Below are 168,883 nucleotides of genomic sequence, written 5' to 3' on the forward strand. Positions count from 1 at the left end.
ACTGGATGCAGGCCGATGTGACGGAACGCTTCGTGCACCTGATCGCGCACGAGTATGTGCACGTGCAACAGCACGGTGCCGCTGTGGAAGTGCCGGCGCCTACGCTGCTGTACCAGACGCTGCTGGAGGGCGGTGCAGAGTATGTGGGTGAACTGATCTCCGGACAGGCCGCCAACAGCCATCTGCAGCGCTGGACCGCAGGGCGCGAATGCGCCCTGGAACGGGAATTCGCCGCGCAGCGCGACAGCACCGACCTGTCGCGGTGGCTGTACAACGGCCCTGGCGACGACACCCGCCGCGGCGATCTGGGTTACTGGATCGGGCAGCGCATCGCGCGGGCGTACGTCAACCGCGCCGACGACAGGCAGAAGGCCATTGCCGAGCTGCTGGATGTAAGGCCCGAAACCGCAGAGGCGCTGTTCAGCGCCAGTGGTTGGACGCCGGCGTGCGTTCCCGGCAGTACCGCGGCGCGGTAGGCAGGTCGTGCTGAAGCCATGACTTCAGGCACTGCAGGCGGTCTGCCTCCATCGCCACTCTGACCGCATGTCCCAGGAAGGAGCATTGCCTTGTCTGCCATCCGACACGTGGCGTCCGTATTGCTGGCGTTCGCGCTGTACTGTCCTTTCGCCGAGGCCAGGCAGTCGCCTGCCGAGGTGCTGGCGGATATCGAGCGTAACGGGCGTGCTGCCCATTCCGACGCTGTGCTGATCCAGAAGGACGGTGTTCCACTGCTGGATGTGGCCTCGACCAGCGAGCCGATTCACCTCATGTCGGCCACCAAGTCGATCATGGCGCTGGCGATCGGCCTGCTGCTCGATGACGGGAAGCTTGCGTCGCTGGACGAACCGGTCAGTGCGATCTATCCGGAATGGCGCCAGGGCCAGAAGCGGGACATCTCGGTAAGGATGTTGCTGGAGCATACCTCCGGCCTGCAGAACGTTCCCAACGCGGGGGTCGAGCTGGAATCTGCGCCGGATCTCGTGCAGCTCGCGCTCGCAGCGGAAATCACGTCCGTGCCCGGCAGCGCGTTCTCCTACAACAACAAGGCCACCAATCTTCTGCCGGGCATCATTGCCCGCCTGGCCGGCCGGCCCGTGGATGCCTATCTGGAGGCGCGCCTTTTCAGGCCCCTGGGGATCACGCGCTACGACTGGATGAAGGATGAAGCGGGCACGCCCTTGGGCATGGCCGGGCTCTCCCTGTCAGCCCGGGACCTGGCCGCCATTGGTCAGCTGATGCTCGATGGCGGCGTGGCCAAGGACGGAACGCGCCTGATGAGCGAACACGCGATCTCCTTGATGACCGTCGAGAGTGCGCAGTCTGCGGACGTCGGACTACTGTGGTGGCGGCTGCCGGAATGGGAGCGATACACGCTGCGGAATGATGCGCAGCGCACGCTCCGGGAGCGCGGCGTATCTGACCGGCTTCAGCATGCGCTGCTGGCGGCGGAAGGCAGCACCTTTGCCAGCAAGTCGGCGCTGATGGCGCATCTCAGCCAGCAGCTGGGCGACGATTGGCAGCCGTTGTACGCCACCGAGATCACCGGCCGCGGGCTGAAGATCGCCGATCTTTTCCAATCCCAGCGTGGTCCGGTCAGCGCCTACGCCGCCAATGGATATCTTGGCCAGCACCTGGTGGTCGTACCGGAGCAGCGCATCGTCGCGGTCCGGCTGATCCAGCGCAGGGAAAGCCATGCCTTCCCGGTCGACGATTACGCCACGTTTCCAGCGGAGATCATTCGCCTGGCGAAGTCGATGCCTGCGTTGGCTGCGCCCGCCACGGGCATCGGCGGGGCGCAGGATGATGTTGCAGTGCACACAGAAGTACGCAGCACAGCTAGTCCCATCCGGCTATAGGAGCCCGGCGCCGCTCGACGCACACTTCGTCCCGTGAAGGCCTACGGGAGGGGCGTGAGATGAGTCTGTACATGGGGAGACTGCGCAGGCTGGCAGTGCTTGTGTTGCTGCTGAATCCCTTGCTTGCGGGTGCGGCGCCGGCGGCATCGTCGGTGCCTGCACCCGAGGTGGTTCCGCTGTGGCCGCAGGACCACTGGCAGCAACGCGCGCGTGGCCCGGAACGGATCGGGATCGAAGGCAGCGCGAAGGGCGCGGTCTCGGGCATCAGCGATGCGCGCATGGAAATCTATCGCCCGCTGAAGCCGAACGGCTCCGCGGTGGTGATCTTCGGCGGTGGCGGCTACTTCCGGATCCAGATCGGCAGCGCCGCCAAGCCGACGGCGCAGTGGCTGCAGTCGCTGGGGGTCACGGCTGCGGTCGTCTACTACCGGCTGCCTGCCGATGGATGGGCACCTGTCTCGCCCTTCCAGGATGGCCAGCGCGCCATGCGGCTGATGCGCGCACAGGCGCCCAGCCTGGGGGTCGATCCGGAGCGCATCGGCGCGTTGGGCTTTTCCGCTGGAGGCAACCTGGCCGGGATCGTCGCCACGCGCTTCGATGCCCCGTTGTATGCGCCGGTGGATGCGGCCGACCAGCTGTCGGCGCGGCCGGATTTCCTCGGCATGATCTATCCGGTCGTTTCAATGCGTGCGCCGCTGGACCAGACCCGGTCGAAGCGGGAGCTGGCGAGCCAGGACGACGCCCAGCAGGCGTATTCGGTCGAAGAACACATCCGCAAGGACATGCCGCCGGTGTTCCTGGCCCAGGCCGTGGATGACCGCATCGTGGATGTCGGCCACAGCGTGGCGATGTACCAGGCCGCGCATGCAGCGGGTATTCCGGTGGAGCTGCATCTGTTCGAGGCCGGAGGCCACAGCTGGGGGCTGGGCCGGCCCGGCACATTGGTGGCGCAGTGGCCGCGGCTCTTCGCCAACTGGGCACGCAGCCACGGCTACCTCGGGCCAGCGCCTGCGCGGCTGCCCCCGAACGGTGGCCTGGCGATGCCGGCCGCTGCACCTCAGCCCCAGCCTGCGCTGGACGACGATGGCGCGGGCGACTGAGCCGCGCACCGTACTTCATTCGGGAGAACTCCATGAATTCACTGAAGCGTGCCGCGCTCGCCGCGGCTGCCGGCGGCGGCCTGTTGCTGGCGTCACCCTCCTTGCTGGCCGCGGCCAGCGATACCGAAGCCGGGTTGCGTGCACAGGTGCAGGAGCAGGCCAGACAGCTGCGCGAACAGGCAACCCTGCTGCAGCAGCTGAGCGCACGCCTGGCTGCGCTGGAAGGGGGAACGCAGGGCGCTGCCGCAGTGCCCGGCAGCGACGCCAACGTTGACGCGCAGGTAGCCGCCGCAATCGCCGACACCCGGCAGGACGACTTGGCCATTCTGCAGGCACAGGTGGCCCAGTTTGCCGCGACTGGTGGGGGAGGCGATGGCAATGTGCGCTGGCGCAAGGGTGGGCCCGAGCTGCGCAGCAGTGATGGCCAGTTCACTTTCCATCCCCGTGGCCGCGTGCTGGTGGATTTCAGCACCACCCACGGATCCGGATTCGACGCGCGCAACGTCACCGGCACCGATCTGGCCAGCGGCCGCCTGGGTGCAGAGGGACAGATGGGACCGCTGGGCTACAAGATCGATGCGGACTTTGCTGGCAACGAGGTATCACTGAAGGACACCTACCTGTCCTGGGACACGCGGATGGGAGGGCTGCCGACAGAGATCTACGTGGGCAACAAGCTCAAGGACCGTGGCCTCGACGGTGGCACCAGTGGAGTGAACACGCCTTTCATGCAGCGCAATGCCGTGGCCTCGGTGGGCGCCCAGCAGAGCGGGTACTACGGACTGGGCGTCACCACCAAGGTGATCGGCGATGGCTGGCATGCCAGCGTCGCGGTGACCGGCGACGATATCGGCAATGACAGCACGGCCAGCGACACGATTGCGTATCTGCTGCGCGCGCACTGGAACCCGCTGCGTGGCCAGGCCGGCTTCCTGCACCTGGGCGGCTGGTACTGGTACGAGGATCTCGGCCAGGACGTCGGCAGCATCAACAAGACCTCGCCGATCGCACTGGGCTGGAACGGCAACGTGCGCGTATCGGCCAGTTCCATCGCCAACGTCACCGACAACCGCGCCTGGGGCCTGGAACTGGGCGGGGTGTACGGCCCGGTGTGGGCCTTTGCCGAACACACCACGCGCACCATCGAGTCGCGCACGGTCGACCCGGTCGACCAGCAGGCCACATCGGTCTACGCAGGTTGGCTGATCACCGGCGAGCGTCCCGGATTCAGCAGCCGCTCCGGGGTATGGGGTACCACGCGCGTACTTCGCCCCGTGCAGGAAGGCGGCATCGGCGCCTTCGAGCTGGCGGCCCGCTATGACCGCTACGACTTCCTTGATGCTGCGCGCGGCGGCGAGGGCACGGCATGGACGCTCGGGCTCAACTGGTACCTCAACAACTGGTCACGCCTGATGCTGAACTACGTTCACTGGAAGACCGACAACAAGGTGGGCAATGCCCAGGGGCCGGATTCCGGCAATACTGTCGGCGTACGGGCGCAGGTCTCGTTCTGAGCCCGGTCGGCGATCCGGGTGCGGCACCCGCGGAGCATCCCTTGACAGGTCACGGCGCCCCCACCACGCTGCGTGCCATGCATATCGATATCAAGGCGCTGGACGAGCGGCAGCTGAAGGCACTCATCGCGGCCGCCGAGCGGCGGCTGCAGCTGCTCGCACAGCGACGTTCCGCGGCCGTCGTCAGGCGTGAACTGGTCGCCGCCGCCGCAGAATGCGGTTATTCAATCGAGGAACTGTTCGCCGGCGCCAGCGCGGTGTCCGTGCCTGCGGGCGGCGCTTCCCGCAGGCGCCGGAAGACAGGCAAGGTCGCACCCAAATATCGCGACCCCGAGAACCGGCGGAATACCTGGACCGGTCGCGGGCGCATGCCGCGCTGGCTTGCGGACAAGACCCGGCACGGTCGCAGCGCGACCGATTTCCTGATTCCGGGCCTGGCCAGGCCGACGACGGGCAAGGATGTGGTCATCGGGCGCAGGAGTGTGTTCAAGCAGAAGTGATGGGCGCCCCTAGTAGCTCCCGAAACGGATCTGCACTGCGCCGTCCACCACGTTCACGACGCCGATCTCCGCAGGGCCGAGCTCGACCACGGCGGGCCAGGAATGGCGGAAACCCAGCGGCCATGCGGGAGGCGTCACCGTGCGCCAGCTCGATCCGCTGTCCTCGCTCCAGCTGACTTCGTTCAGGCACGAGGTCACGAACATCACCCCGCGCGTACTGGTCATGACGTGGGGGCCGCAGCGCTGGTCGGCGAGCGGCGTACCGAGGCCGGCCGGCCAGGTCCGCCCGTCCGTCGAGACCTTGTACGACACCGGGCATTGCGGATCATCGCCGCAGGTCTCGAACACCATCAGGTAGCCACCGGCGGGGCGGCGTGCCATGACGGGCATGCCGGGCCGGAGCTGCCCACCGCCGGGCTGTTCGGCAATCGTCATCGCAGGTCCCCAGGTGCGCCCGCCATCGTTGGACAGTCGCTGTGAAACGACCTGGTTGTAGGACGGATGCTCATCGGCGCGGGTTTCATCGGCATACACCACCGACAGCGTGCCGTCGTCCAGGCGCGTCAACACCGGCTCCCACACGCCGCGGTCCTTGCGCCCGTTCGGTGCCTCGTTGCCGGCGAGGGTGCTCAGGAAGGTCCAGTGTGCTCCAAGGTCGTCGCTGGCATAGAGATGCAGCCGGTAGGAGACGCCTTCGACCAGCGAACGCATCGCCAGCAGCACACGCCCCTCCGGCAGCACCAGCAGTTCGCCGTTGTCGATCATCCGGCCGGGCTCGGCCACGTCGGACCAGGGCGCCCAGCTGCGGGCCCGGTCACTGCTGATCGAGAGCTGCAGGGTGGTCGGCTGCCCTTCATTGAAGCGCGTGGTCACTGCCAGCCAGCGGCCATCCGGCAGCTGCGCCAATCGCCCCCAGCCCGCGTTGCGGGCAGCCACGGTGGCGGCGCCGGTCCATGTGATCTCCGCTGCGTGCAGCACAGAGGCGAACCCGGTCAGGGCCAGCAGGGCGAGGCAGCGCATACCACTGCGCAGAACGAATGCGTGTCGGACAGTCAGGCGCATCCAGGTCACCAGTAGGTTGCGTAGAGGGCCACCAGGATCGCCAGCACCGCCAGCGAAGCGACGTTGAACGATGGGGCGGTGGCATAGCTCACATCGTCGGTGCGGATACGATCACGATCGCCACTGGCGCGGGTGCCCAGCGCGACGCCTACGCCCAGCAACAGCGTGACCAGGAACACCACGCCCATGCGGTCCATGAAGGGCAGCGAGGGCCACAGCAGCTTCAGGGCCAGCGACAGTACGAAGGAGCCGACCGCCGCAGCCAGCGCACCGGCTTCGTTCGCACGCTTCCAGAACAGGCCCAGCAGGAAGATCACCACGATGCCGGGGGTGAAGAAGCCGGTGAACTCCTGGATGTACTGGAAGCCCTGGTCGAACCCGCCCAGCAGTGGGCGCGCGGTCAGCACCGCCACGATGATCGAGACGGACGCCGCGAACCGGCCAACACGCACCAGTCTGGCTTCCGAGGCATCGGGCGCGCGCTTGGCATAGAAGTCGAGCGTGAAGATGGTGGCGACGGAATTGATCTTCGATGCCAGCGACGCAACGATGGCGGCCACCAGCGCGGCGAACACCAGGCCCAGGATGCCGCTGGGAAGCAGCGCCAGCATCGTCGGGTAGGCCGCGTCCGGGCGTTCCAGGCCGGGGGCGAGCATGACCGCGGCGATGCCGGGCAGCACCACGATGGCCGGAATGAGCAGCTTCAGGAACGCTGCGAACACCACGCCCTTCTGCGCCTCACGCAGATCCTTGGCGGCCAGTGCGCGCTGGATGATGTACTGGTTGAAACCCCAGTAGCTGAGATTGGCGATCCACATGCCGCCCAGCAGCACCGACAGCCCGGGCAGATCCTTGTAGAACGGGTTGTCCTTGCTGAGGATCATTTCAAAGCGTTCGGGATGCTGCTGCCACAGCTGCATGAAGCCGTCGGTGACGCTGCCGTTGCCGATCTGGCCCAGCGTGATGAAGGTGACCAGCAGGCCACCCAGAACCAGCAGCGAGACCTGCACGATGTCGGTCAGCGCGACCGCCTTCAGGCCGCCATACAGCTGATAGGCCAGTGCGAAGGCGCCCAGCAGCACCAGCGCCACGTCCTGGTTGAGGCCTGCCACGCCGGCAATGGCGATCGAACCCAGCCACAGGATCGAGGTGAGATTGACGAATACGTACAGGCCCAGCCAGAACACGGCCATCAGCGTGCGGATGCGGTTGCCGTAGCGCTCCTGCAGGAACTGCGGCATGGTGGTGATGCCGTTGCGCAGGAAGATCGGCAGGAACCATTTGCCGACGATCAGCAGCGTGATCGCCGCCATCCATTCATAGGATGCGATGGCCAGGCCGATGGCATAGCCCGAGCCGGACATGCCGATGATCTGTTCGGCCGAGATGTTGGCCGCGATGAGCGAGGCACCGATCGCCCACCACGGCAGGCTGCGGCTGGCCAGGAAGTAGTCCTGGGCCGACTTCTGCCGGCCGGCCTTCTCGCGGGAAACCCACTGCGCGAGGATGAAGATGCCGGCCAGATAGGCCAGCACGATGCTGATATCCAGGGTGGAAAGGCTCATGGAAGCTCCGCGATGGGTCCGCGCTGTGGGCACGGCGGCACGTCGTTGGGGTTGCCGGCGAACCGGGGTTCGGGAACGCCGGCGATGCCGGCGTCGGTGGCGAACAGATGGCCGGCGAAGGGGTCGCGCGCGCGCGCGGCCGCGTCCAGGCCGTCGTGCGCGCTGGTGATGAACATCGTTCGCAGCGTGCTGCCGCCAAAGACCGGGCGGGTGGGCTGCGCGACCGGGACGGAAAGTATGCGGTCCTGCTGGCCATCGGGCCGGTAGCGCACCACGCGCGAACCGCCCCAGCGGGCATTCCAGAGTCCGCCTTCGGCATCGACCACACTGCCATCGGGCTCGCCATCCTCGGCCCGCAGATCGGCGAACACAGCTACCGCTCCCGGGCTGTCGCCGTAATCGCAACGCAGGATCTGCTTCTGCAGCGAGTCGCAGAAGTACATCGTGCGGCCGTCCGGACTGAACGCTACGCTGTTGGCAATCGCCACGGTCGGTAGCGGAAGCGTCTCGAGCACGAGCTCGGCGGTGAGCCTGTAGAAGGGTGCGACGGCCTGCTTCGGACCGTTCGTGGGCTCATGCAGCATGCCGAACACGAAGCGGCCCTGGCGGTCACAGGCGCCATCATTGGCGCGCAGACGCGCCCCTGTGTCGGGCAGCACAAGCACGTCACGCAGCTCGCCGCGCGCCGGATGGAAGAATGCCAGCCGCGACGCCAACGCCAGCAGCAGCCAGCCTTCGGCTTCGCACAATGCCAGTGCGGCCAGCCGCTCCGGCATCGGCCAGCGGGTGAGCGCGCCGTCACCGGGGCGATAGCGCCACAGCTGCGCCTGCGCGATGTCGGTCCAGTACACCACCGATTCGCGATCACACCACAGCACGCCTTCGCCCAGGGTGTTTGCGGCCGGCACCGCGACAGTGGCGGACCCGCTCACACCCAGCCTCCGTCGATGATGAAGTCCTGGCCGGTACACATGCGGCTGTCATCGGCGGCCAGGAACAGGGCGGCGCGCGCCAGGTCATCCGCGCGCAGATAGCCCGGCAGGCATTGCGCACGACGCAGCTGTGCTTCGCCCTCCGCGTCCAGCCACAGCCGCTGCTGCTTCTCGGTGATCACCCAGCCCGGTACCAGCGCATTGATGCGGATGCGGTCCTGCCCCAGTTCCCGGGCCAGGCCGTTGACCAGGCCGTGGACCGCGGATTTGGCCACCGCGTACAGCGGATACCCGCTGTTCTTGATCATCCAGCCCGTCGAACCCAGGCAGATGATCGAACCGCCGCCGAGGGCGCGCATGTCCGGCACCAGCGCCTGGATGGCGAAGTACTGGTGGCGCAGGTTCACCGCCATGCTGCGTTCAAAGTCCGCGATGCCGGTGTCGGCCAGGGCATGACGAGCATCGTTGGCGGCATTGTTGACCAGCACCGAGAACGGTCCAGCCAGGATGCGCGCGTGGGCGATGGCGGACCGGAGTGCCTCGATATCGGTGATGTCGCAATGCAGATAGCGCGGGGCAGTCGCAATGTCGCCCAGGCTTTCCAGCAGTGCTTGGGCGCCGCTGTCGTCGATGTCGAGAAAGACGACCTTCGCACCCTGCCGCGCGAAGTGCTCGACGAAGGCGGCGCCGATGCCGGTGGCACCACCGGTGATCAGCACCGCGCGGTTCTCAAGGCTGGGATAACGTGCCTGATCGGTCATGGCGCTCACCACTCTGCCACGCTGCCATCGGCATGGCGCCAGATGGGGTTGCGCCAGCGGTGGCCTTCGGCGGCTCGCTCGTCAACGTAGGCCTGGTTGATCTCGATGCCCAGCCCCGGGCCGTCGGGAATCCTGACGAAGCCTTCCCTGTACTCGAAGGGCGCGCGGTCCACCAGGTAGTCCAGCAGATCGTTGCTGGCGTTGTAGTGGATGCCCAGGCTCTGTTCCTGGATGAAGGCGTTGTAGCAGACCGCATCCAGCTGCAGGTTGGCCGCCAGCGCGATCGGGCCGAGCGGGCAGTGCAGAGCGATGGCGACGTCGTAGGCTTCGGCCATGGCCGCGATCTTGCGGGTTTCCGTGATGCCACCCGAGTGCGATGGATCCGGTTGCAGGATGTCCACGCCACCGGTCTGCAGTACGCGCTTGAAGTCGAAGCGGGAGTACAGGCGTTCGCCCAGCGCGATCGGCGCAGGCGAAAGGGCGGCCAGTTCCGGGATGGCTTCCAGGTGCTCGGAAAGCACCGGCTCTTCGATGAACATCAGCCCGAAGGGCGCCAGCTCGCGCATCAGCACCTTGGCCATCGGCTTGTGCACGCGGCCATGGAAGTCCACGGCCACTCCCACATCGCGGCCCACCGCATCGCGCACGGCCTGCACGTTCTCCAGTACCCGCGTGACCTTGTCATGGCTATCGACGAACTGCACTTCCTCGGTGGCGTTCATCTTCACCGCAGTGAAACCGCGTGCCACGGCGTCGCGGGCGGCACGGGCGGTGTCGGCCGGCCGATCGCCGCCGATCCATGAGTACACGCGGATGCGGTCGCGCACGGGGCCGCCCAGCAGGGCATGCACGGGCACGCCCAGTGCCTTGCCATGGATGTCCCACAGCGCCTGGTCGATGCCCGCCAGTGCGCTCATCAGGATCGGACCACCACGGTAGAAGCCGCCACGATAGAGCACGTTCCAGTGGTCTTCGATGTGCCGGGGGTCCTTGCCGACCAGATAGTCGGACAGCTCTTCCACGGCCGCCGCCACGGTGTGCGCGCGTCCTTCGACGATGGGCTCGCCCCAGCCACAGATGCCGGCGTCCGTGTCGATGCGGACGAACAGCCAGCGCGGGGGCACCAGATAGGTCGTGATGGCAGTGATCTTCATGCGGGGGAGTCCGTGTTCGTTCTGTTCCAGGCGTCGATGAACGCACGCGCGCGGCGTGCGACGTCGTCCGCGGGGGTCTTGGGGGCATACAGGGCGGAGCCGATACCGAAGCCGGCGGCACCTGCCTGGCGGTAGGCGGCCATGCGCTCCGGGGTGATGCCGCCGACGGGCAGCAGCGGCGTGCCGGCGGGAAGCACGCTGGACCACGCCTTCAGCACCGGGGGGGGCAGTTGTTCGGCGGGAAACAGTTTCAGTGCATCCGCACCGGCCCGCAGGGCAGCGAAGGCTTCCGTAGGCGTCGCCACGCCGGGCGTGCAGACCATGCCGCTGGCGTGGGCGGCGGCGATGACCTCCACGTCCGCGTGCGGCATCACCACCAGCCGGCCACCGGCATTGTTCACGTCCTGCACCTGCGCGGTGGACAGGACGGTGCCGGCACCGATCAGGCAGCGATCGCCGAGCTGCTTTGCGAGCAGTTCAATGCTCTGCAGCGGCTGCGGCGAGTTCAGCGGGACTTCCAGGATGTGGAAGCCGGCCTCGGCCAGCGCCGCGCCGATGGCGGGCGCTTCCTGCGGGGTGAGCCCGCGCAGGATGGCAACCAAGGGGAGGGGTTGCATCCAGGCGGTGCTCATGGTGTTTCCTTCAGCGTGGGGGTTTTCTGGACAGCCGCGCGCCCTTCAGATTGGCGCGGGAGTCGGCAATCATGTCCAGCATGGCGGCGCGCGCCGCGTCCGGCTGCTTCTGCCGGATGGCGTCGTACACGTCGAAGTGGCGCGGCAGCGAGTACTTGAAGTCCTGCGCGGTCTGCGCCGAGAGCAGGAAGAAGGTGCCCAGCGCCGCGTCGATGACCGAGAACAGGGATGCCAGCAGTTCGTTGTTGGTGGCTTCCAGCACGCTCTCGTGGAACATCAGGTCGGCCTTGGCCCACGCATCCTGGTCCGGTGCATCGGCCATGGCCTGGTACGCGCTCTTGATCCTGGCCAGCTGCGCGGGCGAACGCCGCTCGGCTGCGGAAGCCGCGGCCGCCGGTTCGATCACCTCGCGCATCTCCACCAGCTTTTCCACGAAGTCCTGGGTGGGCATCAGCGCGCAGCGCCACGCCAGGATGTCGCTGTCCAGCTGCTTCCAGTGACGCGGGTCGCGCACCCGCGAACCGGTTTTCTGCCGGGTTTCGATCAGCCCTTTGGAGCCCAGCACCTTCAGGCCCTCGCGCAGGGCGGAGCGGCTGACGGACAAGGTCTGTGACAGCAGCTCTTCCCTGGGCAGGAATTCGCCCGGCTGAAGTGCGCCGCTGATGATCCGCTGCCCGATCTCCTGGGCCACTTGGTCGTAGAGGTTGCGTACCTCGATCGGTTTCACAGGCATCCCTTTGGCTTGGTGCACCGCAGGCTGCGGTCACTCCTATTATCCGACAAAAGGACGGGTGCAGGGTGTGAGGCATGTGGGGGAGCGTCCTCATCAGAGCTTGAACCGGAAGCCCATGCCCAGGGTCTTGTCCTGGTAACGGATGTCGCGCGGCCGCGTGTTGCCGCTGCCCCAGTACTGGTGCAGGTTGTTGCCCAGCAGGTTGGTGGCCGAGAACACCACCGTGGCGCGCGGGGTCACGTCGTAGCTGATCGAGAAGTCCAGCGAGCTGGCCGGCTCGACCTGGTCCTCCGTTCCGGCGACCGTGGGCTGGGTGAAGAAATCGATGTACCGGCTGCGGTAGCCGTAGGCCAGGCGCGCACTCAGGCCGAAGTTCTCGTAGAACAGCACGGCGTTGTAGTTGTTCTTCGAGACGTTCTGCAGCGGCCGCGAGATCACGGGTCCGCCAAGGAACTCCGGAGACTTGGTATCGCCTTCGATGTAGGTGTAGTTGAACTGCGCACCCAGGCCGCTCCAGGCGCCGGGCAGGAAGTCGAAGGTCTGCTGGTAGGCCAGCTCGACACCCTGCAGATGGCCGCTGCCGGCGCTCTGCGGGGATGACAGCTCGTAGTCCTCTCCGGCGATGACCACATTGGTGATGTAGTTCTGGATGTAGCCATCGATGTCACGATAGAACACGCCCGCACTGACGTAGCCCACCGGGGAGAAGTACCACTCCAGCGACATGTCGTAGTTGGTCGACTTGATCGGGCTCAGGTCGGGGTTGCCACTGCTGGCCACGCCCGCCCGGTTGACGGTGCCGGGGTTCAGCGAGATCGACGGGTTCAAGGCACCGAAGTCCGGATAGCTCAGTGTCTTGGCCGCCAGCACGCGCAGCTGCCAGGCATCGTTGAAGTGCAGGTTCAGGCTCGCGTTGGGCAGGGCATTGGTGTCCTGCGTGCTGCGGGTGATGGCACTGTAGACACCCGTGCCCGCGTCGAACGAGAAGGCGTTGAGTTCACGCTTGATCTTCTCCGCACGCACGCCTACCAGGCCATCCACGCGCAGGCCGCCCAGATCGAAGTCGTACTTCGCCTGCAGGTAGCCGGCGCTCTTGCGTTCTTCGATATCGAAGAAGCGGCCGGGATTCTCCGCCGCCAGTCCGTCCGGCAGACCGTAGTAACGGCGCAGCGCGTCGGCGTTGTCGATCAGGTAGTCGTAGCAGGGCGTCAGGAACGACTGGCTCAGTGCGGAGTTGCCGCGCTTGCTGCAGAAGAAGCTGCTGGCCGGGAACAGCCCCACCACCTGGTTGGCCGGGTTGGGCGAGGCGGTGATGTTGCCCGTACCGGCACCGCCTGGCGGCGGCGTGCTGATTTCCACGCTGCCCTTGGCGCTGGCGGTACGGTCGGCATAGCGCAGGCCGAACTGGAGGTTGGCGATCGGGCCGTCGAGGAACTCGAACGTTCCGTCGCCGCGCCAGCTGTTTTCCTCGCCGCGCGACTCGCCCCAGGTCTGGAACAGGCCATTGAGGTAGAAGCGCGACGGATCCATGGCCGGGTTGCCGGCCAGGTGCCAGTTCTGGTGCTTGCCCGAGGTGCCGTCCCATACGGTGGTGATCGGCCCGGCCAGGAAGGTGTCGATGATGAAGTTCTCATCGCGGTAGTAGCCGGACGTACGGGCCACTTCGGTGGACAGCCGCAGCTGGTCGCCGCGCCACTTGAAGCCCAGCGCGTTCTGGATGTCCTGGCCGCGCTGCTTGTGCGCCTGGGTGCTGCTGGCGGCATAGCTGTCGCCGGTCCATGTACCTGCGGTGGCGTCGCAGATGGTCTGGCCGGACAGCGGCCCATCCAGGCGGTTGGCATAGCAGTTGTCGCCGACCTGCAGCCCCGTCGGCGGCACCACCCCGACCGGGAAACTGAACAGGAACGCCTGGTCATAGTCGTCTCGCACGAAATCATAGAGGCCCTCGACATAGACCTCGGTGCGTTCGCTGGGTTTCCACTGCAGGGCATAGTTGAACGCACTGCGCTTGCGGTCGCCATGGTTGTAGTTGGTGCCCCAGCCATTGGGGGCGGCGATCAGGTTGCCGTCATCGGTACGTGCCGGCGTGCCATCCGGATTCTCCAGCACCTTCGGGAAGTCACCCCACACCGCATCGTACGCATAGCGCTTGCCGACATAGCCGAAGTTGACCATGGCGCCGATCTCGCCGGCATCGGTGTCCCAGCGGTTGCTCAGCAGCAGGCTGGCGGAGGGATCGATGTCGCCACCGTACTTGCTGTGCGTACCGGTCACGGTGCCGGCGATCTCCGCACCGTCGAAATCCAGCGGGCGGCGCAGCTGGATGTCCACCAGGCCCGCGATGCCGCCCAGTGGCAGGCTCGCCTCGCTGCTCTTGTAGACGTTCAGGCTCTTGATGGCGGTGGCCGGCAGGTTCTGGAAGGCGTAGCCGCGGCCGGAGCTGCTGAAGATCTCACGGCCGTTGAGGGTGCTGATCACGTTGGGCAGGCCGCGGATCACCACCCCGGTGGTCTCGCCCTGGTTGCCCTGCGCCACCTGCACGCCGGTAACGCGCTGCAGGGCGTCGGCCACGCTGTTGTCGGGCAGCTTGCCGATGTCTTCGGCAACGATCGAATCGACGACCATCTCAGCCTCCTGCTTGATCGACTGGGCGGTCTGCAGGCTTTGGCGCAGCGCGGTCACGGTGACCGTGTCCAGGTTGACGGCCTCCTGCGAGCCGGCCTCCTGCGCCTGCACCAGACAGGGCAGGGCGAGGGCCGAAAGGATGGCCAGGGAAAGCACGGTGCGGGAAGAACGAGCGGTCATGGCGGTATCTCCGGATTCCGGAAAGCAGTCGCGGTTGAGTGGCCCGCCTTCATGCGAAGGCGGGCGCCAGTGGGGTCAGAAAGCGGGAACGGAGGTGCGCGGGGTCTTGGCCAGCCTGCGGAACAGCTCGGCTTCGCGTGCCCGGTAGGGCGTGCCGTCGGCCTTCAGCAGATCGTGGAACCACACGGTGGGGGCTTCCATCGTGTAGGGGCGCTGCCAGCTGTCCCAGGGGAAGCGGGTCTGGATCGCGCCGTCCACGAACCCCCAGTTGATCATGCCGATGTTCTCGCGGCGGGCGATCGGAAGGATCGTGTCCACGTTCGAGCCTGCGCCGCGTGCCAGCCATTCGGTGCAGATCAGCGGGCGGCCGTACCTGCGCAGCTGTGCAATGCGGGCAACGAATGCCTCCGGCTGCTCGTAGTTGTGGAAGGTGATCACATCCGACTGCTCCAGCTGCGTGCGCTGGATCGCGGTGAGCGATGCGGCGCCCGGCGACCAGTCATCGCCGATCCACACGCCGCTGGTGAGCGGCTGCACCGGCTTCTTCGCGCGTGCCCAGTCGAAGATCTTCGGCAGCAGTTCGGCGATGCGTTCCTGCTCGCCCGGCAGCTGCTTGTCCATGTAGTTGCCACCCCCGGGGTTGTCCGGCTCGTTCCACAGGTCCCAGGCCAGCACGCGCGTGTCATTGGCGAAGTGACCGATCACGCCCTCCACATAGGCCTGGAAGTGCGCGTCATTGGCGCGGTCCACCAGCATGTGGCGGCTCGGGCTCTGCACCCAGCCGGAGTTGTGCACGCCGGGAATCGGACGGCGCTGCGGGCCGAGCACCGGATCCGGGTCCCAGCAGCTGTCGAACAGCACGAGCATCGGGCGGATGCCGTTCTTCTCGGCGATGGACAGGAAGGTGTCGATGCGCTTCAGCAGGCCCTGCGGGTCCTGCTGCCACAGCAGGTCATGCAGGTAGACGCGCATGGTGTTCATGCCGAACTGCTCGTGCGCCCAGCGGAGTTCGCGGTCGATGGCTGCCGGATCGAAGGTCTCGGCCTGGAACATCTCCAGCTGGTTGATGGCGTTGGAGGTGGTGTAGTTCGCGCCCACCAGCCACTGCTGTCTGGAATACCACGCGTCGGCTTCGGCCGGGGTCCAGCGTGCGGCGTCGGTCGCATGCGCCATCGGTGCGACGGCGAGCAGCGTTGCCAGCAAAGGGGTAAGCCACTTTCGCATGAGATGCATCTCCTTGGTTCATGAGCTGCCCGTCCTGGCGTGAGCCAGGAGGCGGGCGGTGCGTACTGCGTCGGATTGCCGGTGCCGTGGGCGACCGGTGTGCCAGCTGCGCGGGATCAGCGGCCGGGCGGTGTGCGGTCGGTCGAGAAGTCGTAGACGATGCGGTTCACGTAGGTCTCGCCCGGGGCCAGCCGCGCCGAGCCGAACGACGGCTGGTTCGGTGTGTCCGGGAACAGCTGCGGTTCCAGCGCGATGGCATCGCCCTGGCGATAGACACGGCCACTCTTGCCCACGGTGCTGCCGTCGAGGAAGTTGCCCGAATAGAACTGCAGGCCAGGCTGCGTGGACAGCACAGTCATCACGCGGCCCGAGCGCGGGTCGTGCACGCGGGCGACCTCACGCGGCTCGCGCGTGGGCGATCTGCTGATGACCCAGTTGTGGTCGTAGCCGCGACCATGCAGCAGCTGCGGCTCATTGCCCTGGCGCAGGTCGCGCCCGATCGGCTTGGCCGTGCGGAAGTCGAAGGCGGTGCCTTGCACCGGCTGCAGCACGCCCGTGGGAATCAGGCTCGCATCCACCGGCGTATAGGCGCTGGCCGGAATGGTCAATTCGTGATCCATCGCCGAGCCGGAACCCTCGCCGGACAGATTCCAGTATGCGTGGTTGCTGAGGTTGACGATGGTCGGTGCATCGGTCGTGGCGCGGTACTCCACCTCCAGCCGGCCATTGCCCTTCAATGCGTAGGTTGCCGTGACCGTGAGCGTGCCCGGATAACCCTGGTCGCCGTCAGGGCTGACATGCTGCAGGGTGGCGTGATCGGCGGCGGCGTCGACGATCTTCCACACCACCTTGTCGAAGCCGCGGGTGCCGCCGTGCAGGCTGTTCGGCCCATTGTTGACCGGTACCTGATAGGTCCTGCCATCCAGGGTGAAGCGACCCTTGGCGATGCGGTTGGCGAAGCGGCCGACGATCGTGCCGAAGTACTGCGGATTGTCGAGCGTCGCCTTGAGCGTCGCGTCGCCAAGCAGTACATCGGCGTATGCGCCATCACGGTCCGGCACTTCCAGTGAATGCAGTGCAGCGCCCAGCGTCAGTACCGTGGCCTGCATGCCGGTGCCGTCACGCAGCAGGATCGACTCCACCACGGTGCCATCGGCCGTCCGGCCTACCACAGCGCGTTCCTGTGCCTGACCTGCGCCCACTGCAGACAGTGCCAGTACGCCGATCAGCCCTGCCGTCTTCCCCTTGCCAGCACGCATTGCTCAAGACCCCTCTCGATGTCGTGATGCGTACAAAAACATATAATCAGACAATACGCACGTTGCGACGCAGCACGTGATCGGACCGCCGCGTTCGGCTGGGGTCAACGCGCAGTCGCGGTCATCGCGTGCAGTGCGGAGAAGCCGCGCACTACGGCGTCGGCGGACGCCACCGCGTGCGTGGCGATGCCGATTTCCGACAGCGCCGCTTGATACAGGCGGGTGACCGGACCGGAGCCCACCAGGGGCACCGACGCCGACCTCAGCCCGGGGAACAGCGCCAATGCGTCTGCAATCTCCGCACCGGCCAGCAGTCCGCGCAGGTAAGCGCTGGTCGCCGTGCGCGGCAGGGTGCCGCGGATCATCCGTGCCCGCACACCGAAGAGCAGCGCACCCAGGCCCAGTCGGCGGTCGGCGCCTGCATGCACACCCTCGGCGAAGGCCGGTCCTGGCTCACCCGGTCCGTCCAGCACCGAGGCAAGCAGGCCGCCACTGGCCAGTCGATCGAACAGTTCGCCGGACATCGAGGTCATGAAGCTCTGCACCTGGCCGTCGATCAGCTGGATCCACTTGGTATGCGTACCCGGCAGCGCCACGATGGCATCGGGGCCGACATCGCCGCCGCGCAGCAGCCCCAGCAGCTCGGTCTCCTCGCCGCGGAGCACGTCCGGCATGCCATCCACGGGGCGCACGCAGGCCATGCCGGGCACGATGCTCACGGACAGCCCGCCGATCCGGGTCGGCACCAGCTGCTGCGCGATCGAGGCAACACCTGCAGGGCACTCCACGTAGCCGGCATCGATCCAGCCGACATTCGACCCGATCATGCCCGCCGCATAGGCGTGGCGTGCAGCCGGCCAGCGTGCGCGGATCGTGTTGGCGGCCACCACCATGTCGTCACGGTCCAGCGTGGCCACGCCCGCGGGCATTTCATGGGCATCAAGCCGCTCACCGTTGGGTCCGATCAGATAGGCGCGCAGATTGCTGCTGCCCCAGTTGATGCCGATGATGCTGTCGGGGTGGTCCTGCTGCATGGCGGTTCCTCGGGGCGATGGTGTTGCCTATTGTCTGATTATATGGTTTGGTTGCCGCTCGCTGGCAAGCCTGCCGGCGCAGTTCCAGTCGGGAGGGGAACGCAATGAACGGCACGCTTTCCATGGCGCTTGCAGCGCTGCTTCAGGTATCGACGAACGCGTCCGCCGCAACGCCGGCGGTGGACAATCCGCTGCTGGACTCCGGGCCGGACCCGTGGATCACCCGCGATGGGGACGTGTTCTATTACATGGGCACGCACGGTGATCGCCTCGCCATCCGCGCCACCCGCGACCTTGCGCACCTGGCTGACGCGCGCGAAGTCACGGTGTGGCGTCCGCCGGCAACGGGGGCGAATGCCAAGTCGATCTGGGCGCCGGAACTGCATCGCATTGATGGGCGCTGGTACATCTACTACACGGCGGCAGCGGGCGATGCACCCGAAGGCCAGGAAGACGCCCATCGGGGGGTGTTCGTGCTGGAGAACAGCAATGCCGATCCGACCCGGGGCACATGGACCGATCGCGGACGGCTGGCCACGGCACACCCCGGCATCGACGGCACCACTTTCTTAACCGGCGGCAAGCGCTACTTCGTGTATTCACCCTACGTGGGACCGGACAGCGTGCTGGCCATCGTGGCCATGGCCAACCCCTGGACCCTGCGGGGCAGCGAAACCATCATTGCGCGGCCCGACCAGGCGTGGGAGCGACAGGGCGGGCGGCAGATCCTGGAGGGGCCGGAGTTCCTGCAGGGCCCACGCGGCGATCTGTTCCTGACCTATTCGGGCAGTGCGTGCTGGTCGGATGACTACGCGATTGGACTGCTGCACGCCAAGGCGGGCGCCGATCCGCTGGATGCGAGCGCGTGGCACAAGGTAAAGCAGCCGATCCTTGCCAAGCATCCTGCAGGCAACGTGTACGCGCCGGGGCACAACGGCTTCTTCCAGATGGCCGACGGCGCGCCGTGGATCATCTACCACGCCAACCCGGGGCCGGACATGGGCTGCACCGCCAGGCGCTCGCCGCGCATCCAGCCGGTGCATTGGAGCCAGGACGGCATGCCGCTGCTGGATGCGCCGTACGGGCGCGGAGTCGGGGTGAAGTGATTGCGTCGGCGGTCGAATGCTCTCACGCTTCTCCAGCGGCCTTGTCTGGCGCCAGGGCGGCCGCGCGGCTGTGATGAAACGCCGCCGCAGGGCTGGAGGTGGGAGGTGCCGGATTGTTCCGATGCTTTGCGCTACACCGCCGGCACCGTGATCCTCTGCAGGTCCAGCGTGGCCCGCAGCGCATAGTTCTTGCGGATCACCGGCACGATGCAGGTCAGGCGTGGATCGAAGTAGTCCCTCAACAACGGCGGCCGTGCCGAGCCCAGATAGAACGCACGGTCCTGCTTGACTGCTGCCGGCAACAGCACGTCACTGAAGTCGCTGTCGGAGGCGTCAGTCACCAGGCACGGTACATGGCGGAGCCCAAGCTGGCGCAGCAGGTACAGGCGATGGGAGCCATTGGTCAGTATGAGGCGGTTGCCGATCCGGGTGGCACTGACAAGGTTGTCACTGAAACCCAGATAGACGACCAGCGCGTGGCTGGCTGCACCGAAGGGTTCGTAGCCGGCGATGGCGGACGGGTCGATCGTCGCCACGTCCAGAAAGCGCAGGTCGTTGGAGCTGGACGCAAAGGTGTAGCTGCCTTCGGACCGGGACGCGCGGACCGGCGGGTGAGCGTGCCGCCCGTTGCGTGCAACCAGCTCCATGATGTCCTGTGCCGTGGGGGAGGCGGGGAAGGCCGCGGCAAGCTCGCCGACATGGCGCAGGTTGATGCACTCCTGGAAGACCACCAGCCGGTCGATCTCGACCATCTGCCATGCGCGCGGCACGTTGTTCGTCATGCGGTGCATCGACGGTTGGCGTGGCGCGTGGTCGGCCAGCGCCGCCATCTCCGCAGGAAGTGCATGCACCTCGACCGCGTCGGCGTCGTTGGCCTCTTCCTTCAGCTGGCGCAGCGCGTCGGCGCGGGCGCTCTTCCATTCCTCCACCAGCATCGCCTCATCGAAGCATCCGGGCGGGCATCGCTCCCTGATGAAGCGGATGAACCTCGGCAGCGGGAACGGTCCTTTGAGCAGAAGGGTGGGCTCAAGGCCATCGTCACTGATCGGGTCGCTCATCCATTTCCCCTTCGAGAACGCGTGTCGACGTTGCCGGACAGCGACAGTCGTCACACTGAAATAATATGTTATATCGTAACATTTGCATGCCTTGACGGCAATCGCTCTGCAACACGCGCAGCGATGGTGGCTTGGCTGCTCCGTATCCGTGGCACGACGCCCGGATACATCCACTGACAAGAGGAGATGTTCATGAACGAGCTGATTGAGCTGGGTGTAGTGGCAGGACAGCAGAACCCTGAAGACCAGGGTGTGGGCGGTGATCTGATCGAGCTGGGCTCGGTGGTTTCGGAAACCAAGGCACACAACCACGGCACCTTGTGGGATGGCGTGTTCCCGACCACCTCGCCCTGATCCACTGCGGCATGCATGACCTGCGGTGCATGCCCTGCGCATGCACCGCTTCTCCGCCTGGACTGAAGAGATCACGTAATGGAACAGCCTGCGGCGCGCTATTTCCTGTCGAAGCAGGCCCATATCTGTGTCACCGGCGATGCAATGGTGATCCTGGACCAGGCGACGGGAAAATACCTGTCGCTCGACCGCCATCGTGCAGCCAGCCTGGGCGGGCTGGTGCTGGGTTGGCCGTTGCCGGCAGACGGCCGGCGGATGCCGGATCTGTTGCAGTCGCTGCTGCAACGCGGGCTGATCACCGACGATCCGCAGCGAGGCAAAGCCGCGACCAGTGCTTCGATCGCGCTGCCGCGCCACTGGATACGCGACGGTGAACCTCGCGGTTGTCCGCGCATCACCGCACGTGACGTCCGCAGATTCATGGCTGCGTGCATGCGTGCCGGATGCAGCAGGACGTTCCTTCCTTTCAGCCACACAGTGTCCTCGGCGCGCAGGCGTGCGCAGGGATCACAGCGCACGGACGTAAGCGTGCAGGAGCTGGCCCTGCGCGTCCGGGTGTTCGACTGGCTGCGGCCGTTGGCCTTCAGGAAGACGGACGAATGCTTTCTCTACTGCCTGGCGATGCGCGAATTCCTGTCCAGGCATGGAATCGTCGCGGACTGGGTGTTCGCGGTCAGGACCCAGCCCTTCGCGGCGCACTGCTGGCTGCAGCACGGCGATCAGGTCCTGACCGATATCCCCTTCAACCTGCGCCGGATGGTTCCCATCCTGGTGCTGTAGAGGCGCCTCACGCATGTATCGATACATCGCCGTGCTCTGGAACACCTCCTGCGACTCCGCAACCGCCCGGGCGCAGCAGGCGATGCAGCGCATCGAGGCCATGCACGCCGGCATCATCTGCGTGATGAACGACCACGGCGCCGCGATTTATGTCCAGAGTGACAACCCGGGCTACCTGGACTGCAGCCGCTGCGGCTCGCTGGTCGTGCTCGGCGCGCTGTTCGACAGGAATTTCAGCCGGGATACCGTGCCCGCGCGCGTGCCACTGGATGCGGCCGCCGCCGATGCGGCCTGCCGCACGCGGGGAAAAACCCTCGTGCAGCACTACTGGGGCCGCTATGTAGCGTTCGGCTACCAGGCGCAGTCATCGAGCTGGTTCGTCCTGCGTGATCCCACCGCTGAAATTCCCTGTTACATGACGACGGCGGATCAGCTGACGGTGGTCTTCTCCAGCATGGAAGACTGCCTTGCACTGGGCCTGCGCGATTTCAGCATCGACTGGCCCTTCCTGTCCTACTCGCTGCTGTTTCCGTTCCGTGACGGGTTGCAGACCGGCTTCAGGGAGGTCACCGCCATCGAGGCCGGGGAGGCGGTTTCGATCCGCGATGGCGAGCCGGTCAGCCGGCAGTGCCAGTGGGACATCGTGCGCCTGGCCCGCGACGAACCGATCGAAGACCTGCAGGAGGCGGTGCAGCTCGCGCGCTCCACGCTGCTGGGCTGCATCGGTGCCCTGGCCAGCCGGCACCGGCGTATCCAGCTGCAGCTGTCGGGTGGGCTGGATTCCTCCATCATCCTCGCCGGCCTGCTGCACGCACCTTCCATGCCGGAAGTGGACTGTGTCCACCACTATGACGACGGCATCGGTGCCGATGAGCGGATGTTCGCCCGCATGGCGGTGGCCGGTGCCAGTGAGTCGTCGGGCCGGCGCTGCGGGTTCGTCGAGTACCGGCGGCAACCCCACTGCGCGCTGGAAGAGATCATGACCTTCCCGCGGACGGCGCGGCCGGCACATTGCTCGGGCTACCTTCTGCATCGCCGTGATGTCGCCTTTGACGCAGATACCGTGCAGTTCACCGGCGTCGGCGGCGACGCGGTATTCCTGCGCTTCAAGGGCAACGCTGCGGCGATCGACCATGCCTGGCGGCGCGGCATCGACCGCCACTTCTTCCGGGTCGCCTTTGAAACCGCACAGTCGGGCGATTCGCTTTATGGCGTCCTCAAGGATGCGGTGATCCATGGGCTGCTCAGGCGGCCGGCCAGCATCAACGGTCGCTGGGGCAACCCCTGCGAATGGGTGAAGGTCGACGCGACCGAGCAGGACGTCACGCCACCGGCCTGGCTGCGCCATGCGCGCAACGAAGGCCATGAGGTGTCACCGTACAAGCTTGCGCACATCAGCCGGATGGTGTTTCCGACCAGCGTCCTTGATCCGTTCGAGGGCGCGGGTCGCTGGCACGGTGTCTCTCCGATCAGCGCACAACCGCTGGTCGAACTGTTCGCGCGCATGCCGCTGCGCCTGCTCATGGCGGACGCGGAGGACCGGACGATCGCACGGCGTGCCTTGCAGGGGCTGCTGCCGGACGCTCTGCTGTCGCGGAAGGTGAAGTCCTACCTCGACGATCATTCGGTCGCGGTCACCCAGGGCCATCAGGCGTTCATCCGCAGCCTGCTTGTCGATGGGCTGCTGGCCCGGCGTGGGTACATCGACAGCGCCTCGGCCGACGCTGGCATCCGCCGGGTCGGCCCGGATCATTCGTCGCAGGTGCTCGGCATCTTCGGCCCGCAGGTCAACATCGAAGCCTGGCTCAGGCGCTGGGCAGAGCGGCCCGCAGGGCAGGGAGCCGGAGTCGCCTAGGCGCTCCGGCTCATCTCCTCGAGGTACAGGCTCTCAAGATCGTTGGCGGTGATGGTGGTGGCATCCAATGTCCTGCGCAGCCGCCCGGCCTGCATGAGGCCGATCGTGGTGGCCACCTCGCGGGCGCGGAACAGATCGTGCGTGGCCATCAGGATGGCGGTGCCACGATCACGCTGCCGCACGATCAGGTCATGGAACTCGGCCGACGCGGTGGGGTCGAGGCCGGAGGTTGGCTCGTCAAGCAGCAGTGCCTTGGCGTCCTTGACGATGGCCAGGGCAATGCCGACCTTCTGCCGCATGCCCTTGGAGTAGAGGCCCACGCGTCGTCCGAAGACATCCGGCGCCAGGCCCGCTGTACTCAGTGCATCCCGCAGCCGGGCGGGTGAGCGGTCGTCCACGCCGGCCAGACGCGCGAAGTAGTCCAGGTTCTCAAGACCGGACAGCTCGTCGTACAGCGCCACGGTCTCGGGGATGTACAGCAGCCTGCGTCGCACCTCCTGCGGGTGCCGGTGCGCGCTGAGTCCATCGACTTCCGCGGATCCGGAGGTAGGGGTGAGGAAGCCCAGAAAGAGCTTGATCGTGGTCGATTTTCCCGCACCGTTGGCTCCGAGCAGGCAGAAGATCTCGCCGGGTCCCACCTCGAAGCTGACATCGTCGAGTGCCCGGTGGGTGCCGTGTTCCTTGACCAGGTTCTTTGCAGAAAGCATGTGGGCTCCTCAAGGGGTCGCCAACCGGCGACGCATCGATCCGGCGGCGATCAGCAGAATCAGGGTGGCGGCGAGCAACGCCGCGAGATCGGCACGCACTCCACGCCGGCCCACGCCGGCCGGCTCCACGAACCGGAAGCGGGGCAGGGCTTCATATTCGGCAAGTGTCTGCGGCGCGTCCCGATCCAGGTACGCCTTGTGCAGCAACCGACGGGCCTGCCAGAACGCATGGACCTGGTCCTGGAAGGCGAGCGCGCGATCCGCGTCCGAGCCGGCGATGCGGTCCAGCGCGTCCTGTACTGCGACCGCGGGCATCAGCAACCGCACGTTGTCCAGCACCCGGCGGCGTGCATCCTGCGCCCGCTCATGCGATTCGATCAGCGGCGCAAGGTCGAGATCGGTCGCCAGCAGGTCGGCATAGGCCTCGCGCACGTGGTCCGGAATCACCGGTGTCGAAGAACGTACAGCCGTTGAAGCACTGCGGCGATGGAGTGTCTGTTGCCTGGCCGTTGCGGCCAGCCGCGCCTTCACGTCGGTCGCGAGCTGCATCTGTGATGGCGGCGGAACGGCCAGATTCACTGCGGCGAGGGTCAACGACGGGGCCATCACCACGATCAGCAACCACACTCCGCCGGCCGCAATGGCCGCCTCCGTGGTGCGTCGGGCGAAACAGCCGATCAGCACCGCCACCGCCAGCCAGAAGCCGCCATAGGCAAGGATGACCAGCGAGAGCAGGCCGAGGCCGGCAAGGCTCTCCGCACCGGACCACGCCGCCGCGCCGACCAGGATCACTCCCGCAGGCAGCAGTACCACGCCGCCTCGGGCCAGCGTCTTCACTGCGATCAGCCGTCCCACCGCGACCGGCTGCGACAGCACCAGCGCAGCGATGCCACGCTCGCGCTCGCGGGACCAGAGGTCATAACTGGCTGCCAGGATGACCAAGGGCAACAGAAAGACGATGACGAACGCCAGATCGAACCGGCCTGCGGCCCGCGCTGCCGGATTGCCGATGTCGGCCCACACGTTCCTGAAAAGCTGGGTGCGATCGCCCAGCGCCACCACATCGGCCGTATAGGGATAGGCCTCCGCCTGCCCGATCGATACCGACGCCATCGCAGCCGGCGGCAGCACGGGTTGGACGCGCGGCAACACCGAGGGCGCCTTGCCGACGAACACCCGGCTGCGGTCATGGGTGTGCTGCTCTTCGAGCTGGATCACGCCGATGGCGGCGTTACGCTGTTCGACCCACGCCCCGCCATTCCACGCGGCGTAGGCGGCCAGCGCCAGCAGCAGCATCAGCAGGGTGGGCAGCGCCCGATCGCGCAGCAGCCTGCGCACCTCATGGCCGGCAACGGAAAGACTGCTCATGGGGTCGTCCCCAGGCGCCGGGCCGAGAAGAACACCAGTCCAAGCGCCAGCAGCACCCAGCCCAGCAGAATGGCCAGGTTCGCCGCCTGTGCCGCGGCAATGCCGGCCAGGCACTGTTGCCCCGGCGTGTAGGCCACGGACCGGGTGAGGGTCGCGATGTCGGCACGATGCTTCTCCCCCTGCGGCGCCTTGTGCTGCTTCACTTCCGCATTGAGTGCCTGGATCAGGCGGTAGCGGTAGTCTTCGGCGCTCTGCAGGAAGGCCAGGTGCGCCGCGAAATCGGTGCGGGCGAATGCGCGTGACCATGACTGCAGCGCGATGGCCGGAGAAACGAAGGCGAATGCGCGCTGTGTTGCTTGCTGCTGCCGATAGGTCGCATGGATCCGCTCGAAATGGCGGTTGTAGGTGTCCGTCGAGTTCCTCTCTGCGAACTCCAGGGCCACGCCCCGGAAGTTGACGGGAAGCTCTTCCACCGTGTCGACCTGGTAGCGCGCCATCAGCGCGTGTCGCAGGGCGTCCAGCCGCTTGTCCGCAGGGTCATGGCCATCCACTCCGTTCTCCGCCTCTTCCGTCACGGCGGCCCTGAATGCCGGCGCGCTGGGCGTGGGATCCAGCGATTCGGCCACCGCTGGCGCCATTCGTGGCACCAGCACGGTGGCTACCACCCAGAACCCCAGCAGCACCACCAGCGAGGTCCGCGCCGAGCTGGACAACGCCGAGACACCGACCGTGAGGGCACAGAACACCAGCAGATAGAGTCCGTAGGCCGCGCACATGGCCAGCAGCGCGGCGATGTCCATCCAGCCGGCGTTCTGTCCCGCCACAGCGGGAACCGTCGCCGCCAGCATGGCAAGCACCAGCAGCAGGGAAGCACTTGCCAGAGCAATCAATCGGCCGATGATCAGCACCGCAGGCGACGCCCCGGTGCCGAGTTCCTGGCGAAGGGTTTCGCGGGCGACGTCACCGGACAGCGTGGCGAAGCCGGCAAGGATGATGAGCAGCGGCGCTACTACCTGCAGCGCCCAGGCGGCAGAGAAACCGTCGAACCGGCTGAGGGCGGTACCCGCGTCTATCGCGCGATGCCTGGCCGGGTTCTGTGCGTGACCTTCGATGAACACCGAGGTGCCCAGTACATCGGTCAGTCCCGGATCGAGCGCGGCCAGGGGTCGCACCGGTGCGGGAATGGCGCGTCCCACATGCGCCGCGGCATGGGGATCGATCACGCCCTGGCCGTCCCACAGCCGCGCTTCCTCCGCTGCTACGGCCTGGCGCTCCTGCGCCTGCAGGGACAGGCGCGCGGCACCCGTGGCAACGGATGCGCCCGCAAGCAGCAGCAGGACCAGGGCGAGCCACGGCAGGCGCCGCTCACGCCACATCAAGGTCAGCTGGGTTGCCGCGACACCGGCAGCTTGCCGAAGCGTCGACGCAGGCCGGAAGCGGGCGGGGGAGGGCGGGCTCATCCGGCTTACCAGCGATGCGTGAGGGTCACCGACAGGAAGCGCCCCAGCGCGGTCGCATTGGTGGGGTCGTAGCCGGTGTTGATGCTGTTGATGATGAAGGGCGGATCCCGGTCGAGAAGATTCTGCACGTTGAGGGCGAGCGACGTGCCTTCGTGGTCGCCGGCCGGGGCGCCGAAGTGGTACTTGAGGTTCAGGTCGACGGTCGTCCAGGAGCTGACGTGTGGGTGGGCGATGTTGGCCGGATCGCGGTAGCTGTCCACGTAGTTCACGAAGACGCCGCCTGCGGCCTGGCCCCGGTCCAGGGTCAGGCCGCCGCGCAGCTTGAGGTCGACCGGGTAGTACACCGCGTTGACCGCGTCCAGCTCGGGCGATGTGCTGGTCACGCGCCGCGTCGATTCGAGGATGTACTGCCCGGCCAGGCTCATCGCGATCCGCGTCTGGCCCACATCGACGCGATAGGACGCGTTGAGATCGACGCCGCGCTGCGAGGTGTATGCGTTGTTGCGGAAGCGGTTGTCCAGGATCACCTGGCTGCTGGTCTCATCCAGACCGGCAGGGAGTGCATACGGCCCCACACGTGAGACGAACAGCCCCAGGCCCGACACGCCCAGTTGGCGCGCCTGCTGGATCTGCTGCTGCGATGGATCGACGGTCAGGATGTCCGCGTAGGGAGCCGTGGACTGCAGGAACAGGGACGGGAAGCTGCCGCCGAAGCCGCTGCCGATCCGGTCCGCATAGTCGATGTGATAGTAGTTGGCATCAACCGTGAGGCCGGGAACGGAGGGCGGCGCGAACGAGAACCCGCCGGTCCAGGTTTTCGCACGCTCGGGGCCGAGATCGGGATTGCCGTTGGAGAGCATCATCAGGACGGTGCTGCCGTTGGCCGCGTTCGGGTTCGGCACGTTCGCCACGACCACGGTGTTGTTCAGCTGCATGTCCTGGTAGACCGGCGCGCGGTAAGAGCGGCCGTAGCTGGTACGGAAGGAGAGTCCCTCGGTGGCTTCCCACAGCAGCCCCAGCTTGGGGTTCAAGGTGGAGCCGAAGTCGCTGTAGTCGTCGTAGCGCGCCGCCGCGGTCAGCGACAGGTTGCGAACGCCGGGCATCTCCTTGAGCAGCGGGATGTTGAGCTCGGCAAAGGCGGACCTGATCGTGCGCTGCAGATCGAGCGGCTTTTCCAGCCCACGGTGATCGAGCAGCTCATAGCCATCGCGACGGTAACCGACGCCGACCGCTGCGCGTACCGGGCCGGCGGGCAGGCTGAACACCTCGCCGTCGGCCACCACGTCCAGATAGCGCGATTCAGAGTTCGTATCCGTCGGTGGCGCCGTGCTGACGGTGCTGCCGGTAATGGTCGTGCGCTCGTAGGACACCTCGTTCCTGCCGAATCCAGCGTCCAGGCGCGCCTGCCACTGGCGCGGGAGCTCCAGGGTCAGGCCTGCGAACACATCGAACTGCTGCGTGTGCGGGAACAACCGGGTTTCGTCGGCCGTGCCGGAGATGGTGGTGTCCATCTCGCGCTTGGCGAACGAGCCGGTGAGATTCAGCGTCAGCACATCGCTGAGCTCCTGCACGCCATCGACATACAGGCTGTGCCGCTTCGATCCTGGATAGAGATCGTAGGGCCTGACCGTGACGTTCCGGGAGAAATCCTTGTCGGTGGCGGGCAGGTTGCCCTGCTTCAGGAACTCGTAACTTGCCAGCACACGGCCGCGGTCCCACGCCCACCCCGCGGACTGCGACACCTGGTACTCGTCCATGTTGCCGGTGGTGACCGTGCCGTACCGCAGCGACGACTCATAGCCGGTGAAGTCCTGGCGCAGGATGATGTTGACGACGCCACCGACGGCATCGGTGCCGTAGATGGCAGAGGCACCATCGGTGAGGATCTCCACGCGTTCGACCGCACTGAGTGGAATCAGCGATACATCGACATACTGGTAGCGGTTCGATGAGGTCACGCGATGGCCGTTGACCAGGGTCAGCGTAGTGCCCGTACCCAGGCCACGCAGGTTGATCGCGGTGCCCTGGCCGAAGTTGTTGCCGGTATCACGGTCAACACCGAGATTGGCCACATTGGCACCATTGGCGCCGCCACCGAAGTTCTGCGGCAGCTTCTCGAACAGCTGCTGCAGGGAGGCCACGCCAGTGCGGTCGATGGCCTCCCGGTCGATCACGATGACCGGCGACGCACCAGCGCCGACGGCATCGCGGATGTTGCTGCCAATCACCAGCACCTTGTCCAGGGTGGCCGTGGGTGCGTCGTCGTCGGTGCCCGCGTTCTGCGCCTGGGCTGGTGCTCCGATCTGCAGCGCGGCGGCGATGCTCGCCGCCAGCAACGCGCGCCTACCGCCCTTGAATACCTGTTCCATTCCCCGGTCCATCACTCTCATCCGATATCGGCCTGTAGCACGGTCACGTGCATTTTAGAGAGATGTTATATCATATCATTCAATTGTACAGGGGCTGCCTTGCCCTGTGGACCGCCGAGACGCCGGGGACTGAGAGTGATGAAGCCGTTCGCTGTGCCCGCGCCTGTCAGCGAAGTACTGACGGCCTACTGGAAAGCCGATCGCACGCTGCTGGTGCTCATCGCCGGCACCGTGCTGCTCTCAAGCCTGGCCACCGTTGCCGCGCCCTATCTGTTCTCGCGATTGATCGACCGCCTCCCCGAGCAGGGCGCAGCGGTCCTGGCCGGGTGGTTCGTTCTCTACGCGGTGCTGCTCGGGGTGGGCAGCGTGCTGCAGAACACGGTGCAGTACCTGTCATTCCTCAGCGGCGAGAATCTGGGCTTCATCACCAGTACCCGCTACTTCGCGCGCCTGCTGAAGAAGACCAACAGTTTCTTCGTGGAGTACAACGCAGCGGAACTGCAGGTGGCCGGCGAAAAGGGGCGGGGGGCGCTCAAGATCGTCGTGCAGCTGGGCCTGGTGGCCTTCATTCCCAGTGCCCTGCAGATCGTGTTGACCCTGGTCACCCTGGGAGCGCTGATCAACATGCAGATCGTCGCCATCGTGCTGGGCTACGGCACGGTGGCCGTAGCGCTATCTGCCCTCGCTACCCGACGTGCACGCATCCACCGCGAAGCGGCCGTCGACGCCGGCCAGCAGAACGCCCGCTTCGTCGGCAATGCCATGAATGCCATGGAAACGCTCAGGCAGTTCGGCGGCAGCGGCTGGATGGTGCAGCGCTTCGAGCAGAAGGCGCAGAGTGTGCGCGACAGCTGGCGTGCCTACGTGCTGCAGCGCGTAGGCTTCATCGCCCTGCTGGGCATCGGCCTGGCCATCGAGTTCATCGTCACCTTCAGCCTGCTGCTGCCGGGCTACCAGAACGGGCAGCTGAGCGTGGGCGACATCGTCCTGTTCAATCTGCTGCTGCTCCAGCTCAACCTGCCGCTGGAGATGATCGCGCGCTCCATCGACGACGTCGCGCGCTCGTGGAGCATGCTGGCGCCGCTCTCTACCCTGTGGGCCGCGCCCGAGGAACCGCAGGTGGCCCATGCCGAACGGTTCTCCGCCCGCAGCGGCCTGCTCCAGTTCGACGCAGTGAGCCATCGCTATGACAATGGTCGCGGCGTCACCGATGCGACCTTCCACGCCGGACGCGGCGGCATCACCTTCCTGATGGGAGAGACCGGTACCGGCAAGTCGACACTGTTCAAGCTGGCGCTGAAATCCATCGAGCCCCAGCACGGCCGGATACGGGTGGACGGTACCGACCTGGCCCGGATTGATCGCGCGACGTGGCACGCGGCCGTCGCGGTCGTTCCGCAGGACGTGATGCTGCTCAACGAGAGCGTGGCCGATAACATCCTGCTGGGGCGCCCGCGCGATGACGAGCGGCTGCGGCACGCCGCACGCAAGGCTGCCATCCTCGCCTTGATCGAGGCACTGCCCGAGCGCTTCGAGACCACCGTCGGCGAGCGTGGCCTGAAGCTCTCCGGCGGTGAGCGGCAGCGGATCGCCATCGCACGCGCACTGTATGGCGAGCCGGCGATCCTGTTGCTGGACGAAGCGAGCTCGGCCCTGGATGAGGCCACCGAACGCGAAGTCATGGGTCATATCCGGGCGCTGGCAAGCGAGGTGACCGTGCTGGCCATCACCCATCGGCGCAGTGTCGTCACCGACGCCGATCGGGTGGTGGAGCTGGGCGGGGCGCAGATCGAATCCCTTGGCAGGCCAGCGCAGCCCTGATTCCGCGCCCGCTTTGCCGGCCTTCGTCGGCCGGCGCGGGCTCTGGTCGCATGCCGCTCACCAGGCAGGTGCATTTGGGCTAGCGTGGGCACTTGAACACGGGGATGCAGAAATACATGAAACGTTGGCTCTTCCTGATGCTTGTAACGGTCCCGTTTGCTGCCGGGGCCATCGTCATCCGTGACGACGTGGACGATGCCCGTTACCGCATCGATGGATCTGCCTTCCCGGCCCTGGCCGACCTGCCGGGAGAGGGGCACGGCGTACTGATCGCTCCGCGCTGGGTGGTCACCGCCGCGCACGCGGCACCGATGGACGGCATGGGTGGCGAAGTCACCGTCGGTGGGCGCAACTACGCCGTCGCGCGTGTGTATCTGCACCCCGGCTTCAGGCCGATGCCGGCCGCGCTGGGCGAAGAGGCCCTGGCAACAGGCAGTGCAGGGAAGATCCACGCGTTCCTGGCGGCATCGGATGACATCGCGCTGATCCGGCTGGCAACGCCCGTTGCCGATGTCGAGCCCGTCGCCCTCTATCGGGGCGCGGGCGAGGTTGCGCAGGTGGCCACCTTGATAGGGAAGGGCGCCACCGGGAATGGCGCCGAGGGGTTGATCCCCGGAGGGTCGCATCGCACCGCTCTGCGGCGTGCGTTCAACGCCATCACCGGCGGCAACGACCGCTATCTCTGGTACCGCTTCGATCCGCCGCCGCGTGGCCTGCCGCTTGAAGGCGTGCTCGGCAACGGCGACAGCGGTGGCCCGCTGGTCATCAATGTGCAGGACCACTGGCAGCTGGTCGGCCTGGGTTCCTGGATCACCGCCGTTCCCGAGCACGCCCTTGAGGCCGGCTTCTATGGCCAGGTGGTGTTCAACGTGCGCATCTCACGCTACGCCGGCTGGATCGACCGCGTCATGTCCGGGGACGACGCCGGTCGATAGCGGTCGCCGGGTTCAACCCGGCAGCTCGCACTTCATCTTTCCGTCCACGTAGTACGGCTTGGGCACGTTGGGGTTGTCGCTGGTCTTCTCGAAGACCACCTCGAACGAGTCGGTATCCGGCGAGCCCTTGCGATCGGTGCAGGCGTCCTGCAGCTTCTTCTTGACGGCAGCAATGCCGGCATCGCGGTTGGCGCCTTCGGCGCTGTTGGTCAGGTTCACGGTTTCGGCCGAGGCCAGCGGGCTCAGGGCCAGTAGGCAGCCGGTAATCAGCACGGTGTGGAGCTTGGTCATGGACTCGCCTCGTGAAGGTTCAGGGGCTTCGAGGATAGTGCGCGACTGTTAACGGTGCGTGGTTGGGTGTGACGCTTCACGTTAACGGGTGCCGCCCGCCGGTCAGGGCGGGGCCACATCTACGGACGCTGCGGTCAACGGGAGTGACTGTGTGTCCCGCGAGCGCCAGCGCCCGCGGGACGAGGCATCAGCCTTCCGGCAACAGGCGTTCACTGGCGTGTGTGGTCAGCCCGAGGCCGGCCATGACCAGCCCTTCCAGCACACGGTCGCCGACGTACTGGTCAGGCTCTCCATTCTTGCGGGCGCGCTCTGCGGCAAGCAGAATTTCCATCACCACGCGCAGGCCATTGAGAGAACAGTCGGCGTCGGACAGTGCCATGCGTCGCCCTGGCGGAAGATGGCCTTCCGGCCAGGGCCGGCCGTTGGACGCGGCACCTGCGCCGATGCTGTGCAGCAGTGAAGCAAAGGCGTTGGGATCCGGTGTGGGCTCGTTGGCGGGATGCAGGCGGATCGGGTGCGGAGAAGGGGGGTAGGCGTTGGTCATGGCAGGGCTCCGAACAGATAAACGGAAGCCGCCACCGATGAAGGTGGCGGACGGTGCGAGGTTCGAAACCCGGTCTACGCTAAACCGGCAGGCACAAGGCCTCCGCGCACCGCCCGCCATAGCCGGCCGACGGATTGCCAGCCGGCACCACCTGATGGGTGATGCCGGCTGGCAAGCGTGTACTTCAGCGTAGAACCGGGGTTTCGAAGCCCGGCCACCCGTTTTCGGTGGCGGGCCAAGAATTACTCCCGGTCATGCGGGAAGCCAAGGGCTTGGGGCTGATGCCGACAACGCCCTCGACGCTTTCGGCATTGTTGCATAGCTGGCCGGGGCAGGGAGGCGCCCATCGTGCAAGGGTTTGGCCTGATTTCAGGCGTGGGCTGTCGTGGTGGTGATGGCTCGAGTCCCGGAGCCTGGAATTCAGGGCAATCACGACACGCGGCAGAAGGGATCTGAAGGTGCTGGGCACTCAGATCACCGTATCGCTAAACGCCGCCTGTTCTTTCAGCCATGCGATCACCGTCGATGCGCCGCTGCGCACATCGCGGTGCAGTGGAAGCGCAATCCAGTAGGCCGGGCCGAGCGCTACAGCGGCATCTTTGAATGGCCTTACCAGCGCGCCCGAGGCGATGTCATCGAATGCAAAGCGATGGCGCGCCAGCGCGACGCCCTGGCCCTGCACAGCAGCCCGAAGCACGAGGTCTGACGATGAGAAGCGCGGGCCGGCAGTCACATCCATCGAGGCCGGACCGTACAGCTGCCGCCATGCCTCCCACGATGCATGTGGATCACGATCATGCACCAGCCGCGTCCCGAGCAGGTCGGCCGGCTGCGCCGGTTGGCCGGAAGCTTCGAACAGCGCCGGGCTCATGACCGGATACAGGACTTCGTCCATCAGCGGCTCGCACCTGGCATCGGGCCAGGGCCCACGGCCCATGCGTATGGCCAGGTCGATGTCGCCGGTCTGCAGGTTGTCGATCTTCTGGTCTACAACCACCGACACCTCAAGATGAGGATGCGCCTGCTCGAGTCGCGGAAGGCGCGGAAGCAGCCAGCGTGCCGCAAATGAAGGTGTGGTCGATACGGTCACCGATCGCCCGGAGCGTGCTTCCTGCACTGCGGTGATTGCGCGCTCGATATCGCGGAAGCTCGACAGCGTGGCTCGGCCCAATGCCTCGCCTTGCGGTGTAAATGTGATTCCTCGCCGGCCTGCAGCGTCGCCGACCAGCCGTACACCCAGCCAGAGCTCCAGCTCCGCGAGATGGCGGCTCACCGACGAGTGGACGATGCCGAGCTCGCGCGCGGCCGAGCGAATCCCGCCGTGGGCATACACGGTGGCGAACGCCCGAAGTCCGTTGAGGGGCATCTTCATGGTGGACTCAATAATAGACCAGAAGCGGCGTTCCTTGGACCAGCTTGCCATCACACGATGTTGCATCGAGTCCAGATCGGAGAGGATGAACATGGGAATGCTGGTCGATGGCCGCTGGGTCGATGCCGATTCGACAATGATCGATGGTCGCTTTGTGAGACCGGAAAGCATGTTCCGGCAGGGTCTGGATGGCATTGCGGGCCGACTGCGTGCACAACCGGGTCGCTACTGGCTCATTGCGTCGTCCAGTTGTCCGTGGTCGCATCGCACCCTGCTGCTGCGTGCCCTCAAGCGCCTGGAGCATGCAGTGCCGGTGCAGATCGCGGGTGGTGAGCGAAGGCAGGGCTACGCGGTGGCCGGCGGTGCCTCCTGGGTCGTCCCGGGATGCGGCTCGCGGGTCCGGCACCTGCACGAGATTTACCGTCTGTCGGCACCCCGTTACACCGGCCGGGCAACAGTGCCGGTGCTGTGGGACAGTCAGGCCTGCAGGATCGTCAGCAATGAGTCGTCGCACATCATGCGCGCGTTCGATGCGGCCGATGCGAACGTCGCGGGGGCGTTCACGCTCGTCCCGCCCGCCTTCCGCGGCCGGATCGATGCCCTCAACGCCGCGCTTCAGGCCGGGCTGTTCAATGCCGTCTATCGCGCCGGTTTCGCGCAACGGCAGGACGCCTACGAAGAAGCTGTCGAGAGTGTGTTCGCCATGCTGGATCAGTTGGAGCGGCGTCTTGCGAATGCACGCTATCTGTTTGGCCTGATCATCACCGAGACGGACTGGCGCCTGTTCCCGACATTGGTCCGGTTCGACGCCGTCTATCACGGCCACTTCAAATGTGCACGTCGGCGACTGATCGACTACCCGCACCTGTGGGCCTACGCGCGAGACCTGTACTCCTGGCGCGGTGTCGCGGCTACGGTCGATCTCGACGTGATCCGCAACGGGTATTACTGGCACGATCGAAGCGTCAACCCGTTCGGCATCATTGCCGCCGCACCCGATTCGGACTGGTCGGCTGCGCACGGTCGCGAGCGCTTCGGACCGGCGCGGGTGACGCTTGCCTCCGGGCAAGCGATTGAGGTCGATCCCATGACGCTTCAGCGCGGAGAGGTGGTGCGATGAGCGCTCTCCTGATCGGCGCAGGTGTCATCGCCGTTGCCACCATCACGCCAGGTCCCAACAACCTGCTGGTCATGCGCATCGCCGCGCGAACCGGATTCGTGAGCGCGCTGCCAGCGGCCGCCGCCATCGTTGCCGGGGGATTGGGCATGTGGGCGATGGCGGCGGCCGGAGCAAGCACCGCATTCCAAACCGAGCCGCACCTGTACGCCCTTATGACTCTAGCTGGCGGGGCGTACCTGTGCTGGATGGGCGCCCGCCTGGTCCTGGAAACACTCCGGCCACCTGAGAAGCGCGTGCCCACGCCGACCAGTGTCCGCCAAGGCAGCGTGGTGGCGCTGTTCTGCTTTCAGTTCGTCAATCCAAAAAGCTGGGTGCTGGTGCTGACGGTGACTGCCGTCGTCGGCAATGGCGCCGAGCCCCTGCGGACCTCCCTTGTGCTGGCGGCAGCGTTTACGGTGATCTCCGCACTTTGTCTCGCTCTCTGGTGCGCGATGGGCGCTTCAATGATGCGCCATCTGGACACAACCGCGGCACGCAACTGGATTGACAGGGTGATGGGCGCGCTTCTGTTCGCATCAGCGCTGTTGCTCGTGCTCGCTCCGGCCGACATGTCGAACGCATGATCCCAATCATGATCGGCAGGGTGCTGGTTCCAGCTCTGAGAATGGCGAAGCCTCGCAGCTCCGGAGGGTTCAGACCTGCCCGTTTGAATTTAGAAAACGGTCGGTCTAAAATGTGCGGCATGACTCCTGCTGTCACTACGACTACGCGCCGCCGGGGGCGCCCGCCGAGGGCGGATCGCGGCTTTGATGACACCCGGCGCGAGCTGGTGCGCACTGGGATCGCGTTGTTGACGGAGCGAAGCTTCTCTGCAACGGGCATCGACGCAATCGTCAGGCAGCTGGGTGTCCCCAAGGGGTCGTTCTACCACTACTTCGACAGCAAAGAGGCCTACGGCTTGGCTGTGCTCGAGGCCTACGACGAGTATTTCTGCCGCAAGCTCGACCGGCATCTGCTGGACGAAGAACGCGATCCGCTTGAGCGGATCCTGGGATTTGTCGCCGACGCCTGCAGTGGCCTGGAACGATTCGACTTCCGGCGAGGCTGCCTGGTCGGCAACCTTGGCCAGGAGATCTCGACATTGCCGCAGGCCTACCGTGCCCGATTGATCGAGGTGTTCAACGGATGGGAATCCCGGCTGGCCGCGTGCCTTGAACTGGCCCGGGGGCGCGCTGAGCTCTCGTCCGATGCGCGCTGCTCCGAGATCGCCACCGCCTTCTGGATCGGATGGGAGGGAGCTGTCCAACGAGCACGGCTTGAGCGCAGCGCTGCGCCGCTCACGATCTTCGCCAATGCGTTCCTGGCGGGCTTGCCCCGCTGAGTCCATGTTCCTTTGCCGGCTTGTAGCCGATCAGTCTAAATCACGCAGCAACCTTGCCGCTGCCCCAGGAGGAAGGCCATGTTCAACGCCGTATACATAGACAAGACGGGAAACGAATTGCAGGTCGACGTCAGGCAGGTGCCTGAATCGGCCCTGCCGGAGGGCGACGTCACCGTCCAGGTTTCGCACAGCACACTGAACTACAAGGACGCGATGGCAATCACCGGCCAGGGCGGTGCGGTGGTGCGGTCCTTTCCGATGGTGCCCGGCATCGACCTGGCCGGCACTGTGCTCGAGTCGGTGGACCGGCGCTATCAACCGGGCGACCAGGTGGTTCTCAATGGCTGGGGCGTGGGTGAGCGGCACTGGGGAGGGCTTTCGCAGCTGGCACGCGTCAACGCCGACTGGCTGATCCCGCTTCCAAAGGGCATGCAACCCGAGCAGGCCATGGCTATCGGAACGGCCGGCTATACCGCCATGCTGAGTCTGATCGCGCTGGAGCGTCATGGCCTTTCTCCGGATGCCGGTGAAGTGCTGGTTACCGGAGCGAGCGGGGGCGTAGGCAGCTTCGCTGTGACATTGCTGGCCGATCGTGGCTACAACGTCGTGGCGTCCACCGGACGGCTGGACGAGACCGACTACCTGAAGTCCCTGGGTGCCAGCGAGGTTATTGATCGCAATGTGCTGTCCCAGCCAGGCAAGCCACTTCAGCGGGAGCGGTGGAGTGCCGCCATTGACTCGGTGGGCAGCCACACACTTGCAAATGTGTGTGCCGCCATCAAGGAAGATGGCGCCGTGGCCGCGTGCGGGCTGGCTCAGGGCATGGACTTTCCTGCCACGGTGGCGCCCTTCATCCTGCGCGGCGTGAGCCTGCTGGGAATCAACAGCGTCACGCGGCCCACCGCAGAGCGGCTCGTGGCGTGGGAACGGCTTGCCAAGGACCTGGATATGGCCAAGCTCGACGCCATCTCCCAGCACATCGGCCTGGGAGAGGTTGTAGCGACTGCCGAAGCCCTGATGGCAGGACGCATCCGCGGACGCGTCGTGGTCAACGTCAATCGTTGACGTGAGGATCGTTGCCGCTGCCTGATGATGGCGTGCCGCCGCTGGCCGGGGGCTCTGCCATTTCCTGAAGGCGCGGGCCTGCACCGCGCCGACCATCGACCAACGCCTTCTTCACTGCCCGCGACATTACACTTGCGCGCTTTCACATGCGGAACAGGGAGGCAAGTAACCCCATCGTGAGAGCCATTTCCTCTATTGCCGCTGCCGTGCTCGTCAGCGCTTCGCTGACAGCGGAGGCATCGGAACGCGATCAAAACGGCGGCGCTTACTTCGAGCCGGGCGGCGCGGTAAGGTTCAACTACGGCTGGCTCGACTACGGCGCGACCAGCCGCCTCCAGCTTGAACTGCTGCGTGCAGACCTCGACGCTGGGACCGGGCCGTTTTCCTTCTCTGCCCAATACCGCTGGTACGATGGTTTCGACGCTGTGCATCACGCCTACGCGGGCTGGCAGTTCTCCGATGCTACCCAGCTGAAGGGAGGTATCCAGCAAGTCCCATTCGGGCTGCTCCCTACCGTTTCGCAGAGTTTCTGGTTCGGCTCCGGCTACTACCTGGGCATCGAGGATGATTACGATCCGGGCCTTGTAGTGATTCACCGCAGCGGCAGCACAACCTGGCATCTCGGCTGGTTCTCCGGAGACGAATACGGATCGGGTGCTCGCTACGATCGCTACTCCTTCGATGTCGCGCAGACCGAGGCGTTGCCGTATCGCGAGCGGCAACGGCTGCATGCACGCGTGGAGAATGCGCGCGACTGGGCTGGCGGGGACCTGCTGCTGGGCGCATCCGCGTTCGCCGGCAAAGTGCAGAACACACAGACACGACGCCATTACGGTCACCAGGGTGCAGCTCTGCATGCACAGTGGACGCGCGATGGCTGGACCGCGCAGTTGCAGTGGGCGCGGTACCGGTATGACGTGCCCGGAGATCGCATCGCAATGTCGGCGTTCCAATCCCCCTTCCAGGTTGCAGCGCAGGCGGATGTGCCAAGCGCCAACATCGCCTATTCGTTCGGCCAGAAGGGCTGGCTGGATGACATCACCTGCTATAACAACCTCAGCATGACCCGCCCGGTCGGGCAACGCGCGGGCCTACGCAACTCGTGGCAGAACGTGACCGGTTGCAGCCTGCAGAAGGGCGTCATGCTCACCTATGTCGATTGGATCGCCGGCCGCAACATGTGGTTTGCCGGCGGCGACGGCATCGGCATCAGCGAGGGAGGCCCTTCGCGCTGGCATTCTCGGTTGAATCTGAACCTCGGTTTCTACTTCTGATCGGCCTCGCGCGCTCAGCAGGCCCTTCAATTGAAGAACTCGGAGGCATGCTGTCAGGAGCGCTGAGGCGCCGCAGGTACAGCGCCCAACGAAGGCGGCTCAGGGCGTCTCGTTTGATTGAGACAGCAGATTCCTCGCCACTTCTATTGCCTTCTCGCGTGAGGTGACAATGTGGAGAGGGTAGCCCCAGAACTTGGAAAAGGGTACCGAGAACGCCTTGTAGGCGACGCGCTTGGCCGGATTGGGCTCGACCAGGACCATCGCCAGAACCAGCCTGCGAAGCTCGGCCTTGTGCTGCTTCATCCACAGCGCCATGCGTTTCTTCTCCGCTGGCGAGTGGTCATGCTCCTCCGATGGCGCCGTATCAGTGAGAAGTACGAAGGGCTCCCCCCGGCGCAGATTTTCCTCGAATGCGTCGAAGTCATCCTGATGTTCGTGTTCGGGGCCTTGCGCGAGGTCCATCCAGACCAGGGGAAAATCACTGCTGTTCATCGACATGGGCGGCTTCCTTGAGTTTGATGTGTCGCCAGGTGGTCGCTGCAGCGAACAGGCCCGGCAGCGTGATGAAGAAGATTGCGGAAAAGGTGACGTGCCAACCGTCCCTGAAACCGTCGAAGACGCCGCCGAGCGTATTCAGCAGCACAAGTGCGCTCCCCAGTATCAGCGCCATCCAACGGGATCTTCGGGTATTTGACAGTGCGAGAAGCACTGTCACTATCCAGCACCCGTAATAGGCGGGAAATGCCCAGAGCGCATCGTTATCAAACGTGATCGCCGGTGCCGCTCCTTTGGCCCTGGCGAAGTCGTTGACGTAGAAGAACAGCTGGAAGGTGACAAAGAGAATGGCGCCAGCGGCAGTTGTCAGCCACAGCAATGCAACTCTGTCTGGAACACTTCCGGGCCGGGGTGGGGTGGTGGGCGAGGAGGGCTGAGTGGGCATGGCGGATTGTTCTCTGATGAGCCTCTATGGATCTTGTCGGGTACAGTGATGAATCAGTATCTGTAGTCCAGCGTCACCATCACATTGCGCGGCGCGCCATAGCCGACGGTGTCGAAATCTCCCTTCTGAAGCGCGTACTTCCTGTCCAGGACGTTGTTGACGTTGATAGTCACACTGGATTTGTACGTGATGGAGTAGCGACCCATTACCGAGAGAAGTGCATAGGATCCCTGTTCTCCACCCAGGGAACTGGTTCCTGTGTTGGGCGCGTTGTAGAAGCGGCTTTGCCATTTGAAGCCGCCGCCCAGCGTCAAGCGGTTCCATTGGCCCGGCAACCGATAGGTCGTGAAAAGCTGCGCTGTGGTGCGGGGCAACTGCGTGTTCAAGCGCTCGTGGGCACCGTCCTTCGCAGTGAAGTGCGCGACACCCGCGTAGACGTTCCATCCACGGGACAGCTCTCCCTGAAGATCCAGCTCGATACCGCGAGACCTGGTCCCGTCGGCGCCGCGGTAAGCCTGCGCTCCGCTGGGTGTGTAGGTGCCGGCGACCGATTGCGCGGCGTTGTCCAGTTCGGTGTGGAAGAGGGCAATCGATGCAGTCAAGCGCCCGTCAAGAAGCCCTGCCTTCAGCCCGATTTCGCTTGTTCTGCCTTTTGAAGGGGTCAGCACGTTACCGTTGCTGTCCCGATACTCGGTCTGGGGGTTGAACACTCCTGTGTGGCTGGCGTAGACCGAGTACGTCGCGTTGATGTCGTAGATCAGGCCGGCGTACGGGGTGAACTCGCCACTTTTTCTGTAGTGCACCGGTGCTCCACCGGCCGCATCGTCGATTTCATAGGTACTGAGGCGCCCCCCGACGATCAGCTTCAGTGGTCCAGCCAGCGAGAGTCGTGCCGCGCTGTAGACGCCACCTTGCTTGATTCGGGTTCGCGTCGGCGTTGTGGACATCGCATCGAAGTCAGGCCTGCGGAATGAGGGGCTCAACTCATACACGTTCACCGGCCAGATGCCTGCATAGAAGGGGGCGACGTCCTCCTGATATGCGTTGCGCCGCGAGCGGGTGGCGCCGACGACCAGATCGTGCTGTCGGCCAAACAGCTGGAAGGGGCCACCGGCCATGACGTCGAACGTGTTCTGGCGACTGCGCCCCTCGGACGCCAGCGCTACCGGATAGGCCCCGTTGGGGAACACGCCCAGGCCTGTGGCACGATCAGGTCGGCCGATCAGGCCAAGGAGCTCGGCGGCATGCTCGGTCCGATATTGATTCGCGGTGGCCTGGAACTTCCAGCCGTTTCCGAAGAGATGCTCGATTTCGGCGAAGGCCGTCTTGAGGGTGTTGTCCCAGTAGCTCCAGTCCTGCGCGTAGTTCCTGGAGCGCGCATACTCCGCTTGCGTACCATCGCTGAACCAAAGTGGCAGGCCTCCCCAGGTCGATCCCTTCGGCGTGATGTCCTGGTATTCGTACCCCAGGCGGAAGGTCGTGTCGGCGGTCAGATCGGCCTCGATGACGCCATATAGCGACTTCCTCTGCGGCCTGTAGCCATCAAGGTAGCTATGTCCGTCCTGGTATGTCCCCACCAGTCGCGACCGGATCCGACCGTCGGCGGTCAGCGGTGTGGAGATGTCGCCGACGCTCCGATAGGTCTCCCAGCTGCCGGCCCCCAGCGAAGCGCTCGCCGAGAAATCACGTGTCGGTCGTTTGCGCACAAGATTGATCGCGGCTGAAGGGTTGCCGGTACCTGTCAGCAGGCCCGATGCACCACGCACGACTTCCACGCGGTCGTAGAAGGCTGTATCAAGAGTGCCGATGCCACTTCCATTGACGGTGCTGCCGACCACCGTGGGTATGCCGTTGTACTGGATGTTATTGATCAGGAAGCCGCGCGCATAGAAGCTGGTGCGCTCACTGTCCGACTGGTACGTGGCGATTCCAGAAGTGCTCTCCAGTGCTGCCTGCACCGAGTCCAGGTGCTGGTCATCCATGCGCTGACGCGTCAGTACAGTCAGTGCCTGCGGCGTCTGCTGGAGCGACAGCGGCATGCGCGTGGCGGCAGAGGACTCCCGCGTCGTATAGGATCCTGTGCCCTCTGTGGCCGCCTTGTCCTTGTGAGCCAGCACTGTAACCGTGGGTAACGCGGTCTCTTCCGGCGCTGTCCATTCGTCCGCGCGATCCGACGGAACGGATTCGCCTGCAAATGCGGTCGGCGCGCCCAGCAGGGCCCATGCAACTGCCACGGCCAGGCCAGCGTATCGGGCGTCCATCGGGCGCCCGCGCCTGTACTCCAGATCAGAATTCCCATCCGCACCGGCAAGCACGTTGATCGGGTAATGGGGAGCATCGGCGCTCTGCTGGCCAGTCATAAATAATAGTCATTCGCGTTTGGGCGGCACATTTAACAACGAAATCCAGTGGAACACTGGCGAACCCAGGCCAGACTATTGTTCAGTCAGGCCAGGTCGGCAGCGGCAGGCGGCACGCGGCACGCGGCAGGCGAGAGTCGGCTACAACGAAGGAGCGGGGTCGTACCGGGCCAGAGGTGGAGCAGGCCGGGGGCTTGAACGGGAGTTGGCCAGTCCGTTCAGCCCGGCAGATGGCCGGGCAAGGTGATTGTGGGCGGCGCGATCTGCGGCGCCAGCATGGAACGTTCTGAAAGGTAGCGCCCAGGTGGCTTTCCCATCGCCTTGCGAAACATGGTTACAAAGCCGCTTGCACTGCCGTACCCCAGATCCAGTGCGATCGTTTGAACGCTTTCACCTTGGGCCAGACGTTGGAGCGCGAGGATGACGTGCAGCTGCCGGCGCCAACGACCAAAGCCCATACCGATCTCGTCCTGCAGGAGGCGGCTCATGCTGCGCTCGCTCATGCCGACGCGGCTCGCCCATACGCCCTTTGGCGTCTTGTCGGTCGGGTCGACCAGCAGGCACTCGGCCAAGCGACGGAGTCTTGCATCGCGCGGCATCGGCAGATGCAGATCTTCAACCGGGGCCTCTGCCAGCTGGTCGAGCAATGTGGCAATGAGGCGCTCCTCCTTGCCTCCAGCTGCATACCGCTCAGGAAAATCAGCCGCCTTCAACAGCAGTTCGCGCAGCAATGGCGAAACCGCAACGGTACAGCAGAACGTTGGGAGGTCCGGTGCGGCCTCCGGCTCGACAAACAGGCAGTAGCATTCTGTGTGTCCCGCTCCCCTTGCCGAGTGGGGAAGGTCGCCCGGTATCCAGACTGCGCACTGCGGAGGAACGATCCAGACGCCATCTTCCACCTCGCAGGTCAAGACGCCGCGAACCGAATAGATCAGCTGTGCCTTGCGGTGCTGGTGGCGCTCATTTTCCCAGTCCCGCGCCACCGAAGCGGCAGTAACGGCTACAACTGCCTGGTGAAGGCTGTCGACGCTCGCGTGCGCTGCGAAATCAGTGGTGGATACTCTAGACATGATGGAGGGGTCGATAGGCGGACGGCGATCTGCCGCCCGATTAGGGATTGCGGCCATTCACTTGTCAATGAAGCAGGCGCATCCTCGCGGCTGCGCGCTCATCGCCCGTTTGCCCGCTTTGGACGCCCCCTTCTGAACGGAGCCGGCTTGCGATGGCGGTTTCATGGGATGATGCATCACTGTGCCCGCCTGCCAACATATGCATACGCTGACTGATCCCCACCTGCTCAATGACGTCGCTGAGATCGGTCGTATCGAGGCAGTGCCGCGCATCCTCGAAACCGTAGCCCATATCACGGGCTCGAGATTCACGGCGATTGCCAGGGTTACAGAGACGACCTGGACGGCCTGCGCCACCCTGGACACGCTCGGGTTCGGGCTTGTTCCAGGCGGGCAGCTGGTCCTGGAAACCACCATCTGTGACGAGATCAGGCAGTCATCAACCTCCGTGGTTTTCGCACGCGCCAGCACCCACCCGCTGTACTCCAAGCACCACACGCCTCGGATCTACGGGCTTGAGAGTTACGCGTCGGTTCCGATTCATCGGCCGGACGGCAGTTTCTTCGGCACCCTGTGCGCCATTGATTCTTCGCCGGGCAACTTCGATGAAGCCCATGTCCGACGGTCCATGGAGCTGCTTGCCGAGCTCGTCGGCAACTATCTGGACAAGGAGGACCGCCTACAGGAAGCGGAGACGGCGCTTTCGGACGCGCGGCGGGATTCCGACTTGCGCGATCAGTTCATCGCGGTACTGGGCCATGATCTTCGCAGCCCCCTCCAGGCAATCAGCGTAGCGGCAGATGCACTTGAGGATGAGGCGCCGTCCGCGCGTCAGCAGCAGATGCTTGCGCACATCGCATCTGGCGTGACCCGGATGGATGGGCTCATAAACGATGTACTTGATTTTGCCAGGGGCCGATTGGGTGGAGGCATCCCGATCTCGCTCCGGGAAAGCGATACGCTGCAAGCTGACCTTGAACGAGTTGCAGCGGAAGTGGCGATCGCCACCGGTCGCGAGGACATCGATGTGCAGATGCGGATCGAGGGCAGCGTGGTCTGCGATCCCGGCAGGCTGTCGCAGCTGCTGGCCAACCTGCTGACGAACGCAGTGCAGCATGGCGAGCGGTCGCTTCCTGTCACGCTGAGGGTGCACGCTGCATCCAATCGCCTCACGCTGGATGTGCACAACGCAGGCTGCATTGCGCCCGACAGGCTCAGCACCATTTTCAACCCGTTCTCGCGTGAGAAGGGCGAGCTTCCCAGGCCAGGTCTTGGTCTGGGCATCTACATCGCATCGGAGATTGCCAAGTCTCATGGCGGGATACTCGATGTGGTGTCAAGTGAAAGTGCCGGAACCGTGTTCACGTTCCGGATGCCAAGCGCGGATGTTGCCTGAGCGCCGGGGCTGGCCCTGCTTGATGCCACGGCATGCACTATCCAGGAGGTAGGCCGCGGTGGACTTTCGCTCAAGCAAGCTGTGGTAGCTCACGTCGTAGCACTTCGTGCGCTGCGCGGGGGCGAAGGCAGACCGTCAGGCACCTGTTGGCCGGACAATGCTCTGCCAACGGAAGCTCTCGCGCATCCAGCGTGGATCGTGCCTCCTTGCTGGGTTGGTCGGGAAGTCCCTTCTCGAACGCTTGATTGTAGATCTGTGTACCGTGGGCAATACTGAGATTGCCCCTGAGCGAGAGGACAGATCGTTGAGCGCCTCCATGCTTCCAAGAATCATAGGTTTCGACGTGCCACGGCTACAGGAGCATGTCGACTCATCTACCGACGAGGCCATCATTGCATTGCTGGACCTTGCCCCCGGTGCTCGCTGGATTGAACTGTTCCTGATGAAGTGTGAGGCGCTGGCGACTCAGCTTTCGCTTGCGCAAGTCCGGGTTGAAGGCTCGAAGATCTACTTCTACGGTTCGATCAGCGACTCTCGGGCGCTTGCAGATGCTGTCATGTCCATCGTCCACGTGCTGAATGATCAGCTGATGCGGGAAGGGAATGATGCAGCTGGGCAGGAGGGGCGTTGCTAAGGGCAGGAGAGTCGTGACCAGCATAGGGTCGCGATCTCCGCTGCGCCGGGGTGCCCGCGGAGACTGGATCGAGCCGCAAGCCTGACTTGGAGGGCGCCCAGCCATGCCTCGCGCATTCCGTGCGGATCTCTGATGTAGATGTCACACGCGAGCCGGATGACGGGGTCAACTTCATGGCGAAAGCTGACAGCAGGCAGGGCGCCAGAGTTGAATGCCAACCCCCAATGGGTGAGCTCACGCTCGACGTCAACGAAATCCTTGTTCCTCGTGCGTTCCATGGTTTGCTCCTGTTGGACATGCACTGTACACCCTTCAGGACAGCGGCCTGTTCATGGCGCTTGTTCATACTCGATCCAATCGGGCACGGCTGCGTAACGCGCTGAAGCCCACTGTGGGGTCGCAGCAGATGGCTGCATCGGAGCAAGACATGAACAACACTTCCCAGAACCAGAATGATGGCCGCAACTCGAGTGTCGAGAAGAAGCCCGGCCAGCAGGGCCACGCGGACGGCAAGGATCTCGGCGGTGAGGATCTGGCCGGACAGCAAGGGCAGCAACAGCAGCAGCCAAGCGAAACAGAGACTGGACAGCCAAGCCCTGGCCAGAACCCAAAGGCGGGTGTTGATCGCGACAGTCAGCGTTGATGCCCCAGAGGTGGCCGCGCCCAGCGCGGCTGCTTCGGCATCGACAGGAAGGCTGGAATGTCGTCTCACAATCAGGCTGTGACCTTGATGTCTCAGATCATGTACCAATCGCGCCCGGTCAGCACGACGACGATGGCTCAGTGCCGGGCTTGCCATGGCGAGAGTCCTGGTGGAATGGAGTGTGCGCGGTGTTTGACTGAAGAGTTGGGAAGAGTGATTGCCAATCGAGGCGCTGCTCTTTGCTGGCTTGAGTCGTTCCTGAAAGTTCAGCGAGACGAGGCACGCGTGTTCATCTGTGCAAAGAGAGTCGATGCGTCAGCCTTGGAGTAGTCGCATTCGGACCTGACATTGCGCAAGCGTATGCTCGATAAATCCAGGAGCAACGCTATGAACTTCCCGATATGCATCTACGACCGAACGGGTACGGGGCTCCGCCTTCCTGCCGGGTGGTGGATTGACCTTCAGTCCGATCTCCCCGCTCTGGTGAGAGGTGGTGAGCGCATAGATCTGCCACGCTCATCGAGAGATGACCGCCCTCGCCTGGATCCTGAAGTTCTCAGCGATCTGTCGAGGCGGATCCGGGGCTCGCAATGGCTAGAGTAGATCGAGCCCAACCGCCAGGCGTGCGCTGGTTGTTCTTCCGTCTTCGGAACGGACAGTCGATCAGCCCCGCCAGGCTGATGTCTGTCTGGTGCGAAGCCAGTGAATCGACTGAGTGCGCAGTACGCCGCGAGATCATTGACGGTGCTGGCTACGTGTATGCCCTTTATGCGCCCAATGGGCTGCGCTCACCTCGTCGCGTGGAACTGCGCATGAGGGCGCTTCTGGAAGAGGCGGGATTCGCCTTTACGATGGGAAGTTTGGCCGGGAGACATCCAGCCGACGGCTGAGGCGCGCCGCTTCCGGGACTGGAGGATCACTCTCCCGGTGGGTTCGCCGCCGCTCTGAGATCATGGCGTAGGGCCAGCCCAGCCGGCCGAAAGACTTTGCGTACGCTGTACGCGGCGCGGTGCCGATGCCTCCGGGCCCAAACGTGGTCATGCGCAATGACGGAACATCCGGCGAAATCAGGCAGCAGCTGAATCCATGCCCCGGGTAGCTGCCCGCGCGCGATCGGCAGCAACAGCGTTGCGCCCCCACACGCGATCACTTTCAGGCAGCCGCGACAGACCTCAGTGGAGCCTTCGCGGCGGCGGAGGCAATCCAGCCCTTCGGGCATGTCCATCACTCGCTTCTAGTCCTCGATATCGAATGGATCATCTGCTTGGAGTGCGCCAAGAGTTGTTGACGACGGCACTGCTCGAGCCAGTGGAGCCAGATCTCCATTTCGTCCATCAGACCTGTGGCCCCGCATGCAGGGCAGGTGAGGGTGGTTCCCTTCTGATCTGTTTCAAAGCCTGCGCCCCTGGTCATTGACGACCTCAGCCCACAGCTTCTACAGGTTGAACGCACCTGATCCAGTCGGATGATTGCGCCATTGAGCGCAAGCTGGGGCAGGATCGAATGGACCCTGAAGGCGTTGGGAGGGTGCATGGTCGTGCCATCTGGGGGGCTGGACACGGGAGCAAAGGATTGTGCACCGGAGAAGAGCCGCGAGATTGCAGTGTCCGCTCTTTGATGTGAGATCCCCTTCACGTCAATCGTCTCCGGCTGGCGGTCGAGGTGGATAGCCAGGAAGGATGCCCGAACGGGGCACACCCCTGGGGGCAAAGCCGTTGCCAGCCCACGGCAGCAATGTGGTGCTGGCCCCTGACGGTGCCACCCAGTTCTTGCTTCGCATCTGCGAAGTGCCGCTGCAGGTCAGTTTCCGCGCACGCGATAGAGCAGCTGTCTGCCGAACTGGGCCTGACGGTGGAGTTTCCGAGTGATCGTGTTCGTTGCAGAGATCTGGCGGAGAGCTGAGGCACTGATTCATCGAACCGTAGCTCTACCGCAGCGCCACGATCTCCATGGCCAAACTAGAGCCTTCCCGGTTCAAGCCGGCAGCCGCAGACATTTCCTCCACTGCAAGGACGAATGCTGAAACTTCCGCCCTACGCATGGCAGATGCAGTCCATTCCGCATCTCGACTATCCACAGCAGGTTGGCGCGTTAAGACTCGGATGCATCAGATCCGAGCGTCGAGGCGACTCCACGTTTTAATCCTTGTTTGAGCTCAACCCAGCTGCGGCGGGTGTTGACGGGCATGAACGAATCTCCAATCGCGATTCAGTATCCCCTCGTGGCTTCCGCTGATGGGGCCGATCAGTGGCGCAGATCAGTGTCTGTGGCGCACGCTTGCCAGAGACGGCATTGAAGATGACCGGCCAGTACGCTCGGCCGTTGATGCCGGCATGCCTCCGACCGGCTTCACAAATCTGTACCCCGAAGACGGGCATAGTGCCCTCTGAGTAGTGTGAGCGCGTCCATCCAGCCACGGGGTTTCCCCGAACGCCAGGAGGTCACTGTGCCAAGTTGGGATGAAGGAATGAAGTTGACGCGTCGCCAGGTGATCGCCGGCGGCGCCACGACCGTGGCGATGTCCGCCGCACCAGGGGCGTCATCGCTCGCCGCCGAACTGGCGGCATCCCCGCCGCCCAGGCCGCCGGTCATCAGCACGGTGGCGTTGACCGTCAACGGCGCGCGCCGGGAGCTTGAGCTCGACACGCGGACCACGCTGCTCGATGCCCTACGCGAACATCTGGAGCTGACCGGGACCAAAAAGGGCTGCGACCACGGTCAATGCGGTGCCTGTACCGTGCTGGTCAACGGTGAGCGCATCAATGCCTGCCTCAGCCTGGCGGTGCAGCACCAGGGCGATGCCATCACCACCATCGAAGGCCTCGGAACCCCCGATGACCTCCATCCGATGCAGGCCGCCTTCATCAAGCATGACGGTTACCAGTGCGGGTATTGCACGCCGGGGCAGATCTGTTCGGCGGTAGCGGTACTGGACGAGATCAAGCGGGGTGTCCCCAGCCATGTGCAGGCGGACGTCAGCGCACTGCCCCAGGCCACCAGCATGGAAATGCGCGAACGCATGAGTGGCAACCTTTGCCGATGCGGCGCCTATTCCAACATTGCCGAGGCAATGCAAGAGGTCGCTGGCGTGACCTCTGCAGGGAGGCGCTCATGAGGGCCTTCAGTTACGAACGCGCGAAATCCCCGGCCGAGGCCGCCAAAGCCGTGGCCGGTACCGAGGGCGCGAGGTTCCTGGCCGGAGGGACCAACCTGCTCGACCTGATGAAGCTGGAGGTCGAGACGCCAACGCACCTGGTCGACGTGCAGGACATCGGCCTGGACAGGATCGAACCCACCGACGAGGGCGGCCTGCGCATCGGCACGCTGGTCACCAATACCGCACTGGCCTCGCATGAGCGCGTGCGCCGCGACTACGCGGTGCTGACCCGCGCGATCGTGGCAGGCGCCTCCGGGCAGCTGCGCAACAAAGCCACCACCGGAGGAAATCTGGTGCAGCGCACGCGCTGCCCGTACTTCTACGACCCCCATCTTCCCTGCAACAAGCGCCTGCCCGGATCAGGCTGCGGCGCGCTCGAAGGGTTCTCCCGCCAGATGGGCGTGATCGGCACCTCGGACAGCTGCATCGCGACCTATCCGGGCGACATGGCGGTGGCCCTGCGGGTGCTGGACGCCTCGATCCAGACCGTCAGGGGTGACGGTAGTACGCGCAGCATCCCGATCGCCGATTTCCATCGTTCCCCCGGCGACAGGCCGCAGCAGGACAACGTGCTGCAGCGCGGTGAGCTGATCACCCACGTCACGCTGCCGGAACCCCTGGGCGGTCGGCACGTGTACCACAAGGTACGTGACCGCGCGTCCTATGCGTTCGCACTGGTTTCGGTCGCCGCGGTCGTGCAGCAAGACGGCTCGGCGCGGTTCGCCTTCGGTGGAGTTGCGCCGAAGCCGTGGCGCATCGAGGCAGCCGAACCCCTGCTGCGCGACGGCGTAAAGGCCGCGGCCCGGCAGGTGTTCGCCGGCGCCCGTCCGACGCCGGAGAACGCGTTCAAGATCGCTCTCGCCGAGCGCACCCTCGCAGCCGTGCTGGTGGAAGGAGAGCACTGATGCCCCTTGAATTCAACGCCCCCGCCGGTGACAACCTGTTCGACAAAGCGAAGGTCGTCGGCAAGTCGACGCCGCGCATCGACGGCCCACGCAAGACCACCGGCACCGCCCCCTATGCGTATGAGCGCCATGACGTGGCACCGAACCAGGCCTACGGCTATATCGTCGGCGCGGGCATCGGCAAGGGGCGCATCATTTCGATGGATGCCTCCCGCGCACGCGCCGCCCCGGGCGTGCTGGCGGTCATCACCGCACCGGAGACCAAGCCGGTCGGCAAATCGAACTGGAACAATGCACCGCTGTTCGGCGGCCCCGACGTGGCCCACTATCACCAGGCCATCGCCTGCGTGGTGGCAGAGACCTTTGAGCAGGCCCGCGCCGCCGCGGCATTGATCCGCACCCGCTATGAGCGCGGCAAGGGCCGCTTCGATTTTCCCGCACTGGCGCCGTCCGCGCCGCTGGCAAAGGGGCGCGATGGCAAGCCCGACCGGCAGGCGCTGGGCGATTTCGACACCGCCTACGCGAGCGCCGCGGTCAAACTCGACGAGACCTACCACACCTCCGACGAAAGTCATTCGATGATGGAGCCGCACGCCACCATCGCCGCCTGGGAGGGCGACACGCTCACGCTGTGGACGGCGAACCAGATGATCGACTGGGCCAGGCAGGGCATGGCGGCGATCCTCGGCATCGATCCTGCCAAGGTGCGCGTGGACTCGCCCTATATCGGCGGCGGCTTCGGCGGCAAGCTGTTCATCCGTGCCGACGCGGTGCTGGCCGCGTTGGCGGCCAAGCAGGTCGGGCGACCGGTGAAGATCGCGCTGCAACGGCCTTTGATGGCCAACAACACCACCCACCGGCACGCAACCATTCAACGCGTCCGGATCGGTTGCGCGAAAGACGGCAGGATCTCCGCCATCGCCCATGAGAACTGGTCGGGCAACATCAACGGCGAGGACGGCGAGAACGGCACCCTGCAGACGCCCAAGCTCTATGCGGGCGCCAACCGCCTGGTGGCCAACTACATCGCCACGCTCGACATGCCCGAAGGCAATGCAATGCGCGCGCCGGGCGAAGCGCCAGGCCACATGGCGCTGGAAGTGGCGATGGACGAGATGGCCGAGAAGCTGGGCCTCGACCCGATCGCGTTCCGCATCCTCAACGAGCCGGAGGTCGTACCCGGCGACCCGTCCAAGAAGTTCTCCGACCGCAACCTGGTGCGCTGCCTGCGCGAAGGCGCCAAGCGCTTCAACTGGAACAAGCGCAATGCCAGGCCGGCGCAGGTAAGGGAAGGGCACTGGCTGGTCGGCATGGGCGTGTCCGCGGGGTATCGCGGCGCACCGACGATGAAGTCGGCGGCGCGGGTGCGGCTCGACGGCCAAGGCGGCGTGATCGTGGAAACCGACATGACCGACATCGGCACGGGCTCCTACACGATCATCGCGCAGACGGCAGCCGAGACCATGGGCCTGCCGCTGGACCGGGTCCAGGTGACCCTCGGCGACTCTCGTCATCCCGCCTCCGCCGGTTCCGGCGGCCAGTGGGGCGCGGCAAGCTCCACCGCAGGCGTGTACGCGGCGTGCGTCAGCCTGCGCCGCAAGGTGGGCGAGAAAATGGGCTTCAACGGCGACACCGCAAACTTCGCCGATGGCCGCATCCAGGCGGATGGGCGGACCATCAAGCTGGCGGAGGCGGGGACACTGTCGGCGGAGGACGGCATTGCCTTCGGCGACTTCAAACAAGGCTACGACGTCGGCACCTACGCAGGGCATTTCTGCGAGGTCGCCGTGCATGCCTACACTGGAGAGACGCGCATTCGCCGCATGCTTGCCGTATGCGATGGCGGCCGGATCCTCAATCCGCTGTCCGCACGCAGCCAGGTCATCGGCGGGATGGTGATGGGCGCGGGTGCGACCCTCATGGAGGAACTGGTGGTCGACAAGCGGCTTGGCTTGTTCATCAACCACGACCTGGCCGGCTACGAGGTTCCCGTGCACGCCGATATTCCGTACCAGGAAGTGGTCTTCCTCGATACGCTGGACCCGGTGATCTCGCCGATGAAGGCCAAGGGCGTGGGTGAACTGGGCATCTGTGGGGTCGGCGCCGCGATCGCCAATGCGGTCTACAACGCAACCGGTGTGCGCGTACGCAGCTATCCCATCACCCTGGACAAGCTGTTGCCCGGCTTGCCCGACGTAGGCTGACGTTGCGCATGGACCGATCCGTAGCCTCACCCGCGCCGGAAGCTTCAGCGGCAGGTGGAGGGGAGCCCGGCGATCTTGCCGAGGACCTGTCCGCAGCGCCGGGTTTCCTCACCGAAGGCAGCCCGCGCGGCGTACTCGAGACGGCCTTGACGCGTGTGCGCGCGGGGGAGCACGCCGTGCTCGCGCTGGTGCTGGAAACCGATGGCTCCACCTACGCCGGTGCCGGCGACATGGTGCTGTTCTGCAACGGCAGCCAGGTCGGCTGGCTCAGCGGCGGATGCCTGGAGCCAGAGCTCGCGCGACGCGCGGAGCAGGTGAGCGCGGCAGGGCAGGTCGACTGGATCGAGATCGACACCCGCAGTGACGACGACCTGCTGAGTGGGTCCGCGCTCGGCTGCCGCGGCCGGCTTCGGATTGCGCTTCTGCCATTGCGTGCCATGACCGGCATCGACGTTGTCATCGAGGCATGGCTGCGCGAGGGTGTGCCACTACAGCGCGAGCTTCGCGCATCGGGGCAGATCGTTTTCCGCGCGGGCCATCGCGAGCGGACGTGGCAGCTGCATCCGATGGACGGTATGCAGCCCTTTGGTGAGGGTGCGTGGTGTTTGACGCTGCCCCGGCTTCCGCGGGCCCTGATCCTGGGGGGCGGTCCTGAAACGCCCTTCCTGGTTCCGTTGCTGCGTGGCCTGGCGTGGCGGATCAGCGTGGCCGAACGGCGAGCGCGCTGGGCCTCAGCGGGGCAGGGCGCGGATGCACAGTTGCAGACCAGCCCGGCCGAGGCCCTCCATGGCGACCCGTGCGACGCGGTACTGGTGATGCATCACGATTTCGAACTTGACCGGGAGGCGCTGGTGGCCCTGGCGGATACCAAAGTCGCGTTCATTGGACTGCTGGGTCCGCAGCGAAGGCGCGAGGACCTATTCAAACTGCTGACACCGGATCAGCGCCACCGCCTGTCCCCGAGACTTCGATCACCGGTTGGCCTGAAAATCGGCGGCCGAGGGCCAGAGGCGATTTCGCTCAGCATCGCCGCGCAGCTGCAGCAATGGCGAAGCGCGCACGGCAGGTGACCGACCCGCATGCGGTCGTCGTGCTTGCTGCCGGCGGGAGCACCCGACTTGGCCAGCCCAAGCAGCTTCTAACCCGGCAGGGCGAGACCCTGGTACATCGCGTGGTCCGGTTGGCGCTGGAGCTAGCGCCAGCGCAGGTGCTGGTCGTAGTAGGCGCGAAAGCACAGGCAGTGACATCCAGCATTGCCGGGCTGGATGCCACCCCGGTAACCAACCACCACTGGGAACGCGGCCTGGCGAGCAGTCTGCAGGTTGCCGGCGCACACCTGCTGCCGACGGTGAGCGCGGTGATGGTCGTGGCATGCGACCAGCCCGCAATCGAGCGTTCCCATCTGCAGGCGCTGCTTTCGGGTGCCCGCGCCACGGCGTCAGCGTGCGCGGGCACCCGTCACGGAAGTGCGCTTGGCGTTCCCGCGGTAGTACCGCGCGCCTGGTTCACCCCTGTGGGTGCAGCCGGTGACCGCGGCTTCGGAGCGCGCCTGCGGCAACTTCCTGCCGATATGGTGCATGTCCTACAGGCACCGGAACTGGGCCTGGATGTCGACACGCCAGAAGATCTTGCGCGTGCGCGCGATGCGGGCTGGATCGATACTGAGTGAGTCGCACGCGGGTTCGGCCCCGTTTGAAATCGCGGCCGAGGCCGATGTGCCCAGTGCCAACGTTGCCTATTCCTTTGGCCCGCGCGCCTGGCTGGACGACCTGACCTGCTACAACAACCTCAGCATGACCCGTCTGGTGGGGCACAGCAGCGGGGGTGCGCGACTCCTGGTAGAACGTCACCGGCTGCAGCCTGCAGAAGGGGCGGGATGCTCACCCATGTCGACTGGATTGCCGGCCGCAACATGTGGTTTGCCGGCGGTGATGGCATCGGCATCAACAATGGCGGCCCGTCGCGCTGGCATTCACGGCTGAACCTCAATATCGGGTTCTATTTCTGAGATGCTACGGTCGGCATCGTAGCCGGTGGCAGGGGACGCAATGGATATGCAGGCAGCGGGCGAACTCGATTCGCCGGCAAAGACCGATTCGCAGGAACTGACCTTCCACTGGCTCTACCAGCGGGTCCAGGGGCTGGCTGAGCACAGCATCTATCCGAAGGCGGGCAGGGTGGAAACGTGGGCGTTTCGCATTGGCGTGGCCGCCGCAATCGTTGGCATTCTCTGTGGCCAGCTGCCTGATCGGTGGCTACCTGTGAGTGTGGTGCTGCAAGTGGTTGTTGCGTGCCTGGCCATCGAGATCGGCGGCTTCATCGTTGGAGTTGCCCTGGCCGCCTGCAGAGGAATTCACCAGTTCAGCCAGCCACGGCTCTCGCACGCCAAGGAGATGGACGGCGACTTCGCGCACTGGCAAACGGTGGTTACCGAGCTTCGCCGCTTCCCCCGCATCGAGCGTGAGCGACGCCTTCGCTATGTCAGCACGCTGCGCACCAATATGATCGAGCGCATGGGCATGATGTATGGCGGCCTGCAGCGGCTCGGGCCGTTTCCACTGCTGATCGCGCTCTACCTGCAATTCCGCGAATGGAAATGGGGTGACTGGGCGAGCGCGTTCGACGTCAGCCTGCTCGGCGCATTGTTGATCTTCGCCATGGTGCTGCTGTACCTCCTGGGCTGGATGCTGATCAGCCTCCGCACCCGCCTGGATACTTACGTCGCCCTGCTCGAGGGCTCCACCCACGAGCCCGAGCCCCCGCAACCAGCGCCACAGTAGAGCCGAGCCATGCTCGGCTACGGCATGCCCGGCCGAAGGCCGGTCAGGTCAATACGGTGGTGCGGGTCGAACACGATCATGCCGGGATCTCATACAAGGCTGGGCGGTCTCAGGGCGGAGGCAGGGGCCGAGCCAGAGGCCCAGCCATTGCCATGCGGAGCCAACAAAGGCCCAGATTCGACGGATACGACATTTCGCATAATGTATATTATGTTCATATCATCTTGGGGTGGCTGGCACGACTCTTGCCGTCTCCCCGGCTCCTACTCTGGCATGGAGCCTGATCGTGCGTGATCGGAAACTAACCGGCCCTTGGGCCGGTTTTTCGTTTAAGGATGGCCGACTGGTCACCCCCGAGCGCCGCGAGCTGGAGGCGCAGGACCTGGCCTGGCTATCACTCACTGCTGCACAAGCGCAGGAATGGCTGCGGCCGATGGAAACCCGTGGAGTGCCGGCGAATCGGGACGTTCTAGCCAAGAACCAACGGCGTTCGCCCAGAGTGATGGCTGGGCCCGACGCCGAGCCGGCAGCAGCGGTCCTGCCTATACCTGGGCCGAGATCTCGCCAGCGCGTGTGAGGTGCTTCCGTAGGGGGCGCTCCCCTGCACCCGGCGTGATGCGTCACGGTAATCACTTACAAGCCCGCCAGACCATATCGTCCATACGCCTGCCAACATCAAACGGGCGGTTGGTACCGTAGGCCCTGAAAACGCGCTCACGCTCCGCACGTGCGGCCTCGCAGGCGTTGGCATCCCTGTACTGAGAGATATGGTGCAACTGCCCGCCACCGCCGCCGTTTCTGTAAACAGGTGCTGGGCGCGGCGCCGGCCGAGGCGCGACGGAAGCCGAGTTCTGCTGCCGGATCATGTCCAAGCGCCGCTCATTGGCTGCCGATTCCGCGGATCGTGGCGCGACATCTACATTCCACGTCTTGGCGGCTTCACCGCTGGCGCATGGCATTGACTGGTACTCGACGCCGCCCTTGGTGACGCACTTGTAAATCTGCTGGGCGCCTAATGGCGCAGCCATCACACACAGCAGCACTGCTGCCGCAATCCTTGTGACCATGACTTCCCCCTGTAGCTGGCCCGAAGCTTACCCCCTTCGCCTTAGGGTTGGCGAGTAAGGGCGGGGTCACAGCTTTGTGGGGATCGCTGGCGTGGTCATGTGGCTGCTCCTCTGGAACGACGGCGTCTCCGAGAAGCTGCCGAGCGCCCTATCCCCACGAGCGGTGGCGCTCCCGTTTCCGTTCCGGCTGCGCCGTTAGCCGTTGTTGTACGCATCATAGAAGCCGCCGATGAAATTGTTCAGATGCTCTGCGAGATCACCCGCATTCTGTCGAATTTCTTCAAGCGTAATGACAGAGATTGCCACGGATCACACTCCTTGTTGAATCTGGCCAGAGAGAAGGGATGACACACATGCGTGCAGCACCTCCACCCGAGACGGGGCAATCCTGCAAGTATTCTTCGTACAGCGGCACGCCCGGGCTTGGGAACCGATCGGACAATCACCGCCCCGCGCTCATCGCTCGGGAGGTTTGGGGAAGAGCAGCTTGGGAGTTCCGACAATCAGCAGCCATGCGCCCATGGCCGCCCCGTAGGCAAGGATCGTCCCCACAAAGAATGTGCCCAAGAGGCTGCCGGTGAACAGCTGATACAGTCCTTTGCCGCGGTCTGCAGCGCCGGCTCCAACAGTCAGCACGATTGCCGGCAGCAGAACCATTCCGCTGCAGAGGATCAGGGAGAATGCGCCTAGCAGCCAGCGCTTGGCCAGCGGATTCCATGGCATGGGATAGCCTGCAAGCAGTCGCCTGATCCAAAGGAACAACACTGGAATGGCGATCAAGTACATCAAAGCCACATACAACCAGGTTCGAACATCGGTGCTGCCGCCGTCGAACATGGCATGTGGGTATGCCCCTGTGCGATACAGCGCTTCGGCGATTGCCGTCAGAGCCGCGCTAATGCCCATCGCGGGCCAGAACAGACGCGAGACCTTGCCCCACCGCGCGTTGCGTTGCTGCTGCTCATCGTTGATGCCAGACATGAAAGCCTTCTTGGGAGGATGTGTCATGAGATGCCCAGGGCACTCCCGGGCTGTCACGGATTCGGCCAGGGAATGGCATGAGCGGCTGCTGCTAGCGTTCTCGCATCGCCTCGCCTGCGAGCCAAGAATCAACAGCGGAAGGAACGACCAGCGCAGCCACCAAGCATGCTTCATGCAGCATCCTTCATCGTCAAAGACAAGAACGGTTGGATGCGGCAACCGGCGGTTGGGTTTGAAGGCGGCTCTGCGTCGACTCACGAACGATCGCAATGAACACTTTCAGCGGCGCAGGTACCTGGCGATAGCTGGCGCAGCAAATGCAGCGATGGGACGTAAGCTATTTTCCTTCGACATCGACCGTGACGCGTCACGATAATTGGAGGTGGATCGGGCCAGATCACCTCCTCTCCACGATCTGCAACGCAGTTTCGCAGGCCCCGGGCGTCCGGAAACTATCGCGAAGCGGTTGATCCCCGTACCACGCAGCGACCAGTCATCACCAGCCGGCGCACCGGCATCTCCGGTGCACGCAGGCGCTCCAGCAGCAGCGACATCGCGGCTCGCCCCATCTCCTCCACCGGTTGCTCGACGACGGTGATGCCCGGTTCAACCAGCTCGGTCCAGCGCTCGTTGTCGAACCCCGCCAGCGCCAGCGCGCCTGGAATCGCCAGTCCTGCGCTGCGTGCCGCTTTCAGTGCTCCCATCAGCAGCAGGCTGTTGCTGGTAACCAGCGCCTCGGGCCTCGAGGGCCCAGCCAGCCACTTTCCGGCGGTGCTGATGGCGGCCTCGGCCGTGGGTTCGACTTCCCGGTAGTCCGGTTCAAGCCCATGCCTGCGCATGGCCGCGAGATAGCCATCACGACGTTCGGCCGCAGTGGTGCTGGTACTGCCGAACAGGCCGCCGATGCGCCGATAGCCGCGTTCAACCAGATGCTCGACCAGGCCGGCCATGGCCGCCGGATTGTCCAGCACCACGCTGTCGATCGCCCCGCCCGGCGCGGCGCGGTCGACCAGTACCGTCGGATAGTCCAGCGCGAGCCGTTCCAGCCGCCCCACCGTGGTTCGGGTCGGCGCGAAGATCAGCCCGCTGATGCGCTCCTCGTGCATCAACTGCAGGTACAGTGCCTCGCGCTCGGGGTCCTCGTCGGTGTTGCACAGGGTGACGCGCAGGCCCTCGCGATAGGCGACCTCCTCCACCGCGCGGATCAGCGCGGTAAAGAAAGGGTTGCGGATATCCGCCACGACCAGCCCGATGATGCCGGTATGCCGGGAGCGCAGGCGCCTGGCCTGCAGGTTCGGGCGATAGCCGGTCTGGCGGATGGCGGCCTCGACCCGGCTGCGCACCTCTCCACTGACCGGGCCGCCACCCAGCACGCGCGACACCGTGGATTTGGAGACGCCCGCCACGCGCGCCACGTCGTTGATGCTGATGCTCATTGGATTGGAAACGTTCCCGGTCAACTGTGCTGGCCGCAGCTCGACGGCCGTTCAGGACAATGCTAACGCCAAAGTACTATTGGCTTTTTGTGCAGTGCACATTGAAATGGACGCTGGGAACGTTCCCAATACGCCAGCACACCCTTCCCGGAGCCCGCCTTGTCTTCCCTCCCCGCCCCTGCTCCCGTCAGCCACGAACTGATCCGCCTCGGCGCACGGGCCCGTGACAAGGCAGATGCCATCGCCCAGGCCGCACAGATGCTGCTGGCCGCCGGCTGCGTTGCGCCGGGCTACGAAACCAGCATGGGCCGCCGTGAGCAGCTGGCGAACACCTTCCTCGGCCACGGTGTGGCGATCCCGCATGGGCTCGGCGAGGACCGCCATCTGGTGCGCCGCCATGGCATTGCCGTGCTGCAGTTGCCGGACGGTGTCGAATGGAATCCGGGCCAGGTGACGCGGCTGGTGGTCGGCATCGCCGCCCAGTCCGACACCCACATCACCCTGCTGCGCCGGCTCACCCGGCTCATCCAGGATGACGCCACGCTGCAGCGTCTGTTCACGACCGCCGAAGCGAGCGAGATCGTGACCGCGCTGGCCGGCGACGTCACCACCTTGGCCAACGATGTTCCAGCACAGGATCTGGCCGAGCATTTCGGCTGGACCATCGCCTACCCCAATGGCCTGCATGCGCGGCCTGCCACGCGCTGGGCCGAGACCGCCCGCGGTTTCAGCGCCCGAGCCCAGGTGCGCGCAGGCGACCAGGCGGCCGATGCCAAGAGCCTGGTCGCGCTGCTGCAGCTGGGTCTGCGTCATGGCGACCTGGTGAGTGTGTCTGCCGAAGGCGCGGATGCGCCCGCACTGCTGGCCGCACTGCGCAGGGTCATGGAGGGGTTGGTGGCTCAGGAAAAGGCCGATGCAGAACGTGCAGCACAGCGCAAGGCGGCGCCGGTCGCGGGCTGGAATCCACCGGAGGCACAGGCAGCGATCGTCGGCATTGGTGCCAGCCCCGGGTTGGCGATCGGCCGGATCCATGTGCTCGCCAGCAGGCAGACCAACGTCGCCGACCACCCCGCCCCGCTCGGGGAAGGCGGTGCACGCCTGCAGGACGCGCTCGGCCGCACCCGCCAGCAGCTGGCGGCACTGCAGGACGACACCCAGCGCCGGCTCGGCGCATCCGATGCGGCGATCTTCGGGGCCCAGGCCGCGCTGCTCGACGACACAGACCTGATCACCCGTACCTGTCAGCTGATGGTGGAAGGCCATGGCGTCGCGTGGTCATGGCACCAGGCCATCGAACAGATTGCCTCCGGGCTGGCGGCGCTGGGCAATCCGGTGCTCGCCGGGCGCGCAGCCGACCTGCGTGACGTGGGTCGGCGTGTGCTGGCACAGCTTGATCCGTCTGCGGCCGGCGGTGGTCTCGCCGACCTGCCCGCCTACCCCTGCATCCTGCTCGCGGCCGACCTGTCACCGTCAGACACCGCCAACCTCGACACCCGTCGCGTGCTCGGTCTGGCCACCGCACAGGGCGGGCCAACCTCACATACCGCGATCCTCTCGCGCACGCTCGGGTTGCCGGCGCTGGTTGCCGGTGGCGCGGATCTGCTGACGATTGAAGCGGGTGTGGAGGCCATCATCGACGGCAGCAGCGGGCGGCTCTATCTGTCTCCGTCCGATGCCGATCTCGCTTCGGCCCGCGCCTGGATCGCCGAGCAGCAGCACATCCGCGAACGCGAGGCCGCGCAACGCGCGCAGCCGGCGCAGACGACCGACGGCCACCGCATCGACATCGGTGCCAACGTCAACCTGCCCGAACAGGTGCCGTTGGCACTGGAACAGGGCGCCGAAGGCGTTGGCCTGATGCGGACCGAGTTCCTGTTCCTCGAGCGCGGCAGCACGCCCAGCGAGGATGAGCAGTACGCCACGTATCGGGCGATGGCCAGCGCCCTGGATGGCCGCCCGCTGATCGTGCGCGCGCTCGACATCGGCGGCGACAAGCAGGTTGCGCACCTGGAGCTGCCGCATGAGGACAACCCGTTCCTCGGCGTGCGCGGCGCGCGCCTGCTGCTGCGCCGTCCCGATCTTCTGGAGCCGCAGCTGCGGGCGCTGTATCGCGCGGCGAAGGACGGTGCGCGCCTGTCGATCATGTTCCCGATGATCACGTCCGTACCGGAACTGATCGCGCTGCGTGCCATCTGCGAACGGTTGCGCATCGGGCTGGAGGCGCCCGAAGTGCCGATCGGCATCATGATCGAAGTGCCCGCAGCCGCAGCCCAGAGCGATGTGCTGGCGCGCCATGCCGATTTCTTCTCGATCGGCACCAATGACCTGACCCAGTACGTGCTGGCGATCGATCGCCAGAATCCGGAACTTGCCGTCGAGGCCGACAGCCTGCATCCCGCCGTGCTGCGCGCGATCCGCGCCACGGTCGACGGTGCACGCACGCATGGGCGCTGGGTCGGCGTCTGCGGTGGCCTGGCTGGCGACCCGTTCGGCGCCATGCTGCTGGCCGGTCTCGGCGTGGACGAGCTGTCGATGACCCCGAACGATATTCCGGCGGTTAAGGCCCGCCTGCGCAGTACCCGGTTGGCCGATCTGCAGGCGCTGGCCGGCAAGGCACTGGACTGCGAAACCACCGAACAGGTGCGTGCCCTTGAGGGAGCGCGCGCATGACCCCCCGCGCCGTCACCGTCACCCTGAACCCGGCGATCGACCAGACCGTGCGCCTGGCGGGCCTGCAGCCGGGGCATGTGCATCGTGCCTTCAGCAGCCGCGACGACGCGGGGGGCAAGGGCATCAATGTTGCCGCCTGCCTGGCCGACTGGGGCGTGCCGACAGCCGCACTGGGTGTGATCGGCGAGGACAACCCGGGCGTGTTCAGTGCGCTGTTCTCGGCGCGCGGCATCACCGACGGCTGCCTGCGCGTGCCGGGCAGGACCCGCACCAACATCAAGCTTGTGGATGAGACCCACGGCGAGACCACTGATATCAACCTGCCCGGCCTGCCCTTGAACGGCGCCGATCTGGATGCGGTGTGCCGACGACTCGCCGCCGTGCTCCAGCCACAGCTGCCGGTGGTGTTGTCCGGCAGCCTGCCCTCCGGCCTGCCGGCCGATTCATGGACGCGACTGCAGGCGCAGGCGGGCGGCGCGGGCGCGCGGGTACTGCTCGACACCAGCGGCGATGCGCTCGCCGCCGCCCTGAGCAGCGCACACGCGTCAGTGCCCTATGCGGTCAAGCCCAACCGCCACGAACTGGAGTCGTGGGCCGGAACGCCGCTGCCGGATCGGAGCGCCCTGCGCGCTGCCGGCCTGCGCCTGCTTGAACGCGGGGTTGCGCTGGTGGTGATTTCGATTGGCGTCGACGGCGCGCTGTTCATGGATCGCAACGGCGCCCTGATCGCGCGTCCCCCGCGTCTGTCGCAGGGCAGCACGGTCGGTGCGGGCGACGCCATGGTGGCCGGTATCTCCGCCGCACTGCTTGAGCCGGCCTTCGACCTGGCCAGCTGCGCGCGCCTGGCAACGGCCTTTTCGATGAGTCGCCTGCACAGCGGCGACGCGCGACGGCTGGATCCGGCGCAGGTCCGCGGGTGGACGGACGATGTACTGATCGAACGATTGGATTGAAACCCTGCAGGCGGCGCTGCAGGCCCCACGGCCCGCCCCAGCGCCTCACGCAGAACAGAACCCGAAGAATTCCAGGAGTTCCCATGCACCCTTTCCCCGTCATCATCGCCGCTGGCGCGCGCAGCATCGAGGCCGTTCTCGCTGCCGAAGCGCTGCGCCGCGCCGCCCGCCAGCGTGGCCTCGAACTGGTGATCGAGATCCGCAGCGAACAGGGCGTGACCGGCGCACTTGATGCCGCACACGCCACCGCGACGACGCTCCTGCTGGTGGGCGACGGCGAGGCCGATCTGACCCGCTTCGACACTGCGACGGTGGTGCGCGCCGGCCTCGGCGAAGTGCTGGACGATCCACTCGCTGCATTGGCATCACTGGAAACTGCTGTGCCCAAGGCCGATGCGGCGGACCCTCGCAAGCGCATCGTCGCTGTCACCTCCTGCCCGACCGGCATCGCCCACACGTTCATGGCGGCCGAAGGCCTGCAGCAGGCCGGCAAGGCGCTTGGTCACGCAATCCGGGTCGAAACGCAGGGCTCGGTCGGTGCGCAGGATGCGTTGAGCGACGAGGAAATCGCTGCCGCCGACCTGGTGCTGATCGCCGCAGACCGTGAAGTGGATCTGTCACGCTTCGCCGGCAAGCGCCTGTTCAAGAGTGGCACCAAGCCCGCGATCAACGATGGCCAGAACCTGCTCCGCAAGGCGCTGGCCGAGGCCAATGTCCACGCCGGCGCGTCTGCTCCGGGCCGCGCACCCGAGAAGAGCAAGGGCACCGGCCCCTACAAGCACCTGATGACCGGCGTATCGTTCATGCTGCCGTTCGTGACCGCAGGTGGCCTGCTGATCGCGTTGGCATTCGCCCTCGGCGGCATCTATGCCTTCGACGATGCACACAAGGGCACGCTGGCCTGGTCCCTGTTCCAGATCGGCGCCAAGGCCGGCTTCACCTTGATGGTGCCGGCACTTGCCGGCTACATCGCCTACTCCATCGCCGACCGCCCTGGCATCGCGCCCGGCATGATCGGCGGGCTGGTCGCGGTCAACATGGACGCGGGCTTCATCGGCGGCATCCTGGCCGGCTTCATTGCCGGCTATGGCGTGCACTGGATCAACCGAGCGCTGCGCCTGCCGCGCAGCCTGGAGGGCCTCAAGCCGGTATTGATCCTGCCGGTGCTGGGCACCCTGCTGGTGGGCCTGTTGATGATGTACGTGATCGGCACGCCGGTCGCAGGGCTGCTGGCCTGGCTGACCGAATGGCTGCGCGGCATGCAGGGCAGCAGCGCGATCCTGCTCGGTCTGCTGCTGGGCGGAATGATGGCGGTGGACATGGGCGGCCCGGTCAACAAGGCTTCCTATGCGTTCTCCACTGCATTGATCTCCAGCCAGGTCTACACGCCGATGGCAGCGACGATGATCGGCGGCATGACGCCGCCATTGGGCATCGCATTGGCGACGTGGTTGTTCAGCAACCGCTTCACGGCCGAGGAACGCGGCACTGCCGGAGCCGCCGGCGTGCTCGGTCTCAGTTTCGTCACTGAAGGTGCGATCCCCTACGCCGCGCGCGATCCGCTGCGCACCATTCCGGCGCTGATCCTTGGCTCGGCCGTGGCCGGCGCGATCTCGATGGCCGCCGGTGTCGAACTGAAGGTCCCCCATGGTGGCGTGTTCGTGCTGCCGATCCCGAACGCGGTCACCCATCTGGGCGTCTACCTGCTGGCGCTGCTGGCCGGCGTCACCGTGACGGCGCTCGCGCTGCGTCTCCTCAAGAAGCCGGTCACCGCCGCGGCCTGACCGTTCTCCCTGCCTCGATCACTCGGCTGTCCCGGCTCTCCGGGGCGGCGTCGTTGCCCATCTACAGGACTTCCGCCCATGCCCCGCTCCTCCCGCCGCCTGCTGCTGGCCGCACTCCTGCTGACGCTGCCCTCGCTGGCCGCGGCCGCCGACCGGGGCGAGGTCGTTTCACCCAAGCTTTCCTACACCGGCGAAGCCGCGGCCACGCTCGACGGCGGCAAGAACAGCGGCACCGCCTACGCCGGCCAGCTGATGTTCGGCGCGGACGTGAACCTGGAGGCCGCGTTCGGGTGGCAGGGGGCAACGATCAAGGCCTACGGCATCAACCGCCATGGCACCAACCTGGCTGCCAGCAGCACCGGCAACAGCACCTCGGTGCAGGAAATCTACGGTGGCCAGGGGACGCGTCTGGCCAATCTGACCCTCGAACAGAAACTGCTCGACGACCGCCTGGTGCTCGAAGCCGGACGCAGCGTCGCCAACATCCACTTCCTCGGCTCCGAACTGTGCCAGTACTTCCAGGGCAATTCGGCCTGCGGCAACCCGACCTACGTGTTCCGCACCAGCAACTTCACCTGGTGGCCGGTGTCGAGCTGGATGGCCGATGCCACCACCTGGTTGACGCCGGATGTCTATCTGCGCGTCGGCGCCTACCAGGTCGATCCGAGTCAGGCCGAAGACGGCCAGCATGGCCTGAAATGGAGCACGCACCAGGCCACCGGCTGGATCGTGCCGTACACGATCGGCTGGCGCAGCCCGGCTTCGGCGCGATTGCGGGCCCGGTATGAACTGGGTGGCTGGCAGGACAACTCGACCTATCGTGATCCGTTGCGCGACATCAACGGAATGCCCGCCGTGCTCACTGGCCAGGACTACGCGAACCGCCACGGTCGCTCCGGTGCATTTGCCCGTTTCGAGCAGCAGCTGACCGGTGATGGCAGCGGTCGCGGCCTGACGGTCTTCGGCGCCGTGCTCAAGGGCACCTCCGGCCAGTTGATCGAGGATCACTTTCTGCAGGCCGGCCTGGTGCAGAAAGGCACCTTCGCCCGCCGTCCACAGGACAGCATCGCCTTCGTTGTGACCCAGCAGAAGTACAGCGGCATCGCCCTGGAGAACCTGCGCCTGGCGCGAGCCGCAGCCGGTGGCAGCGGCACCCCGCATGGCAGCCAGGTGATGATGGAGCTGAGCTACGGCATCCAGCTCACCCCACAGCTGCGGATTGCGCCGAACCTGCACTACATCGTCCATCCCGACCAGTTCAACGAACCTGCGCGCCAGCGTGACCTGCCGGATGCGCTGATTGCAGGCCTGCGCATCGATTGGAGCCTGTGATGGCCCGTTCCGTCGCAGTTCCCGCCCTGCGCTGAACCGCGCCGCAGTTCAGGGGGCGTCCTGCTCCCAGACCAGCTCGAACGTCTGCGCCAGCTGCTGACCGGGCTGCAGCCGGCGCGGCGCAAGCGTGAAGCCATCAGGTGGCCCGCTCTGCGGTTCGACGCAGGTGGCGTGGGGGGCACCGTCGTAGACAACCCAGTGGTCGCCGTCCGATCGCAGCCGCAGGCGCTGCCCGCCGCGCACCAGCGCGATGTCACGATCACGGTCGGTGATGAAACAGTCATCCCATGGACCTGGCGTGGGCGGCACGCACGGCAGAACAGCAATACCCTCCTCGTCACGCGGGTACATCGCGCCAGGGTTGAACAGCAGCCGGTCCGGCTTGCGGAACCACGGGTGCCAGCCCAGTACTGCCGGCATGGCCTGCTGCGCAGCCTGCACCGAGAGGTGCAGCTGCAGGCAGTGTGCCTGCAGGCGTATGACCTGTCGGGCAACGCCACCGAAGGGCCAGTACCTGTCACGCGGCAGATCAAGCGTCAGCGTGGCGCTCGTCGCGTCGAGGCTGTCGATCTGCCAGGGCCTGGAGAAGCCGACCCCGTGAATGGCGTGCCCGCCGAAGTTGACCGGCAATTCATGGGGTGCACCGTCGAAGCTGAAGTGTCCACGACGAATGCGCCCAGCCCACGGCACCATCGGATAGCAGCCCCAGGCGATCGTCGCCGCTCCGCCCTCCTCTGCGTCCACCAGCCAGTCGACGCCCCGGTAACGCATCTGTGCCAGTCGACCCCCTGCCCCGGCCGCCAGCGCCACTTCGAGATCGCCCGCCCGCAGCCAGTGCAGCTCACCGGCCGGCAGCGGGGCGAGCGCGTCGTCCACCGACAGCCTGCGCTCATGCACCATAGGGGTCGATGGTCCGGATGCGGCCATCGGCCTCCATGTGCAGCGGCGTGCACTTGGCCGAGCGCAGATGCGTCACGCCGCCGGACATCAGCGCATCGTGGTAGAACAGATACCACTGTCCCTTGAAGCTGCAGATGGAGTGGTGCGTGGTCCAGCCCACTACGGGCGTCAGCAGTACGCCGGCATAGGTGAACGGGCCATAGGGGCTGTCGCCGATCGCATAACACAGCAGATGCGTGTTGCCCGTGGAATAGGACAGGTAGTACCGGCCCTGATACTTGTGCACCCACGGCCCTTCAAAGAAGCGGCGCGCATGATCGTCCGCGCGCAGCGGCTGGCCGTGCTCGTCCAGGATCTGCACTTCGCGCGTGGCTTCGGCCAGTTCGGTCATGCCGGCATCGAGCCGGCCCACCCTCGGCCCCAGCGCCGGCGCACTGCCTGTCGGCTCCTCGTGCGCGGTGTCGTACCGATTGTCACGATAGTGCTGCAGCTGTCCGCCCCAGATCCCACCGAAGTACAGATAGTGGCTGCCGTCCTCGTCCTCGAATACGGCCGGGTCGATCGAGTACGCGCCCTGCATCGGTTCGGGCCGGGGAATGAATGGTCCCTCCGGCCGTTCGCCGACCGCCACGCCGATGCGGAACAGGCCCTGCGCATCCTTGGCCGGGAAATAGAAGTAGTAGCGCCCGTCGCGGCAGGCGGCGTCGGGCGCCCACATCTGCTTGTGCGCCCACGGCACGTCGTCAAGGTGCAGCGCCTGGCCGCAATCGATGGCGTCGCCGTCGGGCGTGTCCATCCGCAGTACGTGGTAGTCCTGCATGCCGAAGTGCCCACCCTCGTCGTCGAACGGCTGGCCGCCGTCGATGTCGTGCGAGGGATAGATGTAGAGCCGTCCCTCGAAGACATGGGCCGACGGATCGGCGGTGTAGATATGGGTCACCAGCGGCTGCGAGATGGCGTGCCGGGTGAGCTGCGCGAGGCGGGCGTCGTCGGCCCGGCCGTCGTCGCCTGGAGAGAGGTCGATCATGGTCGTCATCGTTGGGTTACGCGGACGCGTCGGCCGTGCGGCGACGCAGTTGGAGGTCCTGTTCGATGCGGGCTTCCGCGCGCTTGTCGATTTCGTACGCGAACAGCAGCGCCACGGCGAGCAGGAAAGGAAGGGAACAGTAGACGCTTACGGTCAGGCGGATGCCCTCAACCACGCCCTCGGGCTGTGTCGCCATACCCGCCTGGTAGCCGTAGTGGGCAAGAATGCCGGCGACCAGGGCGCCTCCCACGCTGAGGCCGATCTTCAGGCCGCACAGCATCGCCGAGAAGATGATCGCGGTGGCCCGGCGATGGTTCTTCCATTCCGAGTAGTCGGCAACGTCGGCGATCATCGCCCACAGCAGCGGGATGGTGATGCCGTAGCAGAATCCATGCAGCATGAAGGCAGCAAAGGCCACGCCGACCGCCGTCGGCGGAAACAGGTAGAAGGCCAGCAGGAACAGGGTGGAGATGAACAGTGCGCCACCGAAGACGTCACGCTTGCCGAAGCGGTCTGCCAGCCGTCGCGACACGCCGATGCCCAGGATCATGCAGATGATTCCGCAGGCATTGAACAGGCTGAAGGCCGAGGTTGCCGCGTCCTTGGGCCAGCTGAAGCCGGCGAATCCGGCACTACCCAGACCTGCGTTCAGCGCGCCGATCAGGCCGTTGAATCCTGAGTTTTCCAGAAAGTCGACCAGCGCAGCGTCGCTCATGTAGTACTGGAAGTAGTAGATGTACGTGCCGCCCTTCAGCGCCAGGTTGATGAACACCAGGACGGTCAGGGCCAGCATCACCTGCCACGGCCGGTTGTGCAGCAGGTCAGACAGATCCTGCAGCACGCCTCCGGTCTGCTCGCGGGTGGGGACGATGCGCTCGCGCGTGGTGGCGAAGGTGATCAGGAAGAACACCGTCCCGACGATGGCGAACACGGTCATCACCTGTTCGAAGCCACGCACGCGGTCACCGTCACCCAGGATCAGCACCAGCGGCATCAGCAGGACCTGGATGATGAACTGCGCGATCATCACGGCCACGAAACGATAGGCCGACAGGCTGTTGCGCTGTGCCATGCTGCCGGTCAGCACACCACTCAGTGCGGAGTACGGCAGATTGTTCGCTGCATAGACGAAGACCAGCAGAGCGTAGGTGCCCAGCGCATAGATGACCTTGCCCCGCGCGCCCAGTTCTGGCGTGCTGAACGCCAGCAGCGACAGCACGCCGAACGGGATCGCCGTCCACAGGATCCACGGACGGAACCGCCCCCACCGCGTCGAGGTGCGGTCTGCGGCGATGCCGATCAGCGGGGTGAAAACGAACGCGCCGAGCATGCCGACCACGAAGATGATCGTAGCCGCCGTTGCCGGCGGCAGCCGGTAGACATCGGTGTAGAAGAACGCCAGATAGGTGATCAGGGTCTGGAAGATCAGGTTCGCCGCGAGATCGCCCAGGCTGTAGCCCAGCTTCTCGCGCACCGTGAGGGTGTGTTCAGTGCTTGCCATGCACGGCCTCCACCGAGAACCCGGCCCGCGCGCGGATATCGGCACTCGAGGCGCCGACCCGCACCTCGTAGGCCCCGGGTGGCACCGCATAGGCACCGCCCGCTTGGTCATAACGGCGCAGGTCCCGCGGTGCCTCAAGCGAGAACGTCACGGTGCGCCGTTCGCCGGCGGCGAGATGGACACGCTGGAAGCCACGCAGTTCCTGCACGGCCTCGTCGCTGCCGGCCTGCTGGCGTCGCACATAGAGCTGCACGACCTCGTCACCGCTGCGTGTGCCGGTGTTGGTCACGTCCACGTGCACACCCAGCCGGCCATCGGCATTGATCCTGTCCGCATCAATGCGCAGTGCTGCGTAATCGAAGCGGGTGTACGAGAGCCCGTGGCCAAACGGATACAGGGGGGTGCCGCGGAAGTACCGGTAGGTACGGCCCTCCATGCTGTAGTCGTCGAACGCTGGCAGCGCTTCACCGGCCTTGTAGAAGGTCACCGGCAGACGACCTGCGGGGTTGACGTCGCCGAACAGCGCCTGGCCCACGGCAGTGCCGCCGCGCTGCCCCGGGTACCAGCTCATCAGGATCGCCGGCAGATGGTCCTGGGCCCAGTCAACGGCCATTGCCGATCCGCCGGTCAGAACCATCACCACCGGCTTGCCGGTGGCATGCAGTGCCTCCAGCAGGGTGCGCTGGGGTGCCGGCAGCCGCAGATCGGTCCGGTCCCCGCCCGCGAAGCCCGGATAGTTGACGGTCATCTCCTCGCCCTCGACGTCGCCGGTCAGGCCGCCGACAAACACCACGACATCGGCGTCGCGGGCCGCATCAAGGGCTTCGTCGAAGGGTGCCTTGGCGCCCGGCATGCGCCAGCCCAGCCGCACGCCCGCATCGCGCTCGTCGTCGTAGTACTCCAGTTTCAGCTCATAGGCGCGGCCCGCCTGCAGATCGACGTCGATACCTTCGGCGTGCAGACGATCCGTGTTCACCCAGTGGTCCAGCACGCGCTTGCCGTCCAGATACAGGCGGAAGCCGTCGTCGCCGGCCACCTCCAGCCGATAGCGCCCGGATACCGGCGGCAGCAGCTGTCCGGTCCAGCGGATGCTGAAACCATCGCTGGGAATGCCCTGCCCCGGCGCCGCCTCGCCACGGGCAAGCAGATTGTCGGTTGGCGAGCCGCGGTCCCAGCGGAAGCCGATCTGCGCGTCGGTGCGGACCAGTGCCGGCGTGCCCGACAGGTCGGCCGTGCGGAAGTACTCGCCACGCAGGCCACGCTCGGTCGACGCCGCCGACGGCCGCAGGAAGGTCGGCTCGATCAGCGGCGTCGCGCTGGGATCATCACGCCCCTCGACCAGGTCCACGCCACGGGCGTAGCGCACGTCGATACCCTTCGCCGCATCGCGGATACCCTGCAGTATCGTGACCGGCGCGGCCGGTGTGCCGAAGTAGTTGCCGAGCAGCGCCATGGTGTCGTCAGCCGTGGGACCGACCACGGCAATGCGCTTGAGGTCACGCGACAACGGCAGTACCCCCTCGTTCTTCAGCAGGACCAGCGATTCCTGGGCGGCCTTCAGCGCCAGGGTGTCGTGCGCGGGCGCCTGGTTGACCGAGGCGGGAATCCGCGCCCAACGCACCCGCTCCGGTGGATCGAACATGCCCAGGCGCATCCGTGCGGCGAACAGGCGTGTCACCGCGTCGTCGATCTCCGCTTCGGTGATCAGGCCCTGGCGCACGGCTGCGGGCAGCGTGGCGTACTCCTGTCCGCACTCCAGCTCGGTGCCATTCCTGACCGCCAGCGCTGCGGCGGCTTCACGGGTGGCAACGATCCGGTGATGTTTCCAGATATCGACGATCGCCCAGCAGTCCGAGACGACGTAGCCCTTGAAGCCCCAGTCACGCCGCAGCACGTCGCGCAGCAGGAACCGGCTGGCACTGGCTGACTCGCCATACACCCGGTTGTATGCGCCCATCACCGCATCGACATCGCCCTCCTTCACCAGCGCCTCGAACGCCGGCAGGTAGGTGTCGTACAGGTCGCGCCGGCTGGGCCGCGCGTCGAAGTGGTGACGGTCGGCCTCCGGCCCGCTGTGCACGGCCAGATGCTTGGCCGTGGCATCGAGCTTGCGGTACACCGGGTCATCGCCCTGCAGGCCACGTACGAAGGCGACGCCCATGCGGGCAGTCAGGTAGGGATCCTCGCCGTAGGTTTCCTGGCCACGGCCCCAGCGCGGGTCACGGAAGATATTGACGTTCGGGGACCAGAACGTGAGCCCCTGGTAACGCCCGTGTGAGCCCTCGCGGAGAAACTGGTGATGCTTGGCACGGGCCTCGTCGCTGATGGTCGTCGCCACCTCGCCCATCAGCGGCACGTCGAACGTTGCCGCCAGGCCGATGGCCTGTGGAAAGACAGTGGCCTGCCCTGCCCGCGCCACGCCATGCAGTCCCTCGTTCCACCAGTCGTAGGCCGGCACGCCGAGGCGCTCGATCGCCGGCGCGGCATTCTGCATCTGCGCGGCTTTCTCCTCCAGCGTCATCTGTGCGACCAGCGATGCGGCCCGCTGCTCGAAGCTGGCCGACGCATCCAGCCATGGCCGCGGTGCAGCGGCCGACGCGGCGGTCGCCACGCACAGCAGCGCAGCATAGAGCGCCCGCCGGCCATTCCGCGTGCCGCGGTGGACAGCGTCTTTGGACGAAGTCGATATCATCACTTGCTCCTCCCGGCGCGCTCATCGCGCGCGAATGGTCCCAGCAGTGCGCCTACGAAGCCGCCTGCGCGATCAGTACTCAGAACCGTGCCATCCACATCCCCTGCCAGCGTCTGCCAGCCCTGCCCGTCACCGGTATCGAACGAGAACGCGTAGTCGGCCTCATCCCCGGCGATCTTCAGACGCAGGACCGCGGATGCGGGGACCTCGCGGCTGGCCAGCGTTCGCGTGCTGCCGCTGCCGTCGCGACCCTCGAGGAAGACCGACAGACGATCACCGCGCACGCTGCGGACGCCAAGGAAGTACCAGTAGGCCTCGCTCTGGAATGCAGCCAGGCCCGCCGCGACACCGATGGCCGGACGGGACATCTCGGTACTCGCCTCGAAGCGCAGATGCTGCTGGCGGCGACCGAGGAACGCCGGATTGCGCAGCGTGTCCAGATTCTCCGCAAGCGGGTGCACGGCCAGCATGCCCGGCCGGTCACCCAGGTCGGCCCAGGCCTGCTTGGGCACCCGAACGCGCAGCCAGTGGGCGGCAAGCGTCGGCCCATCAAAGGTGTCGCGGTCGACGAAGTTGCCGGTCAGCGGCGCCTGGGACGCCTGCCCCTGCATCCAGGACGGTGCCTTGACCACATAGGGAATGGCCTGGTCGGTCGGCAGGATCTGCGGCCAGCCATCCTGCCAACGGACCGGCAGCAGATAGGTTTCGCGCCCGGTGTTGTAGTGCCGCTTCTGGTAGTTGCGGCTGGCAAGGAACACTGCCCACCACGAGCCGTCCGGGCCCTCGATCAGATCGGCGTGCCCTGCATTGGTGATCGGCAGCGGCCGGTCGTCCGGCAGCTCGCGCTGGGTCAGGATGGGATTGCCCGGATAGGGGATGTACGGCCCCCACACATCACGGCTGCGCAGCACCACCTGCGAATGCTGCGGCCCTGTGCCGCCTTCGGCGTCGGACAGGTAGTACCAACCCTCACGCTTGTAGATGTGCGGCCCTTCGATCCAGATGGGGTTCTTCGCCGGCTCCACGCCACCATCGACCAGCACCCTGCGCGGGCCGACCGGCTTGAAGGCCGACAGATCGATCTGCTGCATCCAGATGGCGCGGTGGCCGTCGTAGCGCGCCGGACCAGGCGGCACATCGTTGTTGATCAGATAGACCTTGCCATCGTCGTCGAAGAACAGTGACGGATCGATGCCATCGATGCTGGGCAACCAGTGCGGATCGGACCACGGTCCCGCCGGATCCCGCGCGGTGGCAATGAAATTGCCACCACTGTCGGTCGCGGTGGTGACGACGTAGAAGGTTCCCTCGTGGAACTCGATGGTGGGCGCGAAGATGCCGCGGGAGACGCTCAGACCGTCGAAATCCAGCTGTGTCGGACGGTCGATCACGTTGCCGATCTGCTTCCAGTGGACAAGGTCGACGCTCTCGAACACCGGAATGCCCGGGTAGTAGGTGAAGCTGGAGTTCACCAGATAGAACTTCCCGTTCGCGCCCACGATGCTCGGATCGGCGTGGAAGCCGGCCAGGATCGGGTTGCGGTAGTGGCCCGCCGGCAGCGGCGCCTCAAACGCGGTGTCATGACCGCGGTACTCGAACCAGTCGAAGTACACCGGCGGCGCGGCCTCTGGCGAGGCGGCATGGGCGGTCGCCGCCGACAGCGCGAACATCGCTGCCAGCATCCGGCGCGCCAGTGACACCCGGGCGCGCCGGGCAGAAGGGTGCTGCAGGGACAACATCTTCATCGTCGGGCCTCGGCGTCGGCAATGGGAAGTTCGAACGGACCGGCCGGCGCCCCGCTGCTGTCACGCAGCGTGCACACCGGGCCATCGGCCCAGCAGTAGCGGACATGCGTCGGGCGCAGGGAAGGCAGGCTGCGCAACACCACCCGGCGTCCATCCAGTTCGGCGTCGCTGTACTCACAGCGCGGGGCAGCGGCATCGCAGAGTTCAAAGCCGATGGGGTGCTTCGAACCGATTGCTGCCAGGGCGCCGTCGACATCCTCGAATTCGACGGCCACGCCTGCCGGCACGCGCAGGGCCCTGGCCGCATCCGGCCCTGACGGGGCCACTGCGTGCTCGCCGTAGATGACGTGGCGCGCGACCCGGGCCAGACGGCGACCCAGTTCCTGCTTGTTCGGTGGGTGGATGTCGTAGGCATCGCCGATGTCGATGGCCACGGCGAGGCCACTGCGGGGATCTTCGGCCGCGACCCGGCGCTGTGCGTCGCGCACCTGCGCCCATCCGCTGTCCGCAGGGGCGACGGGCGGTTGGCCATAGCCAGCCAGTTGCACCAGCAGCAACGGCGTGCCTGCACCGAACTGGCGTCGCCAGTCATCCCGCAGCGAGCGCAGCAGTGCCGCATATCCGGCGCCGTCGCCGGTGTTCGACTCCCCCTGGTACCACAGCATGCCGCGCAGTCCGAAAGCGCCCAGCGGCGCGATCATGCCGTTGTACAACGTCGATAGACCCGTCGCCGCCTGCCAGGGAGCGAACGGGGGCGCTTGTCCGCCAGGTGCCATCCGGTACTGCCAGGACGCATCCAGCACCACCCGCTGACCGTCCTCCAGGATCACCGCATGTGCGGTGGCAGGGCCGGCCAGGCCACCTTCACCGTAGGTGTCCAGCACGTTGACCACGACACTGTTGGACCCGGCCTTCAACAGCCCCTTCGGCAACGGATAGCGCCGCTCACCGGCGCCATACTGGCTGCCCACGGCGACACCGTTCACCCAGGTCATGTCCGTCTCGTCAACGGATGCCAGTTCGAGCGTCGCGCCCTGCGCCGCCTGTTCCGCACTCAGCGTGACCTGCGTGCGATACCACACCATGCCGTTGTAATCGGCAAGCGCCGGGACGTTCCAATGCTCCCATGCGCCCAGCGCTGCCGGCGCCGGTTGCCATCCGCTGTCGCTGGCCTCCGCGCGCCACGGCGATGCGCCGGGCACAGCCTCATCGCGCGTCACCCACCACTGCTGCCAGTACCGCCCCCAGCGTGCGCGTGCCGCCAGGGGGTCACCGGCATACAGCGCGAGGATATCCAGGGGCTCTGCCATGCCCCGCTGCGCGCGCAGCGCCTCGACGCTGGTCCATGCCTCGATCCGCGAGCCGCCCCAAGCGGCCTGGATCAATCCCATCGGCACGGCGACCGTGTGCTGCAGCTCTCGTGCGAAGTAGAGGCAGGTCGCGGAGAAGTCACGCACCGTGGCGGGCGATGCCGGCGTCCAGGCAACCGCGCTCTGGAATGTCGTCTGCGCCTGCACCGCCGCGGCCTGCGGCACGGTGAACAGGCGGATCGTCGGCAGCGTGGCGGAGGCGATCTCGCTGCCTGCATTGAGCGCGCGCCACACGGGCAGCTCCATGTTCGACTGTCCGGAGCACAGCCAGACATCGCCGACCAGGATGTCGCGGGCGATCTGGATGTCCTTGCCGGACGTTGCCTGCAACATGTGGGGGCCGCCTGCCGGAGTCGGCTGCAGCGTGGCGTGCCATCGGCCCGTGGCATCCGCCTGCGTGGTCACCGCCTGCCCGGCGAAGGTCACGGAAACCTCCTGCCCCGCAGGCGCCTGGCCCCAGACCGCGATCGGCCGATCACGCTGCAGGACGGCATGATCCTGGAACAGCGGATGCAGCAACGCCGCCGGCTCCCGTGCCGCGACGGACCCGGCCATTGCAGCCAGGGCCAGCAGCAAGGCCGCCCGCCCGGCCCGTCCGATCATGCTCATCGTCCATCCCCCGGTGCGAAAGGAAACTGCAATGCCTGGTAATACGACAGCGGGTGCGGCGGTGGCGGTTCGCCGGGCGGCAACGGCCGGCCGCTGAGCGACTGGAAGTACGCCACGCTGGCATCGCGCCACCATTGCGCCTCCTCCTGCTGGATCTGCAGGAACGCGGCCACGTGCTGATAGCGTTGTGCATCGATCCGGCCCTGCAGGGTTGCCCAGGCAGCCTGCAGGGACTGCACCTGGCGCACGCCACGCGAGTAGCGTCCCACCAGTTCGTCCCACAGCACCTGCCCCGAACGCATGCGGTGATCCCACGGCACATGATGGAACCACAGCAGCAGCGACTCCGGCACCCGCGCCAGGTCGCCGTACTCCGCGGCGACCGCCGGGGCGTACTGGGACACCGCGTTGCTCCCGGCCGAGGTGCGGTCGAAGCCCACGCCGTGCCGGTCCGCGCGGTGGTAGTACACGGACGTCCAGTCGGCGCGTGGCCCTCCATCCACCCAGGGACCGGGGCCGTAGTGATGCCCACGGGCCATGAGGTGATGCAGGCCCAGCGGGGTCATGTAGTCCACCGCCGCTTCGCGCGAGGCCATCATCATCCGCACGATCGGGCCGGTCACCTGCGGGTCCGGCGAGAACGTCAGCGCGGCCCAGTCTTCAGCGATGGCGCGGGCAGACTGCTGCGGATTCCAGGCCAGCCGCCCGAAGGCATACCAGTTGGCCTGATCGAAGTGCGAGCCGCTCCAGGTCCGGTCCACGCCGATGTTGGCGACGCCGGCGATGCCGGTCAGCGCATGGCCGTGCAGCGAACCGTCGACCACACGCGCGACCGTGGAGCCCGGCCCGCGTACCCGGGTGTCGGCCCGCAGCACTTCCTCGTACAGCGTGCCCAGGTACACCAGGTGCGTCGCAAATCCCAGATACTCCTTGGTGATCTGGAACTCCATCATCAACGGCGTGCGTGGCATCGCGCCGAACAGCGGATGGAACGGCTCGCGGGGCTGGAAATCGATCGGCCCGTTCTTCACCTGCACGATCACGTTGCGGCGGAAGGCACCGTCCAGGCCGATGAACTCACCGTAGGCCTGCTTGGCGCGATCTTCCGGCACCTCGTGCGAGTAGACGAAGGCACGCCACATCACCACGCCGTTGTGCGGCGCCAGGGCATCGCCCAGCAGGTTGGCACCGTCGGCATGGGAGCGTCCGTAATCCTGCGGGCCCGGTTGGCCCTCCGAGTTCGCCTTGACCAGGAAGCCGCCGAAATCCGGGATGAGGGCGTAGATCTCTTCGACCTTTCTCCGCCACCAGCGCTGCACCTCCGGATCCAGCGGATCGGCCGTGGCCAGGCCGCCGAGCTCGATGGGCGCGCTGAAGCGTGCGCTCAGGTACACACGGATGCCGTAGGGGCGGAACAGGTCCGCCAGAGCGGCGGCCTTGGCGAGATAGGCCGGCGACAGGCTCAGGGCGCTGGCATTGACGTTGTTCAGTACGGTGCCATTGATGCCCAGCGACGCGTTGGCGCGGGCGTAGTCGGTATAGCGCGGGTCACGCCACTGCGGCAGGGTCTGCCAGTCCCACAGGGAGCTGCCCGCGTAGCCGCGTTCGACGTAGCGATCCAGGTTGTCCCAGTGATCGAGCACCCGCAGCGCAACCCGGGGCGATTCCCGCACGTCCAGCGACTCCAGCGATCCGCCACGCTGCAGCAGCCGCAGCAGGTGGAACACGCCGTACAGCACACCGATGTCCTGCCGTGCCGCCACCAGCAGAAGATCGCGTCCTCCGCTGCGGACCTTCCTGATCAGGTAGCCATCCTCGCCCAAGGTGGCAATGTCTTCGTGGAACGGCGCGACCAGCATCGAGGACTGCGGCGTGCCCAGCACCAGGGCGTGATCACCGGCGAGGTCCGTGCGGATGGGCGGTGCCTTTCCCAGTACCCCGGGAAGGCCGCGCGCCAGTTCATCACGCGCGGCGCGCTGGGTGGGCGTCTGGTCAGGGGCGACCACCTCGCCCAGCTGCAGCCGATAGCCGGCAGCGACCTCCGCGGCCGCCGGCACGTAGCGCATCCACAATGCGTAGCCATCCTCCGCATGTGCGCCACCGGCGCATGCCAGCAAGGCAAGGGCGGCGCACAGCCGTCCGCCGACAGCACGGAACAACGGCGTTAACATTCGACTTTGTAGACTACGACCGGCGCCGGAACGGTTCATCATCTGCCCTCGCACCTGCGCGGCAACGCCACCAAGAACAAAGGGATCGTGCATTGGACAAGCCGAAGAAATCGGTTCGCCGCAGAACCGCGGGCGTGACGATCGACGAGGTTGCGGCCCTTGCCGGCGTTTCGCCGATGACCGTGTCGCGGGTGATCAACCAGGGCAAGGTGCGGGACGTCACCCGCGAGCGGGTGATGCGTGCCGTGCGTGAGCTGGGCTATACGCCCAATCTGGCGGCCAGTTCGCTGGCCGCTGCGCAGCACACGCGCATTGCGTTGATCTATACCAATCCCAGCGGTGCCTACCTGCGCGAACTGCTGGTCGGGCTGCTGCGCGTCGCGTCCAGCTCTGCCATCCAACTGGTCATCGACTACTGGGACAACCTTGACGATGAGTCCGAGCGCACGGCAGCGCGTGCCCTGGCCAGCCGCGTCGACGGGGTGATCCTGCCGCCGCCGCTGTGCGAATCGCAGGCGGCCGTGAGTGAACTGGTGAAGGCCGGCATCCCGGTGGTGGCCATCGCATCGGGGCGCCTGAGCGAGGCCCTGTCCTGCGTCCGCATCGACGACTTCAACGCAGGCAAGGAAATGACCGAGCACCTGATCCGGCAGGGCCACAGCCGCATCGGCTTCATCCGCGGGCGCCGGGATCTGAGCGCGAGTGCGCGTCGCTACGATGGTTTCGTCACCGCGTTGCAGGAAGCCGGACTGTCGGTGGAACCCGGCCTGGTCCAGCACGGCGACTACACCTACCGGTCCGGACTGGCCGCCGCCGAGAAGCTGCTGTCCCAGCGTCGGCCACCGACGGCCATCTTCGCCAGCAACGATGACATGGCGGCAGCCGCCATCTCCGTGGCGCACCGACGCGGCCTGGAGGTTCCCCGCGACCTGTCGGTGGTGGGCTTCGATGACACATCGGCCGCGACCACCGTGTGGCCGGAACTGACGACGATCCATCAGCCGATCGCCTCGATGGCCAATGCTGCCATCGATATCCTGCTGCGCACCATCCGTCGCCCGGCCGGAAACGCCCCCGTACTGCGGGATCATGTCGTGCCGCATCGCCTGATCGCACGCGATTCGGTGGCGGCCCCGCCTACGCACCGGTAACGCACAGGCCCGTGTCATGCCGGCACCCGCACGGTGCCTGTGTCGAGCGCGCTGGCCTTCAGGCAGGATGCCATCACGCACCGCATCCGAGGGTGGTCTCGGCTTCGTTCAGCGCGCCCAGCGCCACGCGGGACACGGAGATCGTCATTGCATCAGCCGTCCCCACCGACCACGGCCGATCCAGCGCACCCACCTTCGCTCCGGCCGCAGCCAGGCATTTCAGGGGAATGCCCACGCGCGTCCACTGGCCGACCGGAAGCGCCGCCAGCGTGGGCCCGATGGCGATGCGGGCCGAGCACCCGGCACCACAGCCCACCGCCAGCCACGCGTCGCCACGTGGTGCCACGTCGACACGCAGCGTGGTCAACAGCATCAGATCACCGTTGGCTTCCCGCTGCAGGTCCAGCGGCGTGTGCGACTGCAGTGCGGCCACGGCTTCCCCCTGACCCGACCAGGCAAGACGCCGGCCATCCTCCTGGGCAAGATGGTCCACACCGGTGATCTTCAGACGGTCATCTGCCAGTGCATCCGGCACGCTGATCACGGTCATGCCCTGCCCCGCACCATCTTCCAGCCGCAGCGCCATGCCGGCACCTGCATCGCCGCGGGCAAAGAAGACACCGGTTGCCCCCTCGTTGCCGGTGACGCCCGAAACTTCCGGCAGCGCCGCCAGATCGCCCTTGTCGGCATAGCTCAGACCGAAGCCGAACGGGAACAGCGGGGCGTAGTCCTTCTGGCCGACGTTGTTGGCGTACTGCGTGGCCGTACGTGGCCAGCTGAAGCTGAGTCTGCCCTTGAAGTCGTGCTGCATGCGGCCATCCGGACCACGCAGCAGTACGTCGGCAACGCCACCGCCTTCCGATCCCGGCAGCCACGCCGCCACGAAGGCGTCCGCGGCATTGATTTCCCGGTTCACCCAGAGAGGTCGCCCGCTCAGGAAGACCGCCACCACTGGAATGCCGTCTTCCTTGAGCCGGCGAATCAATCCCAGATCCGTTTCATCGCCGGGCTTGTAGGCCAGCGTGGGCAGGTCGCCCTGGAACTCGGCATACGGATCTTCACCGAACACCACCACCGCCACATCCGGCTTCACTGTGTATCTGCCATCGATGGCAAGCGTGGCCTCGCCACCCGCGGCCCTGGCCTGCTGCGCAATGCCCTCGAAGATCGTGTCCGCATTGGGGAAGTCCTTGCGGGTGGTGCCGGTGCCCTGCCAGTTCAGCGTCCAGCCGCCGGCCTGCTTGCCGACATCATCGGCACCGTCGCCGGCCACGAGGATCCGCTGCTTCGGCGACAGCGGCAGGATGCCGTTCTGGTTCTTCAGCAGCACCAGCGACTCGCGCACCGCCTGCCGCGCCACCGCGCGATGCTCAGGGGCGCCGATCAGCGCGAACTGGCCGCCGACCGCCCGGGTGGAAGGTCTGCCCGCCTCGAACAGGCCCAGGCGGAACTTCACCCGCAGGATCCTGCGCACCGCATCATCCAGCCGCTCAGCAGTGATCCTGCCGTCCTTCACGGCTGCCAGGGTGGTTTCGTAGAAGCCCTTCCAGCTGTCCGACGCCATGGCCATGTCCAGGCCCGCATTGATGGTGGCGGGACAGTCGGTGGTCGTGCAGCCCTTGATCTGTCCATGGCCATTCCAGTCGCCGACCACGAAGCCACCGAAGTTCATCCGCCCTTTCAGCACGTCGGTGAGGTAGTGCCGGTGGCCGTGCATCTTCTCGCCGTTGACGCTGTTGAACGACGCCATGGCGGTCTGTGCCCCGGCAGCGATCGCCGGCGGATACCCGGCCGCATGGATGCGCACGAGCTCGGCCTCGCTGATGCGGGTGTCGCCCTGGTCCTTCCCGCCGGTCGTGCCACCATCGCCCAGGAAGTGCTTCACCGACGCGATCACATGGCGGCCATCAAGAAAGTCAGGCGACCCTATCCTGCCCTGCAGGCCCTCCACCATGGCACCCGCATAACTGGCCACTACGGTGGGAGACTCCGAATAGCCCTCGTAGGTGCGCCCCCAGCGGTCATCCTGCGGAACCGCGACCGTTGGCGCGAACGTCCATTCCATGCCGGTGACGCGTGTCTCCAGCGCGGTGATCTCGCCGATCCTGCGCAGCAGCTCGGGATTGCGAGCAGCGCCGAGCCCGATGTTATGTGGGAACAGCGTGGCGCCGATGATGTTGCTCTGCCCGTGCACCGCGTCGATGCCGAACAGCAGCGGAATTGCCTTTCCACCCTGCGAGGTGTCCATGGAGGCGTCGTAGAACGCGTCCGCCAGCGCCAGCCACTCGGCGGGCGATGCATCGTAGCGACCGCCAGGATCGGAGTTGCCTCCGGCCAGGATCGAGCCGAGCCGGTATCTGCGCACGTCGTCGGGGGTGATGCTGGCGATGTCTCCCTGCACCAGCTGGCCGACCTTTTCCTCCACGGTCATGCCGGCCATCAGGTCGGTGATGCGTTTCTCCAGTGCGGCATCCTCGGCCAGGGGCCAGGCCACCTGTGGCCATGGATCAGCCTCGGTAGCGGTGGCCTGCGCTGGCCGGTCTCCCCCCTTGCAACCGACCAGCGCCAGCATCAGTCCGGCGATCAGCGCGCCGGCACGGCGCATGGAATCCTGCGATGTCATGGCGCTCATCCTTCCATCTGCTCCAGTTCCTTGCCCTTGGTCTCGTGCACATGGCGCAGCACGAACACGACCGAGACCACCGCGGCCACCAGGTAGATGCTGTAGGTTGCCGCCAGCCCGGCCGCGGCCAGCAGCATCGGAAACGTCACCGTGACCGCGAAGTTCGACGTCCACTGCGCTGCACCGGCGACGGCCAGTGCCGAGCCCCGGATCTGGTTGGGGAACATCTCGCCCAGCATCACCCACATCACCGGTCCCCAGGACAGATTGAAGAACACGACGTAGGCATTGGCGGCGACCAGCGCCAGGGTGCCCATGCGGCCCGGCAGCTGCAGGTGCCCGTCGGCCAGCGAGCCGCTGGCGAAGGCCACCACCACCAGCGCCAGGGATACGGACATGCCCACCGAGCCGATCCACAGCAGCGGCTTGCGACCGATACGGTCGATCAGCAGCACGGTGACGAGGCATGCGCCGATGCTCAGTGCGCCGGACAGCACATTGATCAGCAGCGCGTCGTTCTCCGAGAACCCGACCGCCTGCCACAGCACGGCGCCGTAGTAGAAGACCACGTTGATGCCGACCAGCTGCTGGAAACAGGCCAGGCCGACACCCACCCAGACGATGGGACGGATCCGCCCGGTCGCCCTGCTCCTCAGGTCGGACAGCCGCGGACGATGATGGTCGGTGGACAGGGAGGCCTCGATCTCGTCGAGCGTGAGCTGTGCCTTGTCGCGGCCCAGCAGCCGGGTGAGAACCCGCAGTGCGTCCTCCTTGCGCCGCTTCACCACCAGGTAGCGGGGGCTCTCGGGGATGGTCAGCAACAGCAGCAGGAACACCAGCGAGGGCACCGCCTGCATCCAGAACATCCAGCGCCAGGCGGCCTGCCCTGCCCACAGAGGCTCCGTCGATGCCCCGGCGGCGGCGGCCAGCAGGTAGTTGGACAGGAACGCTGCGGTCAGCCCGCTGATGATCGCGATCTGCTGCACCGTAGCCAGTCGGCCACGGTAACGGGCGGGTGCCACCTCGGCGATGTAGGCCGGTGAAATCACGCTCGCCGCGCCAACTGCAAATCCCCCTATCACCCGCGCGACGATGAACCACGCGGAAGAACCCGCAGCGCCGGCCCCCAGCGCCGACAGCAGGAACATCACCGCCGACAGGATCAGCACATTGCGCCGCCCCAGCCGGTCGGCCAACCTGCCGGCGCTGAAGGCGCCCACGGCGCAGCCCAGCAACATCGAGGCGATCTCGAAGCCCTGCATCCATTCCCCGGAGCGGAACGCCTGGTGCAGGCCGTCCTGGGTGCCGTTGATGACGCCACTGTCAAACCCGAACAGGAACCCGCCAATCGTTGCCACCACGCTGATCAGAACGATCAGCCGTGTGTTCTCTCCGCCATCTGCTGCCTGGTTCATCGACATCCCCTCGATCGCTCCATTGTCGCCTTGACGCTGCCGTGCTCAGCGCAGCAGATACTGGTTGAGCAGGTTCTCGTAGCGTTCCTGCTTGCCGCTGGTCTGGCGCGGCTCGCCGTTATCGGCGGCCAGCGTGGCCAGGTCGGCAAGGCTCAGCGTGCCGCGCTCGAAATCCTTGCCGGCTCCCGTGTCGAAGCTGGCGTAGCGTTCCCTGCGCCACTGCTCCCACGGCGACTCGGTGAGCAGTGCGTGTGCCACTTCCAGACCTCGTGCGAACGCGTCCATGCCGCCGATGTGGGCAATGAACAGGTCTTCCAGGTCAGTCGACTCCCGGCGCACCTTGGCGTCGAAATTCAGCCCGCCCTCCAGGCCACCCTGCCGCAGCACGACCAGCATCGCGCCTACGGTGTCGTACAGATCGCTCGGGAACTGATCGGTGTCCCACCCGTTCTGCGCATTGCCACGGTTGGCATCGATGCTGCCAAGCAGGCCATGGTCGGAGGCCACCTGCAGGTCATGCTCGAAGGTGTGCCCCGAGAGCGTGGCGTGGTTCGCTTCGATGTTGAGCTTGAAGTCCTTGTCCAGCCCGTGCTCCTTCAGGAAGCCCACCACGGTCGCGCTGTCGAAATCGTACTGGTGCTTCATCGGCTCCATCGGCTTGGGCTCGATGAGGAAGTTGCCTTTCAGGCCGATGCTGCGGCCGTAGTCGCGGGCCATCGTCAGGAACCGCGCGAAATGCTCGATCTCGCGCTTCATCTGCGTATTGGCCAGCGACGCGTAGCCTTCGCGCCCACCCCAGAACACGTAGTGCTCGCCCCCCAGCTCGACGGTGGCATCCAGCGCGGCCTTCACCTGCACCGCGGCACGGGCAACCACGGCGAAATCAGGATTGGTCGATGCGCCGTTCATGTAGCGCGGGTGCGAGAACAGATTGGCCGTACCCCACAGCAGCTTGACCCCGGTGGCGTCCTGGCGGGCCTTGGCCAGGCGCACCATGTGCGTGAGATTCTTCTGGTACTGGCCAATGTCGTCTGCATCCGGCGCCAGGTCGATGTCATGGAAGCACCAGTACGGCACGCCCAGCTTGGTGAAGAACTCGAAGGCTGCATCGACCTTCGCCTCTGCAGTGGCCAGCGGCGAACCGGCCTCCCACGGAAACTGCCGGGTTCCCGGTCCGAACGGATCGTGGCCGGCGTTGCAGAAGGTGTGCCAGTAGCACACGGCGAAGCGCAGGTGCTCCTGCATGGTCTTGCCGCCGATGACCCGGTTCGCGTCGTAGACCTTGAAGGCGAGCGGATTGTCCGAGTCCCTGCCCTCGAACGGAATGCGGCCGACGCCCGGGAAGTACTCTTTGGCGCCGATGAAGGGCTGCGTGGTCATGGTACGTGCTCCTGTCGTTGTGCGGGATGTTGGAGGGAGGCGGACCTCAGCCGCGCTGCAGCGGCGTGACGGCCTCGAGATGGCGGAGAAAACGCGAATAGGCGGAGGCATAGGCCGCACTGCGGCCGGAATCCGGACGCGCGGACAGTGCCGGGTCCAAGCTGACATGCTGCGCGGTGACCTCGCTGATCGGCGCGGCATCACCCTGCGACCGCCCGATGGCCCACAGGGCCTGCAGCGCCGCACCGAATGCCGCGCCTTCGGCCTGCACCGGCACGTCGACCGGCAGTCCGAACACATCGGCCACCAGCTGCCGCCACGCGGCACTGTTGCTGCCACCCCCGGTAAGCACGATGCGGTCGAACTGCATGCCGGCGCGCCTGAACGCGTCGTAGCCGAACTTCAGGCTGTAGGTCGCCCCTTCCATGGCAGCGCGGTAGATGTGCGCCGGCGTGAAGTTATGGGTGTCCAGGCCGGCCAGCACGCCCTTGCCCAGCGGCAGGTCGGGGGTGCGCTCGCCATTGAGGAACGGCAGCATGACCAATCCGCCAGCGCCGGGCGACGTCGCGTCGAGGTGGGCATCGCCGTCACGCGTACTGAAACCAAAGGTACTCGCTACCTGCTCGGTCACGACGGTGCAGTTCATCGTGCAGATCAGCGGCAGCCAGCCGCCGGTGGAAGAGCAGAAGGCGGCCCAGGCCCCGTCCGGATCGATCACCGGTGAATCGGAGTAGGCAAACAACGTGCCCGACGTTCCCAGGCTCATCGCCAGGCGGCCTTCCGTGACGCAGCCGGTGCCGATGGCCGCCATCATGTTGTCGCCACCGCCGACCGCCACCTTCACCGTCACCGGCAGTCCGAGCATGCTGGCAGCCGCGGGGTCGATATCGAACAACGCATCAGGTGGGGCGATGGGGGGAAGGCAGGCGGCAAGATCGCGGTCCGGATCCGTGGCGCGCAGCAGCGCCTGCGACCACGTGCGCGTGCGCACATCGAGCCAGCCCGTGCCGGAGGCATCTCCGTGCTCGCAGAACCGCTGCCCGGTCAACACGAAATTGAGATAGTCGTGCGGCAGCAGGATGGTCGCCAGCCGCGCATAGGCTGCCGGGCGATGCGTCTTCGTCCACGGCAGCTTGGAGGCCGTATAGCCGGCAAGGATCGGATTGCCGGCCAGCGCGATGGTCCGGTCGATTCCGCCGGCGGCATCCATGATCCGGGTGCATTCGGCCGACGTGCTGGTATCGCACCAGAGCTTGGCCGGCGCCAGCACGTCGCCCGCCGCATCCAGCGGCACGAAGCCGTGCTGCTGGCCCGATACGGCCAGACCTGCAATGCGTGACCGGAGCGATGGATCAATCCCGTCGAAGCAGGTGCGCAGCGCCGCCACCCAGTCGGCCGGCACTTGTTCCCGGCTGCCATCGGCGCCGCTGCTCATCTCCAGCGCCGCGCTAGTGCGGGCGACAACGGCACGCGCCTCCGGGTCGTAGACCAGCACCTTCAAACTCTGCGTTCCTGCGTCGACACCGGCAACCAGACCCATCGAAACCGCCTCCGAACACCTAAAAGTTAGCGCTACCATTTCTGACATTCAAAAAAGGAGGCCTTGTTGCACTGCCTCCTCGTTTGCACGGCGTGCGTGCCGCCCGCCGTGATGCCGCACTGTAACCAGCCGCGGCGGAAAAAGCGTGCTGCAACGCAAAACCCTGCTCGCCGTCGCGGCATCTGCAGGCACACCTGTTACGACGCCGCCCTGTTCGCGTGCCATACCTCGGGGCCCGACCGGCAATAGCGGTCGATGAATTCCGCCTGCGATGGCATCTGCGTGGCCGCCTGCCGCACCGGCTGCTGGATGCGTTTCAGCAGCGTGCGCAGGTCGGCGTCACTCAGTGCCCGCGCAAGCGGGTGCGGGCGGCCCGGTTGGATGCCCTGGCCAAGCAGCACACTGGTCCACGACTCGACCCGGAACAGCTCGCCGGGGTCCTGCCACGCGTGCGCGCGCTCACGCCACGCGCGCAGCCGCTGCTGCAACGACTCGGGCACCGCCATCTCGCGGCACGCCTTCCACAACGGCTCTTCGCGCTGGGTGGCGTGGTAATGAAGGATGATGAAATCGCGCACGTGTTCCATCTCCTGGCAACTGACCTCGTTGTATAGCTGCACCAGTGAGGCCGCGATCCCATCGAACGGAAACAACTGGATCAGCCGCACCACGGCGCTGATCGTCAGATGGATGCTGGTGGATTCCAACGGTTCGATGAAGCCACTGGCCAGCCCCAGCGCAACCACGTTCCTGTTCCAGGCCTGCAGACGGCGTCCACTGCGGAAGGGCACCTGCCAGGGTTCGCGCAGCGGCGGTGCGCCCACGTCGCGCAGCAGCTTCGCCCTCGCCTCGTCGTCGGACATGTGCCGGCTGGAATAGACCAGCCCGCATCCGACGCGGTGCTGCAGCGCGATATGCCAACGCCATCCGGCTTCATGGGCGATGGCCCGGGTGTACGGCACCGGTGGAGCGACCGATTCGGTCTGTACCGCGACGGCACGATCGCACGGCAGCCATTCGTGCCAGTCCTCATAGCCGGTCTTCAATGTCTGCTCGATCAGAAGGCCACGGAAGCCGGTGCAGTCGATGAACAGATCGCCCTCGATGACCTGCCCGTCGTCCAGCACCAGCGACTGCACCGAACCATCATGCGCATGCTGTCTGACCTCGGCGATCCTGCCCTCCACCCGTCGCAGGCCGTGCGCCTCGGCTCTGCGGCGCAGGAACCGGGCGTAGAGACCGGCATCGAAGTGATAGGCGTAGCTGGGCTGCGGCTGGGTCTGCAGCGAGAAGCGGTCGTCGCGCGAGGCGACGCTCTCCAGGCAGAAATCGCCCAGGTCCGATGGCATGCCGCGGCGGAGGCTGTCCAGCCAGAAATGGTGGAACGGCGTGGCCCAGGTGCCATGTCCGATGGTGCCGAACGGATGGAAGAAGCGCTCGCCCGGCAGGCGCCAGTTCTCGAACGAGATCGACAGCTTGAACGTGCCGGCCACCGCGCGCAGGAACTCCTGCTCGTCGATCTGCAGAAAGTGATGGAAAGTGCGGATGGGCGGTACGGTGGACTCGCCGACACCGACCGTACCGATCTGCTCGGACTCGACCAGGGTGATGTCCAGCTGGTCGCGGAATTGATGGGACAGCGCACATCCGGCCAGCCAACCGGCGGTGCCACCGCCGGCAATGACCACCTTGCGGATGCGCCCTTCTGCTGTGCTCGCGGTATCGATCACGGTGCCCCTCAGCGGTTGAGTCTGCCCAGCAGCATCGCGCGCATGCGGCGCGCGCGCTGCTCGTCGAACGGTGCAAGATCCCCCCGCGCATCGTCGGGCAGGTGCTGCCCCGCGCGCTCGCCGGGGCCGAATACGTAGTACTGGAAGAGCGCTTCCCACGCCTTCTTTTCACGCGCGGGCAGATCGCGCAGGGCCCACATCGCATGGTGCAGCGCCGGCAGGGGCGAGCCGAGGAAGGCCGGCGAGCTACGCCACCAGTAGTTCACCAGCACATTGAACGGCGCCAGGCTGCGCACATGGTGCCACCACATGCTGGGAATGAAGATGGCATCCCCTGGCTCCAGCACTGCGCTGCGTGCACTCGCCAGGGCCTCCCTGAAGCGGGGATACCTGTCGAAGTCGGGACGTTCGAAGTCCACCACGCTCACCACCTGGCCGCCTGGCGTGGGATCCAGCGGGCCTGGGTAGAGATTGTCGATCTGTTCGGGCGGGAACAGCGTGAACTCGCGTCGGCCCACCGCGCAGCACGCAAGGTTGTCGGGGGTATCGAAATGGCACGATGCGGTGACGCGGTTGCCGATCCAGATGCTGGCCAACGCGTCGATGCCCTGCCCTGCCAACCCGGCCTGGTTGGCCTGTGCGAATGCCGGCAGCAATGCCCGCTCCACCGGCAGCGACGCCACGTAGTAGGTGGGCGGTCTTGGCTCATGCAGCGTCGAGGCGATCCCGTCCAGCACCTCGCTGAGCGATGCCCGACGGACCTCGAAGTTCAGACGGCTGAAGTCGGCGGTGTAGAACGGGCGCCCGTCGATGTCTGGCCCGCCGAACGAGTACTGGATGGGCACGCCCGCGTCGACGCCGCCCAGGTAGGCCAGCGCGTCCAGCGTGGAGCGCTGTCCAGCCTCGACCAGCGGCCAGTTTGACGCAATGCCTCGCAGCACTACCGGCTCTCCGGCCTCGACCAGCGAGGCCAGAGGCAGCGCAGCAGGATCGATGCCCTCCAGTATCCGCATCGCAGCCCCCATCGCCCGCCCTCAGTTCCTGGCCGTGGACGCTGCTGCTTCCTGCGCGCGCAGGCGCCGCTGCTTCTCGGCGATCAGGCGGCGCATGTTGTGCAGCGACGCCAGCATCAGGTAGGCGCCCTCAAGGCAGCCAGCGCGATTCAGCGCGGCCAGCGTCGAGTCGTCCAGCAGCGCCAGGCGCTCACGGTCGATGCCGTGCAATCCGTTCACGCTCACCCGGTGATGCTGCGTGATCTGCACATCGAGCGTGACCGGCTGGATCAGTCCGCTTTCGTCAAGCATTGCAAACATCGCGGCGCCGAACGCGCTGCCATCATGGATGCCACGCAGCACGCCGGCGATGTGGTCGAGGTAGGGGGTGTTGCCACCCTGCGGCAGGAACAGCGGCTCGCCGGCGTCGGTGTTGACCCGGGGATGGTCCAGATCGACATGCATCACCGCCTCCCGGGTGAGCACACCGTCGATGTAATGCTCCTGGAATCCGATCAGAAACGGCCCCTTCGCTGCGGCTCCCGGAAGATAGGAGGCGTTCCAGCGGCCGTCCTGCAGGAACAGGTTCTCGTGCTGTTCAAACCCGAGCAGGGCGACGGCCTGCCATTCGCCCGATCCGGCCTGTTTGCGCAGGAAGATGGGATATTCCCGCTGCAGTTCGGCGAACTCGCTGGGATAGGCCGGCACCATGCCCACGGCGTCGCCGAACTCGGGGCCGAAGCCGGTGGCGACCCTCAGGTCCCGATGGGCGATGTTGTTGAGCATTTCATAGCGGGCCATCAGGGTGTCCAGTCCGGTGCGGGGCCAGTGGCCGGCAGGGTACCGCCGGCACGTGCGACAGGTGCTGCGTCAGGACAGGCCCGTGCGGTACCGTTGCCGGGACAACGGTACCGCGCCGGACGGGTCCGTCGCCAGACTCAGAACTTGTAACGGACACCCAGCATGTAGCGTGGGCTCTGGTCAGCCAGCTTCACGATCATCTGCGACGTGCGCGAGCGCCAGCGTACGTCCTCGCCGGTCAGGTTGATCGCTTCCAGTCCGAACGACCAGTGGTCGTCCAGCGTGTAGTTCACGCTCAGATCCCACTGCTCGTAAGCCTCCACATAGTAGGGATTGCGGCTGGCGCCCTGGTTGGCCAGGATCAGGTACTGGTCGCGCCAGTTCCACGCCAGGCGGACCGACCAGCCGTACTTCTCGTACATGAGCATGGCGTTGGCGGTATCACTCAGACCGGTGAGCGAGAACTGGTCGATGCCCGGATCGCCGCCATTGTTGTAGCCGACGTCGCCGCTGACGATCGTGTAGTTGGCCAGCACGCCGAAACCGGTGTCGCCGAAGAAGTACTGCCCGCCGAGCTCCCAGCCGTGCAGCTTGGACTTGTTCTGGTTGATCGGGCGGTTGACATTGAACTGGTACAGCGGATCGTCCGCCTGGCCATACAGATCGTAGGCCGCTTCGGTGGCCAGCACCTGCGCGTCGGTTCCGTTGTAGGCCGCCAGTCCGGCGGGGTTGTTGCGCAGCAACGCCAGCGCGGTGAACAGCGAGGTGTCGTTGGCCGAGCAGGCGGCCGCATTGGCGGCACCGACCTGGGAGACGCAGGCTGCACTGGTGAGGAAGTCCAGAGCCGCACGCGCATCCGGGCCGGACGTGGGATCGGTCAGCCCGTACAGGCTCTCCTGGACAACGGTATTTCCGATGAAGTTGTCGACCGACTTGTTCCAGTAGGTCAACGACACATAGCTGGCGTCGGCGAAATACCACTCCAGCCCGAGGTCGAGGTTGTCCGATTCCAGCGGCTTCAGGCTGGGATTCTGCGCGTTGCCGCTGGCGCGCGACGACGGATCGATCAGCACCGATCCGAACGGCTGCTGTGCGCCCGGGCCCGCATAGAGATTGCCGTAGGGCGCGCGGGCGATGCTCTTGCCGAACGAGGCACGGCCTTTCAGCTCATCGGTGAAATCGATGCTGAAATCGAGATTGGGCAGGATGTAGCTGTACCTTGCCTTCTCGGTGAAGGGCTGCTGCTCGTCGGACAGCACGATGCGGAAATCGTTGTTGGCCTGCCACTCGATGGACTCGGGAACGGCGATGACCGAGGTCGAGACCACGTCGGTGGTTTCGTAGCGCACGCCCAGCCGGGTATTGGTGCGCATGCTGCCCAGCTGGCCATCCAGTTCCACCTGGAAGTAGGCCGCCTTGGTCTTCTCTTCCACGAAGTTGTCGGCCGCGCGTTGCGGGCTGACTCCCAGTCCCACGCCATATTCGTCCGCCGCCCACTGTGCGAGCTGGCCGGCGTTGCCGCGCCATGCGGGCCAGCTGCTGGCGCTGTAGTCGTCGAACAGGCCGACGATGTTGACCGGACGCAGCAGATCCATGAGCCCGGCATCGGTATCCCGGTTCACGTTGGCCACGCCCCAGTCACCGAGGGTCGAGTAGGCCTCGGCTGCCTGGATGCGGTGCGTGGTCGACTTGTTGGTGTCCACGCCGAACTGGAACCGCCCCTGGTCGAAGTTCCATTCGCCGTCCACGCGGGCCTGCTTGATCTCGCTCACCTGCGACTGTGCGTTGACACGCAGCACCTGGGTGCCGATCTCGCCCTCCTGGAAGCCCGGGTTGACCACGCCGTTGGTGCCGGCGATCGCATCTGCCGTGCTGGGATACCAGGTCTGGGTGCCGACCGGCAGACCATTGTTGAACTCCAGTTCCTGCACCCAGGAGCCACCGCAATGGGGGCCACGGGTACAGTTGTTGGTGCCGGCAATGCTCATGAAGATCGAGCCGCCGCCGGTGAGCGGATCATTCGGACGACTCTCGTTCTTCGAATTGTGTGCGTCGAAGCTCAGCTTGAAGCGGTCGGTGACATTCCACACGGCATTGAAGCCAAGCGATCCCAGCTTGTACTCCTGCATGCTGCGCTGCTGTTCCAACCCGAAATCCTTGGTGCCGGCGATTTCGCGGATGTAGACCGGGGTGGCCACTGCACCACTGGTATCGAACTGGACGTTGGTGTAGTTGCTGTTCTGCAGCCACATGCCCTGCTCGCCACGGTTCTCGGTGATCTCGTTGGTCGAGTAGGTGTAGTCCACGGTCAGGGTCAGGCTGTCCGTGGGCGCGAACTGCAGAACGGCCTGGCCGTTCACGCGTTCCCGCTCGAACTCCGAGAATGCATAGCGCAGGTCGTTCGGGCGTGCATAGAGCTGGCCGATCTCCGGCGCGTTGACCACCGTCGGGTTGCCGGGCATCGAGCCCGTCCACGGCTGCACGTTCCAGTAGTTCTCCGTGGCCTGAACCGAGCCGCCCTTGCGCTTCTGCTGGCTCGCGCTCAGGCTCACACCGAAGGTCTTTTCCGGGTTGCTGTAACTGAAGATGCCCGACAGCTCCGGCGTCAGATCATTGTCGAACGGCTGGCTGCGGTCGGAGACGAGCTTCGCGCCGGCATTGGCGATGATGCCTTCGTGATCCAGCGGCCGCGCGGTCAGGATGTTGATCGTCGCGCCGATGCCGCCGCTGGGTACCTGCGCCTGGCTGGTCTTGTAGACCTCGATGCCGTTGATGGCCTCGGCGGCCAGCTGCGCGAAGTTGAAGGCGCGGGTGCCACCGTCGACGCCACCGATGGCGACCTGCCCGGACGCACCGAATGCATCGGCACCGGGCATCTGGCGTCCGTTGAGGGTCACCATGTTGAACTGCGGACCGAAGCCACGTGCAGTGACCTGTGCACCTTCGCCGTCACGACGCTCGATGGAGATGCCGGTGATGCGCTGCAGCGACTCCGCCAGGTTGGTATCGGGGAACTTGCCGATATCCTCGGCACTGATCGCGTCCACCACGCCAGCCGAATCACGCTTGATGTCCATGGCCTGGCTGAGGCTGTTGCGGATACCGGTCACCTGCACCGCGTCCAGCTGAGTAGGCTGCGTCTGCGCCGTAGGCGGCTGTGCGGTGGTCGTGGAGGCCTCCTGTGCGAAGGCGGGATTGATCACCAGGACGCCGCCGACGAACGTGAACATGGCCCTGGAGCGGAACTTCGCCAAGGTCCGGCTCATGGACGGGTCCTCGGGTCTGGAGTAGCACGGAAACTGCGAGCGCTCATGAAAGTCCCCTATGACATACGATCGAATGGATGTACCGCCCCCTCCCAGGGGCACGCACGGGCGAGGCCCGTATTCCAAACCGAACATCGCGGGCGCCGGACGCGCCGCGACTCAAACTCGCTTTCAAGCCTGCCAGGACGAACACGCGGTAAAGAAGGCAGCCCCTGGACCCAAAACCCCGAATCTATTGGTAGCGCTACCATCGCGTTGAGGCGCAGACTAATCACCCTGGTTCCCGCTTGTCACCGTGCAGCGCAGCAAATCATTCCCGCGGCAGTCCCCTTGTGCGCATCGCACACGCGGCCGCGGCGCGACCCACACGGTATGATGCCGCGTTTCCTGCTCCCCCTCCCCATGCTCGCTTCCTACTCCTCCGCCATCATCTGGTCGGCGGTGGCGCTCGCCACCGTGGGTCTGCTGTTCCGTCCTTTCCGCCTGCCCGAGTATGTCTGGGCCGTCGTGGCGGCGGCGCTGCTGCCGCTGACCGGTGTGATGCAGGTCGGCACGGTCCTCGGCGCGGTCGCCGAAGGCGGTGATGTCTATCTGTTCCTGGTTGGGATGATGGTTCTGGCAGAGCTCGCGCGGCGGGAAGGCCTGTTCGACTGGCTGGCGCTGTACGCGGTGCGGCACGCGGGGGGCTCCGGGCGGCGGCTGTTCGACCTGGTGTTCCTGGTGGGCACGCTGGTGACGGTATTCCTCTCCAACGACGCGACCGCGGTCGTGCTGACCCCTGCGGTCTATGCCGCGTGCAGGGCGGCCCGCGCCAATCCTCTGCCCTACCTGTTCGTCTGTGCGTTCATCGCCAATGCGGCAAGCTTCGTGCTGCCCATCTCCAATCCGGCCAATCTGGTGGTGTATGGCAGGCACATGCCACCGCTGCAGCAGTGGCTGGCGCAGTTCGCGTTGCCGTCGCTGGCGGCGATCGGTGCGACCTACCTGGTCCTGCGCTGGGTGCACCGCCGCGAGATCGCGCAGCCACTGGCCCCGGCGCCGGAACATCGCCCCCTGTCTGCTGGCGGTCGCCTGAGTGCTTACGGCGTGCTGTTCACCGGCTCAGCGCTGCTGGTGACGTCGGCGTTGAACGGCCCGCTGGGTCTGGTGACCTTCTGCGCAGGCAGCGCGAGCGTCGTCGCCGTCGCCCTTCGCCAGCGCCAGAGTCCGCTGCCGCTGCTGCGCAACGTGTCCTGGGGCGTGCTGCCGCTGGTGGCAGGTCTGTTCGTTCTGGTCGAAGGCGTGGCACAGACCGGCGTGATACAGATGGCGGCCAGTGCGCTGGAGTCCCTTGCCCGCACCTCACCCCACCAGGCCGGGTGGCTGGCCGGCTCGGCCGCAGCCCTGCTCAGCAATCTCGCCAACAATCTGCCGGTGGGCCTGGCCGCAGGCTCACTGGGGCAGATGGCCGACCTGCCAGCGCAGACGCGCGCGGCACTGCTGATTGGTGTGGACCTCGGCCCGAATCTGTCGGTGGCCGGTTCGCTGGCGACCCTGCTGTGGTTGGTGGCCCTGCGTCGCGAAGGCGAACATGTCAGCGGGCTCGACTTCCTGCGCATCGGCGTACTGGTGATGCCGCCCGCGCTGCTTGGGGCATTGCTGCTGCTCTGAGCCATCGCTGGCCCGGCACAGGGTTCAGTGCGGCTGCCTGCGCGAGCGGAACGCCGCCACCTTCATGCGGTTTCCGCACTGGGCCATGCTGCACCAGCGCCGCCAGTCACTTCACATGGTGAACCACGGTACTCGGCCATAGTGGCCGGAGTTCGTCATCATGTTGAGCGTTCATGGCAGCAGTCCGCGCGCACCTCAAGCATTTGCCTCGCCGGTGGCGCACAGCGCTCTACATCCTGCTCGGCCTCTACGCAGCCTATCTGTTGGCGGGCAACGTCTTCCTCAACACGCCGCTGTTCGACAACGTCACCAACCGCAAGCCGCAGAAGTTCGTGATGACCACGGGCCCGGCGATCACACTGGTGCCGGGCCACGTGATCGCCTGGAACGTGCACATGCGCGGCCACGTCAACCACACGGTCTATGTGCTGCATGCGGAACGTGCCAGTGCGCGCCTTGCCCTCCTCCCCCTGTTCCGGCGCGAAGTCCGGGTGCCGCGGCTGCAGGCGACCGGTGTTTCGGCCGACGTCAGTCGCGTCGATCAGGTCGTCCCCTCGCCCCCCCGCGGCACCCGCGGGTGGACGCTGCGCTTCAACGCCATCCATAGCGACAGCATCCGCAGTGCCCGGCTGGGCAAGCTGCTGATCATCGGCAAGGGAGCCGGAACGGTCGGTTTCCTCAAGCAACTGCGCGGCGGTCCGTCGGAACTGTTCGATTCCCAGGTCCGCTTCGATGCCGCCGACGTCAGTTATGACGGCGTCCAGCTGCTGGGGGACACAGAACTCACGTCCCGCTTCAGCTATCCCCGCCATTTCCGCGACCAGGCGCCCGGCTTGGCCAAACTGGGCCTGTTGCGGGCTGCGCTCAAGGTCAACGCACGAAGCCAGGGGCTGCGCCTGGATACCGCCCTGGCGCAGCCGCGGATCGCCAGTGCCCCGGTGCCGGGGCGACTGCAGATGGACATCCGCATGGACCATGGACGCCTGCAGCCCGGCAGCCACGCGCTGTGGCACGTGCCCCTGCTGCTCGGTGACGGCGCTCCCGGCCGTGGCGTTCTGGCCCTGCAGCTCAACACCGCCGACGACATTCGGCTGCAGGCCCGGCTGCCTCCCAAGGAAGGAACGGGCGCAGCGCTGGACGCCGATCTGCGGATTGCTGGCCGTGAGATTCCTTTCCGCCAGATCGACCAGTTGATCGAACGGACCTCGGGAACGGTGCGCGGCGAGTGGACCTTCACCTCACTCAACTGGATCCCCGCGCTGTTCGTTCGCAAACCCTGGCTGCAGCTCGATGGCGGCGGCGTCCTGCAGGCGGATCTGAAGCTCCGCAACGGTGAACTGGTGGCGGGCAGCACGGTCGACATTCCCTCCGCCAAAGCGGTTGCCGGTATTGCCGGCGTGACGATGGCGGGCACGGCCAGCGCGCATGGTGAGCTCAAGGACGGATCGCCCACCCGCGCCGAGCTGTCGGTACGCCTGCCCCGCTTCACTGCCAACCCGACGGACGCGCCGCGCACACGGCTGTTCGATGGCCGCGATCTGCAGGTGACGCTGAGCGGTGACGGCCGTATCCGCGAGCTGCGCAACGGTGTGCGCGCGCACCTGCGTTTCAGTGACGCCACCATTCCGGACCTGGCGGCCTACAACCGCTATCTGGGCACGGACCAGGTACGGCTGCTCGGCGGCACCGGCCAGGTGAGCGGCGACATTCGGCTGGACACCAATGGTCGCATCGGCCAGGGCAGCGCCCGCCTGCTCGGCCGGCAGGCGCGTGCGCAGGTCGCGGGGCTGTCACTGGCCGGCGACGTGCAGCTGGATGCAGCCCTGCGCCGCGGCAACTTCACCGACCGCCATTTCGACGTCTCGGGCAGCACCGTCGAGCTGCGCAACATCCAGATGGCCGGTGTCGCACGCAAGACCCCGTGGCGCGGACGTATCGACATCCAGTCCGGGCGCATCGATGCACAGTCGCCGTTCCAGGTGGACGCACGTGGCGCCGTGGCAATGAGCGACGCCTCGCCCCTGCTGGCGGTGTTTGCCGAGCGCGGCGACTATCCGCGCTGGGTGCTGTCGCTGCTCGACGCTGGCCAGGTCGATGCGCAGACCACACTGCGCTGGCGGCCGGGGCATCTCACCCTGGACGAGCTGACTGCGGAGAATGACCGGTGGTCCGTCCGCGCCCGCCTCGATCTTCCCGGTCAGCACAAGCGCGGCGATCTCTATCTGCGCTGGGGCGTGCTCGGCGCCGGCCTCGAGCTCGACGGCGAGCAGCGCCGCTGGCACCTGGCAAAGGCCCGCGAGTGGTTTGATGAGCGCCCCTCCCTGCTGCCCGCCTCGGCGGCACCTGCGCAACAAGCGCCTGGGGACTGACGGCCGGCGCTGCATCCAAACGTGCCACTCGTTCGTATTGGTTCGAGACCCACGCGAGGATGCCCGATGAAACGAACAACGCAGGCCCTTGGACTGGCCGGCTGGCTTACGCTGACCTTCGTGGCAGCGGCGATTGGCGCACGGGCCTCGATCTCGGCATCGGACTTCTACTCCACCCTGTCGCTGCCCGCGTGGGCGCCTCCCGCCGGGCTGTTCGGACCGGTCTGGACGGTGTTGTACGCGCTGATGGCAGTGGCCGCGTGGCTGGTCTGGCGCGAGAAGGAACGGCGCCCCAACACGGTGGCATTGGTGCTCTACGTCGTGCAGCTGGCAGCCAACACCGCATGGAGCTGGCTGTTCTTTGGATGGAAACAGGGTGCGCTCGCCTTCGTGGATATCCTGGCCCTGCTGGCGCTCATCATCGCCACCGTGATTGCCTTCGCGCGCATCCGGACGCTGGCGGCGATCCTGCTACTGCCCTATCTGCTGTGGGTAGGGTTCGCCGCCGTACTCAACTACGCGGTGTGGCAGGCCAACCCCGGGGCCCTGTAAGGCGGTGCGCGCTTCAGGCGGTTGCTTCAGGCGCAGGCTGCCAGCTGCGCAGGGTCGCGCCCTTCAGCGACTGCTGCCCGCAGCCGGTCGGGCAGCGCAGCACGCGGATGGCCGACATACTGACCAGGCCCTGCCCCTCCACCGCCTTGAACACCGTCTCGCAGCGCAGGCAGCGTGCCACCATGGAATACAGGTGAACGATGCGGCGGGTGCCGGGGTCCTGCAGAAGATCCACATCCAGCAGCTGGAACTGGCAGCTGTCCGGCATCGCGCGCATGGAGTGGGACGTGTTCGGGGGTGTGTGCAGGTTCACGACGGAGCGCCAGTGGAAGTGTCCTGCGTACGTTATGGAAACCGGCGTGCAGCGGGTGTGCAGTGCACATGCAGTGACCGCGAAATCTTGTGCGGGCCGCGGACCGATTCTGCTAGGGTGCCGCAGATGCACAGTCCATTGCCGTCCTCCGATCCACCCGCCCGCTGCCAGCAGTCTGCCGGTAGTCCGTTGAGCGTGTACCTGAGGGACGCCACGCGGTCGGTGCACGGCAGCCTCGATGCGTTCCTGATCGGGCAACGCCTGTTCGAATCCACATTGCGCTACGGGCGCTTTCTCCAGGTCCAATGGCATTTCCACCACGCCGCCGCGCCGCTGTACATGGACGGGCTGATGCTTCCGGCAACGGCACGACTGCAGCTGGTTGAACAGGATCTGCTGGATATGGGCGCCCCGCTGCCACGCGCGCATGCCTGGCGTCCCAGGCTGCAGCACGCATCCCGTGCGTCGGCATTGGGTTGGCTGTATACCGTCGAGGGTTCTGCCCTGGGTTCGGCTGTCCTGCTCAAGTACGCCGCCGCGCTGGGGCTGGGTGCCGGCCATGGCGCCCGTCACCTTGCACCTTCGCCTGCAGGCGTGGCCGAGCAATGGCGGATCACCCGCGCGCATCTGGATGCGGAACCCCTCACGCAGCAGCAACGCCAGCAGGCCTGCAGCGCGGCTCAACAGGCGTTTGCATTCGTGCGGCGTTGCGCAGCTGAAGTGTTCAGCAATGCGTGAACAGGCATTCACATCGTCCGGACGGTATGCGGCCGCAGCATTTTCCGTCACCATTCCATTCCGCCCGGCCCGTCACGAATCATGAGTACCGCCCTTGATGCCTTCCGCTGATCGCACCTGGAACGATGCACTGTCGGACTGTGCGCGGGAACCCATCCACACACCGGGCGCCATCCAGCCCTACGGCGTGCTGCTGGTGCTGGATCCGCTGACGCTGCTGGTGCGGGAATGTGCCGTTAGCCAGCCCATCGCGCTGCGCCAGTACGGTGATCCGTTGATGCAGCATGTCGAGAACGCACTGGGCGGTGTGATCGGCCCCTTCGTACATCGCCTGCGGCACATCGCACCCGGCGGCACGCTGCACCTGGGCGCGGTCCACCTGGATGGGCTGGGGCGCCACCAGTTGCTCGCGCATCGTTCAGATGACGATCTTCTGATCGAACTGGAAGCCCCCGTTGCCGGTCAACCCGCCTCGCTGGAGGAGCTGTACCCCGCGATCCGCGAACTGATGCTCGCCATCGAGGGGGCCGCGACGGTCGAGGATCTCTGCCAGCTGGCGGCTGCGCACATACGCAGGATCGCCGGATTCGACCGTACCCTCGTCTACCAGTTCGACGCCGGCTGGAATGGAACCGTCGTGGCCGAAGATGGCAACGGCATCCTGCCTTCGTATCTTGATCTGCGCTTCCCGGAATCGGATATTCCGGCGCAGGCGCGCGCCCTGTATCTGCATAACCGGGTGCGGCTGATCGCCGATTGCGATTACACGCCCGTGCCCCTGGTGCGGGCCGGGCATCATCGCCAGGCCCCGCCCACCGACCTGAGCCTTTCCACGCTCCGCAGCGTCTCGCCGGTGCACCTGCAGTACATGCGCAACATGGGCACGGCGGCATCGATGTCGGTCTCGCTGATCCACGAGGGACAGCTGTGGGGGCTGGTGTCGTGCCACAGCGCACAGCCGCGCCGGCTGCCCTATCACGTGCGCACGGCCTGCGAGTTCATGGGGCAGATCCTGTCGCTGCAGATCGCACTGAAGCAGCGCGCACGCGCCGTTGAGGAACGGGTCGGGCGCCGGTCCTTGCTGGTCAAGCTGCTGGGCCGCATGGCCGGCGACGAGGACTTCATGGCCGCGCTCCGCCGGGACCCTGACAGCCTGCTTTCACTGACCGGCGCGCAGGGCGCGGCCATCGTGCACAGGAACGACTGCATGCGCCTGGGCCAATGCCCCGGGAATCCGGAGGTACTTGCGCTGGCACAGTGGCTCGCGACCGCGCACGTGGGCGAGGAAATGTACGTCACCGATCATCTGACCGCGGCCTGGCCGCCTGCGGAGCAGTTCAGCGATGTTGCCAGCGGCGTGATCGCCGTATCCATCTCCCAGCTGCATGACAGCTACCTGATGTGGTTCCGCCCAGAGGTGGTACGCACGGTCAGATGGGGTGGCGATCCACGCAAGAGCGCAGGCGGCAGCGACGCCCTGTCGCCACGGCATTCCTTCGAGGCATGGAAAGAGACCGTGCAGCAGCGCAGCCTGCCGTGGAACGAGGCCGACTGCGATGCGGCGCTCGAGATGCGCAACGCCATCGTCGACATCGTGCTGCGCAAGGCGGAAGAGATGGCCGAACTGAACGAGCAGCTGATGCGCAGCAACAAGGAGCTGGAGGCGTTCTCGTATTCCATCAGCCATGATCTGCGCGCCCCGTTCCGGCATATCGTGGGCTATTCCGAACTGCTGGGCAGCTCGGCAGCCGAGCGCTTGAACGAGACCGAGCGGCGTTTCCTCGACACCATCGTCGATTCGGCCAAATCGGCCGGCACGCTGGTGGATGATCTTCTGAGCTTCTCCCAGATGGGCCGCTCGACGCTGGGTCGCGCACGCATCGACATGGCAGCCATGGTGGAGGATGTGCGGAAGATGCTGGAGTTCGAATACCACGGACGCGACGTCCACTGGCAGATCGGGGACCTGCCCCCGGTTGAGGCCGACCCCACCATGATGCGCCTGGTCTGGCAGAACCTGCTGTCCAATGCAGTGAAGTTCACCCGCGAGCGCACGCACGCGGTGATCGCAGTGGCGCACGAGCGCTCGGAAAGCGAGGACGTCTTCACTGTGCGCGACAACGGCTGCGGCTTCGACATGCGCTATGTGGACAAGCTGTTCGGCGTGTTCCAGCGGCTGCACCATGTCGAGGAATTCGAAGGTACCGGCATCGGCCTGGCCAACGTGCGCCGCATCATCGGCCGCCATGGCGGCCGCACCTGGGCCGAGGGCGAGCCGGGCAAAGGCGCCACCCTCCATTTCACCCTGCCCCTGCATTCTGGAGATGTTCAATGAGGGACCTGCGGCCGATCCTGCTTGTCGAGGACAGCCCCAAGGATGCTGAGTTGACCCTGGCCGCGCTGTCGCGTTGCCAGCTGCTCAATGATGTCATCCATGTGCGTGACGGCGCCGAGGCGCTGGACTATCTGCGATGCGAGGGCGCCTTTTCCGGTGCCCGCCATGGCGGCCCCGTGGTCGTGCTGCTCGATCTCAAGCTGCCGAAGGTCAATGGACTGGAGGTGCTCGAGCAGGTTCGTGGCGATCCCGTTCTCAGCAGCACCCCGATCGTGATGCTGACCTCGTCGCGGGAGGAGCAGGATCTGATCCGCAGCTATGAACTGGGGGTCAACGCGTTCGTGGTCAAGCCCGTCGATTTCAAGGAATTCTTCGACGCGATCCAGGGTCTTGGCATGTTCTGGGGAATCACCAATCAACCACCGCCGCATCGCCCGAACGGCTCGGGACACCACCATGGGTGATATCACCGACCACGGCGAGCGCCTGCGCATCCTCATGCTGGAGGACAGCGCACTCGATGCGGAGCTGATCTCCGCCCAGCTGCTGCGGGCCGGCCTGGATTTCGAGGCGGAGCGCGTATGGACGCGTCGGGGCTTCCTCGATGCCATCGACAGCGGCACGCATGACGTCATCCTCGCCGATCATGTATTGCCCGGCTTCGATGGCGATGCGGCCCTGGCCCTGGCGCGCGAACGCGTCCCCCATACGCCGTTCATTTTTGTTTCCGGCACGCTTACCGAAGAACTGGCGGTGCAGGCCCTGACCCGTGGCGCGCGCGACTACGTGGTGAAGCAGCGGCTGCAACGACTGCCGGACGCGATACGGCGTGCACGGCAGGAGGCCCACGAGCGTGGCGAGCTGGCCCAGGCCCAGGCGGCGCTGAATGACAGCCAGGCGCAGTTGCAGCAGATCACCGACGTGGTTCCGGCGCTGATCGCGCAGTTCGATCACGAACACCGCTTCCGCTTCGCCAACCGTGCGTTTCTCGACTGGCACGGGGTAAGCCTGGCCGAGCTGCAGGGACGGACTGCGCGCGAGATCAGCGGGATTTCAGCCTTCGAGGAGGCGCTGCCCAGCCTGCAGCAGGTCCTCCAGGGAGAGCGCGCCAACTTCCAGGCACGTCTTGCCCATCGCAGCGGTGAGACACGCTTCGTACAGATGGACTGCGTACCGGAGCGCGCAGCCGATGGCCGCGTGGTCGGCTACATCTGCGTGGGCAGCGACGTTTCCCAGCTCAAGCGCGCCGAACTGGCCCTGCGCGAGGACAACCAGTCGCTGGAGCGGCAGGTTCAGGCGCGCACCGCCGAGCTCCGGGCCAGCAAGCGACGTCTGCAGTCCATCTTCGAGTCCAGCTTCCAGCATCAGGTGCTGCTTGACCTGTCCGGGCGTGTCGTCGACGCCAACGTCGCCTCGCTGGCCGCGGTGCTGGCCGAGAAGGCGCACGTTGTGGATACCCCCTACTGGCAGACGCCCTGGTTCACCAGCACGCCCGGAATGAGCGAGGTGATCGACAAGGCGGTTGCCGATGCCGTACGTGGGCGCAGCTCCCTGCACTCGCTCGAACTGGAGCTGCCCACCGGTCGGCGAAGTTTCGACGTTTCATTCCGTCCGTTGCAGGACGGCGCCGGCGAGGTCACCGCGGTGGTGTCCGAAGCCGTGGAGACCACCGCACGACTACAGGCAGAGCATGCACTCCGGCAGGCGCAGAAGATCGAGGCCGTCGGGCAGCTGACCGGCGGCATCGCCCATGACTTCAACAACATCCTGACGGTCATCTCCGGCAACGTCGAGCACGCGATGCTGTTGAGCGGCCATCCTGGAGCGTCGGCCGAGGCGACCACACGCGCACTGGACAACGCCCTGAAGGGCGTCTCGCGCGCGGCAAGCCTGACCCAGCGGCTGCTGGCCTTCGCGCGCCGCCAGCCCCTGCGCAGCCAGGCCGTCAACCTCAACGACTGCATGCTCGGAATGCAGGACATGCTGCAGCGGGCGCTGGGCGAGCTGGTGCGACTGGAGATCAGCACGGCTGCCGGCATCTGGTGCGTGGAACTGGACGTCGCGCAGCTGGAGGCCTCCGTGCTCAACCTCGCGGTGAATGCACGCGATGCGATGCCCAGCGGCGGCCGGCTGAAGGTCGAGATCGACAACAGCCATCTCGACGGCGACTATGCCGCCCTGTTCCCCGATGCGGCTCCGGGCGAGTACGTGATGCTGCGCGTCCGCGACAACGGCCACGGCATGCCGGCCGATACGCTGGCGCGGGTGTTCGAGCCGTTCTTCACCACGAAACAGGTGGGGCGTGGCACGGGCCTGGGGCTCTCCATGGTGCATGGTTTCGTCAAGCAGTCCGGCGGCCACGTCCTGATCGACTCCGTGGAGGGCGGAGGAACCAGCATCACCATGATGTTCCCGCGCTCGCCGCTGCCACTGCCCTGTGAATCTCCCGCGCCGGCAGCGGGCCTGGCCGGCTATGAACAGCGCGGCGAGACCATCCTGGTCGCTGAAGACAATGACGATGTCCGCGCATACACCGTCGACGCCCTGCGCCAGCTGGGCTACCGCGTGCTGGAGGCACATGACGGGCCGTCCGCGCTGCGCCTGCTGGAACGCCCGGACGCGCGCATCGATCTGCTGTTCTCCGATATCGTGATGCCCGGCATGTCCGGCTGGGAACTGGGTCGCGAAGTCCGGGAGCGCTGGCCTGAGGTGGCGATTCTGTTCACATCCGGCTATCCGCGCGATCATGACGCCCCCGGGGGCGCGGGCCGCTCTGCGGCGCTGCTGAGCAAGCCATTCACGCGCGCCGATCTGGCCGAATCGATCCGCGGCGTGCTGGCGTCCTCCAGCTGACGGACCGGGGCGCGCGCCGGCTCAGGGGCCTTGCCTGGTTCCGAGCCGGTTGATCTGCGCGCACTCAACGACGCCCGGCGGCTGTGGCATGTCGGCCAGTGCAACCATCGCCCGCCCCAGGGCCAGATTGCTGGTCGCGATGGAAGGGGCCATGCGTGCGACCAGCCCCAGCACCGGGGCGCCGACACCATAGAGTGGCTTCATCCACGAATGCACCGTGCCTGTACCTGCAACAGGCTGGACACCGCCTGGTCGCAACATCACCGTACGGATCGGCAAGCGGGCCAGCGCCTGTTCGGTCTGCCCCTTCACCCGCAATGGCATGATGCGGCTCTGCGGATCAGCATGCGCCCCGGACACGTACAGGAAGCGCCCCTGCGGACATGCCTGGGCGAACGCCGAAGCCACGGCAAGCGTGGCATCGAAGGTCACCGCGCGGTACTCGGCTTCGCGGGTTCCCACCGGCGGCGCTCCGGCGCAGTAAAGGCAGGCGTCGAATCCCGAAAACAGGTCCACACTGCCGGCGGCCTGCCGGAAATCGGCGAGCAGCAGTTCGGCGACCTGCTGCCCCGGCCGGCTGCCCGGCCTGCGGACCAGTGCCGTGACACGCTGCACCCGGGGCGATTCCAGGCAGGCCAGGACAACGCCCTGCCCCACCAGCCCTGTTGCACCGGCAACGAGCAGCTTCATGCGGCCAGGGGCGGCGTGACTGTCCACGGGGCTCAGAGTTTCACGAAACGCTGGATGCGGCGCGCCAGCCAACCACTGAACACCAGCGGGGCATCCAGCGCGGACACACAGATGCAGGGCACGCCCGGCGCCGTCACCGGCTGGTGCTCAACGTCCTCGTCAAGATCCGCGACATCGCCAGGCGCGAACAGGCCCAACGCATCGTTGTAGGAACCGCGCAGGATCTGCGTCAGTTCGCTCTGTCCGTGGCTGTGCATCGGCAGGTACTTTCCGGGGGCGATCTTCAGCATGATCAACGATGGCATCTGTTCGGCCCGGATGCAGTGCACGCCAGGCGCGATCCAGCGCCAACGCAGCGCTGCCAGTGACCTGCCGAAATACGGGTGCAGCGATGCCGGCAGGTAGTCCGGATCAGCCTCAGGCCGTTCATGCGGCACCTCCCGCGGCGATGATGGCTCGGCCGCTGCTGAGACCGCCTGCGAGGACAGATGGGCCAGCATGGCCTCGCGCAGGGCGTCCCGGCGGTCTTCGGCAAGCGCAGGCTGGGTGTGTTCCAGCAGCGCCGAACCGATCGCCTCAGCCTCCCGCAGGCGCTGCCGGCACACCGGGCAGCGCTCCAGATGCGTGCCGGCGACGATGCTCAATGGCGCCGGCAGTGCGCCGGCTGCATAACTCATCAACGTCGATTCGTGCAGATGGTGGTGCGGGCTCATTGCGCACCTCCGATCCGCGACTGCAGGCGCAGGAATGCGCGGCGGAGATGCGACTTCACGGTCCCCAGCGGCATGCCCAGAATGGAGGCGATCTCACCGTGGCTCTTGGCCTCGAAGTAAGACATACGGACCATGCGCGCCTGCACGGCCGGCAGTTCGTTGATGCGCTGGCGCAGCCGTGCATGGTCGGCAAACTGCTCGGCGCTGCTGCGCTCGACCAGGTCCGCGGCAGCGGCCTCTTCGACGGCCGCCTGGACCTGCATCCAGCTGCGCTCGCGCCGGACCCGGTCGATATGCAGGTTGCGGGCGATCCGGTAGAGCCATGTACTCAGTGCCGCCTGCGCCGGATCGTAGTCTCCAGCGCGCAGCCACACCTTCAACAGGCATTCCTGCGCAAGCTCTTCAGCCACGGCATCCGGCACGCCGAGTCCGCGCAGATAGACGCACAACCTGGGCATGAAGTGGTCATAGATGCGCATGAAGCAGTCGCGGTCGCGCAACCGCGCCACCGCGTCCATGTCACCGGTCCAGTTCAGTGCGTCAGTGCTGGGCTGCTGGGAGCTGGACACGAGGCGGGCGGTGTCGAAGGGAACGGGAGGGCTGGCGGCGTCAGGGTACATCTGCGGTCGCGGCGGGCTGGTGAAGGTCTGTCCTGACTACGGGCCACGGGCCCGTTTGGATGCAGCACCGACCTGCATCCAGCAACGGCCCTGCCGCGTATGCCAGAACACATCCCGCCGGAGCGCCTTCGATGCGCCTCACCTTCCTGCTGCTGTACCTGCCCTGCCCCGCCCTCGCGGCCACCCTGCTGCACAACGAGGGCGTCGCCACCCTGCCGGATGGCCGGGTGGCCTACCGCGAGATGCATTGGCAGCGGGGCGCCACGGAAGGCGCCGAGCGCTGGGTCCAGTACCTGTGCCCGGACGGCCAGCCCTTTGCAAGAAAACACATGGCGGCCACGGATCGACCGCTGGCGCGCGGCTACCGGCTGCTCGACCAGCGCTCCGGTCAGCAGGCTGACGTGGAGATGTCCAGCGATACAGTCCGCATCTCGTGGAAGGAGAGTGCCTCGTCCACATCGCGGCAGGCACGCCTGCCAGCGCCTGCCGGTGCAGTCGTCGATGCCGGCTTCGATGCGGCCGTGCGCCAGCACTGGACACCGCTGCTGCAGGGAGCCGAGGTGACCCTGCCCTTTCTCGTCCCCGGGCGCCAGCGCTTCTATCCGGTCAAGGTCAGCTGGCGTGGTGCGAACCGCTGGCGCGGGCTGGCTGCACAGTCATTCGAGGTCCAGCTGGACACCTGGTATGGCGGCGTGGCCCCACGCCTGTCACTGGTCTACGCCGAGGCCGATCGTCGCCTGCTGGAGTTCCGCGGCACCAGCAACCTGCGCGATGCACGTGGCACTTACCCCGCCGTGGTGGTGCGCTTCGACAGCCCGCCTGCGCCCCAGCCGGACAGCCAGTGGCAGCAGGCGTGGGCGCGGCCTCTGGTCGCCGGGTGCGCCGTTACGGCGAAGTGAAGACAAACAGGAAGACGAAGAATCTGCAACGAGGCGCATCCATTTCCCGCCCTGCTGCGTAGAGAAACACACGCCTCTCTCGAGATCCGCCCCATGGCTTCCGCAGCGCCCCTCCGCAGCCGACGCGAACGCCTTCTGAGCACCCTCCGGCGCTGGTTCGACGCCGGCACTGCAATGGACACCGACAGCGGGCGTGCGGATCGGATCGACTGGCTGCGCGCGGTGCCATTCGCACTGATGCACCTGGCCTGCCTCGGCGTGATCTGGGTGGGGGTGTCCTGGATCGCCGTGGCCGTGGCAGCTGCGCTCTACGCGATCAGGATGTTTGCGATCACCGCGTTCTATCACCGCTACTTCTCGCATCGAACCTTCCAGGCGCCGCGCTGGGTGCAGTTCGTATTCGCGGTGATCGGCGCTTCCAGCGTGCAGCGCGGCCCGCTGTGGTGGGCCGCGCACCATCGGCATCACCACCGCCACGCCGACCAGCCGCAGGACCCCCATTCCCCACGCCAGCGCGGATTCTGGCGCAGTCACATGGGCTGGTTCCTGACCCGCGAGGCGTTCACCACCGACCTTGCCCGGGTGCCTGATCTGGCCCGGTTCCCGGAACTGCGCTGGCTGGACCGCTTCGACATCGCAGTGCCGGTACTGCTGGCGGCAGGCCTTTATGCACTGGGCGAACTGCTCGAACGGGCAGCGCCCGGCCTGCACACGTCCGGGCCGCAGCTTCTGGTCTGGGGCTTCTTCGTTTCCACCGTCGTCCTGTTCCATGCCACGGTCACCATCAACTCGCTGGCGCATCGCTTCGGCCGGCGCCGCTTCGATACCCGTGACGACAGCCGCAACAATCTGTGGCTGGCACTGCTGACCTTCGGCGAGGGTTGGCACAACAATCATCACTTCTTTCCCGGCTCGGTCAGGCAGGGCTTCCGCTGGTGGGAGGTGGACATGACCTGGTACGGGCTGCGCGCAATGGCCGCCCTGCGGCTGGTCAGCGGGCTCAAACCCATCCCTGCGTGGGTCCTGGACAAGGCGAGATACTGACATGCGCATCGCAGTCATCGGCTCGGGAATCTCTGGTCTGGCCAGTGCATGGTGGCTGGACGGCGAACATGACGTCACGTTGTTCGAGGCCAACGACTATCTCGGCGGACACACCCACACCCACGACATCGAGCTGGGCGGGACGCGGATGGCTGTGGACACCGGGTTCATCGTGTTCAATCCGCTGCACTATCCGCTGCTGAGCGCGCTGTTCGACGAGCTGGGCGTCACCTCGCAGCCCACCACCATGAGTTTCTCCATGCACAGCGAGCGTTCGGGCGTGGAGTACAACGCCACCTCGCTGGACGGCCTGTTCTGCCAGCGACGCAACCTCGTTTCGCCGCGCTTCTGGGGAATGCTCTCCGACCTGCGGCGCTTCTATCGCGATGCGCCGCTGCTGCTGGCCGAGCGGGAAGGCCCAACGCTGGGCGACTACCTGCGCAGCCAGCGCTATGGCAAGGCCTTCGTCGACGAGCATCTGCTGCCGATGGCGTCGGCGTTGTGGTCGTCGCCGACGGCGACCGTCCTGGACTTCCCCGCACGCTACCTGGCCCAGTTCATGGCCAACCACCAGATGCTGCAGATGACCGGCCGCGCGCCGTGGCGCGTGGTGGAAGGTGGCTCGGCGCGCTACGTGGACGCCCTGCGCCACCGCTGGCGGGTGCACGAGCGCCTGGAGTGTCCCGTCCTCGCCGTCGAGCGGATGCCCTGGGGCGCGCGCGTGCACAGCGCTGCGGGCGTGGAAGGATTCGATGAAGTGATTCTCGCCTGCCACAGCAACCAGGCGCTGGCGCTGCTGGCCGATGCCGATCCGATCGAGCGTGACGTACTCGGTGCCATCCGCTACCAGCCCAACGATGTCGTACTGCACACCGATGCATCCCTGCTGCCCCGTAACCGCAAGGCATGGGCTGCATGGAACGCGCATGTGCCGCGCGACCCCGCCGCCCCCTGCACCGTGAGCTACTGCATGAACCTGCTGCAGGGACTGCCCGGCGACATCCCGCTGGTGGTGACGCTCAACCGCACCGAGGCGATCGACCCACGCCGCATACTGCGCCGCATGAGCTATGCACACCCGGTGCACGATCATGCTGCAGTCCGAGCCCAGCAGCGCTGGGCCGACGTACAGGGCCGCCGCCACACCTGGTTTGCCGGAGCCTACTGGGGGTGGGGTTTCCACGAAGATGGCATCCGCAGTGCCCGTCGTGTCGTCGACGCAATGCGGACCTGTTCGCCACAGCCACGTCCCATGACACAGGACGAGGCCGCCGCATGAGCGCCAGCGCCCTCTACTTCGGCCACGTGATACACCGCAGGCACCAGCCGCACGCGCACGCCTTCCGCTACCCGGTCGCGCAGCTGCTGCTTGATCTCGACGAGCTGGACACGATCTTTGCCGGACGATGGCTGTGGTCCTTGAACCGCCGCAATCTGGCGGAGTTCCGGCGCAGCGACTACTTCGGTGACCCCTCGATGCCGCTTCCCGAGGCGGTCCGCCGCCATGTCGCAGGCGTGCGGGGTCATCGCCCGGCAGGCCCCATCCGCCTGCTGACCCATCTGCGCTTCGGCGGGCACGTCTTCAACCCGGTCAGTTTCTATTACTGCTACCAGCCTGACGGCAGCACACTGGACTGCATCGTGGCCGACATCACCAATACGCCCTGGAAAGAGCGCCACGCCTACGTCCTGTCAGTGGCAGAAGCGGCCAGCGAGCCGGGCTCACTGCGCTGGCAGTTCCAGAAGCGCTTCCATGTGTCGCCCTTCATGGCGATGGACTGCACCTACGACTGGCGGTTCAGCACGCCCGGCGAGGACCTCAGGGTCCACATGCAGGTTCTGCAGGAGGGCGTGCGCCAGTTCGACGCCACGCAGCACATGCAGCGACGACCGCTGGACGGGCGCGGCCTGGCGAAGGTGCTCACCCTGTATCCCTTGATGACCGTGCAGGTCGTTGCGGCGATTCACTGGCATGCGCTGCGGTTGTGGCTCAAGCGCAACCCGGTCCATGACCACCCCTCACTTGCCGGAAAACCGCGATGAACGAGATGACTCCATCGGCAGCCATGCCCCGGGCCGGCGCGCTCGACGCATACCTGCGCCAACGCCTGCTGTCCCAGCTTGCGCCGCTGCGCGAAGGCCAGCTGCGGGTACGCGATGCCCTCGGCGAAACACTGCTGGGCGACGCTGCGGGGGAACTGCATGTCACTGTGACCATCGATGACCCGGCGTTCTACCGCAAAGTCGCCGCACAAGGCAGCGTAGGCGCAGGCGAGAGCTACATCCATGGCGACTGGCAATGCGACGACCTGGTTGCGCTGGTATGCCTGCTGGTGCGCAACCGCGATCTGCTGGACGGCATGGAACGTGGCCCGGCGCGCATCGGCGGCTGGCTGCTGCGCGGCTGGAACCGGCTGCGCCGCAACAGCCGCGAAGGCAGCCGACGCAACATCGCGGCTCACTACGATCTCGGCAACGACTTCTTCGCCCTGTTCCTGTCAACGGACCTGATGTATTCATCGGCACTGTTCGCCAGCGAGCAGGACACGCTCGAGGACGCCTCGCGGCGCAAGCTCGATCGCATCTGCCAGCAGCTGCGCCTGGCACCCGGAGACCGGGTGGTCGAGATCGGCACGGGCTGGGGCGGATTCGCACTGCATGCCGCGCAGCATTACGGCTGCCATGTCACTACCACCACGATCTCCGCCGAGCAGCATGCGCTGGCCACGGCACGGGTGCGCGCCGCGGGTCTGGAGGATCGCATCACCCTGCTGATGAAGGACTATCGCGACCTCGACGGGCAGTACGACAAGCTGGTCTCGATCGAGATGATCGAAGCGATCGGCGCCCAGTATCTGGACACCTACATTGCCACCCTGCAACGGCTGCTCAAGCCGGACGGGCTGGCCCTGCTGCAGGCGATCACCATTGAAGACCACCGCTACGAGCAGGCGCGCCGAAGCGTGGACTACATCAAACGCCACGTGTTCCCCGGCAGCTTCATCCCTTCCATCAACGCGATCATGGCCGCCAAGACCCGTGCCAGCGATCTGCAGCTGCTGGCGCAGCAGGACTTCGGTCATTCCTATGCGCTCACGCTGCGGGCGTGGCGCCAGCGATTCCTCGCACAGCTTCCCGCAGTGCATGCGCAGGGGTTCGACGCCCGGTTCTGCCGTCTGTGGGAGTTCTACCTGGCCTACTGCGAGGGCGGCTTCCTGGAACGTTCGATCGGCGTTTCACACCTGCTGCTGGCACGCCCCGGCCATCGGGGCAGCGCGCACGCCAGAGGCGCACACTGACATGCGCCGCACCTGGCTCAATCTGCTCGGCAACCAGGCGGTCTGGCTGTGCGCGGTCGCTGGCGCCGGGCGCGGGCTGCAATGGCCAGCACTGCTGGCCGCCACACTGTTCGTGGCCAGCCAGCTCAGCACCAGTCCCCTGCCCCGGGTCGAGCTCCGCCTGCTGGTCCTGGCCCTGGCCTGTGCGTGGCTGGTCGATGGCGCCGCTGCCGCCGCGGGCGTGGTGCGTTATGCCGCTGCGCCCCTGGGCTGGGTGCCACCGCCCTGGATCCTCGCACTCTGGGCGTCCTTCGCGATGACGATCAACGCATCGATGGCCTTCCTGCAGCGGAACATGGCGCTCCCCGTGTGCTTTGGCCTGCTGCTTGCCCCGCTGGCGTACCTGTCCGCCAGCCGCGGCTTCGACGCCGTGCAGCTTTCGCCCCCGGCCTGGAAAGGCCTGCTGACGCTGGGTATCGGCTGGAGCATCGCCCTGCCGCTGCTGTGTAGCGCTGCGCGTCGCTGGTCGAGGCTGGCCATCCGCCCACCGTTTGCCGGAGCCCGACCATGAACGCCCTGCCCTGGGTTGCCCTGTATGCCCTGCTCATCATGGCCTGGGGATGGGCATGGCAACGCCGCCACCGCAACATCGGCATCGTCGATGTGCTGTGGGCGAAGGGCGTCGGTGCGTCGGCGCTGATACTGGCCCTGCTCGGTGACGGCGCCGCGCTGCCGCGTGTGGCCCTTGCGGTGCTGGGCGGCCTGTGGGGCGGCCGACTCGCGCTGCACCTGTGGAGCCGCGTGCGGCGCGAGGCCGAGGACGGGCGTTACCGATACCTGCGAGATCACTGGCAGAGCCACCAGGGCAAGATCTTCGGCTTCTTCATCGCCCAGGCGCTGCTGATCGTGCTGTTCTCCCTGCCATTCGTGGCCGTCGCCAGCAACGACTCGCCCGCCGCGCCGGGCTGGGTTGCCGCCGCTGCCGTAGTCTGGCTGTTGAGCGTCGGCGGCGAGGCGCTGGCCGACCATCAGCTCGCACGGTTCCGCGCCGACCCGGCCAACAAGGGGCGCACCTGCCGCACCGGCCTCTGGCGGTACTCGCGGCACCCCAACTACTTCTTCGAATGGCTGCACTGGTTCACCTACGTCCTGCTCGCGGCCGGCTCACCATTGGGCTGGCTTGCCTGGACAGGACCGGTGCTGATGTACCTGTTCCTGCGCTATCTCAGCGGCATTCCCTTCACCGAAAAGCAGGCGTTGCGCAGCCGTGGTGAGGACTACCGCGACTACCAGCGCAGCACGCCGATGTTCTTCCCGTGGTTCCCGCGTTCGTCCAAGGAGCACCTGCCATGACTGTCGCCACATCACTCGCAACGCCTGCCGATCCGGAAACCGGGCTGATCGCCTGGGCCGAGCGCGGCCTCATTCCGGATGTGGCCCTGCGCTCCGGTATCCGCCGGCTGTGCGCCCAACGCCTCCAGGAAGAGAGTGCCGGGGGCATCGAGGCGCAGTCCGCGCGCTTCAACCAGTGCCTTGAGCAGTTGGCCGGCAGCCCGGTCGCGCTTCATGTCGATGCCGCCAACCGGCAACACTATGAAGTCCCCGCCGCATTCTTCCAGGCCTGCCTGGGCAAGCGCCTGAAATACAGCAGCTGCTACTACCCGAGCGGTCGCGAGACCCTGGACGAAGCCGAAGTCGCCATGCTCGAGCTCTACGGCGAGCGTGCCAGCCTGGCTGACGGGCAGCACATCCTTGAACTGGGGTGTGGCTGGGGCTCGCTGACCCTGTGGATGGCCGAGCGCTTCCCGGGCGCGCGCATCACGGCGGTGTCCAATTCGCACAGCCAGCGCCAGCACATCCTTGAACAGTGCAGGCTGCGCGGGCTGGGCAATGTCGAGGTGATCACCTGCGATGTGAACCGGCTGGAGCTGCCGGCCGGCCGTTTCGACCGCTGCGTTTCGGTGGAGATGTTCGAGCACGTCCGCAACCATGCGCAGCTGATGTCACGCATCGCGCAGTGGCTGAAGCCCGACGGCGCGCTGTTCGTGCACATCTTCGCCCACCGCACCCTGATGTACCCCTTTGAAACCGAAGGCGGCGATAACTGGATGGGGCGGCACTTCTTCACGGGTGGGCTGATGCCCGCTGCCGACACTCTGCTGCACTTCCAGCAGGACCTGCGCCTGCAGCGGCGCTGGCTGCTGGATGGCACGCATTACCAGCGTACGGCTGACCACTGGCTGGCGAACCAGGATGCCGCGCGTGAACGCATCATGCCGATCCTGGAGGCAACCTATGGCAGGCCGGCGGCAAGGCAATGGTGGAACCGCTGGCGCATGTTCTGGATGGCCTGCGCCGAGTTGTTCGGCTACGACAACGGCCAGCAGTGGCTGGTTGCCCATTACCTGTTCCGGCCACGTTGAGGTCACCATGCGCCCCCTTCCGCTGCTCTCGTTCCTGGCGATCGCCCTGTTCGGCACCGGCTGCAGTTCAAGTGACCTGCGCCCCCTGCCGCGACCGCAGGCGGTCGACGTTCCCCGCTTCATGGGCGACTGGTACGTCATCGCCCATATCCCTTCCTGGCCGGAACGCGAAGCGTTTGACGCCATTGAAAGCTACGCGCCGCGGCCGGACGGCCGCATCCAGACCACCTTCACCTATCGCAAGGGCAGTTTCGACGCACCACAGCGATCGATGCACCCGATCGGCAGGGTCGAGAAGGAAGGCAACGGCGCCATCTGGGGCATGCAGTTCGTATGGCCCATTCAGGCCGAGTACGTCATTGCCTGGATCGATAGCGACTACCAGCAGACCATCGTGGCGCGTAGCAAGCGCGACTACGTGTGGTACATGGCGCGCACCCCGCAGGTCTCTGCGGAGGACTATGCGCAGGCGGTGAAACGCATCGCCGCGATGGGATATGACACCCGCGAGCTGCGGCGCGTTCCGCAGTCACTGCGCTGACGTCCCGCACGGACCGGGCCCCGCTGCGCGGGAGCCCGGCCCTTCAGCCCGCTCAGGCTGCCAGGCGTTCGACCTGGCGACGGGTCAGGTCGTTGAAGCGGCCCAGCGACATCAGGTGCTGGTGGATCAGGGCCAGCCAGCCGCTGCGGTGCCATTCGATCACGGTTTCCTCGGGCAGCGCGACGAACTTCTCGACGTCGACCACCTGGAAGCCGTTGAGGTTGAACTCCTGACCGTTCGGAGCGCGTACGGTCGCATTGCGCTCGACCAGCAGCCCCTTTTCGATGAGCGCCTTGGAGAAGGCCTGGGTCTGTTCGTGCTCGCGGGTGTACTGCCCGCAGAACTCCAGCGCCTGCTGCACCATGTCGGTGGCCTTGCCGTCGGCGAACAGCGCCTGGCCTTCCTCGCCTCCCTTGACCACGCGCGGGCTCGCTTCATCGATGCCGAGCAGGAAATCATTGTCCGCGCCGGTGTCGATGAAGATGAAGGGGTGGCGACGCAGATAGGCCGGAATGTAGGCCTCGTCTTCCCACAGCCCGTCCTTGATGAACAGGTTCTCGTTGGTCACGCCGACGGCAGCCATCGGAACGGCGCCGGGGCCGGCGAACAGGATCGGGAAATGGTGCAGTGCCAGCGAGAACTCGCCGAGCACCAGCGGAATGGCGTTGTTGCCGGCGGCGAAATCAAGCTTGCCCGGCAGGATGCGCAGGTCGGCGTGCACATCAGCCTGCAGCGGCACCGGACGGGTGTAGAACAGGGGGGTGCCGGCCTGCGCCGCTTCGGTGGTGGTGTCGCTGGTGGTCATCGTAGGAACCGTTTCATCATGCGCGCCTGCCATCCCGGGCGCGCCAGCGGGAACAACCTGAATCCCGCATTATCAACAAGCCGGGTGACGACCACCACCCCGGCACTGACTTATTTCAGCTGCAGCGGATAGCGCTGCCACAGGACGTGGACAAGGAAGCCCGCCAGTTCGGTGTCGCGCGCACTGACCGCGGCGCGGATCTTGTCCAGCAGGACCATGTCACTGCAGGAGCGCACATCGGCGTGGTTGGCCTGGCCCGACCTGCGTGCGCGGTAACGCGCGGCGCGCTGCGCATCGCTCATCGCGTACCCGAATTTGGGCGGACGACCGCGCTTGCGCGGCAGGGTCAGCTCCAGGGTTCCGGGGTCTTTGTCATCACGCATGAGTGGGGGCTGACAGCGGCAAGCAACGACGGGTGCGCAATTTATCGTGAGGCATCACTTTAATCCAGCTTTTTCTACACTTTTGTTGCACTGCAATGCGCCCTGCCGCCGCTCGCCGGCAGCAAGAGGGGCCCGCGAACGGGCCCCTTGCACACTTCAGGCAGCGCGTACCGGCTCGTAACCGTGCAGGTGCGCTTCACTGCTGGCGCGCCCCTGGCTGAGCGAGCGCAACGCAGTGGTGTAGCCCACCAGTTGCGCCAACGGTGCAAAGCCGCTCACTTCGGCACGGCCCTCCTGGTCCTCGATGCGCGCGACGCGACCGTGGCGACGGTTGAGGTCGCCGACCACGTCGCCTACCGACGCCGAGGGCGAATGCACCGTTACCGCCATCACCGGCTCCAGCACCTGCGTGCCGGCACTGGCCAGCGCGGCCCTGACGGCCTCACTGCCGGCCCGGTGGAACGCCATGTCCGAGGAATCCTTGGCATGGGTCTGGCCGTCCACCAGGGTCACTTCGATGCCCACGACCGGATGCCCCTGCGGTCCTTCCGACAGCGCCGCACGCACACCCTTCTCCACCGCTGCGATGAAACCACGGGGGATCACGCCTCCCACGATGCGATCGTTGAACACCACCTGGTCATCCTCGCGCGGCGCCACGTCCACCACCACATGGGCGAACTGGCCCTGGCCACCGCTCTGCTTGACGACCCTGCCGACCACGCCGGAGACCGCGCACAACGGCGTTTCCTGGTAGGCAACGCGCGGCGAACCGATGCCGACATCGACCTTCCATTCGCTGCGCAGGCGCTCGACCATCACCTCCAGGTGCAGTTCGCCCATGCCCCATACCAGCGTTTCGCCGCTCTCGCGATCGGTCTCCACGCGGAATGACGGATCCTCCTGGGCGAGGCTGGCCAGCCCCTGCGCCATGCGGATCAGGTCCGCTGCACGCGCAGGTTCCAGGCGCCACGCCAGCACCGGCGCCTGTGCCTGGATGCTCTCCAGGCGCAACGGCTGATCGCGTGCGCTCAGCGTTTCACCGCTGACTGCATCCTTCCAGCCCAGCACCGCGACGATGTCACCGGCCACGGCCTGCTCGATGTCATGGGTCTGGTCTGCCTGCACCCGCACCAGGCGGCTCACGCGCCGACCCTGCGGATGCTGCGAGCTGGCCACAGCGTCGCCTGCCTTCAGCGTTCCCGAATACAGCCTCACGAAGCTCAGCGCACCGTGCTGCTGATGGGTGATCTTGAACAGCAGGCCCGCCAGCGGACCCTCCGGATCCGGCGGCAGCAGCACGTCGCCGGCCTCGCCTTCGGCAGTGACGGCAGGCCGATCCAACGGCGAAGGCAGGTAATCGACCACCGCATCCAGCAGCGCCTCGATGCCTTTGTCCTTGAACGCCGCACCCGCAAGCACCGGCACGCCCGCACCGGCCAGCGTCGCCCGCCGGAGTGCCGCGCGCAGCAGTTCCGCATCGATCACCCGGCCTTCCAGCCACGCATCGGCCAGACCCTCGTCATGGTCGGCCACGGCCTCCACCAGCGCGTCGCGCCGCGGTTGCCACTGGCTGCGTGCAGCGTCATCCCACGGCGTGATGGTCACCACGCCGCCGTCGCGCCACTGCAGCACGCGCTCATCCACCAGATCGACCCAGCCGCTGAAGTCGCTTTCGCTGCCCAGCGGCACACCCAGCGCCCACGGCCGCGCCTGCAGCTTGTCCCGCAGCTGCTCCAGCACGCGCTCGAACGAGGCGCCGACACGATCCATCTTGTTGACGAAGGCGATCAACGGCACCCGGTGCCGGCGCGCCTGGCGCCACACCGTTTCCGACTGCGGCTGCACGCCATCCACGGCAGAGAACACCGCGACGGCACCGTCGAGCACCCGCAGCGAACGCTCGACTTCAATGGCGAAATCGATGTGGCCCGGGGTGTCGATCAGGGTCAGCCGATGCGGCGGCAGATCGCGCGGCGCCCACTGCGCCTGCACGGCTGCTGCGCCGATGGTGATGCCACGCTCGCGCTCGATCGCTGAGAAATCGGTGGTGGCGTTGCCGTCATGGACCTCACCGACGCGGTGGATCTCGCCGCTCTTCCACAGCAGTCGTTCGGTGAGCGTGGTCTTGCCGGCGTCGATGTGGGCAATGATGCCGAGGTTGCGACGACGGGAAAGGATCTGGGTGTTCATGTGATGGGTTCCTGCAAGCCAACTTCGGGGGCCGCGCACCCCGGTTGGCGACAGGGTGCGCGGCTAGCGTTCGGTCTCGGCGATCTGGTGCATGGCACGTTCTCCTTGCGGTGCAGCGGGTGGATGAAAGCGACTGCGGAAACGAAAAGAGCGCCCCGGAGGGCGCTCTGTGGATGGTCCAACGGTGGCCGATTCAGCGGCCCCGTCGAGCTCCAGGCAGACACGCCCGTTCCGCGCTTGCGCGGGTCAGGGTGAAAAACTTCAGGAGCGGCATCCGGTTCATGGGGCGCATTCTAGACCTGCCAATCTGGCGCGCAAGTGCTGATTGCGCGCACCAGTGGAACGATGAGGATTCCTTTCGCCGCCCGGATCAGGTGACCACCACCAGCGGCACGCCCCGCTTCGGATGCTCCAGCACGACCACGTCCTGCTGATAGACCCGCTGCAGCGTGTCCACGGTCAACACCTGCGCGGGTGAGCCGTCGGCGGCCACCCTGCCCTGTTCCAGCAGCACGATGCGGTCGGCATGGCCGGCGGCCAGATTCAGGTCGTGCAGCACCACGATCACGCAGGCCCCGGCCTCGGCACAGGCACGCACGCTGCGCAGGGTACGCTCTTGGTGGCGCAGATCCAGCGCAGCGGTCGGCTCGTCGAGAAGCAGCAGCGGCGTATCCTGCGCCAGCACGCGCGCGAACGTGGTCCGGGCCGACTCGCCACCGGACAACTGCTGCACCTCGCGCAGGCGCAGCGCCTGCAGTTCGGTCGCGTCGATCGCGGCCTCCACCTGCGTGCCATCGCGTACGGGATCGGGCGGGTGTGGCAGGCGCCCCATCGCCACCACCTCCTCCACGCTGAAGGCGAAGCGCACGCCGTGCTCCTGCGGCATCACCGCGCGCTCGCGCGCCAGTGGACCGGCCTTGTAGCCGGCCAGCGGCCTGCCAAGCAGGCTCACCTCACCCGCATCGGCACGCAGATCGCCTGCAGCGACTGCCAGCAGCGTCGATTTGCCAGCGCCGTTGGGCCCCACCAAGGCAGTGACCGTCGCCGGCTCGAACGCCAGGTTGATGCCGTGCAGGATCTCGCGCTGCCCGCGTCGCACCACGACGTCGCGCAGATGAAGCAGGGCCGTCATGGGGCTGCCTTGCGGCGCTGCTGCAGCACCAGCCAGAGGAAGAACGGTGCACCCAGTGCAGCCGAGAACAGACCGAGTGGAATCTCCGCCGGCGGGTCGAGCGTGCGCGCGGCCGTATCGGCCACCACGATCAGCAGCGCCCCCAGCAGGCCGGAAAGGGGCAGCAACCAGCGGTGCCCCGGCCCCACCAGCATGCGCGCCACGTGTGGCACCACCAGGCCGACAAAGCTGATCGAACCGGCAAACGCGACGGCCGCACCCACCAGCAGGGCACTGAACGCCACCAGCCGGCGGCGGGTCCGTGCCACGTCCAGGCCCAGATGCTGGGCCTGGCGTTCCCCCAGCGCCAGCATGTCCAGTGGCGTTGCCAGGCGCTGCAGCGCGAACACGCCGATGGCAAACAACGGCACCACGGCGGCGACATCACTCCAGCTGGCGCGGGCCAGCGAACCCATCTGCCAGAACACCAGCGACTGCAGTTCGCTCTCGCTGGCGATGTAGGTCAGGAAACCGATCAGCGCCGAGCAGAACGCCGCCATGGCGATGCCGACCAGCAACAGCGTGGCATTGCCACTGCCCTTGCCCGGCCGGGCAAGGGCGTAGGTCAGGCCGATCGCCAGCGCACCGCCGGCAAACGCGGCCACCGGCACCAACCAGCCGGCCGCACCTGCAGCACCGAGCACGATGGCGGCGACCGCGCCCAGCGCGGCGCCCTGGCTGACGCCGACAATGCCCGGGTCCGCCAACGGATTGCCGAACAGGCCCTGCAGGCTGGCACCGGCCATCGCCAGCGATGCCCCCACCACCGCGCCCAACAGGGCGCGCGGGATGCGCAGCTGCCAGACCACCGCCAGGTCGCGGCTGCTCACCGCCTGCGGATCGAGCAGCCCCATCTTCACCGCCAGCGCCTGCAGCACCTCCAGCGGTGGCAAGCGCAGTGGCCCGACCGCAAACGAGGCCAGAATGGCGGCCAGCAGTGCCAGCATCGCCACCATCAACATCGTCCGCCCGCGACGACGGCGCCGGTCCGCCGGACTCATGCCTTCGGCAGCGCCGCCAGCGCCCGCGCCAGCGCCAGTGCGCCAGCCCCGGAACCTACGCTGGTGTACTTGAGCTGCACATCCGGCATCACCCAGACCCGGTTGGCCTGCCCGGCCGGTGTCTGCTTCAGCGTCGGGTACGACTTCCACAGGCCCTCGGCACCGCCGAACAGCTGCAGATCGTGCTCGGTCACCAGAATCACCTCCGGTGCCGCGGCGACCACGCCCTCATTGCTCAGCTGCGAGTAGTTCTTCACTCCCGCTTCGGTGCCGATGTTGACGCCGCCGGCCAGCGCGATCAGTTGCGCCGATGCGCTGTCGGCGCCCGCAACCGTCGGTGCGCCACCGGCACCGGTGGCCGACACATGGATCACACGCGGCGAATGGCCCAGGCCCCGGCCGATCGCTGCGGCCTCATCCAGCTGACGCTGCACCTGCGTGGCAAGCGTCTGCCCTGCTTCGGCCAGCCCGAGTGCGGCGGCGACCTTGCGCACCTTGTCCGGCGCCGGCTGCAGATCGTCGATGACCACCGCCGGCTCCCCCACCTCGCGCAGCTTCTTCGCCAGCTCGGTGTGGCGGCGCAGGCTGTTGCCCAGGAACAGCGAACCCCGCAGGCTCAGCACACCCTCCACACCCGTGGTGCGGTTGAACAGGAACTGGTGCGGCGCAGCCCGGCCAGCCTCGGTGGTGGTGTTGGTCGGGGCGGCAAATACCTGCTTGCCCAGCCCCAGCGCCTCGATCACCGCGATGACGTCGTCGCCACCGGCGATGATCCGGCGGGTGTCGGTCACCGCGATATCGACGCCGTCATCGGAATGCACCTTGGCCGGCAGCACGGCCTTCTGGTCATGCACGGCCGGCATCTCGGCACCGGCCACGCGTTTCCAGCCTGCCGGCAACGCGGTGTCCGCGGCGGCCGCCATCGCCGCCGGCGGCGGTTCGGAAGGCTTCTTGGCATCGGAGGGAGCCGACGAGCCGCCACAGGCAGCCAGTGCCAGCGAAACAGCCAACGGAAGTGCGCACAGGCGCAGACGGGGCACGATGTTCATGGACGTTCTCCTTGCTGGCAGGGCGACGCGCGCGCCGCCCTGCCGTCTGACTTACTGCTTCGGGGTGATGCGGGTGATGCGGTCACCCTTCGGGTCTTCAGCGCCGCGCGACTTGTTCACCGCGAACACGTTGCCCTTGCCATCGGCACGGACGTGGTTCGGCAAAGTGCCGCCGTCGAGGTTGGCGACCACCTTGCCCTCGCGGTCGACCACGGTCACGGTGCCAGCGCCACGGTTGCTGACATAGGCCAGGCCGGATGCATCATCGAAGGCGACGTTCAGCGCACCCGCGCCCACCGGTACATCGTGCAGCACCTTGCCGGCTGCGACGTCGACGATCAGCAGGTTGTCGGTGCCCTGCGACGCCACGTACAACCGGTTGCGCGCCGCGTCGAACGCCACGCCCGACGCGCTGATCGAGTTGCCCAGATCGATCACCTTCTCGACCTCACCGCTGGCCACGTCGATCACCGCCGCCTCCGGCGTGCCGATGCTGACGGTGAACAGCTTGCCGCCCTTCTCGTCCAGCACAAGGCTCATCGGCGTGAACTTGCCGTCATCCACGCCCGATTCAAGCGTCACCGCGGGCAGCTCCTTGAACGTCTTCGCATCGAATACCGACAGGTGATCCTCACCGGTGGCCGAGGCAAACACCTTGCCGCGGGTACCATCGATCACCACGTCGCGCGCATGCGGCACCGCATCGACCGGGAACTGGTGCACCAGCGACAGATCCTTCTGGCGATAGACGGCCACGCTGTTCTGACGGGTATTGGTCACCCACACGTTGCCGTTGGCATCATCCACGCCCACGCCGTACACCGCATAGACCGCGCCGTTGGTACTGCCCGGCACCTGCGCCGGCGTGATCGCCTTGCTGACCTTCAGCGACGCCGGGTCGATCTTCAGCAGCTGCGACTGGGTCACCGGCGGCCGGCCGACCGCGGATGTCACGAACAGCGCATTGCTGGCGGCGCTGTAGGCGGACTGGTACAGGCCCGGCACCAGCTTGTTGGACTGGGTGGTGAACTGCGCCTGGCCCGATAGCGGCAGCTGCGGCGAGACGCGCAGCTTCAGCACCGTCGCGGCGGCCGGCTGGCTCGCCCGCACCACGACCGGATGGGTGCCCGGCACGGCATCGGCGGGAATGGCCAGCTGGGTCTTGAAGTTGCCATCGGCATCAACCACCACCGGCTGGGCGTTCAACACGCTGTCGCCGCGCAGCAGGCTGACCTTCTGGCCCGGCACGAAGCCGCGACCGACCACATCGGCGGTGCTGCCCGGCACCACATTGTCGCCGCGCGAGACCACCTGGCCCTTGAACGTGGCGTTGGCCGGTTGATCGAATACCGGCTGCGCGGTGGCCGCGACGGCCAGCAGCAGGCCGGTGGCCAGAGTGGTGAAGCGAAGCGAAGGACGAAGGGAGGAACGGAACGACATGACAGGCTCCTTGCACACGTAGGCCGCGCCACGTGGCGCGGGATTCATCGGTTGCCTGGGCCGCTGCACGCGGGCAGCCTCGCCTGGGTAGTGGGGTCGCACGGCAGGCCGCGCGAAGGGATTCATTCGCTGGACGGCCCATCCGTTGCACTGGCGCCATCGCCTGCACTGCGATCGGTCACCCCGTACAGCTCATGCAGCGCCGCGTGGAAGGACGCCGGCAGCATCGGGCCATGGCCCAGGCCAGGAAACTCGCGGTACTGCACGCTCAGCCCCGGCACCCGGCGCAGCCGCTCGGACAACTGCATCGCCGCGTCAGGCGTGGCGCCGCCGATGCGGCGCAGGTGCGCGACCACCCGCGGGTTGTTCAGGTCACGCTTGCCGCGGTCGCCGACGCGCTCGGCGCCTCCCAGCATCAACCAGACCCTGGCCGGCTGCCCGTGCACGTTCTGCACGAACTGCTGTTCGGGATCGCCCAGCGCCGCGCCCTGCGCCCACCACAGTGACGGACTGGCGGCGAGATAGGCCTGGAACGCGGCCGGCCGGGTGTACAGCGCGTTGAGCACGAACAGGCCACCGAGCGAGTGCCCCCACAGCGCCTGCTGCCCGGTGTCGACGCGCGCGCGACGCTCCACCTCGGGCTTGATGCGGCGCTCGATCACATCAAGAAACGCCGCAGCGCCGCCGCCGACCGCCTGGGTTGCGCCGCTCTCATCGTCGGCGCGGTCGATCCATGCCGTGTAGTCACGGGTCCGCGCCTTCGAGTCGATGCGCAGATCATTGTCATAGCCGATCAACACCAGCACCGGAGGCGCCTTGAGCGCTGCAAGTTCAGCCAACAGCGGCTGGTCGAGCACCATCGCCACCGCATTGCCATCCAGCGCGTACAACACCGGCGAAGGTGCACTGGAGGCGCGGACCGGAATCGCCAGATTCACCCGCCAGCGGCGCTGCGTGTCGGCACTGTCGATCACGAAATGCTCGAAGCGATAGCTGGCGGCCGGCTCATCCAGCACGGTGTGGCCGATCTTCTGCAGCGGATTGCGCTGCTGCGCGTACGCATACGGGGTAGCCAGGAGCAGACCCATCATCAGGACGGCAAGGCCGCGGGCCAGCGGACCACGGTGCGGAGGAAGGACGAAATGCTTCATCGGCGGGCGACGTCAGCGGCCTGGGCCGCTGTTTCACAAGGGACCGCAGTCTACCTTAAACGCGAATGATTATCACAACGATCAAACGTCACACTGTGTATCACGCGCGCGATAACGCGGCGTCATGGGACGCATCATCTCGTTCCCGCCAAGGCGGGAGGGCCGAATCCCAGGACCGGGCGCTGCCCGGCGGGTGCCGCGTCAAGGGCCCGCAGGCACGGGGCCGTACGGGTTTTCCTGCGGCGTGCCGGGCAGCAGAGCGAACACCAGGATCACCAGGCCGCCCATCGGCACCAATGCCAGAAGATAGAGCCAGCCGGACTGGTTGCAGTCATGCAGACGGCGCACGGTGACGGCGATCAGCGGCACGATCGTCGCCAGCCACATCAGGCCCAGCAGCACCATCGTGCCGATCAGGATGGCGCTCAGTGCATCCGGACTGGAGCGCATGAGGATCGCCAGCACGCCGGCCAGCAGCGACACCGCCGTGGCCACCAGAAACAGGAACAGCTGGAACATCCAGTATTCGCGGCGATTGGCCCGACCCTCGAACTGGGCGTAGCGCTTCAACGCCAGAGTCATGTCCTGCATGAACGTCATCCTTGAGAAGTGAACCGGGGATTCTCTCGAATCAGCGTGGACCCGACAATCGGATTGGTTGCGTAACGGCGATCAACGCCGCTTCGCCGCCCGCGCCGCCTCGCGCTCGGCGCGCAACCGGTCGAGCTTTTCCTTCAGCTTGATCTCCAGTCCGCGCGGCACCGGGTTGTAGTACACGCGCTCGCCCATCGCATCGGGGAAGCCGGTCTGATCCAGCGCGATCCCGCCTTCCGCATCGTGGTCATACTGGTACTCGGCACCGTAGCCCAGTTCCTTCATCAGCTTGGTCGGCGCGTTGCGCAGGTGCAGCGGCACCTCTTCGGTACCGCTCTGGCGCACGTCGGCCTTGGCCTGGTTGAACGCCGCGTAGCCTGCATTCGACTTGGCGGTGCTGGCCAGGTACAGCACCAGCTGGGCGAACGCGAGCTCGCCTTCGGGGCTGCCCAGCCGTTCGTAGATGTCCCACGCTTCCAGCGCCATGCTCTGTGCTCGCGGATCGGCCAGGCCGATGTCCTCGATCGCCATGCGGGTCAGCCGGCGCGCCAGGTACGACGGATCACAGCCGCCGTCGAGCATGCGGGTCAGCCAGTACAGCGCCGCATCGGGATTGGAACTGCGCACCGACTTGTGCAACGCCGAGATCTGATCGTAGAACTGCTCGCCGCCCTTGTCGAAACGACGGGTGCGGTCGGCCAGCACCTGGGTGAGCGTCTGCGGGGTGATGTGCCCGCCCTCGCCCCCTGCCAGTTCGGCGGCGATTTCCAGCAGGGTCAACGCGCGGCGCACGTCGCCATCGGCAGCGGTGGCGATCTCCAGCAGCAGCTCGGGCGCAACCTCGATGGACTCCTGGCCCAGGCCGCGCTCGCGATCCCCCAGCGCCCGCTGCAGTGCCTCGACGATGTCGGTGGGCGAGACCGCCTCCAGCACGTGCACGCGGCAGCGTGACAGCAGCGCCGAGTTCAGCTCGAAGGACGGGTTCTCGGTCGTGGCACCCACGAACAGGATGGTGCCGCGCTCGATATGCGGCAGGAACGCGTCCTGCTGCGCCTTGTTGAAGCGATGCACCTCATCGACGAACAGCACGGTACGCCGGCCTTCGGCGAAACGCTGCGCCGCTTCGGCCAGGACCTGACGCACCTCCGGCAGGCCGGACAGCACGGCGGAGATGGCGCGGAACTCGGCATCGGAATACTCGGCCAGCAGCAGCGACAACGTGGTCTTGCCACAGCCCGGCGGGCCCCACAGGATCATCGAATGCACGCGACCGGACTCGACCGCCCGGCGCAGTGCGCTGTCCGGAGCGAGCAGGCGCTTCTGCCCGACCATTTCATCGAGGGTCTGCGGACGCATGCGCTCGGCGAGCGGGCGCAGATGATCCCGATCGACACTCAGCAGATCGGGGCCGGGGAAGGAAGTGGAGCGTTGTCTTGGCACCCGCTCATTGTACCGCGCCCCCCGTCGGTCGCGCCGGGCCATGCCCGGCGGATCGGCGAAATGCGCACATCGGTAGCGCCGGGCCATGCCCGGCGTCACGCATCAGTTGCCGATGACGTCCGTGCCGGCCGGCGGGCTGAAGCGGAAGGTCGAGGCCGCGAACGTCGGGTTGCGCTTCCAGCCGCTGAAATTGATCACGGTGCGCTGGCCGACCGCGTCGGTGATCTCCATCCTCGCCAGCCCCTGGGCGTTGAAGCCCAGCGCGGCGTATTGGAAGCTGGCCTCGGTATCGCGCTTCGGCGACAGCGACAGCCACTGCAGGCCATCCCGTTGTGCCGCCTCCTCGCTGAGGTCGTACTGCTGCTCCAGCAGCGCCGGGTTGATCAGCGCGGTCAAGGGGCTGTTCTGCTCTTCCTTGCCCTGCTCGCGCACGGTGGCCTGCTCCAGGTCCGGCTCGTACATCCAGACCTTCTTGCCGTCGGCCACGATCAGCTGTTCGTGCGGCCGCACGTACTCCCAGCGGAACAGGCGCGGGGCAGAGAGTGCCACGCGGCCACTGGTCGACTCCTTGACCTTGCCGCGGCTGTCGAACACCTGCTGGCTGAACTGGCCATCCAGGCCCTTCAGGCCGCTGGTGAAGTTCTTCAGGTCATCGCGGGCACCCGCCCACGCGCTGCCCGCGGCGGCGCAGGCCATGGCGAGAGTGCTGGCGGCAAGAATACGGCGGAGGCGGACGTTCATGCGGGAATCCTGTGGGCGCGGGCGCAAGGAAAGGTGGATGTCAGTGTGCCCGGGCAAAGATGAATGGGCGATCAGGGCGACATTATGCCGCCCCGCACGTCCACCGGCGATTCAGTTGGCAGGCGCAGGCAGCCTTCCATACAGAACCTGTCCGCGGAAGCCGCGGCGCACTTCGCGATACAGCGCGCGGAACGCGGTGTAGTCCTGGGGCTGGCACAGTGCCTCCGGTCCACGCACGGCATTCTGCTGCAGGCGATGGTGGACGATCACCTCCTGGCCCTGCCGGCTCCAGTCCACCCGGTACTCGCCCGCGGCATTGGCAAAACGCTGGCTGGCCGGAACGGCGATGATCGGCGCGTTGGCCGGGAACTGCAGGCGATAGGTTTCTTCACGCAGGCTCGCGTTGCAGTAGAACGGCGTCTCGTTGGCCGGTGCAGACGCGGTAGCGTACAGCCCGCGCACCGACTCGCCGCCTGGCGGATCCGGCACCGCCATGCCCCCGGCCACGCTGAAGTCCACGTAGTCTTCCGCCTGGAAGGCCATGCGGTAGCCGAACGGCCGGGTCAGATCGACCGGGACGCCCTGCAGCTGCAGCTGGCCGCGGCCATCAAAACCGGACGCCGCCATGATCGACTCCTCGGCGCGCGCCCGATTCTGCGCATTGAGCTGGGCGAACTGTGCGCGCATGCCGATCTCCGCATTCTCGCCCAGCTGCGGAATCGTCTCGCCACGCAGATTGCCGTTGGCATCGAACGTGAAGCGCACCTCCATCGAGGTTGCGTTGCGCTGCGGACCATTGGCCGGCGTGCGTGCCAGGCTCGCGTCGGCCGTGCGCATCACCGGCGCGCCCAGGTCGCCCTCGGGCAACTGGCCGAAGCGCGCCCAGGCGGTGGTCGAATCCAGGTACAGATCGAACTCGGGAATGTAGGTGATGGCGTGGTTGAAGCGCCCCAGCACCGGAATCTTCGGCAGCGTCGGCCCGCCACCGGCGCCGATCAGCACCGGCGAACTGGCAATTCCCTTGGCGGCCAGCAGGGCTTCCAGCAGGGTCACATGGTCCTTGCAGTCCCCATAGTGGTTGTCGAGGATGCTCTGCGCGCTGTTGGGCTCCAGCCCGCCATTGCCCAGGTACACCGCGACGTAGCGGATGTTCTGAGCGACCCAGCGGTACAGCGCATCGGCCTGCGAGCGACGGTCGCCGATGCCTGCGGTGACCTGGTCGGCCAGCGCCTGGATCTCCGCCGTGACCTGCGCGGCGGGACCGGCCTTGAGCTGGTACGCCCGGCCCATCTGCGCCCAGTCACGATAGGTGCTGGCCATGATGTTCGGGCCGAACTCCCAGCCGGCGGCCGACCAGTTCTGCGCCTGCATCGCCTCGCGGCGCTGGTAGCGCCAGCGCCACTGCGCCTGGCCGTTCCTCACCACCGGGCGATCGCTGCCCTGCACGCCGCGGCTGTCGACGAACATCGGCAGGTTGGCCGGTGCGCTCAGCGTCACCTCGGCATCCTCGTATTCGGTGAACACATTGAAGGTCTCCCACAGGCCGAAGTAGCCCGGGAAGTACGGCGTGGCCTGGGTGCGGCGCACCTGGTAGTACAGGCGCGTGCCCGGCGCCAGGTTCGGGAACACGATCACCCGCACCTTGCGGTCGGCGTACATCGCTGCCGAGGCGCTGGAATAGCTTTCCTGGGTGTAGATGCGATCTGCCGGAACGTCACGGCGCTGGCCATCGGCGGTGATGGTGTAGGCGTCGAGCACCTCCAGCGTCTCCATCTTCTCGCTGTAGCTCAGCCGCACCTGGCTGAACTGCTCGACCGAGGCCTTGGTCTTGAGCAGGACCTCGTAGGTCTCGGTCTGCACATTGCCTGCGTCGGGCCGCACCTGGTAGTCGGCGCGATAGCGGACGATGCTGAAGTTGTTGCTGGCTTCGGTATCGCCGCTGGTGGAAGGCTGCGCCGTAGCGGGCGCGGGGGTGGCGGTCTCCGCCAGGGCCGGGCTGGCGGCCATCAGGCCAGCCAGCGCCAGCGCCAGCGCGCGTGGTACGGGATGAAGCATTCGTCGGATCCTTGGACGTCGTGGGGGTACGTCGGGCCTTACTTCGGCGGCGGCGGTGCCAGCACCGTCCGGTCGCCATTGTGCTCGGGCGCACTGACAACGCCGGCCGCTTCCATGGCCTCGATCAGTCGCGCCGCACGGTTGTAGCCAATCTTCAGCCGGCGCTGCACGCCGGAAATCGACGCGCGGCGGGTCTCCGTGACCACCCTCAGCGCCTCGTCATACAGCGGATCCGACTCGTCGCCGCCGGCACTGGTTTCCGGCAGGCCGGTGGCACCCACCACCACGCCGTCCCCCAGGGTCTGAACCTCGTCCAGCACGCCCTCGATGTAATCGGCCGGACCCATCGCCTTGAGATGCTCGACCACGCGATGCACTTCATCGTCGGAGACGAACGCGCCGTGCACACGCTCGGGCATGGCGGTGCCCGGAGGCAGGTACAGCATGTCGCCGTGACCCAGCAGCGTCTCCGCGCCGGACTGGTCGAGAATGGTGCGCGAGTCGATCTTCGAGCTCACCTGGAACGCGATGCGGGTGGGAATGTTGGCCTTGATCAGGCCGGTGATCACATCCACCGACGGACGCTGGGTGGCCAGGATCAGGTGGATGCCGGCTGCACGTGCCTTCTGTGCCAGACGTGCGATCAGTTCTTCGACCTTCTTGCCGACGATCATCATCATGTCGGCGAATTCGTCGATGAAGATGACGATGAACGGCAGCGTCTCCAGCGGGCGCGGCGCCTCGCCCAGCTCCGGGTTCGGCTTGAACAACGGGTCCATCAGCGGCTGGCCGGCGTCCTCGGCGTCCTTCACCTTCTTGTTGAAGCCGGCCAGGTTGCGCACGCCCACCGCGCTCATCAGCTTGTAGCGGCGCTCCATCTCCGCCACGCACCAGCGCAGGCCGTTGGCGGCCTCCTTCATGTCGGTGACCACAGGCGCGAGCAGATGCGGGATGCCCTGGTAGACGCTCAGTTCGAGCATCTTCGGGTCGATCATCAGCATCCGCAGATCTTTCGGCGAGCCCTTGTACAGCAGGCTCAGTACCATCGCATTGACGGCCACGGACTTGCCCGAGCCGGTGGTACCGGCCACCAGCAGGTGTGGCATGCGCGCCAGGTCGGCCACGGTCGGGCGGCCGGCGATGTCCTTGCCCAGCGCCAGGGTCAGCACGCTGGAGGCCTTGTCGTACTCCTTCGAGCGCAGCAGCTCGGACAGGAAGATCATCTCGCGGGTGACGTTGGGAATCTCCAGGCCGATCACCGACTTGCCGGGAATCACATCGACCACGCGCACCGACTTGACCGACAGGCCGCGGGCGATGTCCTTGTCCAGCGAGCTGATCTGGCTGACCTTGATGCCCGGCGCCGGCTCGATCTCGAAGCGGGTGATGACCGGGCCCGGATAGGCGCCGACCACCTGCGCATCGATGCGGAAATCCTTCAGCTTGAACTCGATCTGCCGCGACAGGGTCTCCAGTGTCTCCTCGTCGTAGCCCTTGGGCTGCGGCTTGGGATCATCCAGCAGGGCCAGCGGCGGCAGGTCCGAACCATCGCCGTTGACGCCGCGGAACATCGGTATCTGGTTGTCACGCTTGGCCCGGTCGCTCTTCTCGATCACCGGTTCCGGGCGCGGTTCGATCTTCACCGGCTCGCGCTTGGCGCGCACCTCGGCGTCCGCCTTGCGGACTTCCTGGCGCTCCTCGCGCAGGGCACGGGTCTGCTTCCACTCGGTCGCCTGTTCCTTCTTGCGCTCCAGCAGCGGCGCCAGCGACATCACCCCACGGCCGATCTTCTCCATCACCGTGAACCACGACAGGCCGGTGGCCAGGGTGATCGAGGCCAGCAGCAGCACCAGCACGAACAGGTTCGCGCCCAGCGCTCCGAACCCGACGGTCAGCGAGTTGCCCACCAGCTTGCCAAGGATGCCGCCCGCACTGGACACATCACCATTGAACAGGCGCACATGCAGGAAGCCGGTGCCGGCGATCAGGAAGCCGACCAGACCGACCAGGCGCAGGGCCGGATCGAGGTCGTTCTCGCCCTTGCTTTCCCGCTTGAGGCCGAACATGGCGATCCAGGCCAGTGCGCCGAGCACCACCGGCAGCAGGAACGCGATGTAGCCGAACAACTGCAGCAGCACGTCAGCGATCCAGGCACCGGCGCGGCCGCCCATGTTGTGTACCGGCGCGACCACGCTGCCGGTATGCGACCAGCCGGGGTCCGACGCCGAGTAGGTGAACAGACTTGCCGCCAGGTACAGCAGGGCCGGCGCGATCGCGATCAGGCCCAGGTCGCGCCAGAGGCGCTGGCGGCGGGGGTTGTCGGTCGTCGCCGCCGCCGCGGCCGTGCGACGTGACGCCTTGCTGTCGTCGGACTTGGAGCGTTCGGGGACCTGCTTCGCCACCTTAGACCATACCTTTGGAATGCGCTGTTAGTGATTGATAATAAATGAGACGGCGTCAGTTTTCAGTTATGCGACGCTGCGAGGCGCCCTCCGGGGCCGGAAACCGTCGATGGGCGACGGCGTTCTGTTCATCGGCTTGAATCGCCCTGCCCCAGCCGCCACTCTATGACCTGCCATGGATGCTGCGCAAACATCGCCAGCGCCTTGTCCCACTTACCTTTTCGCGAGTTTACATGAGCACCAGCCTGCCCTCCCGCCACCAACGGCTTGTCATCCTCGGTTCCGGCCCGGCCGGCTGGACCGCTGCGGTCTACGCCGCCCGCGCCAACCTGAAGCCGGTCGTCATCACCGGCCTGCAGCAGGGCGGTCAGCTGATGACCACGACCGAGGTCGACAACTGGCCGGGTGACGCCCATGGCCTGATGGGCCCGGACCTGATGGCGCGCATGCAGGCTCACGCCGAGCGCTTCGAGACCGAGGTCATCTTCGACCACATTCACACCGCCGACCTGTCCCAGCGTCCGTTCCGGCTGATCGGCGACAGTCACGAATACACCTGTGACGCCCTGATCATCGCCACCGGCGCCACCGCCAAGTACCTGGGCATCCCGACCGAAGAGGCCTTCAAGGGCCGCGGCGTGTCCGCCTGCGCCACCTGCGACGGGTTCTTCTACCGTGACCAGGACGTGGTCGTGGTCGGCGGTGGCAACACTGCGGTGGAAGAGGCCCTGTACCTGTCCAACATCGCCCGCAAGGTCTACCTGGTCCACCGCCGCGACACCCTCAAGGCGGAAAAGATCATGCAGGACAAGCTGTTCGCCAAGGTCGCGGCCGGCAAGATCGAAACCGTCTGGCACCACCAGGTCGAGGAAGTGCTGGGCAACGATGCCGGCGTGACCGGTGTGCGCGTGAAGTCCACCCTGGACGGCAGCACCCGCGACATCGACGCGCACGGCTTCTTCGTGGCCATCGGTCATCACCCGAACACCACCCTGTTCGATGGCCAGCTGGCGATGAACAACGGCTACCTGGAAATCCGCTCGGGCCTGGGCGGCAACGCCACCCAGACCTCGGTGGAAGGCGTGTTCGCCGCGGGCGACGTGGCCGACCAGCACTATCGGCAGGCCATCACCTCCGCCGGCTTCGGCTGCATGGCCGCACTGGATGCCGAGCGCTATCTGGATGCACAGGGCAAGGCCGGCTGAAGATTGCTCCACGCCATGACTGATCCTGGGGGCCGGCGCGGAAGCGCCGGCCTTTCTGTTTTCTTCTGACCTATCCTTGGCCCATGCCCTCCCCCCGTTTCCTCGACTCGCTGCAGTCCGTTACCGCCACCGACTGGGACGCGCTGCATGATGGCCGCAATCCCTTCGTCAGCTACGCCTTCCTGGCCGGACTCGAAGCCCACGGTTGCCTGCGCGGGGATTGGGGCTGGCAGGCATGGCATTTCACCCTGTGGGAGGGCGACGTCCTGGTCGCGGCGATTCCCGGCTACCTGAAGACCAACTCCCACGGCGAGTTCGTGTTCGACCACGCCTGGGCCAATGCCTATGCCCGGCATGGCCGCGACTACTACCCGAAATGGCTCGGCGCCGTGCCGTACTCGCCGGTGACCGGGCCGCGGCTGCTGGCCCGGGACGATCCAGCCCGCGCGGGCGTGCTGTCGGCCCTGCGCGGGGCGCTGCCCACGCTGGGCGTGTCCTCGGCGCATATCAACTTCCACACCGCAGCGGATGAAGCGCTGTTCGGCGATGACTGGCTGTTGCGCGAGGATATCCAGTTCCAGTGGCAGAACCCGGGCGACTGGACGACGTTCGATCAGTTCCTTGGCGCCATGGACCACAAGCACCGCAAGAACATCCGCCAGGAGCGCGCCAGGGTCACCCGCCAGGGCATCGGCTTCCGCGTCGTGCACGGCGATGAGGCCAGCCGTGCCGACCTGCAGGCGATGTACCGTTTCTACCTGCAGACCTTCGTCGAGTACGGCAATGCACCGGCGCTCACCGAGCCCTTCCTGCGCCACCTGGCCAGCAGCCTCGGGCGCGGCCTGGTGATGTTCCTGGCCGAACAGGACGGCGAACCGATTGCCGGCGCCCTGTGCCTGCGTGGGGGCGACACGCTGTATGGCCGCTACTGGGGTGGCGCTACCCTGCCTGGCCTGCACTTCGAGGCCTGCTACTACCAGGGCATCGAGTACTGCCTGCGCGAAGGCCTGACCCGCTTCGAGCCCGGCGCACAGGGCGAACACAAGCTGGCGCGCGGCTTCCTGCCGACGCGGGTGCGCAGCCGGCACTGGGTGGCCGATGCGGATTTCGCAGAAGCTCTGCAGGACTGGTGCCGGCAGGAGCGCAGGGACGTGCGGCGCTATGAGCAGACGTTGCAGCAACACAGCCCGTTCCGCACGCAGGACTAGCGCCGCCGCAGAATGGATGCGCCGGCATCGCTACACTCCCGGCATGACCCGTCAATTGCCCTGGCGCCTGGACGATGCGCCGGACGCCCCCTTCCCGCCCGCTGAAACCGCGCTGCGCAGTCCCGACGGCCTGCTGGCCGTAGGCGGCGACCTGCATCCTGCACGCCTGTTGAATGCCTATGCCGGCGGCATCTTCCCGTGGTTCAGCGACGGCGAGCCGATCCTGTGGTGGTCACCGGACCCACGCATGGTGTTCCGCACCTCCGGCGTACACCTGTCCAGCCGCTTCCGCCGCCAGCTGCGCGGCAGCCACTGGGAGGTGACTGCCGACACCGCCTTCAGCCAGGTGATGCGCGCCTGTGCTGCCGCGCCGCGCCCCGGACAGGACGGCACCTGGATCAGCCCGGCAATGGTCGAGGCCTACAGCCGGCTGCACGACCTCGGGTTCGCCCATTCCGTCGAGGTCTGGGACCGGCAGACCCTGGTCGGTGGCATTTATGGCGTGGCCATCGGCACGATGTTCTTCGGCGAAAGCATGTTCAGCGGCGCCAGCGGCGGCTCCAAGATCGCGCTGGCCGCGCTGGCGGCCACCCTGCATGGCTGGGGCTGGGAACTGATCGATGCACAGGTGGAGAATCCGCATCTGCTGCGGATGGGTGCGGTGCACCTGCCACGCGCCGCGTTTCTGGACCACGTGCGGCAGGCCGTGCGCTGCCCGGGGCGTGAAGGCCCGTGGACTCGGCACATGGGCCGCTTGCCGGCCCGCGTCCTGGCGGGGGGTTAACATAAACTTTGCAAGCCGGCCGCGTCCCGCGTAAAATACTGCGCCTTAGGCCCAGCGTGGCCGTTTTCTGAACCGCACAGGACTACATGTCGAAAGACGATTCCATCGAGTTCGAGGGCACCGTCAGCGAGACGCTGCCGAACACCACTTTCCGCGTTCGTCTGGAAAATGGGCACGAGATCATCGCCCACATCTCCGGCCGCATGCGCAAGAACTACATCCGCATCCTCACCGGTGACCGGGTCAAGGTTGAAATGACCCCGTACGACCTGACCAAGGGCCGTATCACCTACCGCATGAAGTAAGCGGTCGGCGCGTCGCGCCACTTCGACAAGGCCAGCCTGGGTTGCTGGCCTTTTGTCATGCCCGCTCTCCGGCCCTGCCGGAGGTCATCGTGACCGATCTCACCATGACGTCAGTCAGCCCTGCTTGCGGCAGATTCGCAGTTGCGACAGCGGCAGCATTCTGGGATCCGATCCACTCCGGATCGCCACCCCTGCCCCGCCATGAACCTCACTTCCCTGCTCGCCCCCTTGGCCTTGTCCGCCATCGCCCTGCTGGCCCCGTCCGCCCATGCGGCCGACACCCCGGCGACGCAGTGCGTGCCGCTGTCCGGCGAACAGCAGATCGTTCGCGCCGGCGCCGACAGGAACATCCTGCTCCGCTCCGGCGAAGCGCACTATGTCGTGCACTTCCGCAACAGCTGCCCTTCCGCCGTGCTGGCCACCCGCCTCGGCTTCACGACCGACGGCAAGGAGGCTGACACGCTGTGCAGCGAGGGCCGAAGCAAGCTGGACACCGGTCGCGGCTCCTGCGAGGTGGCGCGCATCGAGCCGATCGATGCCGAGCGGTTCACGCGTGAAGCGCGCCGTCGCAGCCGCTGACACCTGACAGCACAAGGGCGGCCGAAGCCGCCCTTGCCCTTTCCAGTCCTTCACGCCACAGCCCGTGGCGTCAGCTCACTCCACCGTGGCCGGCAGCAGCCGCTCCGGCTCGGCCTGGGTCTCGACCACCAGTTCGTCGTCGCGGACATCGATGCTGACCTTGCCGCCGTTGACCAGCTTGCCGAACAACAGCTCGTCGGCCAGCGGACGCTTGATCTTGTCCTGGATCACGCGCGCCATCGGACGGGCACCCATCAGCGGGTCGAAGCCATGGTGGGCCAGCCAGTCGCGCGCGGTCGGCGTGGCCGACAGGCTGACGTGCTTCTCCTGCAGCAGCATCTCCAGCTCGATCAGGAACTTGTCCACCACACGCAGGATGTGCTCGAAGCCCAGTGCCTGGAACTGCACCACCGCATCGAGACGGTTGCGGAATTCCGGGGTGAAGCTGCGGCGGATGGTCTCCATCGCGTCGGTGGCGTGGTCCTGCTTGGTGAAGCCGATCGAACGCCGCGAGGCCTGGGCCGCGCCGGCATTGGTGGTCATCACCAGCACCACGTTCTTGAAGTTCGCTTCACGTCCGTTGGTGTCGGTCAGCACGCCCCGGTCCATGACCTGCAGCAGGATGTTGAAGATGTCCGGGTGCGCCTTCTCGATTTCGTCCAGCAGCAGCACGCAATGCGGCGTCTTGACGATCTTCTCGGTCAGCAGGCCGCCCTGGTCGAAGCCGACGTATCCCGGGGGCGCACCGATCAGGCGGCTGATCGAATGCGGCTCCATGTACTCGGACATGTCGAAGCGGACCAGCTCGATGCCCAGCTGCAGGGCCAACTGCTTGGTCACCTCGGTCTTGCCGACACCGGTCGGGCCGGCAAACAGGAAGTTGCCGATCGGCTTCTCCGGATTGCCCAGGCCCGAGCGCGCCAGCTTGATCGCCGACGACAGGGTCTCGATGGCCGGGTCCTGGCCGAAGATCACCATCTTCAGGTTGCGCTCCAGGTGCTGCAGCACATCCTTGTCGGTGGCGCTGACCTGCTTGGTCGGGATGCGCGCCATCTTGGCAATGATGGCCTCCACCTCCTCCACGTCGATCAGTTCCTTGCGCTGGTCCTCCGGCAGCAGCCGCTGGCGCGCACCTGCCTCGTCGATCACGTCGATGGCCTTGTCCGGCAGCAGGCGGTCACCGATATGCTTGACCGACAGGTCCACCGCGGCCTGCAGCGCCTCGTCGGAGTACGTCACGCCGTGGTGGGCTTCGTACTTGCCCTTCAGGCCCTGCAGGATCTCGTAGGTCTCACCCACGGTCGGCTCGACGATGTCGATCTTCTGGAAGCGGCGCGCCAGGGCACGATCCTTCTCGAAGATGCCGCGGTACTCCTGGAACGTGGTCGAGCCGATGCAGCGCAGCTCGCCCGACGCCAGCGCCGGCTTGATCAGGTTGGACGCATCCATGGTGCCGCCCGACGCCGAACCCGCACCGATGATGGTGTGGATCTCGTCGATGAACAGCACGGCATTGGGCACCTTCTTCAGGGCCGTCAGCACGCTCTTCAGGCGCTTCTCGAAGTCGCCACGGTACTTGGTGCCGGCCACCAGTGCGCCCAGGTCGAGCGAATAGATGACGGCATCGGCCAGCACCTCCGGCACCGAGCCCTCGACGATGCGCCGGGCCAGGCCTTCGGCGATCGCGGTCTTGCCGACGCCGGCCTCGCCCACGTAGAGCGGGTTGTTCTTGCGACGGCGGCACAGGACCTGGATGGTCCGCTCGATCTCGTCGGCACGCCCGACCAGCGGGTCGATGCGTCCGGCCCGGGCCTGCTCGTTGAGGTTGCTGGCGAACTCGGTCAGGGCATCCCCCTTCGGCTCGCCCTCCCCGCCCTCGGCCCGGCTCTCGCCTTCGGAGGAAGGCTGTTCGCCCTCCTCGCCCAGCTTGGCGATGCCATGGGACAGGTAATTGACCACGTCCAGGCGGGTCACGTCCTGCTGGTTGAGGTAGTAGACGGCATGGGAGTCCTTCTCGCCGAAGATGGCGACCAGCACATTGGCGCCGGTGACCTCCTTCTTGCCCGAGGACTGCACGTGGTACACGGCCCGCTGCAGCACGCGCTGGAAGCCCAGCGTCGGCTGGGTGTCGCGGCCATCGTCTTCCGCCAGGCGGGACACGGAGGCCTCGATGGCCTGCTCCAGCTCCTGGCGCAGGCGGTCGGCATCGGCACCACAGGCCTTCAGTACGGCCTGGGCGGACGGGTTGTCGAGCAGTGCCAGCAGCAGGTGTTCGACCGTCATGAACTCATGCCGGGCCTCACGGGCGCGCTTGTAGCACTGGCCGATGGTGTGTTCGAGGTCTTTGCTGAACATGGATTACTCCGGCGGCAGATGGGGACAATATGCGGCCTGACTACGCGATTTCCATCACCCTAGCGGATTGCTGCGTTCAGATGGCGTTAGCAGTGCGGATTGCTTGATCTTCATTCACTCCCGGACAGCCCACCCATGAGCGAACCCTACCTGAGCCGCTGGCGATTGCGACGTGATGGTCCCGCCATCCGTACCCCGCACGCCCGGCTCTGGCCGGTACTGACCGCCGACGACCTGCCGGCAATGCTGAAGATCAGCAGTGAAACCGAAGAACAGAACAGCCATCGCCTGCTGCGCTGGTGGGACGGCGACGGTGCCGCGCGCCTGCTGGCGCACGAGGGGCCGGCCATCCTGATCGAGCGCGCCGGCGGCCAATCGCTGCGGGAGCGCTCGATCGCCGGCGATGACAGCAGCTGTACCACGATCCTGTGCCAGGTCCTGCAGCGTCTGCACCGGCCACGGAGCGCACCGCCAGCGGAGCTGGTCTGCCTGCCTACATGGTTCGCCGACCTGCTGCAGCCAAGGGCCGCGCTGCCGCCACTGCTGGAACAGTGCAGATCGCTGGCGGTCGCGCTGCTGGAGGACGAACAGGAGGTCCGGCCGCTGCACGGTGACCTGCACCACGACAACGTGCTCGACTTCGGCACGCGCGGCTGGCTGGCGATCGACCCGAAACGGCTGATCGGTGATCGCGCGTTCGACTACACCACGCTGTTCAGCAATCCCGACCTGTGCGGTCCCGGCATCCACGTCGCGACCCGGCCGGAGCGCTTTGCGGCCCGGGTGACCGAGGTCAGCGCCCTGGCGGACCTGGATCGCACGCGCCTGCTGCGCTGGATCGCTGCCAGCGCCGGGCTGTCGGCCGTATGGTTCCGCAATGATGGCGACCCGGCCGATATCGACGAGACAGTCGCGGCGATGGCACTGGAGGCGCTGGCGGAGGGGTGATCCCGCTGTAGCCGAGCATGGGCTCGGCTGCTTCTGGCTGAAATCTGGATGCCTGGGCGAACAGCAGCCGAGCGCGGGCTCGGCTCTACAGGCTTCCGCCCTGGTAGGTGCCCACCTTGGTGGGCACGCCGCGCCAGGCGCAGTTAGGCCCGCACCAAAAGCCGGTCAGGCCTTTTCCATCGTGCACAGCAGCGGATGCTGGTTCATCCGTGAATACTCGTTGACCTGGCCGACCTTGGTCTCGGCCACTTCGCGGGTGAACACGCCACAGACGCCGCGACCGCGGGTATGGACATGCAGCATCACCTGCGTCGCCTTGTCCAGGTCCATGTTGAAGAACTGCTGCAGCACGTCCACCACGAAATCCATCGGGGTGTAGTCGTCGTTGAGCAGCATGACCTGGTAGAACGGCGGCGGCGCCACTTCCGGGCGCGCGGGCTCCACGGCGATGCCGTGCTCGTGGTGGGAATCGGGGGAAGACTCGCGGGGCATCCGGTCATTATAGAGGTTGCCGCGCGCCCGCGTCGGCCCTCCCGGAATGGACGGCACGGACGGCCGCCGTCACAATTGTCCTTCCCACCCCGGTTTCACAGGATTTTCATGAAAAGGACCCTTCTGCCTGCCCTGTTGATCGCCCTGGCCTGTGCCGGTCCGGCGAGCGCAGCCGATGCCGACGCTGCCGTCGGTCGCCAGCTGGACAAGCTGGGCTACAACTACGAGGTCGACGAGGATGGCGACTACCGCCTGGTGTTCGACGTCGAGGGCGACCGCACCCAGATGGTGTACGTGCGCTCGGCGGTGGAAGACTTCGGCAGCCACAACATCCGTGAGATCTGGTCGCCAGGCTACACGTCCAAGACCAAGCAGTTCCCGGTCGCGGTCGCCAACCGCCTGCTGGAGGACTCGCAGGACGCCAAGATGGGCGGCTGGGTGAAACAGGAGGCGACCGCGATGTTCGTGGTGAAGATCGACGCCGATGCCACCGCCGACCAGCTCAGCGACGCCATCGATGCCGCGATCCGCACCGCCGACGCGATGGAACTGGAACTGACCAAGAAGGACGATCTCTGAGGTGAATGCCACGCCGGACCCGCGCTGGGCACCGCACGCCACCGTCGCCACCGTCGTGGTCGACGGTGGCCGCGTGCTGCTGGTCGAGGAGACCATCGATGGCCGCGCCGTGCTCAACCAGCCTGCCGGGCACCTCGAACCCGGCGAGAGCCTGGCCGAGGCGGCGCTGCGCGAGACCCGCGAGGAGACCGGCTGGACGGTTCAGCTGACCGACTTCATCGGCTGTTACCAGTGGACGGCGGGCGACGGTACGACGTTCCTTCGCTTCTGCTACGCGGCGCGCCCGGTCTCGCATGATCCGGCGCAGCCGCTCGACACCGGCATCGACCGCGCGCTGTGGATGACCCCGGCCGAGCTGCAGGCCGCCGGGCAGCGCCAGCGCAGCCCGCTGGTATGGCAGGTCGTGGCGGACTATCTGGGTGGCCAGCGCCACCCGCTTTCGCTGGTCCGGGAGGTCGCATGAGCACCCCGCGCGTGATGGTGGGCGTTTCCGGTGGCGTCGATTCGTCGGTCGCCGCCTGGCGGCTGGTGCAGCAGGGCGAGGCCGTGGCCGGCCTGTTCATGCAGAACTGGGCCGACGACGGCAGCGGCGACTGCCGCGCCGAGGATGATCGCCGCGATGCGGTGGCGGTCTGCGGCCTGCTGGGCATTCCCTTCCATTTCCGCGACTTCTCCAGCGAGTACTGGCAAGGCGTGTTCGAGCATTTCCTGGCCGAGTACGCCGCCGGCCGCACCCCCAATCCGGACGTGCTGTGCAACCGCGAAGTGAAGTTCAAGCACTTCCTGGACGCGGCGCGTGAACTGGGCGCCGAGCGCATCGCCACCGGCCATTACGCGCGGGTGACCCAGCGCGGCCACCAGTGGCTGCTGCTGCGCGGCGCCGACCGCTCCAAGGACCAGAGCTATTTCCTGCACCAGCTGGGGCAGGAGCAGCTGGCCGCCACCCTGTTCCCGATCGGCGACCTGGAAAAGAGCGACCTGCGCCGGATCGCCCGTGACGTCAGCCTGCCGACCCATGCCAAGAAGGACTCCACCGGCATCTGCTTCATCGGCGAGCGCGACTTCCGCGAGTTCCTGGGCCGCTACCTGCCGGCCCGGCCGGGACAGATCCTCGACCCGGCCGACGGCAGCGTGATTGCCGAGCATCCGGGCGTGTTCTATTTCACGCTCGGCCAGCGCGAGGGCCTGAACATCGGCGGCGTGCGTGGCCGCCCGGCCGCGCCGTGGTACGTGGTCGGCAAGGACGTGGCCAGCAACGTGCTGTATGTCGATCAGGACCGCGACAGCCCGTGGATGCTCTCCGAACGCCTGCGTTCGGAAACCGCGCACTGGATCGCCGGCGCACCACCGGCCCGGCGTTTCGAATGCACTGCCCAGACCCGCTACCGCCAGCCCGACGAGCCGTGTACGGTCGATGTGCTGGACGATGGCAGCGTGCTGGTCACCTTTGCCCGCCCGCAGCGGGCCGTCACGCCCGGCCAGTCGCTGGTGCTGTATGACGGCGAGATCTGCCTGGGCGGTGCGGTGATCGCCGCCACCGATGCGCCGCTGGAACAGCGCCTGCGCACCACCCCTTCTCCTTTTGAGGTAATCGCTGCATGAGTTTCACTGTCGACGACCGCGTCCTGGCCCTGGCCGGCATTGCCCAGGCCCTGCAGCAGGTGCGCCGCATCGCCGATACCGGCCATTCCGACGCCGCCGCTGTACGTACCGCGGTGGACAGCGTGTTCCGCGTCGACGCGTCCTCTCCGCAGGAGGTGTTCGGCGACCGCCACGCGCTGAAGTCGGGCCTGCGCCTGCTGCACAACTACTTCCGCAACCAGGGCCAGGATCCGATCCTGCCCAAGCTGGCATTGTCGGTGCTGCAGCTGGAGCGCCGCTTCGTGCAGGACCGCGCAACCGTCAACAAGGTTGCCGCGGGCATCGAGCAGGCGCAGCGCAAGGCCGCCGAACTGGGCGACAGCGGTCACCCGGATGTGCTGGCCAGCCTCGGCGGCGTCTATGCGGACACCATCAGCCATCTCAAGCCGCGGGTGATGGTGCAGGGCAACCCGCATTACCTGGGCCAGGCCGGTGTGGTCTCCGAGATCCGTGCCCTGCTGCTGGCCGCCGTCCGCGCTGCGGTGCTGTGGCGGCAGGTGGGCGGCAGCTACTGGGACTTCCTGTTTGGCCGCAAGGCGATGGTCGAGGCCGTGGACCGCCTGCTGGCCTGATCGTTGCATCCGCCGGGCATGGCCCGGCGCTACCGCATCGCCTGACCGTCGCGCAGCGCTGCCGGGGTAGCGCCGGCCCATGCCCGGCGAGCGTCCGGCGCCGGAAATCCGACGCATTCAGAAAGCGCATCGACGTTAAAGAGAAGGGGCACACGGCCGATACATCCTCCGTGCACCTCCCGAGAACGTCCATGTACTCACGCATTTTCATTCGTCTGGCCGCCCCCCTGGCCCTGACCCTGCTGCTCCCCTTCGCCATCGGTTTCGAATGGCCGGCCGCCCTGCGCTGGGCGATCCTGACCACGATGACGCTGAGCTGGCTGGGCTTTGCGTGGTGGACCGCGCGCGCCCAGGCGCACCGCTCACCGGAACAGGCCCGCGTCCTGCGTGAGCAGGACCAGCTGCTGACCGAGCTGCGCAGCTTCGTCGGCAACGAAATCGACGGTTCGCGTGGTGAAGTGGAACGCGCCCGCGACCTGATCCGGCAGGCGGTATCGAGCCTGGGCGGCAGCTTCGATGCAATGAACCGCAAGTCGCGCCAGCAGAGCCAGGCGCTGTCGCGCATCGTCGACCGTGCCGGCGATGAAGGCAGTGCGGGCCTCGACGTTGCGCGGTTCGCCCAGCATGCCAGCCATCGCATGGAGCAGCTGGTGGAAGCGCTGGAACAGGTCAGCGGCCAGAGCTCTACCACCGTGCAGCACATCGACCAGATGGCGCAGCACCTGGACGGCATCTTCGCCCTGCTGGAAGACGTCAAGTCGATTGCCGACCAGACCAACCTGCTGGCGCTGAATGCCGCCATCGAAGCGGCCCGTGCCGGCGAGGCCGGCCGCGGCTTCGCGGTGGTCGCCGACGAAGTGCGCAACCTGTCCGAGCGCTCGACCACCTTCAACGAACAGATCCGAAAGCTGGCGCACAGCTCCAAGGACGCCATCGCCAAGGTCCGCGAGACGGTCTCGCACATGGCTTCGCGCGACATGGACCGCTCCCGCGAAGCACGCCAGGAAGCAGCAGCCATGCTGGACAACGTGGCACAGATCAATGCTTCGCTGGGCGAAGGCATGCGAGAGGTGTCCGAGTGTGCGCGTGCCATCGACGGCAGCGTCGCCGAGGCCGTGCGCGCGCTGCAGTTCGAAGATATCGCCACGCAGGCGCTGGGTGGCGTGCATACCCACCTCGACCGACTGACCGCGATCAACCGCGAAGCGGTGGCCCTGCAGGAACTGCTGCACCGCAATGGCGGCGTCTTCGACGAAGAGATCGCCAGCGCGCTGCAGCGCACCGGCAACCGTCTGCGCGAACTGCGCAACGAATGGGAGCGCCCGCCGCACAAGCCGGTCGCCCAGCAGAACATGGGCGCCGGTACCGTCGAACTGTTCTGAGACGCGTGTCCGCTGCCCTCTCCGGCAGTCTGCAAGGCCCCGGCTCGACCGGGGCCTTTGCCTGTGATCCACCGCCGAATGCATCCTGTACGCGCCCCATGGCCCTGATCAGCGCCCCGCCCTCCTCCCTCACCGACATCGAACGCCCGCGCAACGCCAGCGTGCGAGAACAGCTGCAGCAGCTGGAAAAGGTCGCGCATGAGGAGATCCGCGAGCTGCAGCAGCTCGCCGATGCGCGCCCGCCCTCGCCCGGTACCGCCGGCGAACTGCTGAGCATGGCCTGGGACCTGGGGTTGGATGGAGATGCCCTGAAGTAGATCCACGCCATGCGTGGATGGCCTGCACCGCCTCCCGTTCCAGATCCATGACATGATCCGCCCAAGCCACCTACGGCTGGACACGGAGTGTCGTGGCATGAGCACCACGTTCATGACCTGACTGGGATTTGCTGCGATGGTGCTCGTCTCCGTCACCTTCACCTGGCGCCCTGCCTACGCCACCTTGCGGCTGCCCCGGCACAGACCTGTCGCATTCCTGTTCGGCAGCCTGCTCTTCATGCTGATGGCATTTCTGGCTGCCTGGATGGCTGCAACCGCCATCAGTACCGGGCATGTCCATCTAAGCCATCATCTCTCCGGCACCATTGAAGCGTGGCGCGAGATCGAGCCGATGACCTGCTGGCTGATCATCGTGGCGGAGTACTTGCTAGGGCTCCTGATCGCCAGCTATCCCATCGCGGGCATCGCATTGATGAACCGGTAGATCCACGCCATGCGTGGATGCACCTGCACGCCCCTGCACCTTCCACCCTTTCGGACTTGTTGCATGGCCTGGGTCATCGGCTCCGGGCACACTCACCGCCCTCCCTCCTTGGCAGCGTCATGACATTCAATCCGGAAGAAGCGCAAGAAACCTTCGAACAGTTTCTGATCATCATGGACGATCAGATTGAATGGCTGATCGAGCAAGCGCAGCAGCGCGGCGTCGACCTTGACGGTAGCCTGGAGAGCCTTGATCGCCTCGAAACCCTGTACACGTTGATGGCCGCAACGTTATCGAAGGACGAACAGGCTGCCCTGAGGATTGTGTTTGCACGATATCTTGGGGAAACCGTGTGTCAGCATCACGGCGGCAAATGGACTCTCCCACTGGATGATCCCAAGGACATCAGTTTCAACATGCCGGTTATCGTGGGGCATTCATCCTGCCCGTGGCTGGAGTTCAATCCCATCCACACGATGCGAGCCTACTCACTTCGGCCCAAGCCCGGAATGATCCGAAGCGTCGTTGCGCACAGTGTTGCTCCGCGGATTCTGGATCTCAGCGATCTGGCGGAAGAGCACTGACGCCAATAGGAGAGACTACTCGGTTCAGTTGACGGACCCATCGAGACTGCGGCTCGTGCCCGGGATCATCCGCGCGTGGCATGGATCTACTGAGACAGCGCTGTCGCCATGGCATGATGCCACGGTCCCGTTCATGGAAGACCGATGGCCGCCGCCCTGATCGCATTGATGCTGCTGGAACTCCTGCTGCTGTTGTTCTGGGGCACCGATCTTCTTCCGCACCGGCATCGTCCTGTTCAACCAGCGCACGGCCAGCTGGTGTTCTACATCGGCTATCGCATCCAGCGGCGACGCTATGTCGAAGTTGTGGAATCCGTTTGCGCGCGGGTGCGCTCCGATTCCCGCGACGGTTCGTTGACCCAAGCCGGTAGATCCACGCCATGCGTGGATGACGCCCCCGCGATTCACAGTTTTCGGATTGGTTGCATGGAATGCGATCAACGCACCCTTCATCGTGCCGGACCCATTTCGGTTCAAATCAGCCCAGCCCGATGACCAGCGCCGCCCTCTGCCTTTCGCTTGCCTTGCAGCTTCCGGTTGCCCCCGACCCATTGACCCTGGATCCCGATTCCCTCGCGACGCTTCAGCAGGCGCTGCAGACATTCGGAGCGTTCCAGCACCCCTATTCTGCTCCGATCGACGCATACGACCCTGACGCGGGCGTGATCGACGCATCGGTCGAGGTCTCCGCGGGGTGTCTGCAGGAGGGTCCAAAGGTCATCGTCCTGGACGATGATGGCGACGAGACACTCGAGCGCTATCTGGTGCTGGACAAACCTTGGCATGACCTCTCTGCGGGCACGCTGCTTCGGGTCTCCGGAGGCACGGCGACCGTCATTCCAACACACGAGGAGAGCCCGGCGCTTGCACGGGCGCAGACACTGCTCGCCTTCCTGGACTACCTGCCCTTCAACATGGATTCAAATGCGCAGGCCATACCCGGCTCCGGGTTGCCGGTGGCGGGGTTGGGCAATGCCGAGTTCCTCCAGGGTTTCAATCCGAGCTCCAAAGGTGAAGCCGTTCCGGAGGCGACCCTGGCAGCATGGGAGGGCGTACTGCCCGAACTGCTGTTGGCGCTGTGGCGGCGCGACGGGCTCGCACGCTATCGCGATGACAGGCTCACTCTGGTCGATCCCCTCCTGTATGCGGGGCTTGCCACGGAACTCCTGCAGGGCAACCCGATGGAGGGCGCCGATACCTTCCATGTCTATGCGGTGACGGCTTTCGGCCAGATTCTGTTGTGTGGGGAGAACACCTCTGCGCAGATCAGCATCGACCCGCACAGCGGACAGGTTTCGGCGGAGCCGGAGGTACCCGGGCCCGCCGATGCGGTGGAACGCAACTGGAAACTGGCGTACATGCTGACGTTCCTGGATGGCCCCTATCTCGATGTCACCGACGAGCAGGAACAGCCCTTATATGCACATGCACTCGATTCACTGGGACCCTTGCACGCGAACGAGATCTACAGCTTCTCGCCTGCGGCCGTCGAAGGCGGCTGGGAGGCAGCACATCTGGTCAAGCGGGATCGCCTCGCCGAGCTGAAGGCACTCGCCGGGCAGGCAACCGCAAGGCGTTCCCTGCGGCAGGATTCAGACAGCAGGTAGATCCAGCAAGCCGCGCTGCGGGCGATCAACTGTGCAGGTCGTCAACGCACCAGCAGCGCTTCGTTGCCGGCGTCCGTGCGCGACGGTGACTGATGCTGCTGGCGCAGCCACTGCGCCAGGTCGCGCGGGCTCAGCGGCCGCGAGTACAGGTAGCCCTGGATCTCGTCGCAGCCCTGGCGGCGCAGCATGTCTTCTTCCTGGTGCGTTTCCACACCTTCGGCCACGACCTTCATGCCCAGCGCGTGGCCCAGGTGCACGATGGCCTGGGTCACCTCGGCCGTACCCGAGTCGTGCAGCATGCCCTGCACGAAGCTGCGGTCGATCTTCAGGCGGCCCACCGGGAACCGGTTGAGGTAGTTGAGGTTGGAGAATCCCGTTCCGAAATCGTCCACCGCCAGCGGCACACCGTGCCGTTCCAGCACGTCGAAGCAATGACGCAGGATGTCGGTGTCACGGATCAGCGCCGACTCGGTCAGCTCCAGTTCCAGGCGCTGTGGCGGCCAGCCATGGGCATGGCAGATCTCGATCACCCGCTCGGCGAAGCCGCGATCACGCAGCTGCACGGCCGAGACGTTCACCGCGATACGGTCGAAGTGCAGACCGGCTCTGTCCCAGGCAGTGGCCTGGCGGCAGGCTTCGTTCAGTACCCAGTCGCCGATGCGCACGATTTCACCGCACTTCTCTGCGATGGGAATGAACTCGGCCGGACTGCAGTAGCCGATGCCGGGTCGATGCCAGCGCAGCAGTGCTTCGATGGCCGGCGGCTCGCCAAGGTGGGCGTGCAGCAGCGGCTGATAGGCCAGGCTGAACTCCTCGCGCTCGATCGCGCCATGGAGTGCATGCTCCAGCTCAAGCCGGCGCTGGATGCGGGCCAGTGCGTCCTGGCTGTAGTACTGGTAGGTGTTGCGACCGGCTTCCTTGGCCGCATACATCGCGGCATCGGCGGCGCGCAGCAGTGAATCGAAATCGGTCTGGGTATCGCCCAGCATGGCGATGCCCACGCTGGCCCCCACCTTCAGCGTGGTATCGCCGCGGCGCAGCGGCTCGGCCAGCGAGCCGATCAACTTGCGCGCCACGTGACCAGCGTCTTCCGGTTCGGCCAGGTCGCGCAGCACCACGATGAACTCGTCACCGCTGAAGCGGCCGAACAGATCGTTGTTGCGCAGGTTCTGGTGCAGTCGGGTGGCCGCCGCCTTCAGCAGGGCATCACCGGTGGCATGGCCGAAGCTGTCATTGATGGTCTTGAAGCCATCCAGGTCGATGAACAGCATCGCCAGCGAGGTGCCGCGATCACGCGCTTCCTCGATTGCTTCAGCCGTCTGCTCGCCCAGCAGCACCCGGTTCGGCAGGCCGGTCAGCAGGTCGTAATGGGCCAGCAGCTCGATGCGCTCATTGGCCTCGCGCTCTCGCGTGATGTCACGGAACAGCACCACGAAACGTGGCGGCAGGCCATCGCGCCGATCCAGCTCGATCAGCACCTGCACCCATACGCGCAGGCCGGATTGACGATAGAAGCAGAGATCCAGCTGCTCGGGCAGTCCGCCACCGGCAATCCGGCCCAGCGCCGCCTCGAACGCACTGCGCGAGTCCTCGGTGTACAGCGCCAACGCCTGGTCCAGGGTGATCGGCTCCTTGCGCAGTCCGTGGATGCGATAGCACTCTTCGGTCCATTGCATGTGCCGGGTCTGCACCTCGATCTCGCACCCGCCGATGCGGCCCAGTGCCGAAACGCGGTTGAGCAGCTCGGTACGCCAGCGGATCAGCGCATCGGTCTGGTGCTGTTCGGTGATGTTCTGCACCTGGCCCAGCAGCCGCTTGGGCTGGCCCTCGCCGTCCAGCAGCGGCTGCATCCACAGCCGCAGATGCAGCGATGGTTCGCCGCTGCCGCGGGCCAGCTCCAGTTCGAGGCTGGCGGAGCGGCCATCGCGCCACAAGCGGCGCCAGGCTGCCCGCAGCGCTCCACGTGAACGCGGATGCAGCTGCTTGAGCCAGCGTCGCTGGCCGGGCACGTTGCCGGGCTCAAGTGCGAGCAGCGAACGCAGTTCGGGCGACCACCAGAAGGAGCCCGTGCCAGGATCGAACGACCAGCTGCCCATGCTGGCGATGCGCTGCGCCTCGCTCAGGTGCACCTGCTGTTCGTGCAGCAACGCCTCCAGCTGCTTCTGCTGTTCGATGTCGGTGTGGGTGCCGACCATCCGCAGCGGCTGGCCGTCGGCAGTGCGCGCGACCACGCGGCCACGATCAAGCACCCAGCGCCACTGCCCGTCGGGCTGGCGGAAGCGGAACTGTGCGCTGTACTGGTCGCTGGTTCCACGCAGGTGCTGATCCAGCGCGGCGCGCACGTGGCCGATGTCCTCGCCGTGCACGCGCGCCAGCATTCCGCTGGCAGTCTCTTCGCCCAGGCCAGGGGTGCGGGTGACGCGATCGCTGGGAATATCCCAGTCCCACAGGCTGTGGCCGGCGCTGTCCAGCGCCAGTTCCCAGCGTCCGCCACCCGCCAGCGGCACCGGTTCCGGCACGCTCAGGGTGAAGGCCAGCAGATTGCCGGCGCCGTCATGCACGGCGCGCAGGTGGCCGTCGTAATGCCCGCGCGGCCCTCCCGGCAGGCTGCACGCAACAATGCCACCGTCGGCCGCCAGCAGACGCAGGTCCTCCAGCATCGGCGCGTAGGCCGCGACCGTCGCCGGCAGGCCATGCTCGCGCGCGGCCGGATTGGCCGCCAGCGGACGGCCAGTGCGGTCGACGATGACCAGCGCCGACGCGAGCGGATGCTGCAGCAGGCTGGCGATGATCCCTTGGTCCACGCGATCTTGCTCCGGATGAAACGCCCGACAGCGGGGCACGCAGTGGTTAACGGCGCCTGCGGCGGATAATTGAGTGGCTACGGGGCACCTGCGCGGTAAGATGGCCGGCGCCCCTACCTGCTGCCCTGTCCATGCCCGCAGAACCGACCGGCACCGCCCCTGTTCCCGACCCGCGGATGGCCCAATCGCTGGGCCGCGATCGTCGGCGGATCGTGCTGAGTTACCTGGCGATGGCCCTGGCCTGGATGATCGCCACCGACAGCGCCGTGCAGCTGCTGGTACCCGATCCGTACCAGGCATCACTGTGGCAAAGCCTGAAAGGGTCGTTCTTCGCCCTGGCCAGCGCCGGGCTGCTGTACCTGCTGCTGCGGCCGCTGGCCGAGCACGTGCTGCTCACCCATGCCCGCCTGCAGGCCTCCGAGCTGCGCCTGCGGCAGATGTTCGAGGGCAATCCCGGGCCGATCCTGGTCTACGATCTGGACAGCCTGGCCATTCTCGATGCCAATCCTGCGGCCTGCAGCGCCTTCGGCTGGGAGCGCGAGGAACTGCTTGAGCGCACCATCGACGTGCTCTGGCCGCCCGGCCAGGACCAGGCGCTGCAGACCAAGCTCGAAGCCATCCGGGAGGCGCCCGAGCAGCTGTGCATCCTGCGGGCGCAGCTGCAGCTGCGCGATGGCAGCCTGCGGCAGATGGAGCTGCGCTCGAACGCAATAGGTTACGACGGCCACAACGCACGCCTGCTGATTGCCATCGATCGCACCGCCGAGGACCTTGCACAGCTGCGCCGGGACCAGGCACTGGCACGGGTGGAGGAAGCGCATGAGCTGGCGAAGATCGGCGCCTGGGAACTGGACCCCTCCAGCGGGCTGGGCCGGTACTCCAGCCAGGTCTATCGCCTGCTCGGCCGGCGCCCGCCGGAAGCGCGCCGCTGGCATCGCTTCGACGAACTGCTGGTGGCGGCCGATCCGGCCACTGCCGCGCAGGCAGACCAGCTGCTGGCCGAACTGTGTTCCGGCGAACCGGTGCAGGTGGACGTGCTGCTGCCGCTGCTGTCGATGGATGGCCGCGCGTTGATGGTGCACCTGCGCGCGGCCAGCGGCGTTGACGAGGCCGGCCGCGACCGCGTGCTCGGCACGCTGCAGGACGTGACCGAGCGCGAGCAGTCGCGGCGGCTGCTGCGCGAACGTGAGGAACAGTTCCGCGAACTGGTGCGTGTACTGCCGGACGGCGTGGTCATCCTCTTCGAGGAGCACGTGCTGTACGCCAACGCCTGGGCCGCGAGTCTGTTCGGCTATGGCGGCCATGCCCTGCTCGGCGAGCCGCTGGCGGCTCTGGTCGCCGACAGCGATCTGGCGCGGGTACGCGTGCAGCTCCGGGCCGGCCAGCCCCAGCACGGCCCCGGCCACAGCAGCGTGGTGGCGATGCAGCGTGCCGATGGCCGCAGCTTCCACGCCGGCCTGGCCGTGGGCGAAGTCCGCTACGGCGGTCGCGACTGCAAGCTGCTGATCGTGCGTGACCTGAGCGATTCCGAGCGCACCCGCAGTGCGCTGGAGACCAGCAACCGCGAACTACAGGCCATGGCCGGCCGGTTGTTCTCGCTGCAGGAGGACGAGCGCCGCGCGATCTCGCGCGACCTGCACGATGACATCGGGCAGGCCATCACCGCCATCAAGCTCTCCGCCTATGCCGCGCAGGACGAAGACGATCCGAAGCGCCGCAGCGAGGATCTGGCACAGATCGTCAGCCTGGCCGACACCACGGTGGCCAAGCTGCGTGACATCTCCACCCTGCTGCGGCCTCCACAGCTGGATGCGCTGGGCCTGGAGGCGGCACTGAGCTGGCAGGCACGGGTACTGTTCCGCTCCTCACCGGTGGAACTGCTGGCCGAAATCGAGCCCCTGCCGCATCGGCCCGACAACAGCATCGAGCAGGCCTGCTTCCGCATCGCCCAGGAAAGCCTGACCAACGTACTGCGCCACGCCCGCGCCAGCCAGGTGCAGCTGCAGCTGCGCGATGTCGGCCAGCGCGGGCTGCACCTGCAGATCCGCGACGACGGCGAGGGTTTCGACCCTGACGGCCCGCGCGGCCTGGGCCTGATCGTCATGCGCGAACGTGCGCAGAGCGTGGGCGGCCACGTGCGGATCGAGTCGGCGCACGGCGCCGGCACCCTGGTCGATGTCCATCTTCCCTACCAGGCAGCCTGCGCGGCTGCCGTCGAAACACCGGATTACTGAGCCTATGTGGAATCCCAATCTGCCGCTGGTCAGCATCGACGATGCCCCTGACCGCCTTGGCGCCGGCAATCCCGAGCTGCAGGCGATGGTGGCCGAAGCCGCTTCGGGTGGCACGCCGCTGATGCTGATGCATGTGGACATCGACCACTTCGCGTCGGTCAACGAGAACATGAGCGCGGAAGTGGGTGACCAGGCGCTGGTACTGGTGGCGCAACGCCTGCAGTCCTACCTGCGCGGGCGCGGCAAGCTGTGGCGCCATGGCAGCGACGAGTTCCTGATCGCCGTGCCGCGCGACGCCGACCTGCCGCTGCCGGAGGACTTCGCCGAAGAAATCCGCCAGCAGATGGAACTGCCGCTGTCGGTGCTGCCCTACACCCTGTTCATGACCGGCAAGCTGGGCGTCAGCCTGTGCCCGGAACATGCCAGCAGCACCTCGCGCCTGCTCGATCATGCCGAAGATGCGCTGTACCAGGCCGCCCGCGAGGGTGGCAACGCGGTGCGCATCCATGCCGTGGACACACCACCCAGCGCGCACAGCGAGAGCATCATCGCGCGCCAGATCGTCGATGCCATCCCCAATGCCGAGCTGAAGCTGCGCTACCAGCCCCTGGTCAGCGCACGCGATGGCCATGTGGTGGGCATGGAAGCCCTGCTGCGCTGGCAGTCGCCGACGCTGGGGATGCTGGTACCGGAACGCTTCATGCGAACGGCCGAGCGGCTCGGCATCATCGTGCAGATCGGTACCTGGGTGCTGGAGGGCGCGCTCAAGCAGGCCCGGCTGTGGCGCGACCAGGGTTTCGACGACTTCACCATTGCGGTGAATGTCTCCACCCTGCAGCTGCTGCGACCGAATTTCTTCGCCGAAGTGATGTCGCTGCTGCAGGCAGCGGGCGTGCCGGCGCAGATGCTGACGCTGGAGATCAACGAAAGCGCACTGACCAACAACGTCAATTTCGTCCACGAGACCCTGGCCAACCTGCGCAACGAAGGCATCAGCCTGAGCCTGGACAACTTCGGCACCGGCGACTCCAGCCTGAGCGCGCTGGTGCGCTATCCGGTGGACAAGCTGAAGATCGACCGCAGCTTCATCAAAAGCGCACCGGCCGGCAACCGCGAGGCCGCCATCGCCCGTGCGATCATCGCCATGGGCCACCAGCTGGGCATGACGGTGATCGCCAACGGTGTGGAATCACAGGCACAGCTGGGCTTCCTGCGCCGCAACGACTGCGATGTGTTCCAGGGCTATCTGTTCGGCGAACCGATGTCGGCCGATGCCGCGGGCATGACCCTGCGCCGGCGCTACCTGCGCCCGGAAGCATTCGCCGAGACCCGCCCGGACCGCACCCTGCTGCTGCTGGACGATGAAGAGAACGTGCTGCGCTCGCTGGTGCGCCTGTTCCGTCGCGACGGCTACCGCATCCTTGCCGCCGGCAACGTGCGCGACGCCTTCGATCTGCTGGCGATCAACGATGTGCAGGTGATCCTGTCCGACCAGCGCATGAGCGACATGAGCGGCACCGAGTTCCTGGGCCGGGTGAAAATGCTGTACCCCGACACCATCCGCCTCGTGCTGTCCGGCTACACCGATCTGAACACGGTGACCGACGCGATCAACCGCGGCGCGATCTACCGCTTCCTGACCAAGCCATGGAACGACGACGAGCTGCGCAAGCACATCCACCAGGCCTTCCGTACCTACGAGGAACAGCGCCGCAGCAACGCCGGCCCGGTGACGATGGACGCAGGTGACGGTGGCGAGGATCGCCCGCCGTTGCGGTGATGGAGGCCGCCGGGCATGGCCCGGCGCTACCGTGCACCTGTGCCGTGCGGCGGCTCAGCGCGGCTGCTTCACCGGCAGCACCACGCGGAAGCGCGAGCCGACGCCGGGGGTGCTGTCCAGATCGATGCGACCGTGGTGCTTGTTGATGATGCTGTAGGAGATCGACAGGCCCAGGCCGGTTCCGCTGCCCACCGGCTTGGTGGTGAAGAACGGATCGAAGATGCGCTGGCGCAGTTCGGGCGAGATGCCGCCACCGGTGTCCTCGAACTCGACCCAGACATGGTCGCCATCCACGCCGGTACGCACGGTGATGGTGCCGCGCTCGGCGATGGCATGGCCGGCGTTGAGCAGCAGGTTCATGTAGACCTGGTTGAGTTCGGACGGCAGGCACTCGACCAGCGGCAGCTGGCCGAACTCACGCACCAGGGTGACCTTGTACTTGAGCTCGTTCCAGATGATGTTGATGGTGGACTCAAGGCCGGCGTGCAGGTCGACCAGCTTCCACGACTCATCGCGGCCGGAGTACGAGAAGTCCTTGAGGTCGCGCACGATGCGCGTCACCCGCTCGATGCCCTCGCGTGATTCGGCCATCAGCTGTGGCAGATCGCGGCTGATGAAGTCGATGTCCAGCCGGTCACGGATGTCGTCGATCTCCGGGATGAGCGCCTTCGGGTCGGGCGCACGCAGGGCGCGCTCGTAGGCCTCGATCACGGTGAACAGGCTGCGCAGGTACTCCTGCAGGCTGCCGAGATTGGAGTGCACGTAGCCGATCGGGTTGTTGATCTCGTGCGCGACGCCGGCGGCAAGCTGGCCGATGGACGCCATCTTCTCCGACTGCAGCAGCTTTTCCTGCGTGCCGTTCAATCGAAGGTAGGCCTGGCGCAGTTCGGCATGGCGCTGCTGCAGCTCGCGCTCGTAGTCTTCCTGGCCCTCGATGTGGCGGAACAGTGCCAGGTAGTGGCCCTGCCCGGGCGGACCGTGATGGTACAGATGCGCGATGACCACGCCCTCGCCCAGCGGCAGGCTGCCGTTCCAGTGACCGTTCTGGCGGGCGTGCTCCAGCGCGTCCGGCGGCAGCAGCTGACGCAGGCGCTGTGGCGCCGGCAGAAGGCCTTCGTCGCTGGCCAGCAGGTTCTGCGCGGCCGGATTGGCCAAGGCGACCTGACCGTCTTCGGTGAACAGCAGCAGGCCCTCGCGCAGGCGTTCAAGCAACGCCTGCAGCACCGGCTGTGGTGGAAGGGGGGCGGTAACCAGGACGTTGGCAGCGGACACGGCGGCTCAGGGGCATTCGAACAGGCGCCCAATATACGCGGTCGTGCCGCAGGCGACAGCCTGCGAGCCGGGAGGTCCGCGCGAAGTTGCGTCAGGCCACCGCCAGAGGACGGCCAGCGGTGACTGCGTGGGCCTGCCCCTTGGCATCGTAGGCCGAGGCCTCTTCGCTGCGGCCCAGCTGGCGCAGCGCCCAGTTCACTTCGCGGCGCCTGCGCGACAGCAGCACGCCGTTGGCGCGATTGCGCTCGGCCAGCTCCTGCAGCTGTTCGCCCTCGCCCACCGGCGGTGCGCCTTCCAGCGCACGCAGCGCCTCCAGCTTGGCGCCGGTGGCGCGGATCAATGCGTGCACGTCATGCTCGACCAGGGCCTGGCGTTCGACGTCCAGGGCCAGCGCCAGGCGCTGCAACGGCTCGCTCATCGCCGCGGTCATCCGTGCAGCTGCTGGTCCAGCTCAAGCATGCGCGAAGCGATCGCGTCCGGATTGATCGTATAGGTGCCGTTCTGCAGCGATTCGCGCACGGCGGCCACGCGCTGGGCGTCGATCGCCGGCGCCGTGGTCAGTTCGCGTTCGATGGCCTGCAGATTGGTGGCCTCGCCGGTCAGGCGCAGGCTGTCGGCCGCCTCCACAGGACGCGCCGGCGAGTCGCTGCTGACGCCGGGCTTGCTGGCCGGGTTCGTCACGCTGCGCAGTGCCTGGGGGACCTGCAGGTTGCCGTCGATTTTCTGGCTCATGGGGTGTCCTGGAGTTGCCGTTCACAAGGGATAACGGCCGCAGGGCCGTGATCTTTAGGGAAATCTTGCGGGAATTCAACGCGCCACGATTACGTCACCACGGGCATCCACCGTGCCCTGCACGATGCGCCGCGAGGACAGGTTCTCCACCGAGATGCGTTCGTTCTCGCCGGCATCGCCCATCGCCCGGCCCGCGATGCGCACCTCGACCGAGCCGCGCCGCGACACCAGCGCCACACTGTCTCCGCGCTTGATGAGACGCTGGGTGACCAGGTCGTTGCTCGACAGCAGCGTTCCAGCCTGCAGCGGACGCCGGGCAATGCGGCCGATCGCTGCATTGGGATCGGCCAGCACGGCCCCGGCAATGCGTGCAGCATCGCGCTGGGCGGTACTGATATCGGCAGCCGTCAGCGTTTCTCCAGCAGCGATGCCGCGTGCAAGCACCAGCACCGTCTGGTTGCGCCGCACCTTCACCGGTACGAACAGGCGCCAGCCGCCCGCATCGGGGCAGCTGACCTCGACCGTGGTGTTCGCTGTCGGCTGCACCTGCAGCGCTCCCCCGCACCGGGGAAGACGCAGCGCGTCAGCCACCTGGGCCTCGCCTTCGCTGCCGGCGGGCAGGCTCGACAACGCCGCCGCACGGATGCTGGCCACCGGCTGCCAGTCGGCGGCCACTGCCCAGGGCGAGGCAATGGCCAGTGCGACTGCCAGGATGGAGGAGATCGGGCGCATGGCGCCTCCTGTCGATGGGACCTGGCCCGGACGCGTGCAAGCGGCGTGCCAGTGCGACGCGCGGCACCACACTCGGCGCCGCTGGATCGGACCCTCAAGTTCCCGCCGCTGCACGCCGATACAGCAGCCATGTCCCATGACCTGCTCAACCGGATCGACCAGCGGACCCGCCTGGCCGGCCACAACCGACTGGCGCTGCTGCTGTTCCGCCTCGGCGGACGTCAGCTTTTTGGCGTCAATGTATTCAAGGTGCAGGAAGTGCTGCGGCGCCCGGAGCTGTTCCAGGTGCCCGGCCTGCCCGGGCAGTTCGCCGGCGTGGCCGATGTGCGCGGACGCTCGGTGCCGGTCCTGGACCTGGGCCTGGCGATCGGCCATCCCGAGCGCGAGCCGGATGCCGATACCTCGCCCGGCTACCTGGTCGTCACTGAATTCAACCGCTCGATCCAGGGCTTCCTGGTCAGCGGCGTGGAGCGCATCGTCAACATCGCGGTGGAGGACATCCATCCGCCACCGGAACTGGGCGCTGAATCGAGCTATCTGACGGCGGTCACCCGCTTCCAGGGCGAGCTGATCCAGGTGATCGACGTGGAAAGCGTGCTGGCCGACATCGCGCAGATCCGGGGCGAGGCCGTGCTCGATCCACAGATGGCCATGCCCGCCGACGGCCCGCAGCTGCAGGTGCTGGTGGTGGACGACTCGCGGGTGGCACGCCAGCAGATCCGCAGCGTACTGGACCAGCTGGGGGTCGGCGCCACCCTGCTCTCCGATGGCCGGCAGGCGCTGGACCACCTGCTGCAGATCCACGCCTCGGGCGAGAATCCCGCCGACCGCTACGCCATGGTCATCTCCGATATCGAGATGCCGGCGATGGACGGCTATACGCTGACGACGGAAATCCGGCGCCATCCGGGGCTGGCGGGGCTGTACGTGCTGCTGCACACCTCGCTGTCGGGCGTATTCAACAACGCGATGGTCGAGCGCGTGGGCGCCAATGCCTTCGTCGCCAAGTATTCCCCGCACGAGCTGGCCGATTTCGTGCTGGACCGCCTGCGCAAGGTGGCGATGGCGGCCTGAGGCCGCCTGGGTTTTCCGCCGGGCATGGCCCGGCGCTACCGGATGTTGGCCGCCCCCTGGGTAGCGCCGGGCCGTGCCCGGCGAGCGTAGCGGCGCCCCGCCCCTTCTTTTTGGCACACCGCTTGCAGCTTCCCGGGCAACGTTCCCGTGGGAGTGCATCGTGCGCAACCTGATTACCGACTACCTGGGCGTACATGCCCAGGCCATGCCGTTGCGCGAACAGCGGATGAAGCTGATCGCCAGCAATCTCGGCAATGCCGATACCCCCGGCTACAAGGCCCAGGACCTGGACTTCGACGCCGCCCTGCGCAGCGCACAGGGACAGGATGGCAACGGCCTGATGGCCACCACCCACGAGCAGCACTATGCGATCAACAACGGTCTGAATCCGTTCCAGATCGCGCGCGAGGGTGTCCAGCCCAGCCTTGACGGCAATACCGTCGATCCGGATGCAGAGCGCGCCGCCTACGGTCGCGCCGCGCTGGAGTACCGCGCATCGCTCAGCTTCGTCGAGAGCAAGGTCCGTTCCATGCTGACCGCGATCACGGGGCAATAAGCCATGAGCAACCTGCCGATCTTCGACATCGCCGGCTCCGCGCTGCAGGCGCAGTCGGTGCGCATGAGCACCATCGCCTCCAACCTGTCCAACGCCGACACCGTTGCCGGCTCGGCCGAGGCCGTCTACAAGCCGCTGGAGCCGATCTTCCAGGCGGTCACGAGCAAGGACGACCCGAACATCACCTCGGTGCAGGTGAAGGAAATCACCCGCAGCGAGGCGGCGCCGATCAAGCGCTACGAGCCCGGCCACCCACTCGCCGACGCCGACGGTTACATCTACCAGCCCGACGTCGATCCTGTCGCGCAGATGGTCAATCTGATCTCGACCTCGCGCAACTACCAGGCCGGCGTGGAGATGTTGACCACCGCCAAGGAACTGGCCCTGGCCACCCTGACCATGGGCCGCTGAGGCCCGCAGTACCGGATACCGCCATGACCACTGCCGTCAACAACCAGACCAGCCAGGACGTCTACTCCGCACTGGGCCTGAATGCTCCCAACAGCAACGCCACCAGGAAGAAGAACACTCTGGACCAGGCTGACTTCCTGCGCCTGATGACCGAGCAGCTGCAGCATCAGGACCCGCTCAAGCCCATGGACAACACGCAGATGGTCGCGCAGATGGCGCAGATGTCGACCGTGCAGGGCATCACCGATCTGAACACCACGGTGCAGGGCTTCCAGCAGTCGATGGCCAGCGACCAGGTGCTGCGTGGCGCCGCGCTGGTGGGACACCAGGTGCTCGTGCCGTCCGAGAAGCTGGTGCTGGAGAACGAAGGCAGCGTCGAGGGCACGGTGGCCGCGCCCGGCGCCGGCATCATCACCGTGGACATCACCGATGCCAACGGCGCCAAGGTCACCTCGATCAGCGTCGAGGCCAAGGCCGCGGGCGAAACCGCATTCCAGTGGGATGGCAAGGATGCCGCCGGCAACCGCATGGAGCCGGGCAAGTACAGCGTGGTCGCCAACCATGTCGATACCGCTGGCAAGAGCACCAAGCTGTCCACCTATGTGCAGGCACCGGTGGAAAGCGTGACCGTCGGTTCCGATGGCCTGTACCTGAACCTCAAGGGCCTGGGCACGGCCCCGATCGACTACGTGCTCCGCGTCAGCTGAGCCGCCTACCCGCATCTACCAGGAGCATCCCATGGGCTTCAATGTCTCGCTGTCCGGCATCAATGCCGCCAACTCCGACCTGAGCGTCACCGCCAACAACGTCGCCAACGTCAACACCACCGGCTTCAAGCAGTCGCGCGCCGAGTTCGCCGACCTGTTCGCCGCCACCAGCTACGGCCTGTCGAAGAACGCGGTCGGCTCGGGCGTGCGCGTCTCCAACGTGGCCCAGCAGTTCATCCAGGGCAACAACGAGCAGACCGGCCGCAGCCTGGACATGGCGATTTCCGGTGAGGGCTTCTTCACCATGAACATGAACGGCCAGCGGGTGTACTCGCGTGCCGGCAACTTCCAGACCGATGCCGCAGGCTACGTGACCAACCCGCAGGGCGCGCGCCTGCAGGTGTTCGCGCCCAACGCCGACGGCACCAACTTCGACGCCGGTCGCATGATCGACCTGCAGCTGCTGACCACCGACAGCCCGCCCCGGCAGACCAGCGATGTAAAGGTTGGTTTCACCCTGCCGGCCAACGCCAAGGAACCGACGGTGCAGCCGTTCGATGCCACCAATTCCAACAGCTACAACCACTCCAGCGGCGGCATTACCGTGTATGACTCGCTGGGCGTGAGCCACATCCAGGTGTCGTACTTCGTCAAGGAAGCCGGCGTCAACCAGTGGACCGTGCACAACTTCGTCGACGGCGAACCCGCAGGTACCCCGACGCCGGTCACCTTCGACAACAGCGGCAAGCTGACCGCACCGGCCAACGGCAGGATCAGCCTCGGCACGTTCACCCCGACCACCGGCGCGGGCGAGTTGAACATGACCCTGGACGTGAGCGGCTCGACCCAGTACGGCGAGAAGTTCGCCCTGCGCAACACCCAGCAGGACGGTTACGCCGCGGGCAAGCTCAACGAAATCACGGTGTCGGACACCGGCGTGGTCTACGCACGCTACTCCAATGGCGACGACAAGCCGCTCGGCCAGGTTGCGCTGACCACCTTCAACAACCCGCAGGGCCTGGAGCAGAAGGGCAACAACGTGTGGGCGGAGACGTTCGATTCGGGTACGGCCCGTACCGGCATGCCCGACACCTCCAACCTCGGCAAGATCCAGGCCGGCTCGCTGGAGGCGTCCACCGTCGACCTGACCGAGCAGCTGGTCAACATGATCACCGCGCAGCGCAACTTCCAGGCCAACGCACAGATGATCACCACCCAGGACCAGATCACCCAGACCGTCATCAACATCCGTTGATGAGCCGCTGACCCTGTCACGGAACTCCCCGCATGGATAAAGCCCTCTACGTGGCGATGACCGGTGCCCGCGCCTCCCTGCAGGCGCAGGGAACGCTCAGCCACAACCTCGCCAACTCCGATACCCCCGGCTTCAAGGAAGCGCTGGCCAACACCGAGGCCTTCCCGATCCAGGGCCGGGGCTTTGCCTCGCGGGTCGATGCGCTGCACGTCGACGCCGGCTTCAACCGCCGGCCCGGTGCGCAGCACATCACCGGCAAGCCGCTGGACCTGGCGCTGCAGACCGGCACCTGGCTGGCCGTGCAGTCCACCGACGGCAGCGAAGCGTACACGCGCGGCGCGGCTCTGTCGGTGACACCGAACGGTCAGCTGGTGACCTCCGGTGGGCGCCCGGTACTGGATGACAACAACAACCCGATCGCCATTCCGCCGTACCAGGCGATGGAGATCGGCAACGACGGCACGATCTCGATCATTCCGCAGGGTGAAGGCCCGCAGACCATGGCCATGATCGGCCGGATCAAGGTGGTGCAGGCACCGGACGAACGGCTCGAGCGCGGTCTTGATGGCCTGTTCCGCAACACCGATCCGCTGCAGCCGTTCGCCCAGGCCCTCGGGCCCACCGTGCACAGCGGCCAGCTGGAGGGCAGCAACGTCGATGCCGCCGGTGCACTGGTGCAGATGATCCAGCTGCAACGCCAGTACGAAATGCAGGTGCAGGTGATCAAGCACGGTGATGACAACGCACGCAGCGCCAACAGCCTGCTGCGACTGGGCAGCTGACGGAATTCCGCCGGCGCCGCGTAACGGCACTGGCACACCGCTTGCACGCCGTACCCCATGGGCCGCAGCACGCGGCCGGTTTCAGCAGACAGGACTCCGAAGATGAACCAGGCATTGTGGATCGCGAAAACCGGACTGGATGCGCAGCAGATGCGCATGTCGGTGGTTTCCAACAACCTCGCCAACACCAACACCACCGGCTTCAAGCAGGACCGCGCCAGCTTCGAGGATCTGTTGTACCAGCAGGTCCGCCAGCCGGGCGGCGCATCGTCGGCGCAGACCCAGCTGCCGACCGGCCTGCAGCTGGGCACGGGCGTGCGCGTGGTGGCCACCGCCAAGAACTTCGAGCAGGGCAGCCAGCAGCAGACCGGCCGCGCGCTGGACGTGATGGTCAATGGCCGGGGCTTCTTCGAGGTGCAGCTGCCCGATGGCAGCTCCGCCTACACCCGCGACGGCTCGTTCAAGATCAACCAGGACAGCGAACTGGTCACCAACAGCGGTTACCCGGTGCAGCCCGGCATCCAGATTCCCGAAGGCGCGCAGTCGGTAACCATCGGCAGCGACGGCACCATCAGCGTGAAGATGGCCGACGACGCCGCATCGGTGGAAATCGGTGCGCTGACCCTGACCGACTTCGTCAATCCCGCAGGCCTGCAGGCGCGCGGCGAGAACCTGTTCCTGGAAACCACCGCCTCGGGGCCGGCGCAGAACGGCAATCCGGGCCTGAACGGGCTCGGCAACGTGGTCCAGGGTGCGCTCGAAGGCAGCAACGTGAACGTGGTGGAGGAGCTGGTGTCGATGATCGAAACCCAGCGCGCCTACGAAATGAACGCCAAGGCGATCTCGACCACCGACTCCATGCTGGCCTACCTCAACAACAAGATCTGACCGGCCCAACCGGGATAACGCCATGTCGCCCACTTCCACCCTCGCCCGCACTGTCCTCGCCAGCACGGTGGCCGCCCTGCTCGGCGGCTGCGTGATTGCCGGCGACGTGCGCCCCTACCCCGCGATGGCGCCGCTGCAGCCGATCATGCCGCCCCAGGCGGAGCCGACGGCCGGTGCGATCTATGCGGCAGGGCCAACCCTGCAGCTGTACTCGGACCGCCGCGCGCGTGATGTCGGCGACCTGCTGACCATCACGCTGCTGGAAAACACCACCGCGCAGACCAGCGCCAACACCGCCACCAACAAGGAATCGAATCTGAGCCTGGGGACGCCCTCGATCTTCGGTGCGCCGGTCACCCTGGGCGGCAAGGACATCCTCAGCGCCAGCGCCAAGGGCGCGCGCGACTTCACCGGCAAGGGCAACAGCGCACAGAGCAACCGCCTGCAGGGCAGCGTCACGGTCACCGTGATCCAGCGCCTGCCCAATGGCAACCTGGTCGTGCAGGGACAGAAGAATCTGCGCCTGAACCAGGGCGACGAGCTGGTGCAGGTGCAGGGCATCGTGCGCCCGGGTGACATCAGCCCGGACAACACCCTTCCCTCCAGCCGTGTGGCCGAGGCCCGCATCGTCTACGGTGGCCGCGGTCCGGTCGCGCAATCCAACGCGATGGGCTGGCTGAGCCGCTTCTTCAACTCCGGCCTGACGCCGTTCTGAGCATGGCCATGACGCTTACCTTCTTCTCTTCCTGGCACCGCCTGTCATCGCTGTGCTGCCTGGTGCTGCTGGCAGTGGCTGCGCCCGCCAATGCCGAGCGCATCAAGGATCTGGCCCAGGTCGGCGGCGTGCGCGGCAACGCGCTGGTCGGCTACGGCCTGGTGGTCGGCCTGGATGGCAGTGGCGACCGCACCAGCCAGGCCCCCTTCACCGTGCAGAGCCTGAAGAACCTGCTGGGCGAGCTGGGCGTGAATGTGCCGGCCAACGTCAATCCGCAGCTGAAGAACGTCGCCGCCGTGGCGATCCACGCCGAACTGCCACCGTTCGCCAAGCCAGGGCAGCCCATCGATGTCACCGTGTCCTCGATCGGCAACGCGGTGTCGCTGCGTGGCGGCTCGCTGCTGATGGCGCCGCTGCGCGGTGCTGATGGCCAGGTCTACGCCATCGCACAGGGCAACCTGATCGTGGGCGGCTTCGGTGCCCAGGGCAAGGATGGCTCGCGGGTGTCGGTGAACGTGCCCAGCGTCGGCCGCATTCCCAACGGTGCCACGGTCGAACGCGCGTTGCCGGATGTGTTCGGTGCCAACGGCGAAATCACCCTGAACCTGCACAACAACGACTTCACCACCGTCTCGCGGATGGTCGCCGCGCTCAACAACGCCTTCGGCGAAGGCGCGGCACGTGCCGTCGACGGCGTGACTGTGGCGGTGGCCGCGCCGACCGACCCGGGTGCACGCATCGGCCTGCTTGCCCGCATCGAGAACCTGGAGCTGACCCCGGGCAGCGCCCCGGCCAAGGTCGTGGTCAACTCGCGTACGGGCACGGTGGTCATCGGCCAGCAGGTCCGCGTCGGCCCTGCGGCGATCTCGCACGGCTCGTTGACGGTGACCATCCAGGAGAACACCAACGTCAGCCAGCCCAACGCACTGGCCGGCGGCAGCACGGTGGTCAGCCCGCAGTCGACCATCACCGCCACCAACGATGGCAGCCGCATGTTCAAGTTCAATGGCGGCACCACACTGGATGAGATCGTGCACGCGGTGAACGCCGTCGGCGCCGCGCCGGGCGACCTCATCGCGATCCTGGAAGCACTGAAGCAGGCCGGCGCGCTGAGCGCCGAACTCGAGGTGATCTGACATGCGCATCACCCCCGCCTTCGAGCTGAATCCGGCGCAGCAGAACGACCCGGCCAGGATCGACAAGGTCGCGCGGCAGCTGGAAGGCCAGTTCGCGCAGATGCTGGTCAAGAGCATGCGCGATGCCAGTTTCGGCGACTCGCTCTTTCCCGGTGAGAACAAGATGTTCCGGGAGATGTACGACCAGAAGATCGCCGAGGCGATGACCCGTGGCAAGGGACTCGGGCTGTCGGCCATGATCACCCGCCAGCTGTCCGGAGCGACCGCCGAAGGACCGGCGCTGGATACCGGCATCGGCGCTGCGAAGGCCAGCCGGGCCTATCAGCTCAACGCGCCCGCCAAGGCGGCGCCGTCGCTGCCGCTGGAGGACGCCGGCCAGGCCGTACGCATGCTGCAGCAGATGGCCGCAGGTGCACAGCAGGACGCGTCGGCCGCCATCGCGCCGATGGAACAGGCCCTGGACCTGATCGCCGGCCGCGAAAGCAGCAGCGTCCACCGGTCGCTGGGCACCGATGATCCGTACATCGCCGGGCTTGACGGCCCCGACTGGGCAGCCCGCAACGACCAGTGGGCCGCCACTGCCAGCAACCGTGGCAGCGGCACTACGACCGATGCGCTGGCGACCCGCACCGCGGTAGCCCAGCTGGGTGCGCATACCCCGGAAGGCTTCGTCGCCAGCATCTGGCAGCACGCGCAGAGCGCGGCCAGGGAGCTGGGCGTGGACGCCCGCGCGCTGGTTGCGCAGGCCGCACTGGAAACCGGCTGGGGCAAGCGCCAGATCAAGCACGCCGATGGCAGCACCTCGCACAACCTGTTCGGCATCAAGGCCAATGGCTGGAACGGACAGCGTGCGGTGGCCGGCACCCATGAGTACGTCGATGGCGTGCGCCGCAATGAAACCGCAAGCTTCCGCGCCTACACCTCGCCGGCCGAGAGCTTCGCCGACTACGTGCGCCTGCTGAAGACCAGCCCGCGCTACCAGCAGGCCCTGCAGGCCGGCACCGATGTGCAGGGCTTCGCCCGGGGCCTGCAGCGGGCCGGCTATGCCACCGATCCGCGCTACGCCGCCAAGATCGCCGCGATCGCCGGCGGCCCGACCATCGAGCGTGCCGTCGCCGCCGTGACCGATGCCGGCAGTCGCCTTGGCCAGACCTTCGCCAGCACCGCAACAGCGGCGCTGGGTATCACCCGTCGTTGAGGAACCCCATGTCCAGCGTACTTTCCACCGGTACCGGTGCCCTGCTCGCCTTCCAGCGCGCCCTGGCAACCACCAGCCACAATGTGGCCAACCTCAACACGCCGGGCTACAGCCGGCAGAAGGTCAATTTCGCCACGGCCGATCCGCAGAACTTCGGCTACGGCACGGTGGGCAACGGCACGCGCATCACCGACATCCGGCGCACTGCCGACCAGCTGGCGATCTCGCGCCTGCTCGACAGCAGCGGTGAGCTGGCACGCCTGAAGCAGTTGTCCGGCATGGCCGACCGAGTCAACGCGCTGTTCTCCGACGCCGCCACCAACGTCGCAGGCGTCTGGTCCAGCTTCTTCGATTCGGTCAGCGGCCTGTCTTCCAATGCCTCCGGCACGGCCGACCGGCAGAGCATGCTGGACGGTGGCAAGGCACTGGCCAACCGTTTCGTGCAGCTCAATACCCATCTGAACAACCTCAACAGCGAGGTCAACAACGGCCTGCTCGCCGGAGCGACCGAGGTCAACCGGCTGGCGCAGGAAATCGCTCAGATCAACGGCGCCATCGGCACCAACATCGCCAGCGCGGCCCCGGACCTGCTCGATCGCCGCGACCAGCTGATCTCGCAGCTGATCGGCTATACCGGTGGCACCGCGGTGATCCAGGACGGCGGCGTGATGAACGTCTACACCGCCGGCGGCAACGCACTGGTGGTCGGCACCACCGCCACCCGGGTCACCACCGTGGCCGATCCGTACCAGCCCGAGCGCCTGCAGCTGGCACTGGAAACGCAGGGCAACACCATCACCCTGGATCCCAAGGCCGTCGGCGGCCAGATCGGTGGGCTGATGGAGTTCCGCGACACCGTGCTGACCCCGGCGCAGGCGGAACTGGGCAAGCTGGCGATCGGCCTGGCCGACAGCTTCAACCAGGTCCACCACCAGGGCGTGGATCTCTACGGCCAGCTCGGCGGTGACTTCTTCAACATCGGCACGCCGCGGGTGACGGCCAACAGTGGCAACAGCGGGACGGCCAGCATCAGTGCCAGCTTCGGCGATCTCGGCAAGCTGGACGCGCAGAACGTCGTCCTGCAGTTCGATGGCACGCAGTGGAAGGCGAGCCGCGCCGACACCGGCGCCAGCATTCCGTTGACCGGCACCGGCACTGCGGCCGATCCGCTGGTGATCAACGGCGTCGAGCTGGTGGTCGGCGGCACGCCGGCAATCAACGACCGCTTCCTGCTGCAGCCCACTGCCGGCGTGGCCGGCAGCCTGGAGATCGCCATCACCGATCCCTCGCGCATCGCAGCCGCGGCTGCCGTGAAGGGCGCCGCCGCCACCGCCAATACCGGTACGGGCAAGCTCAGCGGCGTCTCCGTGACCGATGCCGGCCATGCGGACCTGCGCAATCCTGCGGCGATCGTCTTCACTTCCGCCACCACCTACACCATCGATGGTGGCCCACCGCAGACCTACACCCCGGGCCAGACCATCAGCGCCAACGGTTGGAGTTTCGTTCTCGACGGTGCACCGCGCACCGGCGACACCTTCAACATCACCCCGACCCCGGCCGGCTCTTCGGACAACAGCAACGCGGCAAGGCTGGCCAAGGTGGAGAGCGCCAAGGCCTTCAGCAGCGGCACCGTCACCCTGAACGGCGCACTGGGCGGGCTGACCACCCAGGTCGGCGCGGCAGCGCGCTCGGCCGAGTACTCGCTTGAAGCGCAGCTGGTGATCAACGAGAAGGCCCAGGACGCGCGCGACGAAATCTCCGGCGTCAACCTGGATGAGGAGGCGGCGAACATGCTCCGCCTGCAGCAGGCCTACCAGGCCGCCTCGCAGTTGATTTCCACTGCCGACAACATGTTCCAGACCATCCTGGGAGCCGTCCGCCGATGAGCAGCCGCATCTCCACCGGAATGATGTTCAACCAGTCGGTGACGCTGATGCTGGCCAAGCAGGCCAAGCTCAATCACCTGGAGCAGCAGATCGCCACCGGCAGCAAGATCGTCAGCGCCAAGGACGATCCCGTGGCCGCGGGCACCGCCGTGGGCCTGGACCGCAGCCTGGCGGCACTCGAGCGCATGGGCCTCAACGCCGGCAACGTGCAGAACCGGCTCGGCGTGCAGGAGAACACACTGGCCCAGGTCAACGATCTGATGGGCCGCGTCAGCGATCTGACGCTGCAGGCCAGCAATCCGGCGCTGAGCGCCGCGGACAAGAAGACCCTGATCACCGAGCTGAACCAGATCCGCGACGGCCTGCTGTCGCTGGCCAACAGCAGCGATGGTACCGGCCGCTATGTATTCGGTGGCACCCATGACGGCGATCCGCCGTTCGCCAAGATCGACGGCAAGGTGGTCTATCGCGGCGACCAGACCCAGCGCCAGGTGGAAGTGGGGCCGGACACCTACGTGCTCGACGCCCTGCCCGGCAGCGAGATCTTCATGCGCATTCCAACCGGCGATGGCTTCGTCGACGGCAGCGCCGCCGCAGGCAACACCGGCAAGGGCGTGCTGACCAACATCACCCGCGACGGCAGCGACAGCTGGAACGGCCAGGCCTTCAGCGTGCGCTTCACCGCCAGCGACCAGTACGAGGTGCTGGACGCAACGGGCAACGTGACCAGTACCGGCTCCCTGAAGCCCGGCGACGAACTGGAAGTGAACGGCGTGCGCCTGCAGATCACCGGCGCTGCCGAGCCCGGCGATACCTTCAACGTGCAGCCGGCCGGCAGCCGCGACATCTTCGCGACGATGGACAAGCTGATCGCCGCACTCGACGCCGATACCGGCAGCACCGCACAGCTGGCAGCGCAGCAGAACCAGCTGCAGAGTGCATTGCGCGACGTCGGCCGCGCGTCCGAGCGGATGATCGATTCGCGTGCTGCCGGCGGATCGCAGCTCAAGGCGCTGGACAATGCAGCGGACATGCGCGAAGCCAACAGTGTGACGTTGAAGACCACCCTGTCACAGATGCGCGACCTGGACTACGCCGATGCCCTGAGCCAGTACCAGTTGCAGAGCACGGCGCTGCAGGCTGCACAGACGATCTTCTCGCAGATGCAGTCGATGTCGCTGTTCAACAAGATCGGCTGATCCGTTTCCCGCACACGCCCATGAAGGCCGCGATGCCCTGCATCGCGGCCTTTTTCGTTTCCGCAGCACCCTGCCGCTGCCTCGCCCGCCGGTGCGCCGCGCGCGTTCATTGACGACCCGCGCGCCCAGGTCCGCCGCACCCGGCGCCACCAGCGGCGCCCGCCACCCCTGCCCGCCCCCCTTCCAGGCCGGTGAAACCCCGGAAAAACAGCGTCCCGCGGGCTTTTTCCGGTTCATCGGAATTCACGCCTAAAGGTTGTTGACAAAGCGCCGTTATTCATTTGGCAACGGCGAAGCACACAGCCAAACAAAAAACAGGCGGCGCTTCGTTCCATTCACCTACGGGTTCCAAATAAGAGGAGACGACCCCATGGCACAGGTAATCAACACCAATACGATGTCGCTCAACGCTCAGCGCAACCTGAGCACCAGCGGCAACTCGCTGGCCACCACCATCCAGCGCCTCTCGTCCGGCCTGCGCATCAACAGCGCGAAGGACGACGCCGCTGGCCTGGCGATCTCGGAGCGTTTCAGCACCCAGATCCGCGGCCTGGACGTGGCCATCCGCAACGCCAACGACGGCATCTCGCTGGCCCAGGTCGCCGAAGGTTCGCTGAGCGAAGTCGGCAACAACCTGCAGCGCATCCGCGAACTGGCCGTGCAGGCCTCCAATGCCACCAACTCCAGCAGCGACCGCAAGGCCCTGCAGGCCGAAGTGACCCAGCTGGTCAGCGAAATCGACCGCGTCGCCAAGCAGAGCGACTTCAACGGCACCAAGCTGCTCGACGGCAGCTTCACCAGCCAGCTGTTCCAGGTGGGTGCCAACGCCGGCCAGGCCATCGCCATCAACAGCGTGGTCGACGCCAAGGCCAACTCGCTGGGCGCGACGACCTTCGTCAACGCTGGCAGCGCCACCCTGGATGACGCAGCCGTCGATGCCGCCGCCGGCACGCTGGCTAACATCACGGTGGGCGACGTCAGCATCGGCGACGTCACGTTCGACTACACCACCCCGCCGGGCGCGCCGGCCACCGCCGCCGAGATCGCTGCGGTGCGCAAGGTCAACCAGGACAACGCCACCAAGGCGCTGGCTGCTGCCCTGAACGGCAAGATCGGCGAAACCGGCCTGCATGCCGCGCAGTCCACCACCGCGGGCGAAGTCACCCTGACCTCGGTCAAGGCCGACAACACCGTGGCCGGTGTGACCGTGAAGATGGGGCCGACCGCCACCGCAACCGACCTGAACGCCCCCGCCGCCGGCACCGCTGCCGCCCACGTCGCCGACATCCAGATCGATACCGTCGCCGGCGCCCAGCAGGCCCTGGAGATCGTCGACAAGGCCCTGGAATCGGTCAACAGCGTCCGCGCCGACCTGGGCGCGATCCAGAACCGCTTCACCTCGGTGGTCGCCAACCTGCAGACCTCTTCCGAAAACCTGTCGGCCTCGCGCAGCCGCATCCGCGATACCGACTTCGCCAAGGAAACCGCCGAACTGACCCGCACCCAGATCCTGCAGCAGGCCGGCACGGCCATGCTGGCCCAGGCCAACCAGGTGCCGCAGAACGTGCTCAGCCTGTTGCAGCGCTGACATGAGCCGCTCCCGGGGCACGTCGGGGGCGTCTGACCCAACTCACGTGCAACCGCTCAAGGACCTCTCCTCATGGCACAAGTCATCAACACCAACACGATGTCGTTGAATGCTCAGCGTAACCTGAGCACCAGCGGCAGCTCGCTGGCCACCACCATCCAGCGCCTGTCCTCCGGTTCGCGCATCAACAGCGCCAAGGACGACGCCGCTGGCCTGGCGATCTCCGAGCGCTTCGGCACCCAGATCCGCGGCACCGATGTGGCCATCCGCAATGCCAACGACGGCATCTCGCTGGCCCAGGTCGCCGAAGGCTCGTTGACCGAGATCGGCAACAACCTGCAGCGCGTCCGCGAGTTGTCGGTGCAGGCCGCCAATGCCACCAACTCGGCCAGTGACCGCAAGGCGCTGCAGGCCGAAGTGACCCAGCTGGTCAGCGAAATCGACCGCGTTGCCAAGCAGTCCGAGTTCAACGGCACCAAGCTGCTGGACGGTTCGTTCTCCAGCCAGCTGTTCCAGGTCGGTGCCAACGCCGGCCAGGCCATCGCCATCGACAAGGTGGTCGATGCCAAGGCCGACGCGCTGGGCAATGCCGTCTTCGACGCCAACACCATCGCCATCGACGAAGGCGATAGCGTCGCAGCCGATGCGGGCAAGGAAATCACCTATTCCGGCCTGACCATCGGTGGCGGCGGCCTGACCTCGGCGATCAAGATCGCCGACGTCAAGATCACCTCCACCGGCGACGCCGCCAAGGACCAGGCCGCCCTGGCCGCGGCGACCGTGACCGCGATCAACGCCAAGATCGGTGAGACCGGCGTCTACGCCGAACTCGACGGCACCACCGCCGGCCAGATCAACCTGACCTCGGTGAAGGAAAGCGTCGACAAGGACGGCAAGTTCGTCGCCATGTCCGCCACTGCGGGCACCAGCGCCGGCGTCACCGGCTTCGACAGCGCCGCCGCCACCGCCAGCACCGGTGCATCACCGGGCAAGCTGCTGAAGGACGTCGACATCAGCACCGTGAAGGGTGCCCAGCAGGCGCTGGAAGTGGTCGACAAGGCACTGGGTTCGATCAACAACACCCGCGCCGACCTGGGTGCGATCCAGAACCGCTTCACCTCGGTGGTCGCCAACCTGCAGACCTCGACGGAGAACCTGTCCGCCTCGCGCAGCCGCATCAAGGACACCGACTTCGCCAAGGAAACCGCTGAACTGACCCGTACCCAGATCCTGCAGCAGGCCGGTACGGCCATGCTGGCCCAGGCCAAC

The 168,883-nt window shown here is 66.4% G+C and carries 145 protein-coding genes and 1 pseudogene (1 of these 146 only partly in view); 80 read left to right on the forward strand and 66 right to left on the reverse strand.

The features are described 5' to 3' along the window. The 5 genes from AC5P76_RS09650 to AC5P76_RS09670 form a co-directional block, all read left to right on the forward strand. Positions 1-476 carry the 3' portion of a DUF2268 domain-containing putative Zn-dependent protease gene (locus AC5P76_RS09650; protein WP_253118507.1) on the forward strand. Its footprint begins 475 nt before the window's first position, so the window shows 476 of its 951 coding nt (coding positions 476-951); the start codon falls outside the window, past its left edge; it ends in the stop codon at positions 474-476. Between the two features lie 90 nt (positions 477-566). After that, positions 567-1,856, forward strand: coding sequence for a serine hydrolase domain-containing protein (locus AC5P76_RS09655; protein ID WP_429000957.1), 1,290 nt, complete (start codon positions 567-569; stop codon positions 1,854-1,856). Positions 1,857-1,915: 59 nt separating this feature from the next. Further along, complete coding sequence (locus tag AC5P76_RS09660; protein WP_065176069.1) at positions 1,916-2,956, forward strand: alpha/beta hydrolase; 1,041 nt, start codon at positions 1,916-1,918, stop codon at positions 2,954-2,956. Between the two features lie 32 nt (positions 2,957-2,988). Continuing rightward, positions 2,989-4,470 carry an OprO/OprP family phosphate-selective porin gene (locus AC5P76_RS09665; protein WP_253118505.1) on the forward strand — a complete coding sequence of 494 codons (1,482 nt, stop codon included), beginning with the start codon at positions 2,989-2,991 and terminating at the stop codon, positions 4,468-4,470. 77 nt (positions 4,471-4,547) lie between these two features. Beyond that, positions 4,548-4,970, forward strand: a complete 423-nt coding sequence (locus AC5P76_RS09670; RefSeq protein ID WP_053515935.1) for an H-NS histone family protein — start codon at positions 4,548-4,550, stop codon at positions 4,968-4,970. Positions 4,971-4,979: 9 nt separating this feature from the next. Here AC5P76_RS09670 and AC5P76_RS09675 read toward each other — a convergent pair whose 3' ends face one another. From AC5P76_RS09675 to AC5P76_RS09725, 11 genes are all read right to left on the reverse strand, one after another. Beyond that, the gene (locus tag AC5P76_RS09675) at positions 4,980-6,032 is read right to left on the reverse strand and encodes a sialidase family protein (RefSeq protein ID WP_253118504.1); all 1,053 of its coding nucleotides are present in this window, start codon (positions 6,030-6,032) and stop codon (positions 4,980-4,982) included. Positions 6,033-6,037: 5 nt separating this feature from the next. Continuing rightward, entirely contained in the window at positions 6,038-7,597 is a 1,560-nt protein-coding gene (locus AC5P76_RS09680; RefSeq protein ID WP_111186935.1) for a sodium/sugar symporter, read from the reverse strand. Beyond that, a complete protein-coding gene (locus AC5P76_RS09685) occupies positions 7,594-8,529 on the reverse strand; it encodes an SMP-30/gluconolactonase/LRE family protein (RefSeq protein ID WP_253118503.1) in 936 nt (311 codons plus the stop codon). The genes AC5P76_RS09680 and AC5P76_RS09685 overlap by 4 nt, the downstream gene beginning before the upstream one ends. After that, positions 8,526-9,290, reverse strand: a complete 765-nt coding sequence (locus tag AC5P76_RS09690) for an SDR family NAD(P)-dependent oxidoreductase (RefSeq protein ID WP_111186937.1) — start codon at positions 9,288-9,290, stop codon at positions 8,526-8,528. The genes AC5P76_RS09685 and AC5P76_RS09690 overlap by 4 nt, the downstream gene beginning before the upstream one ends. Positions 9,291-9,295: 5 nt before the next feature. Next, positions 9,296-10,444 carry a galactonate dehydratase gene (gene dgoD / locus AC5P76_RS09695; RefSeq protein WP_065182278.1) on the reverse strand — a complete coding sequence of 383 codons (1,149 nt, stop codon included), beginning with the start codon at positions 10,442-10,444 and terminating at the stop codon, positions 9,296-9,298. After that, positions 10,441-11,076 carry a 2-dehydro-3-deoxy-6-phosphogalactonate aldolase gene (locus tag AC5P76_RS09700; RefSeq protein ID WP_065182277.1) on the reverse strand — a complete coding sequence of 212 codons (636 nt, stop codon included), beginning with the start codon at positions 11,074-11,076 and terminating at the stop codon, positions 10,441-10,443. The genes dgoD and AC5P76_RS09700 overlap by 4 nt, the downstream gene beginning before the upstream one ends. Positions 11,077-11,086: 10 nt before the next feature. Further along, positions 11,087-11,809 (reverse strand): FadR/GntR family transcriptional regulator, encoded by a 723-nt coding sequence (locus tag AC5P76_RS09705; protein WP_053515824.1) that lies wholly within the window; start codon positions 11,807-11,809, stop codon positions 11,087-11,089. 93 nt (positions 11,810-11,902) lie between these two features. Next, a complete protein-coding gene (locus AC5P76_RS09710) occupies positions 11,903-14,614 on the reverse strand; it encodes a TonB-dependent receptor (protein ID WP_253118502.1) in 2,712 nt (903 codons plus the stop codon). 75 nt (positions 14,615-14,689) lie between these two features. Continuing rightward, on the reverse strand, positions 14,690-15,838 hold the full coding sequence (locus AC5P76_RS09715) for a cellulase family glycosylhydrolase (protein WP_111187013.1): 1,149 nt from the start codon (positions 15,836-15,838) through the stop codon (positions 14,690-14,692). A 116-nt stretch (positions 15,839-15,954) separates the two neighbouring features. Continuing rightward, positions 15,955-17,097: an aldose epimerase family protein gene (locus AC5P76_RS09720; RefSeq protein WP_253118501.1), complete on the reverse strand. Its 1,143-nt coding sequence runs from the start codon at positions 17,095-17,097 to the stop codon at positions 15,955-15,957. A 104-nt stretch (positions 17,098-17,201) separates the two neighbouring features. Further along, the gene (locus AC5P76_RS09725) at positions 17,202-18,131 is read right to left on the reverse strand and encodes a 2-dehydro-3-deoxygalactonokinase (RefSeq protein WP_111186940.1); all 930 of its coding nucleotides are present in this window, start codon (positions 18,129-18,131) and stop codon (positions 17,202-17,204) included. 104 nt (positions 18,132-18,235) lie between these two features. Between AC5P76_RS09725 and AC5P76_RS09730 the strand changes: the two genes are divergently transcribed. Further along, complete coding sequence (locus tag AC5P76_RS09730; protein WP_253118500.1) at positions 18,236-19,237, forward strand: glycoside hydrolase family 43 protein; 1,002 nt, start codon at positions 18,236-18,238, stop codon at positions 19,235-19,237. 131 nt (positions 19,238-19,368) lie between these two features. Here AC5P76_RS09730 and AC5P76_RS09735 read toward each other — a convergent pair whose 3' ends face one another. Then, the gene (locus AC5P76_RS09735; RefSeq protein ID WP_253118499.1) at positions 19,369-20,295 is read right to left on the reverse strand and encodes a ParB N-terminal domain-containing protein; all 927 of its coding nucleotides are present in this window, start codon (positions 20,293-20,295) and stop codon (positions 19,369-19,371) included. Between the two features lie 192 nt (positions 20,296-20,487). Between AC5P76_RS09735 and AC5P76_RS09740 the strand changes: the two genes are divergently transcribed. From AC5P76_RS09740 to AC5P76_RS09750, 3 genes are all read left to right on the forward strand, one after another. Continuing rightward, complete coding sequence (locus AC5P76_RS09740; protein ID WP_180875215.1) at positions 20,488-20,649, forward strand: hypothetical protein; 162 nt, start codon at positions 20,488-20,490, stop codon at positions 20,647-20,649. A gap of 78 nt (positions 20,650-20,727) precedes the next feature. Further along, positions 20,728-21,429, forward strand: a complete 702-nt coding sequence (locus tag AC5P76_RS09745; protein WP_253118498.1) for a lasso peptide biosynthesis B2 protein — start codon at positions 20,728-20,730, stop codon at positions 21,427-21,429. A 13-nt stretch (positions 21,430-21,442) separates the two neighbouring features. Next, a complete protein-coding gene (locus AC5P76_RS09750; protein ID WP_253118497.1) occupies positions 21,443-23,284 on the forward strand; it encodes an asparagine synthase-related protein in 1,842 nt (613 codons plus the stop codon). Here AC5P76_RS09750 and AC5P76_RS09755 read toward each other — a convergent pair. Genes AC5P76_RS09755 through AC5P76_RS09770 form a run of 4 tightly spaced genes read right to left on the reverse strand, consistent with a single transcriptional unit; the run spans position 23,281 to position 29,188 of the window. Beyond that, positions 23,281-23,991 carry an ABC transporter ATP-binding protein gene (locus AC5P76_RS09755; protein WP_053515807.1) on the reverse strand — a complete coding sequence of 237 codons (711 nt, stop codon included), beginning with the start codon at positions 23,989-23,991 and terminating at the stop codon, positions 23,281-23,283. The genes AC5P76_RS09750 and AC5P76_RS09755 overlap by 4 nt on opposite strands. 9 nt (positions 23,992-24,000) lie before the next feature. Beyond that, complete coding sequence (locus AC5P76_RS09760) at positions 24,001-25,359, reverse strand: ABC transporter permease subunit (RefSeq protein ID WP_253118496.1); 1,359 nt, start codon at positions 25,357-25,359, stop codon at positions 24,001-24,003. Then, complete coding sequence (locus tag AC5P76_RS09765) at positions 25,356-26,819, reverse strand: DUF3526 domain-containing protein (RefSeq protein ID WP_253118495.1); 1,464 nt, start codon at positions 26,817-26,819, stop codon at positions 25,356-25,358. Before AC5P76_RS09765 ends, AC5P76_RS09760 begins: the two co-directional genes overlap by 4 nt. 5 nt (positions 26,820-26,824) lie before the next feature. Beyond that, entirely contained in the window at positions 26,825-29,188 is a 2,364-nt protein-coding gene (locus AC5P76_RS09770) for a TonB-dependent receptor plug domain-containing protein (protein ID WP_495222732.1), read from the reverse strand. Positions 29,189-29,326: 138 nt separating this feature from the next. On the opposite strand from AC5P76_RS09770, the gene AC5P76_RS09775 reads away from it, so the two are divergent. Further along, positions 29,327-31,009 carry an ABC transporter ATP-binding protein gene (locus AC5P76_RS09775; protein WP_253118493.1) on the forward strand — a complete coding sequence of 561 codons (1,683 nt, stop codon included), beginning with the start codon at positions 29,327-29,329 and terminating at the stop codon, positions 31,007-31,009. A 116-nt stretch (positions 31,010-31,125) separates the two neighbouring features. Then, entirely contained in the window at positions 31,126-31,944 is an 819-nt protein-coding gene (locus tag AC5P76_RS09780; protein WP_197599999.1) for a S1 family peptidase, read from the forward strand. Between the two features lie 12 nt (positions 31,945-31,956). Here AC5P76_RS09780 and AC5P76_RS09785 read toward each other — a convergent pair whose 3' ends face one another. The 3 genes from AC5P76_RS09785 to AC5P76_RS09795 form a co-directional block, all read right to left on the reverse strand. After that, positions 31,957-32,235: a hypothetical protein gene (locus AC5P76_RS09785; protein ID WP_053515798.1), complete on the reverse strand. Its 279-nt coding sequence runs from the start codon at positions 32,233-32,235 to the stop codon at positions 31,957-31,959. Between the two features lie 187 nt (positions 32,236-32,422). Then, complete coding sequence (locus AC5P76_RS09790; RefSeq protein ID WP_253118492.1) at positions 32,423-32,779, reverse strand: hypothetical protein; 357 nt, start codon at positions 32,777-32,779, stop codon at positions 32,423-32,425. Between the two features lie 469 nt (positions 32,780-33,248). Further along, positions 33,249-34,244: a LysR substrate-binding domain-containing protein gene (locus AC5P76_RS09795; RefSeq protein WP_231107777.1), complete on the reverse strand. Its 996-nt coding sequence runs from the start codon at positions 34,242-34,244 to the stop codon at positions 33,249-33,251. On the opposite strand from AC5P76_RS09795, the gene AC5P76_RS09800 reads away from it, so the two are divergent. The 5 genes from AC5P76_RS09800 (at position 34,243) to AC5P76_RS09820 (ending at position 38,991) form a co-directional block, all read left to right on the forward strand. Continuing rightward, positions 34,243-35,271: a glutathione S-transferase family protein gene (locus AC5P76_RS09800; RefSeq protein WP_253118491.1), complete on the forward strand. Its 1,029-nt coding sequence runs from the start codon at positions 34,243-34,245 to the stop codon at positions 35,269-35,271. The genes AC5P76_RS09795 and AC5P76_RS09800 overlap by 2 nt on opposite strands. Continuing rightward, the gene (locus tag AC5P76_RS09805) at positions 35,268-35,894 is read left to right on the forward strand and encodes a LysE family translocator (protein WP_253118490.1); all 627 of its coding nucleotides are present in this window, start codon (positions 35,268-35,270) and stop codon (positions 35,892-35,894) included. The genes AC5P76_RS09800 and AC5P76_RS09805 overlap by 4 nt, the downstream gene beginning before the upstream one ends. Positions 35,895-36,013: 119 nt before the next feature. Beyond that, complete coding sequence (acuR, locus tag AC5P76_RS09810; protein ID WP_053515927.1) at positions 36,014-36,652, forward strand: acrylate utilization transcriptional regulator AcuR; 639 nt, start codon at positions 36,014-36,016, stop codon at positions 36,650-36,652. Positions 36,653-36,730: 78 nt separating this feature from the next. Further along, positions 36,731-37,717 carry an acrylyl-CoA reductase (NADPH) gene (gene acuI, locus AC5P76_RS09815; protein WP_253118489.1) on the forward strand — a complete coding sequence of 329 codons (987 nt, stop codon included), beginning with the start codon at positions 36,731-36,733 and terminating at the stop codon, positions 37,715-37,717. Positions 37,718-37,893: 176 nt separating this feature from the next. Continuing rightward, entirely contained in the window at positions 37,894-38,991 is a 1,098-nt protein-coding gene (locus AC5P76_RS09820) for a hypothetical protein (RefSeq protein ID WP_253118488.1), read from the forward strand. Between the two features lie 99 nt (positions 38,992-39,090). Here the strand turns inward: AC5P76_RS09820 and AC5P76_RS09825 are convergent, their stop codons facing one another. From AC5P76_RS09825 to AC5P76_RS09840, 4 genes are all read right to left on the reverse strand, one after another. Further along, positions 39,091-39,489 (reverse strand): hypothetical protein, encoded by a 399-nt coding sequence (locus tag AC5P76_RS09825; protein ID WP_111186954.1) that lies wholly within the window; start codon positions 39,487-39,489, stop codon positions 39,091-39,093. Beyond that, positions 39,470-39,865, reverse strand: coding sequence for a hypothetical protein (locus AC5P76_RS09830; RefSeq protein WP_253118487.1), 396 nt, complete (start codon positions 39,863-39,865; stop codon positions 39,470-39,472). Before AC5P76_RS09830 ends, AC5P76_RS09825 begins: the two co-directional genes overlap by 20 nt. Positions 39,866-39,984: 119 nt before the next feature. Then, positions 39,985-42,291, reverse strand: coding sequence for a TonB-dependent siderophore receptor (locus tag AC5P76_RS09835; RefSeq protein WP_253118486.1), 2,307 nt, complete (start codon positions 42,289-42,291; stop codon positions 39,985-39,987). Between the two features lie 218 nt (positions 42,292-42,509). After that, a complete protein-coding gene (locus AC5P76_RS09840; protein ID WP_253118485.1) occupies positions 42,510-43,361 on the reverse strand; it encodes an AraC family transcriptional regulator in 852 nt (283 codons plus the stop codon). A gap of 199 nt (positions 43,362-43,560) precedes the next feature. Between AC5P76_RS09840 and AC5P76_RS09845 the strand changes: the two genes are divergently transcribed. The 11 genes from AC5P76_RS09845 (at position 43,561) to AC5P76_RS09895 (ending at position 55,080) form a co-directional block, all read left to right on the forward strand. After that, positions 43,561-44,757, forward strand: a complete 1,197-nt coding sequence (locus AC5P76_RS09845) for a GAF domain-containing sensor histidine kinase (protein WP_253118484.1) — start codon at positions 43,561-43,563, stop codon at positions 44,755-44,757. Between the two features lie 304 nt (positions 44,758-45,061). Continuing rightward, positions 45,062-45,391 carry a hypothetical protein gene (locus AC5P76_RS09850; RefSeq protein ID WP_253118483.1) on the forward strand — a complete coding sequence of 110 codons (330 nt, stop codon included), beginning with the start codon at positions 45,062-45,064 and terminating at the stop codon, positions 45,389-45,391. Positions 45,392-45,818: 427 nt separating this feature from the next. Then, positions 45,819-46,034 carry a hypothetical protein gene (locus AC5P76_RS09855; RefSeq protein ID WP_193395781.1) on the forward strand — a complete coding sequence of 72 codons (216 nt, stop codon included), beginning with the start codon at positions 45,819-45,821 and terminating at the stop codon, positions 46,032-46,034. Positions 46,035-46,624: 590 nt separating this feature from the next. Further along, positions 46,625-46,924 carry a hypothetical protein gene (locus AC5P76_RS09860; protein WP_227255271.1) on the forward strand — a complete coding sequence of 100 codons (300 nt, stop codon included), beginning with the start codon at positions 46,625-46,627 and terminating at the stop codon, positions 46,922-46,924. Positions 46,925-48,501: 1,577 nt separating this feature from the next. Next, the gene (gene paoA / locus AC5P76_RS09865) at positions 48,502-49,149 is read left to right on the forward strand and encodes an aldehyde dehydrogenase iron-sulfur subunit PaoA (RefSeq protein WP_065182255.1); all 648 of its coding nucleotides are present in this window, start codon (positions 48,502-48,504) and stop codon (positions 49,147-49,149) included. Continuing rightward, positions 49,146-50,096, forward strand: coding sequence for an FAD binding domain-containing protein (locus AC5P76_RS09870; RefSeq protein ID WP_253118482.1), 951 nt, complete (start codon positions 49,146-49,148; stop codon positions 50,094-50,096). The genes paoA and AC5P76_RS09870 overlap by 4 nt, the downstream gene beginning before the upstream one ends. After that, entirely contained in the window at positions 50,096-52,300 is a 2,205-nt protein-coding gene (gene paoC, locus AC5P76_RS09875) for an aldehyde oxidoreductase molybdenum-binding subunit PaoC (protein WP_253118481.1), read from the forward strand. Before AC5P76_RS09870 ends, paoC begins: the two co-directional genes overlap by 1 nt. An 8-nt stretch (positions 52,301-52,308) precedes the next feature. Continuing rightward, positions 52,309-53,370, forward strand: a complete 1,062-nt coding sequence (locus AC5P76_RS09880; protein WP_495222733.1) for an XdhC family protein — start codon at positions 52,309-52,311, stop codon at positions 53,368-53,370. Further along, positions 53,346-53,969, forward strand: coding sequence for a nucleotidyltransferase family protein (locus AC5P76_RS09885; protein ID WP_253118479.1), 624 nt, complete (start codon positions 53,346-53,348; stop codon positions 53,967-53,969). Before AC5P76_RS09880 ends, AC5P76_RS09885 begins: the two co-directional genes overlap by 25 nt. Positions 53,970-54,176: 207 nt before the next feature. Beyond that, positions 54,177-54,308: a hypothetical protein gene (locus AC5P76_RS09890; protein WP_262917601.1), complete on the forward strand. Its 132-nt coding sequence runs from the start codon at positions 54,177-54,179 to the stop codon at positions 54,306-54,308. Positions 54,309-54,348: 40 nt separating this feature from the next. Beyond that, positions 54,349-55,080: a hypothetical protein gene (locus AC5P76_RS09895; RefSeq protein ID WP_253118478.1), complete on the forward strand. Its 732-nt coding sequence runs from the start codon at positions 54,349-54,351 to the stop codon at positions 55,078-55,080. A 629-nt stretch (positions 55,081-55,709) separates the two neighbouring features. On the opposite strand, the gene AC5P76_RS09900 is transcribed toward AC5P76_RS09895, so the two are convergent. The 3 genes from AC5P76_RS09900 to AC5P76_RS09910 all read right to left on the reverse strand — a co-directional run bounded on the left by AC5P76_RS09900 (position 55,710) and on the right by AC5P76_RS09910 (position 58,564). After that, positions 55,710-56,147, reverse strand: a complete 438-nt coding sequence (locus AC5P76_RS09900; RefSeq protein WP_429001204.1) for a DUF4124 domain-containing protein — start codon at positions 56,145-56,147, stop codon at positions 55,710-55,712. A gap of 456 nt (positions 56,148-56,603) precedes the next feature. After that, entirely contained in the window at positions 56,604-57,128 is a 525-nt protein-coding gene (locus AC5P76_RS09905; RefSeq protein ID WP_495222734.1) for a transporter, read from the reverse strand. A gap of 452 nt (positions 57,129-57,580) precedes the next feature. Beyond that, on the reverse strand, positions 57,581-58,564 hold the full coding sequence (locus AC5P76_RS09910) for a LacI family DNA-binding transcriptional regulator (protein ID WP_253118476.1): 984 nt from the start codon (positions 58,562-58,564) through the stop codon (positions 57,581-57,583). Positions 58,565-58,723: 159 nt separating this feature from the next. On the opposite strand from AC5P76_RS09910, the gene ptsP reads away from it, so the two are divergent. From ptsP to AC5P76_RS09930, 4 genes are all read left to right on the forward strand, one after another. After that, positions 58,724-61,234 carry a phosphoenolpyruvate--protein phosphotransferase gene (gene ptsP / locus AC5P76_RS09915; protein ID WP_495222735.1) on the forward strand — a complete coding sequence of 837 codons (2,511 nt, stop codon included), beginning with the start codon at positions 58,724-58,726 and terminating at the stop codon, positions 61,232-61,234. Beyond that, complete coding sequence (locus AC5P76_RS09920; protein WP_111186963.1) at positions 61,231-62,187, forward strand: 1-phosphofructokinase family hexose kinase; 957 nt, start codon at positions 61,231-61,233, stop codon at positions 62,185-62,187. Before ptsP ends, AC5P76_RS09920 begins: the two co-directional genes overlap by 4 nt. Positions 62,188-62,270: 83 nt before the next feature. Next, positions 62,271-63,971, forward strand: coding sequence for a PTS fructose transporter subunit IIC (locus AC5P76_RS09925; RefSeq protein ID WP_053516393.1), 1,701 nt, complete (start codon positions 62,271-62,273; stop codon positions 63,969-63,971). A gap of 78 nt (positions 63,972-64,049) precedes the next feature. Beyond that, positions 64,050-65,303: a carbohydrate porin gene (locus AC5P76_RS09930; protein ID WP_253118474.1), complete on the forward strand. Its 1,254-nt coding sequence runs from the start codon at positions 64,050-64,052 to the stop codon at positions 65,301-65,303. 48 nt (positions 65,304-65,351) lie between these two features. On the opposite strand, the gene AC5P76_RS09935 is transcribed toward AC5P76_RS09930, so the two are convergent. Genes AC5P76_RS09935 through AC5P76_RS09965 form a run of 7 tightly spaced genes read right to left on the reverse strand, consistent with a single transcriptional unit; the run spans position 65,352 to position 77,306 of the window. Next, complete coding sequence (locus AC5P76_RS09935; RefSeq protein WP_495222736.1) at positions 65,352-66,203, reverse strand: aldose epimerase family protein; 852 nt, start codon at positions 66,201-66,203, stop codon at positions 65,352-65,354. Then, positions 66,193-67,230, reverse strand: coding sequence for a glycoside hydrolase family 43 protein (locus AC5P76_RS09940; RefSeq protein ID WP_253118472.1), 1,038 nt, complete (start codon positions 67,228-67,230; stop codon positions 66,193-66,195). The genes AC5P76_RS09935 and AC5P76_RS09940 overlap by 11 nt, the downstream gene beginning before the upstream one ends. A 16-nt stretch (positions 67,231-67,246) precedes the next feature. Beyond that, on the reverse strand, positions 67,247-68,731 hold the full coding sequence (locus tag AC5P76_RS09945; RefSeq protein WP_253118471.1) for an MFS transporter: 1,485 nt from the start codon (positions 68,729-68,731) through the stop codon (positions 67,247-67,249). Beyond that, positions 68,718-71,423: a glycoside hydrolase family 3 protein gene (locus AC5P76_RS09950; RefSeq protein WP_253118470.1), complete on the reverse strand. Its 2,706-nt coding sequence runs from the start codon at positions 71,421-71,423 to the stop codon at positions 68,718-68,720. The genes AC5P76_RS09945 and AC5P76_RS09950 overlap by 14 nt, the downstream gene beginning before the upstream one ends. Then, positions 71,423-73,105, reverse strand: coding sequence for a glycoside hydrolase family 43 protein (locus tag AC5P76_RS09955; RefSeq protein ID WP_253118612.1), 1,683 nt, complete (start codon positions 73,103-73,105; stop codon positions 71,423-71,425). The genes AC5P76_RS09950 and AC5P76_RS09955 overlap by 1 nt, the downstream gene beginning before the upstream one ends. A gap of 59 nt (positions 73,106-73,164) precedes the next feature. Then, entirely contained in the window at positions 73,165-75,141 is a 1,977-nt protein-coding gene (locus AC5P76_RS09960; protein ID WP_429000959.1) for a sialate O-acetylesterase, read from the reverse strand. Positions 75,142-75,143: 2 nt separating this feature from the next. Then, complete coding sequence (locus AC5P76_RS09965) at positions 75,144-77,306, reverse strand: alpha-glucuronidase family glycosyl hydrolase (RefSeq protein WP_495222737.1); 2,163 nt, start codon at positions 77,304-77,306, stop codon at positions 75,144-75,146. A gap of 104 nt (positions 77,307-77,410) precedes the next feature. Here AC5P76_RS09965 and AC5P76_RS09970 point away from each other — a divergent pair, with 104 nt between their 5' ends. After that, entirely contained in the window at positions 77,411-78,469 is a 1,059-nt protein-coding gene (locus tag AC5P76_RS09970) for a LacI family DNA-binding transcriptional regulator (RefSeq protein ID WP_053516379.1), read from the forward strand. A gap of 73 nt (positions 78,470-78,542) precedes the next feature. Here the strand turns inward: AC5P76_RS09970 and AC5P76_RS09975 are convergent, their stop codons facing one another. The 8 genes from AC5P76_RS09975 to AC5P76_RS10010 all read right to left on the reverse strand — a co-directional run bounded on the left by AC5P76_RS09975 (position 78,543) and on the right by AC5P76_RS10010 (position 92,216). Then, complete coding sequence (locus AC5P76_RS09975) at positions 78,543-81,092, reverse strand: glycoside hydrolase family 3 protein (protein WP_253118611.1); 2,550 nt, start codon at positions 81,090-81,092, stop codon at positions 78,543-78,545. Between the two features lie 5 nt (positions 81,093-81,097). Continuing rightward, entirely contained in the window at positions 81,098-82,507 is a 1,410-nt protein-coding gene (locus tag AC5P76_RS09980) for a sugar porter family MFS transporter (RefSeq protein WP_164152081.1), read from the reverse strand. 45 nt (positions 82,508-82,552) lie between these two features. Beyond that, the gene (gene xylA, locus AC5P76_RS09985; RefSeq protein ID WP_253118467.1) at positions 82,553-83,887 is read right to left on the reverse strand and encodes a xylose isomerase; all 1,335 of its coding nucleotides are present in this window, start codon (positions 83,885-83,887) and stop codon (positions 82,553-82,555) included. A 46-nt stretch (positions 83,888-83,933) separates the two neighbouring features. Then, complete coding sequence (gene xylB / locus AC5P76_RS09990) at positions 83,934-85,427, reverse strand: xylulokinase (RefSeq protein ID WP_253118466.1); 1,494 nt, start codon at positions 85,425-85,427, stop codon at positions 83,934-83,936. Between the two features lie 197 nt (positions 85,428-85,624). After that, positions 85,625-87,157 (reverse strand): tryptophan halogenase family protein, encoded by a 1,533-nt coding sequence (locus AC5P76_RS09995; RefSeq protein WP_253118465.1) that lies wholly within the window; start codon positions 87,155-87,157, stop codon positions 85,625-85,627. Between the two features lie 8 nt (positions 87,158-87,165). Further along, entirely contained in the window at positions 87,166-88,182 is a 1,017-nt protein-coding gene (locus AC5P76_RS10000; protein WP_197571021.1) for a cupin-like domain-containing protein, read from the reverse strand. Positions 88,183-88,191: 9 nt separating this feature from the next. Continuing rightward, entirely contained in the window at positions 88,192-88,950 is a 759-nt protein-coding gene (locus AC5P76_RS10005) for a SapC family protein (protein WP_253118464.1), read from the reverse strand. Between the two features lie 137 nt (positions 88,951-89,087). Next, positions 89,088-92,216, reverse strand: a complete 3,129-nt coding sequence (locus tag AC5P76_RS10010) for a TonB-dependent receptor (protein ID WP_253118463.1) — start codon at positions 92,214-92,216, stop codon at positions 89,088-89,090. 402 nt (positions 92,217-92,618) lie between these two features. Between AC5P76_RS10010 and AC5P76_RS10015 the strand changes: the two genes are divergently transcribed. Then, a complete protein-coding gene (locus AC5P76_RS10015; RefSeq protein ID WP_111186975.1) occupies positions 92,619-93,866 on the forward strand; it encodes an arsenic transporter in 1,248 nt (415 codons plus the stop codon). Between the two features lie 24 nt (positions 93,867-93,890). Here AC5P76_RS10015 and AC5P76_RS10020 read toward each other — a convergent pair. Next, positions 93,891-93,962: pseudogene (locus AC5P76_RS10020) on the reverse strand (CGNR zinc finger domain-containing protein); the annotation flags it as partial. A gap of 77 nt (positions 93,963-94,039) precedes the next feature. Between AC5P76_RS10020 and AC5P76_RS10025 the strand changes: the two are divergent. Both AC5P76_RS10025 and AC5P76_RS10030 read left to right on the forward strand, forming a co-directional pair. Continuing rightward, positions 94,040-96,235: a translocation/assembly module TamB domain-containing protein gene (locus tag AC5P76_RS10025; protein WP_253118461.1), complete on the forward strand. Its 2,196-nt coding sequence runs from the start codon at positions 94,040-94,042 to the stop codon at positions 96,233-96,235. A 66-nt stretch (positions 96,236-96,301) separates the two neighbouring features. Continuing rightward, positions 96,302-96,787, forward strand: coding sequence for a TspO/MBR family protein (locus AC5P76_RS10030; protein ID WP_253118460.1), 486 nt, complete (start codon positions 96,302-96,304; stop codon positions 96,785-96,787). A gap of 13 nt (positions 96,788-96,800) precedes the next feature. Here AC5P76_RS10030 and AC5P76_RS10035 read toward each other — a convergent pair whose 3' ends face one another. Beyond that, complete coding sequence (locus tag AC5P76_RS10035) at positions 96,801-97,100, reverse strand: hypothetical protein (RefSeq protein ID WP_065175681.1); 300 nt, start codon at positions 97,098-97,100, stop codon at positions 96,801-96,803. 195 nt (positions 97,101-97,295) lie between these two features. Here AC5P76_RS10035 and AC5P76_RS10040 point away from each other — a divergent pair, with 195 nt between their 5' ends. The 4 genes from AC5P76_RS10040 (at position 97,296) to AC5P76_RS10055 (ending at position 103,026) form a co-directional block, all read left to right on the forward strand. Beyond that, positions 97,296-97,838, forward strand: a complete 543-nt coding sequence (locus AC5P76_RS10040) for a biliverdin-producing heme oxygenase (RefSeq protein ID WP_231107782.1) — start codon at positions 97,296-97,298, stop codon at positions 97,836-97,838. Between the two features lie 97 nt (positions 97,839-97,935). After that, positions 97,936-100,173, forward strand: coding sequence for an ATP-binding protein (locus tag AC5P76_RS10045; RefSeq protein WP_065175683.1), 2,238 nt, complete (start codon positions 97,936-97,938; stop codon positions 100,171-100,173). Then, entirely contained in the window at positions 100,170-100,637 is a 468-nt protein-coding gene (locus AC5P76_RS10050) for a response regulator (RefSeq protein WP_053518529.1), read from the forward strand. Before AC5P76_RS10045 ends, AC5P76_RS10050 begins: the two co-directional genes overlap by 4 nt. Beyond that, positions 100,630-103,026, forward strand: a complete 2,397-nt coding sequence (locus AC5P76_RS10055) for a response regulator (RefSeq protein WP_495222738.1) — start codon at positions 100,630-100,632, stop codon at positions 103,024-103,026. The genes AC5P76_RS10050 and AC5P76_RS10055 overlap by 8 nt, the downstream gene beginning before the upstream one ends. Positions 103,027-103,047: 21 nt before the next feature. Here the strand turns inward: AC5P76_RS10055 and AC5P76_RS10060 are convergent, their stop codons facing one another. Genes AC5P76_RS10060 through AC5P76_RS10070 form a run of 3 tightly spaced genes read right to left on the reverse strand, consistent with a single transcriptional unit; the run spans position 103,048 to position 105,049 of the window. Then, positions 103,048-103,716, reverse strand: coding sequence for an NAD(P)H-binding protein (locus AC5P76_RS10060; RefSeq protein ID WP_053518533.1), 669 nt, complete (start codon positions 103,714-103,716; stop codon positions 103,048-103,050). A 32-nt stretch (positions 103,717-103,748) separates the two neighbouring features. After that, positions 103,749-104,429: a ChrR family anti-sigma-E factor gene (locus AC5P76_RS10065; protein WP_253118458.1), complete on the reverse strand. Its 681-nt coding sequence runs from the start codon at positions 104,427-104,429 to the stop codon at positions 103,749-103,751. Next, entirely contained in the window at positions 104,426-105,049 is a 624-nt protein-coding gene (locus AC5P76_RS10070) for a sigma-70 family RNA polymerase sigma factor (protein ID WP_065182216.1), read from the reverse strand. The genes AC5P76_RS10065 and AC5P76_RS10070 overlap by 4 nt, the downstream gene beginning before the upstream one ends. Positions 105,050-105,180: 131 nt before the next feature. Between AC5P76_RS10070 and AC5P76_RS10075 the strand changes: the two genes are divergently transcribed. The 9 genes from AC5P76_RS10075 to AC5P76_RS10115 all read left to right on the forward strand — a co-directional run bounded on the left by AC5P76_RS10075 (position 105,181) and on the right by AC5P76_RS10115 (position 113,234). Then, positions 105,181-105,948 (forward strand): hypothetical protein, encoded by a 768-nt coding sequence (locus AC5P76_RS10075; RefSeq protein WP_253118457.1) that lies wholly within the window; start codon positions 105,181-105,183, stop codon positions 105,946-105,948. A 93-nt stretch (positions 105,949-106,041) separates the two neighbouring features. Then, complete coding sequence (locus tag AC5P76_RS10080) at positions 106,042-106,992, forward strand: acyl-CoA desaturase (RefSeq protein WP_253118456.1); 951 nt, start codon at positions 106,042-106,044, stop codon at positions 106,990-106,992. Position 106,993: 1 nt separating this feature from the next. Continuing rightward, positions 106,994-108,271, forward strand: coding sequence for an NAD(P)/FAD-dependent oxidoreductase (locus AC5P76_RS10085; protein ID WP_253118455.1), 1,278 nt, complete (start codon positions 106,994-106,996; stop codon positions 108,269-108,271). Continuing rightward, a complete protein-coding gene (locus AC5P76_RS10090) occupies positions 108,268-109,035 on the forward strand; it encodes a DUF1365 domain-containing protein (RefSeq protein ID WP_065182212.1) in 768 nt (255 codons plus the stop codon). Before AC5P76_RS10085 ends, AC5P76_RS10090 begins: the two co-directional genes overlap by 4 nt. Then, positions 109,032-110,291, forward strand: coding sequence for an SAM-dependent methyltransferase (locus AC5P76_RS10095; RefSeq protein ID WP_253118454.1), 1,260 nt, complete (start codon positions 109,032-109,034; stop codon positions 110,289-110,291). The genes AC5P76_RS10090 and AC5P76_RS10095 overlap by 4 nt, the downstream gene beginning before the upstream one ends. A gap of 1 nt (position 110,292) precedes the next feature. After that, positions 110,293-110,841, forward strand: a complete 549-nt coding sequence (locus AC5P76_RS10100; protein WP_253118453.1) for a DUF2878 domain-containing protein — start codon at positions 110,293-110,295, stop codon at positions 110,839-110,841. Further along, the gene (locus tag AC5P76_RS10105) at positions 110,838-111,623 is read left to right on the forward strand and encodes a DUF1295 domain-containing protein (protein WP_253118452.1); all 786 of its coding nucleotides are present in this window, start codon (positions 110,838-110,840) and stop codon (positions 111,621-111,623) included. The genes AC5P76_RS10100 and AC5P76_RS10105 overlap by 4 nt, the downstream gene beginning before the upstream one ends. Next, the gene (locus AC5P76_RS10110; protein WP_065175693.1) at positions 111,620-112,693 is read left to right on the forward strand and encodes an SAM-dependent methyltransferase; all 1,074 of its coding nucleotides are present in this window, start codon (positions 111,620-111,622) and stop codon (positions 112,691-112,693) included. The genes AC5P76_RS10105 and AC5P76_RS10110 overlap by 4 nt, the downstream gene beginning before the upstream one ends. 7 nt (positions 112,694-112,700) lie before the next feature. Further along, positions 112,701-113,234 (forward strand): lipocalin family protein, encoded by a 534-nt coding sequence (locus AC5P76_RS10115; RefSeq protein WP_065175694.1) that lies wholly within the window; start codon positions 112,701-112,703, stop codon positions 113,232-113,234. A gap of 52 nt (positions 113,235-113,286) precedes the next feature. Here the strand turns inward: AC5P76_RS10115 and AC5P76_RS10120 are convergent, their stop codons facing one another. The 13 genes from AC5P76_RS10120 to AC5P76_RS10180 form a co-directional block, all read right to left on the reverse strand. Beyond that, positions 113,287-114,039, reverse strand: a complete 753-nt coding sequence (locus tag AC5P76_RS10120; protein WP_111186989.1) for a SapC family protein — start codon at positions 114,037-114,039, stop codon at positions 113,287-113,289. Between the two features lie 110 nt (positions 114,040-114,149). After that, positions 114,150-114,422, reverse strand: a complete 273-nt coding sequence (locus AC5P76_RS10125; RefSeq protein ID WP_019659661.1) for a hypothetical protein — start codon at positions 114,420-114,422, stop codon at positions 114,150-114,152. A 156-nt stretch (positions 114,423-114,578) separates the two neighbouring features. Further along, positions 114,579-116,615: an elongation factor G gene (fusA, locus tag AC5P76_RS10130; RefSeq protein ID WP_253118451.1), complete on the reverse strand. Its 2,037-nt coding sequence runs from the start codon at positions 116,613-116,615 to the stop codon at positions 114,579-114,581. A gap of 370 nt (positions 116,616-116,985) precedes the next feature. Continuing rightward, complete coding sequence (locus AC5P76_RS10135; protein WP_111186991.1) at positions 116,986-117,747, reverse strand: heme ABC transporter ATP-binding protein; 762 nt, start codon at positions 117,745-117,747, stop codon at positions 116,986-116,988. Continuing rightward, positions 117,744-118,787, reverse strand: coding sequence for a FecCD family ABC transporter permease (locus tag AC5P76_RS10140; RefSeq protein WP_053518563.1), 1,044 nt, complete (start codon positions 118,785-118,787; stop codon positions 117,744-117,746). The genes AC5P76_RS10135 and AC5P76_RS10140 overlap by 4 nt, the downstream gene beginning before the upstream one ends. Beyond that, positions 118,784-119,836 carry a heme/hemin ABC transporter substrate-binding protein gene (locus AC5P76_RS10145; RefSeq protein WP_253118450.1) on the reverse strand — a complete coding sequence of 351 codons (1,053 nt, stop codon included), beginning with the start codon at positions 119,834-119,836 and terminating at the stop codon, positions 118,784-118,786. The genes AC5P76_RS10140 and AC5P76_RS10145 overlap by 4 nt, the downstream gene beginning before the upstream one ends. A gap of 51 nt (positions 119,837-119,887) precedes the next feature. Continuing rightward, the gene (locus tag AC5P76_RS10150; RefSeq protein WP_128988579.1) at positions 119,888-121,276 is read right to left on the reverse strand and encodes a YncE family protein; all 1,389 of its coding nucleotides are present in this window, start codon (positions 121,274-121,276) and stop codon (positions 119,888-119,890) included. Between the two features lie 122 nt (positions 121,277-121,398). Continuing rightward, positions 121,399-122,427: an alpha/beta hydrolase gene (locus AC5P76_RS10155; protein ID WP_065182201.1), complete on the reverse strand. Its 1,029-nt coding sequence runs from the start codon at positions 122,425-122,427 to the stop codon at positions 121,399-121,401. A gap of 201 nt (positions 122,428-122,628) precedes the next feature. Next, on the reverse strand, positions 122,629-123,018 hold the full coding sequence (locus tag AC5P76_RS10160) for a DUF805 domain-containing protein (RefSeq protein WP_065182200.1): 390 nt from the start codon (positions 123,016-123,018) through the stop codon (positions 122,629-122,631). An 81-nt stretch (positions 123,019-123,099) separates the two neighbouring features. Then, positions 123,100-124,377, reverse strand: a complete 1,278-nt coding sequence (locus AC5P76_RS10165) for a replication-associated recombination protein A (protein WP_227255445.1) — start codon at positions 124,375-124,377, stop codon at positions 123,100-123,102. Between the two features lie 186 nt (positions 124,378-124,563). Further along, complete coding sequence (gene lolA / locus AC5P76_RS10170) at positions 124,564-125,202, reverse strand: outer membrane lipoprotein periplasmic chaperone LolA (RefSeq protein ID WP_065182198.1); 639 nt, start codon at positions 125,200-125,202, stop codon at positions 124,564-124,566. A gap of 111 nt (positions 125,203-125,313) precedes the next feature. Further along, on the reverse strand, positions 125,314-127,257 hold the full coding sequence (locus tag AC5P76_RS10175) for a DUF3857 domain-containing protein (protein WP_253118449.1): 1,944 nt from the start codon (positions 127,255-127,257) through the stop codon (positions 125,314-125,316). Between the two features lie 38 nt (positions 127,258-127,295). Beyond that, positions 127,296-129,659 (reverse strand): DNA translocase FtsK, encoded by a 2,364-nt coding sequence (locus tag AC5P76_RS10180; protein WP_053517949.1) that lies wholly within the window; start codon positions 129,657-129,659, stop codon positions 127,296-127,298. Positions 129,660-129,892: 233 nt separating this feature from the next. On the opposite strand from AC5P76_RS10180, the gene trxB reads away from it, so the two are divergent. The 5 genes from trxB (at position 129,893) to AC5P76_RS10205 (ending at position 133,740) form a co-directional block, all read left to right on the forward strand. Continuing rightward, on the forward strand, positions 129,893-130,864 hold the full coding sequence (gene trxB, locus AC5P76_RS10185) for a thioredoxin-disulfide reductase (protein WP_053517948.1): 972 nt from the start codon (positions 129,893-129,895) through the stop codon (positions 130,862-130,864). Between the two features lie 83 nt (positions 130,865-130,947). Then, positions 130,948-132,072 carry a GNAT family N-acetyltransferase gene (locus AC5P76_RS10190; RefSeq protein WP_111186996.1) on the forward strand — a complete coding sequence of 375 codons (1,125 nt, stop codon included), beginning with the start codon at positions 130,948-130,950 and terminating at the stop codon, positions 132,070-132,072. 43 nt (positions 132,073-132,115) lie between these two features. Continuing rightward, positions 132,116-132,856, forward strand: a complete 741-nt coding sequence (aat, locus tag AC5P76_RS10195) for a leucyl/phenylalanyl-tRNA--protein transferase (protein ID WP_197572555.1) — start codon at positions 132,116-132,118, stop codon at positions 132,854-132,856. Between the two features lie 86 nt (positions 132,857-132,942). Next, the gene (gene infA, locus AC5P76_RS10200) at positions 132,943-133,161 is read left to right on the forward strand and encodes a translation initiation factor IF-1 (protein ID WP_005409596.1); all 219 of its coding nucleotides are present in this window, start codon (positions 132,943-132,945) and stop codon (positions 133,159-133,161) included. 201 nt (positions 133,162-133,362) lie between these two features. Continuing rightward, a complete protein-coding gene (locus tag AC5P76_RS10205) occupies positions 133,363-133,740 on the forward strand; it encodes a hypothetical protein (protein ID WP_253118448.1) in 378 nt (125 codons plus the stop codon). A gap of 75 nt (positions 133,741-133,815) precedes the next feature. Here the strand turns inward: AC5P76_RS10205 and clpA are convergent, their stop codons facing one another. Then, on the reverse strand, positions 133,816-136,095 hold the full coding sequence (gene clpA / locus AC5P76_RS10210) for an ATP-dependent Clp protease ATP-binding subunit ClpA (protein ID WP_065182194.1): 2,280 nt from the start codon (positions 136,093-136,095) through the stop codon (positions 133,816-133,818). Positions 136,096-136,230: 135 nt separating this feature from the next. On the opposite strand from clpA, the gene AC5P76_RS10215 reads away from it, so the two are divergent. Next, on the forward strand, positions 136,231-137,043 hold the full coding sequence (locus AC5P76_RS10215; protein WP_253118447.1) for an APH(6) family putative aminoglycoside O-phosphotransferase: 813 nt from the start codon (positions 136,231-136,233) through the stop codon (positions 137,041-137,043). 165 nt (positions 137,044-137,208) lie between these two features. Here AC5P76_RS10215 and clpS read toward each other — a convergent pair whose 3' ends face one another. Beyond that, positions 137,209-137,535, reverse strand: coding sequence for an ATP-dependent Clp protease adapter ClpS (gene clpS, locus AC5P76_RS10220; RefSeq protein WP_053517940.1), 327 nt, complete (start codon positions 137,533-137,535; stop codon positions 137,209-137,211). Between the two features lie 108 nt (positions 137,536-137,643). On the opposite strand from clpS, the gene AC5P76_RS10225 reads away from it, so the two are divergent. The 10 genes from AC5P76_RS10225 to AC5P76_RS10270 all read left to right on the forward strand — a co-directional run bounded on the left by AC5P76_RS10225 (position 137,644) and on the right by AC5P76_RS10270 (position 144,662). Next, a complete protein-coding gene (locus tag AC5P76_RS10225) occupies positions 137,644-138,114 on the forward strand; it encodes a hypothetical protein (protein WP_111186999.1) in 471 nt (156 codons plus the stop codon). A 1-nt stretch (position 138,115) separates the two neighbouring features. Next, positions 138,116-138,577: an NUDIX hydrolase gene (locus AC5P76_RS10230; RefSeq protein WP_053517938.1), complete on the forward strand. Its 462-nt coding sequence runs from the start codon at positions 138,116-138,118 to the stop codon at positions 138,575-138,577. Next, positions 138,574-139,716: a tRNA 2-thiouridine(34) synthase MnmA gene (mnmA, locus tag AC5P76_RS10235; RefSeq protein WP_053517935.1), complete on the forward strand. Its 1,143-nt coding sequence runs from the start codon at positions 138,574-138,576 to the stop codon at positions 139,714-139,716. Before AC5P76_RS10230 ends, mnmA begins: the two co-directional genes overlap by 4 nt. Further along, positions 139,713-140,327 carry a high frequency lysogenization protein HflD gene (hflD, locus tag AC5P76_RS10240; RefSeq protein ID WP_253118446.1) on the forward strand — a complete coding sequence of 205 codons (615 nt, stop codon included), beginning with the start codon at positions 139,713-139,715 and terminating at the stop codon, positions 140,325-140,327. The genes mnmA and hflD overlap by 4 nt, the downstream gene beginning before the upstream one ends. A gap of 191 nt (positions 140,328-140,518) precedes the next feature. Next, positions 140,519-141,709 carry a methyl-accepting chemotaxis protein gene (locus AC5P76_RS10245; protein WP_053517932.1) on the forward strand — a complete coding sequence of 397 codons (1,191 nt, stop codon included), beginning with the start codon at positions 140,519-140,521 and terminating at the stop codon, positions 141,707-141,709. Between the two features lie 98 nt (positions 141,710-141,807). Beyond that, positions 141,808-142,026 carry a hypothetical protein gene (locus AC5P76_RS10250; RefSeq protein WP_053517931.1) on the forward strand — a complete coding sequence of 73 codons (219 nt, stop codon included), beginning with the start codon at positions 141,808-141,810 and terminating at the stop codon, positions 142,024-142,026. Between the two features lie 136 nt (positions 142,027-142,162). Further along, the gene (locus AC5P76_RS10255; RefSeq protein ID WP_253118445.1) at positions 142,163-142,471 is read left to right on the forward strand and encodes a hypothetical protein; all 309 of its coding nucleotides are present in this window, start codon (positions 142,163-142,165) and stop codon (positions 142,469-142,471) included. A 119-nt stretch (positions 142,472-142,590) separates the two neighbouring features. Then, positions 142,591-143,055, forward strand: coding sequence for a hypothetical protein (locus AC5P76_RS10260; RefSeq protein ID WP_253118444.1), 465 nt, complete (start codon positions 142,591-142,593; stop codon positions 143,053-143,055). Between the two features lie 144 nt (positions 143,056-143,199). Next, complete coding sequence (locus AC5P76_RS10265) at positions 143,200-143,550, forward strand: hypothetical protein (protein WP_253118443.1); 351 nt, start codon at positions 143,200-143,202, stop codon at positions 143,548-143,550. Then, on the forward strand, positions 143,547-144,662 hold the full coding sequence (locus AC5P76_RS10270; protein ID WP_253118442.1) for a GAD-like domain-containing protein: 1,116 nt from the start codon (positions 143,547-143,549) through the stop codon (positions 144,660-144,662). The genes AC5P76_RS10265 and AC5P76_RS10270 overlap by 4 nt, the downstream gene beginning before the upstream one ends. Positions 144,663-144,703: 41 nt before the next feature. Here AC5P76_RS10270 and AC5P76_RS10275 read toward each other — a convergent pair whose 3' ends face one another. Then, on the reverse strand, positions 144,704-147,466 hold the full coding sequence (locus AC5P76_RS10275; protein ID WP_053517927.1) for a bifunctional diguanylate cyclase/phosphodiesterase: 2,763 nt from the start codon (positions 147,464-147,466) through the stop codon (positions 144,704-144,706). A gap of 131 nt (positions 147,467-147,597) precedes the next feature. On the opposite strand from AC5P76_RS10275, the gene AC5P76_RS10280 reads away from it, so the two are divergent. Both AC5P76_RS10280 and AC5P76_RS10285 read left to right on the forward strand, forming a co-directional pair. Continuing rightward, on the forward strand, positions 147,598-149,700 hold the full coding sequence (locus AC5P76_RS10280; protein WP_111187002.1) for a sensor histidine kinase: 2,103 nt from the start codon (positions 147,598-147,600) through the stop codon (positions 149,698-149,700). Between the two features lie 4 nt (positions 149,701-149,704). Next, on the forward strand, positions 149,705-151,480 hold the full coding sequence (locus tag AC5P76_RS10285) for an EAL domain-containing protein (RefSeq protein ID WP_065182186.1): 1,776 nt from the start codon (positions 149,705-149,707) through the stop codon (positions 151,478-151,480). A gap of 54 nt (positions 151,481-151,534) precedes the next feature. Here AC5P76_RS10285 and AC5P76_RS10290 read toward each other — a convergent pair whose 3' ends face one another. The 4 genes from AC5P76_RS10290 to flgA form a co-directional block, all read right to left on the reverse strand. Then, positions 151,535-152,752 carry an ATP-binding protein gene (locus AC5P76_RS10290; protein WP_065182185.1) on the reverse strand — a complete coding sequence of 406 codons (1,218 nt, stop codon included), beginning with the start codon at positions 152,750-152,752 and terminating at the stop codon, positions 151,535-151,537. Between the two features lie 91 nt (positions 152,753-152,843). Next, on the reverse strand, positions 152,844-153,182 hold the full coding sequence (locus tag AC5P76_RS10295; protein WP_053517922.1) for a flagella protein: 339 nt from the start codon (positions 153,180-153,182) through the stop codon (positions 152,844-152,846). Further along, positions 153,179-153,484 (reverse strand): flagellar biosynthesis anti-sigma factor FlgM, encoded by a 306-nt coding sequence (gene flgM, locus AC5P76_RS10300; protein ID WP_053517921.1) that lies wholly within the window; start codon positions 153,482-153,484, stop codon positions 153,179-153,181. Before flgM ends, AC5P76_RS10295 begins: the two co-directional genes overlap by 4 nt. A gap of 75 nt (positions 153,485-153,559) precedes the next feature. Next, positions 153,560-154,216 carry a flagellar basal body P-ring formation chaperone FlgA gene (gene flgA, locus AC5P76_RS10305; protein ID WP_065182183.1) on the reverse strand — a complete coding sequence of 219 codons (657 nt, stop codon included), beginning with the start codon at positions 154,214-154,216 and terminating at the stop codon, positions 153,560-153,562. 129 nt (positions 154,217-154,345) lie between these two features. Between flgA and AC5P76_RS10310 the strand changes: the two genes are divergently transcribed. The 14 genes from AC5P76_RS10310 to AC5P76_RS10375 form a co-directional block, all read left to right on the forward strand. Beyond that, a complete protein-coding gene (locus tag AC5P76_RS10310) occupies positions 154,346-155,290 on the forward strand; it encodes a chemotaxis protein (protein WP_053517918.1) in 945 nt (314 codons plus the stop codon). 160 nt (positions 155,291-155,450) lie between these two features. Beyond that, entirely contained in the window at positions 155,451-155,846 is a 396-nt protein-coding gene (gene flgB / locus AC5P76_RS10315; RefSeq protein WP_053517917.1) for a flagellar basal body rod protein FlgB, read from the forward strand. Between the two features lie 3 nt (positions 155,847-155,849). Then, positions 155,850-156,257 (forward strand): flagellar basal body rod protein FlgC, encoded by a 408-nt coding sequence (flgC, locus tag AC5P76_RS10320; protein ID WP_053517916.1) that lies wholly within the window; start codon positions 155,850-155,852, stop codon positions 156,255-156,257. A gap of 23 nt (positions 156,258-156,280) precedes the next feature. Beyond that, a complete protein-coding gene (locus AC5P76_RS10325; protein WP_253118441.1) occupies positions 156,281-156,964 on the forward strand; it encodes a flagellar hook assembly protein FlgD in 684 nt (227 codons plus the stop codon). A gap of 31 nt (positions 156,965-156,995) precedes the next feature. Further along, positions 156,996-158,219 (forward strand): flagellar hook protein FlgE, encoded by a 1,224-nt coding sequence (gene flgE, locus AC5P76_RS10330; protein ID WP_053517912.1) that lies wholly within the window; start codon positions 156,996-156,998, stop codon positions 158,217-158,219. Positions 158,220-158,251: 32 nt separating this feature from the next. Further along, the gene (locus AC5P76_RS10335; RefSeq protein WP_065175709.1) at positions 158,252-159,001 is read left to right on the forward strand and encodes a flagellar basal body rod protein FlgF; all 750 of its coding nucleotides are present in this window, start codon (positions 158,252-158,254) and stop codon (positions 158,999-159,001) included. Between the two features lie 102 nt (positions 159,002-159,103). Beyond that, complete coding sequence (flgG, locus tag AC5P76_RS10340; RefSeq protein WP_053517910.1) at positions 159,104-159,889, forward strand: flagellar basal-body rod protein FlgG; 786 nt, start codon at positions 159,104-159,106, stop codon at positions 159,887-159,889. A 22-nt stretch (positions 159,890-159,911) separates the two neighbouring features. Next, positions 159,912-160,604 (forward strand): flagellar basal body L-ring protein FlgH, encoded by a 693-nt coding sequence (flgH, locus tag AC5P76_RS10345; RefSeq protein WP_253118440.1) that lies wholly within the window; start codon positions 159,912-159,914, stop codon positions 160,602-160,604. A gap of 8 nt (positions 160,605-160,612) precedes the next feature. Beyond that, positions 160,613-161,740 (forward strand): flagellar basal body P-ring protein FlgI, encoded by a 1,128-nt coding sequence (locus AC5P76_RS10350; protein ID WP_414487527.1) that lies wholly within the window; start codon positions 160,613-160,615, stop codon positions 161,738-161,740. A gap of 1 nt (position 161,741) precedes the next feature. Continuing rightward, entirely contained in the window at positions 161,742-162,938 is a 1,197-nt protein-coding gene (flgJ, locus tag AC5P76_RS10355; RefSeq protein WP_197599950.1) for a flagellar assembly peptidoglycan hydrolase FlgJ, read from the forward strand. An 8-nt stretch (positions 162,939-162,946) separates the two neighbouring features. Beyond that, positions 162,947-164,827: a flagellar hook-associated protein FlgK gene (gene flgK / locus AC5P76_RS10360; RefSeq protein ID WP_053517907.1), complete on the forward strand. Its 1,881-nt coding sequence runs from the start codon at positions 162,947-162,949 to the stop codon at positions 164,825-164,827. Beyond that, positions 164,824-166,026 (forward strand): flagellar hook-associated protein FlgL, encoded by a 1,203-nt coding sequence (gene flgL, locus AC5P76_RS10365; protein WP_053517905.1) that lies wholly within the window; start codon positions 164,824-164,826, stop codon positions 166,024-166,026. The genes flgK and flgL overlap by 4 nt, the downstream gene beginning before the upstream one ends. A 370-nt stretch (positions 166,027-166,396) precedes the next feature. Next, a complete protein-coding gene (locus tag AC5P76_RS10370) occupies positions 166,397-167,614 on the forward strand; it encodes a flagellin (RefSeq protein ID WP_053517904.1) in 1,218 nt (405 codons plus the stop codon). A 72-nt stretch (positions 167,615-167,686) separates the two neighbouring features. Continuing rightward, on the forward strand, positions 167,687-168,883 hold a 1,197-nt coding region (locus AC5P76_RS10375), incomplete at its 3' end, for a flagellin (protein ID WP_495222739.1).

This window comes from Stenotrophomonas sp. YJH_SMC_36, assembly GCF_059369935.1.

Excerpts from the sequence above, each read along its gene's own strand:
- AC5P76_RS09660 (WP_065176069.1), top strand. The coding sequence starts at position 1,916 with ATGAGTCTGTACATGGGGAGACTGCGCAGGCTGGCAGTGCTTGTGTTG.
- AC5P76_RS09665 (WP_253118505.1), top strand. The coding sequence starts at position 2,989 with ATGAATTCACTGAAGCGTGCCGCGCTCGCCGCGGCTGCCGGCGGCGGC.
- AC5P76_RS09670 (WP_053515935.1), top strand. The coding sequence starts at position 4,548 with ATGCATATCGATATCAAGGCGCTGGACGAGCGGCAGCTGAAGGCACTC.
- AC5P76_RS09675 (WP_253118504.1), bottom strand. The coding sequence starts at position 6,032 with ATGCGCCTGACTGTCCGACACGCATTCGTTCTGCGCAGTGGTATGCGC.
- AC5P76_RS09680 (WP_111186935.1), bottom strand. The coding sequence starts at position 7,597 with ATGAGCCTTTCCACCCTGGATATCAGCATCGTGCTGGCCTATCTGGCC.
- AC5P76_RS09690 (WP_111186937.1), bottom strand. The coding sequence starts at position 9,290 with ATGACCGATCAGGCACGTTATCCCAGCCTTGAGAACCGCGCGGTGCTG.
- dgoD (WP_065182278.1), bottom strand. The coding sequence starts at position 10,444 with ATGAAGATCACTGCCATCACGACCTATCTGGTGCCCCCGCGCTGGCTG.
- AC5P76_RS09700 (WP_065182277.1), bottom strand. The coding sequence starts at position 11,076 with ATGAGCACCGCCTGGATGCAACCCCTCCCCTTGGTTGCCATCCTGCGC.
- AC5P76_RS09705 (WP_053515824.1), bottom strand. The coding sequence starts at position 11,809 with ATGCCTGTGAAACCGATCGAGGTACGCAACCTCTACGACCAAGTGGCC.
- AC5P76_RS09710 (WP_253118502.1), bottom strand. The coding sequence starts at position 14,614 with ATGACCGCTCGTTCTTCCCGCACCGTGCTTTCCCTGGCCATCCTTTCG.
- AC5P76_RS09715 (WP_111187013.1), bottom strand. The coding sequence starts at position 15,838 with ATGCGAAAGTGGCTTACCCCTTTGCTGGCAACGCTGCTCGCCGTCGCA.
- AC5P76_RS09720 (WP_253118501.1), bottom strand. The coding sequence starts at position 17,097 with ATGCGTGCTGGCAAGGGGAAGACGGCAGGGCTGATCGGCGTACTGGCA.
- AC5P76_RS09725 (WP_111186940.1), bottom strand. The coding sequence starts at position 18,131 with ATGCAGCAGGACCACCCCGACAGCATCATCGGCATCAACTGGGGCAGC.
- AC5P76_RS09730 (WP_253118500.1), top strand. The coding sequence starts at position 18,236 with ATGAACGGCACGCTTTCCATGGCGCTTGCAGCGCTGCTTCAGGTATCG.
- AC5P76_RS09735 (WP_253118499.1), bottom strand. The coding sequence starts at position 20,295 with ATGAGCGACCCGATCAGTGACGATGGCCTTGAGCCCACCCTTCTGCTC.
- AC5P76_RS09740 (WP_180875215.1), top strand. The coding sequence starts at position 20,488 with ATGAACGAGCTGATTGAGCTGGGTGTAGTGGCAGGACAGCAGAACCCT.
- AC5P76_RS09745 (WP_253118498.1), top strand. The coding sequence starts at position 20,728 with ATGGAACAGCCTGCGGCGCGCTATTTCCTGTCGAAGCAGGCCCATATC.
- AC5P76_RS09750 (WP_253118497.1), top strand. The coding sequence starts at position 21,443 with ATGTATCGATACATCGCCGTGCTCTGGAACACCTCCTGCGACTCCGCA.
- AC5P76_RS09755 (WP_053515807.1), bottom strand. The coding sequence starts at position 23,991 with ATGCTTTCTGCAAAGAACCTGGTCAAGGAACACGGCACCCACCGGGCA.
- AC5P76_RS09760 (WP_253118496.1), bottom strand. The coding sequence starts at position 25,359 with ATGAGCAGTCTTTCCGTTGCCGGCCATGAGGTGCGCAGGCTGCTGCGC.
- AC5P76_RS09765 (WP_253118495.1), bottom strand. The coding sequence starts at position 26,819 with ATGAGCCCGCCCTCCCCCGCCCGCTTCCGGCCTGCGTCGACGCTTCGG.
- AC5P76_RS09770 (WP_495222732.1), bottom strand. The coding sequence starts at position 29,188 with ATGGAACAGGTATTCAAGGGCGGTAGGCGCGCGTTGCTGGCGGCGAGC.
- AC5P76_RS09775 (WP_253118493.1), top strand. The coding sequence starts at position 29,327 with ATGAAGCCGTTCGCTGTGCCCGCGCCTGTCAGCGAAGTACTGACGGCC.
- AC5P76_RS09780 (WP_197599999.1), top strand. The coding sequence starts at position 31,126 with ATGAAACGTTGGCTCTTCCTGATGCTTGTAACGGTCCCGTTTGCTGCC.
- AC5P76_RS09785 (WP_053515798.1), bottom strand. The coding sequence starts at position 32,235 with ATGACCAAGCTCCACACCGTGCTGATTACCGGCTGCCTACTGGCCCTG.
- AC5P76_RS09790 (WP_253118492.1), bottom strand. The coding sequence starts at position 32,779 with ATGACCAACGCCTACCCCCCTTCTCCGCACCCGATCCGCCTGCATCCC.
- AC5P76_RS09800 (WP_253118491.1), top strand. The coding sequence starts at position 34,243 with ATGGGAATGCTGGTCGATGGCCGCTGGGTCGATGCCGATTCGACAATG.
- AC5P76_RS09795 (WP_231107777.1), bottom strand. The coding sequence starts at position 34,244 with ATGTTCATCCTCTCCGATCTGGACTCGATGCAACATCGTGTGATGGCA.
- AC5P76_RS09805 (WP_253118490.1), top strand. The coding sequence starts at position 35,268 with ATGAGCGCTCTCCTGATCGGCGCAGGTGTCATCGCCGTTGCCACCATC.
- acuR (WP_053515927.1), top strand. The coding sequence starts at position 36,014 with ATGACTCCTGCTGTCACTACGACTACGCGCCGCCGGGGGCGCCCGCCG.
- acuI (WP_253118489.1), top strand. The coding sequence starts at position 36,731 with ATGTTCAACGCCGTATACATAGACAAGACGGGAAACGAATTGCAGGTC.
- AC5P76_RS09825 (WP_111186954.1), bottom strand. The coding sequence starts at position 39,489 with ATGTCGATGAACAGCAGTGATTTTCCCCTGGTCTGGATGGACCTCGCG.
- AC5P76_RS09835 (WP_253118486.1), bottom strand. The coding sequence starts at position 42,291 with ATGACTGGCCAGCAGAGCGCCGATGCTCCCCATTACCCGATCAACGTG.
- AC5P76_RS09840 (WP_253118485.1), bottom strand. The coding sequence starts at position 43,361 with ATGTCTAGAGTATCCACCACTGATTTCGCAGCGCACGCGAGCGTCGAC.
- AC5P76_RS09845 (WP_253118484.1), top strand. The coding sequence starts at position 43,561 with ATGCATACGCTGACTGATCCCCACCTGCTCAATGACGTCGCTGAGATC.
- AC5P76_RS09855 (WP_193395781.1), top strand. The coding sequence starts at position 45,819 with ATGAACAACACTTCCCAGAACCAGAATGATGGCCGCAACTCGAGTGTC.
- AC5P76_RS09860 (WP_227255271.1), top strand. The coding sequence starts at position 46,625 with ATGGCTAGAGTAGATCGAGCCCAACCGCCAGGCGTGCGCTGGTTGTTC.
- paoA (WP_065182255.1), top strand. The coding sequence starts at position 48,502 with ATGAAGTTGACGCGTCGCCAGGTGATCGCCGGCGGCGCCACGACCGTG.
- AC5P76_RS09870 (WP_253118482.1), top strand. The coding sequence starts at position 49,146 with ATGAGGGCCTTCAGTTACGAACGCGCGAAATCCCCGGCCGAGGCCGCC.
- paoC (WP_253118481.1), top strand. The coding sequence starts at position 50,096 with ATGCCCCTTGAATTCAACGCCCCCGCCGGTGACAACCTGTTCGACAAA.
- AC5P76_RS09880 (WP_495222733.1), top strand. The coding sequence starts at position 52,309 with ATGGACCGATCCGTAGCCTCACCCGCGCCGGAAGCTTCAGCGGCAGGT.
- AC5P76_RS09885 (WP_253118479.1), top strand. The coding sequence starts at position 53,346 with ATGGCGAAGCGCGCACGGCAGGTGACCGACCCGCATGCGGTCGTCGTG.
- AC5P76_RS09890 (WP_262917601.1), top strand. The coding sequence starts at position 54,177 with ATGCTCACCCATGTCGACTGGATTGCCGGCCGCAACATGTGGTTTGCC.
- AC5P76_RS09895 (WP_253118478.1), top strand. The coding sequence starts at position 54,349 with ATGGATATGCAGGCAGCGGGCGAACTCGATTCGCCGGCAAAGACCGAT.
- AC5P76_RS09900 (WP_429001204.1), bottom strand. The coding sequence starts at position 56,147 with ATGGTCACAAGGATTGCGGCAGCAGTGCTGCTGTGTGTGATGGCTGCG.
- AC5P76_RS09905 (WP_495222734.1), bottom strand. The coding sequence starts at position 57,128 with ATGTCTGGCATCAACGATGAGCAGCAGCAACGCAACGCGCGGTGGGGC.
- AC5P76_RS09910 (WP_253118476.1), bottom strand. The coding sequence starts at position 58,564 with ATGAGCATCAGCATCAACGACGTGGCGCGCGTGGCGGGCGTCTCCAAA.
- AC5P76_RS09920 (WP_111186963.1), top strand. The coding sequence starts at position 61,231 with ATGACCCCCCGCGCCGTCACCGTCACCCTGAACCCGGCGATCGACCAG.
- AC5P76_RS09925 (WP_053516393.1), top strand. The coding sequence starts at position 62,271 with ATGCACCCTTTCCCCGTCATCATCGCCGCTGGCGCGCGCAGCATCGAG.
- AC5P76_RS09930 (WP_253118474.1), top strand. The coding sequence starts at position 64,050 with ATGCCCCGCTCCTCCCGCCGCCTGCTGCTGGCCGCACTCCTGCTGACG.
- AC5P76_RS09935 (WP_495222736.1), bottom strand. The coding sequence starts at position 66,203 with ATGGTGCATGAGCGCAGGCTGTCGGTGGACGACGCGCTCGCCCCGCTG.
- AC5P76_RS09940 (WP_253118472.1), bottom strand. The coding sequence starts at position 67,230 with ATGATCGACCTCTCTCCAGGCGACGACGGCCGGGCCGACGACGCCCGC.
- AC5P76_RS09945 (WP_253118471.1), bottom strand. The coding sequence starts at position 68,731 with ATGGCAAGCACTGAACACACCCTCACGGTGCGCGAGAAGCTGGGCTAC.
- AC5P76_RS09950 (WP_253118470.1), bottom strand. The coding sequence starts at position 71,423 with ATGATATCGACTTCGTCCAAAGACGCTGTCCACCGCGGCACGCGGAAT.
- AC5P76_RS09955 (WP_253118612.1), bottom strand. The coding sequence starts at position 73,105 with ATGCTGGCAGCGATGTTCGCGCTGTCGGCGGCGACCGCCCATGCCGCC.
- AC5P76_RS09960 (WP_429000959.1), bottom strand. The coding sequence starts at position 75,141 with ATGATCGGACGGGCCGGGCGGGCGGCCTTGCTGCTGGCCCTGGCTGCA.
- AC5P76_RS09975 (WP_253118611.1), bottom strand. The coding sequence starts at position 81,092 with ATGACATCGCAGGATTCCATGCGCCGTGCCGGCGCGCTGATCGCCGGA.
- AC5P76_RS09980 (WP_164152081.1), bottom strand. The coding sequence starts at position 82,507 with ATGAACCAGGCAGCAGATGGCGGAGAGAACACACGGCTGATCGTTCTG.
- xylA (WP_253118467.1), bottom strand. The coding sequence starts at position 83,887 with ATGACCACGCAGCCCTTCATCGGCGCCAAAGAGTACTTCCCGGGCGTC.
- xylB (WP_253118466.1), bottom strand. The coding sequence starts at position 85,427 with ATGGGTCTGGTTGCCGGTGTCGACGCAGGAACGCAGAGTTTGAAGGTG.
- AC5P76_RS10000 (WP_197571021.1), bottom strand. The coding sequence starts at position 88,182 with ATGGGGGCTGCGATGCGGATACTGGAGGGCATCGATCCTGCTGCGCTG.
- AC5P76_RS10005 (WP_253118464.1), bottom strand. The coding sequence starts at position 88,950 with ATGGCCCGCTATGAAATGCTCAACAACATCGCCCATCGGGACCTGAGG.
- AC5P76_RS10010 (WP_253118463.1), bottom strand. The coding sequence starts at position 92,216 with ATGAGCCGGACCTTGGCGAAGTTCCGCTCCAGGGCCATGTTCACGTTC.
- AC5P76_RS10015 (WP_111186975.1), top strand. The coding sequence starts at position 92,619 with ATGCTCGCTTCCTACTCCTCCGCCATCATCTGGTCGGCGGTGGCGCTC.
- AC5P76_RS10025 (WP_253118461.1), top strand. The coding sequence starts at position 94,040 with ATGGCAGCAGTCCGCGCGCACCTCAAGCATTTGCCTCGCCGGTGGCGC.
- AC5P76_RS10030 (WP_253118460.1), top strand. The coding sequence starts at position 96,302 with ATGAAACGAACAACGCAGGCCCTTGGACTGGCCGGCTGGCTTACGCTG.
- AC5P76_RS10045 (WP_065175683.1), top strand. The coding sequence starts at position 97,936 with ATGCCTTCCGCTGATCGCACCTGGAACGATGCACTGTCGGACTGTGCG.
- AC5P76_RS10050 (WP_053518529.1), top strand. The coding sequence starts at position 100,170 with ATGAGGGACCTGCGGCCGATCCTGCTTGTCGAGGACAGCCCCAAGGAT.
- AC5P76_RS10055 (WP_495222738.1), top strand. The coding sequence starts at position 100,630 with ATGGGTGATATCACCGACCACGGCGAGCGCCTGCGCATCCTCATGCTG.
- AC5P76_RS10060 (WP_053518533.1), bottom strand. The coding sequence starts at position 103,716 with ATGAAGCTGCTCGTTGCCGGTGCAACAGGGCTGGTGGGGCAGGGCGTT.
- AC5P76_RS10065 (WP_253118458.1), bottom strand. The coding sequence starts at position 104,429 with ATGAGCCCGCACCACCATCTGCACGAATCGACGTTGATGAGTTATGCA.
- AC5P76_RS10070 (WP_065182216.1), bottom strand. The coding sequence starts at position 105,049 with ATGTACCCTGACGCCGCCAGCCCTCCCGTTCCCTTCGACACCGCCCGC.
- AC5P76_RS10075 (WP_253118457.1), top strand. The coding sequence starts at position 105,181 with ATGCGCCTCACCTTCCTGCTGCTGTACCTGCCCTGCCCCGCCCTCGCG.
- AC5P76_RS10080 (WP_253118456.1), top strand. The coding sequence starts at position 106,042 with ATGGCTTCCGCAGCGCCCCTCCGCAGCCGACGCGAACGCCTTCTGAGC.
- AC5P76_RS10085 (WP_253118455.1), top strand. The coding sequence starts at position 106,994 with ATGCGCATCGCAGTCATCGGCTCGGGAATCTCTGGTCTGGCCAGTGCA.
- AC5P76_RS10090 (WP_065182212.1), top strand. The coding sequence starts at position 108,268 with ATGAGCGCCAGCGCCCTCTACTTCGGCCACGTGATACACCGCAGGCAC.
- AC5P76_RS10095 (WP_253118454.1), top strand. The coding sequence starts at position 109,032 with ATGAACGAGATGACTCCATCGGCAGCCATGCCCCGGGCCGGCGCGCTC.
- AC5P76_RS10100 (WP_253118453.1), top strand. The coding sequence starts at position 110,293 with ATGCGCCGCACCTGGCTCAATCTGCTCGGCAACCAGGCGGTCTGGCTG.
- AC5P76_RS10105 (WP_253118452.1), top strand. The coding sequence starts at position 110,838 with ATGAACGCCCTGCCCTGGGTTGCCCTGTATGCCCTGCTCATCATGGCC.
- AC5P76_RS10110 (WP_065175693.1), top strand. The coding sequence starts at position 111,620 with ATGACTGTCGCCACATCACTCGCAACGCCTGCCGATCCGGAAACCGGG.
- AC5P76_RS10115 (WP_065175694.1), top strand. The coding sequence starts at position 112,701 with ATGCGCCCCCTTCCGCTGCTCTCGTTCCTGGCGATCGCCCTGTTCGGC.
- AC5P76_RS10120 (WP_111186989.1), bottom strand. The coding sequence starts at position 114,039 with ATGACCACCAGCGACACCACCACCGAAGCGGCGCAGGCCGGCACCCCC.
- AC5P76_RS10125 (WP_019659661.1), bottom strand. The coding sequence starts at position 114,422 with ATGCGTGATGACAAAGACCCCGGAACCCTGGAGCTGACCCTGCCGCGC.
- fusA (WP_253118451.1), bottom strand. The coding sequence starts at position 116,615 with ATGAACACCCAGATCCTTTCCCGTCGTCGCAACCTCGGCATCATTGCC.
- AC5P76_RS10135 (WP_111186991.1), bottom strand. The coding sequence starts at position 117,747 with ATGACGGCCCTGCTTCATCTGCGCGACGTCGTGGTGCGACGCGGGCAG.
- AC5P76_RS10140 (WP_053518563.1), bottom strand. The coding sequence starts at position 118,787 with ATGAGTCCGGCGGACCGGCGCCGTCGTCGCGGGCGGACGATGTTGATG.
- AC5P76_RS10145 (WP_253118450.1), bottom strand. The coding sequence starts at position 119,836 with ATGAACATCGTGCCCCGTCTGCGCCTGTGCGCACTTCCGTTGGCTGTT.
- AC5P76_RS10150 (WP_128988579.1), bottom strand. The coding sequence starts at position 121,276 with ATGTCGTTCCGTTCCTCCCTTCGTCCTTCGCTTCGCTTCACCACTCTG.
- AC5P76_RS10155 (WP_065182201.1), bottom strand. The coding sequence starts at position 122,427 with ATGAAGCATTTCGTCCTTCCTCCGCACCGTGGTCCGCTGGCCCGCGGC.
- AC5P76_RS10160 (WP_065182200.1), bottom strand. The coding sequence starts at position 123,018 with ATGCAGGACATGACTCTGGCGTTGAAGCGCTACGCCCAGTTCGAGGGT.
- AC5P76_RS10165 (WP_227255445.1), bottom strand. The coding sequence starts at position 124,377 with ATGCGTCCGCAGACCCTCGATGAAATGGTCGGGCAGAAGCGCCTGCTC.
- lolA (WP_065182198.1), bottom strand. The coding sequence starts at position 125,202 with ATGAACGTCCGCCTCCGCCGTATTCTTGCCGCCAGCACTCTCGCCATG.
- AC5P76_RS10175 (WP_253118449.1), bottom strand. The coding sequence starts at position 127,257 with ATGCTTCATCCCGTACCACGCGCGCTGGCGCTGGCGCTGGCTGGCCTG.
- trxB (WP_053517948.1), top strand. The coding sequence starts at position 129,893 with ATGAGCACCAGCCTGCCCTCCCGCCACCAACGGCTTGTCATCCTCGGT.
- AC5P76_RS10190 (WP_111186996.1), top strand. The coding sequence starts at position 130,948 with ATGCCCTCCCCCCGTTTCCTCGACTCGCTGCAGTCCGTTACCGCCACC.
- aat (WP_197572555.1), top strand. The coding sequence starts at position 132,116 with ATGACCCGTCAATTGCCCTGGCGCCTGGACGATGCGCCGGACGCCCCC.
- infA (WP_005409596.1), top strand. The coding sequence starts at position 132,943 with ATGTCGAAAGACGATTCCATCGAGTTCGAGGGCACCGTCAGCGAGACG.
- AC5P76_RS10205 (WP_253118448.1), top strand. The coding sequence starts at position 133,363 with ATGAACCTCACTTCCCTGCTCGCCCCCTTGGCCTTGTCCGCCATCGCC.
- clpA (WP_065182194.1), bottom strand. The coding sequence starts at position 136,095 with ATGTTCAGCAAAGACCTCGAACACACCATCGGCCAGTGCTACAAGCGC.
- AC5P76_RS10215 (WP_253118447.1), top strand. The coding sequence starts at position 136,231 with ATGAGCGAACCCTACCTGAGCCGCTGGCGATTGCGACGTGATGGTCCC.
- clpS (WP_053517940.1), bottom strand. The coding sequence starts at position 137,535 with ATGCCCCGCGAGTCTTCCCCCGATTCCCACCACGAGCACGGCATCGCC.
- AC5P76_RS10225 (WP_111186999.1), top strand. The coding sequence starts at position 137,644 with ATGAAAAGGACCCTTCTGCCTGCCCTGTTGATCGCCCTGGCCTGTGCC.
- mnmA (WP_053517935.1), top strand. The coding sequence starts at position 138,574 with ATGAGCACCCCGCGCGTGATGGTGGGCGTTTCCGGTGGCGTCGATTCG.
- hflD (WP_253118446.1), top strand. The coding sequence starts at position 139,713 with ATGAGTTTCACTGTCGACGACCGCGTCCTGGCCCTGGCCGGCATTGCC.
- AC5P76_RS10245 (WP_053517932.1), top strand. The coding sequence starts at position 140,519 with ATGTACTCACGCATTTTCATTCGTCTGGCCGCCCCCCTGGCCCTGACC.
- AC5P76_RS10250 (WP_053517931.1), top strand. The coding sequence starts at position 141,808 with ATGGCCCTGATCAGCGCCCCGCCCTCCTCCCTCACCGACATCGAACGC.
- AC5P76_RS10255 (WP_253118445.1), top strand. The coding sequence starts at position 142,163 with ATGGTGCTCGTCTCCGTCACCTTCACCTGGCGCCCTGCCTACGCCACC.
- AC5P76_RS10260 (WP_253118444.1), top strand. The coding sequence starts at position 142,591 with ATGACATTCAATCCGGAAGAAGCGCAAGAAACCTTCGAACAGTTTCTG.
- AC5P76_RS10265 (WP_253118443.1), top strand. The coding sequence starts at position 143,200 with ATGGCCGCCGCCCTGATCGCATTGATGCTGCTGGAACTCCTGCTGCTG.
- AC5P76_RS10270 (WP_253118442.1), top strand. The coding sequence starts at position 143,547 with ATGACCAGCGCCGCCCTCTGCCTTTCGCTTGCCTTGCAGCTTCCGGTT.
- AC5P76_RS10280 (WP_111187002.1), top strand. The coding sequence starts at position 147,598 with ATGCCCGCAGAACCGACCGGCACCGCCCCTGTTCCCGACCCGCGGATG.
- AC5P76_RS10285 (WP_065182186.1), top strand. The coding sequence starts at position 149,705 with ATGTGGAATCCCAATCTGCCGCTGGTCAGCATCGACGATGCCCCTGAC.
- AC5P76_RS10295 (WP_053517922.1), bottom strand. The coding sequence starts at position 153,182 with ATGACCGCGGCGATGAGCGAGCCGTTGCAGCGCCTGGCGCTGGCCCTG.
- flgM (WP_053517921.1), bottom strand. The coding sequence starts at position 153,484 with ATGAGCCAGAAAATCGACGGCAACCTGCAGGTCCCCCAGGCACTGCGC.
- flgA (WP_065182183.1), bottom strand. The coding sequence starts at position 154,216 with ATGCGCCCGATCTCCTCCATCCTGGCAGTCGCACTGGCCATTGCCTCG.
- AC5P76_RS10310 (WP_053517918.1), top strand. The coding sequence starts at position 154,346 with ATGTCCCATGACCTGCTCAACCGGATCGACCAGCGGACCCGCCTGGCC.
- flgC (WP_053517916.1), top strand. The coding sequence starts at position 155,850 with ATGAGCAACCTGCCGATCTTCGACATCGCCGGCTCCGCGCTGCAGGCG.
- AC5P76_RS10325 (WP_253118441.1), top strand. The coding sequence starts at position 156,281 with ATGACCACTGCCGTCAACAACCAGACCAGCCAGGACGTCTACTCCGCA.
- flgE (WP_053517912.1), top strand. The coding sequence starts at position 156,996 with ATGGGCTTCAATGTCTCGCTGTCCGGCATCAATGCCGCCAACTCCGAC.
- AC5P76_RS10335 (WP_065175709.1), top strand. The coding sequence starts at position 158,252 with ATGGATAAAGCCCTCTACGTGGCGATGACCGGTGCCCGCGCCTCCCTG.
- flgG (WP_053517910.1), top strand. The coding sequence starts at position 159,104 with ATGAACCAGGCATTGTGGATCGCGAAAACCGGACTGGATGCGCAGCAG.
- flgH (WP_253118440.1), top strand. The coding sequence starts at position 159,912 with ATGTCGCCCACTTCCACCCTCGCCCGCACTGTCCTCGCCAGCACGGTG.
- AC5P76_RS10350 (WP_414487527.1), top strand. The coding sequence starts at position 160,613 with ATGACGCTTACCTTCTTCTCTTCCTGGCACCGCCTGTCATCGCTGTGC.
- flgJ (WP_197599950.1), top strand. The coding sequence starts at position 161,742 with ATGCGCATCACCCCCGCCTTCGAGCTGAATCCGGCGCAGCAGAACGAC.
- flgK (WP_053517907.1), top strand. The coding sequence starts at position 162,947 with ATGTCCAGCGTACTTTCCACCGGTACCGGTGCCCTGCTCGCCTTCCAG.
- flgL (WP_053517905.1), top strand. The coding sequence starts at position 164,824 with ATGAGCAGCCGCATCTCCACCGGAATGATGTTCAACCAGTCGGTGACG.
- AC5P76_RS10370 (WP_053517904.1), top strand. The coding sequence starts at position 166,397 with ATGGCACAGGTAATCAACACCAATACGATGTCGCTCAACGCTCAGCGC.